The sequence below is a fragment of the Vibrio sp. DNB22_10_4 genome (genome assembly GCF_052879755.1).
Genome location: NZ_JBNNXW010000001.1, coordinates 1,614,802 through 1,845,487, shown reverse-complemented (window position 1 = coordinate 1,845,487; position 230,686 = coordinate 1,614,802). Strand labels below are relative to the sequence as shown.

201 protein-coding genes, 2 pseudogenes and 1 riboswitch (2 of these 204 running past the window's edge) are annotated in these 230,686 nt (G+C 46.3%); of the genes and pseudogenes, 106 read left to right on the top strand and 97 right to left on the bottom strand.

Features of this window, described 5'->3' with window-relative positions; genetic code table 11:
• Positions 1-1,004, top strand: the 3' portion of a protein-coding gene (pdxR, locus tag ACVA6Q_RS07935; protein WP_446647138.1) for a MocR-like pyridoxine biosynthesis transcription factor PdxR. It extends 445 nt beyond the left edge of the window; only the last 1,004 of its 1,449 coding nucleotides appear in the window; its start codon lies off the left edge, out of view; its stop codon occupies positions 1,002-1,004.
• A gap of 43 nt (positions 1,005-1,047) precedes the next feature.
• On the opposite strand, the gene ACVA6Q_RS07930 is transcribed toward pdxR, so the two are convergent.
• Together ACVA6Q_RS07930 and ACVA6Q_RS07925 are read right to left on the bottom strand one after the other, a co-directional pair.
• On the bottom strand, positions 1,048-1,587 hold the full coding sequence (locus ACVA6Q_RS07930) for a hydrolase (protein ID WP_446647137.1): 540 nt from the start codon (positions 1,585-1,587) through the stop codon (positions 1,048-1,050).
• 308 nt (positions 1,588-1,895) lie between these two features.
• Complete coding sequence (locus ACVA6Q_RS07925; protein WP_446647136.1) at positions 1,896-3,011, bottom strand: DUF1254 domain-containing protein; 1,116 nt, start codon at positions 3,009-3,011, stop codon at positions 1,896-1,898.
• A gap of 271 nt (positions 3,012-3,282) precedes the next feature.
• Here ACVA6Q_RS07925 and ACVA6Q_RS07920 point away from each other — a divergent pair, with 271 nt between their 5' ends.
• Complete coding sequence (locus tag ACVA6Q_RS07920) at positions 3,283-3,717, top strand: Mpo1 family 2-hydroxy fatty acid dioxygenase (protein WP_418642626.1); 435 nt, start codon at positions 3,283-3,285, stop codon at positions 3,715-3,717.
• A 57-nt stretch (positions 3,718-3,774) separates the two neighbouring features.
• Here ACVA6Q_RS07920 and nhaD read toward each other — a convergent pair whose 3' ends face one another.
• Positions 3,775-5,217: a sodium:proton antiporter NhaD gene (nhaD, locus tag ACVA6Q_RS07915; RefSeq protein WP_353498799.1), complete on the bottom strand. Its 1,443-nt coding sequence runs from the start codon at positions 5,215-5,217 to the stop codon at positions 3,775-3,777.
• A 246-nt stretch (positions 5,218-5,463) separates the two neighbouring features.
• Here nhaD and ACVA6Q_RS07910 point away from each other — a divergent pair, with 246 nt between their 5' ends.
• Positions 5,464-6,042, top strand: coding sequence for an SPOR domain-containing protein (locus ACVA6Q_RS07910; RefSeq protein WP_446647135.1), 579 nt, complete (start codon positions 5,464-5,466; stop codon positions 6,040-6,042).
• 14 nt (positions 6,043-6,056) lie between these two features.
• Here the strand turns inward: ACVA6Q_RS07910 and ACVA6Q_RS07905 are convergent, their stop codons facing one another.
• The 4 genes from ACVA6Q_RS07905 to ACVA6Q_RS07890 form a co-directional block, all read right to left on the bottom strand.
• Positions 6,057-6,929 carry a glycerol kinase gene (locus tag ACVA6Q_RS07905; RefSeq protein WP_446647134.1) on the bottom strand — a complete coding sequence of 291 codons (873 nt, stop codon included), beginning with the start codon at positions 6,927-6,929 and terminating at the stop codon, positions 6,057-6,059.
• 14 nt (positions 6,930-6,943) lie between these two features.
• Positions 6,944-7,576, bottom strand: coding sequence for a thiamine phosphate synthase (gene thiE, locus ACVA6Q_RS07900; protein ID WP_446647133.1), 633 nt, complete (start codon positions 7,574-7,576; stop codon positions 6,944-6,946).
• 7 nt (positions 7,577-7,583) lie between these two features.
• The gene (gene thiM, locus ACVA6Q_RS07895) at positions 7,584-8,375 is read right to left on the bottom strand and encodes a hydroxyethylthiazole kinase (RefSeq protein ID WP_418642623.1); all 792 of its coding nucleotides are present in this window, start codon (positions 8,373-8,375) and stop codon (positions 7,584-7,586) included.
• A 128-nt stretch (positions 8,376-8,503) separates the two neighbouring features.
• Entirely contained in the window at positions 8,504-9,460 is a 957-nt protein-coding gene (locus tag ACVA6Q_RS07890) for an AEC family transporter (RefSeq protein ID WP_446647132.1), read from the bottom strand.
• A gap of 133 nt (positions 9,461-9,593) precedes the next feature.
• Between ACVA6Q_RS07890 and ACVA6Q_RS07885 the strand changes: the two genes are divergently transcribed.
• From ACVA6Q_RS07885 to ACVA6Q_RS07875, 3 genes are all read left to right on the top strand, one after another.
• Positions 9,594-10,184 (top strand): TetR/AcrR family transcriptional regulator, encoded by a 591-nt coding sequence (locus ACVA6Q_RS07885; RefSeq protein WP_446647201.1) that lies wholly within the window; start codon positions 9,594-9,596, stop codon positions 10,182-10,184.
• A 150-nt stretch (positions 10,185-10,334) separates the two neighbouring features.
• On the top strand, positions 10,335-11,183 hold the full coding sequence (locus ACVA6Q_RS07880) for an alpha/beta hydrolase (RefSeq protein ID WP_418642621.1): 849 nt from the start codon (positions 10,335-10,337) through the stop codon (positions 11,181-11,183).
• A 324-nt stretch (positions 11,184-11,507) separates the two neighbouring features.
• Positions 11,508-12,896: an SLC13 family permease gene (locus tag ACVA6Q_RS07875; RefSeq protein ID WP_353498807.1), complete on the top strand. Its 1,389-nt coding sequence runs from the start codon at positions 11,508-11,510 to the stop codon at positions 12,894-12,896.
• A 76-nt stretch (positions 12,897-12,972) separates the two neighbouring features.
• Here the strand turns inward: ACVA6Q_RS07875 and ACVA6Q_RS07870 are convergent, their stop codons facing one another.
• Complete coding sequence (locus tag ACVA6Q_RS07870) at positions 12,973-13,581, bottom strand: GDSL-type esterase/lipase family protein (protein ID WP_353498808.1); 609 nt, start codon at positions 13,579-13,581, stop codon at positions 12,973-12,975.
• 61 nt (positions 13,582-13,642) lie between these two features.
• The gene (locus ACVA6Q_RS07865; RefSeq protein ID WP_446647131.1) at positions 13,643-14,338 is read right to left on the bottom strand and encodes a DUF2057 family protein; all 696 of its coding nucleotides are present in this window, start codon (positions 14,336-14,338) and stop codon (positions 13,643-13,645) included.
• A 544-nt stretch (positions 14,339-14,882) separates the two neighbouring features.
• On the opposite strand from ACVA6Q_RS07865, the gene ACVA6Q_RS07860 reads away from it, so the two are divergent.
• Positions 14,883-16,040, top strand: a complete 1,158-nt coding sequence (locus tag ACVA6Q_RS07860) for a hypothetical protein (RefSeq protein WP_446647130.1) — start codon at positions 14,883-14,885, stop codon at positions 16,038-16,040.
• A 148-nt stretch (positions 16,041-16,188) separates the two neighbouring features.
• Positions 16,189-17,064 (top strand): LysR family transcriptional regulator, encoded by an 876-nt coding sequence (locus tag ACVA6Q_RS07855; protein ID WP_042500572.1) that lies wholly within the window; start codon positions 16,189-16,191, stop codon positions 17,062-17,064.
• A 91-nt stretch (positions 17,065-17,155) separates the two neighbouring features.
• Here ACVA6Q_RS07855 and ACVA6Q_RS07850 read toward each other — a convergent pair whose 3' ends face one another.
• Complete coding sequence (locus ACVA6Q_RS07850; protein ID WP_446647129.1) at positions 17,156-18,946, bottom strand: sensor domain-containing diguanylate cyclase; 1,791 nt, start codon at positions 18,944-18,946, stop codon at positions 17,156-17,158.
• 167 nt (positions 18,947-19,113) lie between these two features.
• On the bottom strand, positions 19,114-21,075 hold the full coding sequence (gene glgX / locus ACVA6Q_RS07845; protein WP_353498812.1) for a glycogen debranching protein GlgX: 1,962 nt from the start codon (positions 21,073-21,075) through the stop codon (positions 19,114-19,116).
• 438 nt (positions 21,076-21,513) lie between these two features.
• Between glgX and ACVA6Q_RS07840 the strand changes: the two genes are divergently transcribed.
• From ACVA6Q_RS07840 to ACVA6Q_RS07815, 6 genes are all read left to right on the top strand, one after another.
• A complete protein-coding gene (locus ACVA6Q_RS07840) occupies positions 21,514-22,794 on the top strand; it encodes a maltoporin (RefSeq protein WP_446647128.1) in 1,281 nt (426 codons plus the stop codon).
• Between the two features lie 75 nt (positions 22,795-22,869).
• Positions 22,870-23,679 carry a MalM family protein gene (locus ACVA6Q_RS07835; protein WP_446647127.1) on the top strand — a complete coding sequence of 270 codons (810 nt, stop codon included), beginning with the start codon at positions 22,870-22,872 and terminating at the stop codon, positions 23,677-23,679.
• A gap of 468 nt (positions 23,680-24,147) precedes the next feature.
• Positions 24,148-25,449, top strand: a complete 1,302-nt coding sequence (gene lamB / locus ACVA6Q_RS07830) for a maltoporin LamB (protein WP_446647126.1) — start codon at positions 24,148-24,150, stop codon at positions 25,447-25,449.
• 64 nt (positions 25,450-25,513) lie between these two features.
• A complete protein-coding gene (locus ACVA6Q_RS07825) occupies positions 25,514-26,350 on the top strand; it encodes a MalM family protein (protein ID WP_418642613.1) in 837 nt (278 codons plus the stop codon).
• 121 nt (positions 26,351-26,471) lie between these two features.
• Positions 26,472-27,647, top strand: a complete 1,176-nt coding sequence (locus ACVA6Q_RS07820) for a tetratricopeptide repeat protein (protein WP_446647125.1) — start codon at positions 26,472-26,474, stop codon at positions 27,645-27,647.
• Between the two features lie 311 nt (positions 27,648-27,958).
• Positions 27,959-28,648 (top strand): oligogalacturonate-specific porin KdgM family protein, encoded by a 690-nt coding sequence (locus ACVA6Q_RS07815; RefSeq protein WP_162631331.1) that lies wholly within the window; start codon positions 27,959-27,961, stop codon positions 28,646-28,648.
• A gap of 92 nt (positions 28,649-28,740) precedes the next feature.
• Here ACVA6Q_RS07815 and ACVA6Q_RS07810 read toward each other — a convergent pair whose 3' ends face one another.
• From ACVA6Q_RS07810 to ACVA6Q_RS07800, 3 genes are read right to left on the bottom strand one after another with little or no spacing between them, the layout of a single operon-like run.
• Entirely contained in the window at positions 28,741-29,418 is a 678-nt protein-coding gene (locus ACVA6Q_RS07810) for a 3-oxoacid CoA-transferase subunit B (protein WP_446647124.1), read from the bottom strand.
• Positions 29,418-30,071: a CoA transferase subunit A gene (locus ACVA6Q_RS07805; RefSeq protein WP_446647123.1), complete on the bottom strand. Its 654-nt coding sequence runs from the start codon at positions 30,069-30,071 to the stop codon at positions 29,418-29,420. Before ACVA6Q_RS07805 ends, ACVA6Q_RS07810 begins: the two co-directional genes overlap by 1 nt.
• A 10-nt stretch (positions 30,072-30,081) precedes the next feature.
• Entirely contained in the window at positions 30,082-31,290 is a 1,209-nt protein-coding gene (locus ACVA6Q_RS07800) for an acetyl-CoA C-acetyltransferase (protein WP_446647122.1), read from the bottom strand.
• A gap of 176 nt (positions 31,291-31,466) precedes the next feature.
• Here ACVA6Q_RS07800 and ACVA6Q_RS07795 point away from each other — a divergent pair, with 176 nt between their 5' ends.
• Together ACVA6Q_RS07795 and ACVA6Q_RS07790 are read left to right on the top strand one after the other, a co-directional pair.
• Positions 31,467-32,354 carry a sugar phosphate isomerase/epimerase family protein gene (locus ACVA6Q_RS07795; protein WP_446647121.1) on the top strand — a complete coding sequence of 296 codons (888 nt, stop codon included), beginning with the start codon at positions 31,467-31,469 and terminating at the stop codon, positions 32,352-32,354.
• Positions 32,355-32,362: 8 nt separating this feature from the next.
• Positions 32,363-33,112: a sulfite exporter TauE/SafE family protein gene (locus tag ACVA6Q_RS07790; RefSeq protein WP_418643017.1), complete on the top strand. Its 750-nt coding sequence runs from the start codon at positions 32,363-32,365 to the stop codon at positions 33,110-33,112.
• Here the strand turns inward: ACVA6Q_RS07790 and ACVA6Q_RS07785 are convergent.
• Together ACVA6Q_RS07785 and ACVA6Q_RS07780 are read right to left on the bottom strand one after the other, a co-directional pair.
• Positions 33,109-34,011, bottom strand: coding sequence for a LysR family transcriptional regulator (locus tag ACVA6Q_RS07785; protein ID WP_418642607.1), 903 nt, complete (start codon positions 34,009-34,011; stop codon positions 33,109-33,111). The two genes, ACVA6Q_RS07790 and ACVA6Q_RS07785, sit on opposite strands and share 4 nt — an antisense overlap.
• 160 nt (positions 34,012-34,171) lie before the next feature.
• A complete protein-coding gene (locus ACVA6Q_RS07780; protein WP_446647120.1) occupies positions 34,172-35,614 on the bottom strand; it encodes a sugar porter family MFS transporter in 1,443 nt (480 codons plus the stop codon).
• A 553-nt stretch (positions 35,615-36,167) separates the two neighbouring features.
• Between ACVA6Q_RS07780 and iolE the strand changes: the two genes are divergently transcribed.
• From iolE to iolG, 10 genes are all read left to right on the top strand, one after another.
• Positions 36,168-37,061 (top strand): myo-inosose-2 dehydratase, encoded by an 894-nt coding sequence (iolE, locus tag ACVA6Q_RS07775; protein ID WP_418642605.1) that lies wholly within the window; start codon positions 36,168-36,170, stop codon positions 37,059-37,061.
• 113 nt (positions 37,062-37,174) lie between these two features.
• Positions 37,175-39,046 carry a 3D-(3,5/4)-trihydroxycyclohexane-1,2-dione acylhydrolase (decyclizing) gene (gene iolD / locus ACVA6Q_RS07770; protein WP_446647119.1) on the top strand — a complete coding sequence of 624 codons (1,872 nt, stop codon included), beginning with the start codon at positions 37,175-37,177 and terminating at the stop codon, positions 39,044-39,046.
• 73 nt (positions 39,047-39,119) lie between these two features.
• Complete coding sequence (locus tag ACVA6Q_RS07765; protein ID WP_319556039.1) at positions 39,120-40,295, top strand: Gfo/Idh/MocA family protein; 1,176 nt, start codon at positions 39,120-39,122, stop codon at positions 40,293-40,295.
• 11 nt (positions 40,296-40,306) lie between these two features.
• A complete protein-coding gene (gene iolC / locus ACVA6Q_RS07760) occupies positions 40,307-41,302 on the top strand; it encodes a 5-dehydro-2-deoxygluconokinase (protein ID WP_418642603.1) in 996 nt (331 codons plus the stop codon).
• Between the two features lie 169 nt (positions 41,303-41,471).
• On the top strand, positions 41,472-42,341 hold the full coding sequence (locus ACVA6Q_RS07755) for a 5-deoxy-glucuronate isomerase (protein WP_112460629.1): 870 nt from the start codon (positions 41,472-41,474) through the stop codon (positions 42,339-42,341).
• 9 nt (positions 42,342-42,350) lie between these two features.
• Positions 42,351-43,178: a class II fructose-bisphosphate aldolase gene (locus tag ACVA6Q_RS07750; RefSeq protein WP_112460628.1), complete on the top strand. Its 828-nt coding sequence runs from the start codon at positions 42,351-42,353 to the stop codon at positions 43,176-43,178.
• A 77-nt stretch (positions 43,179-43,255) separates the two neighbouring features.
• Positions 43,256-44,089, top strand: a complete 834-nt coding sequence (locus tag ACVA6Q_RS07745) for a MurR/RpiR family transcriptional regulator (protein WP_446647118.1) — start codon at positions 43,256-43,258, stop codon at positions 44,087-44,089.
• 98 nt (positions 44,090-44,187) lie between these two features.
• The gene (locus ACVA6Q_RS07740; protein ID WP_446647117.1) at positions 44,188-45,012 is read left to right on the top strand and encodes a sugar phosphate isomerase/epimerase family protein; all 825 of its coding nucleotides are present in this window, start codon (positions 44,188-44,190) and stop codon (positions 45,010-45,012) included.
• Positions 45,013-45,160: 148 nt separating this feature from the next.
• Complete coding sequence (gene iolB / locus ACVA6Q_RS07735) at positions 45,161-45,991, top strand: 5-deoxy-glucuronate isomerase (protein WP_446647116.1); 831 nt, start codon at positions 45,161-45,163, stop codon at positions 45,989-45,991.
• Between the two features lie 113 nt (positions 45,992-46,104).
• A complete protein-coding gene (gene iolG / locus ACVA6Q_RS07730; RefSeq protein WP_446647115.1) occupies positions 46,105-47,088 on the top strand; it encodes an inositol 2-dehydrogenase in 984 nt (327 codons plus the stop codon).
• A 74-nt stretch (positions 47,089-47,162) separates the two neighbouring features.
• Here the strand turns inward: iolG and ACVA6Q_RS07725 are convergent, their stop codons facing one another.
• The 4 genes from ACVA6Q_RS07725 to ACVA6Q_RS07710 form a co-directional block, all read right to left on the bottom strand.
• Positions 47,163-47,993, bottom strand: coding sequence for a MurR/RpiR family transcriptional regulator (locus tag ACVA6Q_RS07725; protein ID WP_418642597.1), 831 nt, complete (start codon positions 47,991-47,993; stop codon positions 47,163-47,165).
• A gap of 249 nt (positions 47,994-48,242) precedes the next feature.
• Positions 48,243-49,262, bottom strand: a complete 1,020-nt coding sequence (locus ACVA6Q_RS07720) for an ABC transporter permease (RefSeq protein WP_418642596.1) — start codon at positions 49,260-49,262, stop codon at positions 48,243-48,245.
• A gap of 117 nt (positions 49,263-49,379) precedes the next feature.
• On the bottom strand, positions 49,380-50,873 hold the full coding sequence (locus ACVA6Q_RS07715; RefSeq protein WP_418642595.1) for a sugar ABC transporter ATP-binding protein: 1,494 nt from the start codon (positions 50,871-50,873) through the stop codon (positions 49,380-49,382).
• 62 nt (positions 50,874-50,935) lie between these two features.
• Positions 50,936-51,943 carry a sugar ABC transporter substrate-binding protein gene (locus tag ACVA6Q_RS07710; protein ID WP_446647114.1) on the bottom strand — a complete coding sequence of 336 codons (1,008 nt, stop codon included), beginning with the start codon at positions 51,941-51,943 and terminating at the stop codon, positions 50,936-50,938.
• A gap of 529 nt (positions 51,944-52,472) precedes the next feature.
• Here ACVA6Q_RS07710 and ACVA6Q_RS07705 point away from each other — a divergent pair.
• Positions 52,473-54,380: a bifunctional 5-dehydro-2-deoxygluconokinase/5-dehydro-2-deoxyphosphogluconate aldolase gene (locus tag ACVA6Q_RS07705; protein WP_446647113.1), complete on the top strand. Its 1,908-nt coding sequence runs from the start codon at positions 52,473-52,475 to the stop codon at positions 54,378-54,380.
• Between the two features lie 23 nt (positions 54,381-54,403).
• Positions 54,404-55,915: a CoA-acylating methylmalonate-semialdehyde dehydrogenase gene (locus tag ACVA6Q_RS07700; RefSeq protein ID WP_446647112.1), complete on the top strand. Its 1,512-nt coding sequence runs from the start codon at positions 54,404-54,406 to the stop codon at positions 55,913-55,915.
• A gap of 47 nt (positions 55,916-55,962) precedes the next feature.
• On the opposite strand, the gene ACVA6Q_RS07695 is transcribed toward ACVA6Q_RS07700, so the two are convergent.
• The 4 genes from ACVA6Q_RS07695 to ACVA6Q_RS07680 are packed head-to-tail and all read right to left on the bottom strand — an operon-like array spanning position 55,963 to position 59,915.
• Positions 55,963-56,901, bottom strand: a complete 939-nt coding sequence (locus ACVA6Q_RS07695; RefSeq protein ID WP_446647111.1) for a LysR family transcriptional regulator — start codon at positions 56,899-56,901, stop codon at positions 55,963-55,965.
• A gap of 33 nt (positions 56,902-56,934) precedes the next feature.
• Positions 56,935-58,035 (bottom strand): ABC transporter permease, encoded by a 1,101-nt coding sequence (locus ACVA6Q_RS07690; RefSeq protein WP_446647110.1) that lies wholly within the window; start codon positions 58,033-58,035, stop codon positions 56,935-56,937.
• Complete coding sequence (locus ACVA6Q_RS07685) at positions 58,032-58,958, bottom strand: ABC transporter ATP-binding protein (protein WP_446647109.1); 927 nt, start codon at positions 58,956-58,958, stop codon at positions 58,032-58,034. Before ACVA6Q_RS07685 ends, ACVA6Q_RS07690 begins: the two co-directional genes overlap by 4 nt.
• Positions 58,959-59,915, bottom strand: coding sequence for an HlyD family secretion protein (locus ACVA6Q_RS07680; protein ID WP_446647108.1), 957 nt, complete (start codon positions 59,913-59,915; stop codon positions 58,959-58,961).
• Positions 59,916-60,485: 570 nt separating this feature from the next.
• Here ACVA6Q_RS07680 and ACVA6Q_RS07675 point away from each other — a divergent pair.
• The 4 genes from ACVA6Q_RS07675 to napH all read left to right on the top strand — a co-directional run bounded on the left by ACVA6Q_RS07675 (position 60,486) and on the right by napH (position 63,785).
• Positions 60,486-61,439 (top strand): M23 family metallopeptidase, encoded by a 954-nt coding sequence (locus ACVA6Q_RS07675; RefSeq protein WP_446647107.1) that lies wholly within the window; start codon positions 60,486-60,488, stop codon positions 61,437-61,439.
• Positions 61,343-61,849, top strand: coding sequence for a bactofilin family protein (locus tag ACVA6Q_RS07670; RefSeq protein ID WP_446647106.1), 507 nt, complete (start codon positions 61,343-61,345; stop codon positions 61,847-61,849). Before ACVA6Q_RS07675 ends, ACVA6Q_RS07670 begins: the two co-directional genes overlap by 97 nt.
• Positions 61,850-62,172: 323 nt before the next feature.
• On the top strand, positions 62,173-62,940 hold the full coding sequence (napG, locus tag ACVA6Q_RS07665; protein WP_446647105.1) for a ferredoxin-type protein NapG: 768 nt from the start codon (positions 62,173-62,175) through the stop codon (positions 62,938-62,940).
• On the top strand, positions 62,940-63,785 hold the full coding sequence (napH, locus tag ACVA6Q_RS07660) for a quinol dehydrogenase ferredoxin subunit NapH (protein WP_446647104.1): 846 nt from the start codon (positions 62,940-62,942) through the stop codon (positions 63,783-63,785). The genes napG and napH overlap by 1 nt, the downstream gene beginning before the upstream one ends.
• A gap of 65 nt (positions 63,786-63,850) precedes the next feature.
• Here the strand turns inward: napH and ACVA6Q_RS07655 are convergent, their stop codons facing one another.
• The 6 genes from ACVA6Q_RS07655 to ACVA6Q_RS07630 form a co-directional block, all read right to left on the bottom strand.
• Positions 63,851-65,431, bottom strand: coding sequence for a S8 family peptidase (locus tag ACVA6Q_RS07655; RefSeq protein WP_446647103.1), 1,581 nt, complete (start codon positions 65,429-65,431; stop codon positions 63,851-63,853).
• Between the two features lie 375 nt (positions 65,432-65,806).
• Positions 65,807-66,568 (bottom strand): hypothetical protein, encoded by a 762-nt coding sequence (locus tag ACVA6Q_RS07650; protein ID WP_446647102.1) that lies wholly within the window; start codon positions 66,566-66,568, stop codon positions 65,807-65,809.
• Positions 66,569-66,581: 13 nt separating this feature from the next.
• Entirely contained in the window at positions 66,582-66,950 is a 369-nt protein-coding gene (locus ACVA6Q_RS07645) for a hypothetical protein (protein ID WP_353498828.1), read from the bottom strand.
• Positions 66,951-67,033: 83 nt separating this feature from the next.
• Positions 67,034-67,645 (bottom strand): Crp/Fnr family transcriptional regulator, encoded by a 612-nt coding sequence (locus tag ACVA6Q_RS07640; protein ID WP_446647101.1) that lies wholly within the window; start codon positions 67,643-67,645, stop codon positions 67,034-67,036.
• Between the two features lie 269 nt (positions 67,646-67,914).
• Positions 67,915-68,517 (bottom strand): 2OG-Fe(II) oxygenase, encoded by a 603-nt coding sequence (locus ACVA6Q_RS07635; RefSeq protein WP_446647100.1) that lies wholly within the window; start codon positions 68,515-68,517, stop codon positions 67,915-67,917.
• A 155-nt stretch (positions 68,518-68,672) separates the two neighbouring features.
• Positions 68,673-69,593: an aminoimidazole riboside kinase gene (locus ACVA6Q_RS07630; RefSeq protein ID WP_446647099.1), complete on the bottom strand. Its 921-nt coding sequence runs from the start codon at positions 69,591-69,593 to the stop codon at positions 68,673-68,675.
• A gap of 182 nt (positions 69,594-69,775) precedes the next feature.
• Between ACVA6Q_RS07630 and ACVA6Q_RS07625 the strand changes: the two genes are divergently transcribed.
• The 4 genes from ACVA6Q_RS07625 to ACVA6Q_RS07610 all read left to right on the top strand — a co-directional run bounded on the left by ACVA6Q_RS07625 (position 69,776) and on the right by ACVA6Q_RS07610 (position 74,571).
• The gene (locus tag ACVA6Q_RS07625) at positions 69,776-70,783 is read left to right on the top strand and encodes a substrate-binding domain-containing protein (protein ID WP_446647098.1); all 1,008 of its coding nucleotides are present in this window, start codon (positions 69,776-69,778) and stop codon (positions 70,781-70,783) included.
• A 6-nt stretch (positions 70,784-70,789) separates the two neighbouring features.
• Positions 70,790-71,506, top strand: coding sequence for a GntR family transcriptional regulator (locus ACVA6Q_RS07620; protein WP_446647097.1), 717 nt, complete (start codon positions 70,790-70,792; stop codon positions 71,504-71,506).
• Positions 71,507-71,702: 196 nt separating this feature from the next.
• On the top strand, positions 71,703-73,064 hold the full coding sequence (locus ACVA6Q_RS07615) for a PTS transporter subunit EIIC (RefSeq protein WP_353498834.1): 1,362 nt from the start codon (positions 71,703-71,705) through the stop codon (positions 73,062-73,064).
• Positions 73,065-73,143: 79 nt separating this feature from the next.
• Positions 73,144-74,571, top strand: a complete 1,428-nt coding sequence (locus ACVA6Q_RS07610) for a sucrose-6-phosphate hydrolase (protein ID WP_446647096.1) — start codon at positions 73,144-73,146, stop codon at positions 74,569-74,571.
• Between the two features lie 81 nt (positions 74,572-74,652).
• Here ACVA6Q_RS07610 and ACVA6Q_RS07605 read toward each other — a convergent pair whose 3' ends face one another.
• On the bottom strand, positions 74,653-74,832 hold the full coding sequence (locus tag ACVA6Q_RS07605; RefSeq protein ID WP_446647095.1) for a hypothetical protein: 180 nt from the start codon (positions 74,830-74,832) through the stop codon (positions 74,653-74,655).
• A 621-nt stretch (positions 74,833-75,453) separates the two neighbouring features.
• On the opposite strand from ACVA6Q_RS07605, the gene ACVA6Q_RS07600 reads away from it, so the two are divergent.
• The gene (locus tag ACVA6Q_RS07600) at positions 75,454-76,554 is read left to right on the top strand and encodes a carbohydrate porin (RefSeq protein WP_446647094.1); all 1,101 of its coding nucleotides are present in this window, start codon (positions 75,454-75,456) and stop codon (positions 76,552-76,554) included.
• Between the two features lie 80 nt (positions 76,555-76,634).
• Here ACVA6Q_RS07600 and ACVA6Q_RS07595 read toward each other — a convergent pair whose 3' ends face one another.
• Positions 76,635-77,798: a conjugal transfer protein TraF gene (locus ACVA6Q_RS07595; RefSeq protein ID WP_446647093.1), complete on the bottom strand. Its 1,164-nt coding sequence runs from the start codon at positions 77,796-77,798 to the stop codon at positions 76,635-76,637.
• A gap of 239 nt (positions 77,799-78,037) precedes the next feature.
• A complete protein-coding gene (locus ACVA6Q_RS07590; protein ID WP_353498839.1) occupies positions 78,038-79,408 on the bottom strand; it encodes a YjiH family protein in 1,371 nt (456 codons plus the stop codon).
• 298 nt (positions 79,409-79,706) lie between these two features.
• Here ACVA6Q_RS07590 and ACVA6Q_RS07585 point away from each other — a divergent pair, with 298 nt between their 5' ends.
• Positions 79,707-80,333, top strand: coding sequence for a hypothetical protein (locus ACVA6Q_RS07585; protein WP_446647092.1), 627 nt, complete (start codon positions 79,707-79,709; stop codon positions 80,331-80,333).
• 137 nt (positions 80,334-80,470) lie between these two features.
• Positions 80,471-80,770 carry an isoamylase early set domain-containing protein gene (locus ACVA6Q_RS07580; RefSeq protein WP_353498841.1) on the top strand — a complete coding sequence of 100 codons (300 nt, stop codon included), beginning with the start codon at positions 80,471-80,473 and terminating at the stop codon, positions 80,768-80,770.
• 125 nt (positions 80,771-80,895) lie between these two features.
• Here the strand turns inward: ACVA6Q_RS07580 and ACVA6Q_RS07575 are convergent, their stop codons facing one another.
• Positions 80,896-82,500: a BCCT family transporter gene (locus ACVA6Q_RS07575; protein WP_353498842.1), complete on the bottom strand. Its 1,605-nt coding sequence runs from the start codon at positions 82,498-82,500 to the stop codon at positions 80,896-80,898.
• A gap of 601 nt (positions 82,501-83,101) precedes the next feature.
• On the opposite strand from ACVA6Q_RS07575, the gene ACVA6Q_RS07570 reads away from it, so the two are divergent.
• The 5 genes from ACVA6Q_RS07570 (at position 83,102) to ACVA6Q_RS07550 (ending at position 89,257) form a co-directional block, all read left to right on the top strand.
• Positions 83,102-84,307 carry a peptidoglycan DD-metalloendopeptidase family protein gene (locus ACVA6Q_RS07570; RefSeq protein ID WP_429761499.1) on the top strand — a complete coding sequence of 402 codons (1,206 nt, stop codon included), beginning with the start codon at positions 83,102-83,104 and terminating at the stop codon, positions 84,305-84,307.
• 73 nt (positions 84,308-84,380) lie between these two features.
• Positions 84,381-84,731 carry a hypothetical protein gene (locus ACVA6Q_RS07565; protein ID WP_353498843.1) on the top strand — a complete coding sequence of 117 codons (351 nt, stop codon included), beginning with the start codon at positions 84,381-84,383 and terminating at the stop codon, positions 84,729-84,731.
• 125 nt (positions 84,732-84,856) lie between these two features.
• The gene (locus ACVA6Q_RS07560) at positions 84,857-86,218 is read left to right on the top strand and encodes a DUF1800 domain-containing protein (protein WP_446647091.1); all 1,362 of its coding nucleotides are present in this window, start codon (positions 84,857-84,859) and stop codon (positions 86,216-86,218) included.
• Between the two features lie 5 nt (positions 86,219-86,223).
• Positions 86,224-87,372 carry a DUF1501 domain-containing protein gene (locus ACVA6Q_RS07555; RefSeq protein WP_446647090.1) on the top strand — a complete coding sequence of 383 codons (1,149 nt, stop codon included), beginning with the start codon at positions 86,224-86,226 and terminating at the stop codon, positions 87,370-87,372.
• Between the two features lie 301 nt (positions 87,373-87,673).
• Complete coding sequence (locus ACVA6Q_RS07550; protein WP_418642571.1) at positions 87,674-89,257, top strand: ATP-binding cassette domain-containing protein; 1,584 nt, start codon at positions 87,674-87,676, stop codon at positions 89,255-89,257.
• Positions 89,258-89,333: 76 nt separating this feature from the next.
• Here the strand turns inward: ACVA6Q_RS07550 and ACVA6Q_RS07545 are convergent, their stop codons facing one another.
• Together ACVA6Q_RS07545 and ACVA6Q_RS07540 are read right to left on the bottom strand one after the other, a co-directional pair.
• Positions 89,334-90,494: an MFS transporter gene (locus ACVA6Q_RS07545; protein WP_418642570.1), complete on the bottom strand. Its 1,161-nt coding sequence runs from the start codon at positions 90,492-90,494 to the stop codon at positions 89,334-89,336.
• A gap of 224 nt (positions 90,495-90,718) precedes the next feature.
• Positions 90,719-91,432 (bottom strand): GntR family transcriptional regulator, encoded by a 714-nt coding sequence (locus ACVA6Q_RS07540; protein WP_042502617.1) that lies wholly within the window; start codon positions 91,430-91,432, stop codon positions 90,719-90,721.
• Positions 91,433-91,701: 269 nt separating this feature from the next.
• Here ACVA6Q_RS07540 and ACVA6Q_RS07535 point away from each other — a divergent pair, with 269 nt between their 5' ends.
• The 11 genes from ACVA6Q_RS07535 (at position 91,702) to ACVA6Q_RS07485 (ending at position 103,054) form a co-directional block, all read left to right on the top strand.
• A complete protein-coding gene (locus ACVA6Q_RS07535; RefSeq protein ID WP_446647089.1) occupies positions 91,702-92,622 on the top strand; it encodes a siderophore ABC transporter substrate-binding protein in 921 nt (306 codons plus the stop codon).
• 75 nt (positions 92,623-92,697) lie between these two features.
• A complete protein-coding gene (locus ACVA6Q_RS07530) occupies positions 92,698-93,657 on the top strand; it encodes an ABC transporter permease (protein WP_446647088.1) in 960 nt (319 codons plus the stop codon).
• Positions 93,650-94,600 (top strand): iron chelate uptake ABC transporter family permease subunit, encoded by a 951-nt coding sequence (locus ACVA6Q_RS07525; RefSeq protein WP_418642568.1) that lies wholly within the window; start codon positions 93,650-93,652, stop codon positions 94,598-94,600. Before ACVA6Q_RS07530 ends, ACVA6Q_RS07525 begins: the two co-directional genes overlap by 8 nt.
• Before the next feature lie 11 nt (positions 94,601-94,611).
• Positions 94,612-95,373, top strand: a complete 762-nt coding sequence (locus ACVA6Q_RS07520; RefSeq protein WP_446647087.1) for an iron ABC transporter ATP-binding protein — start codon at positions 94,612-94,614, stop codon at positions 95,371-95,373.
• Between the two features lie 157 nt (positions 95,374-95,530).
• The gene (locus tag ACVA6Q_RS07515) at positions 95,531-96,655 is read left to right on the top strand and encodes a multidrug effflux MFS transporter (protein WP_446647086.1); all 1,125 of its coding nucleotides are present in this window, start codon (positions 95,531-95,533) and stop codon (positions 96,653-96,655) included.
• Positions 96,656-96,769: 114 nt separating this feature from the next.
• Positions 96,770-97,546: an AraC family transcriptional regulator gene (locus tag ACVA6Q_RS07510; protein WP_446647085.1), complete on the top strand. Its 777-nt coding sequence runs from the start codon at positions 96,770-96,772 to the stop codon at positions 97,544-97,546.
• Between the two features lie 62 nt (positions 97,547-97,608).
• Positions 97,609-99,198 carry a tetratricopeptide repeat protein gene (locus ACVA6Q_RS07505; protein WP_446647084.1) on the top strand — a complete coding sequence of 530 codons (1,590 nt, stop codon included), beginning with the start codon at positions 97,609-97,611 and terminating at the stop codon, positions 99,196-99,198.
• Between the two features lie 176 nt (positions 99,199-99,374).
• Positions 99,375-100,526, top strand: a complete 1,152-nt coding sequence (locus ACVA6Q_RS07500; RefSeq protein WP_353498854.1) for an arginase family protein — start codon at positions 99,375-99,377, stop codon at positions 100,524-100,526.
• Positions 100,527-100,699: 173 nt separating this feature from the next.
• Positions 100,700-100,852 carry a hypothetical protein gene (locus tag ACVA6Q_RS07495; protein ID WP_128650681.1) on the top strand — a complete coding sequence of 51 codons (153 nt, stop codon included), beginning with the start codon at positions 100,700-100,702 and terminating at the stop codon, positions 100,850-100,852.
• A gap of 269 nt (positions 100,853-101,121) precedes the next feature.
• Positions 101,122-102,228 carry a methyl-accepting chemotaxis protein gene (locus ACVA6Q_RS07490; RefSeq protein WP_446647083.1) on the top strand — a complete coding sequence of 369 codons (1,107 nt, stop codon included), beginning with the start codon at positions 101,122-101,124 and terminating at the stop codon, positions 102,226-102,228.
• 10 nt (positions 102,229-102,238) lie between these two features.
• Positions 102,239-103,054, top strand: a complete 816-nt coding sequence (locus ACVA6Q_RS07485) for a nitrate- and nitrite sensing domain-containing protein (protein ID WP_418642566.1) — start codon at positions 102,239-102,241, stop codon at positions 103,052-103,054.
• Between the two features lie 59 nt (positions 103,055-103,113).
• On the opposite strand, the gene ACVA6Q_RS07480 is transcribed toward ACVA6Q_RS07485, so the two are convergent.
• Positions 103,114-104,649 carry a phospholipase D-like domain-containing protein gene (locus ACVA6Q_RS07480; protein ID WP_446647082.1) on the bottom strand — a complete coding sequence of 512 codons (1,536 nt, stop codon included), beginning with the start codon at positions 104,647-104,649 and terminating at the stop codon, positions 103,114-103,116.
• Positions 104,650-104,853: 204 nt separating this feature from the next.
• Here ACVA6Q_RS07480 and yddG point away from each other — a divergent pair, with 204 nt between their 5' ends.
• Complete coding sequence (yddG, locus tag ACVA6Q_RS07475) at positions 104,854-105,777, top strand: aromatic amino acid DMT transporter YddG (protein WP_446647081.1); 924 nt, start codon at positions 104,854-104,856, stop codon at positions 105,775-105,777.
• A gap of 82 nt (positions 105,778-105,859) precedes the next feature.
• Positions 105,860-106,525, top strand: coding sequence for an START domain-containing protein (locus ACVA6Q_RS07470; protein WP_446647080.1), 666 nt, complete (start codon positions 105,860-105,862; stop codon positions 106,523-106,525).
• Between the two features lie 47 nt (positions 106,526-106,572).
• Here the strand turns inward: ACVA6Q_RS07470 and ACVA6Q_RS07465 are convergent.
• Positions 106,573-107,211, bottom strand: a pseudogene (locus ACVA6Q_RS07465) (cation transporter); the annotation flags it as partial.
• A gap of 195 nt (positions 107,212-107,406) precedes the next feature.
• A complete protein-coding gene (locus tag ACVA6Q_RS07460) occupies positions 107,407-108,285 on the bottom strand; it encodes a LysR family transcriptional regulator (protein WP_446647200.1) in 879 nt (292 codons plus the stop codon).
• 180 nt (positions 108,286-108,465) lie between these two features.
• Between ACVA6Q_RS07460 and ACVA6Q_RS07455 the strand changes: the two genes are divergently transcribed.
• From ACVA6Q_RS07455 to ACVA6Q_RS07445, 3 genes are all read left to right on the top strand, one after another.
• Positions 108,466-109,047, top strand: a complete 582-nt coding sequence (locus ACVA6Q_RS07455; RefSeq protein WP_446647079.1) for a class I SAM-dependent DNA methyltransferase — start codon at positions 108,466-108,468, stop codon at positions 109,045-109,047.
• Between the two features lie 101 nt (positions 109,048-109,148).
• The gene (locus ACVA6Q_RS07450; RefSeq protein ID WP_446647078.1) at positions 109,149-109,853 is read left to right on the top strand and encodes a lipid-binding SYLF domain-containing protein; all 705 of its coding nucleotides are present in this window, start codon (positions 109,149-109,151) and stop codon (positions 109,851-109,853) included.
• 91 nt (positions 109,854-109,944) lie between these two features.
• Positions 109,945-110,544: a hypothetical protein gene (locus ACVA6Q_RS07445; protein ID WP_446647077.1), complete on the top strand. Its 600-nt coding sequence runs from the start codon at positions 109,945-109,947 to the stop codon at positions 110,542-110,544.
• An 83-nt stretch (positions 110,545-110,627) separates the two neighbouring features.
• Here the strand turns inward: ACVA6Q_RS07445 and ACVA6Q_RS07440 are convergent, their stop codons facing one another.
• From ACVA6Q_RS07440 to ACVA6Q_RS07430, 3 genes are all read right to left on the bottom strand, one after another.
• On the bottom strand, positions 110,628-111,089 hold the full coding sequence (locus tag ACVA6Q_RS07440) for a fasciclin domain-containing protein (protein ID WP_446647199.1): 462 nt from the start codon (positions 111,087-111,089) through the stop codon (positions 110,628-110,630).
• 145 nt (positions 111,090-111,234) lie between these two features.
• A complete protein-coding gene (locus ACVA6Q_RS07435; RefSeq protein ID WP_446647076.1) occupies positions 111,235-111,759 on the bottom strand; it encodes a GNAT family N-acetyltransferase in 525 nt (174 codons plus the stop codon).
• Positions 111,760-111,763: 4 nt separating this feature from the next.
• Positions 111,764-112,663 carry a hypothetical protein gene (locus ACVA6Q_RS07430; RefSeq protein ID WP_446647075.1) on the bottom strand — a complete coding sequence of 300 codons (900 nt, stop codon included), beginning with the start codon at positions 112,661-112,663 and terminating at the stop codon, positions 111,764-111,766.
• Positions 112,664-112,909: 246 nt separating this feature from the next.
• Here ACVA6Q_RS07430 and ACVA6Q_RS07425 point away from each other — a divergent pair, with 246 nt between their 5' ends.
• Positions 112,910-115,270 carry a Lon protease family protein gene (locus ACVA6Q_RS07425; RefSeq protein WP_446647074.1) on the top strand — a complete coding sequence of 787 codons (2,361 nt, stop codon included), beginning with the start codon at positions 112,910-112,912 and terminating at the stop codon, positions 115,268-115,270.
• Between the two features lie 67 nt (positions 115,271-115,337).
• Here ACVA6Q_RS07425 and ACVA6Q_RS07420 read toward each other — a convergent pair whose 3' ends face one another.
• On the bottom strand, positions 115,338-115,982 hold the full coding sequence (locus ACVA6Q_RS07420) for a PilZ domain-containing protein (protein ID WP_429761502.1): 645 nt from the start codon (positions 115,980-115,982) through the stop codon (positions 115,338-115,340).
• A 446-nt stretch (positions 115,983-116,428) separates the two neighbouring features.
• Between ACVA6Q_RS07420 and ACVA6Q_RS07415 the strand changes: the two genes are divergently transcribed.
• Positions 116,429-117,067 (top strand): hypothetical protein, encoded by a 639-nt coding sequence (locus tag ACVA6Q_RS07415; RefSeq protein ID WP_353498867.1) that lies wholly within the window; start codon positions 116,429-116,431, stop codon positions 117,065-117,067.
• A 68-nt stretch (positions 117,068-117,135) separates the two neighbouring features.
• Here ACVA6Q_RS07415 and ACVA6Q_RS07410 read toward each other — a convergent pair whose 3' ends face one another.
• On the bottom strand, positions 117,136-118,092 hold the full coding sequence (locus ACVA6Q_RS07410) for a GlxA family transcriptional regulator (protein WP_353498868.1): 957 nt from the start codon (positions 118,090-118,092) through the stop codon (positions 117,136-117,138).
• 137 nt (positions 118,093-118,229) lie between these two features.
• On the opposite strand from ACVA6Q_RS07410, the gene ACVA6Q_RS07405 reads away from it, so the two are divergent.
• Positions 118,230-119,021 carry an MBL fold metallo-hydrolase gene (locus ACVA6Q_RS07405; RefSeq protein WP_446647073.1) on the top strand — a complete coding sequence of 264 codons (792 nt, stop codon included), beginning with the start codon at positions 118,230-118,232 and terminating at the stop codon, positions 119,019-119,021.
• A 16-nt stretch (positions 119,022-119,037) separates the two neighbouring features.
• Entirely contained in the window at positions 119,038-119,634 is a 597-nt protein-coding gene (locus ACVA6Q_RS07400; RefSeq protein WP_446647198.1) for an alpha-ketoglutarate-dependent dioxygenase AlkB family protein, read from the top strand.
• Positions 119,635-119,686: 52 nt separating this feature from the next.
• Here the strand turns inward: ACVA6Q_RS07400 and ACVA6Q_RS07395 are convergent, their stop codons facing one another.
• Positions 119,687-121,276, bottom strand: coding sequence for a diaminopimelate decarboxylase family protein (locus ACVA6Q_RS07395; protein ID WP_446647072.1), 1,590 nt, complete (start codon positions 121,274-121,276; stop codon positions 119,687-119,689).
• A 574-nt stretch (positions 121,277-121,850) separates the two neighbouring features.
• On the opposite strand from ACVA6Q_RS07395, the gene ACVA6Q_RS07390 reads away from it, so the two are divergent.
• Positions 121,851-123,227 carry an aldehyde dehydrogenase gene (locus ACVA6Q_RS07390; RefSeq protein WP_446647071.1) on the top strand — a complete coding sequence of 459 codons (1,377 nt, stop codon included), beginning with the start codon at positions 121,851-121,853 and terminating at the stop codon, positions 123,225-123,227.
• Between the two features lie 91 nt (positions 123,228-123,318).
• Here ACVA6Q_RS07390 and ACVA6Q_RS07385 read toward each other — a convergent pair whose 3' ends face one another.
• Positions 123,319-126,678 carry a glycoside hydrolase family 3 N-terminal domain-containing protein gene (locus ACVA6Q_RS07385; protein ID WP_446647070.1) on the bottom strand — a complete coding sequence of 1,120 codons (3,360 nt, stop codon included), beginning with the start codon at positions 126,676-126,678 and terminating at the stop codon, positions 123,319-123,321.
• 599 nt (positions 126,679-127,277) lie between these two features.
• Between ACVA6Q_RS07385 and ACVA6Q_RS07380 the strand changes: the two genes are divergently transcribed.
• A complete protein-coding gene (locus ACVA6Q_RS07380) occupies positions 127,278-128,024 on the top strand; it encodes a sugar nucleotide-binding protein (RefSeq protein ID WP_446647069.1) in 747 nt (248 codons plus the stop codon).
• 33 nt (positions 128,025-128,057) lie between these two features.
• Entirely contained in the window at positions 128,058-128,369 is a 312-nt protein-coding gene (locus ACVA6Q_RS07375; protein ID WP_446647068.1) for a hypothetical protein, read from the top strand.
• 43 nt (positions 128,370-128,412) lie between these two features.
• Here ACVA6Q_RS07375 and ACVA6Q_RS07370 read toward each other — a convergent pair whose 3' ends face one another.
• Positions 128,413-129,108: a response regulator gene (locus tag ACVA6Q_RS07370; RefSeq protein ID WP_446647067.1), complete on the bottom strand. Its 696-nt coding sequence runs from the start codon at positions 129,106-129,108 to the stop codon at positions 128,413-128,415.
• Positions 129,109-129,131: 23 nt separating this feature from the next.
• The gene (locus ACVA6Q_RS07365; RefSeq protein WP_446647066.1) at positions 129,132-130,511 is read right to left on the bottom strand and encodes an ATP-binding protein; all 1,380 of its coding nucleotides are present in this window, start codon (positions 130,509-130,511) and stop codon (positions 129,132-129,134) included.
• A 662-nt stretch (positions 130,512-131,173) separates the two neighbouring features.
• Here ACVA6Q_RS07365 and ACVA6Q_RS07360 point away from each other — a divergent pair.
• A complete protein-coding gene (locus ACVA6Q_RS07360; RefSeq protein WP_446647065.1) occupies positions 131,174-132,550 on the top strand; it encodes an aldehyde dehydrogenase in 1,377 nt (458 codons plus the stop codon).
• Positions 132,551-132,675: 125 nt separating this feature from the next.
• On the opposite strand, the gene ACVA6Q_RS07355 is transcribed toward ACVA6Q_RS07360, so the two are convergent.
• Positions 132,676-134,670, bottom strand: coding sequence for a DUF3466 family protein (locus tag ACVA6Q_RS07355; RefSeq protein WP_446647064.1), 1,995 nt, complete (start codon positions 134,668-134,670; stop codon positions 132,676-132,678).
• Positions 134,671-134,772: 102 nt separating this feature from the next.
• On the bottom strand, positions 134,773-135,015 hold the full coding sequence (locus tag ACVA6Q_RS07350) for an EF-hand domain-containing protein (RefSeq protein WP_353498879.1): 243 nt from the start codon (positions 135,013-135,015) through the stop codon (positions 134,773-134,775).
• A 655-nt stretch (positions 135,016-135,670) separates the two neighbouring features.
• On the opposite strand from ACVA6Q_RS07350, the gene ACVA6Q_RS07345 reads away from it, so the two are divergent.
• Entirely contained in the window at positions 135,671-137,194 is a 1,524-nt protein-coding gene (locus ACVA6Q_RS07345; RefSeq protein WP_446647063.1) for an Lcl domain-containing protein, read from the top strand.
• 38 nt (positions 137,195-137,232) lie between these two features.
• Here ACVA6Q_RS07345 and ACVA6Q_RS07340 read toward each other — a convergent pair whose 3' ends face one another.
• The 3 genes from ACVA6Q_RS07340 to ACVA6Q_RS07330 form a co-directional block, all read right to left on the bottom strand.
• Complete coding sequence (locus tag ACVA6Q_RS07340; protein WP_446647062.1) at positions 137,233-137,418, bottom strand: hypothetical protein; 186 nt, start codon at positions 137,416-137,418, stop codon at positions 137,233-137,235.
• A gap of 109 nt (positions 137,419-137,527) precedes the next feature.
• Positions 137,528-138,475 carry a DUF1989 domain-containing protein gene (locus tag ACVA6Q_RS07335; RefSeq protein WP_446647061.1) on the bottom strand — a complete coding sequence of 316 codons (948 nt, stop codon included), beginning with the start codon at positions 138,473-138,475 and terminating at the stop codon, positions 137,528-137,530.
• Positions 138,476-138,743: 268 nt separating this feature from the next.
• Positions 138,744-139,766, bottom strand: coding sequence for an AraC family transcriptional regulator ligand-binding domain-containing protein (locus tag ACVA6Q_RS07330; RefSeq protein ID WP_446647060.1), 1,023 nt, complete (start codon positions 139,764-139,766; stop codon positions 138,744-138,746).
• A 96-nt stretch (positions 139,767-139,862) separates the two neighbouring features.
• Between ACVA6Q_RS07330 and ACVA6Q_RS07325 the strand changes: the two genes are divergently transcribed.
• Entirely contained in the window at positions 139,863-140,603 is a 741-nt protein-coding gene (locus ACVA6Q_RS07325) for an SDR family NAD(P)-dependent oxidoreductase (protein ID WP_446647059.1), read from the top strand.
• A gap of 9 nt (positions 140,604-140,612) precedes the next feature.
• Positions 140,613-141,362, top strand: coding sequence for a DUF1989 domain-containing protein (locus ACVA6Q_RS07320; RefSeq protein WP_446647058.1), 750 nt, complete (start codon positions 140,613-140,615; stop codon positions 141,360-141,362).
• 273 nt (positions 141,363-141,635) lie between these two features.
• Here the strand turns inward: ACVA6Q_RS07320 and ACVA6Q_RS07315 are convergent, their stop codons facing one another.
• From ACVA6Q_RS07315 to ACVA6Q_RS07305, 3 genes are all read right to left on the bottom strand, one after another.
• Positions 141,636-142,859, bottom strand: a complete 1,224-nt coding sequence (locus tag ACVA6Q_RS07315; RefSeq protein ID WP_446647057.1) for a DEAD/DEAH box helicase — start codon at positions 142,857-142,859, stop codon at positions 141,636-141,638.
• Between the two features lie 158 nt (positions 142,860-143,017).
• A complete protein-coding gene (gene ggt / locus ACVA6Q_RS07310) occupies positions 143,018-144,754 on the bottom strand; it encodes a gamma-glutamyltransferase (RefSeq protein ID WP_446647056.1) in 1,737 nt (578 codons plus the stop codon).
• A 148-nt stretch (positions 144,755-144,902) separates the two neighbouring features.
• The gene (locus tag ACVA6Q_RS07305) at positions 144,903-145,679 is read right to left on the bottom strand and encodes a sulfite exporter TauE/SafE family protein (protein WP_418642552.1); all 777 of its coding nucleotides are present in this window, start codon (positions 145,677-145,679) and stop codon (positions 144,903-144,905) included.
• A 226-nt stretch (positions 145,680-145,905) separates the two neighbouring features.
• On the opposite strand from ACVA6Q_RS07305, the gene ACVA6Q_RS07300 reads away from it, so the two are divergent.
• The gene (locus tag ACVA6Q_RS07300) at positions 145,906-146,424 is read left to right on the top strand and encodes a DUF2058 domain-containing protein (RefSeq protein WP_446647055.1); all 519 of its coding nucleotides are present in this window, start codon (positions 145,906-145,908) and stop codon (positions 146,422-146,424) included.
• A 122-nt stretch (positions 146,425-146,546) separates the two neighbouring features.
• Here ACVA6Q_RS07300 and ACVA6Q_RS07295 read toward each other — a convergent pair whose 3' ends face one another.
• From ACVA6Q_RS07295 to ACVA6Q_RS07270, 6 genes are all read right to left on the bottom strand, one after another.
• Positions 146,547-147,179 carry a DUF3299 domain-containing protein gene (locus ACVA6Q_RS07295; protein ID WP_446647054.1) on the bottom strand — a complete coding sequence of 211 codons (633 nt, stop codon included), beginning with the start codon at positions 147,177-147,179 and terminating at the stop codon, positions 146,547-146,549.
• A gap of 74 nt (positions 147,180-147,253) precedes the next feature.
• On the bottom strand, positions 147,254-148,633 hold the full coding sequence (locus ACVA6Q_RS07290; RefSeq protein ID WP_446647053.1) for an amidohydrolase family protein: 1,380 nt from the start codon (positions 148,631-148,633) through the stop codon (positions 147,254-147,256).
• Positions 148,634-148,705: 72 nt separating this feature from the next.
• Positions 148,706-149,896: a carbohydrate porin gene (locus ACVA6Q_RS07285; protein ID WP_446647197.1), complete on the bottom strand. Its 1,191-nt coding sequence runs from the start codon at positions 149,894-149,896 to the stop codon at positions 148,706-148,708.
• A gap of 234 nt (positions 149,897-150,130) precedes the next feature.
• Positions 150,131-151,147 (bottom strand): helix-turn-helix domain-containing protein, encoded by a 1,017-nt coding sequence (locus tag ACVA6Q_RS07280; protein ID WP_446647052.1) that lies wholly within the window; start codon positions 151,145-151,147, stop codon positions 150,131-150,133.
• 148 nt (positions 151,148-151,295) lie between these two features.
• Positions 151,296-152,018, bottom strand: coding sequence for a LytR/AlgR family response regulator transcription factor (locus ACVA6Q_RS07275; RefSeq protein ID WP_446647051.1), 723 nt, complete (start codon positions 152,016-152,018; stop codon positions 151,296-151,298).
• Positions 152,019-152,028: 10 nt separating this feature from the next.
• Positions 152,029-153,024, bottom strand: a complete 996-nt coding sequence (locus ACVA6Q_RS07270) for a sensor histidine kinase (protein ID WP_446647050.1) — start codon at positions 153,022-153,024, stop codon at positions 152,029-152,031.
• A 224-nt stretch (positions 153,025-153,248) separates the two neighbouring features.
• On the opposite strand from ACVA6Q_RS07270, the gene ACVA6Q_RS07265 reads away from it, so the two are divergent.
• The 5 genes from ACVA6Q_RS07265 (at position 153,249) to ACVA6Q_RS07245 (ending at position 159,480) form a co-directional block, all read left to right on the top strand.
• Entirely contained in the window at positions 153,249-154,310 is a 1,062-nt protein-coding gene (locus tag ACVA6Q_RS07265) for an efflux RND transporter periplasmic adaptor subunit (protein ID WP_446647049.1), read from the top strand.
• On the top strand, positions 154,310-157,390 hold the full coding sequence (locus tag ACVA6Q_RS07260) for an efflux RND transporter permease subunit (RefSeq protein WP_446647048.1): 3,081 nt from the start codon (positions 154,310-154,312) through the stop codon (positions 157,388-157,390). The genes ACVA6Q_RS07265 and ACVA6Q_RS07260 overlap by 1 nt, the downstream gene beginning before the upstream one ends.
• A 282-nt stretch (positions 157,391-157,672) precedes the next feature.
• A complete protein-coding gene (locus ACVA6Q_RS07255) occupies positions 157,673-158,629 on the top strand; it encodes a DUF2860 domain-containing protein (RefSeq protein ID WP_446647047.1) in 957 nt (318 codons plus the stop codon).
• 20 nt (positions 158,630-158,649) lie between these two features.
• A complete protein-coding gene (locus ACVA6Q_RS07250; RefSeq protein ID WP_446647046.1) occupies positions 158,650-159,006 on the top strand; it encodes a hypothetical protein in 357 nt (118 codons plus the stop codon).
• 12 nt (positions 159,007-159,018) lie between these two features.
• Positions 159,019-159,480: a hypothetical protein gene (locus ACVA6Q_RS07245; protein WP_446647045.1), complete on the top strand. Its 462-nt coding sequence runs from the start codon at positions 159,019-159,021 to the stop codon at positions 159,478-159,480.
• A gap of 57 nt (positions 159,481-159,537) precedes the next feature.
• Here the strand turns inward: ACVA6Q_RS07245 and ACVA6Q_RS07240 are convergent, their stop codons facing one another.
• The 4 genes from ACVA6Q_RS07240 to ACVA6Q_RS07225 form a co-directional block, all read right to left on the bottom strand.
• Entirely contained in the window at positions 159,538-159,771 is a 234-nt protein-coding gene (locus ACVA6Q_RS07240; protein ID WP_446647044.1) for a CG2 omega domain protein, read from the bottom strand.
• Between the two features lie 136 nt (positions 159,772-159,907).
• Positions 159,908-160,834, bottom strand: a complete 927-nt coding sequence (gene speB / locus ACVA6Q_RS07235) for an agmatinase (RefSeq protein ID WP_446647043.1) — start codon at positions 160,832-160,834, stop codon at positions 159,908-159,910.
• A complete protein-coding gene (gene speA, locus ACVA6Q_RS07230) occupies positions 160,835-162,745 on the bottom strand; it encodes an arginine decarboxylase (RefSeq protein ID WP_353498902.1) in 1,911 nt (636 codons plus the stop codon).
• A 254-nt stretch (positions 162,746-162,999) separates the two neighbouring features.
• Complete coding sequence (locus ACVA6Q_RS07225; RefSeq protein WP_446647042.1) at positions 163,000-164,790, bottom strand: sigma-54-dependent Fis family transcriptional regulator; 1,791 nt, start codon at positions 164,788-164,790, stop codon at positions 163,000-163,002.
• A gap of 345 nt (positions 164,791-165,135) precedes the next feature.
• Between ACVA6Q_RS07225 and exaC the strand changes: the two genes are divergently transcribed.
• A complete protein-coding gene (gene exaC, locus ACVA6Q_RS07220; protein ID WP_353498904.1) occupies positions 165,136-166,656 on the top strand; it encodes an acetaldehyde dehydrogenase ExaC in 1,521 nt (506 codons plus the stop codon).
• Positions 166,657-166,887: 231 nt separating this feature from the next.
• Positions 166,888-167,604, top strand: a complete 717-nt coding sequence (locus tag ACVA6Q_RS07215) for a hypothetical protein (protein WP_446647041.1) — start codon at positions 166,888-166,890, stop codon at positions 167,602-167,604.
• A gap of 91 nt (positions 167,605-167,695) precedes the next feature.
• On the opposite strand, the gene ACVA6Q_RS07210 is transcribed toward ACVA6Q_RS07215, so the two are convergent.
• The 3 genes from ACVA6Q_RS07210 to codB form a co-directional block, all read right to left on the bottom strand.
• Entirely contained in the window at positions 167,696-167,905 is a 210-nt protein-coding gene (locus ACVA6Q_RS07210) for a cold-shock protein (protein ID WP_353498906.1), read from the bottom strand.
• 304 nt (positions 167,906-168,209) lie between these two features.
• A complete protein-coding gene (locus ACVA6Q_RS07205; protein ID WP_446647040.1) occupies positions 168,210-169,487 on the bottom strand; it encodes a cytosine deaminase in 1,278 nt (425 codons plus the stop codon).
• Positions 169,488-169,506: 19 nt separating this feature from the next.
• Complete coding sequence (codB, locus tag ACVA6Q_RS07200; protein WP_353498908.1) at positions 169,507-170,751, bottom strand: cytosine permease; 1,245 nt, start codon at positions 170,749-170,751, stop codon at positions 169,507-169,509.
• A gap of 403 nt (positions 170,752-171,154) precedes the next feature.
• On the opposite strand from codB, the gene ACVA6Q_RS07195 reads away from it, so the two are divergent.
• Complete coding sequence (locus tag ACVA6Q_RS07195; protein WP_446647039.1) at positions 171,155-171,889, top strand: TrmH family RNA methyltransferase; 735 nt, start codon at positions 171,155-171,157, stop codon at positions 171,887-171,889.
• A gap of 92 nt (positions 171,890-171,981) precedes the next feature.
• Here ACVA6Q_RS07195 and fdxA read toward each other — a convergent pair whose 3' ends face one another.
• Positions 171,982-172,305, bottom strand: coding sequence for a ferredoxin FdxA (gene fdxA, locus ACVA6Q_RS07190; RefSeq protein ID WP_042501725.1), 324 nt, complete (start codon positions 172,303-172,305; stop codon positions 171,982-171,984).
• Positions 172,306-172,544: 239 nt separating this feature from the next.
• Here fdxA and ACVA6Q_RS07185 point away from each other — a divergent pair, with 239 nt between their 5' ends.
• Entirely contained in the window at positions 172,545-174,173 is a 1,629-nt protein-coding gene (locus tag ACVA6Q_RS07185) for an NAD(P)/FAD-dependent oxidoreductase (protein ID WP_446647038.1), read from the top strand.
• Between the two features lie 81 nt (positions 174,174-174,254).
• Here ACVA6Q_RS07185 and ACVA6Q_RS07180 read toward each other — a convergent pair whose 3' ends face one another.
• From ACVA6Q_RS07180 to hutC, 7 genes are all read right to left on the bottom strand, one after another.
• The gene (locus ACVA6Q_RS07180; protein ID WP_446647037.1) at positions 174,255-175,085 is read right to left on the bottom strand and encodes a DUF481 domain-containing protein; all 831 of its coding nucleotides are present in this window, start codon (positions 175,083-175,085) and stop codon (positions 174,255-174,257) included.
• 178 nt (positions 175,086-175,263) lie between these two features.
• Positions 175,264-176,715 (bottom strand): N-acetylglucosamine-binding protein GbpA, encoded by a 1,452-nt coding sequence (gene gbpA / locus ACVA6Q_RS07175; RefSeq protein WP_446647036.1) that lies wholly within the window; start codon positions 176,713-176,715, stop codon positions 175,264-175,266.
• Between the two features lie 315 nt (positions 176,716-177,030).
• Positions 177,031-178,563 (bottom strand): histidine ammonia-lyase, encoded by a 1,533-nt coding sequence (gene hutH, locus ACVA6Q_RS07170; protein WP_446647035.1) that lies wholly within the window; start codon positions 178,561-178,563, stop codon positions 177,031-177,033.
• 10 nt (positions 178,564-178,573) lie between these two features.
• A complete protein-coding gene (hutU, locus tag ACVA6Q_RS07165; protein ID WP_446647034.1) occupies positions 178,574-180,295 on the bottom strand; it encodes a urocanate hydratase in 1,722 nt (573 codons plus the stop codon).
• Between the two features lie 100 nt (positions 180,296-180,395).
• The gene (gene hutG, locus ACVA6Q_RS07160) at positions 180,396-181,403 is read right to left on the bottom strand and encodes a formimidoylglutamase (RefSeq protein ID WP_446647033.1); all 1,008 of its coding nucleotides are present in this window, start codon (positions 181,401-181,403) and stop codon (positions 180,396-180,398) included.
• On the bottom strand, positions 181,393-182,625 hold the full coding sequence (gene hutI, locus ACVA6Q_RS07155) for an imidazolonepropionase (protein ID WP_446647032.1): 1,233 nt from the start codon (positions 182,623-182,625) through the stop codon (positions 181,393-181,395). Before hutI ends, hutG begins: the two co-directional genes overlap by 11 nt.
• A gap of 226 nt (positions 182,626-182,851) precedes the next feature.
• On the bottom strand, positions 182,852-183,562 hold the full coding sequence (hutC, locus tag ACVA6Q_RS07150) for a histidine utilization repressor (protein ID WP_446647031.1): 711 nt from the start codon (positions 183,560-183,562) through the stop codon (positions 182,852-182,854).
• Between the two features lie 235 nt (positions 183,563-183,797).
• On the opposite strand from hutC, the gene ACVA6Q_RS07145 reads away from it, so the two are divergent.
• The 5 genes from ACVA6Q_RS07145 (at position 183,798) to ACVA6Q_RS07125 (ending at position 189,244) form a co-directional block, all read left to right on the top strand.
• Entirely contained in the window at positions 183,798-184,412 is a 615-nt protein-coding gene (locus tag ACVA6Q_RS07145; protein ID WP_446647030.1) for a fumarylacetoacetate hydrolase family protein, read from the top strand.
• Positions 184,413-184,906: 494 nt separating this feature from the next.
• Positions 184,907-186,076: a cytochrome c oxidase subunit II gene (gene coxB, locus ACVA6Q_RS07140; RefSeq protein WP_418642537.1), complete on the top strand. Its 1,170-nt coding sequence runs from the start codon at positions 184,907-184,909 to the stop codon at positions 186,074-186,076.
• On the top strand, positions 186,076-187,722 hold the full coding sequence (ctaD, locus tag ACVA6Q_RS07135; protein ID WP_353500179.1) for a cytochrome c oxidase subunit I: 1,647 nt from the start codon (positions 186,076-186,078) through the stop codon (positions 187,720-187,722). Before coxB ends, ctaD begins: the two co-directional genes overlap by 1 nt.
• A 12-nt stretch (positions 187,723-187,734) precedes the next feature.
• Positions 187,735-188,370, top strand: a complete 636-nt coding sequence (locus tag ACVA6Q_RS07130) for a cytochrome c oxidase assembly protein (protein WP_446647029.1) — start codon at positions 187,735-187,737, stop codon at positions 188,368-188,370.
• The gene (locus ACVA6Q_RS07125; protein WP_446647028.1) at positions 188,363-189,244 is read left to right on the top strand and encodes a cytochrome c oxidase subunit 3; all 882 of its coding nucleotides are present in this window, start codon (positions 188,363-188,365) and stop codon (positions 189,242-189,244) included. Before ACVA6Q_RS07130 ends, ACVA6Q_RS07125 begins: the two co-directional genes overlap by 8 nt.
• A gap of 46 nt (positions 189,245-189,290) precedes the next feature.
• Here the strand turns inward: ACVA6Q_RS07125 and ACVA6Q_RS07120 are convergent, their stop codons facing one another.
• Entirely contained in the window at positions 189,291-189,515 is a 225-nt protein-coding gene (locus tag ACVA6Q_RS07120; protein WP_042501704.1) for a DUF2909 family protein, read from the bottom strand.
• Here ACVA6Q_RS07120 and ACVA6Q_RS07115 point away from each other — a divergent pair.
• The 4 genes from ACVA6Q_RS07115 (at position 189,514) to cyoE (ending at position 193,122) form a co-directional block, all read left to right on the top strand.
• Positions 189,514-190,344, top strand: coding sequence for an SURF1 family protein (locus tag ACVA6Q_RS07115; RefSeq protein WP_446647027.1), 831 nt, complete (start codon positions 189,514-189,516; stop codon positions 190,342-190,344). The two genes, ACVA6Q_RS07120 and ACVA6Q_RS07115, sit on opposite strands and share 2 nt — an antisense overlap.
• A 34-nt stretch (positions 190,345-190,378) precedes the next feature.
• Complete coding sequence (locus tag ACVA6Q_RS07110) at positions 190,379-190,975, top strand: hypothetical protein (protein WP_446647026.1); 597 nt, start codon at positions 190,379-190,381, stop codon at positions 190,973-190,975.
• 69 nt (positions 190,976-191,044) lie between these two features.
• Positions 191,045-192,208: a COX15/CtaA family protein gene (locus ACVA6Q_RS07105; RefSeq protein WP_446647025.1), complete on the top strand. Its 1,164-nt coding sequence runs from the start codon at positions 191,045-191,047 to the stop codon at positions 192,206-192,208.
• On the top strand, positions 192,205-193,122 hold the full coding sequence (gene cyoE / locus ACVA6Q_RS07100; protein WP_446647024.1) for a heme o synthase: 918 nt from the start codon (positions 192,205-192,207) through the stop codon (positions 193,120-193,122). Before ACVA6Q_RS07105 ends, cyoE begins: the two co-directional genes overlap by 4 nt.
• 31 nt (positions 193,123-193,153) lie before the next feature.
• Here cyoE and ACVA6Q_RS07095 read toward each other — a convergent pair whose 3' ends face one another.
• Genes ACVA6Q_RS07095 through ACVA6Q_RS07080 form a run of 4 tightly spaced genes read right to left on the bottom strand, consistent with a single transcriptional unit; the run spans position 193,154 to position 196,483 of the window.
• Positions 193,154-194,065, bottom strand: coding sequence for an amino acid ABC transporter permease (locus tag ACVA6Q_RS07095; protein WP_446647023.1), 912 nt, complete (start codon positions 194,063-194,065; stop codon positions 193,154-193,156).
• 5 nt (positions 194,066-194,070) lie between these two features.
• On the bottom strand, positions 194,071-194,895 hold the full coding sequence (locus ACVA6Q_RS07090; protein WP_446647022.1) for a transporter substrate-binding domain-containing protein: 825 nt from the start codon (positions 194,893-194,895) through the stop codon (positions 194,071-194,073).
• Between the two features lie 41 nt (positions 194,896-194,936).
• Positions 194,937-195,731 carry an amino acid ABC transporter permease gene (locus ACVA6Q_RS07085; protein ID WP_446647021.1) on the bottom strand — a complete coding sequence of 265 codons (795 nt, stop codon included), beginning with the start codon at positions 195,729-195,731 and terminating at the stop codon, positions 194,937-194,939.
• Entirely contained in the window at positions 195,731-196,483 is a 753-nt protein-coding gene (locus ACVA6Q_RS07080; RefSeq protein WP_446647020.1) for an amino acid ABC transporter ATP-binding protein, read from the bottom strand. The genes ACVA6Q_RS07085 and ACVA6Q_RS07080 overlap by 1 nt, the downstream gene beginning before the upstream one ends.
• A gap of 292 nt (positions 196,484-196,775) precedes the next feature.
• On the opposite strand from ACVA6Q_RS07080, the gene hcp reads away from it, so the two are divergent.
• Positions 196,776-198,437: a hydroxylamine reductase gene (gene hcp, locus ACVA6Q_RS07075; RefSeq protein ID WP_446647019.1), complete on the top strand. Its 1,662-nt coding sequence runs from the start codon at positions 196,776-196,778 to the stop codon at positions 198,435-198,437.
• 59 nt (positions 198,438-198,496) lie between these two features.
• Entirely contained in the window at positions 198,497-199,516 is a 1,020-nt protein-coding gene (locus ACVA6Q_RS07070; protein ID WP_446647018.1) for a 2Fe-2S iron-sulfur cluster-binding protein, read from the top strand.
• 121 nt (positions 199,517-199,637) lie between these two features.
• Here ACVA6Q_RS07070 and ACVA6Q_RS07065 read toward each other — a convergent pair whose 3' ends face one another.
• A complete protein-coding gene (locus ACVA6Q_RS07065) occupies positions 199,638-200,963 on the bottom strand; it encodes a ferredoxin reductase family protein (protein ID WP_446647017.1) in 1,326 nt (441 codons plus the stop codon).
• 163 nt (positions 200,964-201,126) lie between these two features.
• On the opposite strand from ACVA6Q_RS07065, the gene ACVA6Q_RS07060 reads away from it, so the two are divergent.
• The gene (locus ACVA6Q_RS07060; RefSeq protein WP_446647016.1) at positions 201,127-201,963 is read left to right on the top strand and encodes a hypothetical protein; all 837 of its coding nucleotides are present in this window, start codon (positions 201,127-201,129) and stop codon (positions 201,961-201,963) included.
• Positions 201,964-202,052: 89 nt separating this feature from the next.
• On the opposite strand, the gene ACVA6Q_RS07055 is transcribed toward ACVA6Q_RS07060, so the two are convergent.
• The gene (locus tag ACVA6Q_RS07055) at positions 202,053-202,634 is read right to left on the bottom strand and encodes an FMN-dependent NADH-azoreductase (protein ID WP_446647015.1); all 582 of its coding nucleotides are present in this window, start codon (positions 202,632-202,634) and stop codon (positions 202,053-202,055) included.
• Positions 202,635-202,838: 204 nt separating this feature from the next.
• Between ACVA6Q_RS07055 and ACVA6Q_RS07050 the strand changes: the two genes are divergently transcribed.
• The gene (locus ACVA6Q_RS07050; protein WP_353498933.1) at positions 202,839-203,075 is read left to right on the top strand and encodes a hypothetical protein; all 237 of its coding nucleotides are present in this window, start codon (positions 202,839-202,841) and stop codon (positions 203,073-203,075) included.
• A 59-nt stretch (positions 203,076-203,134) separates the two neighbouring features.
• Here ACVA6Q_RS07050 and ACVA6Q_RS07045 read toward each other — a convergent pair whose 3' ends face one another.
• Positions 203,135-204,025 carry a LysR family transcriptional regulator gene (locus ACVA6Q_RS07045; RefSeq protein WP_446647014.1) on the bottom strand — a complete coding sequence of 297 codons (891 nt, stop codon included), beginning with the start codon at positions 204,023-204,025 and terminating at the stop codon, positions 203,135-203,137.
• Positions 204,026-204,114: 89 nt separating this feature from the next.
• Between ACVA6Q_RS07045 and ACVA6Q_RS07040 the strand changes: the two genes are divergently transcribed.
• A complete protein-coding gene (locus tag ACVA6Q_RS07040) occupies positions 204,115-205,326 on the top strand; it encodes a multidrug effflux MFS transporter (protein WP_446647013.1) in 1,212 nt (403 codons plus the stop codon).
• Between the two features lie 96 nt (positions 205,327-205,422).
• Here the strand turns inward: ACVA6Q_RS07040 and mtgA are convergent, their stop codons facing one another.
• The gene (mtgA, locus tag ACVA6Q_RS07035) at positions 205,423-206,100 is read right to left on the bottom strand and encodes a monofunctional biosynthetic peptidoglycan transglycosylase (protein ID WP_446647012.1); all 678 of its coding nucleotides are present in this window, start codon (positions 206,098-206,100) and stop codon (positions 205,423-205,425) included.
• Positions 206,101-206,264: 164 nt separating this feature from the next.
• Here mtgA and ACVA6Q_RS07030 point away from each other — a divergent pair, with 164 nt between their 5' ends.
• Complete coding sequence (locus tag ACVA6Q_RS07030; RefSeq protein WP_446647011.1) at positions 206,265-206,909, top strand: lipid-binding SYLF domain-containing protein; 645 nt, start codon at positions 206,265-206,267, stop codon at positions 206,907-206,909.
• An 83-nt stretch (positions 206,910-206,992) separates the two neighbouring features.
• Here the strand turns inward: ACVA6Q_RS07030 and ACVA6Q_RS07025 are convergent, their stop codons facing one another.
• A complete protein-coding gene (locus ACVA6Q_RS07025) occupies positions 206,993-207,898 on the bottom strand; it encodes a chemotaxis protein (RefSeq protein WP_446647010.1) in 906 nt (301 codons plus the stop codon).
• Between the two features lie 178 nt (positions 207,899-208,076).
• Here ACVA6Q_RS07025 and ppiC point away from each other — a divergent pair, with 178 nt between their 5' ends.
• On the top strand, positions 208,077-208,355 hold the full coding sequence (ppiC, locus tag ACVA6Q_RS07020; protein ID WP_004737764.1) for a peptidylprolyl isomerase PpiC: 279 nt from the start codon (positions 208,077-208,079) through the stop codon (positions 208,353-208,355).
• A gap of 115 nt (positions 208,356-208,470) precedes the next feature.
• Here the strand turns inward: ppiC and guaD are convergent, their stop codons facing one another.
• From guaD to ACVA6Q_RS07005, 3 genes are all read right to left on the bottom strand, one after another.
• Positions 208,471-209,817, bottom strand: coding sequence for a guanine deaminase (gene guaD / locus ACVA6Q_RS07015; RefSeq protein WP_446647009.1), 1,347 nt, complete (start codon positions 209,815-209,817; stop codon positions 208,471-208,473).
• Positions 209,818-209,920: 103 nt separating this feature from the next.
• Positions 209,921-210,631 carry a purine-nucleoside phosphorylase gene (deoD, locus tag ACVA6Q_RS07010; RefSeq protein WP_112463061.1) on the bottom strand — a complete coding sequence of 237 codons (711 nt, stop codon included), beginning with the start codon at positions 210,629-210,631 and terminating at the stop codon, positions 209,921-209,923.
• Positions 210,632-210,642: 11 nt separating this feature from the next.
• Positions 210,643-211,863 carry a NupC/NupG family nucleoside CNT transporter gene (locus ACVA6Q_RS07005; protein ID WP_446647008.1) on the bottom strand — a complete coding sequence of 407 codons (1,221 nt, stop codon included), beginning with the start codon at positions 211,861-211,863 and terminating at the stop codon, positions 210,643-210,645.
• A 140-nt stretch (positions 211,864-212,003) separates the two neighbouring features.
• Positions 212,004-212,101, bottom strand: a riboswitch (purine riboswitch).
• 245 nt (positions 212,102-212,346) lie between these two features.
• On the opposite strand from ACVA6Q_RS07005, the gene ACVA6Q_RS07000 reads away from it, so the two are divergent.
• Together ACVA6Q_RS07000 and ACVA6Q_RS06995 are read left to right on the top strand one after the other, a co-directional pair.
• The gene (locus ACVA6Q_RS07000) at positions 212,347-212,703 is read left to right on the top strand and encodes a YibL family ribosome-associated protein (protein ID WP_446647007.1); all 357 of its coding nucleotides are present in this window, start codon (positions 212,347-212,349) and stop codon (positions 212,701-212,703) included.
• Positions 212,704-213,050: 347 nt separating this feature from the next.
• Positions 213,051-214,403 carry an alpha-amylase family protein gene (locus ACVA6Q_RS06995; protein WP_446647006.1) on the top strand — a complete coding sequence of 451 codons (1,353 nt, stop codon included), beginning with the start codon at positions 213,051-213,053 and terminating at the stop codon, positions 214,401-214,403.
• A 77-nt stretch (positions 214,404-214,480) separates the two neighbouring features.
• Here the strand turns inward: ACVA6Q_RS06995 and ACVA6Q_RS06990 are convergent, their stop codons facing one another.
• The 6 genes from ACVA6Q_RS06990 to ACVA6Q_RS06965 all read right to left on the bottom strand — a co-directional run bounded on the left by ACVA6Q_RS06990 (position 214,481) and on the right by ACVA6Q_RS06965 (position 221,128).
• Positions 214,481-216,325: a DUF3413 domain-containing protein gene (locus tag ACVA6Q_RS06990; protein WP_446647005.1), complete on the bottom strand. Its 1,845-nt coding sequence runs from the start codon at positions 216,323-216,325 to the stop codon at positions 214,481-214,483.
• A 196-nt stretch (positions 216,326-216,521) separates the two neighbouring features.
• Positions 216,522-217,172 (bottom strand): isoprenoid biosynthesis glyoxalase ElbB, encoded by a 651-nt coding sequence (gene elbB / locus ACVA6Q_RS06985; RefSeq protein ID WP_446647004.1) that lies wholly within the window; start codon positions 217,170-217,172, stop codon positions 216,522-216,524.
• A gap of 193 nt (positions 217,173-217,365) precedes the next feature.
• Positions 217,366-218,616, bottom strand: a complete 1,251-nt coding sequence (locus ACVA6Q_RS06980) for an alpha/beta hydrolase (RefSeq protein WP_446647003.1) — start codon at positions 218,614-218,616, stop codon at positions 217,366-217,368.
• Positions 218,594-218,815, bottom strand: coding sequence for a hypothetical protein (locus ACVA6Q_RS06975; protein ID WP_042501664.1), 222 nt, complete (start codon positions 218,813-218,815; stop codon positions 218,594-218,596). The genes ACVA6Q_RS06980 and ACVA6Q_RS06975 overlap by 23 nt, the downstream gene beginning before the upstream one ends.
• 170 nt (positions 218,816-218,985) lie before the next feature.
• Positions 218,986-219,849 (bottom strand): MurR/RpiR family transcriptional regulator, encoded by an 864-nt coding sequence (locus ACVA6Q_RS06970; RefSeq protein WP_446647002.1) that lies wholly within the window; start codon positions 219,847-219,849, stop codon positions 218,986-218,988.
• Between the two features lie 10 nt (positions 219,850-219,859).
• Positions 219,860-221,128 (bottom strand): amino acid deaminase, encoded by a 1,269-nt coding sequence (locus tag ACVA6Q_RS06965; RefSeq protein WP_446647001.1) that lies wholly within the window; start codon positions 221,126-221,128, stop codon positions 219,860-219,862.
• A gap of 182 nt (positions 221,129-221,310) precedes the next feature.
• On the opposite strand from ACVA6Q_RS06965, the gene ACVA6Q_RS06960 reads away from it, so the two are divergent.
• The 7 genes and pseudogenes from ACVA6Q_RS06960 to ACVA6Q_RS06930 all read left to right on the top strand — a co-directional run bounded on the left by ACVA6Q_RS06960 (position 221,311) and on the right by ACVA6Q_RS06930 (position 230,195).
• Entirely contained in the window at positions 221,311-222,759 is a 1,449-nt protein-coding gene (locus ACVA6Q_RS06960; RefSeq protein ID WP_446647000.1) for an N-acyl-D-amino-acid deacylase family protein, read from the top strand.
• A 58-nt stretch (positions 222,760-222,817) separates the two neighbouring features.
• The gene (locus ACVA6Q_RS06955) at positions 222,818-223,210 is read left to right on the top strand and encodes a RidA family protein (RefSeq protein WP_042501660.1); all 393 of its coding nucleotides are present in this window, start codon (positions 222,818-222,820) and stop codon (positions 223,208-223,210) included.
• Between the two features lie 162 nt (positions 223,211-223,372).
• Positions 223,373-224,815, top strand: a pseudogene (locus ACVA6Q_RS06950) (sodium:solute symporter family protein); the annotation flags it as partial.
• Between the two features lie 126 nt (positions 224,816-224,941).
• Positions 224,942-225,661 (top strand): oligogalacturonate-specific porin KdgM family protein, encoded by a 720-nt coding sequence (locus ACVA6Q_RS06945; protein ID WP_042501654.1) that lies wholly within the window; start codon positions 224,942-224,944, stop codon positions 225,659-225,661.
• A gap of 10 nt (positions 225,662-225,671) precedes the next feature.
• Positions 225,672-228,119: a family 20 glycosylhydrolase gene (locus ACVA6Q_RS06940; protein WP_446646999.1), complete on the top strand. Its 2,448-nt coding sequence runs from the start codon at positions 225,672-225,674 to the stop codon at positions 228,117-228,119.
• Between the two features lie 209 nt (positions 228,120-228,328).
• Complete coding sequence (locus ACVA6Q_RS06935; protein WP_353498950.1) at positions 228,329-228,751, top strand: glycine zipper domain-containing protein; 423 nt, start codon at positions 228,329-228,331, stop codon at positions 228,749-228,751.
• Between the two features lie 481 nt (positions 228,752-229,232).
• The gene (locus tag ACVA6Q_RS06930) at positions 229,233-230,195 is read left to right on the top strand and encodes a sensor domain-containing diguanylate cyclase (protein ID WP_446646998.1); all 963 of its coding nucleotides are present in this window, start codon (positions 229,233-229,235) and stop codon (positions 230,193-230,195) included.
• Between the two features lie 41 nt (positions 230,196-230,236).
• Here the strand turns inward: ACVA6Q_RS06930 and ACVA6Q_RS06925 are convergent, their stop codons facing one another.
• On the bottom strand, positions 230,237-230,686 hold the 3' portion of the coding sequence (locus tag ACVA6Q_RS06925) for an HAD family hydrolase (protein ID WP_418642494.1). It continues 165 nt past the right edge of the window; only the last 450 of its 615 coding nucleotides appear in the window; the start codon falls outside the window, past its right edge; the stop codon is at positions 230,237-230,239.

Genomic DNA, 230,686 nt, shown 5'->3' with positions numbered 1-230,686 from the left:
AAGATTTACAGGGATTGGTGAGCTTGCGAGAGGCACTTCATCGATACCTTACGAGTAGTCGTAGCGTGGTTTGTAATCCGGATCAGATCATAGTGACCTCAGGTGCTCAACAGTCGATTGCCATTGCGTTGCTCGCCACTCAGAAGTTCAAGCCTCATCAACGTTTTTTGGTGGAGCTTCCTGGTTACCGTCAAGTGGTGAAAGTGTTGGATACATTTGCAGTCGATTACGATTTTGTCGATGTAGATGCTGGAACAGGGGTGGACATTCAGCGCATAGTGAACAGTGAATCGAGCGGCATTTATCTTACCCCGAGCAATCAATATCCCATGGGTTGCTCGATGCAAACTGAGCAACGTTTGCAATTGATTGAGTGGGCTCAGCAGAATCAGTCATGGATCATTGAAGATGATTATGACAGTGAGTTTCAGTTTGATAGTCGCCCGTTCCGCAGTATGCAAGGCCTAGCTGCAGAGAGCGGCAACGCGGACAAAATGATCTATATTGGTTCGATGAGTAAGGTGATGTTTAACTCTTTGCGGATAGGTTACATGGTCGTTCCTCCTCATCTAGTACCGCTTTGTTTAGAAATTAAAGATGCATTATCAGGCGACACACCCGCACTGGTGCAAGCGGCGTTGGCTGACTTTATTGATGAAGGCGGGCTACTTAGACATATCCGCAAGATGCGTCGACTCTATGAGCATAAGTACCGAGTCATGAAGCAGTGTATACAAGATGCATTTGGCCAAGACTGGCGATTGGTTTCACAAGGGGCAGGGCTGCACGTCACTATTCAATGGCAAAGTTCTGTTGATGAAATAACACTGTCTGAAATGGCAAAAGAGGTGGGTATGGTGGTGAGACCTATGCAGTTTTATCAACCGTTAGCGAAGCCGCGTAATTATGGCTCCATTGTTCTCGGTTTTGGTAACGCCCCAATAGAGGCGATACCAGATAAAGTGAAGGTGTTAGCTGAGCTCTACTATTCCTTGGTTGAGTAACGGGTTTGCGGTTACTCAACCAAACTGCGGTATGAGCTCAAGACTACTTGATGAGTTTAAGAAGGGATTTAAACTGGTCACCCCGCGCGACTTTTTGTAGTTCAAACAGTGCCATCTCTGTCGAGGTGAGAATTGCACCCTCTTGAGTTAAGCGCTTGAGGGCAAGTTTTTTGTTCGCAGGCGTTCTGGAGGAGACAGCATCAGTAACAAGATGTACTTCATAGCCCGCTTCAATCAGTTCACAGGCGGTTTGATGCACACAAATATGGGCTTCGATGCCGACCAATAGCACTTGTTTTCGGTTGTGATTCTCGGTGGCAGTGCGCACGGCTTCTTCTCCCCAAGCACTGAATACCTCTTTTGCAATTGGTCGCTGGTGCGTAAGCTCTAGGCTGATTTCGTCAATCGTCGCACCGAGCTTATCCGGAATTTGTTCAACCCACACGATTGGCAGCGCCATGAGCTTAGCCGCCTTGGTTAGCGTGTTGAGGTTACTAAATAGTGTCTCTTTGTCGTGCATTAACTGAGCCAGCTTTCCTTGCACGTCGATGATCATTAGCTGGGTGTTATTCTGGTCTAGCATTTAGTCCTCCTGTTCTAATATTTGTTCGATAAACCAAGTGCCAGCAGTACCAAGTCCACTGCGCCAAGATAAATCGACAGGCCATACTAGGGAACGATCATAGCGACCCAAGCTTAGCTCAGTAACTAGACCATGGTCGATAAAAGGTTACGCGAGCTTCGGTGGGTAAACCGCCAAACATAGTTTATTGAATGATAGGTTAAATTTTGGAAAGTGTAGCTATTCTTTGATGTTGCGGTATCAAGTATTTACATTGTAAATCAATGCAGTTCAACATCTGTCGAACTGCGTTGGTATGGAGCTAGTGATTAGCCGTGTGGCTGCTCAACTTCTTTCGCATAGTTGACGATTTGTTTGTCTGAATTCGGTTTGTACATACGCAGGATACCGGTCCAGCCTTTTTCCACATCGATATTGTTGATCGCTTGTTCACCACAGTTAAAGTTCACCGTATAAGTGCCATCTTTATTTGCCTTAAGCTCATCTTTTCGGCTCGATAAAGCAAACTCTTCAGTGTGCACATACGCATCAGCGCCATAGGTTGTGATAGAGAAAAAGCCATTTTCACCTAGCGGCGGCGCATCAAAGTTCATGGTTTGACACTCACCTGAGCGGTCTTGCGCCAATAAAACTTTGTAGTAGGCATGCTCACTCGGCAATCCGCCAAAGCCCATTGAAGTCAGACCGAGAGCATGGAACTGCTCAACCTTACGTGGCTCAAGATGCTGCTCAGGTTTTAGCGTTTTGCCTTCAGGGGCACCCATCGCTTTGGTAAAGTCCAATTGAAGCACGTTTGCTTCAAGCGCTAAGCGTACCTTCTCTCGATCAAACTGATCGAAGCCTTTTGGTGCGTAACGCTCAGCAGAAGAAGCGGTTCCCTTGATCATGTCTTGCTTGCGATTGCCTTCTTGAATGTCGGCGGGTGCGTTGGATGCGACTTGAGTGCGTGCAATAACCCAAACGTGCTGACCTGAAGAGAGCATGTCAGGCGTTATGGTCACCTTGTTTTGACCTTTGGCAGCGTACAATACCGCTACGGTTCGGTGCTGCTCGTCAATGACCTGGAGCGCCTGATAACTGTCTAGGATAGGTAACTCAAACGTTACGCCGCCCATAGTGTCCCAAATTGATTTGGAATAGAGAGTATCGCGGTTTTGTCTAACGACCGTTTGTGTCTCCATGGTCAGAAGTTGTCGATCATGCGTGAAGTGGTTGATACCAGACTTCGTTTGCTGTTCGAAGAAGTATTTGTCTGACTCAGCAGCAATGAAATTGTCTTTGGTGACATTTGTGGCGCCGCCATTCTCGATTTGAAGTGCGGTTGGTTGCCCTTTTTTAGGCAGGTGATCACCAAGATCATGTGCCAAGGTTGTCGTTGCAAATAGAGAAGCAGTAATCGTTGCCAAAATAGTCAGTTTTTTCATCTGAGATCGCCTTATTTCAAGTTTGAAGTGCTTGCAGTGATTAAGCTCAAGCAGGGTGTCGACTTCATTCCTTGGGTCTGTGGCTATAGTAGAGCGTCGCTATTATATTTTGAAATCATGAATTCTCATTACTGATATGCGTTAGGTAAATACCAGGAGGTAGTCTAGTGAGTAATGTTAAGAGCCTGAGGAAGGGAGGAAGAGTTGCAGATTTTGGTCTAGAGTTTTAACACCAATCGAAAACAACTGTTACAAACAACAAGGAAGTAAAATGAAGTCGTTACAGCAATGGTTAGATGCATACGGAGAAAGTCATCAGAACAGTACCAACAGAAAAATACATAAAGTTGCCGTGCCCGGTATCTATTTATCTATCGTTGGACTCATATGGTGCATTCCTCATTTATCCCTAGGTAGTGTTTCCATTAACTGGGTTTGGCTCGTGATGCTTCCAGTGATGTTTTTTTACTTTAGGTTGTCGCGCTCGGTGTTTATTCAAATGCTGCTGTTTACTCTAGCTTGCTTAGCCGTCATCACATTTGCCGATATGTTTGGCGTATCGATTCTCAGCTTGTCGATAGGCTTGTTTGTGGTGCTGTGGATCATGCAATTCGTTGGGCACAAAATTGAGGGAAAAAAGCCTTCTTTTTTCGATGACATCCAATTCCTTCTCATTGGCCCTATTTGGGTCTTCAGGCAAAAATAAGCCCCTTCAGTTAGGGGCTTAAGTGTTGTTATTAGACATCTTATTCACGAATGGTGGCTAGAATAAGCTGCCATTCATTGAAAGGTGGACAAAGATACTAGCGGCATAACCAATGGCGATCACCGGCATCCATTTGAGATGGCCGAAGAAGGTGTATTTACCATGCGCAGCCCCCATAAGTGCCACACCTGCGGCTGAACCAACAGACAGCAAACTGCCCCCAACACCTGCGGTAAGCGTGACCAATAACCAGTTACCCATAGAGAGTTCTGGATTCATGGTAAGTACGGCAAACATCACTGGGATGTTGTCGACGATAGCAGACAAAATACCCACCATCACATTGGCCCAAATAGGATCCCATTGGGTGTACATGATCTCCGAGACGACGCTTAAATAGCCCAGTAGGCTTAGGCCGCCTACACACATCACTACCCCGTAGAAGAACAGTAAAGTATCCCATTCTGCGTGGGAGACACGCCTAAATACGTCGAATGGCACGATTGAGCCGAGGCGTTTAAGCGCCGTTTCGTCGTTATTGGCAATAGCGACAGCTTTTTTCTTCGCGATAGAACGAGGAAGCGTTTTGCGAAGGAAGAAACCAAAGAATTGCAAATAGGCAAGCCCCATCATCATCCCCATCACGGGAGGGAAGTGGAAGACCGCGTGGAACGCTACAGCGGTTGCAATGGTTAGGATAAACAGACCAACAATCCGAAACGCGCCGCGCTTAAGCTCGACGTGAGCATGTACGGCATCGGGTTGGGTTTTAGGGACAAACAGCGACATGATTAGCGCAGGCACAATGTAGTTCACCACGGAAGGCACAAACAGTGGCATGAACTCAGAGAATGACACATGACCCGCTTGCCAGACCATTAAAGTGGTGATGTCTCCGAAAGGACTAAACGCCCCGCCGGCGTTCGCTGCCATAACGATGTTAATACAGGCAATGTTGACAAACTTAAGGTTGCTGCCGCCCACTTTAAGTACCACAGCGCACATCAAAAGTGCGGTGGTGAGGTTGTCGGCAATCGGCGAAATGAAGAAAGACAGAATACCGGTTAGCCAAAATAGCGTGCGAAAATCAAACCCTTTGCCCACCATCCAAGACTGCAACGCATCGAACAGACGCCGCTCTTCCATCGCCGATATATAGGTCATGGCGACAAGCAGAAACAGTAGCAACTCAGCGTATTCCAGCAGGTTGTGCTCCAGAGCGGATTTGGCGATTTCGAGCTGGCCAATGTCTTTGTAGACGAAGCCAATGAGTATCCAAATCAAACCTGCGGCGAGCAGGACAGGCTTGGATTTTCTCAGTTTTAGGTATTCCTCCATCATCACTAAGGTGTAGGCGATGCCAAAAATCAATAACGAGGCATAACCGACGGTAGATTGAGTGAAATTAAACGCATCAGACGATGCACTGGGAGAAGCGAAACTAGAGGTGGCAAATAAAAGGGGGAGTAAAAAGGTTGGCCACCGACTTATTTTCTTCATGTTTTGATCCTTCAAAAGCTTAGATGAAATCAGGCGCTAACAAATGCGATACGGTATTTTAATGGTTTTTCAACAATTACGTTGTGAGCTGACGCAGATCTGCTCAACTGATGTGGCCATTTTTTTGTGCGTCGCTTCGCTGAATTTTCTTCATAACTCCAAGTTTTGACTTAAGTTCATTAACGCCTAGGCTAAATAGTGAGCAGATATCAAGCTTGAGTGATTGACAGGACGTCAGGAGGGAGCATGAAAACAGGGTTCGCAATGATGGTGACTATGTTGTTATCGGGTTTACATATGTTGGTGGTTTTGCCTGTTCACGCGGCAATGGTGTGTGACAGTGGCAGTCGCTCTGAGTCAACGTTACCTATTTTGGAGAGTGAATGCCCAATCGGTAAAGGTGTGTGGGGACAAAAAGCCCCATCGCATAAAGAGCAGTCATTTTGGATACAGTGTGGCTTTGTTAAACCTGGCAGCTTACGCACGGCGCCTAGTCAATTACAAGACACTGTCAACCAGCCTATTTGGTTGAAGCCTGATGTGGGCGGTGATCGCTGTTTGGTCGGGCCATATCAGTCATTCGAAAACGCCAAACAAGATCTCCTTGCTCTGCGTCTACTACCTAGTTATCGCGATGCGTTTATTCGCTCGACTACGCATAAGTTGACCACGACAGTGCCACAAATGGTGGCGAAAAAACAGCCACCCCAGCGTCAGGACTCACACTCGTCACAGCAAGCTGTGAGCGAAGTGGCCGCAGTGGCGATCACACCATATATGATTGCTGGTAAACATGGACACCAAGACTGTTTGTGCCTCTTCTGACAATAAAGCGGTGGCTAATAGGCTTTGATTCCAAAGGGTTTGAGTTTTTTTGGCAAAATGCTGTCCAGTTGCTCAATCTCTTCCGGAAAGACTTCAATCAGTGGTAAATCATGCTGCTGATATAAAGTGCGAGTTGCCTCTACCGTTTTACTCTCAATTGGCCCTGAATCTGAGCCCCAATATTGAAGATACACTTTACCTGTGGGTAGATAGAAATCGCTGACCACGTCTTGCTCAATGGGCAATTGCCTCTGGTAAGCGTGAACGACCCCTGCCATGTACAACCAGTTATCGATCAGTAACTCGCCTTTAGACTGGACATAGTGGCCATCGAGTGTGCGATGCTTTGCTGTAAACTTTTGGCGGAAGCTTGAAAACGACTTTTCGGTTGAATGGGCTTCTGCATCTGCGCCTTTAAACTCTAAAACACTCTGCTTAAGTCTGTGGTTTCTCAACACACTTGAGTGCCAGACCACAAACTTATGATGGTTGCTTTTATCGGTGCGAGCTTGGGCGCCAGCGCGTACACCCTGTAGTGTTGCTATCCAGTCAGTGTCTTGACGTTGCAACCAGCCAAGTTCACTGAGTAGTAGATTGATTTTCTTGGCCGCTAGACCTAGACGTTCACCAAGTTGTGTTGCGGTTAGGTGCTTGTCGCTGCGGAGTGTGTCATCTAACACTAAGTTGGTTGGCCAGACAATAAAGCGACCATACTTTTCGCTCTCAACGTAATCCCCACCAAATCGAGCGCCGACATCGGTGAGTATCCACTGTTCGTCGTGCCAGGTAATGTAGCCAAGCTGCTTTAGCTCGTTAAACAGAGATTTTGGCTCGATTTGACGCTGTTTAGCCAGCGCTGATGTTGAAAGTTTGTTGTGGCTGGTCACCTTATTTATCTCTCCTAATTCGATGAAGTATCCATAATGGCAAGCATGTCTGTAGCTGCTTGTTTGGGGCTTTCCGCATGACAAATGGCCGAAACCAATGCAACACCATGTGCACCAGTCGCTGCGACGTCTTTGAGGTTGGTGTCGTTGATACCCCCGATTGCGACGACAGGAAGTGTCGTTTTACTTAGCGTATTGCGCAGTCCTTCCAAGCCCCAGTGGGTCTTTGTATTGGTTTTGGTCGGGGTGGCGAAAATCGCACTTAGGCCGATATAGTCGATGGGAAGTGATTGAGCCTCTGCTAGTTGAGCTTCGCTTTCAATCGACAAGCCTAAAATACGTTGTGAACCAATCAGTTTTCTCGCGAGATGTGCAGGCATATCTGTTTGCCCAAGGTGCACACCATCGGCATCAACAGCAAGAGCAACATCAACACGGTCGTTGATGATAAGAGGGACGCCAGTACCATTTAGTACTTCTTTGACGGCTTTCGCCTTCTCAATGAAAGCACGCACATCATGATGTTTTTCACGAAGCTGAACCATGGTAACCCCGCCCGCGATGGCCTCGCGGACAACGCTAACTAATGTGGGCAAGTCTTGGTTTTCGTCGGTGACTAGATATAAGCGGTACGGATTATTTGCCATGGAATGTTTAGCACTCGCGAAATTTAAGGCGAGACTCGATGTCATCCGCACTTAGCTGATACAAGCTATCGAGTAGATTGACTTGCAACGAGCCAGGACCTTGAGAGTTCTCGGCAGCTATTTCACCGGCAATCGCGAAGATCGCTGCAGCAGCGACACCACTGGTTTCACCAACGGCAGCAAACGCGCCAGTTACAGCTGATAGTGAGCAGCCCATACCAGTCACATATGGCATCATCTCATGACCATTGCTTAGTGCAATGGTGCGCTCTTTGGTCACGATGTAGTCCGTTTCTCCAGACACAACGACGCTGCATGCGTAGCTTTCTACCAATGAGCGAGCGGCTGATAGAGCGGCTTCACTGGCATCGAGGGCGTCCACGCCTTTATTTTGCGACTTCTCACCCGCCATTGCGATGATTTCAGAAGCATTGCCGCGAATAATCAAGTTGTCGGCAAGTTCCGCTAATTGACGAGCCGTAGAGGTACGCAGTTTCGTTGCGCCGCAGCCCACAGGGTCAAGAATCACAGGCTTGTTGTTTTCATTAGCCTGCTCAACAGCGAAGAACATACCCGGGCGCCATACACTGTCTAGCGTACCAATGTTAATGACTAGAGCTCCAGCGAACGACATCATCTCAGTCATTTCTTGTTTTGAGTGAGACATGATTGGTGAGGCACCAACGGCCAATAATGCGTTAGCGGTGTTGTTCATGACCACGAAGTTGGTGATATTCACTACCAGCGGTTTTTGTTCGCGGACTTTGTTTAGGGCACTGACGATTTGTTGTTTATTCATTCTATTCTCCAAAGGCTCATTCGAGCTTTTCAGCTATATAGTCATTGTACTGGGATATAAAAATAGTGCTAGCCGTGGTTAGGCTAGCACTGGTCTATGATGGTTTTATATAAGAGTCTGAGCAGAGACTAGATCAGTCCATACAAAGAAAGGACCAGAATGCCTAGGGTGCAAGTGATGGTAGAAAGTACGGTAGTCAGTGCGATGATGTTAGCAGCAAGGATCGAGTTGCCGCCCATTGAGCGTGCCATCACATAGCTAGCAGCAGCAACAGGCGAGGCATTCATAAAGAACAGAATCCCTAGCTCGAGACTACGAAATCCGGCCAAATAGGCGGCGAGCGTAACGGTAAGCGGTGCCAATACCAACTTGTAGCCACTGGCGATCCAAGTTGGGGCTTGCTCTTTCTTCATTGAGCTAAGATCAAGTGAGCCGCCTGTGCACAGCAACGCAAGTGGCAACGTCATAGTGGCAAAGTAGTTTCCCGCGTCCACTACGATAGTCGGGACTGGAATCGATAGCAGATACACCAGCAAACCCAGCAAGATGGCAATAATGAGTGGGTTTTTAGTGAGTGTGGTGAGCATGATTTTGCCTGCAGATGTTCCTGAATCAGCCCCTTTCGGAGTTAAGCAAATCACCGCCTGCACATTATAGATAAAGGTAGTAATCGCAACGTACAATGCGGCTAGAGCAATGCCGCGCTCACCATAAGCATTGGCGACATAGGCGATACCAATGATACCAGTATTGGCTCTGAACGACCCTTGTATAATCACGCCTCTATCAGCCGACTTCTTGAACAATGTGCCCACGGAGAAGTAGCTAAATAGGAAGAAAGTGACGCTAGCGATAACGCCAAAGGTAAGAAATTGCTTAGCTGAGGCGAAATCGTGTTCTGACGTCACTATGCTCAGAAACAGCATAGTTGGTAGCGTAACTTTAAAGACGAGTTTAGAAGCAACTTCAATGAAATTATCGTTGATAAGTCCGATGCGTTTGAAAACAACACCAAGAATAATGAGTAAGCAAATAGGACCGGTGATTGAAATCGAAAACAGCAACTGTTCTATCAATAGATCCATGATTTACTTCCATATTGTTAGGGGATAATGTCCAAGTGATTATTTCATAGCTTGTCATACAAATAAATGTAGATTGAAAAATAGTACGACCGTGCTAAATTGAAGCTATGCAGAAGAATTGATGATGGTGATTATGGGTAAAGGTCGGCTAACAAAAGATCATATTTTGATGAAGGCATTCGAGATTGCGAGCAGAGATGGACTGGAAAGTCTAACGATCGGTGAGCTGGCCAAACAATGCAACATGTCGAAGAGTGGTCTGTTTGCTCACTTTAACTCTAAAGTCAACCTGCAAGTTGCCGTAGTTCAACATGCGGATGCCACGTTTCAAACTAGAGTGATTTCTCCTGCTCGTGAATTCGAGCATGAAATGGTAACGAAAAAGCTTAAGCATCTTATCGACAATTGGATGAGCTGGAACCATTCATTTCAAGGGAGTTGCATGTTTATTGATGCGTGGCGCGACAGTCAGCAGGACGAACTACAGCAAGCGCTCAGAAAAGCAATCCATCGCTGGATCCACTATTTGACAATCCAAATACAAAAGGGGGTCGACAGTGGTGAATTTAGACCGACACTCGATCCGCAACAAGCCGCGTTTGAGCTCTATGGGCACTACCTAAGTGCACATGTATTCTACTCGCTGGTGGGTGAGCAGGAGAGCAGTCAGCGATTTTGGAACAGTGTTGACACCTCTATGAAGTCTTGGTCGATTCCTGAATAACGATTTACATCTGAACAACTATTTAAATGGAGCGGCAATTTAGATTGAGAGACTGGGTAAAACGCTAACTTAAAAAAGCACGGTCGTTCTAAATAGATGCTCAACAACAAAACTATCCGAGGATGACGAGGATAAAAAGGACAGTCAGTCATGAGTGATAAAATCTACTTCAATACATCAAAAAAATTCAGCTTCAAGAAGAAAATGGTCAACTTGACCACTCGAGCTCACCATAAACTCGCACCTAATCATGCTAAAAGTACTGCTAAGAAATTGCTTCTGACGCCAGTGCGTTCAACGCCAAAGAATGCTCAGCCGGAAGGCTTAAGCATTTCGGAAGTGACGACCTCTGAAGGTGTGCTGAAGACGTATCGTTTGGGAACTGGACCCGTTTGGTTACTCACACACGGTTGGTCTGGTACTGCGAGCCAATTCTTTCCACTTATGGAGCATATTGCGAGTAAAGGCTATACCGCTCTTGCGTATGACCATCCAGCTCACGGACAAAGCGAAGGCGCTTACGGGCACATCCCCGCCTTTGTAGGTGGTTTGGAAGGCTTGCTCGATAGTGAAAAGGAAGTGGCGGGTTTAGTCGGGCATAGTATGGGTACGGCAGCGGCGATTGAATGTAAGCATGCCAAGCTCCAAGATAAGCCCTTGCTACTTATCGCACCTGTGCTTGATTATCTCGATAACCTGTTTGGCAGCGTGGCGCGTTCCGGGTATTCAATGCGACTTTTTGAGGCGGTTGTTGATGATATTCAATCGCAATATCACTACCCGATCACCTCGATTGACCCATACAACAAGCTAGGTCGCCGCAGCACACCAACAATCATCGTACATGATGAAAAAGACCGATTTACTAATTACTCAGTGTCTCAAAAAGCTGCTGAAGAAATGTCGTTGGTCACCCTGATCACAACGCAGGGTCAGGGACATGGTCGAGTTATGCATAGTGATGAGGCGAAAGCCGCATTTGACAGGCTAACGTCATAATCCTCAGCGATTTGATCAAGGTTACGCTTATGTATCCATAATGTTGATGTGGTTAACGAATTGATGGGTTTGTATTATGTAAATGGTTGGGTATGTGGGATCATGGTCTGGTTCCACTTACATCTTTGCTGAGTGTTGGGTTTTCATCTCAAAACACAATTACAACATCGAGTTAAAACTCACGGTAGTTTCTCTACTTTCAGTAGCTTAGTCATCATTAGTTTAGTGATCGATAGCTTAGTGATGTTTGTGGTTTCTAGGGCGTTCACCTTGAGATAGCCCCTCAAGGGAGCATCCGCCTATTGACTAAAGGAAGCCATAATAATGAATAGAAATGATAGTGTCCCCTTACCCTCCAATACTCGAGAGTGGTTTTTTAACCGCAATAGTTTAATCATTCTTGCTGATATTGTTCTGTTTTACGTCCTCTACTCGACCCTACCTTTTGAACCCAATGTCGTACTTGGTATCAGTATATTGACGTTTATCGCTGTGCTTTGGCTTACAGAAGCCTTACACGTGACGGTCACGGCAGTTCTGGTGCCTGTGATCGCGGTATTGTTCAATGTTTTTGATACTCAGACGGCGCTGAATAATTTTGCTAACTCGATAATTTTCTTGTTCCTTGGTGGGTTTGCTTTAGCTGCCGCTATGCATAGACAAGGGTTAGACAAGGTGGTCGCCGACAAAGTGCTGGTCTTGGCAAAAGGGCGTATGAGTGTCGCCGTGTTTATGCTTTTCGGCGTGACTGCATTGCTGTCGATGTGGATCAGTAATACCGCAACCGCAGCTATGATGTTACCTCTCGTGCTTGGTGTACTCAGTAAAGTGAATGAAGAAAGTGGTCACAACACTTATGTGTTTGTGTTACTTGGTATTGCCTACAGCGCCAGTATAGGTGGTATCGCGACTATGGTCGGTAGCCCTCCCAACGCGATTGCCGCGGCTGAGATTGGAATGACATTCACGGATTGGATGGCATTTGGTTTACCAACTGCGTTTATCCTGTTGCCAATAGCGTTGGCTGTGCTGTTTTTTGTGCTTAAGCCAAAACTCGATGGAGAATTTGAGATTAGCCATGAGCCTGTGAATTGGGACAAAGGTAAAATCGTTACTTTACTGATTTTCGCTTTAACCGTGTTTTTCTGGATCTTTAGTAAGCCAATCAACGCTATGTTAGGTGGCTATGCTAAGTTCGATACTATTGTGGCATTGGGTGCGATTGTCGCCGTTAACTTTGCCCGTGTAGTTCACTGGAAGGACATTGAGAAAACCGCTGACTGGGGTGTGCTATTGCTGTTTGGTGGCGGTATCTGTTTAAGTAATGTGTTGAAAGCGACAGGGACTAGCGTGTTCTTGGCGAATGAGCTTAGCGAACTGATTTCTCAGTTTAGTATGCTGTTCATTATCTTGGTGATTGCTGCTTTCGTGGTATTCCTAACAGAGTTTGCGAGTAATACAGCCAGTGCTGCGCTGCTGATTCCTGTCTTCGCCAGTGTTGCCGAAGCCTTTGGTATGTCGCCAGTGATCTTGTCGGTGCTGATCGCTGTTGCCGCGTCATGTGCGTTTATGTTGCCTGTTGCTACACCACCAAACGCAATAGTGTTCGCTTCAGGTTATATTAAGCAGCAAGAGATGATGCGAATAGGTATCTTGCTCAACATTGCTTGTATTGGTGCCTTGACCCTAATTGCAGTGACGTTCTGGGCATAGTTAACGTTAGTTGAAGACTTACAATGAAAACGCCCCTATTCCGATGGAGTAGGGGCGTTGTTGTTAGTTTGAATCACTAAATTTTTGTGATTAGGCAATTGAGCTTATCAAAGATGATCTCTGCACCCAATTTGGAGAGATGGATCCCGTCGTTTTGATACAAGTCGCTGTACCCATATTTCTGGGCGTGTGCTTCAAACGCTTGGTAGGCGTCGACGATTTCAATGCCCGTCTCCCCATGACCGTACATCATTTTAAGCTTTTTGCTGTGCACGCTACTCAATGTCTCTACTGACTGTCTCAAACGTTCGACGGTGCTTGGCTCGTTGCCAAACATCGGAAGCGCGCCAACAGGGTCAATTGCACTGGTCACAACAAGGATCGGCTTAATACCGTGGTGCTGAGCCTGAGCAATCATGCTATTTAGGTTACTCGCTACAACGCCAATGTCGATGCCCCAGTTGAGATCGTTCAATCCGCCAAATAACACAACAACGTCAGGTTTTGCTTCTAGTACCTGTGATTTGAATCGAGACAGCATTCCCGTTGTCGTGTCGCCAGGTACACCACAGTTGGTAAATGAAACGTTGGGGTACTCGCTAATCAATTGACATGACCAGTTTTCACCTTTAGCAAGACCCCAGCCAGCCGTGAGGCTATCACCGAGCAATACGATGTTTTTCATAGTTGTTCTCTTAAGATCGAAAAAGCCGCTCTATAGGAGCGGCTTGGTAATTTTTGAGCGATCAGTTCTTGCTAACGTATTCTTTAAAGCGCGCTTTGGTTTCTGCGTCCGCTTTGTTGTACCAAAACATCAGCATTTCTTCCGCTGTGTTGTCACCAGCGGCTGGAGCGGTTGCCGGCAGCGTAGTTGGCTGTGCCGCGGTAGTAGCCGCCGCTGTTGTGGCTGCTGCGGTTGTTGTCACGACAGCTGCTGTTGTAGCCACAGTAAGTGCTGCTACACCGCCTTTGCGGTTGTAGTCATCAGCTTCACGGTTATAGTCGCGACCGATTTGCATACCATCTTTGATAAGTTTGTCTTCAACCACAGGGACAACTTGGTCGTTCTTATCAGTCAGCGACCACTCTAAGTTATCAATGTTTTTCTGCGCTTGGCGAGCGTCTCGATACGTTGGGACATTCAGGGTCAATTCAGCATCTGTTGCTTCAAAGCGGGCGATGATGGCTTTGCTAGAAATCACTTTTCTTTCATCGCGATTCACATCGAAGAAAGGTTCATATTTAAACACGATTTGATTGACGCCATCTGGTAGCGTGGCTGTTTCACCGGATGAGAAAAAACCGCTTGAGTCTGTGGTTGGGTCGCCTGCATTGACAGAAAGAAGATCAACATTGTCAGGTATTTTGATGGTCACGTCAGCCATCGCAAGGCTACTACAACCGACGAGTAGCGCAGCAGCAATCAGATTGGATGCTTTCATTATTATTTCCCTAGCAGAATATGTGAATCATGGTGTGTTCAAGTGAACTAAAGATGTTTACGTTGAGGTTAGCTCAGTTTTCGGTTTCTAGCTTGCCTAGGTTAGCGACACTTTGCAATCTTGTGATGCACGGGTTGGTTGAATTTCTTTAAAAACTGACATTGGCGTGGATTATTCGGTGCTTTATTGTGTTTTTAGTTTATAAAAATTGCTAATTCGCTGTTTATGTTGTGAATATAAAGCAATTTAACTAAGTTAAGGAAACCAATATCCTCTCAAATGCAACAGGTGACTTAGTTGTGAGGCGATGAAAATTGCTAACGAAACCGGACAATACCACGTAAATTTAAATCGCTTGGCTGCTAATGGTTTCTATATGCAAATCGAATAGTTTGGCTTGGCGATGAAAATTGAATCTAGTAGCATCGCCCCCCAAGCGAGAATCGTTTAACGAGCACTGAATAGCCCAAGACAGCAGATGGGTTAAATGAATGGAATCTCAGTGCGATTGTAGTCAATCCTATTGTACTTAAAGAGATTTCATTTGAAGATGTCAAAACGTCCTTTGTCCTTGATCTTGGCCGCGCTGTGTTCGGCGTCTCCTGCCATGGCACAAGACTCACCAGTCACTGAAAAGCAGAAGCCTCAGGCGGAAACAACCCTAGTCAAGCCTGAAGAATCTACCAAGGCTGAAGAGGAATCAGAAGCGCTCCCAGATAGAAAATTTGCGGCTTTCCCTGTTCCAATTACCGATGATGCGCTGGGCGTAGGCCTGGGTGTAAACGCGATGTACATTCACGATCGCGAAGAAGGTGCAACCAATCCATCGACCAGTATGTTCTATGGTCAATATACAGATTCAGACAGCGGTATGGCCATCATTGGCCACGAGCACGTGTTCGCCCATGATGCTTGGCGTGCAGGATTCTATGCTGGACACTTCAGTCTAAACCTTAAGTACACAGGTCGTATCGGTGCTCAGCTTCCGAAAGCCGCCCAATACGCGTCTTATTCCAACTTTGTCTACGGTGAAGTTCGTAAGCAAATTGTCGATGATCTGTATTTCGGTGTTCAAGGGCTGTGGAGCGGCGGCAATGCTGAGCTCAATGAAAAAACCGATCCAGCGATAAAGAAAGCGTTTGAACAAGAAATGAGTGGCAGTAACCACGCTATTGGCTTTCTTATGACCTATGACTCAAGAGATAACATGATGGGGGCGACAAAAGGTCTCAATGTTGATCTGAGCACACTTCATTACTCCAAAGATAAACGCACAGGAAAGCCATTTCATCGTTTAGATGCTGAGGTTAGTCAGTATTTTCCAATTGGTGATGATGTCTTAGCATATCGAGTGATTGGTAAGGAAATGCTGGGTGACGCACCGGAGTATGAGTTTGTGACGCCTGATTTACGCGGTGCGGACTGGAACAAGTATCGAGGCAGCTCAGTGTATCAAGCTGAAGTGGAATATCGCCACAAGTTTTCTACTTTGTGGAGCGGCGTCGCCTTTGCTGGAGCCGCTGTGGTGCGCAATGAAGACCGCCAATTTGCAAACTCAGTCAAGTCAGAAGTGATCCCGTCAGCAGGTATTGGTGTCAGGTATTTACTTAATGCCAAAGAGCGATTTACTGTAGGTGTCGATGCTGCGGTATCGAAAATGGGTAACACTAGCTTCTATATTCGATTTGGAGAAGCGTTCTAACTGCGTACTAATCGCCATCCTGATACTTGCAAATAATCATTGTGAATGAGTGGGTTGTGAGTATTTGTGGTGCTTATATTTAGGTGCAATTTATGTGCTATTGTTTTACGATGGTACGCCTGTTAATTAATTAATCAAAGGGTTGAGTATGCTGAATATTGAACAGCTAGTGGCATTCGTCGCTGCGGCAGAGCAAGGTTCATTTTCTGCGGCCGCGAGGCATCTTGGTAAGAGTCAAAGCTCTGTAAGTATCGGAGTGAATAACCTTGAGCTCGATTTAGGCATTACGCTTTTCGATAGAAGCACAAAATATCCTAAGCTTACCCCGCAAGGTGAGCGCATGCTGGCACAAGCGAAAGTGTTGTTGCGCCAAGCTGAGCGGATCCGTAATTACTCCAAAGCCAGTGTGGACAGCGTCGAAGATACGCTGAAAATTGCCATTGACCCTCTGTTGCCATTCTCGTTGCTGGATTCGGCGATTGAGAAAATGTCGCAGCGTTTTCCATTTACTCAAGTGGATGTATCACGTTTGAGTGCCCACCATCTGACGAGTGCCATTATTAATGATGATGTGGAACTTGGCTTCAACTTGGCGGCGGATGCGGTGCCTGAAGGCGTTGACTTTATCTCTATTGCCAACATTGAGTGGGTGTGTATTTGCAGCCCAGATTCCATCTTTGCTGATATGCAGCAAGTCAGCAATGAAACCTTGATTGGTGAAAGACAGATCGTTTGTCGCAGCATGATGCTGAACAAAGTACTCAAGGCTCAAGGCGCATTCTCACAAGATATCTGGCAAGCCGATGATCAAGAAGATGTGATTAAGCTGGTGGAGCAGGGAATTGGTTGGGCAATCGTACCTAGAGACTACATCGTCGAAAAGCAAGCCATGGGCACCTTGATTGACTTTAGACCTGAGTTCCAGCGTTATGAAATGCTCAACTCTGCTGATGTCCTTTGGAAGTCTAATACACGCCTAGGTCCTGCGGCTAAATATCTTTGTGAAATGCTGGGCGTCTTTTAAGCAGAAAGCGTAAATAATAAGTTTAAGTAATTGATACATCAGCATTAGAAACCTCGCGTTCAACAGCGAGGTTTTTTTGTGTTTGGTCGACTTAGGCTCTAAGTTCGCTTGGAGACAGATACACTAAGTTTCGCCCTTGAAGTTTTGCTTGCTGAAGGTTTTTCAGACCAAGGCTGAGTGTACCGTCAGCCGATCCCTCTATTGGTGTCGCCCCTATGGAGACGGTACTGACAATGTCAGCTTGGCCAATATCATCCTGATCAATGGCTAATGGGCTTTTTTCGACAAGCTGTCTTAACCATTCGAGTTGCCTTTGCGCATCGATAGAGTCATTGGCGCTAAACAGCAAACCAAAATGACCATTGTTGGTGCGTGCCAGGCAGCGCGATTGCGGTTTCGGGAAACTTCTTTTTATAACGTTAGCAACATGCTTGATCGCTTTATCACCAATATCGCTACCATAACGGTCATTGATCGTAGTTAAGCCACACACATCGACCACTGCATAAAATAGTGATTCACTATCATTCGCTTTCGTCAGTTCTTGGCGCAAATGATGCTCGTTTTCTAGACCAGTGAGAGGGTCGTTCATTGCCACTTGTTTGCTTAACAATAGGTTCGCCAACGCCACTTCAGAAAAGTCACGTATTGCGCGCATGAGTCCTTCGAAGGCGTAGAAAACACTGTTGACATAAATAACCCCTATCAAGCTATCGTGATGATAGAGGGGAAGGGCGTAGTGTCGTCCGTTTATCTGCAGTTGCTTTGCAAGGGGATCATACTCGTTGCTGTAAAGGTAGTTAATGCCACGGGATTTAAAATACGCTGGCAACTTGTCGAGTTGGTAGCTGGCTTTGGTATTGCCGTGATAATCGATAGTATTGAACTGGTTTGCCTTTTCATCATATAAGCAAAACTGAACCCCACCGTGGTAGGTAAAGCGATCAAAGATGTGTTTCAAGTCTTGCTTAAAGGCTGCCATGTTTGTCGCTAAAGTCAGTTGAGACAGCCCTTGGTTCAACTGAAAGGTGATGTAGTTGACCGATATAATTAAAAACAGCAGCGCGAATACGACGATGGCCGTTAAAGAAATCTGGTAAGACGTAAACAGGATATCAGTCTGACTGGTACCGGACACGACGACCCAGCCAATTGGGTTTCGAGCATCGAAAACGCTTTTCTTTAGCTCGCCATTGTAAAAGTAGTCATAGCTGCCACGTGTTCTCCCTGCGTCAATCTGCTCCTTTAGCCCACCTTGATAGCTAATCGAAGAGGTACCAATGCGGTTTGGATTGGGATGAAATACCAATTTCCCCGTCAAACTGTCAATGACAAAGACATAACCGTTATTCAGTGTTTTTAGGTTCGATAGATATTGCGTGGTGTGCTGAACATCCACTTCAAACCACACTTCGATTGGGCTGTGATACTGAACCTGCTTGATGGCAAACACCCAAATCCCATCGGATTTTTGATATAAAGTTGAGACGGCGTATTGTCTGGTAAACCCATCAAAGGTATGCCACTCAATATTGCGTTTGCTGTTTGTAGTGAGCCGGTCATCGTTAAAGTTTGCGTATTGATCTGCTCGTCGATCATAAACCGCAACGCTTTTGTACAAATAACTGTTGGCAAGTATTTGGTTGGCAAGAGGCGCAAAGTTAGTTGTACCGACTTGCTCTTGTAACAGATCTACCTTTGCAAAAGTCGCTTCGATTTGCGACCAGATTAAGGCTGTCGCCACCTTTACATTATCTTGAGATTGAGATTTAGCCAGCGACTGAGAGTGCAGATAGTGCTGATAGGAGAGATAAATGAGCACCGCAATCAACACAAAAGTGAGCGGTTTAAACAGGCGGAGCAACAGCTTAGGTAACGACATAACATATAAAACAAATTGAACACTACGTCATTACTATCACTGATTATGGAGTGCTTTTAAAGACTTAATTGGTTTATCAATAACTCAGATCAATTCAAATAAAAAAGAGCTCAACAAGTGAGCTCTTTATGGGTGATTAACGACCAATCTAGTGGCAATGTTGTCAGTTAAGACTGAGCGGAATAATGCAAAATGGCCATCGACATAGGCGCTTGCAAGATTTCCCCTTCAGCATGACCGACTTCAGCATCTGAGATATGGGTATCGCAGATGGTTTTCCAAACTTGATTGCGGTCATTCGGCAAAGAGAAACGAGCCGGAGCTTTGGTTTGGTTGATGAGATAGACCAGTTCGTCACCCTCTTCACCAATGCCGATGTGCAGAGCGACACTGCTTAGTCGGTTCCAATCTTCCATGCTCATTAATTTGCCGTCGACGCGACTCCAAAAAATGCGGTTGTCGTTGCGTTTTTCACCGCTAAAGGCGCGGATGAACGGTACCATATACTCTTGGCGAGCAGCCAGCATTTCCGAAAGCCACTGTTTGAAATGCTGTTTAGCTTCACTGGTTTCCCAATTGAGCCAACTTATTTCGTTGTCTTGGCAGTAGGCGTTGTTGTTGCCTTGCTGGGTATGCGATAGCACATCTGCAGTAAGGATGTGTGGGATACCAAACGAGAACAGCAAAGTAGCCATGAAATTGCGTTTTTGCTTCTCACGAGTAGCGAGTACAACAGGGTTGTCCGTTGCGCCTTCCACGCCATAGTTGTTTGAGCGATTGTCTCCGTGGCCGTCTCGGTTGTTTTCACCATTGGCTTCGTTGTGCTTATGCTTGTACGAGACAAGATCTTGCATGGTGAAGCCATCGTGATAAGTGATGTAGTTGACGGTCGACTTATACGGCCAATTGGCAGCGCTATACAAATCGCGGGAGCCCATTATACGCGTCGCAAACTCTTTCAAGTAACCTTGATCGCCACGCCAGAAGCTACGTGTGATATCACGCAAACGGTCATTACATTCATTCCAGCCAAATGGGAAGTTTCCGACTTGATACCCGTTTGGCCCGATATCCCAAGGCTCGGCAATCAATTTGGTCATCTTGAGAATAGGATCCTGAGCGACCGCGCGGAAAAAGGCCGCTTCACGATTAAAGTGATCACCGTTACGACCCAGTGTTGCCGCCAAATCGAAGCGGAATCCATCGACTTTAAACTCTTGTACCCAGTAACGCAGCGTGTCCATGACTAAGTTGAGCGCTGGCTGATAATTGAGATCGACGGTGTTGCCACAACCGGTGTAGTTCGCGAAGTACTCGCCATGGCGAAGGTAGAATTTAGAATCTAAAGCTTTTAAGTTAAAGACCGGACCTTGATCGCCACCTTCAGCAGTGTGGTTGTAGACCACATCAAGAATCACTTCGATACCTGCTCTATGCAGTTCACGAATGGTGGTTTTGAGCTCTTCCACCGCATCTTGGTGGGCATAGCGTGGATCGGGAGCCATAAACACATAAGGGTTGTAGCCCCAGTAGTTCACCTTATCCATTTGTAGAAGATGAGGCTCGTGCATACAAGCAGCAATTGGAAGTAGCTGAAGGGTATTGATGTTCTGCTCTTTGTAGAATGTGAGCATGGCATCACTGACCAATCCAAGATAGGTGCCACGCTCTGAAGTAGGCACTTGCGGGTTGAGTTTAGAAACCCCTTTTACATGAGTTTCAAATAACACCATCTCTTCACGAGGAATGTTGGGTGATCTTACTTGTTGCCAGTCAAAGGCATCATCAACGACCACGCAAGTCGGCAGTTTAAAGCTTTTTTCAGCTGAAAATGGTGGAACATAATGCAGTGCTTTGTCTAATGCTTTTGCGTAGGGATCGGCTATGTACTGACGTTCTTCGCACGATTCTATGACAAAACCATAACGTTGCCCGGCTTTTATGCCGCTAAGGTGAATATGCTTGATTCCGGCATAATTGTTAAAAAGTGGGAACAACTCTTGTTTGTCGTTGTCATCATAGAGAGCGAGATAAATAGCCTCACAATCGGGTGCATGAATAGCAAAGTTACAACCGGCTTCATCCAGTGTTGCACCCAGCGGATAAGGGCTAGATTGATGTTGCGTCATAGAGATTTTTTCTATTTGTTCGTGAATGACATTAATCTTACTTTCACTAGTTAATAGCTTTGTAAACTTTAGGTCAAGCGAAGATCACAGAAATTTAAATGTAATTTAATTTCAGTTTTCTTACCTAAAAGTTAAAAATAGTGATGTAAAGCATATTGTGCGCGTCAAAACATTACTCCCATCTATGCTACTCCCCCCTTGAATTGTGATCTGCTCTAAAAAAACGCCATACGGTTATTTTTCTACTCCTTTCTCATCCCCCTTAACTATCTATAAGGTGGAGGACGCTTCCATTACACGACTTCGTTAATCTGCAATTGTTCAATCAACTCGGGACCCTAACCGATATTTCAAGTCTGAGACACTTCGGTACTGCCTCTGAAGCGTTTTAGAAACAAAGAAATTGAATATAACAATAAGTTAAACGGAGTTTTCTAAATGAAAAAAGTAAGTGTAATTGCTGCTGCGGTGGTAGGTGTATTGGCTGCTGGTCAAGCAATGGCGAATGTAGATTTTCATGGTTACATGCGTGCTGGTGTTGGTGCTAGTGAGCACGGTGGTCAGCAAACGACTTTTGAGAAAAACAAAGTAGGTCGTCTCGGTAACGAAGGCGATATCTACGGTGAGATTGGCCTAGGTAAAGAAGTATACAACGACAACGGTAAGTCGATGTATGTTGACTCTATGGTTGCTATGACTTCGAACGGTTCAAACGACTGGGAAAGTACTGAAAACGACGATGCAAAGTTTGCATTACGTCAGTTTAACGTTCAAGCAAAAGGGTTCTTGGGTTTTGCTCCGGAAGCAACTCTTTGGGCTGGTAAGCGTTACTACCAACGTAAAGATATTCACATCAGTGACTTCTACTACCTAAATATTTCAGGTGCAGGTGCCGGTATTGAGGGTATCGAAGCAGGTCCTGGTAAGCTTTCTCTAGCTTGGGTTCGCAACGATCGCAACGACGGTGTTCAAGATGGTGACCCAAGCACTGGTCAAACTCCAGACGCAGGAAACGATGGCGGTGCACTAAATGTTAATACATTAGACATTCGTTACGCTGGTATTCCTTTATGGGAAGGTGCATCACTTGAGTTAATTGGTAACGCAGCTCTATTAAATGAAACTGACCAAGCATCGCAAGCTGCTAAAGATGCAAAAAATGGTTTCATGGGTACGGCTGAATTGACTGTAGGTCTGAGCGGCGGTTTCAACAAAACTGTAGTTCAATACGGTACAGAAGGCTACTCAAAAGCGTTCGCGTTCTATGGTGACGGTAGCTGGTACGGCGCAGAAGCAAACTCTGGCGCATCTGGTTACCGCCTGATCAACTGGGGTGTATCAGAAGTCGGTCAGAACGTTGAGTTTGGTCACCAGCTAGTTTACGGTGTTGGTGAAGGTATGTGGGATGGCCAAGACAAATGGACTACATACTCTGCAGTTGTTCGTCCAATGTATAAGTGGAACGACAACATGCGTACAATCCTAGAAGCAGGTTACTCGCAAGATGATAACGATGGTTCTAAGACAACAAACAGCAAGTTCACTATCGCCCAAGCATGGTCAGCAGGTTCAAGTTTCTGGGCTCGTCCTGAACTACGTGTTTACGCGTCTTACTTAAACCAAGATGCTGACGGTCAAACAGATGGAAGCTATAAGTTCAACGGCGGCGAGAGCAAATCTCAAATGCAAGTTGGTGTACAAGTTGAAGCTTGGTGGTAATCTAGCGTAATAGCTAACCACGTTAATCATGTACAGCCAGCTAGTCTGGCTGTACTCTTTTTTCGGAGAGTAATTATGAAGTATAAATGGTTGCCCTTAGTAGCGGCTTTCTCACTAGCAGGGTGCTCTGCACCACAAGTTATTTCTAGTGATGTGGAGCCCTCTCAACAGGTTTCTACATCGGTTGAGCGTTTGAGTTGGACAAAGCTGGATCTTCCAGCGAATGTAACGACCGAGCTTGGTAAAAACTCTCAAATTTTGCTGCTGGATGGAACAGCAAGTCCTGTTGCTACATTTACTGTCGATGGAAATCGCGGTAGCTTGGATGTTGAGGTAGCAAGTTTAGTAATTAAAGAAAGTAGTATGTATGCGCCTTCATTTAAGGTCACTGACGATAAAGGCCGTGTGTTAGGTGAAAAGCGATTTTCTGAATTTGAGTACAGAGAGGCGAAGGTTTTAGATCCTGACCAATATGCTGCAAAAGTAACGGTAATCCCTTTTGATGATTCTAAAGCGCTGCATATCTTGGTGTACTCAACAAAAGAAGATATAGCGGGTAGCTCCACCGTGACTCATCCTGCCAAGCTATATGCGAAAGCTCGAAGCAACCAACCACCAGAGATCGCTGATCCTGTCATTCTGCATTCACTCTATGGTACTTTGACCGTTAAAATTGATGCTAATAATGTTGTAACGAAGCGCGAGCAGACGGAAAACGAATATATACCATCTGCTGCAACCAGTGAAGAATACTACAAATCTGCAATAGAAAAAGCGGTTTCAGAAGACAACATTCCAAAGGCACTTAGCCTGCTAGATGAAGCCAAAGCACTGAATATTGAAGGTGCTCAAGAGATCTTCGTTAAAGCGATAAATGCAAAATAGCACATTCATAAAATAGTTATTATTAGCCCTGAAAATACTTTGAGGTAATTTATCTCTCAATGTTTTCGGGGTTTATATTTTTCTCCGCAACCATACCGCTCTCAGGTTCACATCCAATTAACCTCAAAAAGTGACATTGTTCAAATAGCTGGCATTTGTTACTCAAGAGCTGTTTCACCTAGAAAGTGTGACTTAAGCCGTTTTTTACTGGCATCATTCTGGTTTTTCCGTGCTCAACGTCAAATTTCATTCCGTAATGAAAATGAAAGTTCCGAAACCGTAGCCAAGTACTATTGATGAATAAGGGGAGGTGCTTAGGAGTACTGCCACTATTATCAATAACAGCCCCTATTCCATCAAAATACACATCATTATTCTCCTCTCCGACAACTTTCTCACCACATCTTACATTCTGCTGCCTTTTTGAATGTCGATTGAGAAATATAACGATAAAAATCGGAGTTAATAATGAAAAAATTATGTTTAGTCGCTGCAGCTGTTTCTACTGCACTTGTTGCTGCGCCGTCTTTCGCTGTGGATTATTTTGGTTATTTTCGTGCGGGCACTGCGCTTAGTTCAAACGGAACTGGTGATGCCAACTACGAGAAGCAAAAAGTGGGTCGTCTAGGTAACGAGAACGACAACTACTCAGAGTTCGGTTTTGGTAAAGATCTAAAAACGGGTGAGCAAACGTGGCGCGTGGAATCGATGATTGCTTCTGGCAACAGCGGCACAAATGGCTGGCAAGATGGTGACTTCAACGTTGCACAATACAATGTACAAGCGACGGGTCTGTTCAGTTCAGACAAAGAAGCGACAGTATGGGCTGGTAAGCGTTACTACCAACGTCGTGATGTACACATCACGGACTTCTACTTCCTAAACACATCTGGTACTGGTGGTGGTATCGAGAACATCTCTGTAGGTAATCAAAAACTGTCGCTTGCGCTTGTTGAAGACAGTAGCTCAAAGCAAAAAACGCTTGATGGCAAACAGTGGGTACAAAAGCCTGGTACTAACCCTGGTATTGAAGGTAGCTGGGAGCAGCAAGATAAATACAAAGAAGATGAAGTCAAAGGTTACATCGCTGACGTACGTCTAGCGAACATTAACCTTTGGGAAGATGCAACACTAGAGGTTGCAGGTGCGTACAACTTCTCAACGGGTACTGCCTCAGGTAATACCAACGTACAAGCAGATGATGGTGCATTGGTTACCGCTATTCTTCACCAAAATATGGAAGCCGGCTTTAACCAAACGGTTGTGCAATACGGTAACAGCGCGTACGGCGCACAAATGGCCGACCTTGGTAACGGTGGTAATTTCGATCGCCGCGACGGTGCGAACAACGACGCACAAGGTGTTCGACTATTGAACTGGGGTGTGATTAGCCTAGGTGAGAAGTGGGAAATGGGTCACCAATTCCTTGCTGCACGATCGACAGACGCGGCAATTTCAGCGACGAACCGTGCTAAGACTGACCATGATTTGTTCTCTGCAGTAATTCGCCCAATGTACCAATGGACTGACACAGTGCGTACGGTATTTGAAGCGGGTACTTACGTTGAAAACTACAGCAATTACGGTAACAAAAAAGGCAGCAAGTTGACGGTTGCGCAGGCTTTTTCTATGGGTGAAGGCTTCTTTGCTCGTCCTGAAATTCGCGTATATGGCACTTATCTAAATGATCGTTCGGACAGCGCACAGCTTGCAGACAAATCAAAGAAAAACGAGTTCCTTGTAGGCGTACAAGTAGAAGCGTGGTTCTAACGTTTTACTCATTAATTTAATAGACGAAGGGCGAAGGTGACTTCGCCCTTTTTTGGAGACGAACATGATCAAACTATCGACGACCCTGATTAGTAGCTGCTTGTTACTCGCTGGATGTCAAAGCACTGAAGTTGTCGAGCAAGCGCCGCTTCGCTCTCAGGCAACGATTTTCGATCCCGCTAGCCTTAACATGCTGGCTATGAAAGCACCGAGTGAACAGACATTTCGAATTGATGAGAATAGCCAGCGCTATGTCATAGACGGTGTTGAGAGTCCAGTTGCAGTCGTCTCACTACCCCTAACTTCAGGTGCGCTCGATATTACAATCACTAGCCTGATATCTTCTTCTGCCTTTGCTCCTTATGTGGCAGTTATCCGTGATGATGGTAGCGTGGTTGAGCAATATGATTTGAATGAGTTTGAGTATCTGCCTGCACGTTTTCACTTGGGAAATCGATTAGCTCTTAACTTCACGTTTGTTGCGCCAAGTGCAAACTCAAAGCTCATGCTGGTGGTGTACACCAAACCGGAAGCCGCGACTCGCAGCGTGACGGTAACTCATCCAGCAAAACTTGATGCTAAAGCTCGCGGGAACTATTTGCCTGAGGTGAAAGATATTCAGGTACCTTTTAGTGATCAAGGTGAGGTTATTATTGCCATTGATGGCCGCAAGTCACAGGCCAATCCAACCCCAAGTGATGAACAAGTCACTCAGAGCAAGGTCATTGCGGCAAAAGCGACTCAAGAATCGAGTGAGTTTTATCGTCAAGCGATCACCCATGCAGTTGATAACAACCAGTTAAAAAAAGCGGTGAGTTTACTCGAAGAGGCTGAGTCACTTGGCGTGGAGGGTGCGCGCGAGGCGTTCAACAAAGCGGTGAATGCTGCTGCTTCGCAGTAAAACGGAAGAATAATTGACCGATTAGTGTAAAAGCGTGGTGTTGATCGACAATCGCACTTAATTGTTGGCGCAATCAGCCGTTACTATAGAGAGTAACCGTTACCACAAAAGCCACTCAATTATGTCGACACTTACCATTGCTATTGGCGCTACCAGCTTGTCACTGTTGCTGGTGTTCGTCTGGATGTTCTCGCTCTCACTGCGCAAGAAGCGTATGGAGGAAGAGCGTCTTGCGCGAGAGGCCGCCTATCGTCGAGCGATGGAAAAAGCGCGTCAGCAAGAGAGGCAAGGTCGCGTCTTCAAAGCCGAGACCGGTCATGTACCAACCATTCTCTATCTCGCCAAAGAAGCAGAGAGAAGCAAACCTAACGAAGCGCTATATTGGTATCACAAAGGCGCAGAGCTCGACAATATTACCTCAATGTACGGCATTGTTCGCCTTAGCGACAAAAAGCGCGAAGACCTCGTTCTTCGCGAACAAGCCAATTATTGGCGATTATGTATAGCGGGTGCAGAAGGTGACGTTCACGCTAAGTTTGAAGCTGCGAAAGCGCAAATATTTGGTCAAGGTGTTGAGCGCAATATCCCAAGAGGCGTCGCTAAAATTCAAGAGGTCGCTGAAGAAGGCAACCTTGAAGCGATTCTGTTTATGGGAGATTGGAGCATTTCTCCCGAGAACCCTGTACCGTCACCAAAGCAGTCCACCCAGTGGTTTGAAAAAGCCGCGGACAAACAAAGCGAAGAAGGAATGACTAAGCTTGGCCTCAACTTCTTAAATGGCGTTGGCGTGGAGCAAGACGGTCAGCGCGCATGTTACTGGCTTGAACGTGCGGCCGAAAAGGGCAACGTCGAAGCGATGTATTTTGCCGGTGAAGCGTGGCGTGATGTAAAACCGAATGGCGCAGCTATCGCTTATATTTGGCTATTTATGTCTGCGTACATGGGCTATGAGCCCGCTAAATCGGCTCGTGATGCAGTGGGCAGCACGTTGGGCGTTGATTCAGTGGTTGGACTGCAGTCATTGGCTAAGCCTGTTTTGAAAAAACTGCAGTTTGGTCCCGTCGTCAAACACTCGTTGATTCGTGCCCTAAACAAACTCTACAAACGGGAGTTACCTTTATTTGGGTTAGTACAGGATGGAGAGCAGGAACCGGCCTCTACAACTCAAAACGAAGTGTCGCCAGAGGCCAAGCCTAGCGAGGCTGAGAGCACTATCTCTTCAAATATTGAGGACGCTACCGAGGACACGGCAAGCTCATACAGCTACTCCAGTTATGATACTAACTATTCACAATAAAGTAGTCTTTACTCAAATTTGGTCTTTCGACTTATCACATATAACCTTAATGAATCACGTGTGAATTTCTGTTTCACTATTGTTATTTTTACCTTTCCTTAATGTTCATTTGAGTTGTTTTATGGACTACTTTGGTGTGATCGATATCACTCAATGTTTGTCTTTGACACTTCCATGACAAAAACAATGTTCAAAAAAATATTCTGAGCTCAGTTTCGGTGTGACCTTCAAGGATGCTTGGCAGTGGCCTTGTCGTTCGCACATTAAATCCGTGCCATTTTTGGCATTCCTGTTCTATACGGAGCTCTTTAATGAAAACTTTTAAAATGACATTAGCAGCGGCACTCGTTGCTGCAGTAGCACTTCCAGCAAGCGCAAACTACGTTGACGTTCGTGGCGCTTACAACACAGAAGCAAAAACTTATGAAAGCCGTGTTCGCACGGGCATGGGCTTTGCTGAAGATTGGGAAATTCACCTAGAAGGTACTCAAGGCCACGGCGATAGCGCGTTTAGCCAAGACGACCACAAAGTAGCAGCGTTCGAGACCGAGCTAAACTACAACTACGCAATCAACGACAACGTAACTCTAACTCCTGGTTTCGTTTACTGGAACGGTACTAGCCACTCAGAATACCGTCCTTACCTAAAAGCGACTTACGCAACAGGTAACTTCTACACTGCAGCACGTTACCGTTTCCAAGCGGCAACTGATGGTGTTGAGAACACAAACCAAGTTGACGCATGGGTAGGTTACAACGTTTCAGACTTCAACCTAGAATATAACCCAGCTTACATCGCACAAAACAACGGCGGTAAGATCAACAGCGATCTTTCTCGTGCAGACAGCAAATGGGAACACACGTTCCAAGTTAAATACACTGGTTTCGACACGTGGGCACCTTACCTAGATTACCAAATCCTAGACAAGACTTACGTAAGTCAAAACGCTGAAGTGAAAACTGAAAACCGCGTTCGTGTGGGTGTAACGTTCAACTTCTAATCTGCTTGCTGTAGATTAAAGTCAAACAGTTCTTAATAAAATGCCGCTCTTGTTGAGCGGCATTTTTCGTTCATGAGGTGTTTAAGAGTCCTTTATTCAGGCAGAGACATCACTCGCAGGTTTTCACTGATTTGTAGCGTAGCTTCTGTTGCTGCTTGCACTTGTTGGATACTAAATTCAGGTCCAATTTCAGTCAGTTGCATGCCTTTAGGAGTGATTTCAATAACGCCCATTTCGGTGACAATCAGGTCAACTTGATTAACGGCGGTCAGCGGCAGTGAACATTGACGTAGCAACTTTGGTTTTCCTTTCACCGTGTGCTCCATCGCTACAATGACCTTTTTGGCGCCAACCACAAGATCCATTGCACCACCCATCCCTGGTACCATTTTTCCTGGAATGATCCAGTTAGCGAGATTGCCGTTTTCGTCTACCTGTAAGGCGCCAAGGACAGTGGCATCAACATGTCCTCCACGAATAATGGCAAACGATTCTGCGCTATCGAAATAGCAGCTTCCTTGGATAGCAGTAATAGGCTGCGCCCCAGCATTAACGAGATCCGGATCCGCATTGTCTTCGGTGGCCAGATTATCGATTCCTAACAAACCGTTTTCTGCTTGCATTAAGATTTCCACCTCCTTGTCGACTTCGTTGGCCACAAGCGTTGGTAAACCAATGCCAAGATTGACGATATCGCCATCATGCATCTCTTGAGCGACGCGCCATGCGATGCGGCGACGAATGGTGTGTTTATCCAGTAGGGTCGTCATTACGCATCCTCCGTCAAAATATAATCCACATACAGGCTAGGTGTGTGTACTGACTCGGGCTCAATGTCACCTAGGTTGACAATGCTTTCCGGCTCCACGATGACAGTGTCTGCAGCGGTCGCCATTAAAGGGTTGAAGTTTTGCGTTGTCTTGCGATAAAACACATTGCCTCGAGTGTCGACCACTGAGCCACGAATTAAGGCAATGTCGGCCTTAAGTGGCGTTTCAAGTAGGTAGTCTTTACCACCTACGTTAATCACTTTCTTGCCTTCAGCGACCAAAGTGCCAAGACCCGTTGGCGTGAGTACGCCCCCAAGGCCAGCCCCGCCGCTTCGAATTCGCTCAGCCAATGTCCCTTGGGGCACCAGCTCAACATCAAGCGTGCCTTCGTTCATTTGATTGCCCGTTTCTGGATTTAAACCGATATGGGACGCATAGAGTTTGCTGACACGCTTTTGCGCGATGAGCTTACTGGTACCACGACCGGGTGAAGCGGTGTCAGTAGTAATCAACGTGATATCTTTAATGTCCCACTCGTTGAGGAGATCAATCAGGGATTCAGGCGCGCCAGTTGCCATAAAACCACCGATCATGATGGTCATACCATCACGAAAGAGAGGACGAAGCTGCTCGGCATTTGCAGATTTTTTCATCTCAAACTCCTTAGCTACAACGTTTTAGAATGACAGCTGTACCCATACCGCCACCTATGCATAGTGACGCTAAACCAAGGTCTTGCTGGGTTCTGTGAAGCTGATACACCAAGGTGGTGAGAATACGGTTGCCTGAGGCGCCAATTGGGTGTCCAAGTGCAATCGCACCTCCCGATAAATTGCTGCGTTCAAGCAGCCACGGCGCATCGATGTTATGCTGCTCTGCAAGTGAGTGGACAACGCCAAGTGCCTGCGCAGCAAACGCCTCGTTGAGCTCGAATACGTCAATATCGTCAATCGACAGATGCGCTTTGTTTAGCGTATTCGCAATGGCGGGGACTGGGCCAAGTCCCATCACTTCAGGGGCGAGTGCACCTTGTCCATATTCAATCACTTCTGCTAGCGGTTTTAGGTTCAGCCTCGTGACTGCGCTTTCTGAGGCAAGAAGGATGGCGGAGGCTCCGTCATTGATACCAGAGGCATTGCCTGCGGTGACCGTACCTTCTGGATCGAAAGCGGGACGGAGATTTTGTAAGGACTCATAGCTGCAATCCGCTTTGGGGTATTCGTCTTGTTTTACCTCAGTTTGACGGCGTCGATTGACGATGGAAACGGGGGCGATCTCGTCGACGAAGTCTCCGTTTTTAATGGCGTTCACCGCTTTGTTCTGACTACTGAGGGCAAAAGCGTCTTGTTCTTCACGCGACAGGCTGAATTTTTTCGCGATGTTTTCAGCGGTGATCCCCATGTGGTACTGATGAAACGCATCCGTAAGACCATCTTTGATGATGCTGTCTTCAAGGGGGAAATGACCCATGCGCTGACCACGGCGGATCTGTCCTGAAGTGATAAATGCAGCGTTTGACATGCTTTCCATACCACACGCGACCACCACTTCTGCATCCCCTGCGCGAATGTGGCTGGCGGCGTCCATAACGGTCTTCATCCCGCTGCCGCAGATCATATTAAGCGTGTACGCGGGCACGGAGTCAGGTATCCCAGCTTTTAATGCCGCTTGTCTTCCAGGCCCCATACCGGTTCCTGCGGTAAGTACATTGCCTGCAATGACTTCATCAATCATATCAGGCGCGATGTCCGCTTGTTCAAGCGCAGCTTGGATAGCGTGCGCGCCAAGCTCCGATGCCGATAGTGCACTTAATGCACCATTGAAGCTGCCAACTGGCGTGCGTTTTGCCGCCACGATAAAAACACGTTCCATGCCTGTCTCCTAAATGTTCAAGCTTAACAACAGTCTAAATCGCTGATGAGTCGGAGCGTTACAGGCAGGAATTCAAAGCCGCTTTGCAGATTTGCAAAGACCAAGTTGGCGTCCGATCACGTCTTTTTTATGAGTTAACTCTTATCTTGGAGCCACAACCATTTGGAGAAGATGCTATGCAGAATCGAATCGCGTGCGCCCCATGCTGCTGGGGTATTGAAGAGTCTCACAATCCAGAAAACCCAAGCTGGGGCAAGGTGCTAATGGAAGCAAGTGATTGTGGCTATCAAGGGATAGAGCTTGGCCCAACTGACTACTTCCCCGACGATGAGTCACTACTGAGCAGCGCATGTCGAACCCGCGGGTTATCCATTTGCGCGGGTAAACTTCAGCTGCCGTTTAGTGATGTAAACGCCTTAAGCCATATTCTCGACGAGACAGAAAAAACCTGTATTCGTCTAAGTAAGCTAGGTGCTAGGACGCTGCTTTTGATGGAAGGTAATCACCCTGAACGCAATACCTCAGTCGGTCAAAGCGCGACGGCGCCTCGACTTAATAAAACGCAGAAAGACGCGTTAATCGATGTGCTGAATCAAGTCATCGAGGTTGCTGAGAAATACAGTTTGAGATGTTTATTGCATCCAGGTGTCGGTGGCTACATCAGCTTTCAAGATGAAATTGATTATGTGTTGTATGCGATTCCAAACCACAAGCTAGGTTTGTGTATCGATATTGGGCATGCCTTCTTGGATGGTATGGATCCAGTGAGCATCATTAAGCAATATGGTCGCCGTATCGAGCACGTTCATCTTAAAGATGTGTCGCTGGACAAACTAAGGCTTGCGATTCGTGATAAAAAGCCTTGGGTTGACGCTTATGCGACGGGCTTGGTGACACCGCTAGGTGATGGAGACATTAAATTGACGCACGTACTCTCGTCGCTCAGAGAAAGTGATTATCAAGGCTGGCTCGTTGTAGAGCATGAGCACAATAAACGTGCACTCACCCATGTTGTGGATGATTTGCAGCGCAGCAGACACTACTTAACGTCCATAGGTGTTTAATCGTGAGTGTGGTAACAGACCCACTTTTCTATGTCATGGCTGTTCCTGCTGTACTTATCTATGGTATCGGCAAGGGCGGCCTTGGTGGGGCTTTAGGCATTATTGCTGTGCCGCTGATGGCGCTGGTGGTCGCACCGACGCAAGCGGCCGCTATTTTGCTGCCTATTTTAATTGTGATGGATATCTTTGCGGTTCGCCACCACTACAAAAGTGCGGATTATGGTGTGATTAAACGCATGTTGCCGGGAGCCTTATTTGGTGTGCTGCTCGCGGGGTTGTTTTTGGGAATTACCTCGGAAGCTGGCCTCAAGCTAACCATTGGTTTGCTGTCTCTGGCGTTTTGCCTTCAATATTGGCTGGATGGCGAGCAAAAACAAACCAAACCGAGTGCGCTATCTGCATGGTTTTGGAGCGCTCTCAGCGGTTTTTCCAGTACTGCCATTCATGCTGGTGGTGGGCCTGCGAGTATCTATCTGTTGCCGCTAAGGCTTGAAAAAGTCACTTTGATCGCCACCATGGCGGTGTTGTTTGGCCTTATTAATCTTGCAAAAGTGATCCCTTACTTAGCATTAGGGGAATTTGATGCCACCAACTTGTTGACCGCGCTCATTTTGATCCCTTTAGCACCACTGGGTGTCAAACTTGGAGTGATGTTGCTGCATCGTGTCAGTCAGGAGAGGATCTATCAGCTCTGTTATCTGTTCCTTTTCGTGTCGGGCAGTAAACTTTGTTTTGATGCTGTCATTGCCCTCGTTTAATCGCTTGTTTCTGGGTCATTACTTAGCAGGTACGTTTTGAAATTTGTCGCGGTTGGCGAAGCTGACTGCGGTGAGTGATAGTACAAGTTGAGGCTCCACACGCTAGTCTCGTAATCAAGCAAAAGTGGTTTTAGCTTACCTTCATTTATCGCCTGTTTAACGACAAAGTCGGGCAAATAGGCGATACCCATCCCGTTGACGACGCCTTTGAGAAGTAGGTCACTGTCGTTCACCTCTATAGTTTTGGGCACTTTTAAAAGTGTGTTTTCAGACTGACGCCTAAAGATCCAATCGTTGCTCCCGGTTAGTGTGGTTGCCACTAAACAAGGATGTCGAAGGAGATCTTTCGGGTGTTCAGGTTCACTGTGTTCACGCAGGTAATCAGGGGATGCCACAACGACAAAAGGACATTGCATCAGCTCTCTTTTCACTAACAATAAATCTTTTTCACGGTAGCCTTGATAACTCGCATTGGCGCTGATCATTAGGTCACTGGTACTGGCATGATCCAGTGCCCAAGGCGTGACATTTATATTAAAAGTAACCTCGGGATGATCTTTGGCGTAATGGCGCAGTTTATCCATTAAGAAGTGATTGGCGTAGACAGGTGTACAGGCAATGTCGATATGGCCTTTTTCGTGGGATTGGTAGTCTTCGAGTTTACGAGTGATACGTTCTGCGCTATCGACAAGAGGAGAAAACTCTTCAAATAGAGTTTGGCCAGCGTGGGTGGCTTCTAACAAACGATTGGAACGGTAGCACAACGCCGTTCCAAAGTGGCTTTCTAGCTCTTGTAGCCAACGACTGCCTGCGGACACAGAAATATTACAGCGACGTGCCGCTGATGATATAGAACCAGAACGAATGACGTAGATGAAGAAAGCCATTTTATCGAGCATAGTGAGTCTCCTAATGCCGTCTTTCTCGCGCTCAAAATACCGCTTTGACGATGTGAGATTTCAAACGTGAGATTTCAAACGTGAGATTTAAAACGTGAGAGTAAAAACGAAAAATGGGAGCGGATGAAACCCGCTCCCAAATACGCCAAATTACTAATGGTTAAACATGAGCTTGGTCAGTAGAGTGGGTGTGTTTTTTACCCAGTTTCTCTGCCATTACTTCTTCCATTTTCTCCAGACTGACACCTTTTGTTTCAGGTACATAGCGAACGACCACATACATACAGATGATGGAAAGAATTGCGAATAGCCAGAAAGCAAATGCACCGTTAAAGTTCTCTTGTAAGTAAGCATTGTCGTTTAGCATCGGGAATGATTGCGTGACGATGAACCCCGTGAACCACTGAGCACCAACGGCAATGGCCATAGCGCGAGAGCGAATGCTGTTCGGGAAAATCTCAGAGATCATAGTCCAGCATGCGCAGCCCCAAGAGGTTGCGTAAGAAACTACATACAGACACAGTGCGAATAGAGCGGCATAGCCTTCAGTTTGTTGATACAACACGTAACCGACCACAAACATGCCGAGCGCACAGCCAAACGTGCCGTACTTCATCAGCGGCAGACGACCTACTTTGTCAATTAGGTACATGCCCAGTGCGTTACCTAGAATGAAGACCACACCAACGAAAGTTGTTTGGAAAAGAGCGTTTTCAGTAGACCCCGTGATCGGCTTTAGGATCTCTGGTGTGTAGTACATGATGACGTTGATGCCCGTTAACTGTTGAGCAGCAGCGACAAAGGTACCGATAACCAAAATAGCAAACAGCAATGGTGAACGTAGGCTGACTTTATTTTTGTTCGCACTGCGGCTGTCTGTGAGTGAATCTTGGATTTCACGGATAAGCTGATCGGCGTGCTGTGGATTTGAGATGCGAGATAGTGTCGCTTTTGCTTCAGTCAGTTTGCCTTTGAGAACTAACCAGCGTGGCGACTCTGGAATGATGAACAATAAAGCTGCGAACAGTGCGGCAGGGATAATTTCAGAACCTAGCATCCAGCGCCAACCCCAATCGACCAACCAAGCTTCAGACATACCTTTTGCGATCAGGTAGTTAACGTAAAACACCCCGGTTTGACCAATGACAGCAGACTGCTGGAACATACTCACTGCACGGCCACGGAAATCCTTAGGAGCGACTTCCGACATGTACATCGGCGATACTACGCAGGCTAAGCCAACGGCAATGCCACCAACGATACGTAGCATAACGTAAACACTGAAGGTGGAAGCAAGTGCTGAGCCCACTGCGGAGATCATAAATAAGATGGCGGCTATAAAGAGGGTGTTGCGTCGGCCATATTTTAGCGCGGCCCATCCGGCACTGACGGCACCGATAATACTACCGAGTACCACGCTGGACACTGCCCAGCCAGTTTGGGCTGAACTTAACCCAAAGTGCTCACGAATCGGACCAATCGCACCAGATATTACAGCGGTGTCATAGCCTAAGAGAATTCCGCCAAGCGCTGCAATACAACAGATACGAATGATATAGGCAAGATTGTGTTTACTAGCTTCTACCTTGGATGTAGCTTCCATTAGATTTTTCCTTATTGAGATTCCCTCAAAACTGTCCCTTTACCATCGAACAAGAGCTAGCTGAGGTGAGCCCAATACTTCGGTTTGTAGGGTACGAGTATTGGCATTCTATAAGTCCAGCAGATGTTATAGTTGTGTGTGTTTGAAAATAATTTTTCATTTTGCTGGTGTTTTAATCATATTGACTCTTTTTGATTTCTACTACCGGTAAACTGTCATTTTGTCCAAAAATGTTACCTGTATCAAACTATGATAAATCTTTTTCAAACCCTGCAAGTCATTTAAGGTATTGATTTTTATTGCTTTAATAAAAGTGAGATCTAGATCAAATACGATTGAAACCCGCGTTCTACTTAGGTTTTTTCCATTTTTAGTTTGTTTTGAAATTCTCAATCGATGATATGAAAAATATTTTTCAATCTCGTTTTTTTTGGCTAAAGTAGTCCTCAGTGAAACAACAGGAGATGTTCAAAGCTTCCCAACCCGATGACTTAGTCACCGCGATAGCTTTGAGTCACTTGGAAAATCTTTTAAACATTGTCGGAGAATAAAAATGAGCAACGTGCAATATGGAATTAGCCCACTGACTTGGACCAACGATGATATGCCAGAGCTTGGTGGCGAGATCCCTTTGGAAACATGTTTAAGTGAAATGGCTGAAGCGGGATTCACAGGCACTGAGCTAGGCACTAAGTACCCACGTGAGCCTGAAGTATTAGTACCTCTGTTAAAAGAGCATGGCCTTGTGTTGGCGTCTGGTTGGTATAGCGGCAATCTAATGACTATGACAGCAGATGAAGAGATTGCTGCTATGCAAGAGCACATCAAACTTCTGAAGGCGGCTGGCTGTAAAGCAATGGTTTATGGTGAAGTGAGCAATACCGTTCATGGCGACATCAACACTCCACTTTCTCAACGCGTCATCCTATCTATGGATGAGTGGAAGATGTATTGCGAGAAGCTAACGAAAGTAGCGGATTACCTATTGAACGAGCATGACATCAAGCTCTCTTTCCACCATCACGTTGGCACTATCTGTGAAACAGAAGACGACATTAATCTAATGATGGAATTCACAGGTGATTCTGTGTTCCTAACCTTAGATACAGGTCATATCACCTATGGTGGTGGTAACCCAGTAACCATGATTGAGCGTTGGGGTCACCGTATCGGCCACATGCATTTCAAAGATCTTCGTTTAGATGTAATGAAAGCGGCACGCGAAGCGGATAAATCTTTCCTAAATGCAGTACTAGACGGCGTATTCACAGTGCCAGGTACGGGCGATGTGGATTATGACGATGTATTTGCAGCGCTTAAAGCTCGCAACTACCAAGGCTGGTTATTGGTTGAAGCGGAGCAAGATCCTGCAAAAGCACACCCATTAACGTTCGCGAAAACAGCTTACGAGAACATCACGGGCTACGCGGAAAAATACGGCTTGTAATAGAGCTCTGGATAATGGGGAGCAGCGCTCCCCATGATAAAAGCTACGAGGTTAGGGATGCAAAACGTAGCTTACTCATGGAATGGACAACGTTGAGACTACCGAGGAAGAGAATGAAAACTGTACGCCTAACTGTCGCAGAAGCGCTTGCACAATACTTAGCTGCTCAAATGATTGAAATTGATGGAAAGAAAGAGCAACTGTTCGGCACCGCTTTTGCCATATTTGGTCACGGTAATGTGACGTGTTTTGGACAGCAATTAAAGAACATTGAAGACAAAATCCCGACTTGGCGTGGTCAAAACGAACAGTCGATGGCGACGGCTGCCATTGCTTATGCAAAAGCAAACCAGCGCCGACGTATTGGTATTGCGACGAGCTCTATTGGCCCAGGTGCGACCAATATGGTGACAGCAGCAGGTATTGCTCACACCAACCGACTGCCCGTTCTGCTGATCGCAGGTGACGCTTACGTAAGTCGACTACCTGATCCTGTATTGCAGCAACCAGAAAACTTCTATGATCCATCGATCACTTGTAATGATGCATTTAAACCTTTGACACGTTACTGGGATCGCATTATTTCACCAACACAGTTGATGCATTCTTTACCGCAAGCGATCGACACCATGCTTGATCCAGAGACATGTGGCCCAGCATTCATTGGTCTTCCTCAAGACATTCAAGGCGTCGCGTACGACTTCCCAGAAGTCTTCTTTGAAGAGAAAGTACACCGCATTCGTCGTCCAGAGCCAGAAATTGCTGATCTTGAAGATGCAAAAGCAGTACTGATGAAAGCAGAAAAACCGCTGATTGTTTCTGGTGGCGGCGTTCATTACTCGCTCGCAACGGATGAGCTTGCGGCATTCGCGAAACAGCACAATATTCCTGTCGTTGAGACCATCGCAGGTCGAGCAACGATGCTACAAGACAATCCTCTAAATGCGGGTCCTATCGGCGTCACTGGCTCGGATTCAGCAAATTATATGGCGGCGCACGCTGATGTTGTGGTTGCTATCGGTACGCGTTTGCAAGACTTCACGACTGGCTCGTGGAGCGTGTTTAAAAACCCAGACATGAAACTGATTACTATCAACGTCGGTCGTTTCGACGCAATCAAACATCGCGCATTGCCAGTTAAGTGTGATGCAAAACGCGGTTTGGTTGAGCTTTCGAAACTGCTAGGTGACTGGGAAGGCGACAGCGCATGGGCACAGACTGCGAAAACCCAGGCAGATGAGTGGAAAGCTGTAGTTCACCGCCGCACCAACCCTCAAGAGGGCGACTTGCTACCAGGACTTTCGTCATACGCAGAGGTAATTGGCAAGCTAAACAAATCCATGCAACCGGGAGATACCGTGTTGACAGCAGCAGGCGGCTTACCTGCTGAGTTAGCAATGAACTGGCAAAACTACCAAATCGGTAAATTTGATATTGAGTTCGGTTTCTCGTGCATGGGCTACGAAATTGCAGGTGGTTGGGGGGCGAAAGTCGCAAACCCAGACAACGACGTGGTAGTGCTTGTGGGTGACGGTTCGTACCTGATTCAAAACTCAGACATTTACTCATCAGTACTGACGGGTCACAAGATGATTGTTGTGGTGTGTGATAACGGCGGTTTTGCGGTTATCAACAAGCTGCAAAACAACACGGGCAACGACTCATTCAACAACTTACTTGAAGACTGCCGCCGTCCAGATGGCGAAGTGGCTCGCGTCGACTTTGCGAAGCACGCTGAAGCACAAGGCGCAATCAGCGAGAAGCTAACGTCTGTTGATGAGTTTGATGCAGCATTCCAGCGCGCGAAAGAAGCTGACCGTACTTACGTTATCGTTGTCGACATTGACCCAGTATCACCAGCAGCATGGTCTAAGTGCGATTGTTGGTGGGAAGTCGGTCTACCTGAAGTTACTCGCAATGACCACGTTGCAGAGAAAGTCGCCAGTTGGGAAGAAGGTCGCGCCACACAGCGCCGCGGCGTCTAGCTACGAATTCTATTTAATTTTCTAACACTTAATCTCGGCTCCTAGAAACTAGGAGCCACACAAGGAGTCAAGCATGTTTAATGAAGAGCGTCATTTTGAGCAGCCAATTCGTTGGGCAATGGTAGGTGGTGGTCGTGGTAGTCAAATTGGTTACTCTCACCGCAATGCAGCGCAGCGTGATGGCTTGTTTAAGTTGGTAGCTGGTGCGTTTGACCTAGATGCTGAGCGCTGCCGCGATTTCGGTGTCAATCTTGGACTAGACCCAGAGCGCTGTTATTCAAGCTATAAAGAATTGTTTGCACAAGAAGCGCAGCGTGAAGATGGCATTCAAGCGGTATCCATCGCAACGCCAAACTCCACTCATTATGAAATCTGTAAAGCCGCACTGGAAGCCAAGCTTCATGTGGTGTGTGAGAAGCCAATTACCTTTACCACAGAAGAAGCAGAAGAGCTTAAAACTATCGCAGCACAAAACAACTGTGTTATCGGTGTTATGTACGGCTATACCGGCTTCCCAATGGTTCAGCAGGCTCGTGAAATGGTTCAGCGTGGTGACCTTGGTGAAATCCGAGTCATCAACATGCAGTTCGCGCACGGCTTCCACAACGAAGAATATGAAAAGAATGATCCGGGTCTGAAGTGGCGTGTAAGCCCTGAAGTATCGGGTCCAACTTATGTACTAGGTGACATCGGTACTCACGCGTTTTATCTCAACGAGGTGATGACAGGTCTAGAAGTCGACAGCTTGGCATGCATGCGCCAGAGCTTTATCGAATCTCGTGCGCCACTCGAAGATAACGCTCACGTGATGATCAAGTTCAAAGGGGGCGCAGTGGGTACCTTGTGGGCATCGGCCGTCAACTCAGGCTCAATGCACCAACAGAAGATCCGTATCGTCGGTTCGAAAGCGTCGATCGAATGGTGGGATGAGTATCCAAACCAACTTCGTTACGAAGTACAAGGTGAGGCGCCTCGAGTGCTAGAGCGCGGCATGGGCTACCTATATCAAGATGCGGAAGGTGTCGCATCTAACCGCGTAGGTGGTGGTCATGCTGAAGGCTACTTTGAGTCTTGGGCAAACCTGTATCACCGTTTTGCGATGGCGTTTGATGCCGCTGATCGTGATGACCAAGAAGCGTTGGCGGGTATTTGGTTCCCTGGTATCGATGCTGGTATTGAAGGCGTACGTTTGTGTGAGAAGTGTGTTGAGTCGGCAGACCAAAACGCCGCTTGGGTTAGCTACAACTAATAGGAATGACGATGACTAAAATTGCATTTCAACAAGACAGACCGTTGGATGCCATCGTTTTAGGGCGCGCGGGTGTGGATCTATACGCCCGCGAATCCAAAACCGATATGGCAGACATTTCAGGTTTTAACAAGTTTGTTGGTGGCTCTGCGGCCAATATTGCAGTCGCTGTGAGCAAGCTTGGTGGCAACGTAGGTTTTATTGGTTGCGTAGCCAATGATGCTTTCGGTGGCTATGTCAAAGGTTACATGTCTGAGCAAGGGATCAACCTTGACGGCATGATGACGGATGATTCTGGCTCTCGCACGTCAGTGGCGTTCACAGAGATGAAACCAAGCGACTGCACTGTGCTTATTTACCGCAACAACGCGTCAGATCTCACCATCAAACCTGAGCAAATCGATCCGGAATATATCGCTAGCTCCAAGATGTTGGTAGTCACCGGAACGGCACTATCTGAGAGTCCAAGCCGCGAAGCAACCATTCTTGCTATGCAGCACGCTCGCCGCAGTAACACGCTTGTCGTTCTGGATGTCGATTATCGTCCTTATTCATGGCGCACTGACACAGATGCTTCCATCTACTACGGCATCGCATCGAGCCTATCTGACATTGTGATTGGCAATCGCGAAGAGTTCGACATGATGGAAACGGTCATCGCACCGGGCAACAAAGATGACGACGCTACCGCTGAGCGCTTTATGCGTGACAACACTCAAATTGTTGTCATCAAAGCGGGGGAGTTTGGCTCTAAGGTTTATTGCTGTGATGGTACTAAATTCCAACAAGGTATCTTCCGAGTAGACGTAAACAAACCATTTGGTTCTGGCGACTCGTTTGCTGGGGGGCTGATTTGGACGCTCGTTAACGGCGGCACATTGCAAGAGGGCGTGAGAAATGGCTCTGCAGCAGCGGCAATTAATGTCAGTGGCGATAGCTGCACAGAAGCGATGCCAACCAAAGAGCAACTTTTTGATTTTATTGAGACAAGAAACCAAGGTGTTTGATGGCATCAATTTGATGCGATTTTGAAGACAGCTTTTCGTCTCCCGGGCCGGTATTTCGACTCCAGATACTCGCGAAAATACACACCATCGTGGCCCGGTTTTTTCATTTGTGAACAAGTTTAGGCAATTAAAACTGCGCTCAACGAAAAGAGCAGTGAGGAGAAAGAACATGGGTAAACACATACCACCCTACGATAATAAAAATGAGCCCATTGTAGGTATTAACGACGAAGTGACCCCTTTGTGTTACTTCAACCAAGTCTGCTTGACTCAAGGCGGCACTTTCAATCATCAAGTTGAAGGCTATGAATCTGTTATTGTGCTAGCGGGCGGCACTTGCAGCGTATCGGTGACCAACGGCGAAGACACGCAAGTGTTCGACAACATCGGTAAGCGAGCTTCTGTATGGGAAGGTAACCCAGAAGCGGTTTACGTTCCACTTGGCTATACAGCGCAAATAGAGTGTGTCAGTGAAAATGCTGACATCATGATTGCAGGCGGTAAGTTTGAAGCGTCTCTAGAACCATTCTGCGTGCGTGAAGAGAACGTCGATATTGTTCAATACGGCTCTGATGACACCAAAACACATCGCAAAATCAAGCATGTTCTTGGTCAATCAAACTCGGAAAAACGTGGTCGTTTGCTAGTCAGCGAGCTGTTTACCGTTGGTGCAGGTGGTTGGTCTGGTTTTCCTCCACACAAACATGACGAAGACCGCGTAAAAGAAGATGGCAGCCGTGAAACGCTATACGAAGAAGTGTATCAGTTCCGTTTCAATCCTGATTTCGGTTTCGGTGCACAGTTCCTTTACGAACATGAAGATGATCACGGCCCGGTTTACCATGTAAAAACTGGTTCTGTTATCGCCATCGATAAAGGTTATCACCCGAGTGTGGCAGCACCGGGTTACGAGATGTACTACTTCACCATTATTGTCGGTAAAACAGAGAAATCTCTGATCCAACACTTTGACCCTCATCATGAATATCAAGTGAATACCATTCCAGGTATCAAAGATATGATTGCGAAATTCAAATAGGAGACGATGATGCTAGTTAATCTTAATGATTTATTACCAGACGCTGCAGCATCCGATTACTCAGTACCTTGCTTCAATGTTTTCGGTTACGAAGATGCGCGAGCTGTTGTAGAGGCAGCAGAAGAAGTGGGCAAGGCCGTCATTCTCGCTTGCAATAAAGATGTTGTTGATTTCTATGGTGTTGAGACCGCTGCGGCCATGTTCTTAAATCTTGCTCATCAAAGTAGCGTTCCCGTGTGCTTGCACTTGGACCATACTTATGAAGAGGACATTGTCTTCAGAGCGCTTAAGGCGGGCTTCAGTTCGGTGATGTTTGATGGCTCGCAGCTAACGCTGGATGAAAATATCGCACGCACTAAGAAAGTGGTCGAAGTGGCTCATGCGCTGGGCGCATCGGTGGAAGGCGAAATTGGTTCGGTGCCTTATGAAGAAGGGCGTGACCATATTAAGTCAATCTATACCGAGCCAGAGGATGCCGCTCGATTTGCTGAGGAAAGCGGTGTTGATTGTGTGGCGATTTCTGTTGGTAACATCCACCGCCTGACAGAACCAACGTGTACGATTGATTTTGGTCGTCTGGATCGCATCGCGAGTCATGTTACAGTCCCTCTTGTGATACACGGAACCAGCGGTATTCGTGATGAAGATATGCTCAAACTCAAACAGAGCCGCGTGTCTAAGTTCAATATCGGCACGTGTTTACGACAGGCTCTAGGCCACAACCTACGCGGTTATATGAATGATGAGCCGCAGAAATTTGATCGAATCTACTTTATGCAAAAAGCAATGCCTTATGTTAAGCAAGAAGCGATTCGCAACTTTGAGTTATTATCATAAAATAGAGTCCCCAACCTAACTCAGGGACGGGGACCGGTTGACTATTTATTGCGTTCGAACAGGAGAGCGTTATCACTATGGATGTAGAAGTAAAAGTACCCGCTGATTTAGATTCGCTGCGCGAACTTATCGTTAAGCGCTACGATGGCCTTAGTAGCCGATTGCAGCAGGTAGCCGACTTTGTCATGGAGCAACCGATGCTGGTCGCCGTAGAAACCATGGCAACCATCGCTCAACAGGCTAATGTGCCGTTGTCGACCTTGAGTCGCTTCTCTAATGCGATGGGCTTTGATGGTTTTACGTCTATGCAAATACTGTTTAGAAACCAGTATTTGAACCGTCCTAGAGACTATAAAGAGCGTGTTCGTAAAGCGCGTGAGATGGAAGATGTACCACACGACTCTCCGCAGGCCATATTCCAAGACTTTGGCGATGCCAACATTGAAGCGCTAGAGCAGCTTCAGGTTACGGTGTCTCCACAAAAGCTAGAGCGTGCCGTCGCCATGCTTGAAGGTGCTGAAACCATCTACATTCAAGGTATGCGCAGGGCTTACCCTGTCGCTTTCTACCTTTGGTATGCGTTAATGAAGTCTGACAACAACGTGGTACTGCTAGATGATCACGGTGGCATGTTGTCCCCAATGACACGCCGTATGAGTGAGAAAGACGTTTTGTTTACTGTGACATTCAATCCGTACGCGCAAGAGACCAGCGATCTTATCGACCAAGCACACAAAAAGAATGTTCCGATTATCGCTATTACCGATAATCAAATGACACCCCAGGGCAGCAAGATGGAAGTCTGCTTTGAGGTTCAAGAAGGTGAAGTCATGGGGTTCCGTTCGCTTAGTAGCTCAATGTACCTTGCCCAAACACTCGCGGTCAGCCTGATGTGTCGCGAAGTGAAGTAATCACAATTAATGACCACTAACCCAATTAAAGAGTAAGCCTTGTAGAGCTGATTCAGCAAGGCTTAGTTTCTTGCTGCCCAAATTCCAGGAGATTCTCTATGCGTTTTGCTTTACATGGAATGTGCTCGCTCCACAGCAATATTATTTCAGACATTCGTCTTGCTCATGATACGGGGTATCAAGGGTTAGAAATTCACACCGAAAAACTGTGGCGCTATATCAAAGCTGGCCTATCGGCAGAGCAGTTCAAACAGCGCCTTGATCAATTCAATATAGAGCCCACCGCGATCGACATCATTGGCGCCATCGAAGTCACAGATAAAGCGTCAAAAGCCCAGCTTTTCAAAGATACCGAAGTGTTGTGCCAGTTTGCACAGAAAATTGGCGCGCCTACTATCCAGCTGAACGCCTTTGAAGCGTTGAATGGATTGACGTTAGATCAAAACATTGAATTGACGGCGCAGAATATTCGCTCCATTGCGGATATTGGAAAAGAGCACGGTATTCGCTTCCAGTATGAAGGGGCGGCGTGGACACCCATCGCAACACTCGATGACTACTACCGCCTACTGGATGCCGTTGGGCGTGATAATTTCGGCTTTGTCCTCGATACATGGCATTTCTGGGCATGTCGCGGAGCTAGCTTGGAACAAATTGCTAGTATTGACCCGGCGCTAATCTATAACGTTCATATCTCAGACGGCGCTCGTCCAGAGCTAGGAGCGGCTTGGCCTGATGAAAGAGAACTGCGCGGGCACTTCATCGGTCACGGTGATATTCCACTTCAAGAATGGGTCGATGCTATTCAATCAACGGGCTACAAGGGCTACTACTCTGGCGAGTATCTCAACGACCAAATGTGGGAGCAGGATTACCACGATGTAGCTACCAAGATGCTCCAGGGCATGAAAGCGCTGTTCTAACCTCTTTGGGGCGTGGTTAAGTCCATTTGACGGTGAAAAAATCCTCAAGTTAAGTGGACTTTGCTGCACGCGTCACGAAATAAAAGTTTCAAAATATTATTATTGGATTAAATGTTTCAATAATAATTAAGACCAAGGAGGAGCCGCTATGTCTCACCTTCTTTCTAAATATTCGCGAGTTCAATCCGACTCCCTTGTTCAATCGATAACGCCAGAGAGTGCCAACTGGGAATACGTTGGGTTCTCTGTTCATGAGCTGACTGCGAATGAAACACTCACTCTTGCTCGCTCATCGACAGAGAAATGTTTGGTGCTGGTATCGGGAAGAGCAACGGTAACAGTCAAAGATCAGATATTTAGTCACATTGGTGAGCGGATGTCTCCGTTCGAGAAAGATGCGAACCAGAAGCCGATTAAGCCACATTCAGTCTATGTTGCCCCTGAGCAAACGGCTCATATTATTGCTGAAACAGATTTAGAACTCGCTATTTGTGAGGCGCCTAGCGAAGGCACTTTAGAAAGCCGATATATCAGACCGCAAGAGGTTGAAGCTGAGCACCGAGGTAAGGGACAAAATCAAAGATATGTACACAATATTCTCCCAGACAACAAACCGGCAGATAGCCTGCTGGTAGTTGAAGTGTTTACCGAACAAGGCTGCACCAGCTCATACCCAAGTCACAAGCACGATCAAGACATTGATGCGCAAGAAACCTATCTAGAAGAAACCTATTACCACCGCTTAAACCCAGAACAAGGTTTCTGCATGCAACGGGTGTATACCGACGATCGCGAGCTGGACGAGTGCATGGCGGCTTACGACAAAGATGTGGTGATGGTGCCAAAAGGGTACCACCCCGTGGCGACGATGGCAGGGTATGACAGCTATTACCTGAATGTGATGGCGGGCCCTAAGCGCCAGTGGCTGTTTAGCTGGGAAGGCGAACATGCCTGGATCAACTCACAGGATTATAAGTAACGGCGATGAGTGTTGTATGGCTCCCCACTGAGGCAATGCCACTCATGAACAGTTTATTCTGGTCAGACTCAACGATGAGCCTGACTAACGACAAGCAAAGGAAGGAGTGCAGAATGTATAATATCGCGCTGTTTGGAGCAGGGCGCATTGGGCAAGTTCATGCTGTGAACATTGCCAACCACCCTGAAACCAATTTGTATTCGGTGATTGACCCTTATGATGTCAATGCCAACTTGCTATGTAATCAATATGATGCTCAGCGACAATCGATTGAAGAAGCGATGGCAGATCCTAATGTGGATGCAGTGTGTATTTGCTCGGCAACGGATACGCATGCCGACTTAATTGAGCTGGGTGCCAAAGCGGGCAAAACCATTTTCTGCGAAAAACCTATCGATCTTGATTCCAGTCGAGTGCGCGATTGTCTAGGGGTTGTGAAGCAACATCAAGTGCCGTTGCTTGTCGGTTTTAACCGCCGTTTTGACCCTCATTTTGCCAACCTAAAACAGCGTGTCGTTGATGGTGAGGTGGGTGAGCCAGCAACGTTGACGATCACGTCTCGTGACCCTGAGCCGCCACCGGCAGAATACAGTAAGGTCTCTGGTGGGATGTTCCGTGACATGAGCATTCATGATCTTGATATGGCAAGATTCATTTTAGGCGAAGATCCGATATCCATAACGGCTCACGGTAGTTGCAAAATTGACCCTGAGATTGGAAAAGCGGGTGACATCGATACCGGTGTGATTGTGCTGAATTTTGCCTCTGGCGCTATAGCGACCATTCTCAACAGTCGTAAGTCTGGCTATGGTTACGATCAGCGTATTGAACTACATGGTGAGAATGGCATGCTTCAAGCTGACAATGTTTGTGAGAACTTAGTGAGTAAGACATCCGATCGTGGTGCGGAAAACGCTAAGCCGCTTCACTTCTTCCTAGAGCGCTACAAAGAGGCTTACATTGCCGAGTGGCAACACTTTGTCGATGTGCTAAATGGTGGTGTTCCAAACTGTTCAGGCGTGGATGGAGAGTTTGCTCTGCGTCTTGCTGATGCGGCGATTGAATCGATGAATAGTAAGCGAACGGTTGTTCTATAACGCGACGTACTATCAGTGACGCAACAATGAATAAACAGAGAAATAAAAAACAGCGCCCAAATAGGGCGCTGTTTTTACTTGTGTTTACTATTTATTGCCATAGAAACGGCGAGACTTTGAACCAAGCACAGCGAGGCTGATTGCGAACGAAAGGCGTCGACTTTGGCTTCTTTAATTACAAAACTCACATCACTAAATGCTGTCAGAGGGCTGACTTGACTATCGGTAATGACGATTTGCTTGGCACCGGCTTTGGAAGCCACTTCACTCAGTGCCACAGTCTCGTTGGCGTATGGGCTGAAGCTGATCGCCACAATCGCGTCGTTCGCGCTAATCATGCTCAATTGCTCTTCATACATACCGCCAAGGCCATCAATTAAAAATGCCCGCTTGTTCAAGTGTCTGAGAGCGTAAGTGAAATAGGAGGCGACACTGAATGAGCGTCTAAGACCAATCAGATAAATGTTGTCGCAGCTCTCGAGTATATCGATAGCGCTGTTAAGATCTTCTTCAGAGGTATGAGTCGCAAGAAAATTCATCGCTTGTGAGTTCGCGTTAGCAAACTCTTGTAGTATCTGCCTTGGACTTTCGGGGGTAAGCGGTTCTGTGTGCAGCTGTTTATGGATCCTAGCACGATCAGTATAGCTTGACGTTTCCTCGACGATTTTATTACGAAATAGCTGTTTCATTTCATTGAAGCCGCTAAATCCAAAAGCGCTGGCAAATCGAATCAAAGTCGATGGTGGGACTTCGGCTTTCTGGGCGATGACGGCGACGGTTTCCAAAGCGATATCATTAGGGTTATCTAGCACGTACTTCGCAACTTGTTGAAGACGCTTACTTAACCCAGAATACTCGAGTCGTATTTGTTCTTGTAATTCACTTAATGTCGCGGCCAAAATCATAGAGTTCTCCGAACGCCAAAACTAAAAGTTAGTGTTTATAAAATACCTGATTTGCGTTTGGTTTGAAATATTTGTTTCAAAACAGGGAGGGTTCACTAGAACGAAAAACGCGCCTTATTAAAAGGCGCGATGAGCCAAACCGAGTGCGACGATTCTAAGGTATCCAAGGTAACCAGAAATCCAAGGTATCTAACTACTCAAGGCAAGAGAGTCGCCTCGTACCCTACTCAAAGTGAATTATTGGGGCTGTTATTTGCTCTTCTTGTGACGTTTCATATCAAACATGACCGCAAAGATGATAACTAAGCCCTTCACGACTTGCTGCCAATAAGCAGAGACGTTGAGTAGGTCGAGTCCATTTTGCAGCACACCCATGATCATGGTGCCGACAATCGTACCTTGAATAGTACCAATGCCGCCTGCGTGAGAAACCCCACCGACTGTCGCTGCCGCGATAGCATCGAGCTCATACATGATGCCAAGGCCAGGCTGTCCAGAGTTGATTCGCGCTGCCAAGATAAGTGCTGAGATACCTGCTAATAAACCGGCGTAGGTGTAAACCAAGATTTTATAGCGCTTGACGTTGATACCTGAAACGTAGGCTGCGGTTTCATTACCGCCAATAGCGTAAGCGTACTTACCAAATCGGGTATAGTTTAAAAGCACATAGGAGACAAAGGCCATGACGGCGAAGATGATGACAGGTACCGGAATACCGAGAACGCTACCTTGGCCAATCCATTGGTAAGAATCGATAAGGCTACTGACAGGGCGGCCATCAGAATAGAGTAGTGCTGCACCGCGAGCGACGATCATCATTCCCAGCGTCGCAATGAATGGAGGGATACCGGTGTAAGCAATCAGTGCGCCGTTAATATAGCCACATAAGGCGCCGACGGCCAGCGCCGCAATGATAGGGACGATAACCGGCAACTCAGGCATGGCAGGATACATACGCATCGACCAATCGATAGTTTGCGCCATACTAGCTGAGACCACCGCGGCAACAGCCAGCACGGATCCTGATGATAAATCAATGCCTCGGGTAATAATGATGATGGTCACACCCAGTGCAAGAAGGCCGATACTGGCCATTTGTGTCATCACATTCAATAGGTTAGCGACCGAAAGGAATACGGGTGACAGGATGGACATGACAATACACATCACGACAAACACCACGTATATCGCATACTTGGAAATCATTCGTTTGAAATTGGTTGGAGCTTGACCTTCCGCGGAGGTCGCTTTGATCAGTTTAGCAATCATAACTGCATTCCTTGAGTTACTACTCAGCCACAAGCCTGGGTTTTCTAGACTCGAGGTGGTTTAAAATGTTGGGGGGTCTTTGTTCAATTGAGCTCTAAAGTTAGAAAAGCCCTATGGTCAATTGAGCGCCATCGACATAATTTTCTGTTGTGTGGCGTCCGACCCTTCGATATGGCCTTTTAGCTTGCCTTCGTGCATCACCAAGATGCGGTCACTCATGCCCATGACTTCGGGGAGTTCGGAGGAGATCATGACCAAACTTTTGCCCATGCCCGTCAGTAGGCGCATGAGTTTGTATATTTCTGATTTCGCACCCACATCGATTCCGCGCGTCGGTTCATCGAGGAATAGAATGTCCGGTTTCGTGAGCATCCATCGAGCAAGTAACACTTTTTGTTGATTGCCTCCACTGAGGTTGTCGATCATTTCGTACATACCTGGCGTTTTGACTTTCAACTTTTCGCAATGTGTTTGGCTGTCTTGCTTCATCTTGCGGACATCGAGAACATTCACGACTTTGTTTCGGTAAGCGTCCAAATGAGCGATAGAAGTATTGGCGAAGATATCCAGCATAAGGTAGAGCCCTGAGTGACGTCGATCTTCGGTCAAAAATGCCATCTTGTGGCTTATCGCATCTTGCGGCGAGTTGATTTCGACCGTATCCCCATTAATGCGGATAGTCCCAGTGTCTTTTTGTCGAACGCCAAACAGGGTTTCGATTAATTCTGTTCGCCCAGCACCAACAAGACCGGCAATACCTAAAATCTCACCTTCGTGCAGCTTAAAGTTGATGTTGTTAAATGCACCTTCAACACTGAGGTTTTCAACTTCTAGTCGAGTCTTGCCTGGTTTTGCGGTAGCTGGTGGGAAGACATCTCCGAGATCTCGGCCGACCATCATCTGCACTAACTCTTCATTGTTGGTGAGTTTGGCCTCGCGTTCACCCACAAAGCAGCCATCACGAAAGACAGTGATGTCGTCGCAGATTTTGAAAATCTCATCCATCTTGTGGCTGATATACACGATGGCACAGCCACGAGACTTGAGCATTTCAATGATTTCAAATAGGTGATCCACTTCTTTGTCGGTTAGGGCAGAAGTGGGTTCGTCCATGATGATGATCTCTGATTGATACGAGATAGCTTTGGCTATTTCCACCATTTGCATGGTCGCTACGGTGAGCTCGCTCATCGGAGTTCTAGGATCCAGTTTGAGATCCAACTTACTCAATAGCTCGGTGGTGTCGTGATACATTTTTGCGTGATCAATAAGGCGTAATGGACCTTTTACAGGTTCTCTTCCTAGCCAAATGTTCTCGGCAATACTGCGATGCAAAATTGGAGAAAGCTCCTGATGGATCATTGAAATTCCGGCTTCTAAGGCTGCTTTTGCTCCTTGAAATTCAACGTTCTCTCCTTTGTAACGAATGGTACCGCTGTCTCTTTGATAGATACCAAACATCACTTTCATTAATGTCGATTTACCCGCGCCATTTTCACCCATCAACGCCATTACTCGGCCTTGTTTTAAAGTGAGCTGCACGTTGTCGAGCGCTTTTACACCAGGAAAGGTTTTGGTGATACCACGCATTTCTAGTAGGACTTGGCTCATACTATTACTACTCCAAAAAAGCTCCGTATTCGTTAGAGGGGGAGAATACGGAGCGAGGGTGGTTAACCTTCTTGCTTCGCTTTAAACGCTTCGAGGTTGCTTTGAGTTACAAGCTCTGCAGGTATCCATGTGACTTGTTGGTGTTGTTTGCCGTTAACTGCATCGACGGCTGCATCAATGGCTCCACGCGCTTGGCTGCCGCCATCTTGGAACACTGTTGCACTCAATGCGCCGTCTTTCACTGCGACCAAACCATCAGGTGTTGCATCGACACCCACTACAACGATATCGTCAAGCTTGCCTGCGGCACGCAGTGCTTGAATCGCGCCAAGTGCCATATCGTCATTGTTTGCTACGATGACATCCAATTTGTCACCTGAATTTAGCCAGTTCTCCATTACCGTCATGCCTTGTGAGCGCTGCCATAAACCGGTTTGCTTTCTAACCACGTTGAAATTTGGGTTGTCTGATAGGAAGTCTTCCACACCTTTGGTACGCATGATGGCTGCTTCATGCGTCAGCATCCCCATTAGGATTGCGACGTTGCCACCATCGACAGAATCAACAATGTATTGAGCCTGTGTTTCACCAAACTTAAGCTCCTCTGAGCCCACGTAGTACACGCTATCAGGCAGGTAGTCTGGGCGACGGTTGAGGTAAACTAATTCAATATCGGCTTTAATGATTCGGTCAGTCAGTGGTTGGGTCGCATCTGTATTGACTGGTACCAAAATAATGGCGTCCATCTGTTGCACGATGAAGTTTTCGACTTGCCCTAACTGTTTGGCAGCGTCTTCCTTAGCGTCAACAAAAGTAAGTTCGACTTTGCCGTCAAACTGTTTCGCGTAGGTGTCCATCGCATCTTTCATGTAGACCAAGAAAGTATCGTCAAAGTTAGGAATGGCGACACCAATACGAGTTACCTCTTCTTTTTTCTCTTCTTGACCACACGCGGTAAGAACAATAAGCCCAAGAACCAATAGTGTTCCTTTAAGCAGTGCTTTTGTGTTTGACGCGAGTATTAACAATCTATCCAGCAACATAGTAATCCCTTGTTTCTTAGTTGGCATAAATGCCTCCTTGGTATCCATCACACCTATCTGGCGATAAATATGAACGTTTCATTTCGTTATTAGATGAAATCTATAGAGCATTTATTCAGTATTCGATCTGATTTTTAATGAACAGCAGTTCAAGAATTAATTGAAAAATATTTTCTAAACGCTGTTGGTGATTAACTATAATCTGATGTTTAAATTATCACCACTGTAAATGTGGCGTAATTGTTAAAAGTGTTACTCTGATCTCACTTGGAATTTGGGTTTATTTCTAATTTGGAATTTAACTTGTTGTTTTTAATGGTCTTTTATATTTTGAAATGGGTGTTTTAAAAAAGTAATCAGAAGAGGCTTAGAGATCATGCTTAACTGAAACAAGAATGAAGGAAAATGAAAAATAATTATCGAAAATGGCATTTTTGTCGGCATTTTCGTGAAGGTGAGTATGAAAAGTAGCCACAGGTCACGGTTTTTCATTCTGATTTCAATTTATAATTAAATGAAATAAATGTTTCATTCCATTCTTGGAGGAGATAACGTAATGAGGCAGCAGCAAAAGATGTTTGATGTGATCTGTATGGGTAGGGTAGCCGTTGACTTCTATGGTCAGCAAATTGGTGCTCGTCTTGAAGATATGACCAGTTTCGCTAAGTATCTTGGCGGTTCATCGGGAAACGTCGCCTATGGCACGGCTAGGCAAGGCCTAAAGTCTTCGATGTTAGCTCGCGTAGGTGATGAGCATATGGGGCGATTTCTTCGAGAAGAGCTACAAAGGCTAGGGGTCGATACCAGTTATCTTATTACTGATAAAGAGCGGCTAACAGCGATGGTGATTCTCGGTATTAAAGACGAGGAGACCTTCCCTCTGATTTTCTATCGTGACAACTGCGCCGATATGGCCATTACCGCAGAAGATGTCGATGAAAATTACATTGCTTCTGCACGTTGCCTTGCGATTACAGGGACGCACTTATCGAATCCACAAACCCGAGATGCAGTACTAACGGCACTTCACTATGCACGAAAACATGGAGTAAGAACCGCGCTAGACATCGATTATCGACCGGTATTGTGGGGATTAACCTCTTTGGGAGATGGTGAAACACGCTTTATCGAATCTGGCGCTGTGACAGAGCAAATGCAGGAAGTGCTCGGTTTGTTTGATTTGATCGTTGGCACTGAAGAAGAGTTCCATATTGCTGGTGGTTCAACAGATACGTTACAAGCCCTCAACGGTGTTCGTAAGGTAACCGATGCTGCCCTTGTTTGTAAGCGTGGCGCTTTAGGGTGTTCGGTATATGACTCACAAATTCCGAGCGACCTTGACGGAGCTATTAACGCCACTGGAGTTCGAGTTGATGTGCTTAATGTACTGGGGGCGGGTGATGCCTTTATGTCGGGATTATTGCGTGGATACCTAAATGATGAGGGTTGGCAGCAAGCGTGTGACTACGCGAATGCTTGTGGTGCCCTTGTTGTTTCCCGTCATGGCTGCGCGCCGGCGATGCCGAGTAAGGAGGAGCTAGACGACTACTTATCTCGCGCTGAATCAGTCCACCGCCCTGATCTTGATCCCAAGCTAAACCACTTACACCGAGTCACTACAAGAGATAGGTCTTGGGGCGATATTTGTATTTTGGCCTTTGATCATCGAAGTCAGTTTGAACAGATGGCGCAGGACGTCGGAACTGATGTATCTCGAGTATCAGTGCTGAAACAATTAATTCTTGAAGCTTATCAAGAATCCGTTAACGAACTCGAGCTGCAAGGACAAGCTGGACTGCTATGCGATAGTACCTATGGCCAAGCTGCACTTAACCAAGCTACAGGCAAAGGGTGGTGGATAGGGCGACCAATTGAGCTGCCGGGTTCAAGGCCGTTGGAACTGGAGCACGGCAACATTGGTGGGCAACTTGCGACGTGGCCGCAAGAGCACATTGTAAAGTGTCTGGTGTTCTATCACCCAGATGATGAGCAAGATTTAAAGACTCAACAAGAGAATACCCTGTCAGAGGTGTATCAAGCGTGCTGTCAGTTTGGTCATGAATTGCTGCTTGAAGTCATTCTTCCTAAATCTTTGCCGCAAGACCAAGTCCACTATATTAACGCAATTCAACGCCTCTACGACATCGGTATCAAGCCAGACTGGTGGAAACTGCCACCTTTGAAGACGTCGATGTGGGAACAGTTGGAGCGGGTGGTTAATCATCAAGACCCACATTGTCATGGTGTGGTGTTACTGGGATTAGATGCCCCTCAGGATGAGCTAATCGACGGCTTTTCTCAGGCTCAAGGCTGCTCGCTGGTCAAAGGGTTTGCTGTCGGTCGAACCATATTCGGCGAAGCATCTAAGCAGTGGTTGGCTGAACTTATTACTGATGAAGCCTTTAAAACAGAAATCAAGCAACGCTATCACACGCTCGTTTCAGCTTGGAAGCACAAGGCTTAACTTACAGAGAATTTGGAGTACATATGGAAACCGTTCAAAATTATATCGCTGGTCAAATCGTCTCAAGTGACAGTGAGCGCTTTGCGCCTGTCTATAACCCTGCGACTGGAGAGCAGATTAAACAGGTAGCGTTGAGCACGCAGCAAGAAGCGAATGAGGCTATCAACGTTGCCAAACAGGCATTCTCCACGTGGTCAAAAACCTCTCCTTTGAAACGGGCGAGAGTGATGTTTCAGTTTAAGGCTCTCCTTGAGAGCAATATGGATAAGCTAGCACGACTGATTTCAACGGAGCACGGGAAAGTCTATTCAGATGCGGTGGGCGAGGTGACTCGTGGCTTAGAGGTAGTTGAGTTTGCGTGCGGTATTCCTCACCTGCAAAAAGGGGAGCATTCAGCCAACGTGGGTACGGGCGTAGATAGCCACTCGTTAATGCAGCCTGTTGGTGTATGCGTCGGCATAACCCCGTTTAACTTTCCCGCCATGGTGCCGATGTGGATGTTTCCAATAGCCTTAGCGACGGGAAATACATTTATTTTGAAACCGTCAGAAAAAGATCCTTCTACAGCGCTTCTGCTTGCGCAGCTCTTAAATGAAGCTGGGTTGCCTGATGGCGTGTTTAACGTGATCAACGGTGATAAAACGGTGGTAGACACCTTGCTTACTTCGCCACAGGTAGATGCAGTGAGCTTTGTAGGATCAACGCCAATAGCAGAGTACATCTATGCTACGGCTTCAGCTCATGGCAAGCGCTGCCAAGCTTTGGGCGGTGCTAAAAATCACTGCGTGTTAATGCCTGATACCGATCTTGATATGGCGGTGAATGCGATAATGGGTGCTGCTTTTGGAGCGGCGGGTGAACGCTGCATGGCGCTGTCCGTCGCTGTCGCGGTTGGAGATGATATCGCGGATAAACTTGTCGATGCGCTTACAACCAAGATCGCCCAGATGCGTGTGGGACCAGGCTTAGTTGAAGGCCAAGAAAACGACATGGGGCCAGTGATCTCCGCCCAGCATAAGCAGAAAATCTGTGATTATATCGCGAGCGGACAGGAGCAAGGGGCTAACATTGTGATAGATGGTCGAGACTTTTCAGTGTCTGGTTATGAGACGGGCTATTTTGTTGGCCCAACACTTATCGACAACGTGACGCCAGAGATGACCGTTTACCAAGAAGAAATTTTTGGACCTGTCTTGGCCGTTGTTCGGGTTAGTGATTACGACACTGCCCTGGAGCTTATCAACCAACATGAGTTTGGCAACGGCACCGCTATCTTCACTCGCGATGGTGAAACAGCGCGCCAGTTTAGCGAAGATGTGCAAGCGGGTATGGTTGGCATCAATGTACCTATTCCGGTACCTATGGCGTTCCATAGCTTTGGTGGTTGGAAACGCTCAGTCTTCGGCCCACTCAATGTTCACGGCAAAGATGGCGTTCGTTTTTATACCAAAATGAAAACCGTCACCAGTCGCTGGCCTGCTAGTGTTCGTTTAGAACAGCACAGCAGCGCGTTTTCGATGCCGACGATGGAGTAAGTCTCTGGATATTCGCGTACAAAAGGCCGTTGAAAAACGGCCTTAATCTATTTTGAGCTCTTGAGCTGAGCTTCCACGAACTCTCTCAACCAAATGAGCGCTGAGTTACGCGCCATTTTAGTTGGCCACACCATGTAAGAGTCGAAGGTTTTTGTTTCAAAAGGAAACGGGTGCGATTGAAGGTTAAACATATCCCCGTATTGAAGGAACAGCGTTTCCGGCACAACCGCCAACGCTTGGGATTGCGATACGGAAGGTAGCATGCCCAGTAGTGACGAATGTTGGCTAAATATACGTCTGGGAGGAAGTATGTCGCTCACCAACCATTCTACGAATGTAAGGTTATCACGGCGGATATTGAGGAGTACGTGGCTCTCATCCATGTAGTGTTGTTTGGTCATCTTTCCGTTTTCCAATCTCGGGTGAACGGCGCTAGTAATGCAAACTAATCCGTCACTGTGAAGGAGTTTAGACTGGAACACACGGCTGTCTGACGGAGCGACATCAATCACTAAGTCGACCTTCTCCATCCTCAGGTCTTCGTATATGCGTGCGTCATTTGGAGGGAGTTCTTTGAGCACAAGACTGATGTTGGGGTAACTGTCGAGTGCATGCATATTCTTGTGCAGCCGGAGCAATGCGGCTTCATGACAATAGATAACAAAACGGCGTCGGCTAGAATTTGGGTCGAAATTTGCTAGTCCCTCAAGCACTTTGTCGATACCCAAGATGTGCTCTTGAACGTGCTCGTATAGTTCTACTGCAAAACGGGTGGGTTTAATTCCTCGGCCTGTGCGAGTAAACAGTTCACTTCCCACTGATTCTTTTAGTCGAGCTAGCGCATTGCTTACCGATGATTGAGTGAGATCTAATTGCTCAGCAGACTTGGTCACCGATTGGGTTTCGAAAGTAGAGACAAAGACCCGTAGCAAGTTGAGGTCAAACTTTTTCCCGTTAGCTTTTCCACTTTGATTACTTGTTGTCATCTCGCTTCCTTGCGTTAGCTCTGTTGAGAGTCATTAGTCCAAGTTCTTCTTAAATCTTAGCGCAGCCACAACAATACCTATGAAGGTAAATCCAGCCAGCCAAAGTGTATCTCGCCATACGTCTGCTAAATCAGCACCGCGTAAAATAATTCCTCGAATCATGCGCATAAAGTGAGTGGCCGGTAAAGCTTCTGCAATCCACTGAGCGGCAGTGGGCATGGCTTCGTAGGGGAACATAAAGCCAGAGAGTAGAATGGAGGGAAGCAGAATAAACACGGTCATTTGCATCGCTTGTAGCTGGGTCTGAGCGATGGTTGAAATCACCAGCCCTAAGGTGAGGCTAGCGGCAATAAACAGTAAGCTACCGAGTAGTATCTGGCTGATTTGCCCATTAATGGGAACGCTGAAAATGAGGTAGCCCAAGCCTAAAATAATGAAAATTTGGATAAGACCGATGAAGATATAGGGCACGATTTTGCCAATCATCAATTCAAGCGAATGGATCGGCGTGGTGATAAGTAGCTCTAAGTTGCCCCGCTCTCGTTCGCGCACGATGGCCGCGCTGGTAAACAGGATCATGGTCATGGTCAATATCACCCCAAGCAGACCAGGCACGATGTTGACCGCAGAGCGCTGGCTGGGATTATACAGCAAGGTTGCTTCAAAGGTTTTGGTTTGGTTGGGCTGATACCCTGCGATAGCAAACTCCGCTATCGGCATGGTTTGCAGTGCAAGTAAGGCTGCACTTACCATGGTATCAGAGCCATCCACAAGCCACTGTCCTAGAGTTTCTTGGTGTGTGATACGCTGGGTTAGGTTGGTTGGTAAAATTAATGCGGCGCGCACGACACCTTCTCTAATCGCTGTTTCTGCTTCCTTAACGGTGGCGTATTGAGCTTTGACATTTACCACCTGAGTGACTTTTACGGCTTCTACAATCACCCGACCAGGCGCTGACTCACTTTTATCCACGATAGCAACCGGTATATTGCGCACGTCCGTGTTCATGGCAAAGCCGAACAGAATAAGCTGAATGAGTGGGATCATAATCACCATGCCAAAGGTGATGCGATCGCGTGAAAGTTGGCGGATCTCTTTCACCATAATGGCGCTCATACGAGTGAAACTTTTCATTGTCGGCCTTCCCCTGTGACAGAGACAAAGACATCTTCGAGGCTAGGTCTTGCTGGTGTGAGTTCGCAATTTTCTAGCTCGGGAAATGTGTTAATGAGCCACTTAATGGGATCGGTAACTTGCTGGTAGATGAGTACACGTAGTCGAATACCAAGCTGAGCGGCAGAGCGTACTTCTGGGCATACAATGAGGCGTTCTTTTAACGCTCTAAGATTCGAGGCTTTTACTTCAATGATGTTGACACCCATGTTGTTCATTAGGGTTTCTGGTTCGCCATCGGCGCGCATCTCACCGGATTCCATAATGACTAAGCGATGACAGCGCTCGGCTTCATCCATGTAGTGAGTGGTGACCAGTATCGTGGTGCCTTGATCACTTAGATCAAACAGCTGTTCCCAAAAGTCGCGACGATTCTCAGGATCAACGGCGGATGTGGGCTCATCTAAAAACAACAACTCGGGGCGATGCATGGTGGCACAAGCGAGAGAAAGTCGCTGCTTTTGTCCTCCGCTCATGCCGCCGACACGCTGCTTTTGGAGGTTAGAGAGCCCATAAATGGTCATTTGCTCGGCGATTCGTTGTTTCAGCAAAGCTCTATCTAAGCCAAATATCTGGCCTATAAACTGAAGGTTTTCAAGAACGGTTAAATCATCATAGAGAGAGAATTTTTGCGTCATATAGCCAATTTTAAGCCTGAGTGCTTCAGATTGTTCTGGGATCTGTAAGCCGAGCACGTTGACCTCACCTTCGGTGGGTTTTAGCAAACCTGTGAGCATGCGAATTGTTGTAGATTTTCCGCATCCGTTTGGCCCTAAAAACCCGTAGATACTGCCTTTAGGCACAGAGAGGTTAATTCCGTTAATGGCGGTAAAGTCACCAAACTTTTTGACCAAGTTGGTCGCTGTTACTGCAATGTCTGTCATCTATTTGAGTCCTTGCAAGTCGACTTGAGCTGGGACGCCAGTCGGCAGGCTTTCTGCACTCGCAGGAAGGTCAATTTCGGCCAAATACATAAGTCGAGAGCGTTCGTCTTCTGTGAGGGCATAGTAAGGCGTGAACGAAGGGTCGGCAGCCACCCAGCGCACGCTGCCAGTTAACACCTCATTGAGACCGTCAACGTGTACATCAACTTGCAGTCCAGGAACGAACTTTACGCGCACAGAAGAAGGAACATAGACTCGGGCATAAGGGATACGATCTGCAAGCACCACAGCAACAAACGCCCCAACGGAAACACGTTCGCCTAGGTTATACGGCAGGCTATCTAAGATGCCATCTCGAGTGGCAGTAATAGTCAACTCATCAAGCTGTTGAGTTTGTAAAGCAACATCGGCTTTAGCGGCGGCAAGCGCGGCTTCTGCTTGAGTAATATCTTCGGGTCTAGAGCCTGCGGTGAGTTTGGAAAATTCCTCATTGGCAGAGTTTAACTCGGCTCTGGCAGTATCACGGCTGGCGACCGCTTGGTCTTTTTGCGATTGGCTGGCGAGTTTTTTTCGCACTAGCTCAGAGGCGCGGGAATAGTTTTTCTGAGCTTCGGTGAGTTTTGCTTCTGCCATATCGACTTGCGCTTTGGCGGCAGCAATGTCTTCCGGTCTTTCACCATTGGTTAGACGCAGTAAGTAAGCACTAGCTTTAGCCTCTTCGGCGATGGCATGCGCTAGCACGGCTTCTTGGCGTTTAGTATCAAGGCGGACAAGGACATCACCAGTTTTGACACGGGTTCCCTCTCTTACAGGGAGCTCACGAATGATCTCATTGGCTGTGGAAGAAAAAGAAATACGATCTCTTTCCAGTGTGCCTAATGCCTTGCCGTTGTCATCGTTTTGGCAGCCAAGGAGCGTTAAGACTAGTGGAATAATGACTAGCAGTGAACGTTTCATACCTAACCCTTCTATGGAGATCTACTATCAATATTAGAAGGGTGTTGGCTATTTTCTAGCTGAATTTCATCAAGTTATGAAGTCAAGTCGCTTTTTAGCGATTCGGTGACTGGATAGATTTCTTTCGATTAATTTTGTGCTTATCTTGCTATGCGATACTGCAAAGCGAGCGTGTTAACAGAGCCTATATCGTGAGTACAGAATATTGGTTGGACATCTGGCGGTGATGTGGTGATTGGTAAGTCGCTTTTCCGGGAATATTTGCGAGCTCTATGTGTGCAATTTTCAATATAAGCCTTGGAATTGATTGTATTTTCGATAATCTACACTGCCATTATGATCACAACGCCAGCGATTGTGAATTTTACTACGACATAGGTAGAAGAATTTGTTGCGGATGTTTTTAACTGGTTGTTAAACGTAATATAGTTTTTTCTAAATTGTCTGAAACCACATCACGTATTGACACTCTTTTGCCGCTTCTGACTAGTACCTGATATAGGGATTTCGTAGATTATCAATTAGGAACACGGCAAAGGCTGCCACCGCGTTATGGAACACTGCACTATCATGAAAGATCAACTCACAATCTCAATTTCAACGATTAATGGCTCCTCCCACTGGCAGCTAAGTAAATCGATGCGTCGCAGCTTAAAGAGCTTGGCGGGGATCGGGCTGGTGTTAGTGCTAGGGGCTGTGCTACTTATTCAGCACTTGTATCAGGTGGTGGATTACGCGGAGTCAAAGCAGGCGGAGCTTGCCAGTGAATCACAAACGCTTGGGGACGAGTTGGCCAACCTGCAAGATCTTAAGCAGACATTGCAACAAGATCTCTCTGAGCGTGAAGAGCGAATTAGCCTAGTGTCAGAGCGCCTAGCAGATTTGGAAAAGGTATTGGGCGTAGCCGACTCACCAGAGAATATCGACTTAGATTCAAGACTTGATGTAGCGGCGATTCATTCTAACGTGCGTATGACGATGCTCAACCAGATCCCAAGTGGTTCACCGGTGGGTAAAGAGCGCATCTCGTCACAGTTTGGTAAGCGAAAGCACCCGGTGACGGGCAAACTAAAAATGCACCGAGGTATGGACTTTGCGGTTAATACCGGCACAAAAATTTACGCGCCAGCGGATGGCGTGGTTGAAGTGACAAGACGCAGTAAGAAAGGGTCGGGTAATTTTCTTAGGTTGCAGCATTCGTTCGGTTTCTCCAGTTCATACTCTCACTTAAAGGGCTTTAAAGTTCGCCCGGGACAGTTCGTCCGTAAGGGAGAGCTCATTGCCATTTCTGGTAACAGTGGCCTGTCATCGGGTCCACATTTGCATTATGAAGTTCGCTTTGTTGGGCGAGCACTTGACCCTAAGCCGTTCGTGGAGTGGGGCGTAAACGATTTCGAAGATATCTTTAAAAAGGAGCGAGCAATACGATGGGAATCTTTAGTAAAAACAGTGGAACAAAGAGTCGCTCAGCAGCTTCAACTCTCATCGCCAAAGGCTGTGTTATTAGCGGAAAACTCAAACTAGAAAACGATATACAAGTCGATGGTATCGTTGAGGGTCAGTTGCACATTGAAGGTGTGATGGTGGTGGCTGAATCTGGTCGAGTAAAAGGCGAAGTTTATGCTAAGCAATTGATTGTCAATGGCATACTGGAAGGCGATTGTCACGCGGAGCAGATCCAGATTCTGGCAAATGGTCGTGTCAAAGGCAAAGTGTGGAGCAACAATTTAAGCATTGAACCGGGTGGCAAGTTCTTTGGTGAAACCGCTGAACTGCCTGAGAAAGAAGTGGTGACTTTAACTAGCCAAGCTAAGAAAGAGGCCAATACACCATCTCCTGCGTCCAAAAGTACACCGCAACCTGCATCGGCATCAGGTGCAAATCAAGTGAAACCGGCAGCTAAGCCAGCGGCTAAAGCGGTGAAAACGGCATAGCTCAAAACAATTTTATCGCGCCTCAAGCCTCTATTGAGGCGCCTTTCCTCTTCGATTGACATGTCCTTTTCGCGACGTTCAATACGCTATACTTTGTATTGGGATGTCAGTGCCAACTTATTTTGGTGACGTTGTCACTCATTGTGAACTGGAACGTTTGGCATACCCAAAATGTCGTAATGTGATCTAAGTAACCAGCCTTTCTTGACCGAAATCAAGCGAGGTTAGGTATAACCATAAAGCACTATTCCAAATGACAGATTTCCCATTAATTTTAAGGGATAGCCTTATGCCATTTATTCATCACTGATAAGGCGGAGTATATGTCACCAGAGAAAACTTCACAGAGTCGACGTCGATTTCTTCGCGACGCCGCTCGAACCGCGGTCGGTGTCGGCGCAGCCGCGACCGTATTAGGACTTCAATCCAAGCAAGGACAAGCCGGAACCAGTGGTGGCGTGCCTATTCGTCCGCCCGGCGCATTGGAAGGCAATCAGTTTGACCAAGCGTGTTTACGATGCGGCCTTTGTGTTCAAGCCTGTCCTTATGACACGCTGAAACTCGCCACATTGCTCTCTCCCGTTGCTTCTGGAACGCCATATTTTACCGCGCGCGATATTCCTTGCGAGATGTGTGAAGACATTCCCTGTGTCGTAGCCTGCCCAAGCGGTGCTCTAGACCATGCGCTGACTAACATTGATGACTCGCGGATGGGGCTCGCGGTGCTGATTGATCATGAGGAGTGCCTCAACTGGCAAGGGCTTCGCTGCGATGTGTGTTATCGCGTTTGTCCTCTTATAGATAAAGCAATCACGCTTGAGCCGATTCGTAACCAGCGAACTGGTTATCATGCGATGTTCATCCCTACCGTTCATTCCGATGCTTGCACGGGCTGTGGTAAATGTGAGCAAGCCTGCGTGACTGAGGTACCTGTTATCAAAGTGGTTCCGATTGAACTCGCTAAGGGTTACATGGGGGATCATTACCAGCTTGGCTGGGAAGAACAGGTTGAGCTGCGAGATGGTACCTTCCCTGAAACGCCGGAAATTGCACCAACTGAGCATATTCGCATCAATGACGGGAGAAAATAATGGCTAAGAATCTCGCTAAAGATGCTGGTAATGACGCTATCCGTGAACTTGGCTGGTGGCGCGCTCATCGATTTCTGATTCTACGTAGGTTGTGTCAGCTCTCGATAATTGGTTTATTTATGATGGGGCCTACGTGGGGTATTTTACAGGGCAATTTGTCGTCTAGCATGCTGCTAGGTACTGTCCCACTGAGTGATCCTTTATTGGTTCTGCAAACATTAGCTACCGGACATTGGCCAGAGGTGAATGCACTAATTGGTGTCACTGTCGTTGTGGTTTTTTATGCGTTGCTAGCTCCTCGCGTGTTTTGCGCTTGGGTGTGTCCGCTAAATATCGTTACGGATATGGCGGCATGGCTGCGCCGTAAGCTGAATCTCAAAACCAGTTTCAAGTGGTCTCCAACAATACGTTACTGGTTGATCCCCGTGATCTTACTTGGCAGTGCGGTATCGGGATCGCTGCTCTGGGCGTGGGTGGATCCTGTCGCGACACTGCATCGTGGGTTGGTATTTGGGATGGGCGCAGGTTGGATCCTTATTGCGTTGGTGTTCTTGTTGGATTTGGTGCTGGTCGAACACGGTTGGTGTGGGCATCTGTGCCCGCTTGGAGCAACTTATGGTGTGATTGGTCGTAAGAGTCCAATACGTATAAAAGCCACTCACCGTGAAGCGTGTACTAAGTGTATGGACTGCTATAATGTTTGCCCAGAGCCGGATGTACTTAGACAGCCACTAAAAGCGGGTGACAAGCGGGTAATGAGTCAGGACTGCATCAGTTGCGGACGCTGCATTGATGTTTGTGTGCCGAAAGTCCTTGAGTTTAAAGTTCGGCCTAACGCGGACTAATGCAATAGCGCCAGCCTTGAAGGCTGGCGTTTTTCATAACTCATTGGTTAGATGAAAAATCTGAGTTAATAACGCGCTTCTAGCGTTACGCCACTAAAGCTGGTGTAGCCGTTAAGCATGATGTGGTAGCGGCCGTTTTTTGTACTCGTTACGGTACAGGTCTCTTGGTTACCATAGCGATAAGGTCGACACTCCCAGTTGCTGAGTGTTGGTGCCGAGCCATAGCGCAAGTACAAATCGGCATCGCCAGAGCCACCTGAAATCGTGACGCTCAAACGCTGTCCAGCAGTGACATCAATGTAATACTGCTTTTGCTCGCCGCGACCGCCAGAAATGTTGCTCACGGGTGTCGCGTTCTTGAGTTCACCATCTGGTGTCTGGCCGCCACAATCGTTGCCGCAACCGCTATCGGTGAGGCTGTAAACCAGTTTGTTCACGGTGCCATTGGTATCGCTTATCTTGTTGATGCTCGCACGCTCACTGATTTTAGCGGCCACTTGAGCGGGTGAGAGTGACCCGTTTTCTTGCAAATACAGTGCTGCGACACCAGCGACATGCGGCGTTGCCATCGAAGTGCCACTAATGGTCTTGTAGCTGCCGTCATACCAAGCAGACTTAATGCTTGAGCCCGGCGCAAAGACATCGACACAACTGCCCCAGTTAGAGAAGCTTGAACGTGCATCATTACTGGTGGTGGAGCCCACGGTGACGCCACTGGATTCTCGAGCAGGGGAGGAGTTACAAGCATTGGCATTATCATTGCCGGCAGCGAGCATAAAGCTCACCCCTGATTGCACGGCACTAGCAACAGCGCGATCAAGTGCCGTAGATACGCCACCGCCTAAACTCATGTTGGCAACCGAAGGCCCAGATGCGTTTGCCGCCACCCAGTCTACACCACTGATAACGCCAGCAGTGGTACCAGATCCGGTACAGCTAAGCACGCGGACACCGACGATATTAACGTTTTTTGCGACACCATATTGCGCCCCGCCAATGGTGCCAGCGACGTGAGTACCATGGCCGTTACAGTCGGTAGCGTCACTGTCATTGTCGACAAAATCGTAACCAGAGCGTGAGCGGCCACCAAACTCAGGGTGAGTGTTGGTGACACCTGTATCGATAACGTATGCGGTCACACCGCTGCCATCATAGTTGTAGCTGTAGTTACCGTTTAGTGGGCGATCGCGCTGATCGATTCGATCCAGGCCCCAGATAGCGTTGCTTTGATTGGCGCTGGTTGAGAATATCGGATCCAGTGTAATGAGCTGGTTCTGCTCGATGAACTCGACTTGCTGATCGCCACGCAATTCTAACAATTGCTCGGCGGTAAGTGTGGCAACGAATCCACTTAGCGAGCGATTGAAGACTTTTTCTATCTCAAATGAATGCTGGGTAGCCAGACCGGAAACGGTCTGCTCTGTGAACTGTTGTAACGCAATAGGATCGTTACTTAGCGTCATAGGTTGCTTGAGTACCACGATGTATTGATCGCTAAGCGCAGTATCTGCTGATGCTGTGACTAGCGGTGCTAATACCTCATTTTGTTGTAACTCTGGAGTTGCAAGGTTTTGTTCAGCTAGGGTATAGCTAGAGTTGATCGCAAAAACCGATGCGATAGAAAAGGTCAAAAATGTCTTTAACATATTGTGTTCCATTCAAAAGTTATCGAATTATTGAATAATGTCAGCGCTGAGATGGCTGACAGGGCGAGTGCATGAAAACAGCTGTGCAACTCGCGTACGAAATTCAAGCTAGTCAAAACTGATGAGGAACGCGCAAATAAGATATGCGTTTGAGTGCATTTCATGGAGTTTGTGCTGATGGCTGCGATAGGTATCAAAAAAAGCAGCTTTAATCTGTAGCAGTGAAAATTATGTGCTACTGGGTTTTATTGATTAAGTTGTTGTTTAAAAAGGACATTTATTGATAACTTGAACTGCTATTCTTGCTGTTTTTTTGAATGAATAGGCAGTGTACGGGTCAGTGAATACCACAAGACCCACACACGACAATATGGATTAATAGATAAGAAGAAGAGAACAGTGCTCATGACCTGATACAACGACTAACCATTGTCCATCTTGCCAGTGAATCTCCTCCTCTCTATATAGGTGGGTATATTTAGAGAGAAGATTCTCACAGAGAATCGAATTGGATTCGCTGTGTTTTACTTCGATGGAAAAGTCGCCAATATCCTTTGGTAAGTTAATTTGTTTTGGTGAGTCGAGTAACAACGTTTGCTGTGACAATTCACTATCTGTCACCTTAAGTTGTGCCATGCTGTGTTTCGGTAAGGTTGTATCAACAATAAACAGTGGAACACTATCGTCAACGGGTGTGATATCAGGTTTGGTCATAGCGTAGAGTGAATACTGACTCGCACTGACATCACCGATGGCAAATACCCAATAAATGGCGTCGTCAACGATGTCGACTTGGGTGCTTGCGCGTTTAACTTGTAGGTTTCTATCCAATAAATCGATGGTAAGTGGGTGGTGTGAGTCAATCGCCTCGTTAACATGAACGTTAGTCAGTAGGCTTGAATGACTTAGGGCATGATTTTTCAGCAAGTGGTACTCATGCTCGGAGTGAGTTTGAGCGACAACATCATGAATTGCGAAGCCGGAGTGATTCTGAATGAGATCGAATGTACGAATTTTCATGGATGAGGTTGTCATGATCTCAGGCTCATTAATTTGAGGTGTTGAATTGCCGCAGCCATAAAGTGAACCAAGGGCAAAGATAAATAATGAGCGTGGAATGTAGTTGAATAATTTCATAGTAAACTCTCGATTAATTGTGGTAACTATGACGGCTAGATATTAAATCTAAGCTTTCAATATATAATTCCATCTTCGGACAGCGGAATAGACTATCGATATCTAACCATGTAGGGTGCCTATCATCCACTGAGATAATGTAGTGCTTTTCCATGAACAGTAGTGTTGTTTCTAAAATCGAGTCCCAGCGCGTATCTTTACGATGATTTCGCTGTTCTGATTTTGGATAATACATCCACTTAGTTGTGCTTATTTGTGGGCAAATATAAACATTGCCACCGTTATCTACGACGACTTCACCCTCAAGACCATTGACCCGGAGCTTTTTGTTTACATCGTCTTTTGTATCGGTATTAACTGCTATAGCGTAGATAAATGGCATAGTAACCTTCAGATAAAGTGAGTCCTCAGGAGATCCTGATTGCTTGGTGGTAAACGCGGCCAAAAGGCCGATGGTACTAGGTATTAAATAATATTTCGTGGATCTCGAATGCTGAGATCCATATCGTCTAAATAACGCGCTAGTTTTTCAATCGAGTTAATAATAATTTTAGCGCGGTGCAGTGAAACCATTTGGTTTCTTTCTAGCTCTTTCATAACTTCATTAACTCTTTGTCTTGCAATACCTGTCATATCACTTAATTGTTGTTGGGAAATTGCTATTTCCATAGGCATGCTTTTACTACTAATATGAGCTAAGATTTCAATCAACTGATAGACGATCCGCTCAGTAATATTGGCATTGTTGATTATTTGGCTTTGTAGCCATTTTTCTCGAGATTCGAATGTGAGTGAGTAGAACCATTTGAAAATCTCATTGTTCTTGCGAGTAATTGGCGTCAGTTTTTGATTGCTAAAATGAACGATGCTGCAAGGTTCGATCTCAATCATGATAAATGAGGACAAGGAATGAGCATCATCAATATAGTTGCCAAACCAACCTCCTTCACCCACCAGTAAACAGTTTGCTGTTTTCAAGTTTGGCGTTTGAATGCAAATCGCCAGTGTCCCTTTTTCAACAAAGTTAACGCCTTTATTAATCAAGCTTGCGCCAGCAATGCTCTGATTAGACAGCATTGTGCGCTCAGCGATGAACTCAAGGTCACGCAATAGCTCACTTGATAAGGAGGTCGTCCATCGAATTTGTTTACTGCAGACTGTCTTTGTCATCGCTGCCCCTTTTTGATGTCGTCTAAAAAATTATAGAGGCTAATAGCGGGTGTTTCTTGTTGATGTGAGAGAGTGTAAGAGATGGGGAGGGAGAAGAGTATCCGCTAGCGGACACTTCTAGCAAATTCTTGATAAAGAACTTGCTAGTGTGTTAGATGGCTAGAGTAGGAGGAGGCTTAACGAGCGATATCAAGAACGTTGTCTTTCACGCCATTAATTCGAAACCAACCAGCGATACTAAAGCGCTCGCGTTGTGTAGGCAGAACTTCGTGAGGGAACATTTCTGAGAAGAACACAAACAAACGGCCGGACTTAGGCTTGATGCGAGAGATTTCATTGTCATCAAGATCGTAAACCACTAAGTCGCCGCCGTCTTCGTCTGTCCACTCATCATTCATGTAAAACACGGTCGTCAGGCGGCGGTTCTCGTTGCCACGGAAGCAATCAAGATGCTTTTGATAGAAATCGCCTTTCTCATATTTGGCGAAGTGCGCTTCATATTCAAATAGCCCCAAGAAAAAGTGTTGGTTGGCAGTTTGGCGAATGATTTCCATCTTGCTAAGAAATTGCCCTACCGGATCGCCAAGATCGGGTGAAAGCCAACAGATCTTGTCACTGCGAATGGTACTTTCACGCGCCACATCATCATTACGACCAATACGCGCTTTGTTCCACTCTTCAGGTAAGCACTCTTTGAGAGCTGAAACTTGCTCGGTTGAGAGAAAGTCATCCCAAACGAAATAGCCATGTTGGGTCAGGTTGTCGATCAGTGTTTGCATGATGCACCATCGTTGTTAGGAACTGGGAGGGCGCTTTATAAAGAAATAGACAGTGTGCTTCAATTTAGGTTGTTTATCGTGACGATAACGCTTGAGAAAAAAGGCGAGGTATAACAGGGAAGAAGTCGCCCCTTACCGCAGCAAGGGGCACAAGATTACTTGATGTAATCGATAAGGGCTTGCTCACTTGGTAGCGCGGTCATTGCGCCTTTTTGTGTTGTCGCCAAAGCGCCGCAGCCGTTTGCCCAGCGAACCGCATCTACGATTGTTTCATCATTGATCCAATCTGCTGTTTTAGATAAGCGAGTCAGTAGGCCGCCAACGAACGCATCGCCTGCGCCTGTGGTATCAACGGGTTTGACTGGTGTGCCCGCAATGAGTTGTTGCTCATTGTCGCGAATAACCAATGCGCCTTTTGCGCCTTGAGTAATGAGCACAAGTGTATTGTTGTATTCACCGAGCGCTGCGATACCGGCGTCAAGGTTGTCGGTTTCAGTTAGGAGCATCAGTTCATCGTCTGAGAACTTAACCACATCGGCCAGAGCAATGGCTTGCTGGCACACTGGCTTGATAAGGCTTTGGTCACCCCACACTTCGTCGCGAAGATTTGGGTCGAAACTGACAAAGCCGCCAGCTTGTTTAATGCGTTTCATCGCTTCCAGCGTCGCGCTGCGGCTTGGCTCATTAGCAAGAGCGATAGAGCAAACGTGCAGCCACTCGCCAGCGCTAAACTCAGGAATGTCGCTTAATTGCATAAATTGATCGGCACTTGGCTTAACCATAAAGGTGAAGCTGCGCTCGCCTGATTCATCAAGATCAACGATAACCGTTGACGTGCGCTGGGCATCATCCAATAGCATAAAGTCAGTATTCACTTTTTCTGCACCAAGTGTTTGCTTCATGAAGCGACCAAGTGGATCTTGGCCAACACGACCAAAAAAGCCGGTCTCACCACCGAGTCGAGCGATCGCAACAGCGACGTTTGCAGGAGCGCCGCCGGGACATTTTAGATACGTCGTGTCCGTATCAGGAATCAAATCTACAACGGCATCGCCAGTTACCCAAACCTTACTCATAACAAATTTCCTGTACTAATCGATTTGTTTTGAGTTTACTAAATCGATTTAGCAAAGAAAATGTGTTTTAATAGACACTATGATAGCGGCGCTAAAAATTGTGATCTGAAGCACGATCACGATCCGCAGTGAAGATCTTCTCTATATAAGACGCAACAAGCAGGAAGCATAAGTAGAACGCGATGAGCAAAAAGCTAAAATTGGCCGATATCGCACAATTAGCTGCGGTCTCGAAATCGACCGTGAGTTTTGTGCTGAATGGACATGCAGAAAAGCACCGCATTAATAAAGAAACGGTGGCACGCGTGCTGCGTGTCGTTGAGGAGCATAACTATTCGCCCAGTGTTTATGCACGGGCACTAAAGTCGAAAAAGACTCAAACCTTTGGCTTGGTGATTCCAGATCTTACCAATATGGGTTTTGCTACGATTGCGAAAGCATTGGAACAGTTGTGCTTAACCGCGGGTTATCAGTTGCTAATTGCTTCTACCGATGACGATCCCTCGCAAGAGCAAAAAGCGGTGGCGAACCTTATTGAACGCCAAGTTGATGGCATGATGGTGGCCTCATGCTTAGATAGCGATGACTATTATCAAAGTCATATCAAAGATATTCCAGTAGTGTTTTTTGACCGAGAGGTGGAGTCCGAGCGCTATAGTGAGATAACGACGGATGCGTATGATTCCACGAAAACTATTGTATCTGCACTGGTGAAAGATGTATCTGAATGTGCGTTTATCGGCGGGCAGCTCTCTTTATCTCCTAGCCGAGAGCGTTATCAAGGCTTCGTCGATGCTGTTCAAGAGGGGGGACAGTCGCTGCAACCTGAACTTGTCTTTAACCAAGATTATCAGCCTCAAAGTGGTTATGAGATGATGCAAAGCTGTGTTGAGAATCTCGGTCGGCTCCCTGCTGCACTATTTACTGGATCCTACTCACTATTAGAGGGGGTGCTCAGGTATCTAAATGAGCACAACCTAATGGCAGATGCCGCCCAGCAACCGATGCGCATAGCTACCTTTGATAACTATTCCGTGCTCGATTGTTTGCCACTGCAAATCGACTCTATCGAGCAAGATTGCCAACAGTTGGCGGTGAAGACGTTTGATTGTTTGCAAAAGACGCTGTCTAATAAGGACTATAAAAGCAAGATGAGCATCCCTGCTCACATTCATAATCGGAGACGCTAGCGCCACATGGACTCGAAATCACTACAACCTCTCTATATACAGATCGCTGATACGCTTAAGCAGCGTATCGATGATGGGCTATACCCACAAGGTTCTAAGTTGCCCTCTGAGAGTCAGTTAGTAGACAGCTTGGGTGTTAGCCGCGTGACTGTGCGCAAAGCACTTGGTCAGTTGGCGGATATCGGCTATACCGTTTCTGAAAAAGGGAAGGGGACTTATGTTGCGGTTCAAAAACTCAAACATGACTTTTTGGGTATGGCGGGCTTTGCGCAGGAATTGCAAGGTGCAGGCTTAGAAGCGAGCAACCAAGTTGTTCATTTCGAAAGGACCGTGGCCGATGAAGCCTTGGCCGAAAAACTGTTGGTTGAGCAGGATTCTGAACTGTATCGCTGCGGGCGTTTGCGTGTGGTCAATGGCGATGTGGTGTCTTATGAAGATTTCTACATTCCGGTTGCACTGCTGCCTGACCTCAATAAAGAGGTGTTGTCTGGATCTAAGTTTGCTTATTTAAAAGAGCAAGGCATCGAGATGGTAAAAACGCATCAAAAGATCAAGCCGTCATTGCCGAGTGAGTTCGTACAAGATAAGTTATCAGTTGAAGCGCTTGAGCCGATCTTGATCAACGAATCGATTAACTATCGCAGTGAGACTGAGCCGTATGAGTACTCCATCGTCTATTATAAGTCGAGTGTCTATGACTTTGAGATAGTAGCGAGGCTCTAGTTTCTACCAAGATCAATAAAACCACCTTTTGATAAGGTGGTTTTTTTATATGCCCTCTATCTATTATTGATTGTGATGACAAGCACGTTTCTCACGTTCAATACAACAAAAAGGTTTATCCTGTATTTTACCTGTATTACGTTAATACACGTTGAATACAGGTTACTATTTTGTGCTCTTAGGAGAGAACGGAACCATGGCAAGAAATGCTAAAGTTGTCGCATCGCAAGTTATGGACTTGCTCGGTGGTGAAGGCAACATCGAACAGTTGACGCACTGCGCAACGCGTCTTCGCGTCGTCACCAAGGACGACTCAAAAGTTAACGCTGAAAAGCTAGGCGAAACAGAGGGAGTTCACGGTTACTTCTTTAAGAATGGCCAACATCAGGTCATTCTAGGTACCGGCTTTGTGGGTAAAGTGTTTGCTGAGCTCACTGGCAATGGTGAAGTAGACACAAGTGCAGCACCTAAGAAGGAAGCATCGGGTAGCACGTTTCAGCGCGTTACTCGAACTTTCTCAGACATCTTCGTTGCGATTATCCCTGCACTCGTTGCAACGGGATTGCTCATGGGACTGCGTGGACTGATCGTCAGCGGGTTTGGCGTTGAACTTTCGCCGCAACTGACGACTCTTTCTCAGGTATTGACCGACACCGCCTTTATCTTTATCCCTGTTTTGGTGACTTGGTCAGCGATGCGCGTCTTTGGTGGCAACCCGGTATTGGGTATTGTACTCGGATTGATGCTGGTGGCACCGCAGCTGGCGAACAAATGGGATGTCGCCTTTGGTAACGCTGAAGCGCTAATGATTCCATTTATGGGCTTCGAAATTGCGGTGACAGGCCTGCAAAGCTCCATTCTACCTGCCGTATTTATGGGCTGGTTCGCCGCTATGGTGGAAAAGACGTCTCGTAAATATGTGCCAGAGGTATTGGATCTGATCCTTACCCCGTTCATCACGCTTCTTGTATCACTGATTGCAGGGTTAGTTTTTGTCGGCCCGTTGCTATTAGGTATAGAGAAGTTCATTACAGATATCGTGGTTTACTTCCTGCAAATCCCATACGGCATAGGTGGTCTCATCTACGGCGGCGCCATTCAGTTTATGGCTGTGACAGGCATGCACCATACGATTGTTCCAATTACGATCGCGATGGTGACTGAGACAGGTTTCGACTACATCAACCCGCTCGGTACGGCGGCGATTGCTGGCCAATTTGGCGCGGCGATGGCAGTGATGACCATGCAAACCAGCAAGGTCAAAAAGTCAGGCATGTTTGGCGCGGCGCTGCCAGCACTGTTTGGTATCACTGAACCTGCGATGTTTGCGGTAACTCTACCTCGCGTTAAGCCTTTCTTGTACGGCTGTGTGGGTGGTGCGATTGGTGGCTGTATCGGTGCGATTGCAGGTATTGGCTCTGCAGGTACAGGTGCCACTATGCTTCCAGGTATGTTGCTTTACTTGGGTGGCGGTCTAGGCATGTATGTTGTTGTTATGCTAGTTGCAGCCTTGGTTGCCTTCGCAATGACCAAACTGTTCTACAAAGAAACAAACTAACACATTGATTTTTATCCCCTCATGGATGAGCGAGTCACATGAGGGGATTTTTTTATTTTGAGTTTTAAAGAGAGTCGTTATGGATTTTTCGAACCGTCAAAACCGTATGGTTAGGCTAGACGAAGTTTCGGATGAGTATTTGCAGCATATTGCGAAGATCACCAAACAGGATCCTTATTATCCAAGCTATCACATTGCGCCAAAGCATGGGTTGGTGAATGACCCAAATGGTCTGTGTTATTTCAACGGTGAGCACCATATCTTTTATCAGTGGTTCCCACTTGGTCCTGTGCATGGTTTGAAGCACTGGTATCACGTGACGACCAAAGATTTTGTGCATTTTACTGACCGAGGTGTCGCGCTTTATCCAGACCAAGATTACGATCAACATGGTTGTCATACTGGAATCGCAGTGGTTGAAAATGAGCAATTGAACCTGCTTTACACTGCGCACTATGTGCCCGAGCCAGATTCTGGTCATCCGACGCAGATACTGGCGGTCATGGATAAAGAAGGCAAAGTCGAGAAAAAAGGGGTAGTGGTCGATTTCAACTCCGAGCACTACACTCATAATATGCGTGACCCCGTCACAATGAGGCGTGGTGATGACTACTACATGTTGATTGGTGCTGAAAGCCATCAGAATGAGGGAAAACTGGCAATCTATGGCGGTTCCTCTCTCGATAGCTATCAATATCTAGGTAATGTCGATATTGGCCTCGATAACTTTGGTTTCATGTGGGAATGTCCAAATTATTATGAGCAAGATGATAGGGGAGTGTTTATCTTCTCGCCTCAAGGCGTGACGTCTGAGAGTAAGTACGACTTAAAGAACGTCTTTTCTGTGGTCTATATCGTGGGAAAACCTATCGATACCGAGAAGCGTGTGTTTGAAAACCAAGGCTACTTTGAACTGGATAAGGGGTTTGATTTCTATGCCCCTCAAACCTACTTAGACCCGAAAGGCAGGCGAATTCTTATTGGCTGGCTTGGCAATTCTAAAAGTGAATACCCAACCGATAAAAACTATTGGGCTCACATGCTCACGCTGCCAAGAGAAGTGACGATTCGCGGTAATAAACTGATTCAGCAACCGCTAGAAGAGCTTAAAGCACTAAGACACACCACTCAGCCGTTAACGACGAGCAACACATTGAGTAGTGGTGCATTTGAGCTAGAGCTATCCGTTGAAAGCAGCTTCTGTCTTGAACTTGCCAATGACAATGGCGACAAAATGGTGTTCTCGGGCAATAAAGAAGAGTGGATTCTGGATCGAACCGGTGTGACAGAAGTACACGCTGCTGAGTTTGGTACGGTACGTTTTGCTAAGCGCCTGAGTACTCAGAGTCGAGTCAGAGTGTTTGTCGATAACTCGAGTATTGAAATCTTCTGTGATGACGGGGAAACGGTGTTTACGTCACGTCTGTTCGTAGCGCAGCTTAGTCAGCTACTGCTAACGGGTACAGAAGGGAAGATTCATTATCTAAAGGGACTTCAGTATCAGTAGTGATATTTGACGCTCTCGTTATCAATAACAAAGGCCAGCAAATGCTGGCCTTTGTTTTGTCTATATTCTGGGGAGCGAGCTTTAACAGCGCTGCTTACTTGCACTGACTTTGAGTATCATGGCCAGCTCTTCTTCAGTGACCAAGTCTTTAATCTGCTTCTCGCTCGATATGCGTTCAACAAACGATTTTACGTCTCTAAGCTGTTTAGTATCTAAATGATGAATGGCGTCAACAATGTCCTGCTCCAACGTTTGATTCATGCGACTCACTCCTCAATTACTTTCATATTGTTAACCTAGACCATATGCGCCTAATAGCAAGTTTATTTGCAGGCCGATGTGCCTTGTCTGACCACGGCACGACCGAGAAGTTGGCATCAAGAGGTGTTGTAGCGAGTTCTCCTTGATCGCGGTGCATCTGTACAGCTTGTTAGTTAACTGCTCTTATGTCGACACGCAAATAACAATTACATTTGTGTTACATGCCCAGCCTGCAATTTAAACAAATAATTAATATTTTTATCAATCTGTAATTGTGACAAGCATCACTGTAAGACCGTTAATTCAATTAAAGTTCATATAAATTGAGTCAATAAATGTTTTTAAAGCTAAATGGATATTTATTTATATATAAGCTTTTGATTTTTATCGTCTTTTGTATTTATCTAAAAGCGTGATTTAGATAGGCATTTTTAACTTATTAGGATTGATGGTGTGAATGAAATTGCCCAAAATTGCCCTCGTTCATTCGATAAATGATTTCAAGTTTTTTGTTTGATGTGACGTGTGAATGAGGCGCTAGGTTTATCCCTTCTCATTCACTACAAACAGAACGCTTTTAAATATAAAAAAAATAGTTAATTACAATCCCTGGGGTTAATAATGAAAAATACATTTAAGCTATCGCTAGCTGCAGTTTTGGTTTCTGCTGCTATGGGTGCAAACGCTGGTATCAGCATCGTAGATAACGAGACTGGTAACTTCTCTATCGGTGGTGACGTTGAGTTTGACTTCAACTTCCAAGACCGCGAAGGTCAAGAGAACAACGAATTCAACCAATCTGGTCGTATTCTTCTTGAGTTTGCTGGCGAGCGCATCACAAACAACGGCCATGTTTTCCAAGTAAATGTTCAACCTTTGATGCAAAGCAACGGTGACGTGGCACTGGATGATGCATGGTTTGCGTTTGGTGCACAAGATGGCTGGAACCTACGTATGGGTCGTTTTGAAGCATTCGACATGTTCCCTGTAGGTCAAGATACGTTCCTAGAGTACTCTGGTGATACTTCAAACGAACTAGTTTCTGATGCAGCACCATATGTATACCAAATGAAAGAAGCACGTGGTCGTGGTTCTGACGGCCAAATCATGTACAGCCAGTCTTTTAACAACCTATACGTTGAGCTAGGCTCTATGATTGGTGACCGTTCAGATCTATTTACTGGTGGTAAGTATCACAATGCTCCTATTGCAACAGATAAAACAAAAGACTCTGTACTTATTCGTCCAGTAGTTGGTTACCAAGCGGGTAACTTCGGCATCGCAGCATCTCTAGAAACGAACCTAGTTAAAGACGCGGTTGTTACTGATAGCGGTGTAGATATCTCTGACCGTATGGGTTACGGTGTGACTGCTAACTACACGACAGCTGACTGGAACTTGATCGCAAACTTTGCATACATGGACGCAGTTGACGAAGACAACATGACTGTTGGTGTGAACGCGCTATACAAAGGCTTCGGTCTTGGTTATATCCATGCGAACAACGAGTACGAGCGTGAGAAAATTGCTACTTCTACAACAGGTAAGGCAAAAGTGGACACAGTTTATGCGTCTTACGAGTTTGCAGACGTGCTAGCTGTTGATGACTTCTCTATCTACCTAGGTGCATACTACACGACTATCGATGACCAAACTGCAGACAAAATCTACGACGAAGAGTCTGACAAAGGTGTTCGTGTACGCTTCAAGTACTTCTTCTAAGCGCTTAGTCGTATAGAACAAAACTGCCAAATACAGAAACGGAGCGATCATCGCTCCGTTTTTTTCTATTTGCTTAGCAATTAGAATGTAAATGCTAAGTTCGCCGATGCGCCCAATTGATTGCTACCCGCGTAGTTGCCCGCAATATCTAGACTTACCACATCAAACGGACTCAAACCAATACCTGCAGTGATGGCACTGTCGGCGTTGTCTTGCATGTCGATCTCATAACCTGCGCGAAGCTGCGCCCAGTCCCAAGCATTGCCCTCGATACCAAAACGTAGGTATTGAGTTTCATCGTTGAGATTAGCAAAGCGCTCTTGCTTAGTTAGCTCAATGTCTACTGCGACAGTCACAAACTGACCATTGTACGCCGAACCAATGGTTGCCATCGGATTTAGCTTGTAAGTATCAATCTTGGTACCTTCGTAGGTTTGAACATCAATCTCTTGTTGAATGAGGTCACGAACCGACAGGCCAAGACGCCAGTTGCTGTAGTGCCATGCTGCGCCCAAATCGAAGTTAAAAGCGCTCTTTTCAACCATGCTATCTTCTGCATTGTCGGCATCGAAATCTTGCACGCTCGCGATTAATGCGTAAGTACGCAGCTTTTGGAACTTAGGTGTGATACCAAACGAGACATCTTGATCGGCAATAGTGAAGTTTTTACCCAGTGCTAGGCCGAGCTCTGCACTAGCAAAAGCTTGCATTTGAACTTCAGAGTTCTCGTAGCGATTTTGAATATCTGTAGGAGTATCACCTTGGTTAGGTTCGATTAAAGGCGCTGCAATCGCTTCTGCGTAGCCACGAGCGTAGAGATTACTAGATACTAGGCTCGATGGAATCGCTACCGCAAAACCTAAGTTGGCACTTACGGTTGTCGGTTTGTTGCCTTCGAGTTGATCAAGTAGGCGGTTGATTTCGATTAGCTTTGCTTGTTCGCCTGACGGGTTTTTCTCGTACTCGTCGATCAACGATTGCAGATCGTCAAGCGTAGAGATACTTTCGTCAGTATCGCGAGCGCTAGCGCCAAAGGTAGGCAATAGAAGGCCGACATCGTCGTTATCCTTGTATGATGCTGTTAACGCTGGGTTGTATAAGCCTGCAGTTAGATAGTCAGCTGAGGCTACGCCAGTGTTACCCATGGCGGCGCCGCGCGCTTCGATCATATTGTTAGCTGCATTCGATATAGTTGGAGTGGTTGCTGCCAAAACGATGGCGGCCACTTTAGTGATATTTTTCATTATTATGTCCTGCGATTCATTCGCATTAGTACTCATTATCCGATGAGTCTTATCTTTACGTACTTCCTTGCCGGAGTTCTGCAAAGAGCACGCCACTGCTTTGCTGTGAGTTATTCACACGCGAGCATATGATAATTGATATTTATGTAAAGTAAACGATACATCATGTTGTTTTTATGGAATAAAAAAAGGCTCACCTAAAAAGGTGAGCCTCATCAAGAGAAAAAGTGGTCTGCGATTTAGAAGATTAAATGCGCGACACCAGCGATCACAGGCAGTGTGATCAGCGTACGCAGAATAAAGATAGCGAACAGCTCAAAAATATTCACAGGGATGCGACTACCAAGCAGTAGGGCACCGACTTCTGACATGTAGATAAGTTGAGTTACCGACATGGCTGCAATGACAAAACGCGTCATTTCGTTATCAATCGACGCCGCTAGAATTGATGGGATGAACATATCCGCAAAGCCAACAACCATGGTTTTCGAAGCTGCTACGGCTTCTGGTACGCCAAGTAATTCTAGGTAAGGAATAAATGGTGTTCCTAGGATCTCAAATACCGATGTGTACTCAGCGATAACAAGAGCGACAGTACCAAGCCCCATCACGACAGGCAGTACGCCAAATACCATGTCGACAGCGTTCTTCACGCCTTCACCGAATACGGACTTAGCCGATGTCACTGTACCAGCACGCTGCAGCGCTAGATCTAAACCCCAAGAGAACGTGGTGTGGCCTTTTGGTGTGACTTCTGCGTCTGCTGATGGTTTAGTGCCATCGATAAATAGGTCTTTCTTGTTACGCAGTGGTGGCAAGCGAGGGATAATGACCGCCGCTACAATACCTGCCAAACAAATTGCGCCATAGAAAGGTAGGAATAGGTGCTCAAGCTCAACTTGGGCAATAACAACCAAGCTAAATGTAATAGATACTGCTGAGAATGTTGTACCAATCACCGCCGCTTCGCGCATGGTGTAGAACTTGTTCTCATACTGTTTGCTGGTCAGAAGGATACCCACACTACCATCACCTAGCCAAGAAGCCATACAGTCGATAGCGCCACGACCTGGTAGGTTGAACACTGGGCGCATGATTTTGCTCAGTAGTGCACCAAACAGTTCAAGCAAGCCAAAGTTCAATAGAAGTGGTAGAAGAAGACCCGCGAAAATAAACACGGCAAATAGCGTCGGTAGAAGGCCTTCTAGCACTAGACCACCCGTGTTTTCTTCCCAAATGGCTTGAGGACCCACTTGGAAGTAGGTCATGAGTACCGCGATACCGCCGATAACGCGAACCGCAAGCCACATTGGTGTTGGGTTAAACAAACCGTTTAAAAATTCATTGTTAGTAATGAAAGCAGGCTTAAAAATGCGTGACAAGACTGACGCTGCTGCCATCACTGCAATGATTGCTGTGACTAACGGAACAATGAAGTCGCCCACTGCCGCTTGTAAAGCTTTAGCAAGTACAGCAACAGGGATAGTTAGACCGCCATCGTAACTGATTGGGGCCATAAACAAGAATAGACCGATTAAAGACGGGATGAAGAACATCCAGAAATTGCCTTTTTTGCCGCTTTCCGGCACAGATTGAGCACTATTTTGCATTTTTCTCTCGTGTTACAACTAGTTAATAATGACGACGTCATTCGCCTATTTATTCACTAAACATCCATATTTGTGCATTGAGCGCAAGATTACTCTTTTTTTTGAATGTTGGCAATACTATTCATCATTTAAGGGTAATTATTCACTATATGGTTCTACAATAACCAATAATACGCAACAGAATGTATGGTGAGTGTTGGTGTGAGTATGCACAAAGTATAGTGGGGATTGATGCTTTCGGCGTTTTCAAGAACGCGCTAAACTGTAATGATTGAATAAGTTATTGAGAATTATAACAATGCCTAGGAAGAAGCTCCCAGTACCCCTGATTCTATTGATCCCTCTTTGTTTACTCGCCGTTGTTATCGTGGCGGGAGTCTATCGGTTCTCCCTTTCTGATGAAGAGATACTTGCCAAATTCCCTTCGCAGCAAAGCTTACAAGCAGATCCTGTTGTTGAAGCAATATTGGGTCTTCAAGTGCCGAACCCTTGGACGATTCAAGTGCCAGAGACGAGTGCGTTTTCATTACTAACAGATATCGATGCGGAGAAACAGGTCGCAGCAGGAAGTTACGATGATGGTATGGAGCGAGGTAATGTTTACCTTCTTTACCGTTACCAGCAGGCAATTTATGACGGGAAGTCTCTTGCGGGAATTGCTATTCCGTTTGCTGTGAGTAACCAAGGCTCCGGCGTGTTCTATTACCTCGGGCTATTCAAATGGGACAGTTCACGTCAGCGAGTGATTCTATCTGATGCGAAGTTTGCCGGCGATCGAATAGAACTTTTAACGCTCACAAGAATGGACGATAGGATGACACTGGCGTTTAAGAGTCACGGGCAGTACCAGTCGATGAGTGAAGCGCCTGATGAAAATGAGACTCTAACGTGTGAAGCGAAGTCGTTCAAATGGGTCGGTTGTTAGCCAGTTTTTTACACCGGCCGTGAACCCTCCTATAGCTTTTGGAAATAAATGGTTGCGAAATGCACACTTGAGAATGTGACATTAATTACATAACATGGACTTTTGATGTTGTTATTTTTAGACAAATGGAGCTTGCGATGATTAATAAGCGCTTTTTTAAAACAAAAGATGAAGTAGAAGTCACCTTTGAGTTAGATGCGACCAATGTGGACAGTGTGGTTTTGATGGCTGACTTCTTGGATTGGCAACCGACCCCAATGAAAAAGGTCGCCAAGACGAAGTCCTTTAAGTACAAAACTCGTTTGCCAAAAGATGCGGAGTTTCAGTTCCGTTACTTAGTAAACGAAAGTGAGTGGGTAAACGACGCTCAAGCAGACCAGTATGTCCCGAACGGTTTTGGCGCTGACAACTGTATTGTTAAAACCGCGCAAGCGTAATTCTTTATAGATACATAGGCGATACTCGACGTTACAATTAAAAAAAGCCGCTCACTTTATTCAGTGGGCGGCTTTTTTAATCATCGCGATTTAAAGTGAACCGAAATCGGCTTACCTCTTAAGCGCTAGTTGGGCTTGTTATGGGCTACTTCTGGCTTTTCAACCTCAGTCAACATGCCTTTAAGAAGACTCACACAGCCTAATATCAGAATAAGAGTAAACGGCAGTGCAGCAATGATGGTTATGGATTGCAGCGCTTGAATGGAGTCTGTACCGCCAATCCATAGCATGACCATGGCAATGACAGCAGAAATTACAGCCCAAACAACCTTCTGTTTGATTGGTAGCTCAAGTTTGCCACCTGCCGTCATGCTATCGACAACGATAGAGCCAGAGTCCAATGTGGTCACAAAGAACACAACGATTAGCGCGACCGCAATCAGCGACAGAATATTGCCGATAGGGTAAGCATCAAGCATGTAGAACAAGCTTAGTGAGACATCTGTGATTCCCTGCTCCATGCCAAGTAGGCCAACTTTGTCGATGATCTGTTGGATAGCAATACCACCGAAGAAAGACATCCATGCAGTTGTAACGATCGTTGGAATGACAAGTACGCAGACTAGGAACTCACGAATGGTTCTACCTTTCGAGATGCGTGCTACAAACATACCGAAGAATGGCGCGTACGCAACCCACCAAGCCCAGTAGAAGACCGTCCAGCCGTGCAGCCATGTGGTATCTTCACGTCCAGCAGTTTGGCTCAGCGGGATGATGTTTTTCACATAACCCACAATCGATGTAGTCACGGAATCTAGAACGGTAGTGAAGTTCAAAATACCCATGACACCAAGGAAGACGAAGGCAATGATCATATTGAGGTTACTAAGCACCTTAACACCACCATCCATGCCACGTACAACGGATACAATAGCTAAACCCATGATGGTCAGAATGATCGCAATTTGGAGCAATAGGCTGTTCTCTAGACCAAATACGTGGCTGATACCACTTGCCGCCTGTGAGCCGCCCAGTCCAAGTGACGTAGCAAGACCAAACAAGATAACCAGAACTGCCATCACATCGATAATGTCACCCACACGTCCCCATACTCGGTCTCCCAATAGAGGGTAGAACACAGAGCGCATAGAAAGAGGAAGCCCCTTGTTATAAACAAAGTAGGCCAACGAGAGAGCCGTCATTCCGTAAATAGCCCACGCGTGCAATCCCCAGTGGAATACGGTAGCTCCCAATGCTGCTTCACGGCCTTCTGGCGTGAAAGGTTCCGCATTGAGCGGCGTACCGAACCAGTTAGTGAAGAATGCGGTAGGCTCAGCCACACCCCAGAAGATAAGGCCGATACCCATACCAGCGGCGAATAACATTGAAATCCAGGATAAAGTGGAATAGTCAGTTGTGGCATTGTCGCCGCCTAGGCGAATTTTACCCAGCGGTGATAGGGCAATAAGGATCGCAAAGATCAGAAGGATATTCGCGCCCCACATAAAGACGAAATCGAACTTAGATAGCGCTGCGGCTTTAACAGCGTCAATGGCAGCTTTGGCATCTGCAGGGGAAAGAACTAAAAGAGTGACAATGAAGAGGATGGATAGACCCGCTGACGCGGTGAAAACTGTATTGTGGACATCCATGCCCCACTTAGTGATGTTGTCTTGGCCGACTTGATAGTCAGTTGAATCGATACTGTATTTTTGAGATTTGAAACTCATAATTATGAGGTTTACATATTCGTGTAGACGAATATAAAGACCAACTCCATGTTTATTGAACTACTGATTAGAATTCGAAATTCCTGTGACTAAAACAATTTTCAATCAGAGGTTTATGATGAAATTATCCGTTTTACATCTAATCCTGAGCTGACAATTCTATCATATCTAGGCAATCATATGGGGATGGATATGAATAGAAAGTGTAATTAAAGGCATTGATATGCTACAAATTCTGCGATAGAGCAAATGTTGAACGTCGCCAGAATTTTCACATAATTTGCCGATAAAGCTCTTCTTTCACGCAGTTCTACGCTGTTCAAGTAAATTCAAGCAGTTAGATAATCTTGGAACTGATGCCTGAAAAATGGGCGAGATTGAATAGATGACAAACGTCGCTTTTTTACACTCTCATCACATGTTTTACCTGACTTTTCCCGACATTTGGGTGCATTTAAAATAGGAAACGATTACTCTATTGGCTCAATTTACGACATGCATCGGAACCATTGTGCAATCGAATCAACCAGCAGGCGGATCAACCACGGCTAAGAATCCGTCTCGAAAACTCAAAACAAGCATCGCTTTTGGACTGCCTTTTATGGCAGCGTTTGCTTTTCTTCACAGCTTACCTGACTCAAATATGAAGGGTACCATTGATCTTAACCTCAATGATTCTCCAGTCGTTGCTGTGCTTTCTGAAGAACCGCCAAAAGCTGAATTGCCACCTAAATACGCTTACAAAGTAAAATCTGGTGATAGCCTAAGCCAGATCTTTGACCAACTGGGTTTTCCTTACAGTGACATGATGTCTGTAATGGAAACCGACTTGAACTTCCTTGTACTCGACACTTTAAGACCGGGCGACAGATTGCGCTTTTGGCAAAGTGAAGCGACCGGTACGCTAAGCAAACTTGAAGTTAGCCGTAGTGTCGCTGAAAAAGCAGTGTATGCTCGCTTAGATGATGGAAGCTACGAGTTCAAAGATATTTCGATCCCGGGTGAATGGGAAAGCGCCGCTATGGTTGGTAGTATCAACGGCAGCTTCTCTGCCTCTGCGAATAAACTCGGGCTTAACCCAAGAGAAATCGACCAAGTCGTGACCTTGCTAAAAGATAAGATCAGCTTCACGCGTGACTTGCGTGCTGGCGATCGCTTTGAAGTGGTGAAAAATAGCCAATTTGTCGATGGTACCCCAACTGGGAATTCGGAGATTCAAGCGATTAAGATCTTCAACCGCGGCGCGATGTACTCAGCTTATCTGCATACCAACGGTCAATACTACGATGCAAAAGGCGATAGTTTGCAGCGTGCGTTTATGCGTTATCCGGTGAAAAACCACCGCATTACTTCTGGCTTTAATCCAAATCGTCGTCACCCAGTGACCGGGCGTGTTTCTCCACATAATGGTACGGACTTTGGCGTTCGCACCGGTACCAATGTCTATACGACGGGTGATGGTGTTGTGGCTATGGTGCGCAATCACCCATACGCAGGTAAGTACGTGGTTGTGGATCATGGTGGTCCGTACAAAACGCGTTATCTTCACTTGAGTAAAATCTTAGTGAAGAAAGGACAGAAAGTGACACGAGGGACTCGAATTGGTTTATCTGGTGCAACAGGTCGAGTCACCGGTCCACATTTGCATTACGAGTTGATTTCCCGTGGAAGGCCAGTAAATGCTATGCGAGCTAACATTCCTATGGCAGACTCTGTCCCGAAAAACGAACTCAAGCAGTTTATCGCGCGTCGAGACGAACTGGACGCTATGCTTGAGAAACAAGAGACCAAACTGGCGAGCCTATAATCTCTAAGATTTTTAAGTGCTGCGGCTTGGTCTGCAAATAACACTTGGTCTGCAAATAATAACGGTGTAATGCATGCAACAATTAGAATTTCAGCTGCTGGTCATGCAGCTATGTGAGTTGAAAACACTTCCAGACGCATTGAGCAAGCTGAAAAGCTCTGAAAACCTAGAAGTCAAAGAAGCGGCAGAGAGCCTAACGGGTCAGTTCGCATTGGCGACAGTTGATGGTGAAGAGCGTATCTATCACGTATTTAACGACGTTGATGATAATGGTGAAGAGCAAGAGTACGCTGAGCACATCATGAACGAAGGTGACGACGTGATTAAGTTTGTCGCATGGTTCTTCGATGTGATGTTTGAAATCAAGCAAAGCGATACTTACAAGACAGCAGGTAAAACTTACCGTCAGCCAAAACGTTCGTAATCGTTAACTGATCAAACAGCAGCGGCGCTCAATAATGAGCGCCGCTGCTGTTTTTGCTGTTTGTGATTGGGCAATTTGGCGTGAATGTGCAATGCTTTTTGTATGCTCCCGTCATTGAGGTTGTCATGGAGAAATCACAGTCCGCACAATATATTGTCTCGCAGCGTTTTGGTTTTGGTCCAAGGGTGGGGGATGCAAAACTCGCCGCTTCACTCAATGACCAACTCAAGTCTCAGCCTTATGTGAACAAAGCAATCACGTCGCTGCCTACCACTGATGAGCTGCTTGCTCATATGGGTGATCTCAACCGTCGCCGAAAAGAATCTATGACGGAAGAAGAGAAAAAGCTGTTCACCAAATCGAACAATGCGTTTTTCCAAGAAAGCTATCAAGCATTGGCGACAGCTCGAAACCAGCAAACGTTAGCCACACCACTTGGATTTCAAGAGCGCCTTATCCAATTTTGGAGTAACCATTTCGCTGTATCTGCGGATAACCGCCGCATTCGACCTATTGCTGCTGGTATCGAAAATGAAGTGATTCGTGAGCTTTGGAATATCGATTTTCCATCGATGCTGCTTGCCGTGTGTCAGCACCCGACCATGCTGATCTATTTGGATAATCATCGTTCTATTGGTCCTGGATCCAAGGCGGGTCAAAAGCGCAATAAAGGACTCAATGAGAATCTCGCGCGAGAAATTTTGGAGTTGCATACTTTAGGAGTCGATGGCGGTTACTCCCAAAACGATGTCATAGAGTTAGCGCAAGGCCTAACGGGTTGGAGTGTCAGCTTCAAAGCAGCGCGTCCCGGCTATCAGTTTGTCGAGGACATGCATGAGTCGGGTGCCATCAACGTGCTTGGTCAGGTGTATGACCAAGCAGGTGAAGAGCAAGGCATCGCCTGTTTGCGCGACCTGGCTAACCATGAAAATACCGCAAGGCATTTGTGTCGCAAGCTGGTGGAGCATTTTTATGGTACTGGACACGCTTCTTTAATCGATGAGCTGACCAAGGTGTGGCTCGACAATCAAGGTATGCTGATCCCTGTATACCTCACGTTAATTAACTCACCACTGAAAAACAGTTCCGAGCAATTGCGCTTTCGCACGCCTCAAGAGTGGTATTTTTCAGTACTTCGCAGTGCCGATTTTGAGCCGAATCCAAGGCAAATGATTCAGCACCTGAGACTGTTAGGTCAGCAGCCCTTTATGTCTGGCTCGCCTGCGGGTTGGCCTGATAGCGATGCTGATTACAATTCTTCATCGGCGCTAAAGCAGCGCTGGCAAGTCGCGGATCAAACCGCCAAACTGGTTGTGAGGAAAATGGAGCGCAGCCAACAAAATGTCGATGACAAATTGATACAGATGATTCAAAGGCTGTATGGCAGTGAAGTTGATGAGCATGTTCTTACGGCGATAGACAAAGCGCAAGATCCTGTCTCCAAGCTTGTCGTGCTTTGGATGAGCCCACAGTTTCAATATAGGTAAAGACGATGACGACAAGACGAGATTTTATTAAAGGCGTTGGCGCGGCATCTCTGGTTGGTTTGCTGCCCAACTTATCGTTTGCTTCTACTCAATCACCTAACAAATTGGTTTGGATAACGCTACGTGGCGCTATGGATGGGTTGAATGTTGTAGTGCCAACCTTTGATGATGACTATTATGCGCTGCGCCCAAACATCGCGATAGCGAAAAGCGACCTTAACCCGCTCGATAAAGGTTTTGGCTTACACCCATCGCTAGTCAATGTTCATCAATGGTATCAACAAGGACAAGCGGCATTTGTCCATGCCAGTGCGACGAATTACCGACAGCGCTCTCACTTTGATGGTCAAAAAGTACTAGAAAATGGCACCTCCGATCCGTTCGATCCCATTGGCTGGATGAACCGTTATTTGGCAACGCAGAACTCTCAAGTAACGTCGCAGCAAGCAATTGCGATTGATGCGGGTATGCCGCTCATTGTGCGCGGTGATGTTAAAGTCAGTAGCTGGTTTCCACATAAACTCAAAGCTAAGCAGCAACAGGCAGATTTGCTTGCAGAGCTATTCCAAAATGATGAGGTGTTATCGGCCAACTTTGAAGATGCGATGAAACTTGAATCCATGACCTCAAGTGGCAACCAAAGCAAACAATTTGCAGGCTTAATGCGCCAAGCTGGAGAGTTTATGAGGGCACCTAACGGTCCCAATATTGCTGTACTAGAGCTAGGAGGGTGGGATACCCACTCTGCGCAAGGTACGGTCAAAGGCCGACTTAGCAATCAATTGAACAAGCTAGATAAAGGACTTGCTGCCCTCAAAGAGGCATTGGGCGAGCAGTGGTCATCGACCGTTATTATCGCTGCGAGTGAGTTTGGTCGCACCGTGGCAGAAAACGGAACCAAAGGCACCGATCATGGTACAGCCAACGCCATGTTTGTGCTTGGAGGCGCTTTGAAGAAATCTGAAGTTATCACCGAGTGGCCCGGACTCTCTGAAACACAGCGTTATCAAGGGCGTGATTTGGCCCCAACGACCGATACTCGCGCCGTGATTAAGACCGTGTTAAAACAGCATATGGGAGCAGATAGCACTGCTTTGACTCAAGTTTTTCCAGGCGCACCAGAGCCACTGGCTCTAAATGGTTTACTTGGCTAGTGAGCACTAGCGCTTTATTTGGCGATCCTGTTGGCAGTCTCGGATTTTGAGGCTGCCACCGTCGCTCAATTGTGTATAATCCTTCCCATCACTTCCTTAGGAGCGCACGCCTACATGAACAACTAACTCAATTTCGAACGTTTTATATAAGTAACTTTTGAAATCGCAGAGTTAGTGGGCGTTGGCTCGTTCTATATTTTTGTCTACTGATCATGGTATCGCTACTGGTCTAGACATCACTACTTATCACGACATTATTGTATGTGCTGCCATGCGTCTCATGCTCTGCCAAGGAGGATGTATGACTGCTATTCATGCTATTTCACTATCAAAACAATTTTTAGATGGACAAGAACTGTTTAACGAACTCTCGTTCACGATTCCATGCGGTGTTACCGCTCTAGTAGGGAAAAATGGATGTGGCAAAAGCCACTTAGCCTCAGTATTGGCTAAGCAATCTCAACCGACAAGCGGCAGTGTTGAGTGGGAAGGCGGCCTCAAGTCCGTGGGGGTTTACCTTCAAGAAGCATCGCCCGATGATTTTGAGTGCTCGATAGCCGCCTACTTAGGTGTTGAAGATAAGCTCGAAGCACTTAAACACATTTCTGAAGGGGCAACCGACAGTAAGTGGTTTGAACGTATTTCAGACTCAGACTGGCTGTTGGAGCAAGTACTTGCCGATTTAATGGAGACACTGCGACTCCCCAAAGATCTAAGCACTAAATTGAGCCGTTTAAGTGGAGGACAGAGAGCGATTATTAGGCTCTATCGTTTACTCCACCAAGAGCACGATGCTTGGATCCTCGATGAGCCCACCAATCATCTAGATGCAAAGCACATTAAATGGCTGGTAGCGACGCTACAGAAACGTCATGTGCCCATTTTAGTGATCAGTCATAACATCACTTTTTTGAATAACACGGATCGCATTTTAGAGCTCAACAGTTTGGGTATCACTTGTTTTGGCGGCGGTTTTCAAGGCTACCTTAAACAAAAAGAGGAGAAGATAGCTGCTATCAATAAGATGGCGAAAATGTTGGAGAAAGCCCGAAAAGTAAAGGTTGAGAGAGCCCAGCGCCGCGAAATAACCGCCCAAAGGCTCGCTAGTCGAGGAGAGAAGCAGCGAGCTTCAGGCAGTCAGCCCAAAATATTAATGGATGGTAAGAAGCAGGGCGCACAATTGGCAAATGCGGCAGTCAAAGCACAAAATGAGCGTCAAATGGCCGAACTTGACCAAAAGCTGCAGGATGTGAAATCACAGCTTGAGCAGTTCAAGCCACAAAAATGGTATACCTGCGAGGCTCAGTCTGGTGGGCGAGTGAAGGTGCATTTTGAAGACTTTAGCCACTCGCTCATCGAATCGGAGCCAATTAACCAGCAGATACTCTCCGGCGAGCATGTTTGGCTCAAAGGGGCTAATGGCTCTGGAAAATCCACCTTGTTGCGCCTGTTGGAGGGTGGCAATCATTCGAGCTTTGGTGGACATTTCACGGTAAATGGCGAGTGCTTCTATCTTGATCAGCATTTCTCCTTTTTAGACGCTGAGGTTTCTATGCTGGATATGGTCTGTCATCGCTGTGAAGCCTTGAACATACCCAAGGCACGAACGCTTTTGGCTGGCATTGGCTTTCGGCGTGAATCGGTGCATCAAAGCGTATCAGCGCTTAGCGGAGGAGAAAAAATGAAGCTCGCGATGTTGATCGCCTCGCACCAGTCACACACCTCAATTTTGCTGCTGGATGAGCCCGATAACCATCTTGATTTGGAGGCTAAACAGCAGTTGATTGGAGCAATTAATGGCTACCAAGGTACAGTGATCCTTGTTAGTCATGATGAAGGGTTCGTTGGACGATTGGTGATTGATAGAACCATCGAACTAAGTTGAATGTTGTGTCCCAAAGCGTTGTTTGCTAATAAACGAGTGAAATTGAAAAAGGGTCACGATTGTGACCCTTTTACTTCTATTCTCCCGCCACCAAGTGGTTTTTGGTGCGAATGCTTGCGATAAACATGTAGATCGCAGTCGCCATCATGGTTGCTAGCAAGTATGCCATTAACCCTTGTGTGCCATTCATAAACCAGTCTGCAATCACAGGGCCGGCTACTGAGCCAATGCTATAGCAGAAAAGCATCACTTGAGTCGCAGACACAATAAAGCTTTCATCAAGCTTGTCACAGCCAAGGTTAATCGCGATTGGGTAGAGCGCGAAGGTGGCCATACCAATCAAGAATAGGCTGATGGCAAGTACGCTCAAGTCATCGCTCAAAATCACTAAACCCACGCCAAACACACCGAGTAGGCAGAATAGACCCATTAGCGGTGTGCGCCCAGCGACTTTAATCAGTGCTGGAACAATCGTTTGTACTGCCATACCACCAAGAATGACCAATGCCATTAATGCACTTAGGTTGGTTTGTGACACGTCGCGGTGCGAAAGCTCTACTGGCATCAAACCGTAGATAGAGCCGAGTGTCAGACCCGATACGATACAACCAATAATGGCTGCGTGGTTCAGCTTTGCCACTTGCTTGAGTGAGAGAGTTGCTGAATGAGCGCTTTGTGGCTGCTGAGTCGGTACAAACATCAGCACTAGAATCGCAGCACTAAGCATAGATAGAATCACCACAAACGGCACGCTACCTTCGATTCCAATGAAACCGATGCCAAGCTGACCCAGAGCAGAGCCACCGTATAGTGAGCCCATGTATAGGCCTAGGCGTTTTGCTCGGCTTGACTCATCACCCACGAGTAACCATGACTCAACAATGACAAATACGCCTGCAACCGCGATACCCGCAACAAAACGTGCTACCAGCCATGCCCAAGCGATAGAGACAAGCGGCAATACAACGATGGTTGCGATAAATAGCACCAAGCAAGCAATAAATGCGATACGGTGACCCACGTGTTTAACCGCAGGCTCAATAATCACAGCGCCAACTAATAGACCCGCATAAAACACACTTGCGAGCCAACTTGCGTTGCTTGCATCTATGCCATATTGATTGAGCATCAACGGGATCAAGCTCATTAGATAGCCTGATGCCACAGCATAGAGTGATAGCGCAATAACAGGAACTTTAAAGCCAGTTTTTACTGCGAAATCAGTTGTGTTTTCCACTCGCGGAGCCTCCAAATTTAGTCGTGGGGAATCAAAAAATGTAAGATTTGATGAAGTTTTCGCCGCGACTATGAGGCTTTAGGGGAGGTGAGTAAAACGAAAAAAAATGACCTTGACGACAAAGAATGCTTATCGTCAATGTGAGCAAATTTGCTAGTTAAAATGAGGGTTATCGACGCTGAAATAAGGCCTTATTTCAGCGTGTATGTGGAGGAGCACGGACGTTAAACTTTAAAGAAGTTAGTGGCGAACTTATAGCTCTCCCAGCGATGTTTTACATTCGAATACTCAAAAATCTCGCCGTCATCGAGATATACCACCTGCTCAACGTTGACGAGTGGCTCACCCTCAGAGATTCCAAATTCCTTGGCGTAAAACTGACTCGCTTTGACCACGGTAATTTCCATCGTCGAACTGTGTATCTTTAGGCCAAGTTTATTGGTGATGAAGCTGTAGATGGAGTCCTCTGCGTGCTCACGTTTTAGACCCAAAATGATACTGATCGGCATATAGGTTTCTTCTAGCGAAGAGGCGATGCCGTCAATGATGCGCAGTCGGGTGGTGTTATAGAGCATGTCTTCTACATCACAGTTAAGACGCTTGGCAACATGCTCATCGGCCGGCACTACCTGAAATTCGAGTACTTTAGTCTCAACGGACTGACCATTAGCGAGGACATTGGCTTTGGTGCCATGTAAGTGAGCGTAGCTTGCATTACCCAGCGGTCTTTTAACAAACGACCCCGAACCTCGCTTTCTAACGACCAAACCTTCTGTGACCAGTATATCTAGCGCTTTTTTTATCGTCAGTTCACTACAGCCGAACTCTTCGGCCAACTCACTACCACCAGGCAGTTTTTGTGTTGTGGAGTATTGCCCACTCAAAATGCGCTGCTTGATCGATTGGTAGATATCGGAGTATTTCGCTTTGGTGGTCATAGTGTCGCGCTGTCTATAAGTCGATGATTTTCGACATAGTATGACAAAACGCGCAGGAGTAAAAACAATAGCGATGATTTAACGGCGTTTTGGAGAGATCGGCGCAAGACTTCTAGGAAGAGGCGAGCTACAGGTGCTTCTAGATCAGAGGATTATTGAGCTAGGACAATAAAATCACTATTGATTATGAAAATGATATTGATTCCTATTTTACAGTAAGTGATAATGAGCGGGTTAACTATAACCATAAAGTATATAAGGAAATCGGAATGAGTCAGTCCTTTGGTTTCGTCAAGCGTTTGGCGCTAACCCTTACCGCAAGTCTAGCTTTGGCCGCTCAGGCCAGTGCAGTTACTATTCAGCATTTTAAAGGCACCAGTGAGTTTGATGGCACACCAAAGCGTGTCGTTGTACTGGGCAATGGTAGTCTAGACGTGTTAGACCGTATTGGTGTGAAACCTGTAGGCGCGCCTCACTCACTGCTTCCAGAATACCTAGCTGACTACAAACAAACGACAGGCAACACAGGCTCTGTCGGTGAGCCGGATTTTGAAGCCATCTTTACCTTAAAGCCTGACGTAATCATCGCAGAAAATCGCATGCTTCGCGTATACGATGATCTTAACCAGATTGCACCTACCGTCATGTTCTACGTTGATAACGGTCAGTACTGGCAAGACGCGCAAGCAAACTGGCGTATGCTAGGTAAGCTGTTTGACAAACAAGACGAAGTGGAAGCGCTTATCGCTGAAACTCAGCAGCAACTAGACAACGCATCATCTAAAGTGGCGAAGCAAAACCTAAATGCGCTAATGCTAATGAATAATGGCAGCAACGTCGCCATGTTCAATAAAGGTAGCCGCTTCTCAATTGTGTTTGATGATTTTGGTTTTGCAGAGTCTAGCAGCAAAAACGTCGCACCAATTGAAGGCTCGCACGGTAATCTTATTTCATTCGAATATGTTGCAGATGCTCAGCCAGAAGTTATCTTCATTCTTGACCGCGAACAAGCGATTGGCCGCAGTACTGGTAAGGCGAAAGAGCTGTTCAACAACCCGTTAGTGGATTCAACACCAGCGTCGAAAAACAACAAGATTGTCTATATCGATCCAAACGCCTGGTATATCTCGGGTGGCGGTGTAACCGCAACGCAAACCATGATCAGTGATATCGACAAAGCATTGAACTAATTTGTTATTCATTAAAAGTCTCTGCTAACTAGCAGAGACTTTTCTCGTTAAGTATCTTATTAGCCCATCGTTGTAATGACCATTCATAAAACCATTTTGGCGACTGCTCTGCTTATTGTATTGGCCGTCTGCTCCCTAGTTCTTGGCGCTGCTTCCGTTTCACTGGCCGACTTGTTTCGTGGTGATGAGCATGCCTATTCCATCTATGTCGTCAGCCGCGTTCCTAGATTGCTTGCCATCATTCTTGCCGGTGCCGGTTTAAGTGTCGCGGGTCTCATCATGCAGCAAATCGTGCAGAACCGTTTCGCGTCACCTTCGACAACGGGTACTATTGATTGTGCGCTGCTTGGCTACGTTGTTGGGCTAATTTTCCTTGGCGGTGCTAGCCAATGGGTACACTTAGGTGCCATCTTCTTTTTCGCCGTCGCAGGTACGTTGATTTTTGTACGCTTCTTGCAAAGGCTGCAGTTTAAGAACGCAGTTCTAGTGCCGCTTATCGGTATCATGTATGGCAACGTGATCTCTGCACTTACCACTTTCATTGCCTATAAGTATGACTTGGTGCAAACCATGTCGTCGTGGACGGTGGCGAACTTCGCCAGTGTGCTGCAAGGCAACTATGAGATCCTGTATCTAGGAGTACCAGCCTGCTTACTGGCTTACTTTTATGCCCGACAGTTTAGCGCGGCGAGTGTCGGTGAGAGCTTTGCAAAGAACATCGGCCTCGATTATCAGAAGATAGTCTTTATTGGCGTCATTTTAGTAGCGGTAAGCTCGTCCACTGTAGTCATGATTGTCGGCGTTATCCCATTCCTTGGTCTTATCGTGCCTAACATCGTGTCGCTATTTATGGGCGACAACATGAAGCGGATCTTGCCTTGGACTGCTTACTGGGGCGTTATCTTGGTGCTCGCATGTGACATTTTAGGTCGCTTGATTATTTTCCCTTATGAAATGCCTATCTCGATGATCATCAGTATTTTCGGTGGTGCGGTGTTCATTTATCTGGTGTTAAGGGAGAAACGCAATGCGTGATTCGTTAAAAGTCTCCTTACTCATCGCTGGGTGCGTTGCCATTATTGCTTGGTTTATAGGTCAAGGGCTGACAGCGGATAACTATCAGTTTTTCCTATCACGCCGTATACCAAAAGTGTTGGCGATTGTCCTAGCAGCCGTAGCGATTTCTGCTTCTTCTTTGGTGTTCCAAACCATCACCAACAACCGCATTCTAACGCCATCTATATTGGGTTTTGATAGTTTGTATCTGATGGTGCAAGTACTGATGGTGGTCATTCTTGGCAGTACCAGTTTTTGGGTAATTCACGCAATGAGCAACTTTTTGCTTTCAACCTGTGTGATGATTGGCTTCTCATTATTGCTGTTTCATTTCTACTTTAAGCGCAAAGACAGCAATGTGTTCACGCTATTGTTGATTGGTATTGTCTGTGGCAGCTTGTTTAGCAGTGTGACCGGCTTTTTGACCATGCTGGTTGACCCCAATGAATTCGCGAGCATTCAAAACTCCATGTTCGCGAGCTTTAACAACGTGAATGCCAAATTGGTCTACTGGAGCCTAGTCCCACTCTCACTTTGCTTAGCAATTCTGTTTTACTACGCTCCAAAGCTAGATGTACTTTGGCTAGGGACAGATAACGCAACAAGCCTTGGTGTGAATACTCAGCAGCTCACTCAGCGAGTGATGATCCTAATTACCATCATGATTGCCATTTCTACGGCGTTGGTGGGGCCTGTGCTGTTCTTTGGTTTGATTACGGTAAGTTTAACTCGTGAGATCTTCAGAAATTATCAGCACCGTTTTCTCATGATTGCGAGCAGCCTACTGGCGGTATTTCTGCTGGTGACGGGTCAGTGGTTTGTTGAAAAGGTATTGGCGTTCGAAACCACGATCAGCGTGATCATCAATCTCGTCGGTGGTTCCTACTTCCTGTTCTTATTGTTAAGAAACAGAATTAATTAAGAGGTTTAACAGTGATTAAGTTAACAGGTCTAAGTAAAAAGTACGGCAAAACCTTCGTTGTACAAGATGCAGATGCACTTTTCCCGAAAGGAGAAGTGACCTCGATTATTGGTCCTAACGGTGCAGGTAAAAGTACGCTGTTGTCGATGGCGAGTCGCCTAACAGAGAGCGATGCGGGTGAAGTCGTGATTGGTGATAAGCTGCTAGCGCAATGGGATACCAAAGAGTTGGCAAAACACCTCGCCGTGCTTCGTCAATCTAACAACATCAATATGCGTTTTACCATTCGTGAGTTGGTGTCTTTTGGTCGCTTTCCACATTCTGGTGGACGTCTAACGGCAGAAGACAATGAGATCATTGACCAGGCTCTCGGCCATTTAGGGATTGAAGAGATCCAACATAAGTACCTCGACCAGCTTAGTGGCGGTCAGCGTCAAATGGCGTTTATCGCCATGGTAGTGGCGCAAGATACTGACTATGTGTTCTTGGATGAGCCTTTAAACAACCTTGATATCAAACACTCAGTCGAAATCATGCACACGCTTCGCCGTCTCGCGCACGATTTCAATAAGGCTGTGGTGATTGTTATTCACGACATTAATTTTGCGTCTTGCTACTCGGATAACATCGTAGCGATGAAGAAAGGCAAGGTCATCAAATCGGGCAAAGTCGATGAAGTGGTTCAGCAGGAAACCATGGAAGCCATCTACGAGATCCCGTTTGATATACGTGAGGTCGATGGGCGTAAGGTCTGTCTCTACTTCAATAGTTAGTTTTGACTGTGAACCAATGAAGGAGCCTAAAGGGCTCCTTTTTTATGGTCGCTACATTTGTCTCTATTTTGATATTTATTGTATTTATGTTGATAACGGGAAGATCGATTGCCACTTCATAATGTGTCCCATGTTAAAGATTAACGAGGACACAAAAATGAATACGAAACCTTCTTTGTGGCTGATGGTTGTGATGCTGATGTTTCCCCAAATTGTGGAAACCATTTACAGCCCAGCGCTAGGTTCAATTGCACAGTCGTTCGCGGTGAGTTATGCGCAGGCTGCTCAAACGCTATCGATTTACTTTTCAGCATTTGCCGTTGGTGTGGTGGTTTGGGGTGTGTTGGCCGATAAGTGGGGCAGACGTCCGACGATGCTGTTAGGCCTTCTTATCTATGGCGCAGCAGCCTTATTGGCGATGCAGACAGACAATTTTACCACTGTAATGATGGCGCGTGCTGTGAGTGCATTTGGTATTGCTGTCGGCTCCGTTGTTACACAAACCATGCTGCGCGATGTGTTTCGCGGAGAAGAGCTAGGCAAAGTGTTTAGCTTAATGGGGATGGGCATTTCTATTAGCCCGGTTGTAGGCATGTTGCTCGGTGGCCAGCTATCGCAAGCTGGTGGCTACCAATATGTGTTTCTAACGTTGTTTGTTATGGCTCTTGGACTGTTCGTTTATAACCTATTCAAGCTACCGGAAACACAGCAGCAAAAACAGCCACTGCAACTTGCGGGTTTAAGTGTGCGCATGATCAAAGATGCAACGATCTGGCAATCTGCGCTGTTGGTCGCGCTTTATAACATCGCGTTATTCTCCTATTACCAATTAGGGGCATTTCGTTTTGCCGAACTCGGCTTTAATGCAGAGCAATTTGGTTATAGCGGCGTTATATTGGGCGTGGGCACCTTAATGGGAAGCTATTTGAACAAAGCATTGTTATCAAAAGGCTTGTCTCAGTGGTTACTGCTGTGTGTATCAGCGGTACTGCTAACGCTCGGTTCCGTGGGCGTTTATGCTTTGCTTGGCTCGATTTGGTTTGTTGCGCCAATGATGCTGGTTGTTATGTCATTTGGTATTGCGATTCCAAATGTACTGAGTACTGCACTGACGGAGTACAAACAGCAAGCGGGCAGTGCTGGTGCGTTGCTTGGGCTGATGTACTACCTAATGATAGGCGCAGGGCTCGGTCTTGCTGGCGCTATTCAGAATCTAGGCGTGGTGTTACTCGCTTGTAGTGCGGTGGCCTTGTTAGTGACATTGAGCGCTAAAAGGTTGTGATTTGACGGTCTCTTTACTTAGTGAAGAGGCCGTTTTTTGTTGATGCGTAATTTTGGCAATTGCTGTTTAAGTCGTTAATATTAATTGAACTTTGGATAAAACGAGTGAGGATGCATGGCGATCATTGATGCGAACAGTCAGTTTGATGCAGATAGCATTGATAACCAAGTTGTCGGTATTGCTGCCATGGTTGGAACGCATGATTCTGGTATGCATCGTCATCATAAACATCAATTACTCTTTGCCGCTTCAGGCTGTATGTCGATTTCTCTTGATGGAGCCAAGTGCATCCTACCGCCGACACGTGCTGCGTGGATCCCTGCAGGCGTAGAGCACTATGCAAGAATGAGCAATGTGGTCGCTTATCGTTCGCTCTATTTTGATGTCGATATTTGCACATCGGCGCCAGAAGCAGTCTCCGTATTCTCAATTAACCCCTTACTTCGAGAACTCATCGAACGCATGGCATTCTGGGCATGGGATAAACCGACTGCAGAGCAAACTCACATGACAGCGCTGTTTTTTGAAGAGCTTCAAGCCGCACCAAAAGAAGAGTTGGCATTGCCCCTTCCCAATGATAGAAGGCTGTCTAATTGGTTAGATGGTGTGCTGAGTCAAGGCTACTTGCCTCAGCCTCTCAATCAAGTTGCTAATACGGTTGGAGCCAGCGCTAAAACCGTCACGCGTATTTTTAGTAAGGAGACGGGCATGCCGTATCAATCATGGCGCCAGCAATGGCGTTTACTCATGGCGATCCAGTCACTTTCGGAGGGAAACAGTGTTGCGGATACGGCAGCTTCACTCGATTTCTCCAGTGATAGTGCATTTGTGGCTTTTTTTCGTCAGCAGACTGGAGAGACTCCGGGCAAATACATCATTGAAGGCCGCTAGATTTGGAAACACCTCGCTAGGTGATAAACTAGTAAACACAAAGCACTTTAGTTCGAGTAAGTATGCCAAGCACCGAGCCTATACCCAAGCCCATCACGGAGCAGCAAGTTCAGACCACCTTAGAGAAGATCGTTGTCTTCCCTCCGTTCTATTCGTCGCCCAAACTGGTGGCGTTTTTACGTTACGTTGTGGAGCAAACGCTGGCAGGCCAAGGTAGTCAACTTACTCAATATTCAATCGCGACAGATCTGTTTGAAAAGCCGGCGAGCTTTAACCCTTCTTCGGATCCTATGGTTCGTATGCTGGCAACGAAATTACGCAAGCTGCTGACCGCTTTTTATGAAAGCAACAACGACAGTGAGCTTATTGTCATCTCCTTGCCTAAGCGCAATTACATGCCAGAGTTTGCAGTAAAAGAGAGCACCGAGCCTTCGCCACTTATCCCAAATATCAACTATCCGACTCTCGTGGTTCAGCCTTTTGCGATGACCTTGCAAGACCCGATCTGCAATGAAGTAGCATTGTCGCTACAAGAAGAACTTAGTTATGCACTGGGCTTGTTTGAGCAGCTAGCAGTGATATCGCCGCTGCGGGTGCAAGAAATGGCGGGAGGTTCACTGTCGTTAAGTGAGTTTCGCGACAAGCTAGGCGCACGCTACGTTGTGTCTGGATCAGTGCGCCGTGCGGGTGAGTCATTGCGTGTAACAGTCGCACTCAATGAGACAGAGCACGGCCTGCAAATCTGGAGTGAGCGATTTGTTTTGGTGGTTACTAGTGAGGATGTGCTCGGCGACCAACTCACGGTGGTGCAACGTATTGCTACCAAAATGGCGTCTTCCTATGGCGTGATATCGATGCATGAATTTCAGCGTGTTAAACAGCAAGACTCGGTCTCACTCAACGACTATCAAGCGCGTCTCTATTATTTGGAGTACCTGACCAAAATGAGTCAGGAGCGCCTACAAGATATGATTACACTCTATCAACAGTTGGTCGCTGGTCGATACGCCAATGATGCGAGAACCTTGGCTACGTTAGCTCAGCTTTATTGTGACGCCTTACTCTTTGGCATGATGAGCTATGACGAGGTGATTGAGCGCTGCGAAAAGTTGGTCTCGAAAGCGTTGGATTATGCCCCGCGTGATGGCGAAGTGATGTTGGCTCAAGCTTGGTGGGCATTGCTGACAAACAATCCGCAGAAAGTCAGCGGCTGTGCTGAGCGTATTATTCAGCTTAATCCTAACTCTCATTACACTATCGGCGCGGTGGGTTGGCTAGTGTGCTTGTCGGGCAATTTTGATTACGGCATCAAGATTTTGACCAATCTGCTGGGCAAGGATGATTATTTCCCAATCTGGCTTAAGCTAAGTCAAGCGTTGAACGCCATTCGTCAACAAGACAATGAAGCCGCGTTGCAAAGCCTCGATTTGTTCTATGTAGAAGGAAATGTGCTTCAGACCACGCTACTTGCTTTGATTTATCAGGTCGCAGGCCAAGAAGAGACGGCTAGGCAATATTGGAGCGAGGCTAAACAAAGCGTGATAGACATCGACGCCATCGCAGCGCAGCAACTTGATGTCATGATACTTGATAATTCCCTTCGCGCGACGTTAGAGCATGCCAGATTAAGCTTGGCCAATATCACAGACTAGCGCTTTTAAGTCGTTCACCATTTTTTGTACTTGGTACGACAGTTAATGTCCCTAATTACTCAAAGGTAATCTGAGTAATTTACGTTTGTAAAAACGTAAAGCGTACCTACTGTTACTGTTGGTGCCCAAATTGTTACGCTAGTATTTAGCCATCAACCAAGTAGAGAGGCAATATCATGTCTAACATCAAAAAGTGGCCTGCAATCGATCCAGAAAAAGTAGCGAAATATAAGCACATCTGGGAAAACGTTTCTGCAGCAGACAACCTAGACCCAGAAGTTGCGGCATACCTAGCTCGCGTTAAAGAGCAAGGCGGCGGCAAGGGTATCGAACAAATGAGCTTCATCAACAAAGATTACCTAGGTTTCTATCAAGCGCCATTCTCACAAGATCTAGATAACACCGACGTTGTTATCTACGGTATGGGCATTGAAAAATGTTCTCCTACTGGTTCTTCACACAAGTTCGCACCACAGCGTCTACGTCACCTAAGTAAAATGGGTATGGGTACGGTTGGTGACAACGGTGAAATCCCATTCGAATGGTGTCGTATCTCTGACTACGGTAACTGGGATAGCCTAGGCCAATTCGAGCTGAAAGCAGAAGTTGAGCAGCTAACTGAGCTTCTTCACCACATGGTTGTTGAAAAAGATTGTACACCGCTAGTATTTGGTGGTGACCACACAATCCCATACCCAACAATGCGTGCTCTAGGTGAGAAGTACGGTCCTCTTCGCGTTATCCACTTCGATGCGCACTATGATCTATCAACTCGTGCTGACTTTGACTACCCATACACGTCAGGTCACTGGCTACCAAAACTGTACTCTGAGGGCCTAGCGGATCCAGAGCGCACAGTACAAATTGGTATGCGTGGTCGTCAAACTGCGCTTGTTAAAGGTAACCACATCGCATTTGGTACTACTGGCTTCACAACTAACGAAGTTTACGAGCAAGGCGTTGATGCAGTAGCAGACAAGATCATCGAACTTTGTGGCGATGGCGGTCCGGTTTACTTCACATTCGACCTTGACGCACTAGATACTGCGTTCTGTCGTTCAAACTCAAGCCCAGATCCATTCGGTCTGACGCACCTTCAGGTTTACGACATCATTCGTAAAGTGAAGGCATCGGGTAAAGTTCGTCTTGTCGGTGCTGACGTCGCTGAGTACACGCCAGATACTGACCCAACAGATAAAGACGGCATCATTGCTGCTGGTTTCGGTTGGGAGCTACTTTGCTGGCTAGCAGAAGAGCGTAAGAGAGAAAACGGCGGCGAAAATCGTCACACAGTATGGCACCAAGCATTTGGTTCTGTATCGCTGTAATCTTACTGCACTGATTTTAAAAACCATCGCTTTTTGCGGTGGTTTTTTTATGCCTGCTTGATAACAAAAAATGATGAAAACGACAAAAAACTAGATTAGTGATACTCAACCAACTTTGCTTCAATAGCGCCCGAAAGATTGCTGTTAATCTTACTTCCAATTAAGGGTTTAAAATGTTTGCTATTGATGATGTTGTAGTTGCAACTAAAGGTATCGATCTAGGTAAAATGGTCGTGACTGGTTTGAGCAGTGGCGGCTTCTACGTTCGTGTAGAAGTAGACGGCATGTCTCTAACTTACCCAGCAAAAGACCTACAAAAAGCGTAACCTTTGACGCTGAGTTCTTCTTTGTAAATGGCGACCCTAGGGTCGCCATTTTCTTTTGCTTTTAATTTTATCAATACATTGCACCTTCACTGTGCAATGCCCCTCATTAGTCCAGCTGTGCGCATTAAGCGTGCAACCGCTAGTTTTCATGCAAGCCTTAGCGCTACTTAGTATCAATACAAATTCGTTTTTCAACTTTTGTCTGGAACGAAAGTTGCAGTTCAATCATAGACATAAAGAAAGTGGGTCTTTAGCCAAGGAGGGGAAAGATGATACTTATCTTGCGCACAACACCGTTAAGCTTACTTAATTTGCTCATTCTACTAGTGCTGTTGTCATCGGTGGTGCTGTTTGCGCTGAATGCGATGCTAGCGGGTTTTTTGGTATTGCTATCCATTGCGACGATGGCATGGCTGATGCTGTTCACATTGAATCGAGAAATGCGAGTACTCAATGAGCACTTTGAGCAGCTAAGGCATGGTGAGGTACCTTCTGTACCTCAATCACTTGGCCTACTTTATTCAAGCTTCCACGCCATTGATGATGTTCATCAGTTGATGCAACGAAAACAGCGCAAAGCGGAAGCGGTGCGTTCAGAAATGGCGTTTTGTGCTCAAGAATTGGCAAGCAATGCAGCCGATGCGTCCAAGGACAGTGATAGGCAGGCGGAGTCGACGCTCTCTTCTGCATCAGCGGCAACGGAAATTTCACAGAGTATTGAAGATGTATCCACTCGCATTGAGCAAACCTTGAAGGCAATTGAGCAAGGCAATGCTCTTTGTGGACAAGGCAATCAGGCGCTTGTGAGCGTTCAAAGTAGTGTTGAGCAAGTGGAATCTCAAGTAGGCGCAACGGCGAAGAGTATCGTTACACTGGAGAGCAATTTATACACGGTCTCGGAGATGTCCCAGTTTATTCGAGAGATTGCCGAGCAAACCAATCTGCTGGCACTCAACGCTGCGATTGAAGCGGCGAGAGCTGGTGAACATGGTCGCGGGTTCAGTGTGGTTGCCGAAGAAGTTGGCCGCCTCGCTAAGCGAAGTCATGAGTCCGCTAATGCCATTACTTCTCATGTTGAACAAGTGACCGCGAGCATGAGTGATGTCACAGCGATGATAGAGCAAGTTCGCGAGGGTAACACGCGTTGCACTGAGCAGACGCTGGTGGCTCAAAACACGTTGGAGGAGATGGGCATATCCATGGCATCGATTACCGATCAAGTTGCTGGCGTATCAGCCGCATCCGATCAACAAGCAATCGCGATTCAGGAAATATCGAGCAATATGGAGCAGGTCGCGCTAACGGCAAAACACAACGCCGAGACTGCCGCTGACAACGCTCAGGTGGCTGAGCATCTTGAAAAGCTGACTGCATAGGGAGTGAATGATGATGGATATTGTAATGGCCAATCTTCAAGCAACGGTTGTAATGCTTTTTGCCTGTTTGAGCATGGTTGTTTTTGTGTGGAAAAGGAAACTTGCGCTGAGTAAGAGCCAGCAAGCAAAGCGCTCGGGATTGCAGTACTTAACCACACTTAGACAGCTTCTGGCGGCGATTCAACAACACAGAGGAATCACCAATGGTGTGCTGTGTGGAGACGACAAATTGCAATCTCGCCTTCCAACGCTACAAAGCGACATTAATAATCATCTGCAGACACTGACTCACTTGGATGAGGGTGTCCGCAATACTAGCAGTTGGCGAAGTGTTGAAGAAAACTGGCCAAGGGTTCGTGTTCAGTTTAAGCAGTGGTCGGCAGAGCAAAATCTTGCCACTCACAATCAACTGCTGGCTTCGTTGCTTGAATCAGTGGAGGAGTGTGCCCAATATTACCGTTTGACAGAGCTGCCACAGAGAGAAGGCGAGTCCATCGCACTGCTTTGGAATGATTTATTGAGGGTCGCTGAATGTGTCGGACAGGCTAGAGCTCTCGGTACTGGTGTGGCGGCCAAAGCGACGTGCAGTAGCGTTGAGCGAATTCGATTGAAGTATCTGCACCAGTCGATTCGCCGTTTTGTCACCGCGCAACGTCATTCGGATTTTCCTACCGTTAAGAAGCTTCTCGGGACTATAGAGAATAAAGTGCTCGTGCTTGTCCCGAGCGTTACCGCAGTTGAATATTTTGATGATGCGACAGCCGCTCTAGATGAGGTTTTTCGAGTATTTGACGAGCGGGTTACTGCACTTGGTGACAATGTTTAAGATGCTAGACTTGAGTGCTCTGAAGTATTGTTACCTCAGAGCGCTTTGCGAGGGTAAGGTTACAACTGCTCCTCAATCGGTAAGATACCACTGAACCAAGCGCCCATGCGGCGCCAAATACTGGCGTCTGGCTCAGACGTTAAGGTTTCCCCTGTCGCGTGGTCAAACCATATCAAGTCCCCATCGACCATTTTTAACTCGTAAGCGGTCTTTGAGATTTCTTTGCCGATAGCGTCATAGACCTTATTTGCATACTCAGGTTGCTCGATAACAACGCCCATTTCGGTATTAAGATGGGCTGAACGAGGGTCGAGGTTCATTGAACCAACAAACACTTTACGCTTATCAATGACCATTGCTTTGGTATGAAGACTTGAGCGGCTGCTCCCTGTTAAGCTCCAGTTCTTTTTGATTTCAGCACTGGACTTCACTTCCCACAGTTCTACACCGCCTTTGACCAAATCTTCACGATATTTAGCGTACCAACCGTGCACGGCAAAGACATCATTCGACGCCAGTGAGTTGGTAATTATGATGACTTCAAGACCTTGTTCAACGGCATTAATGAGCTCTTTGGTGCCTTGCTCGGTTGGCACAAAGTAGGGTGAGATAAATACGAGCGATGTTTTCGAGTCGTCGAGCACAACGCTCAAGCTGTCGATAAGGGTACTTTGCTTACTGTCCGGTTTATTGGGTAAATCATAGAGCAGATCACCGATGCCCCAATACAGTTCGACCGTACCATGGACTAAATCGTTGTAGAGCGGGAGCTTAGCGAAATCATATTGACCACCAGAGAATTTCGCTTCAAGACCGAGCTCGTTGACCCAAGCTTCGACGTCAGCATCGGTATAGCGAAGATCTTGATTTGGTGCAATCCACTCGATTGGCACACTGTAATCACTGTTCCAATAAAGGTCGAACTGGCGATTTACTTGACGCACGGCTTTACCCACCATCATCAAATCTAAATCGGAAAACTCTACGGTAGATTCAATGGAATAGTATTCATTACCAACGTTTCGTCCGCCAATGATGGATACGACACCATCTACAGTCAGCGACTTATTGTGCATTCTGTGGTTTAGTCGCTCAAAGTCACTGAGCATTGCTATGCCGCGCGCAGAGCGAAGGTGATGCGGGTTGAACATACGCACTTCGATATTGGGGTGGCTACTAAAGCGCAGCAGATCGTTGTCGTCGTATTTTTGCATGTCGTCGAGCAAAAGGCGTACGCGCACGCCACGCTCAGCGGCTTCGAATAGTCGCCACGCGATCAGGTTTCCCGCTTCGTCGTCTCGGAAAATATAGTACTGTACGTCAATGCTGGATTGAGCGGTTTCGATGATCGCCAGCCGAGCGAGTAGCGCATCGTGACCCTTATCCAGAGGGTGAAACCCGGTTTCATCAATCAGAGAATGGGAGGCCACTTCTCTTGCGAAATACAAGTCGAGTTTGGTTGGCTCATCATTGATGATGGTGTATGAAGATTGTTTTTCGTACCGGCTAGGGTCAATGCTGGAAGAGACACATCCGCTCAAAGTGACAATGAGCAAGAGAGCGAAAAAATTTTTGATAGACAAAATGTTGGGCATAGTTAAAGTGCTGGTATTCGATTGAGTTCTAGAAATGCAGCGAGAGTGTAACGGCTCATCATAGAATTTGCACTGGGTCGCTGGCGTTTTTACTGATAAATTTCATAGCAATTAAGTATAGCCTAATTGAAATCGACTAGGTTGCATAACAATTACTTATAACGAATCTTGCTCGTTTTTAGTTGCCGGATATTAGGAGTACTGATGGCAGGTTTAGGCACCAATAAATATACCTTGTTTGGCATTATGGCCATTTTGCTTTGGAGCTGTGTGATTGCGCTAACAAGGGATATTGCCGAGTTATTTGGCCCGATTGGCGGCGCGGCGTTAATGTATAGCGTGAGTACACTAGCTCTGATGTTGGTCATGGGAAGACCAAAGATTGGCGAGTATCGACTTAGCTACGTGTTGCTTGGTGGCGGACTGTTTGTCAGTTATGAGATCTGTCTTGCCCTTGCATTAGGGATGGCAAATGATCGTCAGCAAGCCATGGAAATGGCGGTAATTAACTACCTGTGGCCGGCGCTGACTGTATTGCTCGCAGTGGCGATGAGTGGTCGCCGAGTAAACCTTCTTGTTTACCCTAGTGTGGTGCTGGCATTTGTTGGGGTCGTCTGGTGCATTTCGGGAGATGCTTCTCTATCTATCGAGGGCGTTAAAAACAATGTAGCAACGAACCCGCTGACATATTCCATGGCATTCGCCGCGGCATTTATTTGGGCGCTGTATTGCAACATTACCCCTAAAATGAGCGGTGGAAAAAATGCCATTGTGCTGTTTTTTGCGATGACATCGGTCACGCTGTGGATACAGTATGCGTTGAGTGATGAAAGTCAGATGGTGTTTACTTTCTCTTCGGTTTCTAAATTACTGCTCGCAGGTGTCATTATGGGTGCGGGGTATGCCTTGTGGAATCAAGCAATTATCGGCGGCAATATGGTGCTCATCGCAACGTTTTCTTATTTTACGCCGGTATTTTCGACGGTGTTTTCTTCGGTCTACTTGTCTGTTGCGTTGACGCAGTCGTTTTGGAAAGGAGTTGCTTTGGTTACGTTGGGTTCGTTGTTGTGCGCCTGGGCAACTCGCGAACGTGAGACCGCTAAAAAAGCCGCAAGCGCTGAAGGATAGTAAATCCAACAAGCAACAACAGCAATCGCTTTTCTCTCGACTATCGTAATAGGTATACGGCTGATGAAAAGGATAGGGCGCAATGCGAGGGGTTGCTGGCTTAATTAGGAATTTTTACTGGGTGGTGCTGGTGGTTATCGGACTGATGAATAGTCCGGTTGCTCATGCCGCTCCGAGTGGTAAGCCTTGGTTGGTGAGCTACAACCAAGATGCGGTGACTCTGTATCAACGCGAACATCAAAGTGGTTTGATAGAGATCCGAGTGCACGCGGACGTAGCCACTACGTTTTCAGCTTTCCTTCGACTATTTGAAGACATTAGCAACGTGCCCAACTGGTTACATAATGTCGATCAAACCAAAGTCCTAGCGCAGCTCTCACCTAGTGAAAATGTCGTCTATACCACCTTTGCTGCTCCTTGGCCTGCCAAAAACAGAGACATGGTGACCTACTCACGTTACTACCAAACTGGGAAGCGCTTTGTACTTGAAATCAGCGATGCTTCAGACTATCTCGCCCCCCAGCCAGACTATATTCGCATCGACAAAGTACGTTCACGCTGGGAGCTGACGAAGCTGGAGGATGATCAGGTCTTTGTTGTCTATACGGCTTTCGCTGACGTTGGCGGCGCTCTGCCGGATTGGTTAGCCAATCAGCTAACGATAGAAGGGGCGATAGAAACGTTTAAAGGATTGAAGAGAGAGATTGCTAACTATCAACATCTCTCTCATCCAAATGTGATTGATTGAAAATGCGCTTATGAATTGCTTGCCAACGTGACATTGTTAGCGCGTGACAGTGATTTACAAGCCTCTATCAGCATTTGAGTAGGCACTTTGATGAAGTATACCGACATCAGGATCATCATCACCGGATCCGCGTAAACACTCAGGTGTGCCCACGGGGAAAACTCCATTGCCCATGCAGAGATGAAACCCGCCATAACCGCTACGCTAAGTAACGTGTCCATTTGCCATTGTTTGGTTTCCGCTTCAATCAGATTTGCATTCATCTGTTTGTTTTTACGAGCAATGTACCACCAAGCGTAGGCACAGCCCATCACATTGAATAGTCCGAATAAAGTGGCGACTGTGGTGTCGACTGGGCGACCACCAGTAAACATCGAGCTGACTGCGGAGTACAGCGATGCCAATACAATCACTAAGATGACCGCGGCCTTAATAGCAATGACCATAGACTCAACAGTTTGACGGCCGTATTTTGAGGCCTGACTGTTAGGGTTCTTTAGTTGCTGCGCAGCAGCCAGTGACAATAAAGTTAACAGCAAGCTGACCAGAGAATAAACACCGTCAAAAGCGATGACCAGCGAGCCCATCAACACACCAACCACTAGGCCTGCGACAGCGAAGCCAGTAGCTATAATGGCTGATACTCTCAAGACTGATGATTCGTTGTGTTGCGTTAGCGAAGACATGGGATTTACCTTTTGTTTGAATTAAGGCCATTATTTCGCCGGGGTGATTAACTTTCAAACATTAACTGTATCACTGAGTGAGGGTAGGGGCAGTAAAGGTTAGTAATGTTATTTTAAATCAATATCTTAACCCACAGGTCTTGCTGTCAGGATTAATGACGCCCACTGATGGCACGCACATTTGTTTGTGAGCAACTAGAAGGTAAACAAGTAATCGCTGACTTGGTCGGCGAGCCAAGTCATCGCAGGGTGCTCTGACATGCCTGATGAGGTCAACATACAGAAGTCTTCTTGTGTTAGACCGTAGGTATGTTTGATAACAGACAGTGTCTGTTCACGTAGAAGCTGACGGATAAGTGGCTCAGGCAAAACCCCCCAAGCGCCTTCGGAAAGGATGGTTTTTAGCATAAATTCAAAGCTTGAAAAACCAATGTACTTCAATGAGAAAGGTAGTAGCTCAGGATTGTCTCGCAAGTTGAGGTAAGCGAGTGATACTTGCATCTCATCGCGCAACACTTCATCTGAGACACGAGGCAGTTTCGACAACTTGTGGTTGGCTCGGCATACCGACATCATGCGAATTTTTCCAAGAGGCTGGTAGGTGAGTCTTGGGTCATCCTCTCTTTCAAAATCAACACCAAAGGCGAAATCGACCTGTTTCTTTTCAACGATGTCAGCCAAATCACCAGATGAGGCCAGTACTATGTTGAGTGATAGAGCAGGGTAACGCTGGTTAAGTTCCAATGTGAGATCTTGCCAAACTTGGTCTGGCAGGCTGTCATCATGAGCAATGCGCAGTTCGGTGGCAAAGTCGCCAGACACCTGAGCACAGGTTTGTCGAATGCGAGCCGAGGTGACAAGCAGGTTCTCGCAGTCTTTATAAATTGCCTTCCCTGTTTCTGACAAAGTAACATTGTTACCTGTACGGACAAAAAGATCGGTGTCGAGGTCTTTCTCTAGTGCTTTGATAGCCATGCTAAGTTTGGTTCGGTTGCAGTCTAGCACTCGCGCCGCCTCGGACACGGAGCCTGCGCTAACCACGGCACAGAAAGCTTCTATTTGAGAAAGATTGATAGACATTGATCGCAAAACGCCAGTAAATCAAGGGAACAAAAATCATAGCACGTGTGCCAAAGAATACGAAGATAACACTAGGAATTGCTTGGCGTTCTGGTTTAATCTATGCCTAGTCATCAAGGATTAAAATGAAGTGCTTATATTATGTTCAGCACTAGCAAAACAATGGAGTAAACTATGTCTAACGAGTGGGATGAGTACGCCGCGACATGGGAAAATAACGATGCGACGGCGGTCTTTGCTCAGTCATGCTATGACGCGCTTTCAGAAATGACCTCGTTGAAAGGTAAATCAGTTTTAGATTTTGGTTGTGGTACTGGCCTTTTGAGCCAATTAATGTCACCCACGACCAAAGATATTGTCGCGCTGGATGGCTCTGAAGCCATGATTGAAGAGCTAGACAAAAAAGGCTTAGACAACGTAGAGCCAGTCGTGGATCTGTTAACGCGTGGTCTCGTTGCCCAGCACCCTGCGTTTCGTAATCAATTCGATCTTGTCGTTGCGTCTTCTGTTTGTGGGTTCGTTGATAACCTTCAAGATACCGTTAATGTGATCTACACCTTGCTGGATGAGTTCGGCATGTTTGTTCATTGGGACTGGGCGGTCGAAAGTGATGATGCAGGATTTGGTATAACCGAGAAGCGTGCTAAAGAAGTACTCCTCAATGCTGGATTCGAAAAAGTCGATGTGTCTATTGCTTTTGAAATTGAATCCTCGAAAGGCCCACAAAAAGTACTGATGGGTGTTGGTCGCAAGTAACGTAAAACTCAATACTAATTATCTGATCTCCGAATAGGTGGTGCCTTTGGTACCACCTTTTTTTGTTATGCTAACAGGCTAGTTTTTTGGATAGGTTGATTATGTTTCTAGAATCAAAGCGCTGGATTTGGTCATGTTTCGCGTCCCTATTGCTTATTAGTAGTCACGCTTATTCTGGCGACCGAGAAATGATTGAGCAAGCGAACGCTATTTTAGTAGAAGCAGCGCAAAACATTGATGAGTTCGACTCAGTATCGCATTGGGAATCCGTGAAGAATGTCACTGGCGTTGCCAAAGCCATCGTGATTTTCCCATCGGGAGGCCAGGCGGGGTTTCTATTGGGCGCGCAGTGGGGCAAGGGTATTTTGCTTACCAGAGATGCACACCACTGGAGTGAACCTGTGTTTGTGACCTTCCGCAGTGCGATGTTTGGCCTATTAGCGGGCGCGCAGAAAATTAACGGTGTGGGTGTGATTCTTTCTGATGATGTGGTTGAGCAATTGCAGTCTGGTTCAACCAAAATAGGCGGCACAGCCGACGTGACGATTGGAAATGGTGTCAGCGGTAAAGTAGTCGGTGGTACCAGCGGCATTAGCGCTATGATGGTATCGCAAAACAAAGGACTTTACTTTGGTGGCAGCATTGACACCTTCAACATGACATTAGACGACAAGTTGAACAATGCCTTGTATGGTGACAACTTTTCTGTCGATAAGGTACTCACCAACTACGATCATCAATCAGGCCAAGCGCAGAACCTACGCCGCCGATTGGAAGGGATCGCCTATCGGGCTGTCTACCGCTAGTCATCAAGCGATGAGTTAAATTTGTACTTGTTGTTTTTTCGTGCATTATTGTCTTTATGCAACCGACTTTAATCGCACAGGACACTTGTTTATGAAACATCTGCCTATAAAGCACCAGTCTATGAAATACGCAGTGATGACCTTAGTTCTCACAAGTTTGGCTTTGGTGGGGTGTACGACGACCACCAAACCGGCTGCCCCCCTTAACTTTTCTTATGGTGTTGCTAAAACCGGAGACTTTGGTTTTTTACCCCAGTCAGGGGCGGTGACCTATTCGTGGCGCGCTAATTTGCCTGTGGCGAGAGTTTCTGAAGACTTTGACGCCGAACATTACCTTTCTGTAATCAAAGCGCAAATCGATGAAGTGCTGACATCTAAGGGTTATATTGCGGTTCAAGATGGTCAGGCTGCGACGATGCACCTTGACTTTGGTATTGCAACTGAAACGGCAATGGATGATGAGCAAATATTTGCCAGCACCCAAATTAAGACTGGGGTGCAGTTTGATTCGACAGGCCAGAAAAGTGAGAAGGGCAGTTTGTACATCGCAGTGTTTGATTCGGTAGGCGCATTTCCACGGTGGCGAGCCTTAGCTCAGGGGCCGACTGAAAATCGAATCGATAACCCAGAAGAGCGTGAAGAGCTTAAGAATTTAATTGGCGCTATGCTGGACGATTTACCTTCTCGCTAACCTACGACGTTTTTAAATAGCAAAGACCGAAGCATTAAGCTTCGGCCTTTGCAATGCTGCAATCTGTCAAAATCGCTTTGTTTTTATTTTGGCATTATGACTGTATCGATGACGTGAATCACACCGTTTTTCGCTTTGACGTCAGTTGCCACGACGGTCGCGTTGTCGACCATCACTTTGCCGTCACTCTTCGTAATCATGATGTCAGAGCCTTGCACTGTCGTTGCTTTATCAAGTCCCATCACATCCGCCGCCATCACTTTTCCTGGCACCACATGGTAGGTCAAAATCGCTACCAGCTTATCTTTGTTCTCTGGTTTTAGCAGAGATTCGACCGTGCCTTCAGGCAGTTTTGCGAAAGCGTCGTCGGTCGGCGCAAACACGGTAAATGGGCCATCACCTTTTAATGTGTCGACCAGCCCAGCTGCCTGTACTGCTACCACGAGTGTTGTGAAGGAGCCGTTTTCAGCCGCAACGTCGACAATGTCTTTTTTCATTCCATGATGATCAGCGAGAGCTGAGAAGGATAGAAGTAGCGCTGCCATTGCTGCAAACGAACGTGTTAGTAAAGTCTTCATATCTGCGATCCTTTGTTTGTTTGTATTCGCAGACGTCTGTTACGGTGAGGCATCGCTATCGATCACTGGCAGCAAGTAACAAATTACGTTTACGCCGCCAGGTAGAAAAGCATCAGAAAGTAAGACCAGGAAGTAGCACGGTTCGTTTTGGCCAGCTGTGCTGGTTCAGCGTTTTGACCATCACTGAAACCGGGGTAGGCTGAGCCAAAGGCTCATTGGGAAGCAGCAAAAGGTTAGTGACTCGTTTGTAACCACTTGAGGTGTAGACTTCGTCACGACCAAACAGTATTGAGTAATGAAACGGCTGTTGCTCCATCCACTGGTGAGCTTCCTCGATCAAGGCTTTCGCCAAGCCTTTTTTGCGATAGTCTGGGTGGACACAAACCTCGGCAACACCTGCGATAGGGATTGCTTTTCCCGCAGCAGTAATGGTCTTCTCATGAATAGCCAGGTGGGCAATAACGTGATGGTCATGATCGCCGGTTATGTACCAGCGATGCTGAGGCATTTCGTTGTAAAAGCGTTGGGTTTTAAAACGACTATCACTAGGCTTAGTAAAGCAGCTACTAAGAATGGTGATCAGTCCTTGGTTGAGCTCTTCGGATACGGAGCTATCTTCAATATAGTGTATTTTCATAGTGTTATTGGCTCACTACGCAACGCTCTGTGACGATGCTGTGAGTGCCTTTGTCAGTTCCTTTCGCGATGGTGAGTCGGCTTAAAATGTTATAGCAAGTAGAGCTGCCATTTTGAGTCGTTGATTGGATACTTACCGTACCTGAATTACCACTACTGGAATTTTCCCATGGAATGGTTTGTCCAGCACTTGGGTCACGGAGGAGGCTTTCTACCGCTTGCTTGTGTAGCTGTTGGTCTTTGTCGGAGAAGCTTTTATCTTCGACTCCGAAGGTTTGTGACGTGAGCGAGTCTACAAGCTGAAACGGCGATGACAATATGCCGCCAATCACACCAGTAACAGCCCCTTTACTGGCTTCACGTCCTGCTTGCTCTGCCTGTTGTACTAAAGATTCTGCCTGGCGAATCACTTCAGGCATCGCGACGCGCAGCGCTTCACTCTCGGCCAGTATGGCAGGGACTTGTTTGTTGGTGGCGGCAATTTGCTGGTTGGTCGCTCTAATCGTCTTATTGGTTTGTTCAACTTGTTCTAGAAGGCTAGGTAAAGAGCTATGCCATTGATTTGATTGCTCAAGAATCGGAGGAATGGCCGCTGTGACAGATTGAACTTCATTGAGAATGACTGGGATTTGACGGTTCATGTCGTCAACTCTTGCGAGTACTTCGGGAATGGCTTGCTGGTATTTCTCACTCTGCTCAAGAATGCTAGGGATGATAGCTTGGATTTTTTGTACTTCTTCGACCACGGGAGTAATGCGCTGCGCCGTTTGGTCGATTTGCTTGAGTAGAGTGGGCAGTTCGACCCTGACTTGTTTGGCTTCGAGGGTGAAAGTATAGATAGACCAAGCCAAGGCCAAAATAGCAATGGCAAGTAGCACTCTGCTGGCGGCAACGATCTTTTCCATATCACTCCTTGTTTCAAAGCCATCTAATTCAGTGCATTGCTTTGAAATTGAAACGTCCAGCACTAACCATAACCAAACTAATTCTCTTAGTAAATGAGATGAGAGCAAACATGATGAGGCGTGCGATGAAAAATGGGAGATTGTGCAAAAAGTCACCAGTTGAACGTATTTACCTAGTAAGTCACTAAAATGTAAAGCCAATTCAGCTAAACTGAAATCAATAAGGGAAAAAAGTAGGAGCTGGTGATGGCGATTCAAAGACTCGAAGCTAACAAGCTATACCATGCCGCAGAACTGAAAAAACTGCCATGTAAGTCGACCAAAGAACTGGATCCGATTGATGAAATTGTCGGTCAAGAGCGTGCTCAAAAAGCGGTTGAGTTCGCAATGTCTATTAAGGAAAAAGGATACAACATCTACGCGATAGGCCAAAACGGCCTGGGTAAGCGTACCATGATACTGCGCTATTTAAGTCGCCATCCTCACGACACTGAAGCACTCTATGATTGGTGCTATGTGGCCAATTTCGCCGATACTCGTACGCCGCAGGTATTAAAGCTGCCGTGTGGTGTGGGTGAGAAGCTGAAGAAAGATGTTGAAAAGCTGATTTCGAAACTGGTGAAAGCCATTCCAATGGCTTTTGACAACGAGCTCTATTTTGGCCGAGCAGATAAACTCAAAAATGACTTGGCTCGCAAGCAGCAAGTTGAGTTGCAAAAGCTCAGCGAAGAGGCGAAAGAGAAAGACATCAGTCTGACGATTACGCCTCAGGGGGATTACCAATTTGTCGCCCTAAATGGTGAAGATTTACATACTGATGAGAGCTTTTCTGAGCTGCCACCGGAAGAGCAAGAGCGATTTGGTACCACCATTGATGAGCTTGAGGTGAGTCTGCGTGGTATGGCTAGAGAGCTGACCGATTGGGAAGAGACCTTCACCGATAACATTCAAAAGCTTAATGAAGAAGTGACCCTTGGGGTGATCAGTCACCTGATCAAAAAGCTGAAAAAAGAATACAACGGCTACACAGAAATTAAAAAGTACTTTAGCGCCCTTCAACAGGATATTTGTGAGAACGTTGATATCTTCCTTGAAGAAGGGAATGAGCAGGGAGAAATTGCTACGGCTTCTCTTGATAAAAAATTCCCGCGACGTTACAAAGTGAACTTGATTGTGAAGCAGTCTTGCAGTGATTTTCCAATCATTGTTGAGGAAAACCCAAACTATCACTCTCTATTTGGTTACATTGAGACTGCGACCTACAAAGGTACAGTCTTCACCGACTTTTCTTTAATCCGTTCAGGTAGCTTGCATCGAGCGAACGGTGGCGTGCTGCTGATGGATGCAATTAAGGTGTTAGAGCAGCCATATGTTTGGGATGGTCTAAAACGGGCGCTGCGTGCACGTCAGCTAAGCTTTACCTCTCTTGAAAAAGAGGTGACGCTGACCGGGACGGTATCACTCGATCCACAGCCTATTCCATTGAATGTGAAAATAATTTTGTTTGGTGATTACCGCACCTATCAACTACTGCAACATTACGATTCAGAGTTCAGTGAGCTGTTCAAAGTCACCGCTGATTTTGAAGATGAAATGCCGCGAACAGCGGACTCCGAGCTGCATTATGCGCGTTTTATTTCCAGTATCGTTCATGATAACAACATGTTGCATTGTGACCGCAAAGCCATTGCTCGCATTATTGAGCACAGCTCGCGTCTATCAGGTGATCAAAACAAACTGTCGCTTCACTCTGCGCACATTGCCAATTTGCTGCGAGAGTCGAACTATGTGGCGCGGAATGCAAAGTCTAATTTGATCCGTATGGGGCATGTCGACCAAGCATTGGAATACCAGCAGATGCGAGTCAATCGATTGCAAGATAACGTGATGGAAGGTTTCATTAATGGCACGACGTTAATCCACACTCAAGGCTCAGCGATTGGTCAAGTGAATGCACTTTCGGTGTTAACGACCAGCGATCATATGTTTGGAGCGCCAAACCGAATTACTGCCACCACGTCCTACGGCGACGGTGATGTGATTGATATTGAGCGTAGTGTCGATCTTGGCGGCAGCATTCACTCTAAAGGCGTCATGATACTCACCGCCTACTTGTCCTCTGTGTTTGGAAAAACTGCCAAAGTACCACTCACAACCACGATCACTTTTGAGCAGTCTTACGGTGGCGTGGACGGTGACAGTGCCAGTATGGCGGAATTCTGCGCTGTGGTTTCTGCTTTTTCGGGTCAACCAAATCGACAAGACATAGCCATTACAGGTTCAATGAACCAGTTTGGTGAGTCGCAGCCAATTGGCGGTGTAAATGAGAAGATTGAAGGCTTTTTCGATGTTTGTACGATCAAGGGTCGTAACTCCGAGCAAGGGGTAATCATTCCACGCTCTAACGCTCATAACTTGATGCTACGTGCTGATATCGTTAAGGCTGTCGATAAAGGTGAGTTCCATATTTGGGCAATCGATCATGTGACCGAAGCGATCGAGCTCTTCACTGGCAAAGAGGCGGGTACCGCTTCGCTAGAGGGCAGTTACCCCATCGACACCATATTTGGTATCGCTCAGGCAAGACTCAACGCATTGCGTAAGTAACTAAAAAGCCAAGCGAATGCTTGGCTTTTTAACGTTTCCACTTTTTAAGCAGCTTAGGTGCTAACTGTTAGGCGCGAAGTTTGAGTTTTGTGCCATCAAACTTAAGATGGGAGAGCAGCTCTTTGGCATTCGCCTCACCTTTTTCATCAAATTTGATACCGTAAGCGGTGTAATGACTGGATTTTTGTTGGTTGCAGATAAGTCCAGATAGTGGCGGGAAGTATCGCCCTTTTTGCGTGCCTGCTGCAACGTTTAACGCCACTTCTTGGCCTACCACTAAGCTTTTGCCAAGGGCTGGCAGAATAAACCGACAGCCGCTTTTTGACATATCTCTTAGCTCACAGCGCGTTTGACTGTGCCCAGTGCTTAGCATCGCCTCAAGGTTTACTTCATACCTTGGTTCTTTCCTAAGGTTGGTCACTTGCATCGACTGTGGGATAGACAGAATAAGAATCGGCAAGGGCTCTTCAACTATATTAAGTAGCTGTGCGCGGAATTGAACAATTCCTCCTTCGCCACGCTGAGAAATCGCTCTTACTGTTAGCCAAAACCCCTCTTGAAAGAAGTACTTGAGATCACTTTCATCGATCTTAGGCGTTTCCAGCAAAATACGATGCTCAGAATGAGCACCAATAAATTGGGTCGCACAGCGAAAAGAAGTGCCGACAGGTGTATTAACCGTCAATGTCACGTCGCCACCATGCTCGATCATAGCGAGAGCATCGGTGCTGTTCAGTGTTTGCGTCGTGCGTGATGGAGGATTGGATTTTTGTTGTTGCGTCACTGCCTGATAATTCCTGACGTTTTCTTACCTACACTCAAAGCTTTATCTCGGATATTTTATATGAATTGCTTTGAGTCACACGCGTTGTATTTTTGAACCGTGTTCACAAAATTCTAGGGTTTCGCTCATTAAAGTGCAATCAAAAACAAGAATTCAGGAGTCAAAATATTGACTTAGATGTCAATATTGAGTTCAACCGCACAACTTTTGTTTTTGCCAAAGAGGGTACTCACAAAAGAAGGCCACAAATCCTAGCATTTATAAAATGGCTAACCAGGGAGGATTTTAGATTGATAGGTAGGGTGTTTTGTCATTGTTGTTGATTATATGTGCAGTTCTATATATCATGCCTTGAGATCAATAATGAGGTTGAAATGAACGAAAGTATCAAAAATGAGCTGGGGAAGTTGCTCGTAAATCAAGAAGCATTACTGGACGTGCTGGCAAAAAGTCACTCCTCGCTGAATGACTACCCTGAGCTCCAAGATTATTTGGCGCGCAAAAATCCAAATGTGGTTAACTACAACCGAGCACTTCGCGAGGGGCAGTTTACCAAGCAAGAGTTCCTTGATGAAATCGGCGAGCGCCTCAATTGGCTAGCCTATGAGTTGCAACCACATATCGATATGGATTTCTTAACTGAGCGAGTTGCGTCGCTTGTCGGTGGTGACATTGAGAAAATTAAAGCGCTGACCATCGAAGAAATCGGCGCTGACTTGTTATCAAAGTTGGTGAACTTATATGGCGGTGCTCTTTATTCTATCCAACAGTCCAAACCAAGCTATCCATTTCTCGCAACCAAAGGGCAGGTGGATCATGCGTTTTGGAAGCAGTCCCACCTTGCCTATGATGCTTGGAGTGACGGCTACCAAAGTCACTATAAATTGACAAACTACTGCCAGGATAAGTTTGATTGTAAGGCGCCACAAAGTTCTGTTCGATTCTTTCGCCAGTTTGGTGACCCTCGTGATATCCCAGAGTGGCGTGAATACGCTGGCTTCGATGACAATTGAGGCCTGGTATTCACATTCTATTGTTGAGTGCAAGGGATATGCGCTTACCCCCTGGTTGAGACCTTCCGTTACCCCCCTTTAAATGTCACTCGCCATTGAGATGGTGAGGCATTAAAACTGCGCGAGAAGTGCTTACGAAACACACTCTCGGAGCCAAAACCCGATAACTCAGCAACGGTAGCGATGCCGTAATCAGTTGACTCTAATAGCTGTTGGCTAAGTGCCAATCTCCGATTAAGGAGCCATTCTCCAAAAGTGCAGCCATAAGCGGCTTTAAACTGGCGGGTAAAAGTGCGACGACTCATTGCACAGCGCTCTGCAATGCCATCAAGATCATAACTTTGGGTTAGGTTTCTTTCTACGTCACTGATGACATGTCCAAAGCTGGTGACTTTGTCAGGCTGCTTAGCGATTGGATTAGGAATGTACTGCTGCTGACCACCGCTTCGAAACGGTGCCGCTACCATTATCCGAGCAAGTTGTGTCGCGACTTCGCTGCCACAAAGAGTGCGTACAATGTGCAAACAGCAATCGAGCGAGGCGGCGGTGCCCGCAGAAGTGATGATATTGTCTTGTTCGATAAATAGCGGGTCGCAATCGATAATGACATTAGGAAATCTCTCGATGAACTCCTTCTGGTATCCCCAATGGGTAGTTGCTCGTCGACCGTCCAACAGCCCCGATTTAGCCAATACGTAAGCACCAAGGCACAGACCAACCACCATAGCTCCCCTTTTATGAGCGGCCTTTAATTTCGAGATGAGCGTATGGCTAGGTTCGGGTAGATGATTTGGCCAACCTGGGATCACTATAATGTCTGCTAGCTCTAAGTTATCTAGCCCCGCGTTTACCGAGGCTTGAAATCCACTACTAAGAGTTATTTGCTCACTCTCTTCGCTACAAATGGTTAATTCAAACGCAGCCTGTTGGCCAAGAAACACATCTTGAAAAACAAGACACGGGACGGAGAGATGAAAAGCACTAATATCATTGAGCGCAACTAGCGCGATCTTATAGGGCTGCATAGAACTAAACCGTAAATAGAAGTAAACCTTAATGATGAATTAGTTGGCCTGATTTGAGCGATAGTTGGCACTAGGGACAGTATTGCACAGTTCTCAACAGTTGCATAATGGACTCATCTTGAGAATCGGAGGTTACTATGAAAATTCATCATCTAAGAAGCGCGACATTTGTTATTGAATCGGGCGATCACTTTATTCTTATCGACCCTATGTTGGGTAGCAAAGGGTCCATGCCTCCGTTTTCTGTGTTTCGATTCAAAGCGGAAAAAAATCCAACGGTAAATCTACCCGCGAATGCTGATGAGCTACTTGCTAAAGTGACTCATGCACTCGTGACGCACAGTCAAACCTTTGGCTTTAAGCCTCTTCAACATGGCGATCACCTAGATCCTGCTGGTGAAGCTTTTTTGATTGAAAACCGGATTCCAGTTACCACACCAAGCAAAGACAAGGCGTACCTGGAAAAGTATGGCATGACTGTCGAAAATGGTTTGGAACCGTGGCAACCGACCCCATTTTTGGGCGGACAAATTACTGCGGTACCTGCGCAGCATGGACATGGTTGGATTCATAAAGTGATGGCCAACGGTTGTGGTTTCTATATTGAGTTACCTAACGAACCAAGCATCTACATTAGTGGTGATACGGTGCTAACAAACGACGTCAATAAGGCACTCACTGAGCTTAAGCCAGACATTACTGTTGTTGCAGCGGGTCAAGCACAGATGGACGTTGGTCAGCCACTCCTTATGCCAACAGATGAGGTCATTGAATTTATTAAGCGTTCACCAGGCAAAGTTATCGCTAACCATTTGGAAGCGTTGAATCACTGCCCGGTGGATAGATCAACGCTGAAGCGAACGTTGAACGCTCATGGCTTAGTTGACAAAGTATCGGTTCCAGAGGATGGTGAAACACTCGAATTTTAAGAGCTATATAGTGGGGCTGAGCGTGCTAGAGAATCAATATGAATGGCAGGAGGTTGAAAATGGTCGCCTGCTTTACATTGAAACACTGTTTGACCATGACTCTGCTGAGGCGGTGTTCCATGAGTTACAAAGCGCGCTAAATTGGCGACAAGATAACATTCGCTTGTTTGGAAAAGTGCACCCGATCCCGAGACTTCAAGCTTGGTATGGGGATGCCAGTTATCGCTATTCTAATTTAGAGTTAGAGGCTCAGACCTGGTATCCCAAACTCGCTGAGCTAAAGGCGCTGTGTGAACAATACGCGCAACATAGGTTTAATACGGTACTCGCCAATTTGTATCGTGACGGCCAGGATTCAAATGGTTGGCATAGTGACAATGAGCCCGAGCTTGGCACCAATCCAGTGATTGCCTCACTTAGCTTTGGTGGTGAGCGGCGATTTTTGCTAAAACACAAGTCGACCGGTGAGAAATTGGAGTTCAATCTAGCATCCGGATCACTACTGATAATGGCTGGGGAAACTCAGCATTATTGGCAACATACCATTCCGAAGACTAAGCGACCTGTGGCGCCAAGGATAAATTTAACTTTTCGAAAAGTTCTGGTTCCTTAAAACAACAAAAGCTCCCCGTAGGGAGCTTTTGATTCGCTAAATCAGAGTTTGATTATGCTTTTGCAGATGCCGCTTTCTTTGTATTTTTAGCGTAGCTAGGCGTTCTTGCTACAGCACGCTTAGTTGCTGGCTTCTTCGCAGCTGGCTTTTTCTTCTTTTGCTTTAGACGCTCAGGAAGAATTTGAGTTGCGAACACATCTTCAACGGTTTCAGCACGCTTGATTAGTTCAGCTTCACCGTCTTTAACTAGTACAGTTGCAGGACGTGGTAGAGAGTTGAACTGGCTCGCTTGAGACTCTGCGTAGTGACCCACATCCATGATAGCTAGAACGTCTTTTGGCTCTAGAGCTGGCATGCGTGCACCGCTTTCCCAGATTGATGGGATACAGATTGGACCTGCGATTTCAGTTGTCTTCTCAACAAGTGGTTGAGTCATCTTGCTTGCTGGTAGAACAGGGTTCTTAGACTCTTGAGACTCAACTAGCGTCGCTAGGTAAGTTGATGCGTCAACCATTGTGTAGGTGTAGTCCATCTCTTGGTCATCTTTCACTACGTATACTGACGTTAGTAGTGTACCGATGTTACCAGCGATGTAACGACCAGGTTCTAGCCATAGTTGTGGGATCTCGAAGCCTTCTTTGTTGAATTCTTCTAGCATGCCTGCACACACTACTTTCGCGTAATCTTCGATAGTGTTCGGGTTCATCATGTGCTCAGCGCTACGACACTCTGGCTCACGCTCACGTGGCCAACCGCCGCCAAGGTCGATTTGGAATGGTTGAACGCCACACTCGCGAGAGATTTCGATAACGTTGCGTGCATACTCACGGTATAGCGCATCCCAACCTTCAGGTTGCTTAGAGAAGCGGCCTAGGTGAGTGTGGAAGCCGTAGAATTCGAACACATCGATTTCTTTCACGCGGTTAATGATCTTCTTCGCTTCTTCTTTTAGCAGACCGAATTTGATCCACTTCATCGCGCCGATGAAGTTAGGGAATGGGTATGCATCTGGTTCGAAGTCGTTGAAGAAATCTTCTGGGATAACTTTCAGACGTACAGCGATGCGTACTTTTTCTTTTGGCTTCACTTCGCGAGCGATACGCTCAACAATCTCGATCTCTTCGTACGAGTCTAGGTGGATTGCGTAGCCGTACTCAATCGCTTTGCGGATAGCAAGCTCAGGCTTAACAGTACCGTTTAGTGCGATAGTCTTTGGATCCGCACCTGCGATGTAAGTTGCTTCAACTTCACCAGGACCGAAACAGTCACCACCTACGCCTTCTTCGTGACAGATAGCACGAACAGCAAAGTTAGTGTTTGATTTGATTGCAAACATCACGTTCACAGGCTTTGGCCAGTTTGAACCGAATGCTGCTTTAACGCGACGTAGGTTTCCACGTAGTGTGTCTTCGCTAAGAACGAATAGCGGGCTACCGTATTGCTCAACCAGGTCAGAAGCTTTACAGCCGCCGATGTATAGGTCGTCGCCTTTTGTTGTTAGCTCGTCAGTTGGCGTTAGGATGTTTTGTAGACGCTCAGCGTAGTTCTGGTTTGCTTTGTGTTCAGCAAGAAGACGCTGTTGCTCTTCTAATACAGAACTTAGTTGCTTTACTGAGTCTTCTAAACGCGCTTGATATTTCATATTCGTTCCTCACGAAATCGTTGAAAAGGTATGAACTGATTTGTTGGTACCTAGTGTATTCGGCGGTGGAAAAAACAACACGTCACCCAGAGTCAAAAAAACTTACACTAGCGTCTAATGTATTGCTGGCCATTGATTTTGCCGCTGAATGAAACGTTAACATTAGATTGCCGTGCTAGGTAAGTTACTTTGGGGTTACAGATACACTCCAGTATCAAGTAAGTAGAGAGATTTGTCGGTGCTACGCAAGCTCATACGTGGTTTTGTGAGCTTGGTTAACATTTTGTGAGTAAATGAATTGTGTTTACAACAAGTCAAGTAACGTCGTGGGTAAAAAGTGTCCTTCTTGCTTCTGTTCGTTCAAATATATTGACTCTCAGTGACGTTACAACTTGAAGCTGGCTGGCTAATTTATAGTCATTCAATAACGGCAAGCCAAATCACTCCGTTCCGTGATAGAGCAAACATAATCCATCGTTATTAAACAGTAAGCACAACAAGAGTTCCGTCTTTATAAAGCCTGTCTCTATAAAAATAGTTATACAGACCATTCATTCTTCACGAGGTAATCATTATGTCTTTTGATATCAATAAAGCTAAAGGTGTATTCGCAACAGTGGACGCTGCGATTGAAGCAACTCATAAAGCGCAAGTTGAGTTCTACGCAACGTCTACAAAAGAAGGCCGCGAAGCTATCCTTACTGCTATTCGTGGTGCAGTTCTAGCTAAAGCAGAAGACTTTGCGAAAATGGTTCGTGAAGAAACGAAGCTAGGTCGTGTAGAAGACAAAATTGCTAAGCACCAGCTAACGGCTGCTAAAACGCCTGGTACTGAAGTTCTAGAAACGAAAGTATGGTCTGGCGACAACGGTATCTCTCTAGAAGAGCGCGCACCTTACGGTGTTATCGGTGCGGTTACGCCTGTCACTAACCCAACTGAAACTATCGTTAACAACGCTATCTCTATGCTAGCGTCTGGTAACGCGGTAACGTTCAACGTTCATCCATCTTCAAAAGTAGTGTCTGCGGTAATGATCGACATGATCAACAAAACTATCGTTGAAGCAGGCGGTCCTGAAAACCTAGTCACTATGGTTAAAGAGCCAACACTAGAAACGCTTAATGAAATCGCTAAGTCTCCACTTATCAACATGCTTGTTGGTACGGGTGGCCCAGGTCTAGTTAAAGCAATCCTACAATCTGGTAAGAAAGGTGTAGGCGCTGGCGCTGGTAACCCACCAGTAATCGTAGACGCATCTGCTAACCTAGACCTAGCTGCGGCTGGCGTTTACGGCGGTGCATCTTTCGATAACAACCTACTATGTATCGGTGAGAAAGAAGTATTCGTTGAAGATGCAGTCGCTGACGAGTTCCTAGCTAAGCTAGAAGCAACGGGCGCTTACGTTCTTTCTGCAGAAGAAGCTGAGAAGCTAACTGCACAAATCCTAACTATGGACGAAATCGACGGTGCTAAGCCATGTACTGCGCAAGAAATTGCTCGCGTATGGCACCCAGTTAAGCAACATGTTGGTCAAGACGCAGGTGAAATCCTTAAGTCTATCGGTGTTGAATCAGAGACTCGTCTAGCGGTTATGGTTGTTGAGAACGATCACCCTCTAGTACACGTAGAGCAAATGATGCCAGTACTTCCAGTTGTTCGTTGTGCGAACATCGACGAAGCTATCGAGCGCGCAGTAGCTGCTGAGCGTGGTAACAAGCACTCTGCATGCATCTACTCTGGTAACATCGAGAACGTCACTAAGTTCGGCCGTGCTATCAACACAACTATCTTCGCTCACAACGGTCCAACACTATCTGGTGTAGGTTACAACGCTGAAGGTACTTCAACGTTTACTATCGCAGGTCCTACAGGTGAAGGTATCACAAACGCGTACTCGTTCACTCGTGCACGTCGTTTCGCAATCGCTCAAGGCGGTCTGCGTATTGTTTAATAGGCAGTGAGTGACGCTTTAGAGTTGTTATCGACTCTTCTTAAGTAGTGATAAAAAAGCCGAGCTTCAAAGCTCGGCTTTTTAGTGTTAATTACTTAACAAATTTTATGTCGACAATATCAAACTCAAAACCTGATTGAATATTTGCCCATGCAGGGAAAACACTGACACCTTTTATGGTCCTGGCATAGTATGCACTTCCAAATTTCTCAGCGATCGTCGACATAGGGATATCGACGCTGATTTCTTGATTCAGTACTAAGCTATTTCCTTTTAAAGCAGGAACATGGATATCGCCTGTATCGCCAGCGGCGTTACTCACCTTAACCGTCAGGCCAGTATCGTCTACATTGCTATCTTGTTTCTGCTCACCCAACGTTTTGACGTTAAGTACAAGCCTGAGAGCTCCGGTATCATCGAACTGGTCAAGGTTTTGTTCAGTGAAGTTGATATGCAGAAGTCCTTTATAAGACTCAGGGTTACCAGATGCGTAGCTGATACTGTAGGTTCCATCTTCATTTACAGCAGCCATCATATGACTTTCGCCATCTGGAATAGGCCCCCAACCATCAGTGTTGTATTGATCGTTAGTATCAAGTGTTGCTGAAAAGTCAGAAAAAATACTATAGTCATTGCCCGTAAGAGGCGGCTGAGCTTCGTCTAACATGTCTTCGCAGGATACCGCGTCCGTCGGTAGACCATCGGGTTGTGGAACATAGCGAATTTTGCCTAAATCGAATGATACAGCTTCTTCTGAATACAGTAGAAACGACGTATTTAACATCTGGAATGACATCCCGGTATCTTTTAAACACTGAAGAGGAACCTTGACGGTTGACCAGTCTGAAGATGGGGCTGGTAGGACTTTATGAATATTGACTTCGCCTAGGCACGGCCATTCACAATGCGTTGATAGTACAAGGCTTTGTGGGGCAGTCGTATCCATTCGAATATCAAACTCTAGTGTTGAGTCGGCATTCATATATCGATTGTAGTCTGCGCCTTTTTCGTCAGGCAGCTGCATGTAGACTTGAGCCGCCGAGTTACCAACGTAATCGCCAGTTTCGCCACTAAATTCGACATGAATAGCTGACTGCTGCATCCCGTCATAGTTGATTCCCGTTGTCGTCACCGAGCCGATAGTTGTCGTATCTTTGCTGACGGCTTTTGCTGCCCAACCGTTTGCAGAACCAGACATTCGTGCAACGAATTCACCTTTGGCATCTTTGCCAAAGATTTCCAGCGGAAACTCAGCAACTCCATTGTCAGGCTCTGTCATACCACAACCGAAGTCACGTGGGTCGAGTGGAATGTCATTCAAGTCTTGGAAGCGCGCAGGGAAATCAGTTTCGCCAGCGTAATTTAGGCCATAGCCGTAAGGGAATAATGGCGCATGTTCACCATCCAGCTCTTGTTCAATGAGTTCTCCGGTAATACCATCGATTGGCGTATCATAACTAGGGATGTTTGGCGCATGTCGGTTTATGGTGGTGGAGCATTTCATTGCTCCCCATGAATAGCTGAGCTTCCCTTTAAAATCTGCGTTATTTTTGGCAAACAAGACATCGGTAATACCAAGGCCTTCAGTGCCTGGTAGCCATGCCGCAACAAAGGCATCCGAATCATTGATCTCCTCGTTGACATAGAGTGGGCGTCCAGAGTAGAAGACAGTGACAACGGTGTAGCCTTCTTCTTTTAATGCTTTGATTGTTTCCAAATCTTGGGCATAAGACGCTTTTAGTTTCGAAAACTCCAGAGTCTGTGACTTACTAATATCCCCAAACATTTCTGCATAAGGATCTTCACCTATTACCACAACAGCGATGGCTTCTTCTGGTGTTGTGTCTGTAGCACTGGTGAACACATTCTCTTGGCCAACTTCTTGTTGCATAGCCATCAGAAGGGTCTGTGCATTCGGGAAGTCTTTCTCTATGGTGTTACCATCGCCTTGCCAGGTAAGCGACCAACCACCAGTCTGCTTGGTAATATCGTTGGCGGCAGAGCCGACGACCAAGTATTTGGTATCGTTTTGGAGGGGCAGGGTATTGTTGTCATTCTTTAACAATACTAATGATTCAGATACCGCTTGTCTTGCAATGGCTATGTGCTCAGGAGCGCCTAATACATCTTGTTGACCAGCGATGGAACGCTCCGATGGCATCGGTTTTTCCCACAAGTTGGCACGCAGTTTTACACGCAAGATACGAGTTACGGCATCGTCGATTCTTGAAAGCGGTATGATGCCTTCATTCACTTGGTCGATCACATTTTGGTAAAATGCTTTCCAATCTGAACGAGATGTCACCATAAAGATATCGTTACCGGCAATCACGGCCTGAGGACAGTCGGCGGCTGAGCAATTATTAATTTCTCCTTGCCCATTCCAGTCTGTGACGACAATACCATCAAAGCCCATTTTCTCTTTGAGAACATCATTGATGAGATATTTGGAACCGTGAATTTTCTGGTTTTGCATATAATCATCACCAGCGTCCGGATCGAGGTAACGCGTGCCTACCATTGGGTCGTAGTTATTTGGGTTCCACCAAGAGTTGAATGAGGACATTACAACCTGTGCACCCGCATTTAAGCCACCGAAGTAACCCATTGCATGAATGTTGCGCAAGTACTCTTCGGTATAGCGATTTTGACCATGATCCACACCACCCAGAGTACCCCCGTCTCCAACCCAGTGTTTTACGTTCGAGATGACGTTTGTGTCTCCTTTTAGACCCGTTTCACCCCCTTGGATCCCTTCTACCATTCGACGAGCATATTCATAGACAATTTCTGGATCTTCAGAGTACCCTTCGTACACACGACCCCAGCGGTAATCTCTTGGGGTGGCTACCGTCGGAGCGAAAGTCCAGTCTAGACCTGTTGCTGCAACTTCACGAGCAGTGGCTGCACCAATAAGCTCAATTAAATCTGGGTTTCGAGCTGCGCCTAAACCTATGTTATGGGGGAACACGGTTGCCATGAATACATTGTTGTGACCGTGAACTGCATCGGTTGCCCACATAAATGGAACGCGGAATCCTCTATCCGAGTAAGCGCTTTCTAGAGCAAGCCAAAATTTATCAGCCTCTTTTGCCCAGTCTTCCGCCGTAGAGTATTTGTTGTCGCCGGGGAACCCGCCACCACCATTCAAAATGGAGCCCAGTTTGTATTCTCTTGCTTCTTCAGGCGTTACCTCGCGAAGATCTGGTTGAACCATTTGGCCAACTTTTTCTTCTAGCGTCATCATAGCCAGTATTCTTTGTACTTCTGATTCAATAGCGGGGTCTTGCTTGATAACACTGTTTACATTGCTCCACTCTGGGAAATATGGAATCGATGTATCACCTGGTTTATTGCCACTTTCTGAATCCGTACTATTTGAGTCATTGCATCCAGAAACCAATGCGAGGGAAACAATGATGCTAATGAGGGTTCTTTTATTACTTAGCATTAAAATGCTCCTTGTAATTATTTATTTTAGGTTGTGCTACAGGGGTTTATTTAGGCTATCGAAATAAAAGGTTGTTAATTGTGCACTGTATCACGAGAAAGCGTCCAACTTGTTTTTCTACTAAAATTAACAAAGAGGCAGGTGGTTTTTCTTTTTTTAAATCAATATTTAAGTTGATTTTTATGTGGATTTACTAAGGGGTTTTCGGTGTGGTTTGTGACTTTTGTTCAGTGAGGTATTCTGTATCTGTAATGTAAAAATAAATAAACATTATGATTTCTTTGGGCTTTGTCTAATGGAATTAAAGATAAATTACTTGCCGTTACATGCTGTTACGTAGTTAATGAAATTTAGAAAATAACCATACTGTTTGGCTTTAGAGGTTGTTAGAAGTGTATATGTCCAGTGAAAGGCTTTCATATTCGCTTGTCAAACAGTGGTGAATAAGTTTGTTATGGTAAGCGGCCTTTTTTCTGAGTAAGTTTGCTTACTAGTTGCCCGTTCATGAGTTTGCCGGTCACCACAGAGCTTTGTACAGCACTAAAGATGCTGTGATTAACTAGGCTCTAGCATAAACACACTAATCTATGGAATGTATAATGAAAACAATCCTAATGACCGGACTCACCGGCACTCTTGGTCCTAAAGTCGCAAAACAGTTTTCTCAGCGAGGCTGGCATGTCGTAGAGTGGAATCATCACCAAGTTGCGCCTGATAGCGAACAGGACAGCAATACGTTCTGGCAAAGCCAAACGATTGATGCCGTGTGTCACATGGCGATGGGAAGTGAGGAGTGGGCAGCATGGCTTGCCAAGCGCTGTGCACAGCAAAAAATCCCTTATCTGTTCGTCAGCACCGCTATGGTGTTTGATGCTGAAGTGGATGGTCCTTATGGCATCTTCAATGAGCGCAATACAAAAGATGACTACGGTCTATATAAAGTGCGCTGTGAAGATGCGATTTGGCGGATGAATCCAGATGCTATGATTGCGCGAATTGGTTGGCAAATCCATGATGAAGCCGTTGGCAATAATATGCTCACACACCTTGAAAGGCAGCAGCGAGAAGATGGTTTAATTAGCGCTAGCCAAAGTTGGTATCCAGCTACGTCTCATATGGACGACACAGCCATGGGCTTTTTGCAGCTTATCGAAAGAAACGAGCCTGGTCTTTACCACCTTGATAGCAACGCCAATGACCGCTTGAGTTTCTATCAGTTGGTGTGCTTGCTGAAAGAACACTACAAAACGGAGTGGAAGGTAGTAGCGAATGATGCCTATCACCATGATCAGCGTTTACGAGATGAGCGTATTGCGTTGCCGCCACTGAGCGCGCGTTTTGGTTAAGCAGACTGAATTTGTGCATTAGCGATTTGAATATTGATAAATCTTCAAATCGTGATCAAAGATAAAGATCCTCAGCGCAATACTGGAATATATTACGCTCATCATCGCCTGAGAATCCCTATCTTGAAAACCAACAATGCCCTACATCAGCCGCACATTCAGCAGCATTTAAAGGACACCACCAAGTACATTAACGGCTTTTTGAAATCGAATGGGGGTGGTGCTACTGCCACCTTGGGTAGCCAAAACGACATTAAGATTAAGAATGAGCAAGGGGTGTTGGTGAAAACCTATCAAGGTGAACAGATAGCGCACAAAAAGCCGGGTGTGGATACATACGCCTGAGAAGCGACTGCATCCGTTAGTTGGACTGCGTATGGCGCGAATATTAATCTTGGCTTGTCTCGATAATTTCAAACCGATACCCAACGCCATAGATGGATGTTATCCAGTCGAACTCCAAGTTAACTGCGAAGATCTTTTTACGAAGATTTTTGATGTGGCTATCAATTGTTCTATCGGTAACGACACGTCCATCAGAGTAGATTCTATCCATGAGTTGGTCGCGATTGAATACGACACCCGGGTGGCGATGAAAGTGAGCAAGTAGTTTGAACTCAGCTGGCGTCAATGGCAGAACCGTGCCTGTGACGGTGGCTTTCATTAATTGTTGGTCTACGTTCAGCAATGGATTCTTGTCGGCATCCAACGTTTCTTGGCTCGATTGAGAACGACTGCGGCGCAGGACATTTTTGACGCGCGCTACGAGCTCTCTTGGGCTGTAAGGCTTGCAAATATAGTCATCAGCCCCTAGTTCTAATCCAACTAAGCGGTCTATTTCGTCGACTTTTGCTGTTGCCATCATGACTGGCACGTCATTAAAGGTTCTTAGTTCTCGATAGATATCGAGACCATCTCGGTTCGGGAGCATTAAGTCGAGAATGATCAGTTCCGGTTGATTTTCCTTTACCCAATCAATCACTTCGTTACCATCGCCAATCATGTGGGATTCAAAACCACTGTGATTAAGATAGTCTTGGATAACTTGAGCAAGCGATGGCTCGTCTTCAACGATAAGGATCATAAAACCTCTAAATCAGTTTCTAATTATTGTTGTTTTGGTAAGCGTACTACGACTTTCACGCCACCTAAAGATGAATGGCTGGCCTCTATCGTGCCTTGATGTGCTTCGACGATATTCTGGCAAATTGCTAACCCTAACCCTGAACCACCACTTGCGCGACTTCGTGAACTGTCTACGCGATAGAGGCGATCGAACAATTTGGGCAGCGATTCATCAGGTACCCCAGGAGCGCTGTCTTCGATGATAGCGACCAGTTCATTCGCTTTTGACCGCAGAGTGATACGAATATTCCCTCTTTCATTGGTGTATCGAAAGCAGTTCTCGAACAGGTTTTGAAATACCTGTTGTATCAGTTTCGCATCCACATACACCGACGTATCGATGCTTGAGGAGTACTCCTTGGCTACGTTTAAGCTTTTTGAAGCAAATCTGAGTTCAAAGCGAGCAAGTAAATCATCCATGATGTCTGCTAGAACGACGTCGTTTCTGTGGTTGGTTCGAAATGCACTATTACTGGAAATCGACAGTGAATGTAAGTCGTCGATAAGCTGTGTAAGGGTCGTTACCTGAGCATGCAGTCCTTCTAGGTATTTGGTTTCCATTGGTCTGATGCCATCTTGCAGTGCTTCAATTTCTCCCCTAAGCACAGCGACGGGTGTTCTAAGTTCATGAGAAATATCAGAAAGCCACTGCTCTCGAATCTCCTTTTGCTTAGCCAATGATGCGGCCAGAAGATTGAATGAGGAAATCAGATCCGTCAGTTCATCATTACCGATTTGCTCAATACGGTGATCTAGGTTGCCGTTAGCAATTTCTGTAGCTCCTCGGTGCAGAGCGCCTAAAGGAGTAAGCAGGTACTTAACCGTGATGAATGCAATTATTAGCGTTAGAACAAATGCAGCAACAGTCGCAGTAAAAATGTTGGCCGTTTGAGAATACATAAAGCTTTCAGCTAACCTATTTGAGACTTGGCGGCTTTGTAATACAGCTAGCCAGCCTATCGTGTTGCCTTCTTTTACTATTGGTACTCGGCTAAAAAATTGATCCTTGCTTAGTTCGTCCTGGTTAACGTTGTGTCTGAAAAGCGGTTCACCATCTTGATCGAGAATGTAGATACGCATGCCTAAAGGCACGAAAAGAGCCGAGTGAGATCGACTGTTATCACGAACTCGAGGTAAGTCTGGTTCAACACGCCACGGATCCCCTGGTCGAGGTTTGGGAGGTGGCATTTCGCCGATTTGTTGTATAAGTGACCCGAAAGCTCTGGGTGAGCGCTGAAGTGGATGCCAGCCATCAGTATCTGAATAGAGTCCTGCGACGCTCTTTGCTAGGGTTTCAACTTTTTGTAATTCTTCTTGGTTCAAGTAGCTTTGTAATTCTACTTTGAAACTGGAATTGATCATAAATGCCATAGAAAGCAAAAGTATCAAGCTCGAACTAAATAGTGAGATGAAGAGTTTTTGAAACAGGGTAATTCGCATATTCGTTATGGCATTAAATATCGTGGCTCAATTCTATAACCCTATTATGGAGAAAATGTGCAGAAAGCACAGTTTGCTTTGACGATAGCTTGAATTTGGTGGTTTTTTTGATCGGATTCACTATGAGGCTTACTAATAATATGCGCCATAGTGCATTTGCTGAGGTCTTGGTAAGGTCTGTGATGTATCTTAATTGCATCCTATAGTCAGTTTGTAAACAAAGACTTAAATCATAACCGCTGCCAATGTATGGTGAGTTACTGTTACGTTCTGTCCTTAGATAAGTAACACGTTTTGTCCCGCACGCCAGTCCGATTGAAGCGTGAGTTAAGCTAACTTCATGATCTTTGGTAGCACTTTTATGTTTCCCTTTCGAGGTAAAAAACCGTCAAGTAACATACTTGGTCAAATTAGGTATCTTGGTCAATAAACTTGACGCTCAGTGACATAGTTTGGGTGAATGCTTGGGTTAAATTAGCATCATCTTGAGGCGGGCAATAGACCTAGCCAACAAGCTAAAAAGAGCAATCTAGGCGACGATAAAGCCCAGCTCTTATAGCACCAAATCTCACGAGGTAATTACTATGTCTTTTGATATCAATAACGCTAAAGGTGTATTCGCGACAGTGGACGCTGCGATTGAAGCAACTCACAAAGCTCAAATCGAGTACTACGTAAACTGTACCAAAGAAGGTCGCGAAGCCATCATCACCGCGATGCGTGGTGCAGTATTAGCGCGTGCAGAAGACTTTGCAAAATTAGTTCGTGAAGAGACAAAACTAGGCCGTGTTGAAGACAAAATCGCTAAGCACCAGCTGACAGCAGCAAAAACGCCAGGCACTGAGATCCTAGAAACTCAGGTTTGGTCTGGTGATAACGGTATTTCTCTTGGTGAGCGTGCACCTTACGGGGTGATTGGCGCAGTAACGCCAGTGACTAACCCAACAGAAACTATCGTCAACAACGCTATCTCTATGCTAGCAGGTGGTAACGCAGTCACGTTCAACGTTCACCCATCATCAAAAGTTGTGTCGGCGATGATGATTGACCTTCTTAACGAAACGATCATTGCAGCAGGCGGCCCAGAAAACCTAGTGACTATGGTTCAAGAGCCAACACTAGAAACGCTAAATGAAATCGCGAGCTCGCCACTAGTGAACATGCTAGTGGGTACTGGTGGTCCGGGTCTAGTTAAGGCTATCCTGCAATCTGGTAAGAAAGGTGTAGGCGCAGGTGCTGGTAACCCACCTGTTATCGTTGATGCTTCTGCAAACCTAGACTTAGCAGCTGCAGGCGTATACGGTGGTGCTTCTTTCGATAACAACCTACTTTGTATCGGTGAAAAAGAAGTATTCGTTGAAGAAGCCGTTGCAGACGCGTTCCTAGACAAGCTTGAAGAAGTTGGCGCATATGTTTTGACAGCGGAAGAAGCTGAGAAGCTAACAGAAGAAATTCTAACACTAGACGAGTTCGAAGGTGCGAAACCTTGCACTGCACACGAGATTTCTCGTGTATGGCACCCAGTTAAGAAGCACGTAGGTCAAGATGCGGATCAAATCCTAAAGTCTATCGGCGTTAAGTCAGACACTCGCCTTGCAGTAATGTTGGTTGAGAACGACCACCCACTCGTACACGTAGAGCAAATGATGCCAGTACTACCAGTGGTTATCTGTAAAGACATCGACGAAGCGATTGAGCGTGCGGTAGCAGCTGAGCGTGGTAACAAGCACTCTGCATGTATCTACTCAGGCAACATTGAGAACGTAACTAAGTTTGGTGGCCGAATCAACACCACTATCTTCGCACACAATGGTCCAACGTTATCTGGTGTTGGCTACAACGCAGAAGGTACGTCAACGTTCACTATCGCAGGTCCAACAGGCGAAGGTATTACTAACGCACTATCGTTCACCCGTGCACGTCGCTTCGCGATTGCTCAAGGTGGCCTACGCATCGTTTAATCGACAGCGAATAACCGAATATCTCATCACTCTTCCCAAGCGATGATATATCTAGCCGAGCGAAAGCTCGGCTTTTTTTGATCTTCATCTAGGCGAAGTGACATATCAGTAAATTGGTTGAGCCGTTATAGTGTGAGTGACGGTGTACCATCAATGAGGTTACGCCACCAATCTCGCACGACCCTGAATGCCAGTAACAAAAAGAGGCCCATTAAAGTCATACTGCCGCCTTCTCGGGTAACGGTAGCGGTGTTTTCCGATCGGCTCTGAATATCGCTGCTGGTAGCTCCCTGTATAGGGATGAGTTTTACGGCGACAACGGTTTCGGCTTCTATTCCGTTGCCACAAGTGGCGAAGTGATCCGTGGAGTCATAACCCGAAGCGCATTTGATGGCTGTCGCTGAAATCACTCCTGCATCGTTGATGTCTGATGCAGTGACAATACGATAGGCATTGTTTAAGTCACTGTAACTGCCTCCATTGGTGAGATCATCTAGCCACCATGCGCGTGAGTTGAATAGAGTCATGCGCGATTCATCGCTTCCAATGCCATTGTAAGGAAAGATGTAGCCTCGACGGCGACGTTGCGGCCCATCAATTTCGGTATGATTTTCAGCATCCACTTCACCAACGATTTCGTTATGTTGGTTGATTGCATTGGCATGCCCTCCAGCACCGACAAAGAAAATCGACTGTGACAGTTCGCTGAAATAGGTCGCTGATGGTGTGGATTGTCCGGCGTCAGCAATGAACATCCGGTTTGCTGCAGCACCACCCTCAGGTACACTCCCCAAACGCTTGGTTTCGCCAATAACAATCAGCTGGGAGTTAATATCTGTAGCGACAGAGTTGCTGTAGTAATAGCTATCGTCGTACTCGAGTTTGGCATTGCTAATAAATACCGATGTCCAGGCGTTTTCTTCAACAGAGAAGTCATCGGTGGTGGTTGGCAAGTATACCGCCGCTTGCATGATGAGATTGTCATCAGCGAGATCGGAGTTGAATCCAACCAATACAGGCAAACCTAAATAATGACTGTCACTGCGTTCGACAATGGTTGCGGCTCGAATGCTGGCCTGTGCTGATGCATAGTTATAGTTGTCATAGCTTGTGGCCCAAGAGCTGGCCGGAAAGCGAGTTTTACCATCGTCGGCCAGCGACCAGATAAAGGCTTGTGTCGCAAACCCAAAGTGCTGGCAAGCACTGGATAGGATAGGATGTTCAAGCTCTATACAGCCACTAAGATCTAGTGAGTTATAGTACTTTGAGGTGTCTGAGTAATCGAAGGTCGCGACCGAGGCACTGCCGACAACATAGGTCTGACTGTCCACACCATTGGCGGGGTAGGTAAAGCTATCAAAGGCAATGGTTGAACCCATGTCTTCAACCATTAACTGCTCACCCTCGGAGTCCGCAAAGCTCAGAGCTGAATTGGCAAGCGGTTCTAGGGATGTGGTCTTTCCATCGGAAAAGACAAGCCCGCGGCTGCCATAAGGCTGTACATAATACCCTTCATAGTCAAAATAGCCGCTACTGCTATTAGCGATGATATGGCCTGCGGAGTCGATAGTACGAGCTTTTATGTCGATGGTGCCTTCGACTGCAAATAGCATCTCTTCATAGCCAGAAGGGATGTCAGGGTCGATGTCCAGTGGCGAGTCGTATTCCATAAAGGAGTGGTAGAGCGGTGTGTAGCTTGCGTTGTAAAACGCATCTTGATGGTTTTCGAGACCGCCAATGTCTGTACTGGCATCCCCATACCACCGATTGTTCGCCCATGCCTCACAGGTTGCGTAGCCTAACTCGCTGTCACAATAATCGTAAAGATCATCATAATCGAGATAGTAGAAGTGGTTATCAACGCCAAAAGCGACCTCTTGGTCTAGTGGTATTCCCTCCATACCATTCATGCTATAGCCAAGCGCACTGTATTGGCTGTCAGTACAATTATCTTCAAAACACCATTCTGATGAGGAAGGTGCGATGGCTGTAGAATAGTATTCGTTAGCTTCAGTAGCAATTGAGGTGTCTACCTCTACCACACGATAGAGCGCTGCGGCGCTGGTAAAAGAGTAGGTAAGCAGAGTGCAAACCAAAGGGAAGTGGACAACTTTGGACACGTATAAACCTTATTTCCATATAACAAATGAACACATAGCTTTTTAGGCGCTATGTTGTAGTTAGAGCCGTTGTAGTTAGAGCCGGTTTTGAAAGTCACCGTCTCAGCTGCGACGTTTAGGTGGTTCGGGTAGTTCCGATTCCGATAACGCGCCATCACCATCACTATCAAGCAGATCCAACTCGTCCAATAAACGGCCTTTGAGCTCATCTTTTGTCAGTAGCCCATCACCGTTTGCATCCATTTCCTCAAAGGAAGGCGGCTTACGGCGTTCTTCCTGAGCTTGAGCGGGGTGATATGCGCCAGCAAGCAGCAAAGCGCTTAGAGCGAGAGCAAATTTCTTCATGTCAATTTCCCTAAAAATCAAAAGTGAATGTTCATTGTGTCGCCTGATTGAGCAGAGAAAGTGAGACGAATGTGTAGAAAATAAGGAGAAAGCAAAGGAGGACATAGGATGCGCGTTAATTGACTAAAAAGTTCAACCATTGGGCGCAGACTATAAAAACTCGGACGACGGTTTCTATCGTCAGAACACCTAATATTCCAGCACCAAAAAATAGTGAGCCACCGAATACAATTTTCGAAGGGTTTTTCATATCAATTTCGTTTCCTTGTAGAGCGTTATGTTTAGGTTCTGTATCGATAAACCGTTTTGTTCACTAAAAAGATAACCCGAGTGCGTGTTTAACAAATGCGCTCAGAACCAGTGAAGGCAATATCGTGAGAACGAGTAGGGAAAGTAGAAAAACCAATACTCTGTCCATTTATCATTCCTTGATAGATCATTGATAGATCATTGATAGCTGATTGATTAGTAAGCTAATTAAACAATGTGTAGGGAGTATGAAGAAAATGCAGATGTTGACAGAAAATTGTGTCGTTTGAGCGGGGGCGAATCGGTGTTTTTATTATCTCTATATTTTCTGCACATTTCGGATTCATAGTAGTGCGGTCGAAAAGAATGACCTCAAGATTAAGTCGTTCGCTTATTAGGAGGCACTATGAGCCAGTCAAAATTAATTCACACGTTTCTAAGACTTAACCGCTGCATGTTTCGTTTAGTAAAATTGTCGGCGGCAATTGCACTATTGGGTGTCAGTACACACTCGTTTGCCCAATTAACCTATACCATTGTTGATACAAACCAAACTGAATGTTCAGGCGATTCTCTAACAATGGGTTCTTGTCGAAGTGAGCGAGCGTTTGGTCAAGATGCGCAATATCAAGGGTATGTTCCCAGCTATACCGCTCATGGCGATGGCACGGTAACAGATAACAACACGGGGTTAGTGTGGGCTCAAACGACGGACCTCAATGGTGATGGAAAAATTACCGCCGACGATAAAGTCACTTACGATCAAGGTATTGCGTATGCTTCTAGTTTAAAGCTCGGTGGACACAACGATTGGCGCGTCCCAACCATTAAAGAGTTGTATTCTTTAATGTTGTTTGATGGTGAAGACCCTAGTGGCATCAATGGTGCTGGCACTTACTCAATTAGGCCGTTTATCGACCACTCTGTATTTGGCTTCGAATCTGGTGATATGGACGCCGGTGAGCGGTTGATTGACTCTCAATACCTAAGCTCTACCAAATACGTATCAACGACTATGAATGGTGATGAAACGATTTTTGGCGTTAACTTCATTGATGGACGAATCAAGGGTTATGGCGCGACATCTCCAAGAGGGGGTGAAAAAACGTTTTATCTTCTGACGGTAAGAGGTAACAACGATTATGGCGTCAATAACCTAGTTGATAACCGTGATAAGACAGTCACAGACAAAGCGACTGGCCTGACGTGGCAGCAAGGTGACAGCCAGCAAGGGATGGATTGGTTTAGTGGAATACAGTACTGTGAAAATCTAGAGCTTGCAGGAAAAAGCGATTGGCGAATGCCAAATATCAAAGAATTACAATCGATTGTGGACTATTCTCGCTCCCCGGATACAACCAGTAGTGCAGCTATTGATTCTGTATTTGAAGCCAGCACCATCATCAACGAAGGTCAAAAAGTCGATTACGCGAACTACTGGAGTAGCACAACACACGCGAACCTAAAGAACACTAATAATGCTGCTTATATCGCATTTGGGCGTTCTTTAGGATACATCAATGGTGAATGGATTGATGTGCACGGCGCAGGCGCTCAGCGTAGTGACCCGAAACAATACAACGGTGTCGACTATCCACAAGGACATGGACCCCAAGGCGATGCGGTTCGTTATGAAAACTTCGTTCGTTGTGTGACCGACCAAGATACTCAGTATGTGCAAAACCCAACTAAACTAGAGCGAGAAACTAAGCAATACACGCTTTCTGGCAGTGCCACGAATGCTGATAGTCAAAAAAAGGATGGCAGACGAGGGCGCAATCCAATGGCAGATATGGACAGTAATGGCGATGGGAAACTATCAAAGTCTGAAGTGCGGGGGCCGCTAAGAAATGACTTTTCTCGCATCGACCGTAACAACGATGGTTTTATTTCGGGAGATGAGATACCGCAACGTCCAGTTAGAAAGTAAGGCTTTATAGGGCAGAGCTTTGAATCGAAGCTCTGCTTTCAAACCATCTCTAAACATCGACTTCTCTCTCCAGCGACAGAGCCAACAAGGCCTCCCATAAGGGCGCCATCGATCGCGTCAGTAAGTGGTGTGCTGTAGCAGTCTTCGATTGCTAAGCTAGGTTTTGTTATGAATGCGGCACACAGAGTGGCTACCGCTAGGATTGGGAATCTTAGTTTGATCATTATGACTACCTTGGCAAATTGAGATTGGCTGTAGGAAATTCAGCTATCCCTTAACCCGGCGCGTAGGCCGGGAGGGGAGTTGGATACGCCAGATTTCCAGGAGATCCGATTACTTTGGAGAAACATCCTTAGTCATGATGCGATCCCACACTTGCTTCTCCCAGCCTTGGTTGTTCATGCCTGGGTGGTTTGGCTTGATACCAGTGTCGAATACCGAGACATAAACCGGGTTTGGACGTGCCTCCGGGAATGGCAGCTGTTGGTCAGCATATGGGCAGTTAGACACGACGAAGTACTGATCTTTCTCTGCGTAGAACTCGACGGCCGTGCCGTCTTCCACGGCTGGTGCCGGGGCGAGTACGCAGCGGGTGATATCACCATCCATTTGCGTGAAACGGTTGGGTTGGAAAATATTCACATCATTACGGTTCGCATGGAAGATAGCCGTTTCTCTGCGCTCTTGTTCATCTTCGATAGCGGCAATCGCTGGGACACGTAAGAAGCCATGTAGGAAGTTTTCATTGCATGAGTTCACGTTGCCTTCTTCACCGTAAAGCATGGTTAGCCAATCAGCGTTGCAGTGTGCTGCGTAAAAGATGTGTGTGAATCCCTCTTCCAGCTTTTCGTAAGGGAAGTTGTCATACACCAGCGTTGCCATCTTCTCCATTTTGTGACGTTGTGACCAGACGCCACTATTTTTGCGAAGGTTCAGGCCTTCTAGGGCAGTCGTGTTTAGGTGATCCGCCCACTGTGTCAGGTCTGGAGTAATCATCTGTACGTCGATAATTTGTGTGCGACCATTGTGGCGGCTTGGGTTATTCTCAAAACGAATGACCTGGCCTGCCTTGACAAAAAAGGCGTTGCCAGTATGTGCTTCTAGTAAATCATCGTAAACGTGGGTACGCGTGCCGTTTTCTTTGGTAGCGCGCACTGCATCATAAAAGTTGAGATCAGGCGCAGCCATACGCTCGTAGGTTTTTGCTGGGTCAGCATCTTCGTTGTATTCGAATGTGCCGTTTTGGTTGATTTGCGCTTCGATCTTTTTGATATCAGACATAATAAATTACCTCGATTAAATCGCGCTCCCTGCCTGATTAAACTGCGCTGCTCCTTTGTGCTTCGCTACTAGATTACGTTCTTGGCTCAATGAGTTGCTGTAACTCTGTGCCGTTGATGTAGCTAACTTTAATGTGGATCATCACGATGAGCAAAACAGTAAACTGTCATTTATTTTTAAGGTTTGGGATTATTGAGTGTAAGTTCATTATGCATAACTGCTAAGGAAAGCTGACGTTCGGTGACGCTTCTAATGGCTATACGAACTTTTACGCTTTATTCAAGCGCCTAAGATGACTGGGCGTCATAGCAAACCAGCGCTTGCAAGCTCGGCAGAAATTCGCGCTGTCACTAAAACCAAGCCAGTCGGCAACGGTTGCTAAGGGTAGTGCTGTCATTGTCACGTAGTGATAGCAGACCAGCATATGCACCTCATCTTTCATGGTTGTTAGACTCTTACCGTACTTAGCGAGACGCCGCTTCATCGTTGCGACACTACAATGATGCTGCGAGGCAAGTTCAGGTAAGGTTATTTCTGCGCTACGCTGTGCTATTTGATCGTAAATTGAATGGTATATCTCTGATAGAAAACGGTTTTCATCATTGCCTTCTTGATCGGACCAAGAGTCAAATAACGCGGTGATCAATGGTGAAGATACCCCCATGGGTCTTGACCAATCTGAAGTCGATAGCTCGATGTAAGTGCAGGGGGCGCAAAACTCAATATTGGTGCCAAACACTTTATTCAGATGTTGACTGTTGCCTTGTTCCGGTGCTTGTAAACACACTCTGGTCGCATGTAGTTGAGTTTGTGTTAATTGTATAAGCAGTTGCCAACAAGCCATCAAGGCGTCTTCATACTGCCACGCAAGGATGGATTGCTCATCTTCGAACTCAATATAAAGCCTTCTGGAGTCTTCACAGAGTTTTACCTGAAGAATGGCTTCAAACTGCGGAGTATAAAGAGAGATCAAACGCACCGCGCTGGCTAAGTCTGGAGCGCTTTGTAGAGCGATATTGAAGCGACCAAAACTTTCCACCGAGAAGAGCTGCCCCAATGCAAAACCGGCATGGCAATGTCCAGCATGTAACAACGATTCGATGGACTCCCTTTGCAGTGCCACTAGAGTGACAATATCGATACGCTGTTGTGAGATCAGCAGTTGTTCTACCTTAATAGATACCGCGTTGACCACGTGGTAACGCCTAAACAGCTTTCGTAGGTTTTTTAGCGTCTCTTTATTGTAATCATAAGGGGTAACTAATGGTTCTACTGCGCTAATGATATTCATGATATGGAATTGCAATGATGAGCCATAGGGACAACTATAAACGATCTTAGTGACTTATAGTAACCATAGAAATCGAGATAACCACAGGGGATTATTATGAAAGTTGCAATGGTGACAGGCGCGTATCAAGGAATAGGCTTAGCAACATGTGAGCTACTGATGGAGCAGGGATACGCAGTCGTCATGGCTGACATTCAAGACTGCTCAGAAAAAGCGCAAACGTATCGAGACCAAGGTCATGAGGTGACCTCAGTGGCACTCAACCTTGCTGATAGCAGTACTTTTTCATCTGTATATCAGATCATTGAAGCGACCTATGGTCATTTAGATGCACTCATCAACAACGCCGCTATTTTGAAAGATTTTGGTATTGGTCCTATTGAACTTCAGGAAGAGATGCTTCGTGAAGTGCTAGAAATCAACCAAATTGGTCCGTTTTTGTTGACACAAAAACTGATTCCATTACTCAAGAAATCCGAATCACCGCGCATTGTGAACCTCTCGACACAGGTGGCACAGCTTGCACAGTTAAGTGATATGGATTCGCCGTTGAAAGACGATATCTGCTCTGCGTATCAAATGAGCAAAATTGGTGTTAACGCCAATACCGTCTTGTTCGCTAAAGCACTAGAGCCGTTTTCGGGCAAAGTAAATAGCTGTTGCCCTGGCTGGGTCGAGACAGACATGAACCTCGATGATCTGCCTGATTATGGTGACTCACAAGCGAGACCTAAAACTGTTAGAGAAGGGGCGGACACTTCTGTTTGGTTAGCAACACTCACAAAAGAAGGACCCACTGCTGGCTTCTTCACAGATCGTCAACGTATTGATTGGTAGGAGAGAATGATGTCTAAAACAGTCACGAAGCAAAGCGGCATGTTGATGGGAACACCCATAGCCTCAAAATATCTTGAAATGACAGAAAAACGTGACCAGTTGCGTTCTGTCTCAAAGGGTTATATTGAGCGCCATAGCGGCAAAGCCTTTAAAGTCAGTAAAGGCCAAGTGTTTCGAATTATTCAATCTGATGGCCCGCAAATTGGTGATGTTTGGGTATTCAATCAGCATGACCGTACTGAGCACTTTATGGGGCATACGACGTTCCTATATGAAGGTGCGTATTTAGCCCAATACAGCCAATTGTGGTCTTGTATGCCAAATGTTCGTCCTATGGCAACAATGCTGGTGGAACACTCTGGTAACCCAACGCTACAAAAAAACTTTCATAACCACGTTGCCTTAGGTGGTCACTGTACCCAAGCGCAGTGGGAAATGTTAAGCGGTGTCAAAGGGCATAACAGTTGTCACGACAATGGTATTCAGGCCGTGTCTGAGTATGGTATGGGTGAGCAAGATATCATCCATGACAACTTTATGGTATTCCAGCCGAGCTTTATTCAAATGGATGGCAGCGGTGATAGCATGCCAAGCCAAAGTAATCCGGGTGACTACGTTGAATTTGTCGCAGATATGGATCTGTTGGTTGCGGTTTCAGCCTGTCCAGTTGGCGACTACTCGGTGCCGATGACTGAGCCTGAAAAAGTGAATGCAAAAGGGCTCGGTTATGAAATCCTAGAATGGTGTGAAGCGGATTAGTTGGTATTGCTCGATAAGCTCTAAATATGGCATCTTGCCCCACGCCGAGCGTCAACGCTCCCCCAAAAAAGTCATTCCCTTTGAAAAGGGAATCTCAGTCAGCGCGCTATGAATGTAACTAACGTGACTGTGCAGTTAGCTAAGCGCTTTAGGAGATCCTCACTTTTGTGAGGATGACGAATTAACGGTGAGCTGATATTCGCGTTAAAACAAGAGGCCAAAGTCCAGAAGGTTGTTAACTTAAACTCTGGCATACCTTCGCTCCAAACCCATTTAAGAGCGCTTAGTTCTGCCCTGGAACTGTTTAATGCTCTTCTTTTTGTTGGTTCTGCGATTAGCTTGCTTATCTCTAGGAGCTCGCTTGCTTTCGCCAGACGAAGGCTGGTCGGTAACAGGAAAACCATCCAACTCTTGTAGCGCTAGTTCACGTTGAGTCACCTTTCTAATAGCGGTCAAATACTCTGTCTCACCGTGACACACTAAAGAGACCGCGATACCTTCTTGTCCTGCCCTTGCAGTGCGACCGATTCTATGTACATAGGTCTCTGCGTTTGAAGGTAACTCAAAGTTTATCACTACAGGTAATTGCTCTACATGGATACCGCGTGCAAGTAAGTCTGTGGCGATCAGCACGTTGATTTGTTGCTGCTTGAACTGCTCAAGAGTAGCCTCTCGCTCTGCCTGATCTTTGTTGCCATGCAGTGCCGCCGTGTTTAGCCCAGCTTTGTTTAACTTCTTACAAAGTGCATCAGCGTTATCTTTGGCACCAATAAATACGAGAACCTGACGCCAGTTATGACGGCTGATTTGGTCAATCAGCGCTTTGGTTTTGCTTCCCTTATTAACGAGATAGAGCGTTTCTTCTATAGCTGGCTCTGCATCTTCCGTTTTCTTCGCTTCAATGAGCGCTGGGGAGATAAGCAGTTCTTTGGTCTTGCTCTCAAGCAGCTTCGGGAAAGTAGCAGAGAACATCAGTGTTTGACGCTTTGCTGGCAGCATCTCGATGATGCGTTGAACGTCCGTCCAAAATCCCATTTCTAACAGGCGATCGGCTTCATCAAGAACCAGCTTATTAATGTTACTGGCCGTTAGCGCGTTTTCAGCGAGCAGTTCAAGCAGGCGACCTGGCGTTGCGACAATTACGCTTGGCTGATTGGCAAGAGCCGCTTTTTGCTTTTCTTTGTCTACCCCACCGCAAATGCAGATTGATGTCAGCTCTGTATGTTGAGCAGCCAGAGATAGCGTGTCATTGACTTGAGAGGCAAGCTCGCGAGTAGGCACCAGTATAAGCGCCTTTGATGATGTTTCGAGAAGCTGTTCTAACAGTGGTAAGCCGTACGCCAATGTTTTGCCGCTTCCTGTCTTAGCGATAGCCAATACATCCTGCTGATTCATAATCGCAGGAATCGCGAGTGTTTGAATTTCTGTTGCTGAGCGAAATGTATCGGGCAGCGCTGCCATCAATTTTTGGCTTAGAGAGAATTGAGAAAACGGCATAGTGTTGGTCTTAACCTTTGTTGTGCTAGTTGGGAAGCGGCGTGCACTTTACCACAGAATAGTGATGAGTTTATCTGTGCAGCCTATTTGCGTCTTTGACAACCTAGCCGTTAACCCTGTAAAAAAGGCTAAAAGCACCTGCTTTTAGCCTTCCGAGATTAATCCCCTAATGAGGTAGAAGCCCTGCGTCGATCCGTTGCGCCATGCAGCATTCCATCTTTAACTTCAATGGCATTGAGGCCACTGACCACTGGGATAACGTGAACCTTGTAGCCCATTTCAGCAAAGCTAGGCACCATAGATTCGGCGAAAGTGCGTTTTTCGACCAAAAGACCTGTTGGGTTGTATGGCTTAGTACGGTCAATTTTAGTGCCGTATTGGATGTTCGGCAGGTCAATCGCATCTTGAGCAGATAGGTTCCAATCGACAATACCGACAATGGTTTTCAGTACATAACCCGGAATTTGCGAGCTACCAGGGCTGCCAACGACGAGTCGTAGGTTATCGTCTTTGTCGAACACCATTAGCGGGGTAATGGCAGAGCGAGGACGTTTGCCTGCTTCAATGGCGTTTTGTACCGGTTTACCCTTTAGACTTGGAATCGACGAGAAGTTGGCCATCTGAGCATTGAGCAGTACGCCATCTACCATGACGCCAGAGCCCATACCCGTGCCGACGGTACTGGTCATCGCGATGGCATTACCTTCGCTATCGACAATAGAAATGTGTCCAGTATCTTGGCTTTCAAAGCCTTCGTGTGCAGCAGGTGTCGCTACCTCGGGTAATCCTGGTTTAATGCTCTTACTATCACCTGCGCCTTGTTCTGGAATCATGTCAAAGCGATCATCGATATAGTCTTTATCGAGCAATGCTTCAACGGGTGTATCTACATAGCTTGGGTCGCCGGCGTAGGCAATGCGGTCTTCTTTGGCAAGGCGCATCGCTTCAACCATCAGTCGCCAAGGTTCTGCTGTGGTGATTGGCATTGAAGCGATATCGTATTTTTCAAGCATGTCGAGAGACTGGGAGACCAATACACCACCAGAAGCAGGATAGCCGAACGAGATAATGTCATTGCCACGGTAGCTTGACTTAACGATGTCGCGCGTCTTCACGCGATAGTTAGCAAAGTCAGTGAGAGAGAGTTTCGCTTGGTCTTTTTCGAGGCGAGCGTTGACCGTATCGACGATGTGCTTTGCAAGGTCTCCTTGGTACAGATAATCAGCACCTTGCTCGGCAATGGCTTTAAGTGTTGTCGCCATGTTAGGGTTGGTCATGTTAGTGCCCGTTGGGCGGATGGTATCGCCTTCCCAGTAGAGCGCTTTTATTTCTGGATCATGGATAAGTCTGGTTTGTTCACGCACTACGATGTCATAGGTGTAGCTGTTCATCGAATAGCCGTTTTCAGCGTAATTGATAGCTGGCTGTATAAGCTGTTTCCAATCCAGTTTGCCGTGCTTTTCGTGAGTGTGTTGAAGAAGCTTAAGCGTACCTGGAATTGCCACGGAGCGAGGACCCAAAATGTCGTCGCGGCTAATCGCCTTACCATCTTTATCTAGAAACATATCTGGAGTGGCACTGGAAGGCGCTTCATCACGGCCATCGTAAGCGGTGAAGGATTTAGCTTTGTTATCGTAATAGAGAGCAAAGGTGCCACCGCCAATACCCGTCATATCAGGCTCTACTACTGACATCACTAACTGCATAGCGACCATCGCATCGACCGCGTTACCGCCTTGTTTGAGAATGGAGTAGCCCGTGCTGGTCACATAAGGGTTGGTGGCACTGACCATAAAAGATTTGCCAGTGTCGTTGGGTGCAGTAGGGAACGGATCAGGCTGCGCCGTTACCGAGCATGAAACAAGCGTAGCGATCAACGCGATACGAAATGACATAAAAGCCTCTAAACGATGTGTCATGGATACAAATAAAGATAGGTGCTATCAGTAACATATCCACTTGATGCTTGTTTGACCGTTAGGTCATGGCTTTGTTATCACTTGGTCAGAGCCTGATGAAGCAGGTCTTGGTAATAGCTTGGCATTATAGATAGGTGTCGTAGAAGAAATAACAGGTAATGGCGATAGAGCTTAACGTGACAAAGCGTCGCACATAGATTTGTGGTAGCTGTCTTGAGAGGTTCGCCGCGACATACCCGCCAGTGAGTGTACCAAGCATGACAGCGATGCCAGAATACCAATCGATAAGGCCATTAAAAACAAACAGCACGATGGCAATTGCGGATGCGCAGGTTGAGATAAGGAGTTTCAAGCCGTTCATCAAATTGATGTCTTTGTAGCCAGCAACCGCAAGGTAACTTAGGCCAATAACCCCAAGTCCCGCGTTGAAAAAGCCGCCAAAAACACCGACAAGGAATAAAAACAGCGCAAGTCCAAACGCGACTAACCCACCAAGGTTACGATGGCTACTCGCCATTTGCAGCCGAGCATTAATACGATCGCCAAAAATGAACAGCAAGGTGGCGAACAGTAATAACCAAGGTATCGCGCTGACAAACTGTTGCTCTGACACAATGATCAGTAAGTAGCTACCACTTATGCCTCCGGCGATACTGAGTAACACCACCTTAAGTAAATTGCCGCGGTCTTTAAGCACTTCTCGGCGAAATGCATAGGTGCCACTCAAATAACCAGCACAAGCGGCGAATGTGTTGGTCGCGTTAGCGACAATTGGCGGGATACCGATAAACAGCAGTGTCGGAAAGGTAATAAAGCTGCCACCGCCGGCCACTGAATTGAGTACACCGCCGAAGACACCAGCAATAAACAGTAAAGCAATCTGTGATAGGTCGAGCAGCATAATCGGTAAAATTAATGAGATGGGGAGTGTTTGCCAACATAGCTCAAACCTAACTCATTCTCAAAGCCGACATTCTGAAGCGTGATCTATGAGTCATCACCCTCCAGTATTGGACAGTGCGTATGTGGGCGCAAAATCGAGGAGATTCTCGCGGTTTGCACTTGCTCTTGCTGAGCTTTCTTGGGATCATGCCAACAATTGTGAAAACAAACTAGGATTGCATTCCATGTCGAAACTAAGCCTTCAAGAGCAGATGCTAAAAGCTGGTCTGGTCAACGAGAAGAAACTGAAAAAAGCCAAGAAAGGTTCGAAAAAATCACGTGTTCAAGCGCGCGAAGCAAAAGCTGCAGTAGAAGAAAGTAAAGCGGCACAAAAAGAGCGTGACCAAGAGCTCAATAAGCAGCGTGACGAAGAAAAATTGAGCAAAGAAATCAAAGCTCAGGTTAAGCAGTTGGTTACCCTAAACACTATTGAACATGGTAACGGTGACATTAAATACAACTTCACAGATGGTACCTTGGTTAAGTCGCTTTACGTTACTCAAGACGTGCGCGACCAGTTAAGTAAAGGTCAGCTGTCTATCGCCCGTTTGGATGAAGGTTACGCAGTGATCCCAACGGTCGTTGCCAAGAAGATCGCCGAGCGTGATCAAGAGACTGTCATCGAAAATGACGTGAAAGAAGAGATCGTCGAAGAAGATGACCCATATGCACAGTATGTGGTGCCAGACGATCTGATGTGGTAATACTCGGATGCAACTTAAAGCCCAATTACTTCTTATCACTAGTGGTTAATAATATTGGGCTTTTGTTGTTTAAAGCGCTGCTCAAGCCGTGCTTCAGGGGTATGAGCGCCTCTGTGGTTAATCTAGTGGTAATCCTTCACCAAAGACGCATTCATGGTATACCCCATAGCTACATCTGTATTACCGTCAACAAGATAAACATTGTCAGTTTCTAACTTCGACGAAATTACACCCTCAACCCAAACTGGATACTGCACAGTCTCAACTTCATACCCCTCCGGGTAGGAGACACGTACGATTTGGTTTGCCGGAGGAGGAGGCATATGAATACAGGCACCCGCTACAGGTACCAGTAAAAACTCTGTAGCGACCAATGGCGCAGAAAACTCAACAGGAACAAGAAAGCCGGGAAGACGTACCTTTTGACCATCAAATTCAGTAGTAACGGTTTCTGCCATTTTTTGTTGGTTTTCGATGTATTCTGCACGCAGTTTTAACAACTTATCGGTATCAAGCCCATCCGCTTTTAAGTTCTCTTTTAGTGCAGCTAAATCAGCGGCAGCCTCTGGATCATCGTATTGGGACAGAGTAAAGACTTCTTGTAATGCTAGGCGTTGTTGGTAGGTGAGCTCTGGAAGTTCAATCTGAGTTTTTGTCTGTGGTGGTGCTAGGTCTTTCCATTCTAGTGAGGTCGGTTCACTAGAGAAGCCAGAGAATGAAGTCACAGACACTAAGAGAACAATTAATCTTTTCAAGGCTAGGGGTCACTTCTAGGTTGGTGATCAATAGTCAGTCACCAGCTCGATAATTAGCTGGTGACTGAGTCTAATTAGAGCGTATTTTTATAGATAACACCGTCTTTCATAATTAGTTGAATAGACTCTGGAGATTCAGGTCGCTTGTCAGCACCAAACCATTGATCCCCCGTACCGACAACGGAAAAGTCTTCAAAAGGGTTTCCGTCAAGAAGAAGAATATCCGCATACGCGCCTTTCTCAATCACCCCAAGTTTTGCATCTGGATAAGGGTTCATGAAATCCCCTGATAGCTCGGCGATTTCACCACCAACGGAAGTTAGCGTCTTTAAAGACTCGTAAGAACCAAAGAAATCATTATTCAGTTTCTTCTCGTAGGCGATTTGAATATTACAAGCGTCAACGGATCCGACACAGTCGGTTTGGAAACCACGAGGAGCAGGGCATTTTTTCATATTGGGTATATAGTCTTTAAATGCAGCTGAAGCGGATTTCGCTTTCGCTAAACTAGACGCAACATTCTTAACTGCGGGGATTTCTAAAAGGTTTGGGTCGAATGCTGTGAGGTTAGTTGTAATGTAAGCCCCTTTCTCTTTCATGAGTTCTGAGATTTCGCAATCGAACATAAAGCCATGTTCGATTGACTTAACGCCTGCGTTTAGCGCGCCTAGGATCGCTTCCTTTCGATAGGAGTGCGCCATAACATAACTGCCGTAGGTGTCCGCTACCTCAACTGCTGCCCCTACTTCTTCAGGTGAACCTGCGAGTAATTGCCATGGGTCAAAGGCGGACACGACACCGCCAGATTGCATGTATTTCAGCTGTGTTGCACCCATACGGAAGTTATTTCGAGCGTACTTTTTCACCTCCGCCACACTGTCAACTTCTTGAGCCATGTTCAAACGGCTGAAGTTGGTCTCTTCGCCTACTGGTGCAGTATAGTTAGCAAAGTCTGCATGCCCGCCACGAGTACTTAAAAATGCCCCAGATGGGTAATAACGAGGCCCAATGATCTGACCTGCATCAATCGCCCTTCTTAACCCTCCATTTGCGCCTCCAGCATCTCGAACTGTCGTAAAGCCCTGCATTAAGTACATCTCTGCCATACGTGTACCGTGTATGGCAAAATCTTCCCAGGTTGTATTAGACTCCATCGTAGGCAAACTTGGCCCCATTAACATCAGGTGGGCATGGTTTTCGATAAAGCCAGGGGTTAAGGTTTTACCAGTGCCGTCAATAATGACTGCGTCATTACGAACATTGATCTCCTTTGCAGAGATTGAGGTAATGATATTACCCTCGACGAGCACAAAGTGGTCTTCGTACAATTTGTCTTCAGTCCCATTAAAGATGTCTACGTTTTGAAATAACGTTTGTGGCTGTTGAGCTTCGTCTTCTGCAAAGGCAATTGTCGCCACCAGTGCCAACGAGGAAGCTAGTAGAGTTCTTTTCATTACATATCCTTATCGTTAATGTGTCTCTAATGCATTTGGAGTTACAACGGGCATGTTTAGGAACAGACAGAGCTAAATAAACACTCGCGCTCTAACGCCAAATACCCAAGCGTTACTTTCACTAGAAAACGCAGGGGCATTGATGTATTGAATATCTGGGGTGAGCTGAAAGTGATCGCCAAATTGCATGTTGTAGTAAAGCTCGGTTGTCCATTGTTTATCTGAATTGGCGATAGGCTTTAAGATCTCTTCGTTAATTTCTGACCAATTCAAGGCAAAACCTAAGTTATTCTTGGGAGACCCAAGGCCGAAGTAACCCAAACCAGCACTTAGCGATTTGTCGTACAGCGCAACTTGCCCTTCAGATACCCCACCTCGTACGAAAGGCATTATTTGAGGTGTTAAAAACTGACTCCAAGAGACATTGATACCTTTACCACCATCGGTATAACCTGGTGTCGGATAATTTAAGTTGTGTCTTGTACCATCACCAAAATCCCACAGGGTGACGTGGAAGTTATCTGTGTAGATTGCTTCTTGCGATGCTGTCCAACCAAGTTCCAGTGTTGAAAAGTAAGCTGCATTGCTTGCGAATACGGTATTGAAACCGTCAAAAATATCATCAGAGCGGCCGTTAGCATCGGCTATACCAGCAACGACATAGACGTTTTCCCCGACCATATGGCCTACAGATAACGCTAATATTCCGTCATCGGGTAACCCCATCACGCCAGAGCCCGTTGAAAAAGCAAGATTGGTAAAACCGGACCAAGGGCTGGCGAGCGCATAAACATCTACGTAGTTGGTAACATCTTGCCAGCCCACGATGATAGTGCCTCTACCATCACTAATTTTCTGTTTCCAGTTGAGGTCAGTAACGCGAAAACCTTGATCGCTAAACGCTGGTGCAATCAAACCCGCATAGCCAAGTCCATCTTTGCCAGAAAAATTATCAATAAACGCGAAGTTTTTGGGGGTACTGTCTCCGTATGCATGGCGATGTTCGATTTTCCATATCAAACTGCCATGGTTGGCGGCACCTTTATTGAGTAGGGTCCATGAGCCGTACAATCTTGCTACGCCGGAGGCGGCATCAACTGAATTCCCATCCGCCCCATCATTTGATACCAAACCGAGAGAAAAGTAATCGGCTCCAACAGTAAATCCATTTTCTGCCAGTTTTTTACGCCAGCTCAATTGCTGTGCTTTTTGTTGCGCAATGGTGTTTTCTACAGAGTCTGGGCTTTCAAAGTTTGCAGACATAACAGGGGCAGTTATGAGCGTCCAACACAAACACAAGGAGAATGCCTTTTTCTGCTTAAAGAGAGTTCTCATTCAACCGTATTCCTTTCGGTAGAAGCTATTGTTAGATTGAGAAAAGCCTGAAGGTGTACTTGCAGGCTTTTCTCAATCTATTTCACTCTTTAAAAGGTAGCAGTAGTCGACGGTTGTTCAACAGCCATTTGATGACAGGTAATCGAGCGCCATATGTTCACATCAACGGTTGAATTTTTTCCGGTAGTCCGATGGTGTAAGTTGGTAAATACGCTTGAATGAACGAGAGAAATGAGCTGCGTCAGAGTAGCTAAAACGGCTGGCAATACTAGTGATTGACTCATCACTACATCTTAGATGATGGGCAATGTTTTCAAAGACAAGTTCTTCAATGAACTGTTTATAGATAATATTTTCAGCACTTAGTTTGCGCTGCAGCGTTCTCACATTCATACGCAGTATTTCTGCAGCCAGTTTAATGGGCAGTTTTCCCATGGATAAGTAAGGCGTGATCGCCAGTGTAAATTGTTCTTTAAAACTTAAGTTGTCGAGGCTGGTTTTAGTTGTATTAACGGCTTTATTTTCAAGGTAAGGGGGCAATTGGGTCGGTGAAAAAAGTAGTGAGTCAGGTATTTCAAGAGCAGTGACCGGCCTTTCTATAAAAAATTGACCGTGTTCCAGTGAAGGCAGCTTAGCGAAGTCTTCAATACAGGCGCTTTGGATGCCAATTCGACCCGGTCGCCACTGATTATTGGTTAGGGCGCGCAATAGCTCCGCCATACATATAACGGAAAACATTTCGGCATATTTAAACCATGCTTCATCGACCCCTGTTTTTTCACGAACGAGCCAGTACGTACCGCCAGCTTTCTCAAGATAGACATTTGCCGCAGTTGATTCCTGTCGGATCGCTTCACCAAACTGTTCAAGCGCATCTTTAAGAGAATTTCGCTTCGAAATGGCCGCTACCATACGCGGAATGAAAGTTTCTTTGCATGCGCGAAGAAATAGCCAACCGAGCCGTTCATGTTCGAGATGCTGAGCCAGAATCTCTAGAAAATTCTTTAGGCAAGACTCAGGCAAGTATTCATAGTCTGTGTCGTTATGGATGTCATTAGGTATCGTAGCAGCACGAAGTAATGTGTAAGTTTGTTCATCAACTTCTTTAAACATAGAAGCAAAAAACTCAACACTTTTACGAGAGACTAATGGGATGTCAATGCGCTGATTATTATCCATAATATGATTCGCTTTTTTAAGGTATATGCTTCTCTGAGAAATAGTAGTAAAAAATGGTGATGTTACTCAATCTGAACAGGTCTCAGCTTTGATTTTGCGTTGAATCAATGTTCAAAACAGTCACAGCTTGCTTCATTTAAGAGGGCAGTTACTTCAAATACTCATTCACTAAAGCCACTTTAGCCCTAGCAACTGGGATACTTTGGCTGATACCGCTTAATGATACTAAAGTATTTCTAGCCTCCCGTTGGACTTGGGTTATCAAACCCACATTGACGATAAAACTGCGATGTACCCGTAAAAAATGCTCTGCCCCTAACTCGTTTTCAAAGTTGGTCATGGTCTCTTCTGTCACTATGGTTTGCAGTTGAAATTTTCTTTGTCCTGATGTCGTTAGGTTGACCTGTTGGTAGCGGCCGATGCTCTCTATATAGCTGATATCGCTCTGGCTGAGCCGATAGGTTGTTTTGCCATCACTCACTAAAACCTCAGACTCAACTGAAGGAGATGCTAAAGGGGGAAGGGCTTTGATTTTTTCAAGGCAGCGCTCAAGTCTGGTTTGGCGAACGGGTTTTAGTAGGTAATCCACGACCTTGGTTTCAAATGCGCTTAGCGCGTGCTCTGAATAGGCGGTCACATACACCAAGTGATAAGGGATATGCTCGGTAGACTTTGCCACCATAAAGCCATCTAAACCAGGCATTTCAATGTCCATAAAAACAACGTCCGGTATCTGTTGGCATATCGCTTCAATGCCCTTTTGTGGATCGTTGTAGCTACCAATAACGTCAATCTCTTCAAACGCCGCAAGGCTACGTTTTAAAGCTTGAGTCGCTGCGGGCTCATCATCTATTAATAAGACTCGGTACATCGGCTTCTCCTTAAAAATCATGACGAATGGTGATTTGTGCGCAGCTAGTATCGTTGGAAAAATCTATTGAAAAATTGGCGTCGTCGTATTCTAAATTCAGGGTGTCAATAATATTACGGTGACCACTGCCAGCTTTAAACTCAGGCGTGGTGCTTTCCGGCCAACTGTTACAAACGCAAATGCAAAGCTCTCCCTTGGTGTAGCGGGTTTTGATATCGAGTTGAATGGGGTTCATGGTCTTACTCATTGCATGCTTAATGACGTTTTCGACTAAAGGCATGATGAGCATTGGCGGGATGTGTAGTGCTTTACTCTTCTCACTTATATCCATGGAGAAATGCAATCGCTCGGTAAAACGTGCTTTTTGAATAGCCAGATAATGCTCGATCAATTCCACCTCATCACTGAGCAAAATTCGCTTTTTGTCTGAGATAGCGATAGTACCTCGGAGCAAGTCACTGAGTTCAAAAATAAGCTCCTGAGCGAGTTCGGGACGTTCTGGGATCTCGCTGTGTAGCAGGTTCAGTGTGTTGAATAGAAAGTGCGGATTGGTCTGAATGCGCAGTAGAGAAATCTCAGACTCTTTTAATGACATCTCCAGCTCCAACGCTTTTTGTTTCAGCTGCCAACTGTGAACGACCATAGTGTAAATGGTCACTTGCAGTAATAGGTTCAAATGAGTAAGCAGCTTTAGCCGGACGAGTTGAAAGACGGTTACGGTGTCAAACGTCTGCGGTGTCGGGAGACCGCCGGAGGTAAAGGCAATGGCTAATGAAGCCAAAACCAAGTTGATCAAGATTTGATATGGCAGTTTGTGGCGATAAATGGCGCCAAATTTGGCATCAAATAGTCGTCGGAATAGCCAAAATAGTGCACATATTGAAAAGATGCCTGTGAGGGCACGAAAGGCCATGTTCAAGGTGAGTGGCTTATCCAACGCAATCATCACGTAGTACAGTGACGAGTAGATAATCACAGAGTTGATGAGTGGCCATACAATCAGCAACAGCAAGTCCTGTCGTGAGAACGACAACTTGGATAACAGTGAGTTTGAGAACAAAGACTTTAGGATTGGAGATTTCAAAATAGACGCTCTAGGAACAAGGTGCTGACAGTATAAGTGAAGCGACGCTATCTGTTGACCCGCTCATAACCGAAATTGACCCAATCGTACATTTTACCATTTTGCGACACGATCAACTCATTACTATGGCTCGAAATGAAGTTGCAATGGTTAACAAAATGAAAGTGTCACACAGTTATAAAAATGGGCTGACTACCCTGATAGTCGCGCTGAGCCTATTCGGCTGCAAAAAAGATGAAGCACCAGAAGTCACTTCTGTGCTAATCAAACCCGTGAAAACCTTGGCTGTCAGTCAGAAACAGCACCAGGTGAGGCACTTTACTGGGATTATCGAGGCAAACAAAACCATCGATATGAACTTTAGAATCCAAGGTGAATTGACAGACCTGCCCATTAAATCGGGGAAAAAAGTCGAAAAGGGACAACTGTTGGCTCAACTGGATAATAGCCAACAACTGATCAATAAAAAGTCTCGTAACGCTACTTTGAAACAAGCAAAAGCAGAATACGAGCGAGCACAGACACTGATCAATAAAAATGCCATTAGCCAGGCGAATTTGGATGCGTTGGAATCCCAATATATTTCAGCACAAGCCGCTTTTGAGCAAAGTGTAAAAGATGTTGAGTACACTTCGTTGCTTGCTCCTTTCTCTGGTGTGGTGAGTCATCGTTATATCGATAACTTCTCTAAAGTTACCTCATCGACCAAAATTCTCACTTTGCAAGACGTAGAACAATACAAAATTACTATCACGGTGCCGCAATCACAGTTTGTGCAAATTCAAACCGCTGATGCCGTTAAACTCAGCGCGGAAATTGAAGGTTTTTCACAGCCATTCCCACTAAAAGTCGATGAGCTCAGTGTGAGTCAGCAAAGTAGCCAGCAGATCCATGTCACTTTAGTGATGCAGCCCCCATCTCAGCGAAGACTGTTCACAGGGACTTCGGTTAAGGTCAAAGCGGAGGCATTTGGTGTAAGTCATTCGATGGTATTGCCTAGCCATTCTGTGCTCAGTGATGGCAACGGGCATTATGTATTCGTAGTACATCCCATAACTAATCTACTCGAGAAGCGAACCGTGCGCGTAGATGGCGTCAGTGAACAAGGTATCAATATTGCCGATGGATTATCGGACGGTGAGCGCGTTGTCGTCGCTGGAGTGAGCCAGGTTCATGACGGTCAGCAGGTAAGAGTGGAGACGAAATAATGTCGATGACCGCCTTTTCTCTAAATAATAGTCGCATAACGCTTGTCATTATTGCAGTGTTGACCTTCTTGGGTATTCAAGCCTACAACACGATCCCAGAGGCTTATGATCCTGGGTTTACGATTCGAAATGCACAGGTCATTACTCATTTTCCCGGTGCTAGCCCAAAACGTGTTGAGGATCTAGTGACGGATCCGCTTGAAAAAGCGGTGCTAGAGCTCGCGGAATTGAACTTCGTGAAGAGCCAATCTAAAAATGGAGTGTCGATACTCACAGTTGCTATCAAAGAGGACTACTCAGACCTTCAGCCAATCTGGGATAAATTGCGGCGTAAGATCGATCGTGCTGCGAGTAAGCTGCCTGAAGGGGTTGGAGTGCCTGTAGTCAACGATGAATTTGGCGATGTGTACGGCATTGTTCTTGCGATTCATGGCGAAGGCTTTTCCTATCGTGAGCTTAAGCAAACGGCGGAAGATCTTCGTAGTGGACTGTTTTTGCTCGATGATGTGGCTAAGGTTGACCTTCATGGTGTACAGCAAGAGCAAATCAAACTTAAATTCGATGCCAATGCGTTAGCGGCCTATGATTTAACTCCCAATCAGCTGGCGGATATTTTGTCGAAACAGAATATTGTCTTGAGTGGCGGCAGTGTGGTTTTTGGTCAGGAACGCTTACCGATTGAGCCGAGTGGTAACTACAACACGCCGGATGAGATCAAAGGTACCTTGGTGACGTTACCCAGTAGTGGTAAGACAGTGAGGTTGGACAGTCTGGTCACCATTGAATCGGGGTACGAGTTTCCTATCAACAATCCAGTCTACTTTAATGGAAAGCCGTCCGTTAACGTTGCGATTGCTATGGTTGAAACCGGCAATAATGTGCGTTTGGGCGAACACGTCGAGGCTTATGTTGAGCAGTTCACTCGTCAGTTACCTATTGGCTTGGAGATCAGCAAGGTCAACTTTGCTCCTAAGGAAGTGAAAGACAAAGTGGATCAATTTGTATCAAGCTTAGTGCAATCGATGACGGTTGTTGGCTTGGTGATGTTTATTTTCTTAGGGTGGCGAACCGGTTTGATTGTGTCTCTACTGGTGCCTATCAGTATGCTACTGACCATTTTGGTGATGTCTAAAATTGGGGTTGGTCTGGATCAGATCTCCCTTGCCGCACTCATTATTGCACTCGGTATGTTGGTCGATAATGGCATTGTTATGTCGGAAAACATTCTGGTGCGCATTAATCAAGGGGTGAGCAAAAAGGTCGCAGCCATTGAAAGTGCCAATGAGCTTAAACTTCCTTTATTAACGTCATCCTTAACCACGTCCGCCGCTTTCTTGCCGATCTTCTTGGCGAAGTCGACTATGGGTGAGTATACGGGCGCATTGTTTGTGGTTGTGACCATAACGCTCTTGGCCTCTTGGCTGCTGAGCTTAGTCATGATCCCGCTACTTTGTGTACTGCTTTTAAAGCCTACCAAACAGGTAAAGGAAGAATCGCCTAACCAACTCGCGTGGTATGCTAATTTACTGACCAAACTTATCCGTTTTCGCTGGCTCACTGTGGCGACCATGGTAGTGGCAACGGTATTCGCCTTTCAAGCGATGAAGTGGTTACCGAACATTTTCTTCCCGCCTTCGGAGCGAACTTTCTTCAAAATGGAAGTGACTATGCCAATGGGGACGTCCATTGAGCAGAATCAAGCCATGGTTTTTGACATTGAGCAGTTCTTGTTTTCGTTGCAAGCTCAGGAATCTTCGGATGGTAAGCAGAGCGACAAAGAGTTTGATATTCATAGCCAAGGCATCAAAAACTGGGCGGTTTACGTTGGTTACGGTGGCCCACGCTATATTTTGCCGCACAGCTCTCGAACGTCCAGCCCTGAATACTCATTCTGGGTCATCAACACTCACGACTATCGTGATAATCCAGAACTGATGCAACGTATCGAGTCTTACATCAGCGAGAATCATCCAGACGCCATCGCGACCACAAGGCTTATCGAAAATGGCGCGGCGATTCTAAACCCGGTTGAAATTCGATTAAACGGTTTGGATCAGGATAAGGTCTTTGCGATTACTCAAGAGATTAAGGCGAAATTGGCCGGTATAGATGGCCTCAAGGATGTGAGTGACGATTGGGGACAAAAAACCAAAACTATCCGTATTGTTATTGATCAACAAAAAGCCGCGCTCGCAGGCGTGAATAACCGAGACATCGCACTTAGTTTGCAAACGTCACTGGTTGGCAAAAACTTGAGTGAGTTTCGTGACGGAATCTTGAGTATCCCTATCGTGCTTTCTAATGAAGAGCGTGAGGAACTTAATGTTGAGCAAATTCTGGCGTTGCCAATCTATACACCTGCAGGAAGCGTGACGCTCGCGCATATTGCGGACGTCGATGTCGTATGGCAAAACGCCAAGATCTATCGTCGCAATAGTTACAAATCGGTCACCATTGGTGCTCAGTTGGAGCCTGGCTATACCGCGAGTGAAGGACTGAATGCGATTTTACCTTGGCTCGAGGCAGAGTCTCAAACTTGGCCAAACAGCGTGTTTTTTGAGATTGGCGGTGAAGAAGAGAAGTCGAAAAAGTCGACGGGTAGTATCAGTGAAAATCTGCCACTGGCGCTGTTTGTCATTATTGGTTTGCTGGTGGCGCAGTTTAACTCATTTAGAAAGCCCATCATCATCCTATCAACGATTCCAATCGCGTTTGTTGGGGTGGTGGCAGGTCTACATATTGGTAATAGTTTCTTTGGCTTTATGACGTTCTTGGGCGTGATATCGCTGGCGGGGATCGTGATTAATAACGCCATTGTTTTACTTGAACAAGTGGACATTGAGCTGTCGTCAGGCAAGCGTGCTATTGATGCACTGATCGCAGCGGGTAAGAGGCGAATGAAGCCGATTCTCCTTACCACGCTGACTACTGTTCTAGGGATGATTCCGCTACTCATAACAGGGGGAGCAATGTGGCAAACCATGGCGATTGCCATTATCGCTGGACTTATTTTCTCTACGTTGCTGACGCTGATATTTGTTCCTGTACTGTACAGCATCTTCTATCGAGTAGAGGTTTAATTCCACTTTTAGTTGGAGAAAGGACTAAGGGGAGGGGAAATGGAAATGTCAAAACTGACAAGGTGCGGTGACACTCAATGGAATACTTTGAATAGACATTTCATACCCGATTTATACCCATTCATTCTCTGAGCGCTTACCCAAAAATAAGGTTAGGTTAGAGTAGCCCAGAGCATTTTCTACAAAGTAAAAGCGTAGACCTCCCAAGTTATTTGTTGCTCAAAGCAGGAAGCCAAGTTATTGGCTTCCTAAATTGATGGATTAATAAGGACACCATTACCAATGAAAAACAATTACGTCGTCGCAGTTGTCGCCCTTACCACTGCCCCTGTTTTTGCTCAGCTTTCGAGCCAATCAGGTTTTAGTGGAGAGATTGGACTCAATGTAGGCGTAAGTAGAGAAACGTCAAACCTGAATACTGACAATGACCCGTCATTAGTAAGCACCGATCAAGCGGCGAACAGTAGCGATAAGACGATTGTTTTCCCGCTAGGGAATATAGCTTATACCTTTGGTCAGGATCTTGATAAGCAGGTGTATTTCGGTACCGCACGTGAGGATGTTGCGGTGGGGCAAGTAGCCATTGAAATTGCTTACAAGCAAGAGCTTCAATCAGGCACGGTTGTTCAGGCTTCGTTTCTTCCAACCTTAATACCAGAGGAAAAATGGTCAAACCCCTATCAGCTTGGTAGTGATAGAACTACAACCGATGAGGAAGGTTACGCGTATCGTTTCCAGCTCAAGAACATAGCAGGTTCTCAGTTTTCGATAGATAGTGCCTATGCCATTAAGACTCTAGATAACGAAACGACAGTAAGTGAATTGCGACGCGACTCAAACGCTATTTACCTAAAGCCGAGCTATCGAATGTTATTAAGCAGAACTGCTTTTTTGGTACCATCGGTGACTTATATAAAGAATGATGCTGAAGGAGAGGCGGCCTCTTACGATCACTGGGGCACAGAATTGACCTACTTTCAGAAGTTTAATAAGCACTCGCTCGCTTTAACGCTAGGGTATGAAAACCGAACCCATAAAACCAGTAGTCAGCTATTTGATGGGGTGAATCGTTCCGACAATACAATGAACGTATTCCTTGCATATAAGTACCAGCAATTTTTGAATTTGAAGGATTGGTCGTTTGTTTCTCTTGCTGGTTATAGCCAAAGTAATTCCAATATCACGTTTTATGATAAGTCGTCATATATCGTATCTGTTGGTATGAACTATGCTTTTTAATGAGATTAAAGGTGATGTAAATGAAAGTATTAATGCTATTAATCTCTATTTCTTGGTCGGTGATGACTTTCGCCAATACCGGAATGATAGAAGGTAAGTGGTTGGCGGAAAATAAGTCCACACAAATTGAAATTAGCCAAACCGAATCGGGTCATTGGCAGGGAGTTGTGACAAGTGCTCCGTCAAAGCCGGAGTTGGAAGGTAAGCAAATACTGTCTTCAATTGTAGAAGTATCCGGTGCTTATAAAGGCAAAGTGTACGCAATTAAGAAAGAGAAGTATTATGATGCGAATATCATGTTAATTGCGGACACATTGAAAATAGAAATTGGAGCTGGTTTTTTCTCCAAAACTATAGTTTGGACACGAATCGACTAAAGGAAGACCAAAGTGCAATTTGATTATAAAAACATTCTCCCAAGAACCATTGATAACCACTTTCAAGGCGCAAAGCTTAGCCAGTATTTGTTTTACTTCCTGACTGCTGTCACATTATGGCGTAGTCAGCATCACATACTGGCCCCAGATGGTGGTGCGCAAAGTATTGCCACTATCCCGCTAGACACGTTTAGTTCTGGAGCGGCGTCCACCATTATAGGTGTCTTTGCGCTGTGGGGGCTATCGCAGTTGCTGATTGCATTTCTCTATCTTTTGGTTTCCATTCGCTATCGAAGCTTAATTCCACTGATGTACATCATCATGATTGCCGAGTACGCGGGAAGACTCGCGATTGGCATGTATAAGCCAGTGGTGACTGCGGGGGATGCCCCAGGAGCGTTGATTAATTTGCCTATGGTGTTGGTGTGTATTGTTGCGTTACTAGGCTCTATCTATCGCCAGGGTAACGATTAAGTCACCGCAGCTCTTAATAGCGACCACTTTGACGAAAAGTGGTCGCTATTACAGGCGTTATTTTTTCTTTCCATGTCCTTTACCTGGATTATCTTTTCCATGTGCACTTCGATCACTTTTACCTTTGCGATGCTTACTATCACATTCTTCTGATTCAATTTTAACGCGTTTTGACTCATAGCTAATGCAGTCTTCACTGAGCTCAAGGTTATCGCCTTTAATAGAGATGCCCGCATAGCTTGCTGATACTGGTAGCAGAAGTGTCGCGAAAATTAGGAGTAGGTTACGCATTGTGTTTGTGCCTCATGGAGTGATTGGATGAGGTGCAGTTTAAACAAGCGTTGAAAAGGGATTTATCATTTTACGCCACATGCGACGATGACATAAAAAAACAGCGAGGTTTTATGACCTCGCCGTATTGTATCGCTTACTCTTTGCCTTCTTTGCTTGCCCAAACATAAAGCAGTTCAAGCGCAATCGTCGCACCAGCTAGTGCAGTAAGATCGCTTTGGTCGTACGGAGGTGACACCTCTACTACGTCCATACCTACTACGTTGATGCCTGCTAGGCCGCGGATGATCTTCAACACTTTGTCTGAGTTTAAACCGCCACAAACCGGAGTACCCGTGCCCGGAGCAAACGCAGGATCCAAACAGTCAATATCGAAGGTGATATACACTGGTTTATCGCCAATGATCCTGCGGATCTGAGCAACAATTTCTTCTGCGCTTTGATCGTTCGCTTGCATGGCGTTAATCACGTTAAAACCGTGGTCGTCGTAGTTGTACTCAGTACGAATACCAATTTGCACAGAGTGCTTAGCAGAAATCAGACCTTCTTTTGGCGCATGGTAGAACATAGTGCCGTGGTCGTAGTTACTGCCGTTTGAGTATGTGTCTGTGTGGGCATCGAAGTGAATCAATGCCATTTCGCCATGATGTTTAGCGTAAGCGCGCAAGATAGGCAGCGTGATGAAATGATCACCACCTAGCGCGAGCATGGTTTTTCCGCTCTTTAGAATCTCGCTAGTTGCTGCTTCCAAACGGTAAGTGAAGTCTTCTGCATCACCAGTATCAAAGACTAGGTCGCCAGAGTCGATCACTTTGGTCTTATCGAATACGTTGAAATCCCAGGGGAACTTCTTGCCTTCCCAAGCTAGGTTGACCGAAGCGCGGCGAATTGCGTCCGGTCCCATGCGAGCGCCAGGGCGACCGGAGGTCGCCATGTCTAGAGGTACACCAAAAACCACCACGTCTGCATCTGCAGAAACTGGGTTTTTCACGTAAGGTCGACGCAAGAAGGTCATTGCGTTCGAATACAGTGAATAATCAGTTTTAGTAAACAAATCATTCATTTAAAAATCCTCTAAATAGGTGTAGCCAGTTAAGCCGCACTCTAGTTCTTCTAAAATAAGCGCTTGTTCGTCAGCCGCTATGTGGCGTTCAACCAGCTCTTTGTAGTTCTTTTTAATCGCGTCTACGTCGATGTGAACGTAGCGCATCATGTCTTCAACAGTGTCACCCACGTCGATGGCGGTAAATTCAAACTCGCCTTCGTCAGTAACGTTAACAACGGCACTGTGTGTATCGCCAAACAGGTTGTGCATGTCACCAAGGATCTCTTGGTACGCACCAACAAGGAAAAAGCCCATTAGGTAGGGTTCATCTTTGTTCCAAGCAGGTACTGGTAGCGTAGATTCAATACCTTGGCCATCAACATATTGCTTAACGGTACCATCAGAGTCGCAGGTAATATCCAGCATGATCGCGCGCGTTTGCTCTTCACCACCGAGCCCCGATAGTGGTAAAACTGGGAATACCTGTTCAATACCCCAAGCGTCTGGCATCGACTGGAATAGAGAGAAGTTCACAAAAAACTTGTCTGCTAATCGTTCGTTAAGCTCATCAATAATCGGTCTGTGGAAGCGATTCTTGTTGTCCATTTGGCGATGTAATTCACCGTAAATGCTTAGACTGAGCTGCTCTACCCAGGCACGCTGATGGAGATCAACCACACCAGATGCAAATAAGGTGTGTGCTTCTGTTAGATCGCTTTGTGTATCGTTGTAAATCTCGATGACAGCGCGAGCATCAGTGCCGCCTTTTAGGCTCTGCCAGTTTTGCCACATATTTTGAAGCAGAGGATGAGCCTCTTCTGCTGGAGCATCAACAGACTGAACATTATAGCTTTCTGTGCCAATCACATTAGTGATCAGTACTGCGTGGTGCGCGGTTAGCGAGCGACCAGACTCAGAAATAATTACCGGTGCGGTTTCTTCATAGAGCGCACATACATCGCCAACGGTACTCACGATGTTACGAGCGTACTCAGCCAGTCCGTAATTCATAGAACTGCTCGACTGACTGCGCGTACCGTCATAATCGACCGCTAGACCACCGCCTACATCGAAATAGGAGATAGGCACAGACATCTTGCGAAGTTCACAGTAGAAGCGAGCCGCCTCGTTTACCCCATTTCGCACATCGCGAATGTTGGCCATCTGCGAGCCTAAATGGAAATGCACAAGTTGCAGCATATCCAATTGGTCTTGCGCTTTTAGGCGGTCGACAACTTGCAGTACTTGGGAAGCAGACAAACCGAATTTAGATTTGTCACCCCCACTTGATTGCCATTTACCCGCGCCTTGAGATGCGAGACGTATACGTAGACCCACTCGTGGTTTTACGTTAAGCGCTGCCGCTTCTTTTAGTACGATATCAAGTTCAGAGAGCTTCTCGAGTACGATGAAAACTTTGTGCCCCAACTTTTCGCCAATCAGTGCCAAACGCACATATTCACGGTCTTTGTAGCCGTTGCAAACGATCACAGAGCTGGCACGTTGCGCCATCGCAAGGACGGCCATCAATTCTGGTTTACTGCCTGCTTCTAGACCAAGCTGCTTGGTTTCTGCTTCCGCTTGGCTCTCTAGGATTTGCTCAACCACATCTTTTTGTTGGTTTACTTTAATTGGGTAGACCAACAAGTACTGGTTCTGGTAACCGTAATCTTGAATAGCTTGGTTGAAAGCATCACAGATACCATGAACGCGTTGGTGGATGATTTGTGGAAAGCGTACCAATGCCGGTAGCGTCAGCCCTTTATCTTCCAGAGCTTTAGCAATTTTGGTTAGTGGTACTTGGTGCTGTCCATTTTTATGTGGAGAAACAATGACATCCCCTTCGTCATTGATTCCGAAGAAATTTTGGCTCCAGTATTGGACGTTATAATCCGCACGTACGCGGTCAAGCTTTGAAGTCGTTGTCACAGCGTGTCTCACTTATCATGTGTTCAGGCTGTCGCTCATCTCTATACTTGCTTAAGGTATATGATTCGAATTGTTGCTCGATTTGATGATTGAGAAGAAGCATTTACCTGAAAAATCAAACCTCGTGATGATCTTCCATGATGCTCACGAATAGGATCTTGAGTGCTTATTGTTGTGGAGCGCTTACTCAAGATTTGTGCGCATTAACGGACAAATCATCCCTCATGTCTAACAAAAGATATTTGTCATTACGATTACGGTTGGTTGTAGCCGAGTTTTTTCAGTTTTCGGTAGATGGTGTTGCGACTAATACCGAGTAATCGTGACGTCTGGCTGACGTTACCTTTGGTTTTATTAAAGGTCGCGATCAGTGTTTGATCCAGTGTAGAACGTAAGTTTTGTTTGTTGGTGTCGTCTGCCGTTTTTAACGCAAACCATTTTTGGTGGAGGCTAGTTGGGATAGATGCGGGTGTGATTATCTCTTCATCACACAGCGCTGCCAGCAAACGGCACGCGGAGACGATTTCTCGAATGTTTCCAGGCCATTGATAGTGGATCATGGCATCCAATAGAGAAGGGGAAAGGGTTTGCTTTGGTGCTTCACGGTGAAACAGCTGGCAGATAAGCGCGTCGAGATCGTCACGCTCTCTTGCTGGTGGCAAGGTAATGGTTAACCCTTCAAGTCGATACCAGAGATCTTCACGAAATTCACCGCTGGCGACCTGCTGCTGTAAGTTAGCATGTGTGGCGGCGATCACGTAAACATCAACAGAGTAGGTTTTTGGAGAGCCAACGGGAGAGACCACTTTGTCCTGCAGAACATGAAGAAGACGTGATTGCGCAGATAGTGGCAGATCGCCAATCTCATCTAGAAACAGTATGCCGCCATTGGCTTGGCGGAACTTGCCTTCAAAGCCTTTATTATTGGCTCCAGTGAAGGCTCCAGGGGCGTAGCCAAACAGCTCCGACTCAATCAAATCTTTAGGAAGCGCACCACAATTGATAGAGATAAGGGGCTTGTCGGCCAAGTCACTTTGCTGATGTAGCGCTTTAACCAGTTCATTTTTCCCGCAGCCAGTTTCACCGCCAATGACTAAGCTAATTCGCTTGTCCATGACTTTGGCCGCTTGTGTCCATAACTGCTCAATATTGCTGTCTCCGAAGTGAAGCGGGCAGGGACGCGGTTTGTTCGGAGAGCTCACGGTGCTGCTTAATGGAACCTTTGCTTTGCCGCGCACCGCTTCAACCTGATAGTAAAACTGCGCGGTTTTACTGATTTGGTTCATGGTCAGCGATCCGATGACACTATCGATGGCATCTCCAGGTTGGATTTGGTTGGCAAGAACACTTGATGCGATAGCGTTTTGCGCCAGTACTTGGCCGTTTTTATCGGTGACGACAATACCTTGCCAGCCGCTGTCCAGTACCGAACGGTCATGACCGATACGAATACGCAGAGCAGCGTCTGGAATATGATTGAGAAGTTCACTCTCGACTTTTTGCACCATAGATTGAATGAGTACTTGAGTCGCATCGTTATGAGTTTGGTATTCGCTAGTGACATCGAGCACCGCAAGCAAACTGCCATCGGGAGCAAAAATGGGGCTGGCGGTACAACTGATAAATTGGTGGTCACGAATGAAATGTTCGCCGCCGATAACCGAAATAGGGCGCTTTTCTATTAATGCCGTACCAATGGCGTTGGTACCTTTGAGCTTTTCATCCCAGACCACCCCTTGGTCGAGGGCAATTTCGGTAAGTTTTTCGCGAAAGCGTTTTTGTCCCCATGTTTTAATAATGGCGCCTTGAGTATCGGCGAGGATCAGACGGCTGTCGGTACGGGAGAATATTTGACAAAACAACGGATAGGCATGCTGTTCAACTACTTGGATGAGTGACTGGTGCTGCTCGGCGCGTGACTTGATTTCTTCGCCATCGATGCGTCGGTCGTCGGGCTGCTTTCGACTGCTTAAACCTGCTAGTACGCTGCGTCGCCAAGAGTCTTTTAACCAAGTTTTGTTGTTTTGTATCTGAGTAACTAACATAACGTTCCCGAATGTGAGTGTTCCAGTTTCTCTGCCGATAAGACCGACGGTTCTCTTTCGATTATTCTTCGCTGTTCAATGGCCTGTAGTGACTGTGCCAATCTGTAACAGCGGGGTGTGACACACTGTGGCATCTTGTAACAGTGTGGGTTTGATGACCTCAATGAGTGTCACCCAAAGACAGTACAATAAAAATATATTAATCATAAATTTACATAATTATAACATTTAAAGCATTTGGCTTGGCGTAAATGTTGCGTTTATCACTGTACGTTTTTGCAACCGCTTGTTTTTGTTGTTGCAAAAGTGCTGCCAACAGTCTGAAAAATAGAAAAAGGAATGAACATGATTTACGCTCAACCAGGAACAGAAAACGCCGTCGTCAGCTATAAAAGCCGTTACGAAAACTACATCGGAGGCGAGTGGGTAGCGCCAGTAAATGGCCAGTATTTTGATAACGTGTCACCAGTGAATGGCAAACCGTTTTGTGAGGTTCCTCGCTCAGGTGAAGCAGACATCAATCTAGCGCTGGATGCGGCACACGCTGCAAGAGAAGCTTGGGGTAAAACCAGTGTTGAGCAGCGCGCCAATATTATGCTGAAAATTGCGGATGCAATTGAACAGAACCTTGAAGCGCTTGCTGTCGCTGAAACCTGGGAGAATGGTAAACCCGTTCGTGAAACGCTAGCTGCGGATCTTCCTTTAGCGGTGGATCATTTCCGTTACTTTGCCGGCTGTATCCGAGCGCAAGAGGGCACAGCGGCCGATATCGATGCTACAACGGCGAGCTATCATTTCCCAGAACCCGTTGGTGTTGTTGGGCAAATTATTCCTTGGAACTTTCCGATGTTAATGGCTGCATGGAAACTAGCACCTGCACTGGCGGCAGGGTGCTGCGTGGTACTCAAGCCAGCGGAGCAAACGCCCGCGTCTATTTTGATGCTGATGGAGAAAATTGGTCACTTACTACCACCAGGTGTGGTGAACATTGTTAATGGTTACGGCGCAGAAGCAGGTCAGGCCTTGGCGACGAGTGAACGTATCAACAAGTTAGCCTTCACAGGTTCTACCGAAATCGGCCACCATATCTTGAAATGCGCAGCAGAGAGTTTGATTCCATCGACAGTCGAGTTGGGAGGTAAATCTCCAAATGTGTATTTTGAAGATATTTTCGATCAAGACGACGATTATCTAGATAAGTGTATTGAAGGTACATTGCTTGCGTTCTTTAACCAAGGTGAGGTGTGTACTTGTCCATCACGTGTGTTAGTGCAAGAGTCTATCTATGATAAGTTCATTGCCAAGCTTGAAGAGCGTTCTCGTGGCATCAAACAAGGCAACCCACTCGATGTTACCACGCAAGTTGGTGCTCAAGCTTCACAAGAGCAGTTTGATAAGATCATGAGCTACCTTGAGATTGGTCGTCAAGAAGGCGCGAAAGTGATCATTGGTGGAGACATGAGTAAGCAAGAGGGCGATTTAGAGCAAGGTTATTACATTCAGCCAACTATGCTTGCAGGTAACAACAAAATGCGCGTGTTCCAAGAGGAGATCTTTGGTCCGGTGATTGCGATCACCACGTTCAAAGATGAAGCGGAAGCGTTGGCGATTGCCAATGATACAGACTACGGATTAGGTGCTGGAGTTTGGACGCGAAACGGCAACTTGGCATATCGCATGGGTAGAGAAATTCAAGCTGGTCGAGTATGGGTGAACTGCTATCACGCCTATCCAGCACATGCCGCGTTCGGTGGCTATAAGAAATCGGGCATCGGCCGCGAAACTCATAAGCTGGCACTGGGTCACTACCAAAACACCAAGAACCTGTTGGTTAGCTATTCAACCAGCCCATTGGGTTTCTTCTAACCTGGTTTGAATAAATATTGAACCTGTCGAAACCGAAGTCCTATGGGCTTCGGTTTTTCTTGAATATAGCACTTGTGTATCGATGTTGATATTTATAGCCTAAATGTCAGCTATATATCTAGCTCAGTTTTCTAAATAGCTAAAAACGCGCATCATAGTGGTACTTTCTGAAGCTATCCTTGTTTCAGAAGATTAGCTTTCTTCCCTCAAATTGCCATAGAGAACCATGAAATGCGATACGTCTATTTACCATGGAAGACGTCACGCCACGGATTGCTCACCCTTGCTTTACTCTCTTCATCGCTCATTCCACCTTTTGCTAATGCCAGTGAATCACAAAGAGAGATCGTTGATTTCAATATTCAAGCGACAAAGTATCAAGATGAAGTCATTGGTGTTTTCGGTATAGATGTGGCAGCGACGGATAGTGTCACTTTAAGTGCGGAGGTTGATACCGATCGCTATCTGCAATTCGGTGCGACTTACGATTGGCTTACGGGCAACCATTACTTCAACGTTTATGGTCAATATGGGTTTGACGACACTATCGACATCTACGACGTTGGATTTATGTATGGTTACTCAGCTGCACCATCGTTATTCGTTTATTGGGATACTTATTATCAATGGCGAGATACCAGCAAAGCTGTAGAACTGCCAGAGCCTATCGATTACGCTAATCATCGCCGGGAGTGGAAAAACACGTTAGGCGCAAGCTATAGCGTTCACCCTTTGCTGGATATTGGTGTTAGTTACAATGTGGATGTGTTGACATCACAGCATGGGTTTGAAAACAGTACGCGCAGTAGCTACGACATTTCAGCGACAGTGAACACGCCTTATGTTCAACCGTATGTGAAGTACACAAAGGGTCAATATCGTGTGCGTCCAGGTAGACCGATCGAAGACAGCAGCAATGTCGAGTTGGGATTTTATCTCGACTTTTGACGAGTGTGGGTAGTGAGGGTTCTTAGACAGGCAGAAAAGAAAAAGGCCTCGATTTCTCGAGGCCTTTTAGCATTCTTACGAAGCTGCGTTATTAAGCTGGAACAACGTTAACAGCTTGTGGGCCTTTTTGGCCTTGCTCAACACCAAAAGAAACCGCTTGGCCTTCTTTTAGAGTTTTGAAACCGTCACCAGAGATAGCGCGGAAGTGAACGAATACGTCTGGACCGTTCTCTTGTGCGATGAAGCCGTAGCCTTTCTCTTCGTTAAACCATTTTACAGTGCCAGTATTTGTGCTAGACATATTATGTCCCTTACTTTTCAGATTAAAAATTTTTGCCTTTAGGCGGTCTCGCTTTGTGGTTCTGTTTATTTAATCAAGCTGTAAATGGATAAAACGAATGACAAATACCCTAGGGGAAAATCTGACAAAACTTATCGTACTCTTTTTACTCTTACTTTAAATAACTCTCTGAACTCCAGAGCACGAGCAGTGTACCACCACCTATCGAGGGTTTAAATGAATTTCTTGTTAAATCGTAAAAAAAATGCAAGCGATTTTGTCGCTTGCATTGGTGTTTTGAGGCTAGCCTCCCGGTTGAAGACAGTTAACGTTGGAATGTAACGCTTTCTTCAGTGCCTAAGTGAATTGAGGTTTCTGCCGGTTTGGTGTGGGCAATCACTTCACCTTTGCGGATAGAGTAGCCCACTGGAACTTGACGGCGAACGGCATCGAAGCCGTTTTCAGCAGGTAGCAACAACAGGCTGCCGGGCTTTCCAGCTTCAATCCCATAATTGTGGTGAATGTTTAGTGCCTTGGCTGAGTTGTGACTGATCATATCCAACGATTGGTTGATTTGGTCGTAACCCATCACTTGGCAAACGTGCAGTCCCATATGCAGAACTTGCAGCATATTTGCTGTGCCTAATGGGTACCAAGGGTCAAACACATCGTCATGACCGAAACAAACATTGATATTTGCTGCTAGCATTTCTTTGACACGTGTGACGCCGCGACGTTTCGGATAGTCATCGAAGCGACCTTGTAGGTGAATGTTCACCAATGGGTTCGCTACAAAGCTAATACCAGACATTTTCAGCAATCTAAATAGTCGTGACGCGTAGGCACCATTGTATGAGCCCATTGCCGTTGTGTGGCTAGCGGTTACGCGGTCACCCATGTTGAACTTGTGTGCCAAGGCTGCAAGTGTTTCTACAAAGCGTGATTGCTCGTCATCGATTTCGTCACAGTGAACATCAATCAAGCAGTCGTATTTGCGCGCAAGTTCAAACACATAATGCAGAGATTCCACACCGTATTCACGAGTGAATTCGAAGTGTGGGATTGCACCAATCACGTCTGCACCCAGTTTAACTGCTTCTTCAAGTAGTTCTTTGCCATTTGGGTAAGACAAAATGCCTTCTTGCGGGAACGCTACGATTTGGATGTCTACCCACTGTTTCATCTCTTCACGCACTTCAACCATTGCTTTTAGTGCGGTGAGTGTTGGGTCAGACACATCGACGTGGGTACGCACGTGTTGAATGCCGTTGGCAATTTGCCATTTTAAGGTTTGCTTAGCACGGCTTTTCACATCTTCAATAGAAAGCATAGCCTTGCGCTCAGCCCAGCGCTCGATACCTTCAAACAGCGTACCAGAAATGTTCCAGCTCGGTTCACCCGCAGTTTGCGTCGTGTCGAGGTGGATGTGTGGCTCACAAAATGGCGCAGTTGCCATTTGGCCCGTTGCGTCAATCACACGGTCAGCAGTGAACGATTTGGTTCCTGCTGTTTCAATCGCTTTAAACACCCCTTCTTCGATAAGAATATCGAACTGGCCTTGTTGACCATTGATGGTTGCGTTTTGAATAAGCAAAGATGACATGGCATCAAATTCCTAGTAATTAAGCGTCAGCGTTTTCTAGCTGAGCAGTTTTTGCATTTAGAAGACGGTTTAGTACAAGATAGCTTAACGCGCCACCAAGTACGGCATTTAGTGGCACAACGCCAGGTAAGAAGTTACCAGCTGCAACACCAAGCGCCACGGCAATGATACCTGCCCAGTTTACCGTTTGGAATTTTGCTGTTTCAAAATTTGCGTAACGCTTACGGTTGATCAGGAAGTCTGCGATGATCACGCCGCCGATTGGTGGGATAGCCAAAGATAGGAACGTTAACCAGCCAACAAAGTTGTTGTATAGCCAAAGTGCACACAAAGTACCGACAACACCGTTTGCCATCGACAAGTATTTACTTGGTAAACCGGTGACGTTAGAGAAACCAAGGCCAGAGGCGTAAAGCGCGTTGTCGTTGGTAGTCCAGATGTTCAGACCTAGTACGATGATGGCAGGTAGCAATAGACCTTGAGCGATCATCACTTCAGAGATATCTGACTGGCCTGTTACCGATGCGCCGGCAGCGCCGAAGATGAACATCAGCGAGTTACCAATAAAGAACGCCACCATGGTGATGAAGACTGCACCCATAGGCTTTTTACCGAAGCGTACGAAGTCAGCGGTAAGTGTACCCGCACTCACAAACGAACCCACTACCATCGCAAGTGCAACAGAGAAATCTAATGGTTCAGCAGGTTGGATTTTTTGCAGTTCGGCAACTCCGCCAGCGCTATCTACCGCCGTCAGTACAGAGTAACCACCCAATAGTGCGATAGCAGGAACCGCGATAGCTGACAACACCATCAATGCGGAAATGCCAAAGTAAACCGTCGCTGTCATCAACAGACCGCTCACCAAAATCAGGATATTGGTATCAATGCCGGTCGCTTTTTGTACTGGGATAGCGAACATGGCGACGCCAACACCAAACCAACCGACTTGAGTACCGCCAAGGAGCACAGAAGGAAGCCAAGAGCCTTTAGAACCAAAAGAGAAACGAGCAAGGAGGTGAGTAGAGAGACCAGTAGAAGCGCCGATGTAACCGAGGAAAGAAGTGTAAATACCGAGGATGAGGTTACCGATGAGAACAGCGAGGAAGAAATCATTGAAAGCAAGTCCAGTACCGAGGGAACCACCGGTCCACATACTTGCGGAGAAGAAGGTCAAACCAAGCATTACCATGGTTAATGAAGCGACTCCCTTCCTGGCCGTTGCCGGAACTGGCCCTAAACTGTAGTTGTTATCCGCAGACATCTGATACCTCACAATTCACTAAATCTGGTTTTTCGTACGTTTATCTGTATTTCAGGCAAACGGCGCGTATTATGGTGATGTAAATCACAGAGTCAAGCGCTGAATTCTTCAAAAGTAAGGTTGTTTTTTAGCTTCGCTTTATTAGTGCCAATTAATCATAAGGTTAATAAAATTTTGGCTGAAAATTATTTTGAAAATTAATTTCCATCCAAACTAGGGAAACGTTTGCTAGTGGAGGTTGATTAGTGGTTTTTCTTAGTTTGATCGAAAAACGATAGTTTTGCTTCAAAAGTATGAGTTTTGTCTATGCTGTTAGCATTGCTCAAATCCGGGCTAGCATCCGTGCTCGCATAGTTTTGCCAATTAAGTATATAATGCGCCCGCTTTTATCTGAGGTAAGACAATGATTTCAAAAAACCAACTAAAACTGCTGAGAGCCCTTGGGCAGAAAAAACAGCGTAAAGCACACGGCCTATTTTTGGTGGAAGGCGAAAAGAATGTGCTTGAGCTTGTCGAGACGTCATTGAAGGTAAAGCAAGTCTTTGCCACATCAGACTTCTTAGCTAAGCATGCTAGTGAGCTTCGTGCTTATGAGTGTATTGAAGCTACCTTAGATGAACTGACAAAAGCGAGTTCGCTTGTTAGCAACAATGCAGCGGTTGCAGTAGTTGAGATCCCTCAGACAGATGCACCGGAACCAAAAGGTATGATGATCGCGTTGGATGGTGTTTCTGATCCTGGCAACCTAGGCACCATCATTCGTATTGCTGATTGGTACGGTATTAAACACATTGTCGCAAGTACCGATTGTGCGGATCCGTATAACCCTAAAACAATCCGCGCCACGATGGGCAGTTTTGGACGAGTTCAGGTCACGCTGCTCGACTTACCTCGTTATCTCAATGAAGCAAAAATACCGGTATATGGGGCGTTCTTAGAAGGGGAAAGCGTTCACACGACAAACTTTTCTCAGCAAGGTATCTTGTTGATGGGCAGTGAGTCGCACGGTGTACGTGCTGAAGCTGAGCATTATGTTACGGATAAAATCACCATTCCGGCGTTCGGCGGCGCAGAATCGTTAAATGTTGCTATGGCGACCGGTATTATCATGGATAACTATCGTCGTCAGCATAGTTAAAAATCAGCATAGTTAAAAATTAGCATAGTTAAAAACTGGCGCGAGACTTGAGTAGACCCCTGCCTGCGCAGGGGTGACGATACCCTTCAGGGCTACTTCTCTAGCATCCCAAGTTTGTTGGGTACGCCATTCCACTTCTCTGCTTCATCCATTGCGGGTTTGACTTCAGTTTGAACTGGCCATACTTCCGAAAGCTCTGCGTTGAGTTCGATGAACACATGTTGGTCATCGGTGAGCTCATCTTCTTGGAAAATAGCTTGAGCGTCACATTCAGGTACGCACAGTCCACAGTCAATGCATTCGATTGGGTTGATCACCATGAAATTTGGGCCTTCGTGAAAGGCGTCAGCAGGGCATACCGCGACACAGTCGGTATATTTACATTGAATACAGTTATCGGTAACGACAAATGCCATGATGGTGAACTCTTATTAGCCAAATTTGTGGAGGGGCGATAATACTGATCCGAGCGCAAAATTCAATATCTTGGCGCTACTTGATCCCTTTATCATCCGTCTAAGTCGCAATTAAGTATGACAGACAAATCAAGTTAACGTAAAATGCGCGCCATTGTGAGCGAGCAAGCCTTAAGTTTAAGCCATTCGGTTTAGAGAACGGGTTTGTAAGCTAAGACACCAACGACGCGAGACCCTCCATGATACGTTTAACTGAAATCAAACTTCCTCTTGATCACGAGGAAGGCGAAATTTCTCAAGCCATCCTAAAAAAACTTGGTATTTCTTCAGATCAAGTTGTTTCATTCAATGTGTTCAAGCGTGGCTATGATGCGCGCAAGAAAACACGCATTTTGCTTATCTACACTCTAGATATTGAAGTGAAGAATGAAGCGGCTCTGCTAGAGAAGTTTGCTGATGACCCACACGTCAAAGTCACTCCAGATATGGAGTACAAGTTTGTTGCGAAAGCACCAGTAAACCAGGCTGAGCGACCAGTCGTCATCGGCTTTGGCCCATGTGGCTTGTTTGCAGGACTGATTTTGGCACAAATGGGCTTTAAGCCAATTATTGTTGAACGTGGTAAAGAGGTTCGTGAGCGTACTAAAGATACCTTCGGTTTCTGGCGAAAGCGTACGCTTAACCCTGAATCGAACGTACAGTTCGGTGAAGGCGGCGCGGGTACGTTCTCTGACGGCAAGCTTTATAGCCAAGTGAAAGATCCAAAACACTATGGTCGTAAGGTTATTGAAGAATTCGTCGCTGCAGGTGCACCTGAAGAGATCCTGTATGTGAGCAAGCCTCACATTGGTACCTTTAAATTGGTGACCATGATTGAAAAGATGCGCGCGACAATCATTGAGCTAGGTGGTGAGATCCGCTTTAGCACGCGTGTTGATGACATTCACATGGAAAACGACCAAATCACGGGTCTAACACTATCGAGCGGCGAAGAGATCAAAACTCGCTATGTGGTACTAGCAGTAGGTCACAGTGCTCGAGATACGTTTGAAATGCTGCACGATCGTGGCGTGTATATGGAAGCGAAACCCTTCTCTGTCGGCTTCCGTATTGAACACAAACAATCAGTGATTGACGAAGCGCGCTTTGGTCCAAACGCAGGTAACCCAATCTTGGGTGCGGCTGACTACAAACTGGTTCACCATTGTAAAAATGGTCGCACGGTATACAGCTTCTGTATGTGTCCTGGCGGTACGGTTGTTGCGGCGACGTCGGAAGAAGGTCGAGTGGTGACCAATGGCATGAGCCAATACTCTCGTGCAGAGCGCAATGCCAACAGTGCGATTGTAGTGGGCATCTCTCCAGATCAGGATTACCCAGGTGACCCACTGGCAGGTATTCGCTTCCAGCGTGAACTAGAAAGTAACGCTTACCTTCTAGGCGGTGAAAACTACGATGCGCCAGCACAGAAAATTGGCGATTTCTTAAAAGGTAACGATCCAAGCGAACTAGGTGATGTTGAGCCGTCGTTCACACCGGGTATCAAACTGACAGACTTGTCTAAGGCGCTACCGGATTTTGCTATTGAAGCCATTCGTGAAGCGATCCCTGCGTTCGACAAGAAAATCAAAGGTTTCTCTGGTGCAGATGGCCTATTGACCGGTGTTGAAACTCGTACTTCCTCACCAATATGCATTAAACGTGGTAAAGACTATCAAAGCGTTAACTTGAAAGGCTTCTACCCAGCAGGTGAAGGTGCAGGCTACGCGGGCGGTATTCTTTCTGCCGGTATCGACGGCATCAAAGTTGCTGAGGCGCTTGCCATAGCCATGGTTGAAGATCTTGTCGAGCAACCTGCTGAAGCCTAACCCTCTTTAGACAGCAAAAAGCCCATCGGATTATGATGGGCTTTTTTGTATCTCTATGATTTTGAAATAGAGAGTTTTTGATTAAAAAGCGTAGGTCAGCGTTGCCATTGGGCCATAGAACTTAAACTTTGCATCGAGGTTGGCAAAGTCTCGGCCGTAGTCAACATTAATCTCGTAATAGCTGTAAGTCGCCGCTAGGCCAAAATCTTCAGTGAACTTGTATTCGATGCCAGCGCCAACATCGAGAAGTAAGCCTGAGATCTCTTCGATACTAAGGGCGAACACCTGAACGTGACCTAATAGGTGCCAATTGTCAGTAATCCGATAGTCAGTGATTAAGCCAATATTGGGCAGTGGTGCGGTGAGATCGGTAAACTCTTCATCTTGGACTGGAATGAGGGTTGGGTCATCTTGATCAACACGGTAACCAAGTTCGCCTCCAAAGCCGACATTGAAATTCATGATGTGAAGACCAATGGAGGCTTTCCAGTCCCAATCTTCACCATCGTAGAACTTATAGTTGTAGCCAAAGCGCAAGATGTCGATGTTGAGTGTTGAATCGAGGCGCGCGCCTGCTTGCACTTCAGTATTTGAATCAGGCAATTGAAACGGTTTAGTGACGACCGTATTACTCGCTTTGCGATGAAGGCTACGCCAATCTAAAAAGATGCCATGACGCTCGTTAAAGTCATAGCCGACCAAAAGGTAAGGTAGTGTTGAGCGTTCTTTGAGGCTTAGATCCGATTCAAAATCTAAGTCAAAGTCATTGCCTGTGTTTGGGTTTGTGACACCGATAGAGGTATCGGCCTCGGAAAAAAACGCGCCGCCAGCCATATGAAATTGACCCGCCAGGGTCGGAGAGGTTGCTGTACACGCGAGGCCGCCTAGCGCGACCAGATGACGAAGATCCATTTCTATCACCTTACATTGATTGACTGACATCATTTTTATGAATTAAACAAGTTCAATATATCAGAAGGTTATGGAAATGTTTAGGTTGTATGTTCGTTGTAGCGATAAAGGCTGCGAAATCGTAAACGCACAAACAAAAAAGGCTCCAAACGTTTTGGAGCCTTATTGCTAGAAATGGTTAGTTAAGTTTGTTCCAAGCTGAATCCCAGTGACTGCCGGTGCCTGGTTCGAACTGAGTCGCTGTAGGAGACCACTGCTTGCAGTATCCTGAGTGTGGGAACGGCTTACATTGATAAATAGCGCCGTCGCTTGCCAGTACTTTGGTACCTTCTGTGTAGCTTTCTACACCCGTCGGGAATACAAAGTCGTAGTCAGTCGGTGCAGTCTGGTCGACGAGCATAAAATCTTGCGTGGTTTGATCAAGCAGGTTGCCTTTTTCATCACGAACACGGGTAACCAGCATGTGATGGCCAGGCTCAGACTTAGAAAGAGCTAAGACAACATTTTTGCTATCACCATCGTTTAACGCAAGCTCACTGCCAGCAAGTGTTTCTTGACCGTGGTTGTAGACACTCATCGATACGTCTACTCGACCGACCGCCGTGACAGTAAGGGCAAGTTCAGTTGGTGCGGTGCCAATAACGTATTGCGTTTCTAGTCCTGTTACCTCAGCACCTGATGCTGGAGGCGGCGTTACGATGTCATAACCAATTTCAACGCGATCCAATCCGCTATTATCAGCCACGTAGATAGTGTTAGCGCCAAATACTGGAGCGATATTGCCACTGCTGTCTGCTTGGCCTGCTTTGATATCCGTCGTGCTTGAGTTAATGGCGCTTGCTAATGCGTGCGACCATTGGGTTGCTGCGCCTTGTTCGCTCGAATTAATGGTAATGCTGGTCGATAGATTTGGCAGCTCACCGTTAGCATCAAACACACGCGTATACACAGAGTCGCCAACTTTCAGATCCATTGTTGGGTTGATTGTACCTGCTTGCGTCCAGCCAGGAATGCCTGGTGTGGTGCCTTCAAACTGCACATCAATCACGTTATAAAACGCCGCTGCGGTATCACCCACATCCCAATAAGCTAGGATCACTTGGTAGCCTTCACGTTCAGGGACATTACATTGGTGAGTCGTCAGTTTTGGTGGTTTTTGCATGTTGCCATCGACCACACAGAAAGGGTTTAGATCGAACGAGTCACGACTCAATGCCTGGTTTGGATTCCAGTTTGGTTTAGTGATGTAGTATTTCCAATCACGGGTTACGTGATTTGCTGTGAATGTCCATTCAAAGTTCTGTAAACCCGCTTGGATTGGCGTTTTTACCCAGCGATCTGAGGTTTGCTCGTTTAGTGGAGAAAACTGTACCAGTCCAGCGCTGGCGATTTGACCGTCAGATGGACCTAATAGTGGAAAGCCTTCTGGACCCTCAACACTTTGTGGTTCCCATTGAACCGAACCACAGTTACTGTTCTTTTCGCCATTTGCATTTGGAAACTTACATAACGCAGCACGACCCGCCGCTACACCGTTTTCGACTGCAGAAACGTAACCATGACTATGGACAAGTGGGCTGGTAGCCAATCCAACTGCCGCCAATGAAATTAAGACTTTTGTGTGTCTCATACCAATACCTTCTCTTAAAATTTTAATTGCACGTTGAGTCAGTGCATGTTTTGTAGAGCACTTGCTTCCGGCAAGTGTAGGTATAATTTAGTAATGAAAAATAAGTTCAGCGAATGGGTTGAGTTGTTTCTGGAAGGCACTTCTACAAATTAGTGTAATTTGCATTTAAATGACATTTTTTGGACGAATATTCCAATAAATTGAACTAACGTCGTATTAAATGTTGATTTTATCATTGGGTGAGAAATTCACTTACCCAATATAAGACCGTTATTTAGGCAAGTGAATTTAGTTTTGTGATGATGTCGGACGCTATTAGATACTTGGCAGTAAGTTAGCGGGCATCAGGGCATTGTGAAGCGACAGCTTTATGATTTCGTTGGCTTTAGCAATGTCTGGAGCAAAGTAGCGGTCTTTATCATAAAACGGCACCACTTCTCGTAGGATTTGTTTACCCTGCTCAACAAGAGGTGCAGAGGTCAGTGGTGCCCTAAAGTCGAGCCCTTGTGCGGCAGCAAGATACTCAACAGCAAGGATCCCTCGGGTATTCTCCGCCATGTCCTTCAGCCTTCTCGCAGCAAACGTCGCCATAGAAACATGATCTTCTTGGTTGGCTGACGTTGGCAAGCTATCTACAGAGGCAGGATGTGCCAAAGTTTTGTTTTCGCTCGCCAGTGCGGCAGAGGTAACTTGAGCAATCATAAAGCCAGAGTTCACTCCGCCGTTATCGACCAAAAATGGTGGTAATTTGCTTAATGCACTGTCGATGAGCAGCGCCATTCTTCGTTCTGACAAGCTACCAATCTCTGCGATAGCCAGTGCCAAACCATCGGCCGCCATAGCGACTGGCTCGGCATGGAAGTTACCACCAGAGATGATATCGCCATCATCAGCAAAGACTAACGGATTGTCCGATACCGAGTTGGCTTCCACTTGTAGGCTATCTGCGGCGTTGCGAATTTGCTGTAAACACGCCCCCATGACTTGTGGTTGGCAGCGAAGGGAGTAGGGATCTTGAACCTTTTCGCAGCCTTGGTGGGAGTTGCCAATTTCACTGCTGTTGCCAAGAAGGTGACGATAAGCGTGGGCAGCGTCCATTTGTGAGCGATGACCACGTACGCGATGAATGCGCGGATCGAATGGACGGCGACTGCCAAGAGCGGCCTCAACTGACATTGCACCGCACAATGTGGCGGATGCAAATAAATCTTCAGCCAAAAATAATCCTTCTAAAGCAAAGGCGGTAGAAGCTTGGGTGCCGTTTAGTAGCGCTAGGCCTTCTTTAGGGGCTAGGGTAATAGGCTCAAGTCCGGCAATTTGCAGTGCTTCGAGGCCACTGATGATTTTGCCATTATGACGTGCTTCACCTTCGCCGAGTAAAATCGTACTCATGTGGGCAAGCGGGGCGAGATCCCCAGATGCGCCGACGGAACCTTTTTGTGGGACACACGGATACACTTGTGAGTTAACCAACTCAATCAATGCATTAATGACCTTAAGGCGAATACCAGAGAAACCACGAGCTAGGCTGTTGATCTTCAACACCATCATTAGTCTGACGGTTTCATCACTCATCAGCTTGCCTATACCGGCGGCGTGCGACAGCACAATACTCTTTTGCAGCACTTCAAGGTCTTCAGGTTCAATACGAGTGTTAGCCAGCAAGCCAAATCCGGTATTGATGCCATAGACGGTGCGATCTTCGGCGATCACTTGCTCAACAATCTGTGTGCTGGCTTCAATGTCATCTAATGCTAAAGGACTCAGTGACAAGTGCAGTGGTGAGCGACTAATTTGGCGCAATTGAGCTAATGTGAGCTGCCCTGGGAGTAGTTCTAATTTCAACATGTTCTGCTCCTTATCCATGGCTGCTGTCTTGGTGGTTAGATTCATTGCTGTCCATCATCGGCAGATCAAGGCCTTGCTCACGCGCGCACTGTTTGGCAATGTCATAGCCTGCATCGGCATGACGCATCACTCCCGTCGCAGGATCGTTGTGAAGAACACGGCCTATGCGACGCGCAGCATCATCAGTGCCATCGCAACAAATCACCATACCGCTATGTTGGGAGAATCCCATACCTACGCCGCCACCATGATGCAGTGACACCCAAGTCGCACCGCCAGAGGTGTTCAGTAGTGCATTGAGCAATGGCCAGTCGGATACCGCGTCAGAACCATCCATCATGCCTTCAGTTTCGCGGTTCGGGCTCGCAACAGAGCCTGAGTCTAGGTGGTCACGTCCAATCACGATAGGGGCTTTTAGTTCGCCATTTTTGACCATTTCATTAAAGGCTTGTCCTAGGCGTTCACGATCTTTCAGGCCGACCCAGCAAATACGCGCTGGCAGTCCTTGGAACTGAATGCGCTCGCGAGCCATATCAAGCCAGTTGTGTAGATGAGGATTGTCCGGTATTAACTCTTTCACTTTTTGGTCGGTTTTGTAGATATCCTCAGGATCGCCCGATAGCGCTGCCCAGCGGAACGGTCCTACGCCCTCGCAGAACAAAGGTCGGATATAAGCTGGAACAAAGCCAGGGAAATCAAACGCGTTATCAACGCCTTCTTCTAGTGCCATTTGGCGAATGTTGTTGCCATAGTCAGTGGCGACTGCGCCTTTCTTTTGCATGTCTAATATGGCTTTAACTTGTATTGCCATAGAAGCTTTTGCTGCTTTGACGACCGCTTCTGGATCACTATCACGCTGCTGCTTGGCAAAATCCATCGTCCAGCCTTGTGGTAGATAACCATTAAGTGGGTCGTGAGCGGAAGTTTGGTCAGTGACGACGTCGGGGATGACGCCTCTTTCGACAAGCTCAGCGTAAACATCGGCGGCGTTACCTAGAAGGCCGACCGAGATGGGTTTATCGCTATTTTTGATGATGGACAGCGCTTCATCAAGAGAGTGTGCTTTAGTGTCGACGTAGCGGGTGTTGAGTCGGTAGTCGATACGCGATTCATCACATTCTACGGCTAGCATTGAGAAACCGGCCATGGTTGCGGCAAGAGGCTGCGCGCCGCCCATACCGCCTAAGCCGCCTGTAAGGATCCATTTATCTGCTGGTTCGCCGCTAAAGTGTTGTTTAGCGATGGCGACAAAGGTCTCGTAAGTGCCTTGTACGATGCCCTGAGAGCCAATGTAGATCCATGAGCCTGCGGTCATTTGACCGTACATCATCAGCCCTTGTTTATCGAGCTCGTTAAAGTGATCCCAGTTTGCCCAATGAGGGACAAGGTTGGAGTTGGCGATCAACACTCGTGGCGCATCTTTGTGAGTGGGGAATACACCGACGGGTTTGCCAGACTGCACCAACAAAGTTTGGTCGTCTTCAAGACGTTTTAGCACTTCGACAATCTTGTCGTAGCAAGCCCAGTCACGAGCTGCGCGCCCGATACCACCATAAACCACCAGTGATTGTGGGTGCTCCGCTACTTCATCATCCAAGTTATTCATGAGCATACGAAGCGGTGCTTCAGTGAGCCAAGATTTCGCATTGAGCTCGGTACCACGTGGCGCTTTGATGCAGCGAGTGGTGTCGAGTCGTGAGTTATTTGGATGTAAGGATTGTTTATCAGTCATTGTCATTTCCTTTTGAGCTCTGCCTCACTTGGGGCTTGTATTTTTTTATAGCGCCCTTGTCATGGTTAGTGGTCATGGCCACTGGCAGAGAGTGTTTACGTTATTCGTTATCGGTTGTTTGTAGCTTCTTGGACATGGCAACCAATATCTGCCAGCACACTCTAGCGGCGAGTTTTGCGGTGCGGTTGTCTATGTCGTAATTCGAGTTATATTCGGCGATGTCAGCTAGCATTAACTTGTCACTGGCAACAATGGTGTTGAGCATGGGGATGAACTGTTCCAAGTTCATGCCAAACGCGGCGGGTGCACTCACGCCGGGGGCTATGCTTGCGTTGAAAACATCGAGGTCAATAGTCAAATATAGGATGTCGACTTTATTGATGAAGCGTTGTAGCTGAGCAATATGTTCGTGAATGGGTCTATCGAACAGCTCGGTATCTTTGATGTATTGAACTTGCAAGCTATCGGCTTTTTCAAACAGAGCCTGAGTGTTGCCTGTTTCACTCACACCCAAGCAGAAATAATCAAAGTTCTGCCCAGTGGCATGGCAATGATCGGCGATTTGAGCAAATGGTGTTCCAGAGCTTGGTTTGAGGTCAATGTCCGTTCGTGTTTTGTCTTTCGATTGGTATTCTCTGAGATCGAAGTGGGCATCGAAGTTGATGATGCCAATGTTTGGCTTCTCACTGGATTGAGAGAGGAAATCAGATAGCCCCTTAAATGAGGACCAAGCAATCTCATGACCGCCACCCAGCATTATCATTGGTCCATTTGACAGGTGTTTGGTGATTTTTTCAGCGGCCTGTTGCTGATGAAGTTCTAAGTCATCGGAATCGGCAACAACATTACCAATATCACTGATCGCGTTAGCTTGGTGCCAAGCTAAATTAGCGAGCGCGGCTCTGATAGCATCTGGTCCTTGCTTGGCGCCAACTCGTCCTTTGTTTCGTTTCACTCCTTCATCAGTGCAAAAACCCATTAGCTGAAGCTGAGGGAAGTGACTTTGAGAACGGTGAACGACTTTATGATGCACACGATAGCGTTTATCACCGTCTTCTTGGTCGTCGCGGCCGGTCCAATTGAAGGGAAGTTGGGTGTTAGCGGACATCTTCGACGCTCCCTGCAACGATTCGTTTACTCAGCCCACCCATGCCGAATTGGTAACTAAGCTCGCTAGGATGCTCGATGTCCCAGATAGCAAGATCGGCGCGAAAACCTGGCTTGATTTGACCTATGCTGCAGCCTTGGCCAATTGCCAGTGCGGCATGGCACGTCACACCTCGTAGACTTTCTTCTGATGTTAGGCGGAATAAAGTGCAAGCCATGTTCATCATCAGTTGCAGGTTTGCGAAAGGTGAAGTGCCGGGGTTGAGATCGCTACCGATGGCCATAGGCACTTGTGCAGTTCTTAGGCTGTCAATTGGTGGCTGTTGTGTTTCTCGCAAGAAATAGAACGCACCCGGCAATAAGGTGGCGACTGTTCCACTGTTGGACAAGGCATCTACGCTGGCGTCATCCAGGTATTCGATGTGGTCGACGGAGAGCGCATTAAACTCAGCCGCTAGTGCACTGCCACCGAGGTTACTGAGTTGCTCTGTATGGCCTTTAATCGCGAGGCCGTTTTGTTTCGCAGCCTGAAAAACACGTTTCGTTTGCTCTAGATTGAAACCGACCGATTCACAAAACACATCAACTGCATCAGCGAGTTGATGCTTTGCTACATGAGGTATGATTGTCTCTGTGACGTAATCTATATAGTCATCGGCACGGTCGCGATACTCCGGCGGCACCGTGTGGGCGGCAAGAAGGGTTGTGGTGATATTGACTCTGCGATGATTCTCCAGCGCTTTTGCCGCAAGCAGCATCTTCACTTCATCATCGAGCGTTAACCCGTACCCTGACTTAACTTCGATCGTGGTACAGCCACTACGGATAAGGCTATCGAGTCTTGGTAGAGCCAGCTCGACAAGTTCTTCTATCGTCGCTTCTCGTGTCGCCTGAACCGTGCTGTTAATACCGCCACCACTCTGAGCAATCGCTTCATACGACATGCCATTTAGACGGTTTTCGAATTCTTCAGCTCGACTACCTGCGAAGATCAAATGAGTGTGAGGGTCGATCAATCCTGGAGTGACAACTTTACCCTTGCAATCTAACGTCGCTACATCGTCGGTCATGTCATGGTGTAGGGTATCTATTGAATCCATGTCATCAAGGATCGCCTTAACGTAGCCACCTCTAATGACCACAGTGCAAGGCTTAGAGGGCAGATAACCGAGTGTACCCGGCTCCATGGTCACGAGGCGGGCATTGGTAAGGATCAGATTCATAACATCGCTCTGCATTATTGTATATACAAATAAATAGTTGAATATATACAATTGATCAAGTGCGAGTGGTTGAAATGTGATCAGGATAAACCTGAGGAGCGAACTATTTATTGAGGGTAGATGCGTTTATTGACGATGATAACAACAAATTATCGGTGTCGCTGAATGACGACCCTAGACGGATCGCCTATTGGAGTTGTGATAGTTACAGATGAAAGCAGTATGGTTATAACTCAACTTTTGAACTGAGCTGATATCGACTGCCTGGATGATACAGTAATGCAGTGCTGATGAGCTTGTCTTCACTCCATGTTCGACGATGCAATAGCAGGCAAGGCTCATTGGCTGCCATCTCAAGTAAGTGTGCGATTTTCTCGCCACATTTAATGGCCTCCACGGTATGCTCTACGGCAGTCATTGGGCAGTTTGTCGTCAAATACTCGTTGGGTGTGGTTTGAGTAAAGTCTTGCTGGTGGTATTTCGGCGCATATTTGGCATTTACCCAGCGACACTCTAGTTGGATTGGCTTGTCGTTTTCTTTGTGGAGAATCTCGCTGTAGTAGACCGCACTGCCCAACATGACGCCAAGCTTGGTGGCAATAAGCTGATCCGCCTTGGTCGCTTCATGTCGAACGACTTCGCTGGAATACTGCTTACCACGAGCTGCAACTTCTCTGGCGATGTTACGAGTTTCGAGAAGAGGCGATTGCGCTTTTTCTGTTGGGCTGGTTACAAAGGTCCCGAGTCTAGGGCGACGCTCTAGTTTCCCTTCACCGACGAGATCGCGAATAGCCTTATTGACGGTCATGCGGCTCACAGCAAACTGCTTTGTTAGCTCCATTTCGGTGGAGATTCGCTCACCGACCGACCATACTCCTTGGTCTATTCGGTCTTCAATATACTGTTTGATCTGAATGTATAGCGGCTCTTGGGACATCAATTACTAAATCCATTTATTTGAATATACAAATGGTCATTGAATTTGCTTGAAAATGCAAGGCATCACATCATTTATCACTATATTTGCGGGATTGAGCTTGTTTGGTTCCACTTAGAGCAAAAGCAGATCTTGACCTCAAGTTTGATATTTTCTCTGCGAAATCATCAGTCTGTCACTTAACTTCGGGTAAAATAGCGAGTTCGTTTACAAAGGAATAGGGCAAGGAAGGGTGATGAAGTCGGTTGTAGTCGGTGAAAAAACGTTTTATCCATCGAAAATTTTATGCGTTGGCCGAAACTATGTTGAGCACATTCGTGAGCTAGGAAATGAAGTTCCGGAGAATATGATGGTGTTCAACAAACCTAACTCGAGCATCGCGACTGACCTGTATTCCTTCCTCGATGAACCGCTGCACTATGAAGCGGAAATCTGTTTTATCGTCCGCGATAAACAACTCTATGCTGTTGGTTTTGGACTCGACCTTACCAAACGCGGTTTACAGTCGACATTAAAAGCCAAAGGCTTGCCTTGGGAACGCGCTAAAGCGTTTAATCACTCTGCAAAATTCAGTCGTTTTGTGCCGCTAGGTGACATGGATATTAACGAGCTCGAAGTGGAGCTATTTATCAACAGTATGCGAATGCAGTTGGGCTCAACGAAACAGATGCTCTACAAGCCGGACGTTATTCTAAGCGAGCTCAATACCTACACTCACCTTGAAGACGGCGATATCGTCATGACAGGCACACCTCAGGGGGTGGGAGAAATTGTCGCTGGCGACCGATTCCTAGGCCGTATCAAGCACCAAGGTAAAGCGGTCATTGAAGTGGAGTGGTTGGCTATTTAACCGTCACTGAGCTCCTTCTAATGGAAATATTATTACTGGAGATTGATTGCTTGCGATCTCCAGTTTAACTTTGGATTACATAGAATCCAAAATCGCAATTTGTCAAAAATTTCATCCTCATCGTCTCCGCTTCCCTCACAAAAATTCGCTGATTATTTTTCTTCTTGCGGATCTGGAAATCAGTAACTAGCATTTAGTTAACAAAAATATAACAAATTGTTTCTAGTTGTATTTAACTGATACCGGACTCAATAAGTAAGTGGTCAGTGAGTAGCTTTGACCGTTTACTTGTGTAGTTTGGCGTTACTTTTTGGACTCATGAAAGAGTCGAAAACCTAGTTGGTCTTCGTTTATCGTCGTCGAATCACAGCTTGTTGGGTTTTGATTACGGACTTGTTCCATCCTGGAGAGTTTGATCACTTTTCAGACGTGCTTGGTACAAGTCATAGGGGAACCACGTCAGGATAGGCGTGGCTAGGCAAAGGAGAAATCTTTTGAAGAGATTGCTGACCGTTCACACTGGAACTGGTTTGGCGACTGCGCTCGTCAGCCAACCTCTCTTCGCGGAGTCGAGCCAATACAATTTGACCCGCGGGGTTACTGATATCAGTAACCAAGTGTATGACCTACATATGCTCATTTTCTACATCTGCTGTGCCATCGCAGCAGTTGTGTTTGGGGTAATGTTCTATTCTATTTTCAAGCACCGTAAGTCCAAAGGGGCGGTAGCCGCTAACTTCCACGAAAGCACCAAGGTGGAAGTGGTTTGGACTGTCATTCCCGTCATTATTTTAATATTGATGGCGATTCCGGCAACCAAGACTTTGGTTGCGATGGAAGACACCTCCCAGTCAGAAATCACCATTAAAATTACTGGCTCACAGTGGAAATGGCACTACGCCTACTTTGGCGAAGATGTGGAATTTTTCTCACTAATGTCCACGTCTCAACAGCAGATTGATGGTGTTGAAGAAAAAGGTGCGCATTACCTGCTAGAAGTGGATAACCCGCTTGTCGTGCCAATCAATAAAAAGATTCGCTTCCTGATGACCTCCGATGATGTGATTCACTCGTGGTGGGTACCAGCTTTTGCGGTTAAAAAAGATACAATCCCGGGTTTTATCAACGAAGCATGGACAAAAATCGATGAGCCTGGTGTCTATCGCGGCCAATGTGCGGAGCTTTGCGGTAAAGCACATGGCTTCATGCCGATAGTGGTACAGGCCATGGCGCAAGATGACTACGACGTTTGGTTGACAGGAAAGAAAGAAGAGATGGCACTCGCTAAAGCAGAAGCGGCCAAGGCACTAGATGCAACGTTATCGATTGAAGAGCTATTGACCACAGGCGAAGGTATCTATGCCTCTCGATGTGCAGTGTGTCATCAGGCTAACGGTCAAGGCTTACCCGGCGCCTTCCCAGCAATCGCAGGGGCGGAAGTGGCGACATCGGGCTCTATCGATACTCACATTAGTAAAATCGTTGATGGTGTGGCAGGGACAGCCATGCAGTCGTTTGCCAATCAGTTAACCGATAAAGAAATCGCCGCAGTAATCACTTACCAGCGCAATGCGTGGGGTAACAATACCGGTGATGTGGTTCAGGCATCGGATATCAACAGCTACAAAACTCAGGAAGCGGAGCCAAGCTCCAAGGAGTTATGATGAAAACGGACCCAATGGAAAAAGTGAAAGCATCGGCGGTGACTGATGCGGACATGAGCCGAGCAAATAGCACGGCAGTCATCGAAGACGATCATCATCATGATCACGCGCCATCAGGTTGGCAGCGCTGGGTATACTCCACCAGTCATAAAGACATTGGCACACTCTACCTGTGGTTTAGCTTTATTATGTTCCTAACAGGCGGGGCGATGGCTATGGTCATTCGTGCCGAGCTGTTCCAACCAGGTCTCCAATTGGTTGAACCGAATTTTTTCAACCAAATGACCACAGTTCATGGTTTGATCATGGTATTCGGCGCGGTTATGCCAGCCTTTACGGGATTGGCAAACTGGATGGTACCCTTGATGATTGGCGCGCCAGATATGGCTTTGCCACGAATGAATAACTTAAGCTTCTGGATCTTACCGTTCGCGTTTCTGATCTTAATTGCGTCACTATTTATGCCTGGTGGCGGCCCGAACTTTGGGTGGACATTTTATGCGCCTCTCTCCACGACCTACGCCCCAGACAGTACGGCGCTGTTTGTGTTCTCGGTACATATCATGGGTATTAGCTCCATTATGGGGGCAATCAATGTCATCGTAACTATTTTCAACATGCGCGCGCCGGGCATGACGTTAATGAAAATGCCATTGTTTGTATGGACTTGGCTCATTACTGCTTTCCTACTCATTGCTGTCATGCCTGTGTTGGCGGGGGCGGTGACCATGGTATTGACAGATAAGTACTTTGGAACCAGCTTTTTTGATGCGGCGGGTGGTGGTGACCCAGTGATGTTCCAGCATATTTTCTGGTTCTTTGGGCACCCAGAAGTTTACATTATGATTCTGCCATCCTTCGGTATTGTCTCGGCCATTGTCCCTGCATTTAGTGGCAAAAAACTGTTCGGTTACCATTCGATGGTTTACGCGACGTGTAGTATCGCATTGCTCTCATTCCTCGTGTGGGCACACCACATGTTTACTACAGGTATGCCGGTGTTTGCCGAACTGTTCTTTATGTACTGCACCATGTTGATTGCGGTGCCGACAGGCGTGAAAGTATTTAATTGGGTGGCGACCATGTGGCGCGGTGCGCTCACGTTTGAAACGCCGATGTTGTTTGCTATCGCCTTTATTGTGCTGTTTACCATAGGTGGGTTTTCGGGGCTGATGTTGGCGATTGTGCCGGCGGACTTCCAGTATCACGATACCTACTTTGTAGTTGCGCATTTCCATTATGTATTGGTGTCGGGTGCCGTGTTCTCGATTATGGCTGCGGCCTACTACTGGTTACCGAAGTGGACTGGCAATATGTATGACCACAAGCTGAGTCTGTGGCATTTCTGGTGTTCGGTTATTTCAGTGAATGTGCTGTTCTTCCCTATGCATTTCTTAGGTCTCGCGGGGATGCCGCGCCGTATTCCGGACTACGCTATACAGTTTGCTGACGTGAACCAAATCGTCTCTATCGGTGGCTTTGCGTTTGGATTATCTCAGCTCATTTTCCTTTGGTTGGTCATTAAGTGCATCAAAGGAGGCGACAAAGCCGAAGCTAAGCCTTGGGAGCGTGCAGAAGGCTTAGAGTGGACAGTACCAAGTCCAGCACCACACCATACTTTTACCACACCACCTAAGATTGACTAAAGGTAGGTTGCGATGGATAGCGAAACCAGAAAATCAAACCGCAAACTCGTAGGCTGGCTCGGTGTGGCCGTTGTGGCGATGTTTGGCTTTGGTTTCGCTTTGGTGCCTCTTTACGACATTATGTGCGAAGCGTTAGGCATTAACGGCAAAACCAATACTGAATCAGCGGTTCAACCTCTTGGTATGAGGGCAGACATCACGCGCACAATTCGGGTTGAGTTTATGGCGCATGTCAATCCGGATATGCCTTGGTCATTTAAACCAGAGAAAATGTCGTTGGATGTTCATCCTGGTGAGGTTATCCAGACTGTCTACTTTGCACATAATCAATCTAATCAATCACTTATTGGTCAGGCTGTGCCTTCAGTATCTCCGGGAACTGGGGCGACCTATTTCAATAAAATCGAATGTTTCTGTTTTAACCATCAACCATTAGAAGGCAAGGGTAAGGCTGAAATGCCGCTGATCTTTTACATTGAGCCAGACATTCCAGACTCAATTCATACCCTGACCCTTTCTTACACCTTGTATAACATCACGAGCAGCGCCGCTACCGACGGTGCCGTTCTCGATATCTCTCGTGCACAGGTCGGTAGTAGCAGTCGCCCTGCACTCGATTATCCAACATCGGAGATAAGCTATGAGTAAAGCTCAAACTTATTATGTTCCGGCGCAGAGTAGTTGGCCCATCGTTGGGGCTGTGGCGCTGTTTCTTGTCGCAGTCGGCGCGGGGCTGACCGTCCAAAATCTAGATACTGGTGGGGCAGGCAGTGTCATTGGCGGCGTTGTGCTAGCGCTTGGTGTCGCTGTGCTGATTTATATGTTTTCTGGATGGATGAGCAATGTGATCTCTGAGTCCATGTCTGGACTCTATTCAGACCAACTCTCACGCTCATTCAAACAAGGTATGAGTTGGTTTATTTTCTCTGAAGTGATGTTCTTCGGTGCGTTTTTTGGAGCACTGTTTTATGCACGAATGATTTCAGTTCCTTGGCTCGCTGGCGCCGACAACAATGTGATGACTCATGAAGTTTTGTGGCCGGCTTTCGAAGCGATGTGGCCGCTAACATTAACGCCGGATGGAACAACAACTGAAGCAATGCCTTGGCAAGGGCTGCCACTGCAAAACACAGTGATCTTGCTGTTGTCTTCTATCACACTGCACATGGCTCATGTCAGTCTAGAGAAAAATCGCCGTACAGCACTCATCGTTTGGCTTGAGCTAACCATAGTGCTTGCTGTGTTTTTCTTGTATTTCCAAGCCGTTGAGTATGCTCATGCCTATCAAGATATGGGGCTAACACTTCAGTCCGGTATCTACGGCAATACCTTCTTTATGCTCACGGGCTTCCACGGACTGCACGTGTTTATTGGAACCGTGTTTTTGATTGTATTGCTGTTCCGAATAGCCAAAGACCATTTCACACCGAAAGATCATTTCGGCTTCCAAGCGGGGAGTTGGTATTGGCACTTCGTTGATGTGGTATGGCTGTGTTTGTTTGTCTTTGTCTACGTATTGTAAAGGCATGAACCCCCGCGCTATAAAGCGCTGGGGTAGTAAATACTCACTAATAAGGTCGGGGGTTAGGCGTTAAAAAACCACTTTGAAGCGCGATGATGAGAAGAATAATGACAATCGCGGAGAACAGAACACGGCGGCCAAGATAATAACTCATTGGTTTTTCAGAAGAAGGGTCGTCGCGCACCATTCGAATAAGGGCAAGCGCTAAGTTAAAGATGATGAAGAGTAACAGCAGTACTAAAGCAATCTTAAACAACAGTGTGGGTGACATGGATACTCCTCATGTTCGCTTTTACCAAACTACTAAGTTTTGGGTGGGGTTGGTATTAACTGTGGTTGTGTTTTCATCATTGGTCAAATTGGGACTGTGGCAAAAGCAGCGCGGCAATGAAAAAGCAGCGCTAGAACAGTCGCTTGCCTTACGAAATGAGCAGCCTCCTGTCGCTTTATCGTCTCTCGACTTGCCGCTGGCTCACCACGGTGACCATGACTATCAACGATGGATTGCGGTGCCAGTGAGCGCTCACTTAACACCTGAGCCGGTTTTGTTCTTTCTCGATAACCAAATCCTCGATGGAACGGTCGGGTACCTGGTGCTGCAGATGATGCGAGATATTGAGAAGACGAATCAGCGCTATCTGGTAGAGCTCGGTTTTGTGGCAGGCGGTTTAGATCGTCAAACTCTTCCTAGTGTTTCCACCTTATCGGAGCCGGTGACGCTCAGTGGGCGCTTATACAAGAAAATGGAAAGCCCTTTGGGTTCAGAGCTTTACAACGAGCGTTTTGACTTAGAGTCAACACAGCAATATCGAATCCAGCATCTTAATACAGCGCAGATAAGTGCTCTTGTCGATGCCGAGCTATCAGCTTGGGTAGTTCAACCAACCGATACGTTGACTGCTTACCCTCATCCTTGGAAACCAGTATCAATGAACTCAGCTAAACATTTCGGCTATTCATTTCAATGGTTCACTATGGCGACGGTGTTTGCAGTCGTTGTCTCAATGGCATTTTGGCGTAGCAGTTTGCATCGAAATCGTGCTTCTAAAGGAAAGAGAAAGTTGGCTTCAAAGCGTAATTTGTCTTCAAAGCATAAATAGGCACATAGCACGACTGGCGAATAAACGAGGTTAGATGATGAGCAGTAAATTAGAGACAACAAGAACAGTATCGTCCAACGCTACACCTAGTGCGTCTTCAGTGAGACGCGGTCGCTCAACTCTCTTGGCGCTAATAGTGTTTTTTGCACTGCCTTTTATCATCGCCAAAGCTATTTTGAGCAACCATTGGTATCAATCGGGGGTAACTAACCATGGTGCGCTAGTTGAGCCAAGGGTGACGTTTGAGTCTCTCGATTTGGTGAACCCACTGCAAACGAAGAGCTGGCAACTTGGATTTATGTTACCCGCGGATTGCAATGATGCGTGTATCAACCGCCTCTACATCATGGGGCAAACCTATTTGGCATTAGGCAAATACAAAGAACGTGTGACACCAGTGGTGTATGTGTTGCCAGATCAAGTGCTGCCAGAGTTACCAGAATCTCTAAGCGTGGTGACGGTCAATGCGGCCTTTGTAGATGTTGTGCCAGAACAAGGATATTTGATTACCGATACTCTTGGTCAGTTGGTGATGTACTTTTCGCCTACCTCAGAAGATAAGCAAGTCGCACACAGTAAGGGACTGCTTTCGGATCTTAGAAAATTACTGAAATTATCACGAGTCGGTTAGACGCACGAAAGGTGCGCGTTGTTTGCAAATCGAATGGTAGTAAGTCGATAGTCACAGCAAGGAGTCGCTATGGGGTTAATCAACTTAGTCAGAGCTTCACTGGTGTTTACGGTCATCGTGATTGCCATGGGTGCTTATACTCGGTTAGCTGATGCCGGGTTAGGTTGTCCGGATTGGCCTGGCTGCTATGGGCAATTGACGGTTCCCAGCTCCAAGGTAGCAGTGGAAGTCGCGAATACGCTTTATCCAGAGAGAGCCGTAGAGCCGTACAAAGCGTGGTTGGAGATGATTCATCGATACTTAGCAGGAGGCTTGGGGTTGATGGTGTTTGCGATCACCGCTATTGGTTTATCAAAGAGGCGTAGGGAGTTAGGCACCGTGCTGCCAATCTCTCTGTCATTAGTGATTGTGTTCCAAGCGGCACTGGGTATGTGGACGGTTACGCTCAAACTCATGCCGATCGTAGTGATGGGGCACCTGCTTGGCGGCTTTACCATGTTCTCTTTGCTGTTTTTTACCTACCTAAAGCTAAGACCTAAGATTGAGGTTCGCCGTGCCAATACTACAGACGAAGCCTGCAACGCTGATATGGCATTTGAACCTAAAGTTGTCGACAAGCCTGCAACACAAACATTGCCGACGCTGGTCAGTTCACGCCTGAAAATACTTGCGTTGGTTGCGCTGTTTGTGTCGGTTTTGCAGATCATGTTGGGCGGATGGACATCATCGAATTATGCTGCGGTGGTGTGTACCGCGCTGCCTATTTGTGAAGGGAATTGGACGCAGTACTTGGATTTCAAAACCGCCTTTACTCCGGTTCATTTCGGGTTTGATGACTATGAGTTTGGCGTACTTGAGTATCCTGCAAGGATGACAATTCATGTGACTCATCGAATCGGAGCGATTGTCGTTGCGCTTGTGGTAGGTCTATTGGCATTTCGGTTGTGGCGTTATTCACATCCAGCGATACGTAAAGTGGGGGTTACTTTAGCCGCGCTCTTGACACTCCAACTGCTGTTGGGGCTAAGCAACGTTGTGTTCCATCTTCCGCTACCTGTGGCTGTATTACACAACCTTGGCGCGGCCTTTTTACTGCTATCGCTTATTCACACTAACTACGTACTGCATAGCGCGCGCTATGTGCGAATCGAAAAACCAACATTGACCATTGTTGAAGCCAACAGCCAAGTTGCTGCCCTCAAAGTGTCTGGAGACAAGGAGAGTTCTCTATGAGTAAAACGACGATAATCAGCAATCGTGAGGTGAACTCGGCCTCCAAACCTGCAATCAACTGGCGCGTTTATCTGACGTTAACGAAACCGAAAGTAGTCGCCTTGATGATTTTAACTGCCCTAGTAGGGATGTGTCTTGCAGTGCCCGGTGCGTTACCTGTGCAAGCCAGCATCTTGGGTTTAACAGGTATAGCGTTGATGGCGGGTTCTGCAGCCGCGTTCAACCACCTGATTGATCGCCGTATCGACGCGATTATGGCGCGTACCCACAAACGCCCTTTGCCGTCTGGTGACCTAAGTGCCGACAAGGTAATGGCGTTTGCCAGTGGTATAGGTATAGCAGGCTTTGCCGTGTTGGCGCTTGGCGTGAATTGGTTAACGGCTTGGCTAACGTTTGCAAGTTTGCTTGGCTATGCGGTGGTGTATACCTTGTATTTGAAACGGGCAACGCCGCAAAATATCGTTATAGCCGGGATTGCTGGTGCCATGCCGCCGCTATTGGGCTGGACAGCTGTGACCGGAGAGCTGCATGCCAATGCGTGGCTTTTGGTGATGATCATCTTTATTTGGACTCCGCCACATTTTTGGGCACTAGCGATACATCGAAAAGATGACTACGCCAAGGCTGATATTCCAATGCTGCCAGTAACACATGGGGTGGAATACACGAAAACGTCCATCTTGCTGTACACAATTCTATTGGCGTTAGTGTGCTTGATGCCAGCTCTGGTTGGGATGACGGGTTTGGTCTATTTGGCGGGTTCAACCTTTTTGAGTGCTGGGTTTATCTACTATGCGTGGAAGCTTAAAGTCGCCGTAACAGAGAAAACTGCAATGGAGACCTTTAAGTTCTCTATCATTCATTTGATGGTGCTGTTTGTTCTACTTCTTGTTGACCATTACATGCCAGTCTAACCATTAACGATCTACCGTTAACTAGCGAAGCCTATCTCTGCTGGCTTTCAAAGCGTCGAAACAGTAGGGATAGTGCTAGGCAAAGTAAGAAATAGCACAAGCCAACAATGAGCCAGATTTCAAAAATAAGCCCGGAAGAGTTAGCCATTTCAGTGCCGACAAAGGTCATTTCCTGTATGGAGATTAACGAGACGATAGAGGTGTCTTTGACTAGAGAAATCGCTTGTCCTGCCAGTGCTGGCGCGACTGCAGTAAGCACTTGCGGTGCGATGACATCTTTATATTGATACCAGGTTGATAAGCCTAACGACTGACCCGCCTCCCACTGCCCTTTTGGGATAGAAGCAAGACCCGCGCGAATGATTTCTGCCACATACGCTGACGATAGAAGACCGATACAGATAACGCCAGAAAGTAGGTTCTCCCATAGCGAGCTAGGACCAAACAAAAACGCCTGCCAAGCTGATATTTCACCGCTATAGCCACGGAGCACATCACTGAGCCCAAGTAATGGGATCAACTGATTCGAAATGAAAAAGTAAAAAATGAAGATAAACACCAGCGGCGGAATATTTCGAACCAACTGGATAAATAGATTGGCGGGGATGCTAAATACGGCCATCGCTGAGTGTTTCGCTAGGCCGAGTAGGGTGCCTAACGCTACGGCAAGCACCATACCCCACACACTGAGTCTCAGTGTGGCAATGATGCCCTGGACAAAATAGGGTAACCCTCCATTTGCAGTCGGGTTAAACACCAACTCAAACGCCTGACTCCAGCGCCAGTGATAGTTGATTCCAATGGATGAACGGTACGCCAGCCAGACAGCAAGTCCCACCACAGCGAGCAGTAATACGCCATCGAGAATGGTAGGACGCCATCGCTTTGCTGGTGATGATGGTTTTTTATCGAAATTCAATTTGATTGAGTTGGTGTTGCTCATTGTAATTATTGTCCGCCAGCGATTTGGTCTTGCCAATCTAGGGTAGAGAACCAGTATTCATAGCGATCTTTTAGCCAGCCATCATCGGTTCTTGCTTGGATCCACTTATCGAAGAAGGCTTTTTTGTCCTCTTCACCTAGACGAACAGCGAAAGCTTCGTTTCCTTTAGAGAGACGCTCGTTAAATGGAATAAATAACGCGTCGGCGTGTTTAACTGCCTCATGCTCAGGCTTCGGACTTGAGGCGATCACTGCGTGGGCGTTACCGTTCAGTACTTCTTGGAATGCTTGTGCATCATCGTCAAACTGCAGAACTTTTGCCTTCGGGAACGTTTCGCGAGCAACTTGCACGGTGAATGCACCGCGGCGAGCAGCGATTTTCACGCGGCGTGAGTCAAAGTCTTCAATCTTAGAAAAGTCGCCAGCCAGTGCTTTGCTTGCCGCGACTTGGACACCTGAGTGTGAGTAAGGCGTGGTAAACAGCACGCTCTTTGAACGCTCTGGCGTAACAGACATACCGCCGATAATGACGTCAAATTTTTGAGAGAGCAGAGCAGGGATGATGCCATCCCACGCGGTAGGCACAAACTCAACTTTCCAGCCTGAATCTTCAGCGAGTCGTTTCGCTACATCGATTTCAAAGCCAATAAGTTCGCCCTGTTTGTCACGCATGGCCCAGGGTACAAACGTTGACATGCCAACACGCAAAGTGCCGCGTTCGTTTATTTTATCGAGATTAGGTGTCTCGCTGGCTGCGGCGCCAAATGAGACCGCAAGGCCAATTGCGACGGAACTGGCTGCTTTTACTAGATGTTTGAGTGTCCTTTTCATGGGGTGACTCCTTGTTAGTAAATCATGGTTAGCATAGAGAGTTATGACCGCTTCTCTTGACTTAAACGATATTCAAGCCAGGCAGAGAATCCAGACAAGGTAAGCGTTAACACGAGGTAAATCGCGGCAACAGTAAACCAAATTTCAAATGGCATCGCGGTTTCTGCCACGATGTTCCTTCCTTCTGTGGTGAGGTCGAAAATCGCCATCACACTGACGATGGATGAGTTTTTAATTAACGAGACGACTTCGTTTGTCAGCGGCGGCAGTGTGCGTCGAACGACCTGCGGCAGTATCACATCATAGTAGGTATAAAAACGAGATAGCCCTATTGAGCGACAAGCTTCGAACTGACCTTTTGGAACACTATTTAGACCCGCTCGGAGGATCTCCGCTGTGTAGGCGCCCTGGAATAGCGCCAAGGCAAATACTGCAGTGGAGAATCGATCTAGGCCGATGATAGGGCCAAAGACAAAATACAGAAGATAAATTTGTACCAATAGTGGCGTATTTCGTATGCCTTCCACATAGCAATGAGCGATAGTGCGGCCTACGACCGAATTAGAAGTCTTTAACAGCGCGGTAATGAGGCCGAATAGCAAGGTAAACAGTAACGCCAAAGCGCTCAGTTTTATGGTGACAATCAGGCCTTCTAAAAGCTCTGCTGGCCACCACTCACCATCTTCATAGAATGCTAGATAGTCCGGCACTCGCTCCCATTGCCAGCGATAGCCCATAGCCTCAGCTCCACTATTGAGTAGCCAAGCTAGTGCTATCGCTACCAGAGCGATTTGTAGGATTGCGGATAGTACGGGCTTAATAATCTTGAATATCATCAGTGATTTAAGATCTTGTCCAAAAATGCCTTAGTACGTGGGTGCTGAGGGGCGTCGAAGATTTGGCTCGGCGGCGCCGATTCTAAAATTTGCCCTTCATCCATGAAAATAACATTGTGCGCCACTCGCTTGGCGAAGCCCATTTCGTGGGTGACGCATAGCATAGTCATGCCTTCTTCAGCCAGCTCAACCATAACGTTGAGCACTTCGCTAATCATTTCAGGATCGAGCGCTGACGTTGGTTCGTCAAAAAGCAGAATATCGGGTTTCATACACAACGAGCGGGCAATGGCAACGCGCTGTTGTTGGCCACCAGAGAGTTGAGAAGGGTACTTTTTTGCTTGTTCGGCGATCTTCACTCGTTCAAGCATCTCCATAGCGCGTGATTCTGCTTGCTGTTTTGAAAGCTTAAGCGTGCGTATCGGCGAAAGTGTTAGATTTTCAAACACAGTAAGGTGTGGGAAAAGGTTGAAGTGCTGAAATACCATACCGACTTGACCAGGTTGAATACTCTTGGAGTTCACATCGTGACCGAGTACCTGGATATCACCGGAGTTGTAGGCTTCTAAGCCGTTGATACAACGGATAAGCGTAGATTTACCTGAGCCAGAAGGGCCGCAAATGACGACGATTTCGCCTTGTTTGACTTCCAGTTGGATAGAGTTCAGAGCTTGAAAGTCTCCGAACCATTTATTGACGTCGTTAAATTGTACTGCGTTCACATGGAACCCATTGTTTTTGTTATTTCTCATAACATTAGCAATATCGATACCGCATCTCAATACTCAGATCTAAATAGTAGCAAAGATATCCAATGCTCTCGGATAAACGATTTTAGAACGAAAGTGAGTCTTTATGACTCTATGGTTTGTTTTTGATGCGATTTTCTGTTGGGTCATTATGACCTTTTGGGGATTGGTTTTCTAAATTAGTCCATAAAAAACAGTAAGATAAATTATGGCACAGACTATGCTATAGAGCTGCAGGAAATAATCAGCGCTGGCTACGTACCAAAGCGCGACTTAATATACTGGAGTCCTTATTATGTTCTGTATTCAATGCGAACAAACCATTCAAACCCCTGCTGCTAAGGGTTGTTCATACGCACAAGGCATGTGTGGCAAAACATCAGAAGTGTCTGACCTACAAGACGTATTAGTGTATACCCTACAGGGTGTTTCTTTCTGGGCCGATCAAGGTCGTAAATTTGGCATTGTTGACCAAGAAATCGATCAATGGGCGCCTAGAGCTTTCTTCTCTACACTGACGAACGTTAACTTCGACCCAGAGCGCATTATCGAGCTCTCTACTCAAGCTGCTGATTATAAAGCGCGACTTCAACAAAAAGTACAAGCGGCATCGCTGGTTAAGGGTATAGCCATTGATGAGCTGTCTCCTGCTGCGAAATTTGAGCTGCCAACAACAAAAGAAGCGTTGTTAGCGTTTGCGCCGACGGCGGCAGTAAACCGTGGTCATGACAGTCTGCATGAAGATGTGATTGGCTTGCGTCTACTTTGCCTATACGGCCTCAAAGGCGCAGCGGCGTACTTAGAGCATGCGCGTGTGCTATCGCAAACGGATGAGGAAGTGTATGGCGAGTATCATCAGATCATGGCGTGGCTCGGTACTGACCCTGTTGACTTAGAGCCGCTTCTAAACACCTCAATGCAGATTGGTCTTATGAACTATAAGATCATGGAGATGCTAGACAAAGGCGAAACGGACACCTTTGGTCACCCAGAGCCAACTCAGGTGAACGTCAAGACTATCAAAGGCAAGTGTATCCTAGTGTCTGGTCACGACCTTCATGATCTTGAGAAGATCCTTCAGCAAACCGAAGGGCTAGGTATCAACGTTTATACCAATGGTGAGATGCTTCCAGCTCACGCTTACCCAGAGCTGAAAAAATACCCACACCTTGCAGGTAACTACGGCAGCGCATGGCAGAATCAACAGAAAGAATTTGCTAATTTCCCTGGCGCCATCGTCATGACTTCAAACTGTTTGCTAAACCCGAATGTTGGTCAATATGCTGATCGTCTATTCACACGTAGCATTGTTGGTTGGCCTGGCGTTGTGCACATCGAAGGTGATGATTTTAAACAAGTGATCGAATGTGCATTAGCTCAAGACGGCTTCCAGCATGATGAGATTGAACAGATGATCACCGTAGGTTTTGGTCGTAATGCATTGATGCAAGCCGCACCTGCGGTTGTGGAACAAGTGAAAGCAGGCGCAATCAAGCACTTCTTCCTAGTTGGTGGCTGTGATGGCGATAAGTCTGAACGTAGCTACTACACAGACTTTACGGCTCAAGCTCCAGAAGACAGCGTCATCTTGACCCTGGCTTGTGGTAAGTTCCGCTTCAACAAAAATCAGTTTGGTGACATCAACGGCATTCCTCGTCTATTGGATGTTGGCCAATGTAATGATGCTTATTCTGCAATCCAGTTGGCGCTTGCACTGGCAGAGGAATTTGATTGTGGTATCAATGAACTGCCTTTGACTTTAGTCCTGTCTTGGTTTGAGCAAAAAGCGATTGTGATTCTACTTACCCTGTTTGCGCTTGGCGTAAAAGGTATCTACACAGGACCAACGGCGCCTGCTTTCCTAACGGATAACTTGCTAAGTATTCTGCAACAGAAATTCGATATGCGTGGTATCTCCACGGTTGAAAACGATTTAAAAACTATTCTGGCAGCATAATTAGCAGTGATTGAAATGGCGCTTTGGTGCGCCATTTCAAGTTTTAGGAGAAGCAGAAAATGGCTTGGTCCCATTCAGATACAATCCAATTAACCTGTACCAAAAAATGGTTTGAGACGCCGGATTCGGTATCGTTTGAGCTGTCGAGTGATTCAGCGAGTGACTCATTTCAATTCAAAGCGGGGCAATTCTCCTCGCTGGGTTTTGATATCCAAGGTAAAACAGCGTTTCGTGCCTACTCGATTAGCTCTATCCCGGGTGACAGTCGACTGAAATTTACTGTTAAGCGCGTCCCCGATGGTCTGGTATCAAATCACATTGTCGATATGTTGTCGGTTGGCCAAAAAGTGCAAGCTCAAGCGCCTGTGGGTCAGTTCAATAATGTCGATTGTACGCCAAAGCAAAAGGTGCTGATGATCAGCGCTGGTTGCGGCGTGACGCCTGTTATGTCAATGGCTGACCAATGGCTAGCAGAGGGGGCAAATATCGATATTGAGTTTTTGCATCTGGCGAAAAGCAAACTCGATGCGATTTACTTTGATAGGTTGATGGAGCTAAATCAGAGCGTAGAGAGCTTTCATCTCAACATGTTGCTTGAAGACAATACGGGCACAGATTTTCCTCAAGGTTTAATCAGTCTTGAGTGGTTAAAAGCTTTGGTTTCAGACTTTCAGCAGCGCACAATTTATTTGTGTGGACCAACCGGTTTTATGCAAGCGGTTAAGTCGGCACTCGAAGATGCGCAGTTTGACATGTCTCAGTTCCACCAAGAGAGTTTTACGCCAGCTCAAGTCGCTACAGAGGCTGGTGACAGCCAAGTAAAAGTTGCCGTACCAGACTTTGGTGTTGAAATCGAAGCAGACGAAGGCAGCTTACTCATTGATGCGTTAGAAAAAGGCGGTGTGCCAGTCATTGCAGCTTGTCGAAGTGGCATCTGTGGGTCTTGTAAATGCAAGGTGAAAGTTGGCCAAATAGAGTCGTCGAGCTATGAAACTCTGTCTGATGAAGAGAGAGAAAGCGGTTATGTTCTTGCTTGCTCTAGCACCATCAAGTCTGATGTAGAAGTGAGCCTAAACTGAGTCGCAATGGATGGGTAGCTCATCTTCCTAAAGAGGCACAATCAGGCAAAAAAACGGAACAACCAAAAAGGCGCGATGTGCGCCTTTTGTGTTCTTGCATCCGCTTTAGCTTCGCCAGCCATTATCGAAAGTTAAACAGCTCGGCATGGAAAGCGGTTGTTTTCATGTTGAGTGCCTTCAACTGACCTTGTAGAGCATTTTTGAATCCGACGGGGCCACAAAACCAGATGCTGTGTTCTGACAGATCTGGGTGTTGCTGCAAGATCTGCTCAATCGATAAAAACGGGGTAAGCCTATTATCGATAAGGTGAAACTCTATATTAGCGCTCAGTGCGGCTAGCTTCATTTCCTGTATTAGTAACGGTGACGGCGCTTGAGTACAGTAATAAAACACCACTTCTTGATCTCTTGGTTGTTTTGCTAACTGCTCCAGTCTGGCCTTAAACGCTGCGCAGCCAATACCTCCGGCAATCCACACTTGTTTCTTGTTGTCCTCGAAATCGAATTGGCCATAAGGTCCTTCTACTTCAACGGCCTGACCTGCTGTCACGCGGTTATGAATATCGGCGGTAAAATCCCCGAGTGCTTTGATAAGAAAGCTAACTTGGTGACTATGGTCATCGTATGAGGCAATAGTGAACGGATGAGGTTCTTCATCACCAAGTTTGAGAAACGCGAACTGTCCCGCTTTGTGTCCACGCCAATTTGGGAGCTTAGCCACAATTTTGGTTGTCTGGTTTTCTTTGTTGTACTCAACACTAGTCACTTCGCCTGTGTGCTTTCGGCGATGACCTATCTTGCCTACAAGACTCCAAATTGCTGCGGCAATACCCGCGACAACAACGATCACCGTGACGGGTGTGATTAAGTTGCCCCAGTATGCATGTTTGAGCAGCACCAAAGAGTGATAGCCAATCGCGACAAAAGCGATAGCCATAAGCTTGTGTGTCCACTTAAATAGCTTGTACTTAATTGGGACAAAGAGCGCCAACAGTGATAAACCGATAAACAAATAGAGTGTCCATTCCCCTAAGCTTTCAGCGCCGCTTCGCAGTGGTTGAATGGTTGCGTAAAGCGAGTCCGGATCGATGGGTGCATCTACCCCTCGTTGTGGGCGTTCCATAACACCGGCACTAACCAGTTGTTTTGGGACAATTGCAAGTAACCAATGGATCGCACCAATAACGACGCCATAAATGGCCGTCCATTTATGTAAGCGATAAGATTTGTCCAGACCTTTAGTAAGACGCTCAAACAGCGGCAATCTCATTGCCAGAAGCATGGTCATCGTTAACAGCAACACAGACACAATGCCCGTCAGTTGAAGTAAAGCACTACGCCAAGGCATAAAGGTCTCATAAGTAAACAATGAGGGTTCGGCTTGAAGCCATATCAAAGTGACAGCCAGTACGAGGGTGAGCACCATAAAATAGAGTTTTTTCATCATAACGCTCCTATTGGGCTTTAACTCTACTCCTTGCAATGTAACCTTACGTCAGTGTTAGTAAATCAATGTAAATTCATGAGCCAGTTTGGGTTTTCACCAAGCTTATACGCTAAATCGTACTCAGTAGGGTAGGATAGAGTGATATCAATGGATGTGCATAATAATGAAAAAACTGATTTCAATTCAAAGCGCCATGATTGTCGGCTGCTTATCGCTTACTTTGATCCCGTTATTCTACAAAGTCGATGTACCAGGAATGAAGATCCCAGACTGCACGATGGAAGAGGTGGTCGAAACCCCTATTTTCTTCTTCGTTTCCAAAACGGTTGTAGATAAATATGGCCTTGAAGAGGTCAATACTGAGTTAGATAAGTCGGTTCGTAAAAGCAATGTGATAATGAGAAACTCGTGCATTCCCATGAAGCGAACATTGGCGACGGTAGAAACCGTCGATTTTAACTCGGCCTCGTTGTTTGATATCGACCAAATAAGACGCCAACTGATGAAGCGCGTTGGTGAAGAAAAGGTACGCAACATTGAACGGCTTCCTAATCAATTTTATGGCGTGATCCTCGCCGATGAGGATGGCTATTTTGAATATGACACTATTGGTACCACCAACCCGGATGAAAATAGTCAATTCTTTATGCTGTCTGAGTATGCTGATGAATACACGTTAGAGCATGAATTAGGCCATCTTTCTTGGGCTTGGCATGACGATCGCTCATGGTTTAAAGTTCTTGATGAAACGTTAGAGCAGCACACTTCGGAAATGAATAAAGATAGGCTCAAACCTTATGCGAGAGGTTATCAGTGCGGCGGTGCAGGTACTATTATGAGTTATGAATCAGAACTGCTGTCGATTTATTCGAGCCCTGATATAACCAATAACGGTAGAGTTTGCGGCGATGAGCAGTATGCTGATAACGCGCGGCAGCTTCGAGAGTTTGCTCGCGATCTCAAACGGAAAATGCAGCTACAGAAAGCCGCTACCCTTTGATATTTGTTACCGTCAACAAAAAGTGGTGAGTGACGCTAGGCCAACCCACCACTTCTCCGAACTAAGCTTGATGCAACCTGAAAGGCGAGTTACACCAACTGGCTAAGCGCTTCCAATGCAGAGGCTCTATTTTCAGCCGCTGGTTCATCACCCATGTTCAGCGCTTCCGCATAGACAAACTCTACGTCTGTCATACCTAGGAAGCCAAGAATCGTCACTAAGTAATCATGCATGCTATCTCTTGGCGTATCTTTGTGAATGCCACCGCGAGTAGTCAAAACAACGACTTTTTTGTTGTCGATAAGACCAACAGGGCCTGTCTCTGTGTATTTAAAGGTGACGCCTGCACGAGCAATAAGATCGAAGTAATTCTTAAGCTGCGTTGGGATCATGAAGTTATACATTGGCGCAGCAATCACGACGGTATCTGCCTGCTTAAGCTCAGCAATCAATGAATCAGACAGTTCAACGATCTGTTTTAGCTCGTCTGATAGATCGTCACCGGTGCTGCGAAGGGCTGTTGCTACTGCCATGTCCAAAACCGGCACTGGCTTAGCAGCAAGATCGCGTGTTGTTACGTTTGGCTTACCTTCGATTGCTTGTGCAATGATTTGATTAGACTGTGAATAGTCGCCAAGAATGCTGGACTTTAAAACAAGTGTATTCGACATGGGGTTATCCTCTCTATCAGAAGCAACGTCTGCTTCTCAATCTATGGGGTCAGTTTAGACACTGGGGTGATGTTGTATAAGGCGGTTTGTTTGAGCATCTAGTTCGAAAAATTTGAACAGATCTATACCCATACAAAAAGTGGCACTATTTGTGCTCGGTTACACATAGCATTTGTAACTTAATTCAACTTTTTGGAGGTTCCCATGACGAAATGGTTTCCACTTATTACCGTGATTTCTTTGAGCCTAGCTTTAATTCTAGGAGTGATGATCTACTTTTTTGGTATGCAAGCTATTGTAATTACAGCATCTGAATGGAAAAACGCATGGTTCGTGATCATGATGCACGTACTCTGGTTTTTCTCATGTTTGTTTGTCGCGATCTATAGCATTGAGTCATTCCTTACCAAGGTGAAGATGCACTTCACCCGTGCAGTGTGACCATTTTAGGGCAACGATGCTGTGTGGTACGTCTGTTAGAAGCGCTTTGATGGAATGGATTACGACTCCTCGTTCGATTGCGCGAGACGCATTTTAATGTAATCGAGAAACAGTTTGGTTCGCGTGTGGTCGTAGTCGAGTTTGGGGTAGTAGGCGTAGACTGTCGAGTCCATGGCTTGGATCTCTGGCAGTACGCGAACCAAGGCGCCAGATTTGACATCTTCTTTGATCATGATGTCATTGCTAATGAGCACACCCATGCCGCTTTTGGCCGCGTAAAACAGCGCTTCTGGATTGGTGGTCGCAAAGTTTCCAGACAGCATGATACGCTGGTTTTTGGAAATTTTGTATTCTCGTTGCGGGCGCTCTCCCCAAATCAAAATGTTGTGCTGCTTGAGTGATTCCACCGTTTGTGGCTCACCAAACTTAGCAATGTAGGAAGGGGCGGCGTAAAAGCCAATTCTTTGCTCAAACAGTGGGGTTTGTTTAATACTCAGAGTATTGAGGGTGTCGAGCTCTCGGCTGATGAATACATCCAGGTTGCTGTCAGGCATCGCACCAGGAACCGTAGTGGTGAGCTGGATCCGAATGTCTGGATATTGGATAAGAAAATCGTTGAGATATTGAACTAGAAATTTGGATCCAACGGCAATGGTTGCGCCGATTTTTAGAAGTCCTGCAGGCGTCTCATTGACGGATCGAGTTTCATCGATAATGGACTGAAACCGGTCAAGCGAGTCCTTGGCGCGCTGGTAGAAAAGGGCACCCGCTTCGGTTTGGGTCACTGAGCGAGTAGTGCGTTTGAGAAGTTGTACCCCAATGCGTTCTTCAAGCCAGTGGACCCGCTTGCTGATGGCTGAGCTGGTGGTATTGAGACGGCGAGCTGCGCCGTTGAAGCTTCCTTCTTCGACTACTCGAATGTAAGTGTTGATACACGAAATCCAATCCATATTCAGCCTCTTATTATTTCCTAACAGGACGTATTCTGTTTCCTTTATGGTGTATTATCAATGATTCATACGCAATATAGAATGTGTGTATGAATAAAACAAAGCCAAAATCATTCAATAAAACACCAATGCTGCTTGCGATGATGATCATTGCAACGGGGCAAGTTGGTGTCAGTATTTATCTGCCTTCACTGCCTCTCATTAGTGAGTCACTTGCGGTGGGTCATGCCGACGTTCAAATGCTAGTGACCTTGTTTTTAGTCGGGTTTGGTCTGTCACAACTCTTCTATGGGCCTTTGTCAGATGCTATCGGCCGACGCCCAGTCTTCATTCTGGGGCAAGGTGTTTATTTGCTGGGTACCTTGCTGTGTATCGTCTTCAGTGATCACTTCGCTGTGCTTGAATTTGGTAGGCTGTTGCAAGGCTTAGGTGCAGGCAGTGCCTCGGTGCTAGGGCGGAGTGTGCTGCGTGATAGTTATGACGGAAAGCAGCTCACCAAAGCTTTGTCTTACATCTCAGTTACGGCGTCGGTGATGCCTATTATTGCCCCAGTGTTTGGCGGTTGGATCGCATTTCATTTAGATTGGGAAGCTGTGTTTGTCTTTGTGTTGGTGTACTTGGTGGCAATCTTTAGTTTGGGCTGGTTTATCCTGCCAGAAACCTTGCCTTATGCACCGCGTGCCTTTAAACCTAAACAAGTCATGCAGACGTACGCCAAGTTGATTGTAAACCCTCAAGTCATTGGAAGTGCGAGCTATAACTGGATCAGCTACCTTACTGCCGTGGTATCACTCAGCCTGTTTCCGTTTTTAATGCAGCACGAACTGGGTCTGACTGCAGCGGAATATGGGTCGATCATGATTATCCCATCAGCAGGCTTAATGATGGGAAGTGTCTCGCTCAATATTCTGAACCGTTACTTTTCAAACAGCTGGATCTTATTTCTAGCGATTGTATTGTCCGCAATGGCTGGGCTTTGGCTGCTAATGGTAGAGATGACCGTATTCAATCTACTGCTATCATTCACTGTGTTGACAATTGCTCAAGGATTGTCGTTTCCAATCTCTATTGCTCTATTACTAGGCCCACATAAGACTCAAGCGGGTTCGGTTTCGGCACTGTCAGGATCGATACAAATGGTTGTTGCAGGCGTGCTTGGTGGATTTTTAGTGGAGTATTGGGTTACTAATCAGGTGGCATTGGGACGTTTCTATCTAATGTCTGCGTTATTAATGGCGGTAGTATTGCTGATGAGCCAGGTTCGACGTTTTGGACGCAGCGTTACACCCATAGACAACTAGCTTTGCCAGTGAGCCTCTAGGGTACAGAGCTTCTATGTCACAGAGCTTCGATGTCACAGAGATTTGTGGTCTTTGCCCAAACCAGTCATTGAACCATTAAAGCGAAAGCGGCCCTAAATTGTTCATTTGCGTTACTACCCAGTGTGTTCGTTTGTTCACGTAATCAGACATAGGGGTAGGGCGAATTCGATAAGGGTTTGGAAGTACAACAGCAAGCTGTGCTGCCTGAATCGCGGTTAATTGAGAAGACGGTACTTTGAAAAATTGCTGACTAGCGGCCTCCACGCCATAGATCCCAGGGCCGAATTCAATGACATTAAGATACACCTCCATAATGCGCTGCTTGCCCCAAATCACTTCTAACAGTAGCGCGATATACAGTTCATAGGCTTTTCGGATATACGTTTGACTCGGAAACAGGAACACGTTTTTGGCCGTTTGTTGGGTAATGGTACTTGCCCCACGACTCGGACCTGCCGCACCGCTGTTAGATATGACATTCCACAGTGCAACAACATCGATACCGTTGTGATCGGGAAATCGTTGGTCTTCGGATGCTATTACCGCTTTAGGCATATTCGATGAGATGTTTTCTAGTGGCGTCCATGTTTGATGGACTTGAGTGGGGTAACCCTCAGGTGGTGACACAGTACGGGCAATCTTCCATCCCCAAATAGGTGGGTTTACGAACTTAAAGAAGATCACCAATAGCAGCGGTACGCCAAGCAGAATGCAGGTGATATTGATTAATAGCTTCTTTATCATAGTTTTCATTATGTTATGAATTGTCTAGGCTATTGCTTAGTGTAGAGCTGATTCTTGTTGGGTGCAAAAGAGTGGCTTCAATTTGTGGTGCCGAGTTGAACTAACCGCAAGGCATGTCGTCTAAAAACTCAGTTTAGCTTTGACGTAATACCGACCTTAAACAAGGAAAACATATGTTAGTAAAGGCCACGCCCTATTTTCTTGCTGCCTGTTTGGCACTCTCCCCTAGCGCATTTGCAGCAGAAGAAACGACCTCAGAGGCAAAAGCACAAGATACAAGTCAAGACAGTAATTCAAAGGGTGCTGAATCAAGTAGCAAATATGAGGCGACACTCAATAAGTTCAAACAAGCCCCAGCAACCTTACCATTTTTTGAAAACGCTTACGGCTACGCGGTATTCCCGACTGTCGGCAAGGGCGGCTTTGGTATTGGCGGTTCCTATGGTGAGGGGCAAGTGTACCAACAAGGTATGCATGTGGGCGATTCAACATTGGCGCAGCTAAGTATTGGATTGCAACTTGGAGCCCAGGCTTACAGCGAAATTATTTTCTTTGAGAGCAAGGCGGATTACTACGCATTCACCAGCGGCAGTTTTGAATTTGGCGCGCAAGCTTCCGCTGTGGCTCTGACATTAGGCGCGAGTGCGCAAGCGGGTTCTACTGGTGCTGGAGCACAAGCGGGCGATAAGCAAAGTCAGGCGACTTACATTAATGGGATGGCGGTGTTTACTATGACCAAGGGCGGTCTAATGTATGAAGCATCTATTGGCGGTCAGGGCTTCTCGTTTGCCCCAAACAACAATTACGACGCTAACTAGTTAAACGTTGATCAACGGCGCCGCATTTCTCTAATGGCAAAGTGCAATGGGAAAGCGGCGTCGGTATTAAAAAATAAAAGGGATTAGTGAGCAGTAAGTTGCTCAGCACCGCGCAACATCGCTTCAATCAGTTCGCCCGCGTTAAATTTCACTAATGCTTCATGAGCACCCACTTGATGAGCACGTTCGGTACACATTTCACTAGATAACGACGTATGCAGTATGCGATATGCATGTCCCAATTTTGGGTCACTTTGTACTTCAAATGCTAACTCGTAGCCATCTAACCCTGGCATTTCAATATCGCTCACAAGAATGTCGATAGCATCGTTTTGCTCAGCTTTATTGCGCATAAAGGTGAGCGCGCTGTTGCCGTCTTTGCAAATATCGAACGGAATATTGATTTGATTAAGTGCATCGCCAAGTTGCTTCCGGGCAATAGAAGAGTCATCAACCAGCAAGATGTTGAGTGCTTTAATTCGCTCTCTTTGCACATCGGTGAGCATAGGAATTTTGGTATCGGCGTATTGTGGGTAAATCTTAGATAGCAACAACTCGACATCCAGCAGTTGGACGATTTGGTCGTTGAAGCGTGTTACGCCAGTGACAAACACATTTTTGCCGCTGCTCTCGGGGGCGGGTTCAATCGACTTCCAATCACATTCGATGATTTTGTCTATCTCACGTACCATGAAGGCTACGACGGTACGTAGGCAGTCTGTCACGACTAGGTAGGTACTACTGTACTCTTCTGGCGCAATAGGACGAAAACCGATAGCCGCTGCCATATCAATCACGGGCACCGTCAGGCCGCGAATACTCACCGTTCCTACCACGTGTTGATGTGAGTAGGGGATCTGTGTTGTCGGCATGAAAGGAACGATCTCACGTACCTTGAGTGTGCCGATGGCAAAACGCTGCTTTTGCATGTTGAGTGTAAACAACAACATGCCCTGTGATTGATTTGCCTTACTGATGGTTGCTTTCATTATATTGTTTTCTCTATTCGCCAATAGATTGATTTTATAAACTTTCCTAGCAAATGTTAATGCGGCAATTGCTCGAAAAACTTTAGTTGCGTGAAAAGTAAACGTGATTTGTATCTCATTTTGAATTAAACTCAGCGCCACTTATCATCCCATAGTCGAACAAAGATTGAGGCAACCCATGGCGAGAACTGCGGCAGCACTTCACATTTTGGTTAAACACAAAGAGCAAGCTGAAGATATTATCAAACAGCTGAAGAAAGGTGCTAAGTTCCAAACACTTGCGAAAAAGTACTCCACTTGCCCATCAGGCAAAAAAGGCGGTGACTTAGGCGAGTTCCGTAAAGGCCAAATGGTACCTCAATTTGATAAGGTCTGCTTCTCTGGCGAGACGTTAGTACCACATTTGGTGAAGACTAAGTTTGGTTGGCATGTGGTGAAGGTGCTGTATAGAACTTAAGTCCTTCGAGCATTCTCGCTAAACAGAGACGTTCAAATACAAAATAGCCCGCGTATTAAGCGCGGGCTATTACTTTCTATATTACCTTGCTATGCAAACTATGCAGGCATTGAAGCTACTTCACTTTTCGACCATTGACCCAAACCGATGAAATCGCCGGTTCGGTGGTGTGCACAATGATTTTCTCTAAGATGTCTTGCTCGTTATCGAGATCACCATAAACACGAACTTGGCTGCCTTGGGTGTTGCTATCAACCACAAGCGCGTCGAAGTAGTACCCCGGTTTGAATACGCCAACAGGTAGGTCAAGTGTTAGCCCGCCTCCGTGGGTCGCAAGCCAGAATGCTTCGACAAATGACACGCGTGAGTTCGCCTCACCACGTTGTTCCATGATATGGGTGTTAGTGCCCGCTTCGCGCACGCGAGAGTGACTCACTGCATCTAAGGCCGCATGGAAGATTGAAGGCAGTGGTCCGCCGGATAAATCGGAGCCTAGACCGACATGAAGGTCTTTATCGAGAGCTTCTCTTAGTGGAAATGCTGCATCGGCAAAGTACATGTTGGAGAGTGGGCAGTGCGCAATGCCTGCGCCAACAGATTTGATAGTCTCTTTATCACTTTCACTGAGAAAGATTGAGTGGGCGAGCACCGTTTTACGAGTCAGTAGTCCTGTTTCGTTGTACAACTCAACATCCGTTTTTTGATAGGCTTGTTCTGTGAAATCTCGAGCCCAATCGCTTTCTGAGGCGTGAGTTTGCACGTGGCATTGATAGTGGGAAACTAGGTTGCCCAAACCTTCTAGTAGTGCTTTGGTTGATGTCGGTACAAAGCGAGGTGTGACGACGGGATAAACCAGTCCTTGCTGTGCATCTATTTCATTCACATTTTGGATGAAAGCTTCTGCGTCAGAGAGCGCTTGCTGCGTTGATGGTTCAACGTAGTAATCCGGACACATCGACTTTTCATCCATAGAGATTTTTCCGACCAGCGCGCGCTGTCCTTTCTCTTTACACACACGCGCAAGGTATTCTGATGGTGCACTGTCAATTGTGGCAAAGTACATGGCGGTTGTGGTGCCGTGTGCAAGCAGTGTGTCTACTAACTCTGGGTAAATTCGAGCGGCAAATGTGAGATCACTGTAGCGGCTCTCTAGTGGAAAAGTGTACTGGTTTAGCCAATCATGCAGCGGAAGATCCAGCCCTTTGCCCGCTTGAGGCCACTGCGGTGCGTGAGTATGAAGATCAACGAGACCCGGCAGCAAGTATTGATGGTCGGCTAAGCGCGTTAAGCTACTATTATTTTCGTGTTGTTCGACGAGCTGCGTGTAGTCTGAATGATTGGGTGATAATACTTGGGTAATCATTCCCAAACCATCAATTTCAATACACGCCTGTTCGATATAGTCGAATGTCCCTTTAATTGGGGCATGATAAAGATTGGCAACAAAGGCTTGATTTGACATCTCAGTTCCTAAAACCGTATGGCTAAAATACGACTTATCTAAAAAGTGGCTTTTTAATAGCGAGCCATTAAAAAGCCCAGCCAAATGCTGGGCTTGATAATGATTACAGCGTCAACGCGGTTTTTAGCGCCACGTTAATCATTTCGTGCAGCTCTGTGCGACGTTCATCAGCGGTGAGGTGTTCACCTTTAGTGATGTGGTCGGTCACTGTGCACATTGCAATTGCTTTACAGCCATTTTCAGCAGCACATGAGTAAAGCGCGTTCACTTCCATTTCTACACCCAGTACGCCGTACTTAGCCATAAGCTCGTACATGTCGAAATCTGGGCGATAGAATAGATCAGAAGAGAACACCTGACCCACACGGTAGCTCATGTCGGTTTCGCTCAGCACGGATACACAGTTTTGCAGCATGTTGAAGTCAGCTAGCGCAGCGTAGTCGTGATCACGAAAACGAATACGGTTGATTTTAGAGTCGGTCGATGCACCCATCGCGACGATAACGTCTTTCAGTTTTACGTCGTCGTGAATGGCACCACAGCTGCCGATTCGAATGAAGTTTTTAACGCCGAATTCAGTCATTAACTCATGAAAGTAGATCGTCGCAGAAGGGCCACCCATACCGTGAGCCATAACAGAGATCTCTTTACCTTGGTAAGTGCCGGTATAGCCGTATACGTTGCGAACATCGCTCACCAAACGCGGATTTTCTAGGTAAGTTTCAGCAATCAACTTAGCGCGAAGTGGGTCACCTGGCATTAGAATCGTTTCTGCAAAGTCACCTTTGTTCGCATTAATATGTGGAGTAGGCATGGAGTTTTTCCTTAAGACAGAGTGATAAGCAGGCCAGCGATAGTGCCTGACATTAAGTTCGCTAGAATGGCGCCAAATAGTACACGTGGGCCAATTTCAACAAGCAGAGGACGACGCTCTGGGTTCATAGCGCCAATACCGCCAATCACCATGGCGAGCGAGCCAATGTTGGCAAAGCCGCACAGGCTAAAGGCAATGATAGCTTGAGTCTTTGCTGACAAGGTTTCGCTGACTTCAACAAAGCTCATGTAAGCAACAAATTCGTTTACAGCAATCTTCTTACCAATAAGAGCGCCTGCGGTAACCGCTTCGCTCCATGGCACACCCATTAGGAATGTAAGTGGTGACAGGATGTAGCCAATAATCAGTTCAAGGCTCGCGTTCTCGAAGCCAGCAAGGCCACCAAGACCGGAGATAATACCGTTAAGTAGTGCCACTAACGCAACAAAAGAAATGACGAGTGCGGTTACGGTTGCTGCTTGGTGCATACCGACCAGAGAGCCCTCAGTAATGGCATCGAGTAGCGATTTTGGAGCGTCTTTGTCATCAACTTTAATGGCTTTGTCAGTGGTAACTTCCTCTGTTTGTGGACACAGCAGCTTTGCAAACAGCAGGCCTGCGGGCGCGGTCATGAAACATGCGGTAATAATGTACTTTGGATCTACCCCTAAGCTGATATAACCAATCATGGTGCCGCCAGCGACACTTGCTAGACCGCCTGTCATCACAGCGAATAGCTCTGAACGAGTCATGTTTTTGACGAGTGGACGAATCATAGATGGCGCTTCAATAGGACCAACAAAGATGTTTGCGGTTGCGCTAAGTGATTCCGCTTTTGACGTGCCAAGTACCTTGGTTAGTACACCACCAATTACGTTGATCAGCGTTTGCATGATGTTGAGGTAATACAATGCCGAAATAAGTGCCGAAATAAAGATGATGACGCAAAGTACGTTGATAACGAAAATGAAGCCCATTTCGAACTTACCTAAGCCACCAAAAGCGAACGCTAGGCCTTCATTAGCGTAGGAAATAACGTGATTGACGCCATTCGACATGCCTTGCAATATTTGCTCACCAAGAGGGACAAACATAACGAAGGCACCAAAACCAATTTGTGCAGTTAGGGCAAGTAGGACAGTACGTTTATTGATGGCTTGACGGTTTTCAGAGAAAAGAAAACCAACGGATAGCAGTGCGATGATTCCGACAATGCTCATAAGTAGTGACATGATACAACTCTTTCATGTGTTACCTAGCAATGTCCGTATTAAATAGGTAGTAATAAATCTAAGTGGCGCACTTGTCTCAGCGATTAAGTGCGTGTGTAAAAATTACACTCACTGATCAGACTTATTGGCATAAGAGCAGATGTGGATTCGAGTCATTTTATAGCGGAGCATTATTGGTGCTCTGTAGAAACGCTTCACCCTATCTGAAGCTTATACAAAATGCCTGACAGTAAGTCCCCAATTTGGGGTGAGCGGATTCTATAGAAAGGTTTTTGCGATTGCAACCGTTTGCTTTTTTCTATTTCAACGGTTTGAGAAATTTCTGCGTTCAACTCTGGCATTCTTGAATCGTAAACTTTATGATGCGCGACCAAGATACGGGATCGTGCGCGCTGATGTCAGTTATGCAGATTGGCTGCGGATAAGTTAGACTCTGAATATCCAGCGTTTGTCCCCATCATTTACCATAAAAAGGTCCATGCCATGAGCTCGAAACAAGAACTCCAGAAACTGAATAACCGCCTAGATAAGTGCAAGCATAAGCTTAATGGAGCTAAAGCTCGTGGTGACAATGAAATGATTTCACGTTTCACCGATGAAATTGACAAGATGACCAAGAAATTGGCTCAACTAAAGCACAAGCAAAGCTACGACATAAACAAAGAGCGTAAGAGTTTGCTGGACATGCCTTTCTCTCGTGAAATCACCAAAGCAGAGCAGGCGGATATGGGTAAGCTGAAAAAGTCTGTGAAAGGTTTAGTTGTCGTTCACCCAATGACGAAAATTGGTAAAGAGCTGAAGCTAAAGGTAATGACAGGTTACGCACCAAAACCATTTTAATGTTGTTTTAGCCAAGAAGGCGTACGTGAATAACGTGCGCTTTTTTTGTTTGTGTTTCATATAGATAAAATATAATACCTTCCTCACACGCTGTGATGTTGCTCACGGCTTCACGATAAAGCGATCTCGGTTAACAACTTGGGTTGTTGCACAATGTTTCTTATTTAGTCCTTTTAATTCAATGGTTTATTGTCGCATTTAAGGGATTGGCACGATTTTCAAGGGTTAATTGTCTTCTACGCCTACCGCCTAAACCAACAGAAACTAAGTTGAGGATGAGCCGCGGTTTTCCTCAATCACTATAATTTTATCAACTGAAGTAATTCCAAGTAATAAAGGCGATCCTAATGTCTATCAAAACCACCAGTCAAAGTAACGTGATCCTTCATGCGTTCGATTGGCCCTACGCTTTAGTGACTGAGCGCGCTCAGGAAATCAAAGCCTCTGGGTACAAGACAGTGCTTGTTTCCCCACCGATGAAGTCCTACCGTGGCGAGAAGGAAGTATTGTGGTGGCAGTTATACCAGCCTCAAGACTATCGCGTTATCGATAATAAACTCGGTAATACTGAAGACTTTAAAGCCATGATGGCGGCACTGAATGCACTCGATATTTGGGTATACATAGATGTGGTTTTCAACCACATGGCGAATGAGTCGAGTCAGCGTCTCGATCTTCAATACCCGGGTAAATCAGACATAACGTGCTATCAGGAGCATCCTAGCTACTTTGAGCAGCAAAAGCTATTTGGTGACTTGAGCAAACCTCTGTTCACAGAAGAGGATTTTGTTGAAGCGTTTGGTATCGAGAACTGGAAAGATCGTTGGGAAGTGCAAAATGGCCGCCTGACCGGTGGACCAGAGGATCCAGGGTTGCCGACATTGCGCACAAGCGAGCACGTTATTGCTCAGCAGCAAGCGTATCTATTGGCGATGAAACATCTTGGTGTGCGTGGTTATCGCATTGATGCAGCAAAACACCTTACTCTTGAGCACATCAAAAAGGTGTTCACTGATGAGATCACTGAAGGCATGCATGTGTTCGGAGAAATCATTACTGATGGCGGTGCAACTGAGGAAGAGTACGAGCTGTTCCTTCAACCATACCTTGAAGAGACTAGACTGGCGGCGTACGACTTTCCGCTGTTCAAAACCATTTTTGAAGCCTTCTCATCCAAAGATGGAAGCTTAACGTCATTGATTGATCCTTATTGCTTTGGTCTGGCTCTGACTCATGAGCGTTCAATTACCTTTGTGACAACTCATGATATTCCAAATAACGATGTGTTTAGTGACATGGTCATGGAGGAGCAGGATGAGTGGTTGGCGTATGTGTACATCCTTACACGCGGCGAAGGCGTGCCTCTCATATACAGTGACCTTGATCCAAGTGGTATCACCAATAAACGAGGTTTACCAAGATGGGTGGATGGTTGGAAAGATCCTAAACTTGCTAAGTTGATTCGCTTCTACCATACCGTTCACGAAGCGACCGTTGAGATCATTGAGGCGAATGAAGATCTGTTGGCATTTAGTCGAGGTGACAAAGGTGTCGTGGTGATCAACAAGTCATCACGCAGTAAAGTAGTGGCTCTCAATCAAACTAACGCACTGAGTTCGATCTTTTCTGATGCTGTGGTTGAGGCTGATGGCGCGCTGCATATCGAACCGATGAGTGCTGAGGTTTTAGTCTCGGTTTAAGTCGCTAGCTTTAAACATACTGAGCTGATACAAAAAGCCCTCGCAAAATATTGCGAGGGCTTTTTTATTGAAGCTAGCTATTTCTCCGTGTAGCGGGTAAGCAGCTCAATGGCATAGTGCATACGCTCGTGGTCGATCTCTTGCTGTGGCAATAATCGGTTAGTGCCGTCTTTTACTTCATAAAGACCGTTACCTTTGAGTGAGAAGATCTTATCTTCGGACACAACGGCGTAGTCGCCGTAGTCTGCAACGATGGTGTATGGGCGGTCAACAAACTCACCGTAGAGATCTTCACCAACCGCGTAGTCTTCGATGTCGTTGGTCACACCTAGGTAGTTCTTCATGATGGTCGGCACAAAGTCATAGTGTGTGGTCATCTTGCCTTGTGGCCACTGGCTGGCTTCTTTGTCGACGCCAGCACCAATCATAATAAACGGTACTTTGATTTGAGCTTCGGTGAAGTTGCCGTTGTGACCCCAGAAGTTTTGACCATTGTCATTGAGCTCTTCACCGTGGTCACCAGTAATAACGATCAGTGTATCGTCATAGGTGCCTTCCGCTTTTAGTTTGGCAATCACTTCTTTGATTTTGCTATCAACAAAGTGAGTACTTGTACGGTAGCGGTTGAAGATAGGCTCCGGATCGGAATCGTTACTGCGTACGAACGGGTTGTTTGGTCCAGACATTGGCTCAAACTTCGGCTCATAATCCGCAGGGAAAACAAATCCATGTGGCGCATCAAAGAACAAGAACGAGAAGGTTGGTTTTGACTTGTTAACGTCATACCAAACCATCCAATCGTCGACGAGTTCAATGTCACGCTCAGCGGCGTTGCCTTTGCTCTTGCCACGAATACGCAGATCCGGGATGTTGGCGAAGATAGTACGGTTGAACTCTGGTGACTCGATGTGTGCCGATGTAAACACGCCAATCTCGTAGTCGAGTTCTTGCAAGCGATCCATCAACAGTGTTGGACGTTGGTTCGCAAGCATCGGGTGCCAGTATGGTCCAGGCAGGCCGTAGAACAGGCCAAATGTACCCATTCGAGTCGCGTTGCCTGAAGAGTAGTGTTTATCGAATGATAGACCTTCGTTGTACAAGTCATAAACGGTCGGCATGTACTCTGGTGTCACTGTATCTGGACGCCAAGAATCGATCAGAATCAACATGATGTTCTTTGGATTCGATGGTGCTTCACCTACGATTGGATTAACAGGGTAGTTAAGACCACCCTGTACTTTTGGTGCTTTTGCTTGGTTTCGCTCAAGCTCTTCTCGATCTAGCCAGCCCTTCTCCATTAGGAGTGAATTCGCAATCGTTGGGTAGAAGAGCGGAAGATACTGGTTAACGAACATGACAGGCTGGTAGGTTTTCGCCGCTGCCCAAATGTGAATACCGTGGCTTGCCAATGTGGTGGCAATAAATAATGGGAAAAATACTTTGCGAAGTTTTTTGGTCAACGTGAAGCTGCGAAGCTCCATTTTACTTAGCGCCCACCATTGAAGTGCGAACACAGAGCCAAGACCAACCACAAGCATAAGCCATGCAGACCATGGAAACTCAACGATTTGTCCCGACATTACCATAGAGAGAACTGGGTAATTTAGGTGGAATCGGTAGAAGCCAAATACCATGGTATCGACAAACAAAAAGCCCAGCGCGATGGTGGCTACCAGTGCCAAAATAGGACGCTTTATCTTTAATGGTAAGAAACAAACCACCAAACCCACAAGCCAGAAGACTAACGCGAGTAGCGCCATATGGCTGAACAAACTGGTCACAGCAAACGAGAACTGAAGTCCATCGAAGGGCAAGTCTGGGAAATAAAGGAAATAGCGGGCGCCAATTAGCGTCGCAAGCAATGCATTGAGGATCCAAAACTCATAGTAAGGACTCAGCTTTGAATTTAAAAACTTAAGCATATTCAATAGACCAAAAAGTAAAATCTAGGTTTGTCGCACGTCGACAAGGGCGCACATTGTACGTGAGCTCAAAGGAGATTGGAACTTTTGCAGACAGAAGGATGTAGAATGTTACAAATTATTGACAGAAAGAATGTCCACCTACACCTTGCTAATCAATAGGCTTGGTGTAGGTAAACCGATTAAAGCTTATCAATTAGGCCAATGAAACCAGCTTGCTTACCAGTTTGTCTATACCACTCGCCGCTTCAGAGATACTGTTTGCTAGCATATAGGCTGGCGTTGAGAGTACTTTATTGCTTTCATCATAGACAAAATCGTCAACACTACACTCAACATGGTGTCCACCAAGCGCATTAAAACCCTCAGCCGTACCGGTATCACTGCCTATAGTGCCGGACACGGATTCTGGGTAAATCATTGGGATAATAACTGGGGCAATGCATAAGTAGCCAGCGGGCTTGTTTGCTTGCTTGAAAGCACGACAAGCAGAGGCAACACCTGCATTAATGGAACACTCAGCACCATTGATTGCAAAGTCGGTCAGGTTTTTGGCTGCACCGAAGCCGCCGGGTACGAGAAGCGCATCGTAATCGTCGACATTAAGTTTTTCGACATCTTCAATATTACCACGGGCAATCCGCGCCGCTTCAACCAAGACATTGCGCGACTCTTCCATTTCCTCGCCAGTGATATGGTTAATGACATGATATTGCTCTACGTTTGGCGCAAAACAGTGCCAAGTAGCTCCCGTCTTCTCGATGGCGTACAAGGCCAATACAGACTCGTGAATTTCAGCGCCATCAAATACGCCTGAACCGCTCAGAATGACCGCTATTTTCTTCATAACTTCGACCTCAGATGACTGTCAACTATGTGCTCAAACACTCTCGCTGATTTCACGCTTTAACGTGATTCGAGCACAGCTATATAGCGATATTAGTCAATTTTACAGAGAGTTGGACTGAGCCCAGTCAATAATGTGCTCCGGTAGACAAAAGTGCGTTGGAGGGGGGATTAAAAAGGTAACGAGCCGCGACCTATTTCGTTCTACTGGCTGTCTGTTCGTAATGACTTTCATCGTTCATGACGGTATCAATGACCTCAGACATTTGGTCAAAGTAGGGGTTGAACGTTAAACGAGCGTGGATCTTTCCTGGCTCTTGATACCCATAAGAGGAATACCACATTGGTTCTCCATTTAGGCAAGCTGTGTAGGCTTCTTCGGATTGACCGTTATCACAAATTCGCACCGAGCCTTGGGTGCCATAGTATGGATTTTCTGGGCTAAACAACATTCCCATGTGCGAGCCATTGGACACGCGAAACTCAGGTAGACGCATAGTCTGAGCGATAGCTCCGCTATCTTTGGGCGCATTGTCGCCCTGCCAAATCAGTTTATTGTTTGGATTAGAAAAATGGCTATTGAACCAATCTACCGCTGCTTTTGTGTCTACAACACTGTCGCCTTCGCTTAATACCATCACTGTTGGTTTATCGAATTGGTGTTTATCTAATTGCGTTTGCACTTGGCTAACGGTTTCGTAATAGACTGCTGCGCCATTCATCGGCAGAGAGTTGTAACGAAGCATGTTGTCTTCTGGGTCTTTATCCGCCCACTGTACAAACACGCTTACAAAGCCGGCATATTTGACGGCGCTAGAGCTAGGCTCAAACGCTGGGGAAAATAGCAGAAGTCCAGAGATACGGTCATCTTGCAGTGCTTTGCTGGTCACTAGGTTAGCGCCGGTAGAGTAGCCACCGAGCCATATAGATGGGTAATCTTCTAATAAGAGGGCAGTGTGGTGTTCTACGACACCATGCCAATCTTCATAGCTTGGCAGAATGAGATCGCCCACTTTACTGCCGTGGCCAGGAAGTAATATCGCTCTAACGAGATAACCTTGTTTGGCAAGATGATTAGCGATATCACGAAAAGAGTAGGGAGAATCGCCAAGGCCGTGCACTAATAGTACGGCCTCACCGTTTGGGTTTTCAGGAACAACTTCGAAAGGGCTGTTGAGTGCCACTTCTAGCGTGTGATCATCACTCTTGTAGACGCGATGCTCGGCTAGCCACTTCTGAGTTTCGTCAACATAGTCTTGGTAATTTGACTGTTGGTAACTAGGTAGGCTTGGCGCATGAGAAAACGAAGGGTTTTCGTTCTTCGTTGAGCAGCCAATGATGCCGGCAGTAATAAGAGCAGATAGATAAAACGCTAACGCCACCAGCTTACGCTTGTGACGCGATCGTTTTTCGCGTTTGGATTCACTTGGACGAAACTTCTTCATATTCACCCTCGATAGTATTGCCGTTTGCGGTTTGGCCTTGTGCCTCACGCTGACGAGCAAATTCCTTGTCTAACTGCTTTTTAATACGGTTGCCGGTGATGAATGCAGCAATGGCCATTGGGATTGCCATTAGTAGGCTAAACATCATTGCGACAAAACCGATAAATAGTGCGCTAATGGTTAGGAGTGCTTGTTTCATAATGACCTCTTTGTAATAAACCGTATGCAAAAATGGACGAGTCTTTATGGGCATCCTTTACTGGTATCGCTCCTTTATATCGAAATACTACGCTAAGGAATATGAACCAAACATGAACATTGGTTCAAAAAGATGTTCATGTTTGGTGAGGAGGGTGTTTGAAGTAGCAATTAGTCGCCTAAAGGTTGGCGATCGCTTCCCGTTCTATGGGTATCTAAGGCGAGCTTTAAGCGGCGAAGGCGATCGCGAGAGCGGCGCTTATGATTTACTGCGAGCTCCATGGCGATGACGTCTACTAAGGCAAGCATCGCATAGCGTGACGCAGATGGTTTGTAGATAAAATCGGTTTCTTTGTGAACGATAGGCAGCACAAGATCGCTTAGGTTAGCTAGCGGTGAGCCGGAAGGGGTAATGGCTATCACAGGGACGCCATATTGCTTTGCAGTTTCAGCGGTTTCGACCACGATTGGTGTATGACCCGTTGCGGATATTACCACCATCACGTCGTTGGCATCGGCTGTTGCCGCGACCATGCGAGTGAGCAACCCATCATTGTATGACACCACTGGGTAGCCGAGTCTAAACAGACGATGCTGCAGCTCTTGTGATGTGATGGTTGAGCCACCACCGACGCCAATTGCTATGATCTGCCTTGCTGAGTGAAGCAATTCCGCCGCTTTGCTGATGTCTGCTTCGTTAATGAGCGCTCGGTTGATATCCAAAGCCTGTTTGATGGACTCGTAAATACCCTGATGACCGGTTTGTACCGGAGGTTCAATAATAAAGCGCTGGCCTACTGCAAGTGATTGCGCCAGCTTTATTTTGAGGTCGCGAACATTTTTGCACCCCACGGCTTTTGCAAAGCGAGTGATGGTAGCTTCACTCACGCTCGCTTGCTCTGCGAGCTCCGTAATACTAGCGTTGGCAGCGCCGCTCACATCATCAGTGATAAGGTCGGCGACCTTTTTTTCCGCGTCACGAAGCGCACTGTAGCGCTCCGTGATTTGAGAAATAATGTCTATTTCTACGCTCAAAATGTTCCCTCTAGAATGCTGTCTCGACCCAATGTTCGACATTATGCTGGTCATCGCTAATGGCAATGTAGCGCCATTTATCAAAGGTGAGGCAGGGGTGCGATGTTGAAAAGGCAATCATATCACCAACTTGGAGATCGCAGTCCTCTGGAACTGACAAAAATGTGTGTTGATCCATCACATCCGTCGCCACAAGGCCTACTGTTTCAATTTGTTCACCATGGCGATAGATTCGCTCAGGAATAGGAAGCCCTGCGTCGAATGCGACATCGCGCTTACCCAAACCTATGATGGCCTTTGTGGCTTCAGGGCGAGAAATGACATACGCCCAAACCTCTAAAGCGGAAGAGAGATCGCCGCCAAGCTCACAAGCAAAACCCTGGTTTTTCTCAGCACGTCGCATCACTTTATGCTGGGCGTCTAGATAGATACCAGTGTCATGAATGACGTAGCAGCCTGGGCGTAGAATGGCATCAAAGGCGTCGAGGTGGGCAAATTCTTCCGCGACCACGTCGTACCATGCTGAGCCAGCACCTGTGACGATCGGTTTTTCAGGCAGTAGATTGTCTGCAACTAACTGACCGGCTAACTCAAGAGTATTGGCAAGAAACTGACGTACACGGGCTTCTTCATCGCCACCGTGTATAACGCCTTCATAGACTTCAATCCCCACCAAATTAACGTTTGGCATGTTTGCTATAAACTGAGCTAGAGCGATGACTTCATCGACCGTACGACAGCCACAGCGACCTCCGGGAACGCCATATTCAATCAGAACATCGATTGCACTGTTAACGTGTTCAAAATAGTGCTGTAACTGCTGAATATTTTGCTTTGAATCGACACATACCATAACGCGAGCATCGGTATCTCGTTGTACACGATGAATCATGGCCATGTTGGCTTTACCTACGAGTTGGTTGGCCATCATGATATTGGTGATACCGCTGTGAGCGGCCACTTCAACTTGTGGGGCGGTGGCGACAGTTACTCCCCAAGCACCACATTCCTGCTGCTGACGGAAAAATTCCGGAGTCATGGTTGTTTTGCCATGTGGGCAGAGTTTGACGCCGTGATGGTTGGCAAATTTTTGCATCCACTGCATGTTATTTTCTAAATTACTGCGCTTAATTACGGCGGCAGGCAAGCTAATTTCTTCTTTAGGTAAGCTGTAACTGGGCATTTCTTGGTCGCAGCACGCCATTCCTTTTTGACCAATTGCATATCCCAATGCATGGGTTTTGTGATTGTTTCTATCTTTTTTAAATAGATTATTCATTTTAATTCTCACACTAACATGATTTAAGTTGTTGATTAATAATGGATGATGGTATTTATGATACTTATCATGTTAGAAACTATCAAACTTTATTGGTGTTTTTGTGTAATTTGTCACTGAGTTTTATGGGGGTAATTTCTAACATAGGTGTCATGGAAAGCGTGAAGACGAGAGATAAGGTCATGTTGTTCGACACTATTATAAAAAATGTAGAAATCGTCGATGGAACCAATGAGGCGTCCTACCATGCCGATCTGGCTATTAAGCAAGATCGCATCGCTAAAATTGGTGATCTTGCTGGCTTTGAAGCGAGCATGATCATCGACGGTCAGGGGCAGGTGCTCAGTCCTGGTTTTATTGATGTTCACACTCACGATGATACCAATGTTATTCGCTACCCAGATTGCTTGCCGAAAATCAGTCAAGGCGTGACAACGGTAATTGTTGGTAACTGCGGCATCAGTGCATCGCCGGCAACGTTACACATTGCGCCGCCAGATCCGATGAATCTATTGGGTAAGCAAGAAGACTTTAAGTACCCAACGTTTGCAGAGTATGCGAGTGCGGTTGAGCGAGCAGAGCCTGCGGTTAATGTCGCTGCATTGATAGGGCACACCACACTACGTAATAACGTGATGGATGAGTTGCTTCGTGAAGCCACAGAAGAAGAACTTCAGGCGATGCGAACTGCGTTAGCTCAAGCGATGGCCGAAGGTGCGCTGGGATTAAGCTCTGGCTTGGCCTATGCCAGCGCTAAGCAAGCAACGGCCAGCGAAGTGATGCGTTTAGCCGAGGTATTGGCTGAGTTTGGTGGTATCTATACCACTCATATGCGCACTGAATTTGAAGAAATCTTGAGTGCCATGGAAGAGGCCTTTGAGACAGGTCAACACGCTCGAGTGCCTGTGGTTATTTCTCACTTGAAATGCGCAGGCGCAGGAAACTGGGGAAGAACCGTTGAAGTTCTCGACTTGCTAGAGAAAACGGCTCAGCACCAAGATGTCTCCTGCGATTGCTATCCCTATTCAGCAAGCTCATCAACACTTGATTTAAAACAAGTGACGGATGACTTCGATATTTTCATTACATGGTCTGAAACCAAACCTGAGTATGCAGGGCAATTACTTGCTGACATTGCTAAGCAAATGGAGCTTCCATTGATGGAAGCGGCTAAAGCCATTCAACCAGCCGGCGCGGTGTATCACTGTATGGATGAAGAAGATGTCGAGCGAGTGCTTAAGCATAAGCTCACTATGGTGGGGTCAGATGGGTTGCCAAACGATCCGCATCCACACCCAAGACTTTGGGGCACCTTCCCGAAAGTTCTTAACCATTACTGTAAAGATCGAGGTTTATTTCCTCTTGAGGAAGCGGTGCACAAAATGACGGGAATGTCAGCGAAGCGCTATAACCTAGCAAATAGAGGCGTCATTAAAGAGGGGGCGTTTGCTGACTTGGTTTTATTTAATAAACATAACGTTCGCGATACTGCGACGTTTGAAACACCAATTTCTGTCGCAGATGGAATTGAGTGTGTATTCGTCAATGGAAATATTAGCTATCAAAATAAATCAGTCGTCAATAAAAGATTTGGCCGATTTATATATCGAGATGACAGTAATTGCTCTTGAATAAAGACTATTCGAGATGTGTAACATTTAAATAAGAAGTAACAAACTGGAGTAAACAATGACTATTAAACGCTATGGTGTAGAAGGTGGAACCGGTACTGGCGGACAACATTTACCCTTTGCTCGTGCAACAGAAGCTGGTGGCTTTCTTTATGTGTCGGGTCAAACACCGATGACAGATGGCGAGGTTGTTGAGGGTGGTATCGTTGATCAGTCACGTTTGGCTATCCAAAACTGTGTCGACATTATGGAAGAAGCGGGCTACGGCCTTGAAGATGTCGTGCATGTGAAAGTAGTGCTAACGGACTCACGCTATTTCCAATCTTTCAACAAAGTGTTCAAAGAGTTCTTCGGTGCCAACCCGCCTGCGCGAATTTGCATGGTGTGTGACCTTGTGGTTGATGTAAAGGTTGAAGTCGATGTGACCTGTTATCGCGAAGATCGCCGATAAAATAAATATTCAACAGTAAGCAACATTATTAAGGGCATTTTGCGATGCCCTTATCAATAAAAATAACAATGACATTCTGATTACATAATGTAATTACTTTTCGATATAAATAACGTAAAAGTAAGCAGTGTCTTATCTGCTTATATCTCTGGAGGTAGTTCAATGAACAGTACACTATTTTTATCCAGTTTTGGGGTATATGTGTGTTTCCTTATTTGGTTAGGGTGGTTTGTATCCCGCAACCAAAAGTCAGGTGAAGATTTTCTACTTGGTGGGCGTGGTCTACCACTGTTCCTAGTGTTGGGTACGACCGTCGCGACCATGGTGGGCACCGGTTCTAGTATGGGTGCGGTTGGCTTTGGCTACGCGAACGGCTGGGCTGGTGCTTTGTATGGTATTGGTGGCGCACTTGGTATTCTGCTTCTTGCTTTATGGTTTGCCCCTGTACGTCGTCTCAATTTTATGACCATGAGTGAAGAACTGTCTTATTACGTGGGTGCAAATCGCGTAGTGAAAAACCTGGTTGGTGTGTTGATTTTTATCGCGTCCATTGGTTGGTTAGGTGCCCACATTCTTGGTGGCGGCATGTACCTCGCCTGGATTGCTGACATTGATCTCAATGTGGCTAAGGTCATTATTGCTGCGGCATTCACTATCTACGTGGTGATCGGTGGTTATACTGCGGTGGTTTGGACTGACACGATTCAAGCTGTCATCCTGTTTGTTGGCTTCATTCTCATGGCGGTATTGTCGGTTCAGCACATAGGTGGACTGGAAAATCTATATGCGGCAATGGATCCAGCAGCAACAAGCTTCCTAGCTATCGAGAAACTAGGCATTATTCCTGCGATTTCACTTGCCGTTGTGGTTGGTGTAGGTGTGTTAGCGACGCCTTCTTTCCGCCAGCGTATCTACTCTGGTAAGGATGTTTCAACGATTCGCCGCTCGTTTGTGCTCTCTGGCGTGCTGTATCTGTTCTTCTCTATCATTCCTGCCATCATTGGTATGGCGGCGCATGCAATCGACCCAAGCCTTGATAATCCAAACTTCGCGTTCCCGTACATTGCCGCAACAGTATTACCTGTTGGTATCGGCATGATTGTTCTGATTGCGGGTCTATCGGCAACGATGTCAAGTGCGAGTTCTGATGCGATTGCCGGCGTGTCGATTCTGCTGCGTGATGTGTATGTAATGTTCACAGGGCGCGTACCAAACAAAGAGTCGATGATGAACTACTCAAGACTCGCGTTGGTCGTGGTGATTGGCTTTGCTCTACTATTCGCACTGACGTCAAATGACATCATTGGCTACATCACTAAGATGATCTCTACCGTGATGTCTGGCATGTTCGTCTGCGGCATGCTGGGACGCTTCTGGAAGCGCTACACATGGCAAGGCGCTATCGCGACCTTGGTGGGTGCATCAGCGGCGTCGTTCACTGTCATTCTTAGCCCAAGCTTGACCGCTTACTGGGGCAACCCGGTAATACCATCTGTAGCGGTTGCAACACTAGCGGGCGTTGCTGTGAGCGTGTTCACCCCAAGAAACATGATTTCTCCAGAAGAAGCGCAAGCCATCTTAGATGCAGAGCGTGCGCAAATGGAACAAGGCGGCGAATCGGGCAGTACAACGACGACTACGCCAGTTACCGAGTAATCACACTCTAAGTCAGGGTGTAGCCCAAGACACCCTGACTCTAAAACTTTTCTCCCCCATTAAGACAAAAAAATAATGAAAAAACAGTGTATCTACCCTTTGTTAGTACTGATGTCTTCATCAGCTGTGGCATCCACTACCTATTTAGACTTACGCCACGAATATAGAGACCCGTCTGATAGACATCGCAGCCGAGTCATTCTTGGTCATCATTTTGATAACGGCTATGGTATTGAAATGCTGACCAATATTAACCACGGCACTTACGGTGATAGCTTTGGTAGTAACCTACGTCTATCTAATACTGAGGTGACCAACTACTACACTTACGGTGTGAATGACAACTTCACTTTGAACCCAGGTATTACACTTAACTTCCTAAGTTCAAACACCTTTTACATGCCGTATCTGAAGCTTAACTACAACTTCGATAACGGCTTCTTTATTCACGGTCGATATCGTTATGATTTCTCCAGTGCCGAAGCTCAAAATGCAGCAGGCGAGCTGGAAACCATTAAACGAAATCGTTACGACGTGTGGACAGGATACAGCAACGACAAGTTCACTCTGTCGTATGCCTATACCTACTTTGACCAAATCACCAATCATCCAGGCGAACTTGCCAACGGTGAGCAAACAGCTCGCGAGCACACTGTGAAGTTTATGTACAAGTACTCAAGCTTCATGCGCCCATATGCGGAAATTGTTGACGCTGATAAGAACATTTACATCCCCGAACCCAACAAAGGCGCGACAGAGTGGCGCTATCGCATTGGTCTAAATTTTGTTTTCTAAGGAAGTAGTCATGAACAAAAAACTCGTCTCTCTATTAATTGCAGGCACATTAACATCAACGGCATGGGCTATGGCACCGAATACAGATCTGAATCTAATGCCTTATCCACAAACAGTGGAGCTAAGACAAGGCGCTGTCGTCATCGACAAAGACTTTAGTATTTTCATCAAAGGTTTTAACTCTGAGCGTGTGGAAGCGACCGCAAAACGTTTTGTGAATCGTCTTGAGCGTCAAACGGGACTTCCGACATTGAACTGGCAAGCGGGAAGTGCTAGTGAAGCCACCTTAGTGATTGATATCGACCAAGCGCCAAAATCGGCAGTGCAAGATATCAATGCTGATGAGTCCTACACGCTGGATGTACAAAACGGTCAGATCGTGCTTAAAGCCAACCGTCCTTATGGTGCGATTCGTGGTATCGAGACGATACTACAGCTTGTGAAAACCGATTCCATTGGATACTCAGTGCCGGCTATCTATGTCGAGGATGAACCACGCTTTCGTTGGCGAGGGGTCTCTTATGACACATCACGCCACTTTATCGAGATGGAAGTGATCTTACGTCAGCTTGATGCGATGGCATCTGCGAAGATGAACGTGTTCCACTGGCATATTTGGGACGACCAAGGCATTCGCATTCAGCTTGATAACTACACTAAGCTGTGGGAGAAAACCACAGATGGTGACTACTACACCAAAGACCAGATTCGCTATGTTGTTGACTATGCTCGTGAGTTGGGTATCCGTGTGGTACCGGAAATCTCGCTACCTGGTCACGCATCAGCGGTTGCACATGCTTATCCAGAGCTGATGTCTGGTTTAGGCGAACAAAGCTATCCACAGCAGCGCGAATGGGGCGTATTTGAACCGCTTATGGATCCGACGAATCCAGAGCTCTATACCATGCTGAGCAGCGTGTTTGATGAAGTGGTTGAGTTATTCCCTGATGAGTACTTCCACATCGGTGGTGATGAGCCGAACTACAAACAGTGGCAAAACAATCCAGAAATTCAGGCGTTTATTAAGGAAAACAACTTAGATGGCGAGCGCGGCCTTCAGTCCTACTTGAATGCGAAAGTAGAGAAAATGCTCGAAGAGCGTGGCAAGAAGATGTCTGGTTGGGATGAGATTTGGCACAAAGACCTGCCTAAATCTATCGTTATTCAAAGCTGGCGCGGCCACGATAGTATTGGCCGAGCAGCACAAGAGGGATATCAGGGACTGCTTTCGACGGGTTACTACCTAGACCAACCTCAACCGACTAGCTACCACTACCGCAATGACCCTATGCCTCACGGTATTACTGTTGACGATCAACTGCATGAAGGCGAGCGATTTGTCAGTTACCAGTGGGAGAAGCCACGTACCAAAGGTGGCCCTCGCAAAGGCTTGCTAACGATCATCCAAGCTAAAGACGGCAGCGTTCGAGCCTTCACTGATTACAACGGCAAATCTCGTACTGAAGTTGAAATCCTCGAGTACACCCCAGGTGAAAGCTTCAAGGGTCACTTTGATAACTTCATGTCTTACACCGAGTTCAACTTGAAGCTTGCTGGCGACAAGTTGGCAGAGGACAGTTATCAGCTTATTGGTAACGTGCGTTGGCCAACCACGGGTGAAATTGTTGCCTCTTCAGCTAAGCCGGGCTCGGTGATCCCTGAACCAACCGGTGGTTATCCTGCGGAACTTACAGAACAGGAGCAGTCGCTGATTCTCGGTGGTGAAATTACTGTTTGGGCGGAAAACATCAATACTCAAACCATGGAAAATCGCATTTGGCCACGCAGCTATGCAATTGCTGAGCGTTTCTGGTCTTCTGAAGCGCTAACCGATGAAGCAAGCATGTATAAACGTATGCGTGCTATCGATAATTGGTCTGAGATTTCTTTAGGGATGCGCCATCATGCGGACTCTAGAGTGATGATGCAACGCTTAGCAAATGGCGCAGATATCACGCCGCTACTAGCTTTAGCGCGATACACTGAGCCTGCGCAGTACTATGCTCGTAACTGGGAAAAATGGATTCAAACGGAAAACCATGGCGACCTTTACAATCAGCATGAGCGTTTGAATCGTTTCGCTGATGCCCTTCCGGTTGAGAGCTACGCCGTTTACGAAATGAATGATTTGGTGGAGCAGGTCGAGAAAGGTGACAAGCAAGCATTAACAGCGTTAGAACAGCACTATCAAACTGTTTTGAACGCTGCAGCGGCTGCAGAGCCTGTATTTGCCGCCAACGTGGCGTCTGTCGATACAGTGGCACTGACCAAAGCTACCAAGCAGGTTGCTGAGATAGGCTTAACCTTAGTATCGAAAGCGAAGTCTGGTGATAGTGTGAGTAAAGCGGATGCACAGGCGTATCAAGCAATGATTAACGAGTCTGCGATTATCATTGATGAAACGATCGTCGCTATCGTTAAGCCGACAGAAATGCTACTTAAAACGTTCACTAAGTAACGATTGTTCAAAAGCGACAAGCCGGGAATTACTTAAGGATACAAAATTCAAAGTAATACCCGGCTTTTTTTAATTACGGTTTGAGACGAACGTTTTTAGCCGAACTGATAACTCCTGCTTATCAGGCTAATAACGACAAGTGAATTCCCTGAAGCACATTGAAACAGTATTCTTTCTCTCGTAGACACAACCACTGCGAGAAACCCGTTATGACACTATCTCAAAACTCTGTTAAATCACTTTTTGCTGCTGCAACCCTAGCTCTTCTTGCTGGTTGCGCTTCACCTGCTTTCGATAAGGACAATGAGAACGCAGCACGTAATAGAGGCGCAGCGGGAGGTGCTTTACTTGGTGCCACAATGGGCGTACTGACAGGCGAACCTGAGCTGGCTGTAAAAGGCGCGGTTGCTGGTGGTGTTGCTGGTGGCGTTGCTGGCTCTATGAAAGACTTGGATGATTCCCGTGAAACAGGGCGTACAGAAACGCTAGCTGATGGGATAAAGCAAGACAATCGCAGTGATGCGGAGAAGCGCGCTGACGAGCTAGAGGCTGAAATTCGTATCCGCGAGTTAGAGCAAAAGTTGGCTGAAATGGAGAAGGCTCAACAGGTGGAGTCTAGCCAAGAAGGCTAATCACATTGTCTAGGCAAGCATTGGCTTAGATTTTGAGATAAAGAAAAGGCCGATTGATAAATCAATCGGCCGAAAACAGTGTGAACAAATCGGTTCACTAACAACGTCAGTTGGCTAGGTGACTTCATTGCTGAAGTCATAATATATGTAGCATGATGTGTGCCAACTTTGCCGAAAGCTATTTACCGACTTTTTGTGCGTCATTACACATAAAAGGTTCGATGCGTTCTTATATTGCAAATGCAAACCGCAATATATTTGCAATATGCAACCTACTAACACTCTTCTCAATAAGCTCTGCCGAATTTTCATTTCAATTTACGTTAAGAATGTGATGCTTTTGTGGCATGCCCACGTAATCTTGACTAATTTTAGAAGCGGACACTTTAAATTTAAACTCAAAAGCGCATCGAGAGTGATGAAAGGTGTCAGTACGCAGTCCAAATTTGTCTAGTACGTCTATGCTAAGGAACTCTCACACATGCAGCCAGCTCCTATACCCATCGATGATGATTACCGTTTGAAAGTTGTTAGGCAGCTTAATATCGACAGTGTGCCAGAGGAGCGTTTTGATCGGGTTACGCGATTAGCAAAACGGATGTTTGATGTAGATATTGCTTTGTTAACCATCGTTGACAGAGACACACAGTGGTTCAAATCCAATGTAGGACTCGCTGCGAATCAAACGGGTCGTGGAGAATCATTTTGTGGCCATGCTATTTTAGGTGACGAGCCATTCATTATTCACGATGCGTCTATTGATGAACGTTTTCGCGATAATCCATTGGTGACGGGGGACCCCAACATCCGTTTTTATGCTGGCGTGCCTATCAAAATGGAGGGCGGTGTCAAGGTCGGTACCTTGTGTGTTATAGACAGTAAACCGAGACTGTTTACCGATCAGCAAGTTCATGACCTGATAGATCTCGCGAAGTTAGCCGAATCTGAGCTGGTGGCGAACTTAAACTCTACCCTTGATGAGTTAACTCAAATCTCCAATCGACGTGGTTATCGATTGCTTGCCGATAAAGTGATTCAAAAATGTCGCTTTTCTACGGAGCCATACACAGTAGCCCTGTTTGATCTCAATAACTTCAAAGCCATCAACGATACATTCGGGCATTCTGTTGGCGACGAGGCACTACGCCAATTTGCCAAATTATTAAAAGCGAGTTTTAGAGACTCTGACGTGATAGCCAGAGTAGGGGGAGATGAGTTTGTTGTCTTGATGTCCGGAACCACAGGAAACGACTCCAAGTTCCCAATGACACGGTTTAATGACAATGTCGCGTCGTTCAATCGCAATCATCAACCAGTTTACGCCTTGAATTATTGCGTTGGCATTGTTTGTTGCACTCCGCTCGATAATGTTGATCACGATGAGCTGCTCGACCTGGCTGACAAAGCGCTTTACTTAAATAAAGCCTCTCAAGGGCAAGGTTAAAGGTTACTCTTTCTGTGAATCGCTTTCTAAAGACATCTTTTCTACAAATGGTTTTTGTGTAAATAGCTTTTTCGTAGATAGTTTTTTTGCAAATAGGCAAGAAGCCCATCCAGTGATGAATAATGCAGATCTGCACCGAAGGTGTCTGGCTCGTGGCTTGAGTTGGAAATAAAGCAGCTTAAACAGCCAGCGTTTTGCGCTGTGAGAATGTCGTATTGATGGTCGCCCACATAAAGAACGTTGTGTTGCTCTAGCTGCCATTTGTCCACAAGGTGTAGCAGAGCACTGGGATCAGGTTTGGCAGGGAAGTCTTCTCTAGTGATAAGCTCTTCTATTGTTAGTGCATGAGCGCTTAACTTCTTTGTCGCGGCCTCACGACAATTTCTGGTGATGATGCCAAATCTTAAGCCTTCGTTTGATAACCAATCTGTCAGCGAACGTGCGCCTGCCATTAAATCACTGGCTTCGGCATCGTCGAGTTCATGCTTGAG

What these genes read in the sequence shown, in the direction of transcription:
- ACVA6Q_RS07205 (WP_446647040.1), bottom strand. Translation starts at nt 169,487, where the DNA reads ATGTCATCTTTGCTTATTCAAAACGCAACCATCAATGGTCAACAAGGC.
- ACVA6Q_RS07380 (WP_446647069.1), top strand. Translation starts at nt 127,278, where the DNA reads ATGAAAACAATCCTAATGACCGGACTCACCGGCACTCTTGGTCCTAAA.
- ggt (WP_446647056.1), bottom strand. Translation starts at nt 144,754, where the DNA reads ATGTCATTTCGTATCGCGTTGATCGCTACGCTTGTTTCATGCTCGGTA.
- ACVA6Q_RS07070 (WP_446647018.1), top strand. Translation starts at nt 198,497, where the DNA reads ATGGCTTGGTCCCATTCAGATACAATCCAATTAACCTGTACCAAAAAA.
- ACVA6Q_RS07485 (WP_418642566.1), top strand. Translation starts at nt 102,239, where the DNA reads ATGATGGATATTGTAATGGCCAATCTTCAAGCAACGGTTGTAATGCTT.
- ACVA6Q_RS07490 (WP_446647083.1), top strand. Translation starts at nt 101,122, where the DNA reads ATGATACTTATCTTGCGCACAACACCGTTAAGCTTACTTAATTTGCTC.
- ACVA6Q_RS07420 (WP_429761502.1), bottom strand. Translation starts at nt 115,982, where the DNA reads ATGATCGAGCATGGTGGCGACGTGACATTGACGGTTAATACACCTGTC.
- ACVA6Q_RS07555 (WP_446647090.1), top strand. Translation starts at nt 86,224, where the DNA reads ATGACGACAAGACGAGATTTTATTAAAGGCGTTGGCGCGGCATCTCTG.
- ACVA6Q_RS07720 (WP_418642596.1), bottom strand. Translation starts at nt 49,262, where the DNA reads ATGATTGCTAAACTGATCAAAGCGACCTCCGCGGAAGGTCAAGCTCCA.
- ACVA6Q_RS07315 (WP_446647057.1), bottom strand. Translation starts at nt 142,859, where the DNA reads ATGCCGTTTTCTCAATTCTCTCTAAGCCAAAAATTGATGGCAGCGCTG.
- ACVA6Q_RS07810 (WP_446647124.1), bottom strand. Translation starts at nt 29,418, where the DNA reads ATGACGACCCTACTGGATAAACACACCATTCGTCGCCGCATCGCATGG.
- ACVA6Q_RS07715 (WP_418642595.1), bottom strand. Translation starts at nt 50,873, where the DNA reads ATGAGCCAAGTCCTACTAGAAATGCGTGGTATCACCAAAACCTTTCCT.
- ACVA6Q_RS07870 (WP_353498808.1), bottom strand. Translation starts at nt 13,581, where the DNA reads ATGAAAAACATCGTATTGCTCGGTGATAGCCTCACGGCTGGCTGGGGT.
- ACVA6Q_RS07590 (WP_353498839.1), bottom strand. Translation starts at nt 79,408, where the DNA reads ATGCAAAATAGTGCTCAATCTGTGCCGGAAAGCGGCAAAAAAGGCAAT.
- ACVA6Q_RS07145 (WP_446647030.1), top strand. Translation starts at nt 183,798, where the DNA reads ATGAAGTCGGTTGTAGTCGGTGAAAAAACGTTTTATCCATCGAAAATT.
- ACVA6Q_RS07430 (WP_446647075.1), bottom strand. Translation starts at nt 112,663, where the DNA reads ATGGAAAAGATCGTTGCCGCCAGCAGAGTGCTACTTGCCATTGCTATT.
- ACVA6Q_RS07290 (WP_446647053.1), bottom strand. Translation starts at nt 148,633, where the DNA reads ATGAAAAGAACTCTACTAGCTTCCTCGTTGGCACTGGTGGCGACAATT.
- ACVA6Q_RS07275 (WP_446647051.1), bottom strand. Translation starts at nt 152,018, where the DNA reads ATGTACCGAGTCTTATTAATAGATGATGAGCCCGCAGCGACTCAAGCT.
- ACVA6Q_RS07365 (WP_446647066.1), bottom strand. Translation starts at nt 130,511, where the DNA reads ATGATCAATTCCAGTTTCAAAGTAGAATTACAAAGCTACTTGAACCAA.
- ACVA6Q_RS07705 (WP_446647113.1), top strand. Translation starts at nt 52,473, where the DNA reads ATGAGGCAGCAGCAAAAGATGTTTGATGTGATCTGTATGGGTAGGGTA.
- ACVA6Q_RS07585 (WP_446647092.1), top strand. Translation starts at nt 79,707, where the DNA reads ATGCCTAGGAAGAAGCTCCCAGTACCCCTGATTCTATTGATCCCTCTT.
- ACVA6Q_RS07390 (WP_446647071.1), top strand. Translation starts at nt 121,851, where the DNA reads ATGTCTTTTGATATCAATAAAGCTAAAGGTGTATTCGCAACAGTGGAC.
- ACVA6Q_RS07240 (WP_446647044.1), bottom strand. Translation starts at nt 159,771, where the DNA reads ATGCGTAACCTACTCCTAATTTTCGCGACACTTCTGCTACCAGTATCA.
- ACVA6Q_RS07575 (WP_353498842.1), bottom strand. Translation starts at nt 82,500, where the DNA reads ATGAGTTTCAAATCTCAAAAATACAGTATCGATTCAACTGACTATCAA.
- ACVA6Q_RS07435 (WP_446647076.1), bottom strand. Translation starts at nt 111,759, where the DNA reads ATGAAAATACACTATATTGAAGATAGCTCCGTATCCGAAGAGCTCAAC.
- ACVA6Q_RS07850 (WP_446647129.1), bottom strand. Translation starts at nt 18,946, where the DNA reads ATGTCGTTACCTAAGCTGTTGCTCCGCCTGTTTAAACCGCTCACTTTT.
- ACVA6Q_RS07440 (WP_446647199.1), bottom strand. Translation starts at nt 111,089, where the DNA reads ATGGCAGCGCTACTTCTATCCTTCTCAGCTCTCGCTGATCATCATGGA.
- ACVA6Q_RS07030 (WP_446647011.1), top strand. Translation starts at nt 206,265, where the DNA reads ATGTTAGTAAAGGCCACGCCCTATTTTCTTGCTGCCTGTTTGGCACTC.
- ACVA6Q_RS07360 (WP_446647065.1), top strand. Translation starts at nt 131,174, where the DNA reads ATGTCTTTTGATATCAATAACGCTAAAGGTGTATTCGCGACAGTGGAC.
- ACVA6Q_RS07560 (WP_446647091.1), top strand. Translation starts at nt 84,857, where the DNA reads ATGGAGAAATCACAGTCCGCACAATATATTGTCTCGCAGCGTTTTGGT.
- exaC (WP_353498904.1), top strand. Translation starts at nt 165,136, where the DNA reads ATGATTTACGCTCAACCAGGAACAGAAAACGCCGTCGTCAGCTATAAA.
- ACVA6Q_RS07130 (WP_446647029.1), top strand. Translation starts at nt 187,735, where the DNA reads ATGGATAGCGAAACCAGAAAATCAAACCGCAAACTCGTAGGCTGGCTC.
- ACVA6Q_RS07825 (WP_418642613.1), top strand. Translation starts at nt 25,514, where the DNA reads ATGATCAAACTATCGACGACCCTGATTAGTAGCTGCTTGTTACTCGCT.
- ACVA6Q_RS07445 (WP_446647077.1), top strand. Translation starts at nt 109,945, where the DNA reads ATGAAACATCTGCCTATAAAGCACCAGTCTATGAAATACGCAGTGATG.
- ACVA6Q_RS07815 (WP_162631331.1), top strand. Translation starts at nt 27,959, where the DNA reads ATGAAAACTTTTAAAATGACATTAGCAGCGGCACTCGTTGCTGCAGTA.
- hutH (WP_446647035.1), bottom strand. Translation starts at nt 178,563, where the DNA reads ATGTTGAAATTAGAACTACTCCCAGGGCAGCTCACATTAGCTCAATTG.
- ACVA6Q_RS07045 (WP_446647014.1), bottom strand. Translation starts at nt 204,025, where the DNA reads ATGGATTGGATTTCGTGTATCAACACTTACATTCGAGTAGTCGAAGAA.
- mtgA (WP_446647012.1), bottom strand. Translation starts at nt 206,100, where the DNA reads ATGAAAACTATGATAAAGAAGCTATTAATCAATATCACCTGCATTCTG.
- ACVA6Q_RS07280 (WP_446647052.1), bottom strand. Translation starts at nt 151,147, where the DNA reads ATGGATAATAATCAGCGCATTGACATCCCATTAGTCTCTCGTAAAAGT.
- ACVA6Q_RS07185 (WP_446647038.1), top strand. Translation starts at nt 172,545, where the DNA reads ATGATACGTTTAACTGAAATCAAACTTCCTCTTGATCACGAGGAAGGC.
- ACVA6Q_RS07480 (WP_446647082.1), bottom strand. Translation starts at nt 104,649, where the DNA reads ATGCCCAACATTTTGTCTATCAAAAATTTTTTCGCTCTCTTGCTCATT.
- ACVA6Q_RS07685 (WP_446647109.1), bottom strand. Translation starts at nt 58,958, where the DNA reads ATGACAGACATTGCAGTAACAGCGACCAACTTGGTCAAAAAGTTTGGT.
- iolC (WP_418642603.1), top strand. Translation starts at nt 40,307, where the DNA reads ATGACTAAAATTGCATTTCAACAAGACAGACCGTTGGATGCCATCGTT.
- ACVA6Q_RS07470 (WP_446647080.1), top strand. Translation starts at nt 105,860, where the DNA reads ATGCGAGGGGTTGCTGGCTTAATTAGGAATTTTTACTGGGTGGTGCTG.
- ACVA6Q_RS07250 (WP_446647046.1), top strand. Translation starts at nt 158,650, where the DNA reads ATGAAAGTATTAATGCTATTAATCTCTATTTCTTGGTCGGTGATGACT.
- ACVA6Q_RS07785 (WP_418642607.1), bottom strand. Translation starts at nt 34,011, where the DNA reads ATGCTCGATAAAATGGCTTTCTTCATCTACGTCATTCGTTCTGGTTCT.
- ACVA6Q_RS07515 (WP_446647086.1), top strand. Translation starts at nt 95,531, where the DNA reads ATGAATACGAAACCTTCTTTGTGGCTGATGGTTGTGATGCTGATGTTT.
- ACVA6Q_RS07550 (WP_418642571.1), top strand. Translation starts at nt 87,674, where the DNA reads ATGACTGCTATTCATGCTATTTCACTATCAAAACAATTTTTAGATGGA.
- ACVA6Q_RS06995 (WP_446647006.1), top strand. Translation starts at nt 213,051, where the DNA reads ATGTCTATCAAAACCACCAGTCAAAGTAACGTGATCCTTCATGCGTTC.
- ACVA6Q_RS07085 (WP_446647021.1), bottom strand. Translation starts at nt 195,731, where the DNA reads ATGATATTCAAGATTATTAAGCCCGTACTATCCGCAATCCTACAAATC.
- ACVA6Q_RS07890 (WP_446647132.1), bottom strand. Translation starts at nt 9,460, where the DNA reads ATGGATCTATTGATAGAACAGTTGCTGTTTTCGATTTCAATCACCGGT.
- ACVA6Q_RS07595 (WP_446647093.1), bottom strand. Translation starts at nt 77,798, where the DNA reads ATGAAAAATATCACTAAAGTGGCCGCCATCGTTTTGGCAGCAACCACT.
- napG (WP_446647105.1), top strand. Translation starts at nt 62,173, where the DNA reads ATGTCACCAGAGAAAACTTCACAGAGTCGACGTCGATTTCTTCGCGAC.
- ACVA6Q_RS07260 (WP_446647048.1), top strand. Translation starts at nt 154,310, where the DNA reads ATGTCGATGACCGCCTTTTCTCTAAATAATAGTCGCATAACGCTTGTC.
- ACVA6Q_RS07800 (WP_446647122.1), bottom strand. Translation starts at nt 31,290, where the DNA reads ATGGAACGTGTTTTTATCGTGGCGGCAAAACGCACGCCAGTTGGCAGC.
- ACVA6Q_RS07690 (WP_446647110.1), bottom strand. Translation starts at nt 58,035, where the DNA reads ATGAAAAGTTTCACTCGTATGAGCGCCATTATGGTGAAAGAGATCCGC.
- ACVA6Q_RS07865 (WP_446647131.1), bottom strand. Translation starts at nt 14,338, where the DNA reads ATGAAAGCATCCAATCTGATTGCTGCTGCGCTACTCGTCGGTTGTAGT.
- ACVA6Q_RS07180 (WP_446647037.1), bottom strand. Translation starts at nt 175,085, where the DNA reads ATGGATCTTCGTCATCTGGTCGCGCTAGGCGGCCTCGCGTGTACAGCA.
- ACVA6Q_RS07455 (WP_446647079.1), top strand. Translation starts at nt 108,466, where the DNA reads ATGTCTAACGAGTGGGATGAGTACGCCGCGACATGGGAAAATAACGAT.
- ACVA6Q_RS07700 (WP_446647112.1), top strand. Translation starts at nt 54,404, where the DNA reads ATGGAAACCGTTCAAAATTATATCGCTGGTCAAATCGTCTCAAGTGAC.
- ACVA6Q_RS07670 (WP_446647106.1), top strand. Translation starts at nt 61,343, where the DNA reads ATGGGAATCTTTAGTAAAAACAGTGGAACAAAGAGTCGCTCAGCAGCT.
- ACVA6Q_RS07805 (WP_446647123.1), bottom strand. Translation starts at nt 30,071, where the DNA reads ATGAAAAAATCTGCAAATGCCGAGCAGCTTCGTCCTCTCTTTCGTGAT.
- elbB (WP_446647004.1), bottom strand. Translation starts at nt 217,172, where the DNA reads ATGAAGAAAATAGCGGTCATTCTGAGCGGTTCAGGCGTATTTGATGGC.
- iolD (WP_446647119.1), top strand. Translation starts at nt 37,175, where the DNA reads ATGAAAACTGTACGCCTAACTGTCGCAGAAGCGCTTGCACAATACTTA.
- ACVA6Q_RS07055 (WP_446647015.1), bottom strand. Translation starts at nt 202,634, where the DNA reads ATGTCGAATACACTTGTTTTAAAGTCCAGCATTCTTGGCGACTATTCA.
- ACVA6Q_RS07350 (WP_353498879.1), bottom strand. Translation starts at nt 135,015, where the DNA reads ATGAAGAAATTTGCTCTCGCTCTAAGCGCTTTGCTGCTTGCTGGCGCA.
- hutI (WP_446647032.1), bottom strand. Translation starts at nt 182,625, where the DNA reads ATGAATCTGATCCTTACCAATGCCCGCCTCGTGACCATGGAGCCGGGT.
- ACVA6Q_RS06930 (WP_446646998.1), top strand. Translation starts at nt 229,233, where the DNA reads ATGCAGCCAGCTCCTATACCCATCGATGATGATTACCGTTTGAAAGTT.
- ACVA6Q_RS07095 (WP_446647023.1), bottom strand. Translation starts at nt 194,065, where the DNA reads ATGAGCAACACCAACTCAATCAAATTGAATTTCGATAAAAAACCATCA.
- ACVA6Q_RS06940 (WP_446646999.1), top strand. Translation starts at nt 225,672, where the DNA reads ATGAACAAAAAACTCGTCTCTCTATTAATTGCAGGCACATTAACATCA.
- ACVA6Q_RS07370 (WP_446647067.1), bottom strand. Translation starts at nt 129,108, where the DNA reads ATGATCCTTATCGTTGAAGACGAGCCATCGCTTGCTCAAGTTATCCAA.
- ACVA6Q_RS07405 (WP_446647073.1), top strand. Translation starts at nt 118,230, where the DNA reads ATGAAAATTCATCATCTAAGAAGCGCGACATTTGTTATTGAATCGGGC.
- ACVA6Q_RS07320 (WP_446647058.1), top strand. Translation starts at nt 140,613, where the DNA reads ATGTCTAAAACAGTCACGAAGCAAAGCGGCATGTTGATGGGAACACCC.
- ACVA6Q_RS07335 (WP_446647061.1), bottom strand. Translation starts at nt 138,475, where the DNA reads ATGTCTGATATCAAAAAGATCGAAGCGCAAATCAACCAAAACGGCACA.
- ACVA6Q_RS07610 (WP_446647096.1), top strand. Translation starts at nt 73,144, where the DNA reads ATGGATTTTTCGAACCGTCAAAACCGTATGGTTAGGCTAGACGAAGTT.
- ACVA6Q_RS07325 (WP_446647059.1), top strand. Translation starts at nt 139,863, where the DNA reads ATGAAAGTTGCAATGGTGACAGGCGCGTATCAAGGAATAGGCTTAGCA.
- ACVA6Q_RS07930 (WP_446647137.1), bottom strand. Translation starts at nt 1,587, where the DNA reads ATGCTAGACCAGAATAACACCCAGCTAATGATCATCGACGTGCAAGGA.
- ACVA6Q_RS07525 (WP_418642568.1), top strand. Translation starts at nt 93,650, where the DNA reads ATGCGTGATTCGTTAAAAGTCTCCTTACTCATCGCTGGGTGCGTTGCC.
- ACVA6Q_RS07540 (WP_042502617.1), bottom strand. Translation starts at nt 91,432, where the DNA reads ATGACCACCAAAGCGAAATACTCCGATATCTACCAATCGATCAAGCAG.
- ACVA6Q_RS07385 (WP_446647070.1), bottom strand. Translation starts at nt 126,678, where the DNA reads ATGCTAAGTAATAAAAGAACCCTCATTAGCATCATTGTTTCCCTCGCA.
- ACVA6Q_RS07300 (WP_446647055.1), top strand. Translation starts at nt 145,906, where the DNA reads ATGTCGAAACTAAGCCTTCAAGAGCAGATGCTAAAAGCTGGTCTGGTC.
- ACVA6Q_RS07600 (WP_446647094.1), top strand. Translation starts at nt 75,454, where the DNA reads ATGAAAAATACATTTAAGCTATCGCTAGCTGCAGTTTTGGTTTCTGCT.
- ACVA6Q_RS07615 (WP_353498834.1), top strand. Translation starts at nt 71,703, where the DNA reads ATGGCAAGAAATGCTAAAGTTGTCGCATCGCAAGTTATGGACTTGCTC.
- ACVA6Q_RS07080 (WP_446647020.1), bottom strand. Translation starts at nt 196,483, where the DNA reads ATGAGAAATAACAAAAACAATGGGTTCCATGTGAACGCAGTACAATTT.
- ACVA6Q_RS07755 (WP_112460629.1), top strand. Translation starts at nt 41,472, where the DNA reads ATGGGTAAACACATACCACCCTACGATAATAAAAATGAGCCCATTGTA.
- ACVA6Q_RS07025 (WP_446647010.1), bottom strand. Translation starts at nt 207,898, where the DNA reads ATGAAAGCAACCATCAGTAAGGCAAATCAATCACAGGGCATGTTGTTG.
- ACVA6Q_RS07305 (WP_418642552.1), bottom strand. Translation starts at nt 145,679, where the DNA reads ATGCTGCTCGACCTATCACAGATTGCTTTACTGTTTATTGCTGGTGTC.
- ACVA6Q_RS07650 (WP_446647102.1), bottom strand. Translation starts at nt 66,568, where the DNA reads ATGAAATTATTCAACTACATTCCACGCTCATTATTTATCTTTGCCCTT.
- thiE (WP_446647133.1), bottom strand. Translation starts at nt 7,576, where the DNA reads ATGGCAAATAATCCGTACCGCTTATATCTAGTCACCGACGAAAACCAA.
- ctaD (WP_353500179.1), top strand. Translation starts at nt 186,076, where the DNA reads ATGAAAACGGACCCAATGGAAAAAGTGAAAGCATCGGCGGTGACTGAT.
- ppiC (WP_004737764.1), top strand. Translation starts at nt 208,077, where the DNA reads ATGGCGAGAACTGCGGCAGCACTTCACATTTTGGTTAAACACAAAGAG.
- ACVA6Q_RS07495 (WP_128650681.1), top strand. Translation starts at nt 100,700, where the DNA reads ATGTTTGCTATTGATGATGTTGTAGTTGCAACTAAAGGTATCGATCTA.
- yddG (WP_446647081.1), top strand. Translation starts at nt 104,854, where the DNA reads ATGGCAGGTTTAGGCACCAATAAATATACCTTGTTTGGCATTATGGCC.
- ACVA6Q_RS07500 (WP_353498854.1), top strand. Translation starts at nt 99,375, where the DNA reads ATGTCTAACATCAAAAAGTGGCCTGCAATCGATCCAGAAAAAGTAGCG.
- ACVA6Q_RS06945 (WP_042501654.1), top strand. Translation starts at nt 224,942, where the DNA reads ATGAAAAAACAGTGTATCTACCCTTTGTTAGTACTGATGTCTTCATCA.
- hcp (WP_446647019.1), top strand. Translation starts at nt 196,776, where the DNA reads ATGTTCTGTATTCAATGCGAACAAACCATTCAAACCCCTGCTGCTAAG.
- ACVA6Q_RS07570 (WP_429761499.1), top strand. Translation starts at nt 83,102, where the DNA reads ATGGCAGCGTTTGCTTTTCTTCACAGCTTACCTGACTCAAATATGAAG.
- hutG (WP_446647033.1), bottom strand. Translation starts at nt 181,403, where the DNA reads ATGTCCGCTAACACCCAACTTCCCTTCAATTGGACCGGCCGCGACGAC.
- ACVA6Q_RS07065 (WP_446647017.1), bottom strand. Translation starts at nt 200,963, where the DNA reads ATGATGAAAAAACTCTATTTTATGGTGCTCACCCTCGTACTGGCTGTC.
- ACVA6Q_RS07115 (WP_446647027.1), top strand. Translation starts at nt 189,514, where the DNA reads ATGGATACTCCTCATGTTCGCTTTTACCAAACTACTAAGTTTTGGGTG.
- ACVA6Q_RS07195 (WP_446647039.1), top strand. Translation starts at nt 171,155, where the DNA reads ATGATTTCAAAAAACCAACTAAAACTGCTGAGAGCCCTTGGGCAGAAA.
- iolB (WP_446647116.1), top strand. Translation starts at nt 45,161, where the DNA reads ATGTCTCACCTTCTTTCTAAATATTCGCGAGTTCAATCCGACTCCCTT.
- ACVA6Q_RS07535 (WP_446647089.1), top strand. Translation starts at nt 91,702, where the DNA reads ATGAGTCAGTCCTTTGGTTTCGTCAAGCGTTTGGCGCTAACCCTTACC.
- ACVA6Q_RS07120 (WP_042501704.1), bottom strand. Translation starts at nt 189,515, where the DNA reads ATGTCACCCACACTGTTGTTTAAGATTGCTTTAGTACTGCTGTTACTC.
- ACVA6Q_RS07680 (WP_446647108.1), bottom strand. Translation starts at nt 59,915, where the DNA reads ATGAAACGTTCACTGCTAGTCATTATTCCACTAGTCTTAACGCTCCTT.
- ACVA6Q_RS07630 (WP_446647099.1), bottom strand. Translation starts at nt 69,593, where the DNA reads ATGAGTAAGGTTTGGGTAACTGGCGATGCCGTTGTAGATTTGATTCCT.
- ACVA6Q_RS07625 (WP_446647098.1), top strand. Translation starts at nt 69,776, where the DNA reads ATGAGCAAAAAGCTAAAATTGGCCGATATCGCACAATTAGCTGCGGTC.
- ACVA6Q_RS07265 (WP_446647049.1), top strand. Translation starts at nt 153,249, where the DNA reads ATGGTTAACAAAATGAAAGTGTCACACAGTTATAAAAATGGGCTGACT.
- ACVA6Q_RS07640 (WP_446647101.1), bottom strand. Translation starts at nt 67,645, where the DNA reads ATGCTGTCTAATCAGAGCATTGCTGGCGCAAGCTTGATTAATAAAGGC.
- ACVA6Q_RS06955 (WP_042501660.1), top strand. Translation starts at nt 222,818, where the DNA reads ATGACTATTAAACGCTATGGTGTAGAAGGTGGAACCGGTACTGGCGGA.
- ACVA6Q_RS07795 (WP_446647121.1), top strand. Translation starts at nt 31,467, where the DNA reads ATGCAGAATCGAATCGCGTGCGCCCCATGCTGCTGGGGTATTGAAGAG.
- ACVA6Q_RS07635 (WP_446647100.1), bottom strand. Translation starts at nt 68,517, where the DNA reads ATGCAAACACTGATCGACAACCTGACCCAACATGGCTATTTCGTTTGG.
- ACVA6Q_RS07880 (WP_418642621.1), top strand. Translation starts at nt 10,335, where the DNA reads ATGAGTGATAAAATCTACTTCAATACATCAAAAAAATTCAGCTTCAAG.
- ACVA6Q_RS07285 (WP_446647197.1), bottom strand. Translation starts at nt 149,896, where the DNA reads ATGTCTGCAAACTTTGAAAGCCCAGACTCTGTAGAAAACACCATTGCG.
- ACVA6Q_RS07110 (WP_446647026.1), top strand. Translation starts at nt 190,379, where the DNA reads ATGATGAGCAGTAAATTAGAGACAACAAGAACAGTATCGTCCAACGCT.
- ACVA6Q_RS07765 (WP_319556039.1), top strand. Translation starts at nt 39,120, where the DNA reads ATGTTTAATGAAGAGCGTCATTTTGAGCAGCCAATTCGTTGGGCAATG.
- ACVA6Q_RS07210 (WP_353498906.1), bottom strand. Translation starts at nt 167,905, where the DNA reads ATGTCTAGCACAAATACTGGCACTGTAAAATGGTTTAACGAAGAGAAA.
- ACVA6Q_RS07395 (WP_446647072.1), bottom strand. Translation starts at nt 121,276, where the DNA reads ATGAAATATCAAGCGCGTTTAGAAGACTCAGTAAAGCAACTAAGTTCT.
- ACVA6Q_RS07750 (WP_112460628.1), top strand. Translation starts at nt 42,351, where the DNA reads ATGCTAGTTAATCTTAATGATTTATTACCAGACGCTGCAGCATCCGAT.
- hutC (WP_446647031.1), bottom strand. Translation starts at nt 183,562, where the DNA reads ATGTCCCAAGAGCCGCTATACATTCAGATCAAACAGTATATTGAAGAC.
- speB (WP_446647043.1), bottom strand. Translation starts at nt 160,834, where the DNA reads ATGAATGATTTGTTTACTAAAACTGATTATTCACTGTATTCGAACGCA.
- ACVA6Q_RS07255 (WP_446647047.1), top strand. Translation starts at nt 157,673, where the DNA reads ATGAAAAACAATTACGTCGTCGCAGTTGTCGCCCTTACCACTGCCCCT.
- ACVA6Q_RS07340 (WP_446647062.1), bottom strand. Translation starts at nt 137,418, where the DNA reads ATGATCAAACTAAGATTCCCAATCCTAGCGGTAGCCACTCTGTGTGCC.
- ACVA6Q_RS07780 (WP_446647120.1), bottom strand. Translation starts at nt 35,614, where the DNA reads ATGGAAGCTACATCCAAGGTAGAAGCTAGTAAACACAATCTTGCCTAT.
- ACVA6Q_RS07645 (WP_353498828.1), bottom strand. Translation starts at nt 66,950, where the DNA reads ATGCCATTTATCTACGCTATAGCAGTTAATACCGATACAAAAGACGAT.
- ACVA6Q_RS07415 (WP_353498867.1), top strand. Translation starts at nt 116,429, where the DNA reads ATGAACGAAAGTATCAAAAATGAGCTGGGGAAGTTGCTCGTAAATCAA.
- ACVA6Q_RS07345 (WP_446647063.1), top strand. Translation starts at nt 135,671, where the DNA reads ATGAGCCAGTCAAAATTAATTCACACGTTTCTAAGACTTAACCGCTGC.
- ACVA6Q_RS07925 (WP_446647136.1), bottom strand. Translation starts at nt 3,011, where the DNA reads ATGAAAAAACTGACTATTTTGGCAACGATTACTGCTTCTCTATTTGCA.
- ACVA6Q_RS07330 (WP_446647060.1), bottom strand. Translation starts at nt 139,766, where the DNA reads ATGAATATCATTAGCGCAGTAGAACCATTAGTTACCCCTTATGATTAC.
- ACVA6Q_RS07060 (WP_446647016.1), top strand. Translation starts at nt 201,127, where the DNA reads ATGAAAAAACTGATTTCAATTCAAAGCGCCATGATTGTCGGCTGCTTA.
- ACVA6Q_RS07510 (WP_446647085.1), top strand. Translation starts at nt 96,770, where the DNA reads ATGGCGATCATTGATGCGAACAGTCAGTTTGATGCAGATAGCATTGAT.
- ACVA6Q_RS07215 (WP_446647041.1), top strand. Translation starts at nt 166,888, where the DNA reads ATGCGATACGTCTATTTACCATGGAAGACGTCACGCCACGGATTGCTC.
- cyoE (WP_446647024.1), top strand. Translation starts at nt 192,205, where the DNA reads ATGAGTAAAACGACGATAATCAGCAATCGTGAGGTGAACTCGGCCTCC.
- ACVA6Q_RS07450 (WP_446647078.1), top strand. Translation starts at nt 109,149, where the DNA reads ATGTTTCTAGAATCAAAGCGCTGGATTTGGTCATGTTTCGCGTCCCTA.
- ACVA6Q_RS07840 (WP_446647128.1), top strand. Translation starts at nt 21,514, where the DNA reads ATGAAAAAAGTAAGTGTAATTGCTGCTGCGGTGGTAGGTGTATTGGCT.
- ACVA6Q_RS07225 (WP_446647042.1), bottom strand. Translation starts at nt 164,790, where the DNA reads ATGTTAGTTACTCAGATACAAAACAACAAAACTTGGTTAAAAGACTCT.
- fdxA (WP_042501725.1), bottom strand. Translation starts at nt 172,305, where the DNA reads ATGGCATTTGTCGTTACCGATAACTGTATTCAATGTAAATATACCGAC.
- ACVA6Q_RS07745 (WP_446647118.1), top strand. Translation starts at nt 43,256, where the DNA reads ATGGATGTAGAAGTAAAAGTACCCGCTGATTTAGATTCGCTGCGCGAA.
- ACVA6Q_RS07740 (WP_446647117.1), top strand. Translation starts at nt 44,188, where the DNA reads ATGCGTTTTGCTTTACATGGAATGTGCTCGCTCCACAGCAATATTATT.
- ACVA6Q_RS07000 (WP_446647007.1), top strand. Translation starts at nt 212,347, where the DNA reads ATGAGCTCGAAACAAGAACTCCAGAAACTGAATAACCGCCTAGATAAG.
- ACVA6Q_RS07605 (WP_446647095.1), bottom strand. Translation starts at nt 74,832, where the DNA reads ATGAATCAAACGTTGGAGCAGGACATTGTTGACGCCATTCATCATTTA.
- ACVA6Q_RS06935 (WP_353498950.1), top strand. Translation starts at nt 228,329, where the DNA reads ATGACACTATCTCAAAACTCTGTTAAATCACTTTTTGCTGCTGCAACC.
- ACVA6Q_RS07040 (WP_446647013.1), top strand. Translation starts at nt 204,115, where the DNA reads ATGAATAAAACAAAGCCAAAATCATTCAATAAAACACCAATGCTGCTT.
- ACVA6Q_RS07005 (WP_446647008.1), bottom strand. Translation starts at nt 211,863, where the DNA reads ATGTCACTACTTATGAGCATTGTCGGAATCATCGCACTGCTATCCGTT.
- nhaD (WP_353498799.1), bottom strand. Translation starts at nt 5,217, where the DNA reads ATGAAGAAAATAAGTCGGTGGCCAACCTTTTTACTCCCCCTTTTATTT.
- ACVA6Q_RS07820 (WP_446647125.1), top strand. Translation starts at nt 26,472, where the DNA reads ATGTCGACACTTACCATTGCTATTGGCGCTACCAGCTTGTCACTGTTG.
- ACVA6Q_RS07105 (WP_446647025.1), top strand. Translation starts at nt 191,045, where the DNA reads ATGGGGTTAATCAACTTAGTCAGAGCTTCACTGGTGTTTACGGTCATC.
- ACVA6Q_RS07580 (WP_353498841.1), top strand. Translation starts at nt 80,471, where the DNA reads ATGATTAATAAGCGCTTTTTTAAAACAAAAGATGAAGTAGAAGTCACC.
- ACVA6Q_RS07885 (WP_446647201.1), top strand. Translation starts at nt 9,594, where the DNA reads ATGGGTAAAGGTCGGCTAACAAAAGATCATATTTTGATGAAGGCATTC.
- iolE (WP_418642605.1), top strand. Translation starts at nt 36,168, where the DNA reads ATGAGCAACGTGCAATATGGAATTAGCCCACTGACTTGGACCAACGAT.
- codB (WP_353498908.1), bottom strand. Translation starts at nt 170,751, where the DNA reads ATGTCTGCGGATAACAACTACAGTTTAGGGCCAGTTCCGGCAACGGCC.
- ACVA6Q_RS07725 (WP_418642597.1), bottom strand. Translation starts at nt 47,993, where the DNA reads ATGATTTTGGCCGCGACATTAAGTGAATTACAAGAACAAATACGACTC.
- ACVA6Q_RS07855 (WP_042500572.1), top strand. Translation starts at nt 16,189, where the DNA reads ATGCTGAATATTGAACAGCTAGTGGCATTCGTCGCTGCGGCAGAGCAA.
- ACVA6Q_RS07530 (WP_446647088.1), top strand. Translation starts at nt 92,698, where the DNA reads ATGACCATTCATAAAACCATTTTGGCGACTGCTCTGCTTATTGTATTG.
- ACVA6Q_RS07410 (WP_353498868.1), bottom strand. Translation starts at nt 118,092, where the DNA reads ATGCAGCCCTATAAGATCGCGCTAGTTGCGCTCAATGATATTAGTGCT.
- ACVA6Q_RS06990 (WP_446647005.1), bottom strand. Translation starts at nt 216,325, where the DNA reads ATGCTTAAGTTTTTAAATTCAAAGCTGAGTCCTTACTATGAGTTTTGG.
- ACVA6Q_RS07050 (WP_353498933.1), top strand. Translation starts at nt 202,839, where the DNA reads ATGACGAAATGGTTTCCACTTATTACCGTGATTTCTTTGAGCCTAGCT.
- ACVA6Q_RS07695 (WP_446647111.1), bottom strand. Translation starts at nt 56,901, where the DNA reads ATGACAACAAGTAATCAAAGTGGAAAAGCTAACGGGAAAAAGTTTGAC.
- ACVA6Q_RS07620 (WP_446647097.1), top strand. Translation starts at nt 70,790, where the DNA reads ATGGACTCGAAATCACTACAACCTCTCTATATACAGATCGCTGATACG.
- lamB (WP_446647126.1), top strand. Translation starts at nt 24,148, where the DNA reads ATGAAAAAATTATGTTTAGTCGCTGCAGCTGTTTCTACTGCACTTGTT.
- ACVA6Q_RS07125 (WP_446647028.1), top strand. Translation starts at nt 188,363, where the DNA reads ATGAGTAAAGCTCAAACTTATTATGTTCCGGCGCAGAGTAGTTGGCCC.
- ACVA6Q_RS07910 (WP_446647135.1), top strand. Translation starts at nt 5,464, where the DNA reads ATGAAAACAGGGTTCGCAATGATGGTGACTATGTTGTTATCGGGTTTA.
- ACVA6Q_RS06980 (WP_446647003.1), bottom strand. Translation starts at nt 218,616, where the DNA reads ATGAAGAAGTTTCGTCCAAGTGAATCCAAACGCGAAAAACGATCGCGT.
- ACVA6Q_RS06965 (WP_446647001.1), bottom strand. Translation starts at nt 221,128, where the DNA reads ATGAATAATCTATTTAAAAAAGATAGAAACAATCACAAAACCCATGCA.
- ACVA6Q_RS07505 (WP_446647084.1), top strand. Translation starts at nt 97,609, where the DNA reads ATGCCAAGCACCGAGCCTATACCCAAGCCCATCACGGAGCAGCAAGTT.
- ACVA6Q_RS07565 (WP_353498843.1), top strand. Translation starts at nt 84,381, where the DNA reads ATGCAACAATTAGAATTTCAGCTGCTGGTCATGCAGCTATGTGAGTTG.
- iolG (WP_446647115.1), top strand. Translation starts at nt 46,105, where the DNA reads ATGTATAATATCGCGCTGTTTGGAGCAGGGCGCATTGGGCAAGTTCAT.
- napH (WP_446647104.1), top strand. Translation starts at nt 62,940, where the DNA reads ATGGCTAAGAATCTCGCTAAAGATGCTGGTAATGACGCTATCCGTGAA.
- ACVA6Q_RS07675 (WP_446647107.1), top strand. Translation starts at nt 60,486, where the DNA reads ATGAAAGATCAACTCACAATCTCAATTTCAACGATTAATGGCTCCTCC.
- ACVA6Q_RS07920 (WP_418642626.1), top strand. Translation starts at nt 3,283, where the DNA reads ATGAAGTCGTTACAGCAATGGTTAGATGCATACGGAGAAAGTCATCAG.
- gbpA (WP_446647036.1), bottom strand. Translation starts at nt 176,715, where the DNA reads ATGAGACACACAAAAGTCTTAATTTCATTGGCGGCAGTTGGATTGGCT.
- ACVA6Q_RS07655 (WP_446647103.1), bottom strand. Translation starts at nt 65,431, where the DNA reads ATGTTAAAGACATTTTTGACCTTTTCTATCGCATCGGTTTTTGCGATC.
- guaD (WP_446647009.1), bottom strand. Translation starts at nt 209,817, where the DNA reads ATGTCAAATCAAGCCTTTGTTGCCAATCTTTATCATGCCCCAATTAAA.
- deoD (WP_112463061.1), bottom strand. Translation starts at nt 210,631, where the DNA reads ATGCCTACTCCACATATTAATGCGAACAAAGGTGACTTTGCAGAAACG.
- ACVA6Q_RS06975 (WP_042501664.1), bottom strand. Translation starts at nt 218,815, where the DNA reads ATGAAACAAGCACTCCTAACCATTAGCGCACTATTTATCGGTTTTGTC.
- ACVA6Q_RS07425 (WP_446647074.1), top strand. Translation starts at nt 112,910, where the DNA reads ATGGCGATTCAAAGACTCGAAGCTAACAAGCTATACCATGCCGCAGAA.
- ACVA6Q_RS07090 (WP_446647022.1), bottom strand. Translation starts at nt 194,895, where the DNA reads ATGAAAAGGACACTCAAACATCTAGTAAAAGCAGCCAGTTCCGTCGCA.
- hutU (WP_446647034.1), bottom strand. Translation starts at nt 180,295, where the DNA reads ATGACTGATAAACAATCCTTACATCCAAATAACTCACGACTCGACACC.
- ACVA6Q_RS07875 (WP_353498807.1), top strand. Translation starts at nt 11,508, where the DNA reads ATGAATAGAAATGATAGTGTCCCCTTACCCTCCAATACTCGAGAGTGG.
- ACVA6Q_RS07835 (WP_446647127.1), top strand. Translation starts at nt 22,870, where the DNA reads ATGAAGTATAAATGGTTGCCCTTAGTAGCGGCTTTCTCACTAGCAGGG.
- thiM (WP_418642623.1), bottom strand. Translation starts at nt 8,375, where the DNA reads ATGAATAAACAACAAATCGTCAGTGCCCTAAACAAAGTCCGCGAACAA.
- ACVA6Q_RS07710 (WP_446647114.1), bottom strand. Translation starts at nt 51,943, where the DNA reads ATGCCAACTAAGAAACAAGGGATTACTATGTTGCTGGATAGATTGTTA.
- ACVA6Q_RS06960 (WP_446647000.1), top strand. Translation starts at nt 221,311, where the DNA reads ATGTTGTTCGACACTATTATAAAAAATGTAGAAATCGTCGATGGAACC.
- glgX (WP_353498812.1), bottom strand. Translation starts at nt 21,075, where the DNA reads ATGACGCAACATCAATCTAGCCCTTATCCGCTGGGTGCAACACTGGAT.